217 protein-coding genes, 3 tRNA genes, 2 pseudogenes and 2 riboswitches (1 of these 224 running past the window's edge) are annotated in these 229,523 nt (G+C 56.1%); of the genes and pseudogenes, 34 read left to right on the top strand and 188 right to left on the bottom strand.

Features of this window, described 5'->3' with window-relative positions:
* Positions 1–955, bottom strand: the 5' portion of a protein-coding gene (locus ACFSR7_RS13505) for a glycosyltransferase family 4 protein (protein WP_378162305.1). Its footprint begins 203 nt before the window's first position; only the first 955 of its 1,158 coding nucleotides appear in the window; its start codon is at positions 953–955; the stop codon falls past the left edge of the window.
* Between the two features lie 196 nt (positions 956–1,151).
* Here ACFSR7_RS13505 and ACFSR7_RS13500 point away from each other — a divergent pair, with 196 nt between their 5' ends.
* On the top strand, positions 1,152–1,685 hold the full coding sequence (locus ACFSR7_RS13500) for a phosphatase PAP2 family protein (RefSeq protein WP_378162303.1): 534 nt from the start codon (positions 1,152–1,154) through the stop codon (positions 1,683–1,685).
* Positions 1,686–1,883: 198 nt separating this feature from the next.
* On the opposite strand, the gene ACFSR7_RS13495 is transcribed toward ACFSR7_RS13500, so the two are convergent.
* From ACFSR7_RS13495 to ACFSR7_RS13445, 11 genes are all read right to left on the bottom strand, one after another.
* Complete coding sequence (locus tag ACFSR7_RS13495; RefSeq protein WP_378162301.1) at positions 1,884–2,804, bottom strand: N-acetylglucosamine kinase; 921 nt, start codon at positions 2,802–2,804, stop codon at positions 1,884–1,886.
* A gap of 22 nt (positions 2,805–2,826) precedes the next feature.
* Positions 2,827–4,416: a glycoside hydrolase family 3 protein gene (locus ACFSR7_RS13490; RefSeq protein WP_378162300.1), complete on the bottom strand. Its 1,590-nt coding sequence runs from the start codon at positions 4,414–4,416 to the stop codon at positions 2,827–2,829.
* Between the two features lie 80 nt (positions 4,417–4,496).
* On the bottom strand, positions 4,497–5,642 hold the full coding sequence (locus ACFSR7_RS13485; RefSeq protein WP_378162298.1) for an exo-beta-N-acetylmuramidase NamZ family protein: 1,146 nt from the start codon (positions 5,640–5,642) through the stop codon (positions 4,497–4,499).
* A 3-nt stretch (positions 5,643–5,645) separates the two neighbouring features.
* Entirely contained in the window at positions 5,646–6,350 is a 705-nt protein-coding gene (locus ACFSR7_RS13480; protein ID WP_378162296.1) for a PIG-L deacetylase family protein, read from the bottom strand.
* Positions 6,347–7,330 (bottom strand): GNAT family N-acetyltransferase, encoded by a 984-nt coding sequence (locus tag ACFSR7_RS13475; RefSeq protein ID WP_378162292.1) that lies wholly within the window; start codon positions 7,328–7,330, stop codon positions 6,347–6,349. The genes ACFSR7_RS13480 and ACFSR7_RS13475 overlap by 4 nt, the downstream gene beginning before the upstream one ends.
* Before the next feature lie 538 nt (positions 7,331–7,868).
* On the bottom strand, positions 7,869–9,119 hold the full coding sequence (locus ACFSR7_RS13470; RefSeq protein ID WP_378162290.1) for an anhydro-N-acetylmuramic acid kinase: 1,251 nt from the start codon (positions 9,117–9,119) through the stop codon (positions 7,869–7,871).
* Position 9,120: 1 nt separating this feature from the next.
* Entirely contained in the window at positions 9,121–9,981 is an 861-nt protein-coding gene (locus ACFSR7_RS13465; RefSeq protein ID WP_378162288.1) for a carbohydrate ABC transporter permease, read from the bottom strand.
* A gap of 19 nt (positions 9,982–10,000) precedes the next feature.
* Positions 10,001–10,903 (bottom strand): carbohydrate ABC transporter permease, encoded by a 903-nt coding sequence (locus ACFSR7_RS13460; protein WP_378162286.1) that lies wholly within the window; start codon positions 10,901–10,903, stop codon positions 10,001–10,003.
* A gap of 102 nt (positions 10,904–11,005) precedes the next feature.
* Entirely contained in the window at positions 11,006–12,463 is a 1,458-nt protein-coding gene (locus tag ACFSR7_RS13455) for an ABC transporter substrate-binding protein (protein ID WP_378162284.1), read from the bottom strand.
* Positions 12,464–12,524: 61 nt separating this feature from the next.
* The gene (gene murQ / locus ACFSR7_RS13450) at positions 12,525–13,439 is read right to left on the bottom strand and encodes an N-acetylmuramic acid 6-phosphate etherase (RefSeq protein ID WP_378162282.1); all 915 of its coding nucleotides are present in this window, start codon (positions 13,437–13,439) and stop codon (positions 12,525–12,527) included.
* A 209-nt stretch (positions 13,440–13,648) separates the two neighbouring features.
* Positions 13,649–14,512, bottom strand: a complete 864-nt coding sequence (locus ACFSR7_RS13445; RefSeq protein WP_378162280.1) for a MurR/RpiR family transcriptional regulator — start codon at positions 14,510–14,512, stop codon at positions 13,649–13,651.
* Between the two features lie 248 nt (positions 14,513–14,760).
* Between ACFSR7_RS13445 and ACFSR7_RS13440 the strand changes: the two genes are divergently transcribed.
* Positions 14,761–16,041, top strand: a complete 1,281-nt coding sequence (locus ACFSR7_RS13440; RefSeq protein WP_378162278.1) for a 6-phospho-beta-glucosidase — start codon at positions 14,761–14,763, stop codon at positions 16,039–16,041.
* Positions 16,042–16,533: 492 nt separating this feature from the next.
* Positions 16,534–17,556, top strand: a complete 1,023-nt coding sequence (locus ACFSR7_RS13435; RefSeq protein ID WP_378162276.1) for an N-acetylglucosamine kinase — start codon at positions 16,534–16,536, stop codon at positions 17,554–17,556.
* A gap of 100 nt (positions 17,557–17,656) precedes the next feature.
* Here the strand turns inward: ACFSR7_RS13435 and ACFSR7_RS13430 are convergent, their stop codons facing one another.
* Positions 17,657–18,031, bottom strand: coding sequence for a c-type cytochrome (locus tag ACFSR7_RS13430; RefSeq protein WP_282911367.1), 375 nt, complete (start codon positions 18,029–18,031; stop codon positions 17,657–17,659).
* Positions 18,032–18,188: 157 nt separating this feature from the next.
* Between ACFSR7_RS13430 and tatC the strand changes: the two genes are divergently transcribed.
* Together tatC and ACFSR7_RS13420 are read left to right on the top strand one after the other, a co-directional pair.
* Entirely contained in the window at positions 18,189–18,926 is a 738-nt protein-coding gene (gene tatC / locus ACFSR7_RS13425) for a twin-arginine translocase subunit TatC (RefSeq protein ID WP_378162274.1), read from the top strand.
* 73 nt (positions 18,927–18,999) lie between these two features.
* Positions 19,000–19,200: a twin-arginine translocase TatA/TatE family subunit gene (locus ACFSR7_RS13420; protein WP_282911369.1), complete on the top strand. Its 201-nt coding sequence runs from the start codon at positions 19,000–19,002 to the stop codon at positions 19,198–19,200.
* A gap of 91 nt (positions 19,201–19,291) precedes the next feature.
* Here ACFSR7_RS13420 and ACFSR7_RS13415 read toward each other — a convergent pair whose 3' ends face one another.
* From ACFSR7_RS13415 to ACFSR7_RS13395, 5 genes are all read right to left on the bottom strand, one after another.
* Complete coding sequence (locus ACFSR7_RS13415) at positions 19,292–19,975, bottom strand: hypothetical protein (protein ID WP_378162272.1); 684 nt, start codon at positions 19,973–19,975, stop codon at positions 19,292–19,294.
* 150 nt (positions 19,976–20,125) lie between these two features.
* Positions 20,126–20,830 carry a GDSL-type esterase/lipase family protein gene (locus ACFSR7_RS13410; RefSeq protein WP_378162270.1) on the bottom strand — a complete coding sequence of 235 codons (705 nt, stop codon included), beginning with the start codon at positions 20,828–20,830 and terminating at the stop codon, positions 20,126–20,128.
* A gap of 13 nt (positions 20,831–20,843) precedes the next feature.
* The gene (locus ACFSR7_RS13405) at positions 20,844–21,968 is read right to left on the bottom strand and encodes a glycoside hydrolase family 88 protein (protein WP_378162268.1); all 1,125 of its coding nucleotides are present in this window, start codon (positions 21,966–21,968) and stop codon (positions 20,844–20,846) included.
* Positions 21,969–22,147: 179 nt separating this feature from the next.
* Positions 22,148–23,863 carry a GMC family oxidoreductase gene (locus ACFSR7_RS13400; protein WP_378162267.1) on the bottom strand — a complete coding sequence of 572 codons (1,716 nt, stop codon included), beginning with the start codon at positions 23,861–23,863 and terminating at the stop codon, positions 22,148–22,150.
* Positions 23,864–23,885: 22 nt separating this feature from the next.
* Entirely contained in the window at positions 23,886–24,662 is a 777-nt protein-coding gene (locus ACFSR7_RS13395; RefSeq protein WP_378162265.1) for a gluconate 2-dehydrogenase subunit 3 family protein, read from the bottom strand.
* Between the two features lie 126 nt (positions 24,663–24,788).
* Between ACFSR7_RS13395 and ACFSR7_RS13390 the strand changes: the two genes are divergently transcribed.
* Positions 24,789–25,535 carry a hypothetical protein gene (locus ACFSR7_RS13390; RefSeq protein WP_378162263.1) on the top strand — a complete coding sequence of 249 codons (747 nt, stop codon included), beginning with the start codon at positions 24,789–24,791 and terminating at the stop codon, positions 25,533–25,535.
* Positions 25,536–26,143: 608 nt separating this feature from the next.
* Here ACFSR7_RS13390 and gcvH read toward each other — a convergent pair.
* The 8 genes from gcvH to ACFSR7_RS13350 all read right to left on the bottom strand — a co-directional run bounded on the left by gcvH (position 26,144) and on the right by ACFSR7_RS13350 (position 35,580).
* Positions 26,144–26,536: a glycine cleavage system protein GcvH gene (gcvH, locus tag ACFSR7_RS13385; RefSeq protein ID WP_378162262.1), complete on the bottom strand. Its 393-nt coding sequence runs from the start codon at positions 26,534–26,536 to the stop codon at positions 26,144–26,146.
* A 93-nt stretch (positions 26,537–26,629) separates the two neighbouring features.
* A riboswitch (glycine riboswitch) is annotated at positions 26,630–26,710 on the bottom strand.
* A gap of 3 nt (positions 26,711–26,713) precedes the next feature.
* Positions 26,714–26,824: riboswitch (glycine riboswitch) on the bottom strand.
* Positions 26,825–27,006: 182 nt separating this feature from the next.
* A complete protein-coding gene (locus tag ACFSR7_RS13380; protein WP_378162260.1) occupies positions 27,007–28,209 on the bottom strand; it encodes a response regulator in 1,203 nt (400 codons plus the stop codon).
* Entirely contained in the window at positions 28,206–30,023 is a 1,818-nt protein-coding gene (locus ACFSR7_RS13375) for a cache domain-containing sensor histidine kinase (RefSeq protein ID WP_378162258.1), read from the bottom strand. The genes ACFSR7_RS13380 and ACFSR7_RS13375 overlap by 4 nt, the downstream gene beginning before the upstream one ends.
* Before the next feature lie 9 nt (positions 30,024–30,032).
* Complete coding sequence (locus ACFSR7_RS13370; RefSeq protein ID WP_378162256.1) at positions 30,033–30,914, bottom strand: carbohydrate ABC transporter permease; 882 nt, start codon at positions 30,912–30,914, stop codon at positions 30,033–30,035.
* Between the two features lie 41 nt (positions 30,915–30,955).
* Entirely contained in the window at positions 30,956–31,849 is an 894-nt protein-coding gene (locus ACFSR7_RS13365) for a carbohydrate ABC transporter permease (protein WP_378162254.1), read from the bottom strand.
* A gap of 94 nt (positions 31,850–31,943) precedes the next feature.
* On the bottom strand, positions 31,944–33,341 hold the full coding sequence (locus tag ACFSR7_RS13360; RefSeq protein WP_378162251.1) for an extracellular solute-binding protein: 1,398 nt from the start codon (positions 33,339–33,341) through the stop codon (positions 31,944–31,946).
* 441 nt (positions 33,342–33,782) lie between these two features.
* Positions 33,783–34,661 (bottom strand): AraC family transcriptional regulator, encoded by an 879-nt coding sequence (locus tag ACFSR7_RS13355; RefSeq protein WP_378162249.1) that lies wholly within the window; start codon positions 34,659–34,661, stop codon positions 33,783–33,785.
* A 112-nt stretch (positions 34,662–34,773) separates the two neighbouring features.
* Positions 34,774–35,580: a hypothetical protein gene (locus ACFSR7_RS13350; RefSeq protein ID WP_378162247.1), complete on the bottom strand. Its 807-nt coding sequence runs from the start codon at positions 35,578–35,580 to the stop codon at positions 34,774–34,776.
* A gap of 207 nt (positions 35,581–35,787) precedes the next feature.
* Here ACFSR7_RS13350 and ACFSR7_RS13345 point away from each other — a divergent pair, with 207 nt between their 5' ends.
* On the top strand, positions 35,788–36,936 hold the full coding sequence (locus ACFSR7_RS13345) for a lipocalin family protein (protein WP_378162245.1): 1,149 nt from the start codon (positions 35,788–35,790) through the stop codon (positions 36,934–36,936).
* Here ACFSR7_RS13345 and ACFSR7_RS13340 read toward each other — a convergent pair.
* The gene (locus tag ACFSR7_RS13340) at positions 36,924–37,748 is read right to left on the bottom strand and encodes a methyl-accepting chemotaxis protein (protein ID WP_378162243.1); all 825 of its coding nucleotides are present in this window, start codon (positions 37,746–37,748) and stop codon (positions 36,924–36,926) included. The two genes, ACFSR7_RS13345 and ACFSR7_RS13340, sit on opposite strands and share 13 nt — an antisense overlap.
* Before the next feature lie 234 nt (positions 37,749–37,982).
* Here ACFSR7_RS13340 and ACFSR7_RS13335 point away from each other — a divergent pair, with 234 nt between their 5' ends.
* Positions 37,983–39,245, top strand: a complete 1,263-nt coding sequence (locus tag ACFSR7_RS13335) for an MFS transporter (protein ID WP_378162241.1) — start codon at positions 37,983–37,985, stop codon at positions 39,243–39,245.
* A 142-nt stretch (positions 39,246–39,387) separates the two neighbouring features.
* Here ACFSR7_RS13335 and ACFSR7_RS13330 read toward each other — a convergent pair whose 3' ends face one another.
* From ACFSR7_RS13330 to ACFSR7_RS13320, 3 genes are all read right to left on the bottom strand, one after another.
* Positions 39,388–40,008 carry a glycerol-3-phosphate acyltransferase gene (locus tag ACFSR7_RS13330; RefSeq protein ID WP_378162239.1) on the bottom strand — a complete coding sequence of 207 codons (621 nt, stop codon included), beginning with the start codon at positions 40,006–40,008 and terminating at the stop codon, positions 39,388–39,390.
* Positions 40,005–41,099: a glycosyltransferase family 2 protein gene (locus ACFSR7_RS13325; RefSeq protein ID WP_378162237.1), complete on the bottom strand. Its 1,095-nt coding sequence runs from the start codon at positions 41,097–41,099 to the stop codon at positions 40,005–40,007. Before ACFSR7_RS13325 ends, ACFSR7_RS13330 begins: the two co-directional genes overlap by 4 nt.
* A gap of 212 nt (positions 41,100–41,311) precedes the next feature.
* Positions 41,312–41,851, bottom strand: a complete 540-nt coding sequence (locus ACFSR7_RS13320) for a hypothetical protein (protein ID WP_378162235.1) — start codon at positions 41,849–41,851, stop codon at positions 41,312–41,314.
* Between the two features lie 89 nt (positions 41,852–41,940).
* Here ACFSR7_RS13320 and ACFSR7_RS13315 point away from each other — a divergent pair, with 89 nt between their 5' ends.
* Positions 41,941–42,537, top strand: a complete 597-nt coding sequence (locus ACFSR7_RS13315) for a TetR/AcrR family transcriptional regulator (protein ID WP_378162233.1) — start codon at positions 41,941–41,943, stop codon at positions 42,535–42,537.
* A 90-nt stretch (positions 42,538–42,627) separates the two neighbouring features.
* Here the strand turns inward: ACFSR7_RS13315 and ACFSR7_RS13310 are convergent, their stop codons facing one another.
* The 28 genes from ACFSR7_RS13310 to ACFSR7_RS13175 form a co-directional block, all read right to left on the bottom strand.
* Positions 42,628–44,355, bottom strand: a complete 1,728-nt coding sequence (locus tag ACFSR7_RS13310; RefSeq protein ID WP_378162231.1) for a proline--tRNA ligase — start codon at positions 44,353–44,355, stop codon at positions 42,628–42,630.
* 315 nt (positions 44,356–44,670) lie between these two features.
* Positions 44,671–46,050: a serine--tRNA ligase gene (gene serS, locus ACFSR7_RS13305; protein WP_378162229.1), complete on the bottom strand. Its 1,380-nt coding sequence runs from the start codon at positions 46,048–46,050 to the stop codon at positions 44,671–44,673.
* Positions 46,051–46,068: 18 nt separating this feature from the next.
* Positions 46,069–47,169 (bottom strand): 3-phosphoserine/phosphohydroxythreonine transaminase, encoded by a 1,101-nt coding sequence (gene serC, locus ACFSR7_RS13300; protein WP_378162227.1) that lies wholly within the window; start codon positions 47,167–47,169, stop codon positions 46,069–46,071.
* Between the two features lie 359 nt (positions 47,170–47,528).
* Complete coding sequence (locus tag ACFSR7_RS13295) at positions 47,529–52,235, bottom strand: beta-xylosidase family glycoside hydrolase (protein WP_378162225.1); 4,707 nt, start codon at positions 52,233–52,235, stop codon at positions 47,529–47,531.
* Positions 52,236–52,322: 87 nt separating this feature from the next.
* Positions 52,323–53,357 (bottom strand): LacI family DNA-binding transcriptional regulator, encoded by a 1,035-nt coding sequence (locus ACFSR7_RS13290; protein ID WP_378162224.1) that lies wholly within the window; start codon positions 53,355–53,357, stop codon positions 52,323–52,325.
* A 102-nt stretch (positions 53,358–53,459) separates the two neighbouring features.
* Entirely contained in the window at positions 53,460–55,196 is a 1,737-nt protein-coding gene (locus tag ACFSR7_RS13285; protein WP_378162222.1) for a hypothetical protein, read from the bottom strand.
* Complete coding sequence (locus tag ACFSR7_RS13280; protein WP_378162220.1) at positions 55,193–56,050, bottom strand: carbohydrate ABC transporter permease; 858 nt, start codon at positions 56,048–56,050, stop codon at positions 55,193–55,195. The genes ACFSR7_RS13285 and ACFSR7_RS13280 overlap by 4 nt, the downstream gene beginning before the upstream one ends.
* Positions 56,043–56,966 (bottom strand): carbohydrate ABC transporter permease, encoded by a 924-nt coding sequence (locus ACFSR7_RS13275; protein ID WP_378162218.1) that lies wholly within the window; start codon positions 56,964–56,966, stop codon positions 56,043–56,045. The genes ACFSR7_RS13280 and ACFSR7_RS13275 overlap by 8 nt, the downstream gene beginning before the upstream one ends.
* A gap of 94 nt (positions 56,967–57,060) precedes the next feature.
* Entirely contained in the window at positions 57,061–58,419 is a 1,359-nt protein-coding gene (locus tag ACFSR7_RS13270) for an ABC transporter substrate-binding protein (protein ID WP_378162216.1), read from the bottom strand.
* Positions 58,420–58,725: 306 nt separating this feature from the next.
* Positions 58,726–59,742, bottom strand: a complete 1,017-nt coding sequence (locus tag ACFSR7_RS13265) for a DUF4432 family protein (RefSeq protein ID WP_378162214.1) — start codon at positions 59,740–59,742, stop codon at positions 58,726–58,728.
* Positions 59,736–61,352 carry a hypothetical protein gene (locus ACFSR7_RS13260; RefSeq protein ID WP_378162212.1) on the bottom strand — a complete coding sequence of 539 codons (1,617 nt, stop codon included), beginning with the start codon at positions 61,350–61,352 and terminating at the stop codon, positions 59,736–59,738. Before ACFSR7_RS13260 ends, ACFSR7_RS13265 begins: the two co-directional genes overlap by 7 nt.
* Entirely contained in the window at positions 61,345–62,544 is a 1,200-nt protein-coding gene (locus ACFSR7_RS13255) for a glycosyltransferase WbsX family protein (RefSeq protein ID WP_378162210.1), read from the bottom strand. The genes ACFSR7_RS13260 and ACFSR7_RS13255 overlap by 8 nt, the downstream gene beginning before the upstream one ends.
* A 192-nt stretch (positions 62,545–62,736) precedes the next feature.
* Complete coding sequence (locus ACFSR7_RS13250; protein WP_378162208.1) at positions 62,737–63,756, bottom strand: DUF4917 family protein; 1,020 nt, start codon at positions 63,754–63,756, stop codon at positions 62,737–62,739.
* A gap of 100 nt (positions 63,757–63,856) precedes the next feature.
* The gene (locus tag ACFSR7_RS13245) at positions 63,857–64,468 is read right to left on the bottom strand and encodes a flavin reductase family protein (RefSeq protein ID WP_378162206.1); all 612 of its coding nucleotides are present in this window, start codon (positions 64,466–64,468) and stop codon (positions 63,857–63,859) included.
* Between the two features lie 69 nt (positions 64,469–64,537).
* Complete coding sequence (locus tag ACFSR7_RS13240; protein WP_378162204.1) at positions 64,538–65,491, bottom strand: ring-cleaving dioxygenase; 954 nt, start codon at positions 65,489–65,491, stop codon at positions 64,538–64,540.
* A 123-nt stretch (positions 65,492–65,614) separates the two neighbouring features.
* Positions 65,615–66,322, bottom strand: a complete 708-nt coding sequence (locus ACFSR7_RS13235; RefSeq protein WP_378162202.1) for a response regulator — start codon at positions 66,320–66,322, stop codon at positions 65,615–65,617.
* Positions 66,323–66,349: 27 nt separating this feature from the next.
* Positions 66,350–68,365, bottom strand: coding sequence for a PAS domain-containing sensor histidine kinase (locus ACFSR7_RS13230; protein ID WP_378162201.1), 2,016 nt, complete (start codon positions 68,363–68,365; stop codon positions 66,350–66,352).
* A 362-nt stretch (positions 68,366–68,727) separates the two neighbouring features.
* A complete protein-coding gene (locus ACFSR7_RS13225) occupies positions 68,728–69,804 on the bottom strand; it encodes a protein-glutamate methylesterase/protein-glutamine glutaminase (RefSeq protein ID WP_378162199.1) in 1,077 nt (358 codons plus the stop codon).
* Between the two features lie 36 nt (positions 69,805–69,840).
* The gene (locus ACFSR7_RS13220) at positions 69,841–70,632 is read right to left on the bottom strand and encodes a CheR family methyltransferase (RefSeq protein ID WP_378162197.1); all 792 of its coding nucleotides are present in this window, start codon (positions 70,630–70,632) and stop codon (positions 69,841–69,843) included.
* Positions 70,633–70,649: 17 nt separating this feature from the next.
* Positions 70,650–72,248, bottom strand: coding sequence for a methyl-accepting chemotaxis protein (locus tag ACFSR7_RS13215; RefSeq protein ID WP_378162195.1), 1,599 nt, complete (start codon positions 72,246–72,248; stop codon positions 70,650–70,652).
* 28 nt (positions 72,249–72,276) lie between these two features.
* Positions 72,277–74,457, bottom strand: a complete 2,181-nt coding sequence (locus ACFSR7_RS13210; protein ID WP_378162193.1) for a chemotaxis protein CheA — start codon at positions 74,455–74,457, stop codon at positions 72,277–72,279.
* Positions 74,458–74,470: 13 nt separating this feature from the next.
* Positions 74,471–74,893, bottom strand: a complete 423-nt coding sequence (locus tag ACFSR7_RS13205) for a chemotaxis protein CheW (RefSeq protein ID WP_378162191.1) — start codon at positions 74,891–74,893, stop codon at positions 74,471–74,473.
* Between the two features lie 50 nt (positions 74,894–74,943).
* Entirely contained in the window at positions 74,944–76,779 is a 1,836-nt protein-coding gene (locus ACFSR7_RS13200) for a methyl-accepting chemotaxis protein (RefSeq protein WP_378163044.1), read from the bottom strand.
* Positions 76,779–77,159 carry a response regulator gene (locus ACFSR7_RS13195; RefSeq protein ID WP_378162189.1) on the bottom strand — a complete coding sequence of 127 codons (381 nt, stop codon included), beginning with the start codon at positions 77,157–77,159 and terminating at the stop codon, positions 76,779–76,781. The genes ACFSR7_RS13200 and ACFSR7_RS13195 overlap by 1 nt, the downstream gene beginning before the upstream one ends.
* A gap of 4 nt (positions 77,160–77,163) precedes the next feature.
* A complete protein-coding gene (locus ACFSR7_RS13190; protein ID WP_378162187.1) occupies positions 77,164–77,661 on the bottom strand; it encodes a chemotaxis protein CheX in 498 nt (165 codons plus the stop codon).
* Positions 77,662–77,877: 216 nt separating this feature from the next.
* Positions 77,878–78,858: a 2,3-diaminopropionate biosynthesis protein SbnB gene (locus ACFSR7_RS13185; protein ID WP_378162185.1), complete on the bottom strand. Its 981-nt coding sequence runs from the start codon at positions 78,856–78,858 to the stop codon at positions 77,878–77,880.
* Entirely contained in the window at positions 78,855–79,937 is a 1,083-nt protein-coding gene (sbnA, locus tag ACFSR7_RS13180; protein ID WP_378162183.1) for a 2,3-diaminopropionate biosynthesis protein SbnA, read from the bottom strand. The genes ACFSR7_RS13185 and sbnA overlap by 4 nt, the downstream gene beginning before the upstream one ends.
* Before the next feature lie 13 nt (positions 79,938–79,950).
* Positions 79,951–81,162 carry a phenylacetate--CoA ligase family protein gene (locus tag ACFSR7_RS13175; protein WP_378162181.1) on the bottom strand — a complete coding sequence of 404 codons (1,212 nt, stop codon included), beginning with the start codon at positions 81,160–81,162 and terminating at the stop codon, positions 79,951–79,953.
* A gap of 181 nt (positions 81,163–81,343) precedes the next feature.
* Between ACFSR7_RS13175 and ACFSR7_RS13170 the strand changes: the two genes are divergently transcribed.
* Complete coding sequence (locus ACFSR7_RS13170; RefSeq protein ID WP_378162179.1) at positions 81,344–82,132, top strand: YheC/YheD family protein; 789 nt, start codon at positions 81,344–81,346, stop codon at positions 82,130–82,132.
* Positions 82,133–82,181: 49 nt separating this feature from the next.
* On the opposite strand, the gene ACFSR7_RS13165 is transcribed toward ACFSR7_RS13170, so the two are convergent.
* From ACFSR7_RS13165 to ACFSR7_RS13150, 4 genes are all read right to left on the bottom strand, one after another.
* Complete coding sequence (locus tag ACFSR7_RS13165; RefSeq protein ID WP_378162177.1) at positions 82,182–82,961, bottom strand: Rpn family recombination-promoting nuclease/putative transposase; 780 nt, start codon at positions 82,959–82,961, stop codon at positions 82,182–82,184.
* Between the two features lie 211 nt (positions 82,962–83,172).
* Entirely contained in the window at positions 83,173–84,072 is a 900-nt protein-coding gene (locus tag ACFSR7_RS13160) for an aldo/keto reductase (protein ID WP_378162175.1), read from the bottom strand.
* Positions 84,073–84,202: 130 nt separating this feature from the next.
* Positions 84,203–85,201, bottom strand: coding sequence for a cell wall hydrolase (locus ACFSR7_RS13155; RefSeq protein ID WP_378162173.1), 999 nt, complete (start codon positions 85,199–85,201; stop codon positions 84,203–84,205).
* A 312-nt stretch (positions 85,202–85,513) separates the two neighbouring features.
* Positions 85,514–87,286 (bottom strand): glycoside hydrolase family 2 protein, encoded by a 1,773-nt coding sequence (locus ACFSR7_RS13150; RefSeq protein ID WP_378162171.1) that lies wholly within the window; start codon positions 87,284–87,286, stop codon positions 85,514–85,516.
* 152 nt (positions 87,287–87,438) lie between these two features.
* Between ACFSR7_RS13150 and ACFSR7_RS13145 the strand changes: the two genes are divergently transcribed.
* Positions 87,439–88,353, top strand: a complete 915-nt coding sequence (locus ACFSR7_RS13145) for an ArsR/SmtB family transcription factor (RefSeq protein WP_378162169.1) — start codon at positions 87,439–87,441, stop codon at positions 88,351–88,353.
* Between the two features lie 7 nt (positions 88,354–88,360).
* Here the strand turns inward: ACFSR7_RS13145 and ACFSR7_RS13140 are convergent, their stop codons facing one another.
* From ACFSR7_RS13140 to ACFSR7_RS13115, 6 genes are all read right to left on the bottom strand, one after another.
* Positions 88,361–89,245, bottom strand: a complete 885-nt coding sequence (locus ACFSR7_RS13140; RefSeq protein ID WP_378162168.1) for an ADP-ribosylglycohydrolase family protein — start codon at positions 89,243–89,245, stop codon at positions 88,361–88,363.
* A 68-nt stretch (positions 89,246–89,313) separates the two neighbouring features.
* Positions 89,314–90,081, bottom strand: coding sequence for an NUDIX hydrolase (locus ACFSR7_RS13135; protein WP_378162166.1), 768 nt, complete (start codon positions 90,079–90,081; stop codon positions 89,314–89,316).
* A 19-nt stretch (positions 90,082–90,100) separates the two neighbouring features.
* Entirely contained in the window at positions 90,101–91,603 is a 1,503-nt protein-coding gene (locus ACFSR7_RS13130) for a nicotinate phosphoribosyltransferase (protein WP_378162164.1), read from the bottom strand.
* Positions 91,600–92,424 (bottom strand): ribose-phosphate pyrophosphokinase, encoded by an 825-nt coding sequence (locus ACFSR7_RS13125; RefSeq protein ID WP_378162162.1) that lies wholly within the window; start codon positions 92,422–92,424, stop codon positions 91,600–91,602. The genes ACFSR7_RS13130 and ACFSR7_RS13125 overlap by 4 nt, the downstream gene beginning before the upstream one ends.
* A gap of 5 nt (positions 92,425–92,429) precedes the next feature.
* Positions 92,430–92,834: a hypothetical protein gene (locus ACFSR7_RS13120; protein WP_378162160.1), complete on the bottom strand. Its 405-nt coding sequence runs from the start codon at positions 92,832–92,834 to the stop codon at positions 92,430–92,432.
* A gap of 113 nt (positions 92,835–92,947) precedes the next feature.
* On the bottom strand, positions 92,948–93,460 hold the full coding sequence (locus ACFSR7_RS13115) for an acyl-CoA thioesterase (RefSeq protein WP_378117750.1): 513 nt from the start codon (positions 93,458–93,460) through the stop codon (positions 92,948–92,950).
* Between the two features lie 252 nt (positions 93,461–93,712).
* On the opposite strand from ACFSR7_RS13115, the gene ACFSR7_RS13110 reads away from it, so the two are divergent.
* The gene (locus tag ACFSR7_RS13110; protein WP_378162159.1) at positions 93,713–94,543 is read left to right on the top strand and encodes a sugar phosphate isomerase/epimerase family protein; all 831 of its coding nucleotides are present in this window, start codon (positions 93,713–93,715) and stop codon (positions 94,541–94,543) included.
* 417 nt (positions 94,544–94,960) lie between these two features.
* On the opposite strand, the gene ACFSR7_RS13105 is transcribed toward ACFSR7_RS13110, so the two are convergent.
* The 17 genes from ACFSR7_RS13105 to ACFSR7_RS13025 form a co-directional block, all read right to left on the bottom strand.
* Positions 94,961–96,349, bottom strand: a complete 1,389-nt coding sequence (locus tag ACFSR7_RS13105) for an MATE family efflux transporter (protein WP_378162157.1) — start codon at positions 96,347–96,349, stop codon at positions 94,961–94,963.
* 152 nt (positions 96,350–96,501) lie between these two features.
* Positions 96,502–96,741, bottom strand: coding sequence for a cold-shock protein (locus ACFSR7_RS13100; protein ID WP_378162156.1), 240 nt, complete (start codon positions 96,739–96,741; stop codon positions 96,502–96,504).
* A 76-nt stretch (positions 96,742–96,817) separates the two neighbouring features.
* On the bottom strand, positions 96,818–97,018 hold the full coding sequence (locus ACFSR7_RS13095; RefSeq protein ID WP_378117743.1) for a cold-shock protein: 201 nt from the start codon (positions 97,016–97,018) through the stop codon (positions 96,818–96,820).
* Positions 97,019–97,245: 227 nt separating this feature from the next.
* Positions 97,246–98,184 carry a 5'-nucleotidase gene (locus ACFSR7_RS13090; protein ID WP_378162154.1) on the bottom strand — a complete coding sequence of 313 codons (939 nt, stop codon included), beginning with the start codon at positions 98,182–98,184 and terminating at the stop codon, positions 97,246–97,248.
* 37 nt (positions 98,185–98,221) lie between these two features.
* On the bottom strand, positions 98,222–98,653 hold the full coding sequence (locus ACFSR7_RS13085) for a hypothetical protein (RefSeq protein ID WP_378162152.1): 432 nt from the start codon (positions 98,651–98,653) through the stop codon (positions 98,222–98,224).
* On the bottom strand, positions 98,643–100,028 hold the full coding sequence (locus ACFSR7_RS13080; protein ID WP_378162150.1) for a TIGR02679 domain-containing protein: 1,386 nt from the start codon (positions 100,026–100,028) through the stop codon (positions 98,643–98,645). The genes ACFSR7_RS13085 and ACFSR7_RS13080 overlap by 11 nt, the downstream gene beginning before the upstream one ends.
* Positions 100,025–103,354, bottom strand: coding sequence for a TIGR02680 family protein (locus ACFSR7_RS13075; protein ID WP_378162148.1), 3,330 nt, complete (start codon positions 103,352–103,354; stop codon positions 100,025–100,027). Before ACFSR7_RS13075 ends, ACFSR7_RS13080 begins: the two co-directional genes overlap by 4 nt.
* Positions 103,355–103,960: 606 nt before the next feature.
* A complete protein-coding gene (locus tag ACFSR7_RS13070) occupies positions 103,961–106,549 on the bottom strand; it encodes a metallophosphoesterase (protein ID WP_378162146.1) in 2,589 nt (862 codons plus the stop codon).
* A 3-nt stretch (positions 106,550–106,552) separates the two neighbouring features.
* Positions 106,553–107,818: a class I SAM-dependent methyltransferase gene (locus ACFSR7_RS13065; RefSeq protein ID WP_378162144.1), complete on the bottom strand. Its 1,266-nt coding sequence runs from the start codon at positions 107,816–107,818 to the stop codon at positions 106,553–106,555.
* Positions 107,819–107,859: 41 nt separating this feature from the next.
* The gene (locus tag ACFSR7_RS13060) at positions 107,860–109,086 is read right to left on the bottom strand and encodes an RtcB family protein (protein WP_378162142.1); all 1,227 of its coding nucleotides are present in this window, start codon (positions 109,084–109,086) and stop codon (positions 107,860–107,862) included.
* A gap of 39 nt (positions 109,087–109,125) precedes the next feature.
* On the bottom strand, positions 109,126–109,911 hold the full coding sequence (locus ACFSR7_RS13055) for a nucleotidyltransferase domain-containing protein (protein ID WP_378162141.1): 786 nt from the start codon (positions 109,909–109,911) through the stop codon (positions 109,126–109,128).
* A 289-nt stretch (positions 109,912–110,200) separates the two neighbouring features.
* On the bottom strand, positions 110,201–110,662 hold the full coding sequence (locus ACFSR7_RS13050; protein WP_378162139.1) for a DIP1984 family protein: 462 nt from the start codon (positions 110,660–110,662) through the stop codon (positions 110,201–110,203).
* A gap of 18 nt (positions 110,663–110,680) precedes the next feature.
* Positions 110,681–112,180: a TROVE domain-containing protein gene (locus ACFSR7_RS13045; RefSeq protein ID WP_378162138.1), complete on the bottom strand. Its 1,500-nt coding sequence runs from the start codon at positions 112,178–112,180 to the stop codon at positions 110,681–110,683.
* 424 nt (positions 112,181–112,604) lie between these two features.
* Entirely contained in the window at positions 112,605–113,201 is a 597-nt protein-coding gene (locus ACFSR7_RS13040; RefSeq protein ID WP_378162136.1) for a ribonuclease H-like YkuK family protein, read from the bottom strand.
* Between the two features lie 49 nt (positions 113,202–113,250).
* A tRNA-Glu gene (locus tag ACFSR7_RS13035) sits at positions 113,251–113,328 on the bottom strand.
* Positions 113,329–113,351: 23 nt separating this feature from the next.
* Positions 113,352–113,425 (bottom strand) — tRNA-Gln (locus tag ACFSR7_RS13030).
* A gap of 5 nt (positions 113,426–113,430) precedes the next feature.
* Positions 113,431–113,505, bottom strand: a tRNA-His gene (locus ACFSR7_RS13025).
* 803 nt (positions 113,506–114,308) lie between these two features.
* Between ACFSR7_RS13025 and ACFSR7_RS13020 the strand changes: the two genes are divergently transcribed.
* Together ACFSR7_RS13020 and ACFSR7_RS13015 are read left to right on the top strand one after the other, a co-directional pair.
* Entirely contained in the window at positions 114,309–115,622 is a 1,314-nt protein-coding gene (locus tag ACFSR7_RS13020) for a helix-turn-helix transcriptional regulator (RefSeq protein WP_378162134.1), read from the top strand.
* Positions 115,597–116,442: a WYL domain-containing protein gene (locus ACFSR7_RS13015; RefSeq protein WP_378162132.1), complete on the top strand. Its 846-nt coding sequence runs from the start codon at positions 115,597–115,599 to the stop codon at positions 116,440–116,442. The genes ACFSR7_RS13020 and ACFSR7_RS13015 overlap by 26 nt, the downstream gene beginning before the upstream one ends.
* Before the next feature lie 19 nt (positions 116,443–116,461).
* Here the strand turns inward: ACFSR7_RS13015 and ACFSR7_RS13010 are convergent, their stop codons facing one another.
* The 5 genes from ACFSR7_RS13010 to ACFSR7_RS12990 form a co-directional block, all read right to left on the bottom strand.
* Positions 116,462–117,307: a hypothetical protein gene (locus tag ACFSR7_RS13010; protein ID WP_378162130.1), complete on the bottom strand. Its 846-nt coding sequence runs from the start codon at positions 117,305–117,307 to the stop codon at positions 116,462–116,464.
* Between the two features lie 99 nt (positions 117,308–117,406).
* On the bottom strand, positions 117,407–117,793 hold the full coding sequence (locus tag ACFSR7_RS13005; RefSeq protein ID WP_378162128.1) for a retropepsin-like aspartic protease: 387 nt from the start codon (positions 117,791–117,793) through the stop codon (positions 117,407–117,409).
* On the bottom strand, positions 117,790–118,047 hold the full coding sequence (locus ACFSR7_RS13000) for a hypothetical protein (protein WP_378162127.1): 258 nt from the start codon (positions 118,045–118,047) through the stop codon (positions 117,790–117,792). Before ACFSR7_RS13000 ends, ACFSR7_RS13005 begins: the two co-directional genes overlap by 4 nt.
* 220 nt (positions 118,048–118,267) lie before the next feature.
* Positions 118,268–119,716: a DEAD/DEAH box helicase gene (locus tag ACFSR7_RS12995; protein ID WP_378162125.1), complete on the bottom strand. Its 1,449-nt coding sequence runs from the start codon at positions 119,714–119,716 to the stop codon at positions 118,268–118,270.
* Positions 119,717–119,814: 98 nt separating this feature from the next.
* Positions 119,815–120,444: a peptide-methionine (S)-S-oxide reductase MsrA gene (locus tag ACFSR7_RS12990; protein WP_378162123.1), complete on the bottom strand. Its 630-nt coding sequence runs from the start codon at positions 120,442–120,444 to the stop codon at positions 119,815–119,817.
* A gap of 87 nt (positions 120,445–120,531) precedes the next feature.
* Between ACFSR7_RS12990 and ACFSR7_RS12985 the strand changes: the two genes are divergently transcribed.
* The gene (locus ACFSR7_RS12985; protein WP_378162121.1) at positions 120,532–120,699 is read left to right on the top strand and encodes a hypothetical protein; all 168 of its coding nucleotides are present in this window, start codon (positions 120,532–120,534) and stop codon (positions 120,697–120,699) included.
* Positions 120,700–120,785: 86 nt separating this feature from the next.
* Here the strand turns inward: ACFSR7_RS12985 and ACFSR7_RS12980 are convergent, their stop codons facing one another.
* From ACFSR7_RS12980 to ACFSR7_RS12880, 21 genes are all read right to left on the bottom strand, one after another.
* A complete protein-coding gene (locus ACFSR7_RS12980; protein ID WP_378162119.1) occupies positions 120,786–121,202 on the bottom strand; it encodes an organic hydroperoxide resistance protein in 417 nt (138 codons plus the stop codon).
* Between the two features lie 351 nt (positions 121,203–121,553).
* The gene (locus ACFSR7_RS12975) at positions 121,554–122,081 is read right to left on the bottom strand and encodes a GDSL-type esterase/lipase family protein (protein ID WP_378162117.1); all 528 of its coding nucleotides are present in this window, start codon (positions 122,079–122,081) and stop codon (positions 121,554–121,556) included.
* Between the two features lie 761 nt (positions 122,082–122,842).
* Positions 122,843–123,079: a GNAT family N-acetyltransferase gene (locus tag ACFSR7_RS12970; protein WP_378162115.1), complete on the bottom strand. Its 237-nt coding sequence runs from the start codon at positions 123,077–123,079 to the stop codon at positions 122,843–122,845.
* A gap of 170 nt (positions 123,080–123,249) precedes the next feature.
* Positions 123,250–123,642: a type II toxin-antitoxin system death-on-curing family toxin gene (locus ACFSR7_RS12965; protein WP_378162113.1), complete on the bottom strand. Its 393-nt coding sequence runs from the start codon at positions 123,640–123,642 to the stop codon at positions 123,250–123,252.
* Between the two features lies 1 nt (position 123,643).
* Positions 123,644–123,937, bottom strand: a complete 294-nt coding sequence (locus ACFSR7_RS12960) for an AbrB/MazE/SpoVT family DNA-binding domain-containing protein (protein ID WP_378162111.1) — start codon at positions 123,935–123,937, stop codon at positions 123,644–123,646.
* Between the two features lie 164 nt (positions 123,938–124,101).
* Positions 124,102–125,841 (bottom strand): hypothetical protein, encoded by a 1,740-nt coding sequence (locus ACFSR7_RS12955; protein WP_378162109.1) that lies wholly within the window; start codon positions 125,839–125,841, stop codon positions 124,102–124,104.
* 3 nt (positions 125,842–125,844) lie between these two features.
* On the bottom strand, positions 125,845–126,885 hold the full coding sequence (locus ACFSR7_RS12950) for a glycoside hydrolase family 88/105 protein (RefSeq protein WP_378162107.1): 1,041 nt from the start codon (positions 126,883–126,885) through the stop codon (positions 125,845–125,847).
* A gap of 63 nt (positions 126,886–126,948) precedes the next feature.
* Positions 126,949–128,691, bottom strand: coding sequence for a hypothetical protein (locus ACFSR7_RS12945; protein ID WP_378162105.1), 1,743 nt, complete (start codon positions 128,689–128,691; stop codon positions 126,949–126,951).
* An 84-nt stretch (positions 128,692–128,775) separates the two neighbouring features.
* Positions 128,776–130,383 (bottom strand): extracellular solute-binding protein, encoded by a 1,608-nt coding sequence (locus tag ACFSR7_RS12940; protein WP_378162103.1) that lies wholly within the window; start codon positions 130,381–130,383, stop codon positions 128,776–128,778.
* Positions 130,384–130,448: 65 nt separating this feature from the next.
* Entirely contained in the window at positions 130,449–131,342 is an 894-nt protein-coding gene (locus tag ACFSR7_RS12935) for a carbohydrate ABC transporter permease (RefSeq protein WP_378162101.1), read from the bottom strand.
* The gene (locus ACFSR7_RS12930; RefSeq protein WP_378162099.1) at positions 131,336–132,310 is read right to left on the bottom strand and encodes an ABC transporter permease; all 975 of its coding nucleotides are present in this window, start codon (positions 132,308–132,310) and stop codon (positions 131,336–131,338) included. Before ACFSR7_RS12930 ends, ACFSR7_RS12935 begins: the two co-directional genes overlap by 7 nt.
* A 203-nt stretch (positions 132,311–132,513) precedes the next feature.
* Positions 132,514–134,808, bottom strand: coding sequence for a helix-turn-helix domain-containing protein (locus tag ACFSR7_RS12925; protein WP_378162097.1), 2,295 nt, complete (start codon positions 134,806–134,808; stop codon positions 132,514–132,516).
* 264 nt (positions 134,809–135,072) lie between these two features.
* A complete protein-coding gene (locus tag ACFSR7_RS12920; RefSeq protein ID WP_378162095.1) occupies positions 135,073–141,183 on the bottom strand; it encodes a CBM96 family carbohydrate-binding protein in 6,111 nt (2,036 codons plus the stop codon).
* 423 nt (positions 141,184–141,606) lie between these two features.
* The gene (locus ACFSR7_RS12915; RefSeq protein WP_378162093.1) at positions 141,607–143,184 is read right to left on the bottom strand and encodes a limonene hydroxylase; all 1,578 of its coding nucleotides are present in this window, start codon (positions 143,182–143,184) and stop codon (positions 141,607–141,609) included.
* A gap of 414 nt (positions 143,185–143,598) precedes the next feature.
* Positions 143,599–145,293 (bottom strand): methyl-accepting chemotaxis protein, encoded by a 1,695-nt coding sequence (locus tag ACFSR7_RS12910; RefSeq protein WP_378162091.1) that lies wholly within the window; start codon positions 145,291–145,293, stop codon positions 143,599–143,601.
* A 796-nt stretch (positions 145,294–146,089) separates the two neighbouring features.
* Positions 146,090–147,283 (bottom strand): TniQ family protein, encoded by a 1,194-nt coding sequence (locus tag ACFSR7_RS12905; protein ID WP_378162089.1) that lies wholly within the window; start codon positions 147,281–147,283, stop codon positions 146,090–146,092.
* A complete protein-coding gene (locus ACFSR7_RS12900; RefSeq protein WP_378162087.1) occupies positions 147,273–148,403 on the bottom strand; it encodes an ATP-binding protein in 1,131 nt (376 codons plus the stop codon). The genes ACFSR7_RS12905 and ACFSR7_RS12900 overlap by 11 nt, the downstream gene beginning before the upstream one ends.
* The gene (locus ACFSR7_RS12895) at positions 148,403–151,075 is read right to left on the bottom strand and encodes a TnsA endonuclease N-terminal domain-containing protein (RefSeq protein ID WP_378162085.1); all 2,673 of its coding nucleotides are present in this window, start codon (positions 151,073–151,075) and stop codon (positions 148,403–148,405) included. Before ACFSR7_RS12895 ends, ACFSR7_RS12900 begins: the two co-directional genes overlap by 1 nt.
* Positions 151,076–151,100: 25 nt before the next feature.
* Complete coding sequence (locus ACFSR7_RS12890; RefSeq protein WP_378162083.1) at positions 151,101–152,510, bottom strand: TniQ family protein; 1,410 nt, start codon at positions 152,508–152,510, stop codon at positions 151,101–151,103.
* Between the two features lie 577 nt (positions 152,511–153,087).
* Complete coding sequence (locus ACFSR7_RS12885) at positions 153,088–153,444, bottom strand: hypothetical protein (protein WP_378162081.1); 357 nt, start codon at positions 153,442–153,444, stop codon at positions 153,088–153,090.
* A gap of 264 nt (positions 153,445–153,708) precedes the next feature.
* Positions 153,709–154,695: a DGQHR domain-containing protein gene (locus ACFSR7_RS12880; RefSeq protein ID WP_378163042.1), complete on the bottom strand. Its 987-nt coding sequence runs from the start codon at positions 154,693–154,695 to the stop codon at positions 153,709–153,711.
* A 145-nt stretch (positions 154,696–154,840) separates the two neighbouring features.
* On the opposite strand from ACFSR7_RS12880, the gene ACFSR7_RS12875 reads away from it, so the two are divergent.
* Positions 154,841–155,185 (top strand): helix-turn-helix domain-containing protein, encoded by a 345-nt coding sequence (locus tag ACFSR7_RS12875; protein WP_378162079.1) that lies wholly within the window; start codon positions 154,841–154,843, stop codon positions 155,183–155,185.
* Between the two features lie 49 nt (positions 155,186–155,234).
* On the opposite strand, the gene ACFSR7_RS12870 is transcribed toward ACFSR7_RS12875, so the two are convergent.
* From ACFSR7_RS12870 to ACFSR7_RS12855, 4 genes and pseudogenes are all read right to left on the bottom strand, one after another.
* Entirely contained in the window at positions 155,235–156,041 is an 807-nt protein-coding gene (locus ACFSR7_RS12870) for an arsenite methyltransferase (protein ID WP_378162078.1), read from the bottom strand.
* 64 nt (positions 156,042–156,105) lie between these two features.
* On the bottom strand, positions 156,106–156,456 hold the full coding sequence (locus ACFSR7_RS12865; protein ID WP_378162076.1) for an ArsR/SmtB family transcription factor: 351 nt from the start codon (positions 156,454–156,456) through the stop codon (positions 156,106–156,108).
* Positions 156,457–156,751: 295 nt separating this feature from the next.
* Positions 156,752–157,738: pseudogene (locus ACFSR7_RS12860) on the bottom strand (flavin-containing monooxygenase); the annotation flags it as partial.
* Positions 157,739–157,891: 153 nt separating this feature from the next.
* Complete coding sequence (locus ACFSR7_RS12855; protein WP_378162074.1) at positions 157,892–158,329, bottom strand: MarR family winged helix-turn-helix transcriptional regulator; 438 nt, start codon at positions 158,327–158,329, stop codon at positions 157,892–157,894.
* 651 nt (positions 158,330–158,980) lie between these two features.
* Between ACFSR7_RS12855 and ACFSR7_RS12850 the strand changes: the two genes are divergently transcribed.
* Complete coding sequence (locus tag ACFSR7_RS12850) at positions 158,981–159,358, top strand: hypothetical protein (RefSeq protein WP_378162072.1); 378 nt, start codon at positions 158,981–158,983, stop codon at positions 159,356–159,358.
* 250 nt (positions 159,359–159,608) lie between these two features.
* On the opposite strand, the gene ACFSR7_RS12845 is transcribed toward ACFSR7_RS12850, so the two are convergent.
* The 18 genes from ACFSR7_RS12845 to ACFSR7_RS12760 all read right to left on the bottom strand — a co-directional run bounded on the left by ACFSR7_RS12845 (position 159,609) and on the right by ACFSR7_RS12760 (position 173,427).
* Positions 159,609–160,604, bottom strand: a complete 996-nt coding sequence (locus tag ACFSR7_RS12845; RefSeq protein ID WP_378162070.1) for an NAD(P)/FAD-dependent oxidoreductase — start codon at positions 160,602–160,604, stop codon at positions 159,609–159,611.
* A 33-nt stretch (positions 160,605–160,637) separates the two neighbouring features.
* Positions 160,638–160,871 carry a ferredoxin gene (locus ACFSR7_RS12840; RefSeq protein ID WP_271755245.1) on the bottom strand — a complete coding sequence of 78 codons (234 nt, stop codon included), beginning with the start codon at positions 160,869–160,871 and terminating at the stop codon, positions 160,638–160,640.
* Between the two features lie 131 nt (positions 160,872–161,002).
* Entirely contained in the window at positions 161,003–161,197 is a 195-nt protein-coding gene (locus ACFSR7_RS12835; protein WP_378163041.1) for a heavy-metal-associated domain-containing protein, read from the bottom strand.
* Between the two features lie 44 nt (positions 161,198–161,241).
* On the bottom strand, positions 161,242–161,499 hold the full coding sequence (locus ACFSR7_RS12830; protein ID WP_271755246.1) for a glutaredoxin family protein: 258 nt from the start codon (positions 161,497–161,499) through the stop codon (positions 161,242–161,244).
* 14 nt (positions 161,500–161,513) lie between these two features.
* On the bottom strand, positions 161,514–162,134 hold the full coding sequence (locus ACFSR7_RS12825) for a nitrite reductase (RefSeq protein ID WP_378162067.1): 621 nt from the start codon (positions 162,132–162,134) through the stop codon (positions 161,514–161,516).
* Positions 162,135–162,158: 24 nt separating this feature from the next.
* Positions 162,159–163,076, bottom strand: coding sequence for a hypothetical protein (locus tag ACFSR7_RS12820; protein WP_378162065.1), 918 nt, complete (start codon positions 163,074–163,076; stop codon positions 162,159–162,161).
* Between the two features lie 20 nt (positions 163,077–163,096).
* A complete protein-coding gene (locus tag ACFSR7_RS12815; protein ID WP_378162063.1) occupies positions 163,097–165,544 on the bottom strand; it encodes a heavy metal translocating P-type ATPase in 2,448 nt (815 codons plus the stop codon).
* Between the two features lie 29 nt (positions 165,545–165,573).
* On the bottom strand, positions 165,574–165,774 hold the full coding sequence (locus ACFSR7_RS12810) for a cation transporter (RefSeq protein WP_378162061.1): 201 nt from the start codon (positions 165,772–165,774) through the stop codon (positions 165,574–165,576).
* 30 nt (positions 165,775–165,804) lie between these two features.
* Positions 165,805–166,152, bottom strand: coding sequence for a metal-sensitive transcriptional regulator (locus tag ACFSR7_RS12805; RefSeq protein WP_378162059.1), 348 nt, complete (start codon positions 166,150–166,152; stop codon positions 165,805–165,807).
* 106 nt (positions 166,153–166,258) lie between these two features.
* Positions 166,259–166,597 (bottom strand): metal-sensitive transcriptional regulator, encoded by a 339-nt coding sequence (locus ACFSR7_RS12800; protein WP_378162057.1) that lies wholly within the window; start codon positions 166,595–166,597, stop codon positions 166,259–166,261.
* A 628-nt stretch (positions 166,598–167,225) separates the two neighbouring features.
* Positions 167,226–167,426 (bottom strand): copper ion binding protein, encoded by a 201-nt coding sequence (locus ACFSR7_RS12795; RefSeq protein WP_378162055.1) that lies wholly within the window; start codon positions 167,424–167,426, stop codon positions 167,226–167,228.
* Between the two features lie 313 nt (positions 167,427–167,739).
* Positions 167,740–169,185 carry an MFS transporter gene (locus ACFSR7_RS12790; protein WP_378162053.1) on the bottom strand — a complete coding sequence of 482 codons (1,446 nt, stop codon included), beginning with the start codon at positions 169,183–169,185 and terminating at the stop codon, positions 167,740–167,742.
* A 323-nt stretch (positions 169,186–169,508) separates the two neighbouring features.
* A complete protein-coding gene (locus ACFSR7_RS12785) occupies positions 169,509–169,742 on the bottom strand; it encodes a hypothetical protein (protein ID WP_378162052.1) in 234 nt (77 codons plus the stop codon).
* Positions 169,743–169,771: 29 nt separating this feature from the next.
* Positions 169,772–170,392 carry a F510_1955 family glycosylhydrolase gene (locus ACFSR7_RS12780; protein WP_378162050.1) on the bottom strand — a complete coding sequence of 207 codons (621 nt, stop codon included), beginning with the start codon at positions 170,390–170,392 and terminating at the stop codon, positions 169,772–169,774.
* Between the two features lie 84 nt (positions 170,393–170,476).
* A complete protein-coding gene (locus tag ACFSR7_RS12775; RefSeq protein WP_378162047.1) occupies positions 170,477–171,022 on the bottom strand; it encodes a TVP38/TMEM64 family protein in 546 nt (181 codons plus the stop codon).
* Positions 171,023–171,127: 105 nt separating this feature from the next.
* The gene (locus tag ACFSR7_RS12770) at positions 171,128–172,213 is read right to left on the bottom strand and encodes a sensor histidine kinase (protein ID WP_378162045.1); all 1,086 of its coding nucleotides are present in this window, start codon (positions 172,211–172,213) and stop codon (positions 171,128–171,130) included.
* Between the two features lie 3 nt (positions 172,214–172,216).
* On the bottom strand, positions 172,217–172,909 hold the full coding sequence (locus ACFSR7_RS12765) for a winged helix-turn-helix domain-containing protein (RefSeq protein WP_378162043.1): 693 nt from the start codon (positions 172,907–172,909) through the stop codon (positions 172,217–172,219).
* A gap of 191 nt (positions 172,910–173,100) precedes the next feature.
* Positions 173,101–173,427, bottom strand: coding sequence for a four-helix bundle copper-binding protein (locus ACFSR7_RS12760; RefSeq protein WP_378163039.1), 327 nt, complete (start codon positions 173,425–173,427; stop codon positions 173,101–173,103).
* Between the two features lie 221 nt (positions 173,428–173,648).
* Here ACFSR7_RS12760 and ACFSR7_RS12755 point away from each other — a divergent pair, with 221 nt between their 5' ends.
* On the top strand, positions 173,649–174,140 hold the full coding sequence (locus ACFSR7_RS12755; RefSeq protein WP_378162041.1) for a C40 family peptidase: 492 nt from the start codon (positions 173,649–173,651) through the stop codon (positions 174,138–174,140).
* A 198-nt stretch (positions 174,141–174,338) separates the two neighbouring features.
* Here the strand turns inward: ACFSR7_RS12755 and ACFSR7_RS12750 are convergent, their stop codons facing one another.
* Together ACFSR7_RS12750 and ACFSR7_RS12745 are read right to left on the bottom strand one after the other, a co-directional pair.
* A complete protein-coding gene (locus ACFSR7_RS12750; protein ID WP_378162039.1) occupies positions 174,339–174,899 on the bottom strand; it encodes a YdhK family protein in 561 nt (186 codons plus the stop codon).
* Between the two features lie 468 nt (positions 174,900–175,367).
* Positions 175,368–176,433 (bottom strand): annotated as a pseudogene (locus ACFSR7_RS12745) (flavin-containing monooxygenase).
* Positions 176,434–176,668: 235 nt separating this feature from the next.
* Between ACFSR7_RS12745 and ACFSR7_RS12740 the strand changes: the two are divergent.
* From ACFSR7_RS12740 to ACFSR7_RS12700, 9 genes are all read left to right on the top strand, one after another.
* Positions 176,669–177,103, top strand: a complete 435-nt coding sequence (locus ACFSR7_RS12740) for a PCYCGC motif-containing (lipo)protein (RefSeq protein ID WP_378163037.1) — start codon at positions 176,669–176,671, stop codon at positions 177,101–177,103.
* A gap of 110 nt (positions 177,104–177,213) precedes the next feature.
* Complete coding sequence (locus ACFSR7_RS12735; protein WP_378162037.1) at positions 177,214–177,555, top strand: ArsR/SmtB family transcription factor; 342 nt, start codon at positions 177,214–177,216, stop codon at positions 177,553–177,555.
* 5 nt (positions 177,556–177,560) lie between these two features.
* Positions 177,561–180,080 (top strand): heavy metal translocating P-type ATPase, encoded by a 2,520-nt coding sequence (locus tag ACFSR7_RS12730; protein ID WP_378162035.1) that lies wholly within the window; start codon positions 177,561–177,563, stop codon positions 180,078–180,080.
* 148 nt (positions 180,081–180,228) lie between these two features.
* The gene (locus ACFSR7_RS12725; protein WP_378162033.1) at positions 180,229–180,681 is read left to right on the top strand and encodes an arsenate reductase ArsC; all 453 of its coding nucleotides are present in this window, start codon (positions 180,229–180,231) and stop codon (positions 180,679–180,681) included.
* Between the two features lie 146 nt (positions 180,682–180,827).
* Positions 180,828–181,124 carry an ArsR/SmtB family transcription factor gene (locus ACFSR7_RS12720; protein WP_378163035.1) on the top strand — a complete coding sequence of 99 codons (297 nt, stop codon included), beginning with the start codon at positions 180,828–180,830 and terminating at the stop codon, positions 181,122–181,124.
* A gap of 12 nt (positions 181,125–181,136) precedes the next feature.
* Positions 181,137–182,429: an arsenic transporter gene (locus tag ACFSR7_RS12715; RefSeq protein ID WP_378162031.1), complete on the top strand. Its 1,293-nt coding sequence runs from the start codon at positions 181,137–181,139 to the stop codon at positions 182,427–182,429.
* A gap of 36 nt (positions 182,430–182,465) precedes the next feature.
* Complete coding sequence (arsC, locus tag ACFSR7_RS12710) at positions 182,466–182,891, top strand: arsenate reductase (thioredoxin) (RefSeq protein ID WP_378162029.1); 426 nt, start codon at positions 182,466–182,468, stop codon at positions 182,889–182,891.
* Position 182,892: 1 nt separating this feature from the next.
* Complete coding sequence (locus tag ACFSR7_RS12705) at positions 182,893–183,369, top strand: ArsI/CadI family heavy metal resistance metalloenzyme (protein ID WP_378163032.1); 477 nt, start codon at positions 182,893–182,895, stop codon at positions 183,367–183,369.
* Between the two features lie 20 nt (positions 183,370–183,389).
* Entirely contained in the window at positions 183,390–183,818 is a 429-nt protein-coding gene (locus ACFSR7_RS12700) for a protein-tyrosine phosphatase family protein (protein WP_378162027.1), read from the top strand.
* A 182-nt stretch (positions 183,819–184,000) separates the two neighbouring features.
* Here ACFSR7_RS12700 and ACFSR7_RS12695 read toward each other — a convergent pair whose 3' ends face one another.
* The 25 genes from ACFSR7_RS12695 to ACFSR7_RS12575 all read right to left on the bottom strand — a co-directional run bounded on the left by ACFSR7_RS12695 (position 184,001) and on the right by ACFSR7_RS12575 (position 209,075).
* Positions 184,001–186,028: a hypothetical protein gene (locus ACFSR7_RS12695; RefSeq protein ID WP_378162025.1), complete on the bottom strand. Its 2,028-nt coding sequence runs from the start codon at positions 186,026–186,028 to the stop codon at positions 184,001–184,003.
* Complete coding sequence (locus ACFSR7_RS12690; RefSeq protein ID WP_378162023.1) at positions 186,012–186,497, bottom strand: hypothetical protein; 486 nt, start codon at positions 186,495–186,497, stop codon at positions 186,012–186,014. Before ACFSR7_RS12690 ends, ACFSR7_RS12695 begins: the two co-directional genes overlap by 17 nt.
* Positions 186,498–186,501: 4 nt before the next feature.
* Positions 186,502–187,455, bottom strand: coding sequence for a hypothetical protein (locus ACFSR7_RS12685; protein WP_378162021.1), 954 nt, complete (start codon positions 187,453–187,455; stop codon positions 186,502–186,504).
* A complete protein-coding gene (locus ACFSR7_RS12680; protein WP_378162019.1) occupies positions 187,455–187,670 on the bottom strand; it encodes a hypothetical protein in 216 nt (71 codons plus the stop codon). Before ACFSR7_RS12680 ends, ACFSR7_RS12685 begins: the two co-directional genes overlap by 1 nt.
* A 186-nt stretch (positions 187,671–187,856) precedes the next feature.
* Positions 187,857–188,192, bottom strand: a complete 336-nt coding sequence (locus tag ACFSR7_RS12675) for a helix-turn-helix domain-containing protein (protein ID WP_378162017.1) — start codon at positions 188,190–188,192, stop codon at positions 187,857–187,859.
* Between the two features lie 111 nt (positions 188,193–188,303).
* A complete protein-coding gene (locus ACFSR7_RS12670; RefSeq protein ID WP_378162015.1) occupies positions 188,304–188,531 on the bottom strand; it encodes a LexA family transcriptional regulator in 228 nt (75 codons plus the stop codon).
* A 76-nt stretch (positions 188,532–188,607) separates the two neighbouring features.
* On the bottom strand, positions 188,608–189,528 hold the full coding sequence (locus ACFSR7_RS12665) for an N-acetylmuramoyl-L-alanine amidase (RefSeq protein WP_378163030.1): 921 nt from the start codon (positions 189,526–189,528) through the stop codon (positions 188,608–188,610).
* A 22-nt stretch (positions 189,529–189,550) separates the two neighbouring features.
* Entirely contained in the window at positions 189,551–190,273 is a 723-nt protein-coding gene (locus ACFSR7_RS12660; RefSeq protein WP_378162013.1) for a hypothetical protein, read from the bottom strand.
* A 299-nt stretch (positions 190,274–190,572) separates the two neighbouring features.
* The gene (locus tag ACFSR7_RS12655) at positions 190,573–190,719 is read right to left on the bottom strand and encodes a hypothetical protein (protein ID WP_378114963.1); all 147 of its coding nucleotides are present in this window, start codon (positions 190,717–190,719) and stop codon (positions 190,573–190,575) included.
* Complete coding sequence (locus ACFSR7_RS12650) at positions 190,720–195,237, bottom strand: LPD38 domain-containing protein (RefSeq protein WP_378162011.1); 4,518 nt, start codon at positions 195,235–195,237, stop codon at positions 190,720–190,722. It lies immediately after the preceding gene.
* 3 nt (positions 195,238–195,240) lie between these two features.
* Positions 195,241–195,681 (bottom strand): glucosaminidase domain-containing protein, encoded by a 441-nt coding sequence (locus tag ACFSR7_RS12645; protein ID WP_378162009.1) that lies wholly within the window; start codon positions 195,679–195,681, stop codon positions 195,241–195,243.
* Positions 195,642–197,213: a hypothetical protein gene (locus tag ACFSR7_RS12640; protein ID WP_378162007.1), complete on the bottom strand. Its 1,572-nt coding sequence runs from the start codon at positions 197,211–197,213 to the stop codon at positions 195,642–195,644. The genes ACFSR7_RS12645 and ACFSR7_RS12640 overlap by 40 nt, the downstream gene beginning before the upstream one ends.
* A 16-nt stretch (positions 197,214–197,229) precedes the next feature.
* Positions 197,230–198,615, bottom strand: a complete 1,386-nt coding sequence (locus ACFSR7_RS12635) for a GDSL-type esterase/lipase family protein (protein WP_378162005.1) — start codon at positions 198,613–198,615, stop codon at positions 197,230–197,232.
* 11 nt (positions 198,616–198,626) lie between these two features.
* Complete coding sequence (locus tag ACFSR7_RS12630; RefSeq protein WP_378162003.1) at positions 198,627–200,417, bottom strand: hypothetical protein; 1,791 nt, start codon at positions 200,415–200,417, stop codon at positions 198,627–198,629.
* A 6-nt stretch (positions 200,418–200,423) separates the two neighbouring features.
* Positions 200,424–200,996 carry a phage adaptor protein gene (locus tag ACFSR7_RS12625; RefSeq protein WP_378162002.1) on the bottom strand — a complete coding sequence of 191 codons (573 nt, stop codon included), beginning with the start codon at positions 200,994–200,996 and terminating at the stop codon, positions 200,424–200,426.
* 11 nt (positions 200,997–201,007) lie between these two features.
* Positions 201,008–201,289 (bottom strand): hypothetical protein, encoded by a 282-nt coding sequence (locus ACFSR7_RS12620; protein ID WP_378162000.1) that lies wholly within the window; start codon positions 201,287–201,289, stop codon positions 201,008–201,010.
* A gap of 55 nt (positions 201,290–201,344) precedes the next feature.
* A complete protein-coding gene (locus ACFSR7_RS12615) occupies positions 201,345–201,515 on the bottom strand; it encodes a hypothetical protein (RefSeq protein ID WP_378161998.1) in 171 nt (56 codons plus the stop codon).
* Positions 201,515–201,838, bottom strand: a complete 324-nt coding sequence (locus tag ACFSR7_RS12610) for a hypothetical protein (protein WP_378161996.1) — start codon at positions 201,836–201,838, stop codon at positions 201,515–201,517. Before ACFSR7_RS12610 ends, ACFSR7_RS12615 begins: the two co-directional genes overlap by 1 nt.
* Positions 201,839–201,850: 12 nt before the next feature.
* Positions 201,851–202,747 carry a hypothetical protein gene (locus ACFSR7_RS12605; protein ID WP_378114985.1) on the bottom strand — a complete coding sequence of 299 codons (897 nt, stop codon included), beginning with the start codon at positions 202,745–202,747 and terminating at the stop codon, positions 201,851–201,853.
* Positions 202,748–202,768: 21 nt separating this feature from the next.
* Positions 202,769–203,446: a hypothetical protein gene (locus tag ACFSR7_RS12600; protein WP_378161994.1), complete on the bottom strand. Its 678-nt coding sequence runs from the start codon at positions 203,444–203,446 to the stop codon at positions 202,769–202,771.
* A 12-nt stretch (positions 203,447–203,458) separates the two neighbouring features.
* Entirely contained in the window at positions 203,459–204,253 is a 795-nt protein-coding gene (locus tag ACFSR7_RS12595) for a hypothetical protein (RefSeq protein WP_378161992.1), read from the bottom strand.
* 108 nt (positions 204,254–204,361) lie between these two features.
* Positions 204,362–204,544, bottom strand: a complete 183-nt coding sequence (locus tag ACFSR7_RS12590) for a hypothetical protein (RefSeq protein ID WP_378161990.1) — start codon at positions 204,542–204,544, stop codon at positions 204,362–204,364.
* A gap of 308 nt (positions 204,545–204,852) precedes the next feature.
* Complete coding sequence (locus ACFSR7_RS12585) at positions 204,853–206,733, bottom strand: portal protein (protein WP_378161989.1); 1,881 nt, start codon at positions 206,731–206,733, stop codon at positions 204,853–204,855.
* A gap of 3 nt (positions 206,734–206,736) precedes the next feature.
* Positions 206,737–208,437 (bottom strand): terminase large subunit, encoded by a 1,701-nt coding sequence (locus tag ACFSR7_RS12580; protein WP_378161987.1) that lies wholly within the window; start codon positions 208,435–208,437, stop codon positions 206,737–206,739.
* Complete coding sequence (locus ACFSR7_RS12575; protein ID WP_378161986.1) at positions 208,434–209,075, bottom strand: hypothetical protein; 642 nt, start codon at positions 209,073–209,075, stop codon at positions 208,434–208,436. The genes ACFSR7_RS12580 and ACFSR7_RS12575 overlap by 4 nt, the downstream gene beginning before the upstream one ends.
* Before the next feature lie 270 nt (positions 209,076–209,345).
* Between ACFSR7_RS12575 and ACFSR7_RS12570 the strand changes: the two genes are divergently transcribed.
* Positions 209,346–209,591, top strand: a complete 246-nt coding sequence (locus ACFSR7_RS12570) for a hypothetical protein (RefSeq protein WP_378161984.1) — start codon at positions 209,346–209,348, stop codon at positions 209,589–209,591.
* Between the two features lie 205 nt (positions 209,592–209,796).
* On the opposite strand, the gene ACFSR7_RS12565 is transcribed toward ACFSR7_RS12570, so the two are convergent.
* The 27 genes from ACFSR7_RS12565 to ACFSR7_RS12435 all read right to left on the bottom strand — a co-directional run bounded on the left by ACFSR7_RS12565 (position 209,797) and on the right by ACFSR7_RS12435 (position 224,320).
* Positions 209,797–210,342, bottom strand: a complete 546-nt coding sequence (locus ACFSR7_RS12565) for a sigma-70 family RNA polymerase sigma factor (RefSeq protein ID WP_378161983.1) — start codon at positions 210,340–210,342, stop codon at positions 209,797–209,799.
* Between the two features lie 51 nt (positions 210,343–210,393).
* The gene (locus ACFSR7_RS12560) at positions 210,394–211,440 is read right to left on the bottom strand and encodes a coiled-coil domain-containing protein (RefSeq protein ID WP_378161981.1); all 1,047 of its coding nucleotides are present in this window, start codon (positions 211,438–211,440) and stop codon (positions 210,394–210,396) included.
* Complete coding sequence (locus tag ACFSR7_RS12555) at positions 211,412–211,582, bottom strand: hypothetical protein (protein WP_378161979.1); 171 nt, start codon at positions 211,580–211,582, stop codon at positions 211,412–211,414. The genes ACFSR7_RS12560 and ACFSR7_RS12555 overlap by 29 nt, the downstream gene beginning before the upstream one ends.
* Positions 211,583–211,759: 177 nt before the next feature.
* Positions 211,760–212,506 carry a hypothetical protein gene (locus tag ACFSR7_RS12550; RefSeq protein ID WP_378161977.1) on the bottom strand — a complete coding sequence of 249 codons (747 nt, stop codon included), beginning with the start codon at positions 212,504–212,506 and terminating at the stop codon, positions 211,760–211,762.
* On the bottom strand, positions 212,503–212,877 hold the full coding sequence (locus ACFSR7_RS12545) for a BC1872 family protein (RefSeq protein ID WP_378161975.1): 375 nt from the start codon (positions 212,875–212,877) through the stop codon (positions 212,503–212,505). Before ACFSR7_RS12545 ends, ACFSR7_RS12550 begins: the two co-directional genes overlap by 4 nt.
* Before the next feature lie 151 nt (positions 212,878–213,028).
* Positions 213,029–213,865 (bottom strand): hypothetical protein, encoded by an 837-nt coding sequence (locus ACFSR7_RS12540; protein WP_378161973.1) that lies wholly within the window; start codon positions 213,863–213,865, stop codon positions 213,029–213,031.
* Positions 213,862–214,290, bottom strand: a complete 429-nt coding sequence (locus tag ACFSR7_RS12535; RefSeq protein WP_378161971.1) for a hypothetical protein — start codon at positions 214,288–214,290, stop codon at positions 213,862–213,864. Before ACFSR7_RS12535 ends, ACFSR7_RS12540 begins: the two co-directional genes overlap by 4 nt.
* A gap of 93 nt (positions 214,291–214,383) precedes the next feature.
* A complete protein-coding gene (locus ACFSR7_RS12530) occupies positions 214,384–215,376 on the bottom strand; it encodes a phosphoadenosine phosphosulfate reductase domain-containing protein (RefSeq protein ID WP_378161969.1) in 993 nt (330 codons plus the stop codon).
* Between the two features lie 223 nt (positions 215,377–215,599).
* Positions 215,600–215,863: a hypothetical protein gene (locus tag ACFSR7_RS12525; protein ID WP_378161967.1), complete on the bottom strand. Its 264-nt coding sequence runs from the start codon at positions 215,861–215,863 to the stop codon at positions 215,600–215,602.
* A gap of 14 nt (positions 215,864–215,877) precedes the next feature.
* The gene (locus tag ACFSR7_RS12520; protein ID WP_378161966.1) at positions 215,878–216,261 is read right to left on the bottom strand and encodes an ASCH domain-containing protein; all 384 of its coding nucleotides are present in this window, start codon (positions 216,259–216,261) and stop codon (positions 215,878–215,880) included.
* Positions 216,262–216,267: 6 nt separating this feature from the next.
* Positions 216,268–216,414, bottom strand: a complete 147-nt coding sequence (locus ACFSR7_RS12515; RefSeq protein ID WP_378161964.1) for a hypothetical protein — start codon at positions 216,412–216,414, stop codon at positions 216,268–216,270.
* A 5-nt stretch (positions 216,415–216,419) separates the two neighbouring features.
* On the bottom strand, positions 216,420–216,587 hold the full coding sequence (locus ACFSR7_RS12510; RefSeq protein WP_378161962.1) for a hypothetical protein: 168 nt from the start codon (positions 216,585–216,587) through the stop codon (positions 216,420–216,422).
* Between the two features lie 3 nt (positions 216,588–216,590).
* On the bottom strand, positions 216,591–217,277 hold the full coding sequence (locus ACFSR7_RS12505; protein ID WP_378161960.1) for a hypothetical protein: 687 nt from the start codon (positions 217,275–217,277) through the stop codon (positions 216,591–216,593).
* 5 nt (positions 217,278–217,282) lie between these two features.
* Positions 217,283–217,774 (bottom strand): hypothetical protein, encoded by a 492-nt coding sequence (locus tag ACFSR7_RS12500; RefSeq protein ID WP_378161959.1) that lies wholly within the window; start codon positions 217,772–217,774, stop codon positions 217,283–217,285.
* Positions 217,767–217,898, bottom strand: a complete 132-nt coding sequence (locus ACFSR7_RS12495; RefSeq protein ID WP_378161957.1) for a hypothetical protein — start codon at positions 217,896–217,898, stop codon at positions 217,767–217,769. The genes ACFSR7_RS12500 and ACFSR7_RS12495 overlap by 8 nt, the downstream gene beginning before the upstream one ends.
* Positions 217,883–218,029 carry a hypothetical protein gene (locus ACFSR7_RS12490; protein WP_378161955.1) on the bottom strand — a complete coding sequence of 49 codons (147 nt, stop codon included), beginning with the start codon at positions 218,027–218,029 and terminating at the stop codon, positions 217,883–217,885. The genes ACFSR7_RS12495 and ACFSR7_RS12490 overlap by 16 nt, the downstream gene beginning before the upstream one ends.
* 149 nt (positions 218,030–218,178) lie before the next feature.
* Positions 218,179–219,531, bottom strand: coding sequence for a replicative DNA helicase (locus ACFSR7_RS12485; protein ID WP_378161953.1), 1,353 nt, complete (start codon positions 219,529–219,531; stop codon positions 218,179–218,181).
* Positions 219,509–220,477, bottom strand: a complete 969-nt coding sequence (locus ACFSR7_RS12480) for a replication protein (RefSeq protein ID WP_378161951.1) — start codon at positions 220,475–220,477, stop codon at positions 219,509–219,511. The genes ACFSR7_RS12485 and ACFSR7_RS12480 overlap by 23 nt, the downstream gene beginning before the upstream one ends.
* A 36-nt stretch (positions 220,478–220,513) precedes the next feature.
* Positions 220,514–220,663 carry a DUF6906 family protein gene (locus tag ACFSR7_RS12475; RefSeq protein WP_378161949.1) on the bottom strand — a complete coding sequence of 50 codons (150 nt, stop codon included), beginning with the start codon at positions 220,661–220,663 and terminating at the stop codon, positions 220,514–220,516.
* Positions 220,664–220,675: 12 nt separating this feature from the next.
* A complete protein-coding gene (locus ACFSR7_RS12470; RefSeq protein WP_378161947.1) occupies positions 220,676–221,491 on the bottom strand; it encodes a PD-(D/E)XK nuclease-like domain-containing protein in 816 nt (271 codons plus the stop codon).
* Positions 221,442–222,335, bottom strand: coding sequence for a hypothetical protein (locus ACFSR7_RS12465; RefSeq protein WP_378161945.1), 894 nt, complete (start codon positions 222,333–222,335; stop codon positions 221,442–221,444). The genes ACFSR7_RS12470 and ACFSR7_RS12465 overlap by 50 nt, the downstream gene beginning before the upstream one ends.
* Positions 222,316–222,543, bottom strand: coding sequence for a hypothetical protein (locus ACFSR7_RS12460; protein ID WP_378161943.1), 228 nt, complete (start codon positions 222,541–222,543; stop codon positions 222,316–222,318). Before ACFSR7_RS12460 ends, ACFSR7_RS12465 begins: the two co-directional genes overlap by 20 nt.
* 73 nt (positions 222,544–222,616) lie before the next feature.
* Complete coding sequence (locus tag ACFSR7_RS12455; RefSeq protein WP_378161941.1) at positions 222,617–222,922, bottom strand: hypothetical protein; 306 nt, start codon at positions 222,920–222,922, stop codon at positions 222,617–222,619.
* An 87-nt stretch (positions 222,923–223,009) separates the two neighbouring features.
* Positions 223,010–223,261, bottom strand: a complete 252-nt coding sequence (locus ACFSR7_RS12450; protein WP_378161939.1) for a hypothetical protein — start codon at positions 223,259–223,261, stop codon at positions 223,010–223,012.
* Between the two features lie 156 nt (positions 223,262–223,417).
* On the bottom strand, positions 223,418–223,795 hold the full coding sequence (locus tag ACFSR7_RS12445) for a helix-turn-helix domain-containing protein (RefSeq protein ID WP_378161937.1): 378 nt from the start codon (positions 223,793–223,795) through the stop codon (positions 223,418–223,420).
* A gap of 149 nt (positions 223,796–223,944) precedes the next feature.
* Positions 223,945–224,085 carry a hypothetical protein gene (locus ACFSR7_RS12440; RefSeq protein ID WP_378161935.1) on the bottom strand — a complete coding sequence of 47 codons (141 nt, stop codon included), beginning with the start codon at positions 224,083–224,085 and terminating at the stop codon, positions 223,945–223,947.
* A 7-nt stretch (positions 224,086–224,092) separates the two neighbouring features.
* On the bottom strand, positions 224,093–224,320 hold the full coding sequence (locus tag ACFSR7_RS12435; protein ID WP_378161933.1) for a helix-turn-helix transcriptional regulator: 228 nt from the start codon (positions 224,318–224,320) through the stop codon (positions 224,093–224,095).
* 166 nt (positions 224,321–224,486) lie between these two features.
* Between ACFSR7_RS12435 and ACFSR7_RS12430 the strand changes: the two genes are divergently transcribed.
* Complete coding sequence (locus tag ACFSR7_RS12430) at positions 224,487–224,864, top strand: helix-turn-helix domain-containing protein (protein ID WP_378161931.1); 378 nt, start codon at positions 224,487–224,489, stop codon at positions 224,862–224,864.
* Between the two features lie 219 nt (positions 224,865–225,083).
* Positions 225,084–225,323: a helix-turn-helix transcriptional regulator gene (locus ACFSR7_RS12425; RefSeq protein WP_378161929.1), complete on the top strand. Its 240-nt coding sequence runs from the start codon at positions 225,084–225,086 to the stop codon at positions 225,321–225,323.
* Between the two features lie 138 nt (positions 225,324–225,461).
* On the opposite strand, the gene ACFSR7_RS12420 is transcribed toward ACFSR7_RS12425, so the two are convergent.
* A complete protein-coding gene (locus ACFSR7_RS12420; protein WP_378161927.1) occupies positions 225,462–225,776 on the bottom strand; it encodes a LytTR family transcriptional regulator DNA-binding domain-containing protein in 315 nt (104 codons plus the stop codon).
* Positions 225,777–225,862: 86 nt separating this feature from the next.
* Between ACFSR7_RS12420 and ACFSR7_RS12415 the strand changes: the two genes are divergently transcribed.
* Genes ACFSR7_RS12415 through ACFSR7_RS12400 form a run of 4 tightly spaced genes read left to right on the top strand, consistent with a single transcriptional unit; the run spans position 225,863 to position 229,312 of the window.
* On the top strand, positions 225,863–226,822 hold the full coding sequence (locus ACFSR7_RS12415; RefSeq protein ID WP_378161925.1) for a stalk domain-containing protein: 960 nt from the start codon (positions 225,863–225,865) through the stop codon (positions 226,820–226,822).
* Positions 226,812–227,027, top strand: coding sequence for a hypothetical protein (locus ACFSR7_RS12410; RefSeq protein ID WP_378161923.1), 216 nt, complete (start codon positions 226,812–226,814; stop codon positions 227,025–227,027). The genes ACFSR7_RS12415 and ACFSR7_RS12410 overlap by 11 nt, the downstream gene beginning before the upstream one ends.
* A 14-nt stretch (positions 227,028–227,041) precedes the next feature.
* Positions 227,042–227,857, top strand: coding sequence for a DNA damage-inducible protein D (gene dinD, locus ACFSR7_RS12405; RefSeq protein ID WP_378161921.1), 816 nt, complete (start codon positions 227,042–227,044; stop codon positions 227,855–227,857).
* 36 nt (positions 227,858–227,893) lie between these two features.
* Positions 227,894–229,312 carry a recombinase family protein gene (locus ACFSR7_RS12400; RefSeq protein ID WP_378161919.1) on the top strand — a complete coding sequence of 473 codons (1,419 nt, stop codon included), beginning with the start codon at positions 227,894–227,896 and terminating at the stop codon, positions 229,310–229,312.
* Positions 229,313–229,523: the final 211 nt, after the last annotated feature.

The raw sequence follows: 229,523 nt of genomic DNA, 5'->3' as shown, positions 1-229,523 counted from the left end.
CCTTCACGAGATCCGGCAGCGCCCCTGCGTTCGCTGCGATCACGGGCAACCCGCAGGCCATCGCCTCCAGCGCGACATTGCCGAACGTCTCCGTCGGCGACGGGAACAGCAGCGCGCCGGATGCCTGCATCCAGCGCTGGAGCTCGCCTTGCGACACCGCGCCGAGGAACAGCGCGTCGATACCGAGCTGCTCGGAGAGCCGGCGCAGCTCCGCCTCTTGCGGCCCGTCCCCGGCGATGACCAGACGGGCGTCGGCATCCGTCGCCTCTCGGAATCGGCGGAAAGCGCGCAGTGCCGTGCCCAGGTTTTTCTCGGGCGCGAGCCTGCCCGCGCATAGCACCGGGAAGCTCGAAGCGGGCAGGCCGTGCTCGCTCAGCCATCCCGTGCGGTCTCCCTCTCTGCCGAAGAGCGAGGCGTCGATGCCTCGGCTCCATACGCGAAGGCCCAGCCAACCGTCGCGCCGGCACTCCTCGAGCACGGACGGCGAAGGCACGAAGACGCGCCGGCAGGGGCGATGGAACCAATGCAGATACCTGCGCAGCAGCGCGCCCGCCCACGTCAGATTGTAATAAGGCAAATAGCGCGCGAAATGCGTATGATGCGACGCGATCAGCGGGATGCCGTGCTTCAGCGCGAGACGCCGCCCGGTGAGGCCCGTTCCGAACGGGGTCGCCACGTGTACGGCCGTAGGCTTGAAGGCGAGCAGGCTGCGCTCGGCCGCCGGGGATATTGGCATGGCCAGCCTGCACGCCGGGTACAAAAAAAACGGCAGGCTGGCGAGGCGCTCCGCCGTCTCCTCGTAGCCCGGCGCACGACGCGGACCTGCAGGCGCGAATACCTTGCAGAAAATTCCCTTTTTCTCCAAATAATCCGTCCATCGCTGCAGCGTTTTGGCTACGCCGTTGATCTCCGGGGCGTACGTGTCCGTAAACAAGGCCAGGCGGATCTCGTTCATGCGACGACTCCTCCTCCGACGATGCGTTTTACGCCCATCGTACTGCGCCTGCATTAGCGCGGGATCAGCGGAGTGTCAAATCGCGGCAGGCTTGTTCCTTTACAGTAAGGCCGACGGAACTTCATACCCCAATGACAATTCGCGGTTAGACTGGTGTCACATGAAGCCGCGCCCGCGCGCCGAAGGAGAGAAGGCCATGGCACAGTTCTATCGCATGTTGAGCCGCTTCGAGAGCAACTGGTTCCTCTATATTAACATCCGATGGAACCGGGCAGCGCTGACTACGCTGTTCCGGCTGTTGTCGCTGATCGGCGGAGCGACGTTCTCGCTCTGCGTCTCCCTCGCCGTCGGCCTGCTGGCCGACGGCATCTGGCGCACGGCCGGCTGGCAGGCGCTGGCCGCGGTCGTTATCAGCCATATTCCCGTCGCGCTGGCCAAACGCCTGTCCCCCAGGTCCCGCCCTTATCAAGTATTGCCCCAAGCCCGGACCGGTCCCCGCCCGCTCCAGGATCCCTCCTTCCCCTCGGGCCATACGACCGCCGCCTTCGCCCTGCTGACGCCCTGGATGATCGCAAGCCCCGCGCTGATCCCGCTGCTGCTCCCGATCGGCGCCGGCGTCGCACTGTCCCGGGTGTACTTCGGCCTCCACTACCCGAGCGACACCGTCGCCGGCATGCTGCTCGGCAGCGCCACCGCGCTGCTCGTGGGCGTATGGATTCACGCGGCGTGAATAATTGGACATGCAGTTAAGATAAGACCGAAATCGGCATATTTAACGGGACACACGCCTAAAGTAGTTCTGGCGGGGAGACGACTTCAGTTCGCATGACCGGACACGCGCCCAAAGTGGTTCTGATGGAGACGATCCCCCACCTGTACAGCAAAAAACGCCCGCCCCGTCATCTCCGATGACAAGGCGGGCGTCCGCTCACTTTGCGTCCGCCAGCATGCGCAGCGCCATCAGCGCCGCGCCGGCCGAGGCGTCCCGGCGAGGCGCGACTGCCCGGATGCCGGGACAGCGCTCGCGCAGTCCCGCTTGAAACGCTTCGCGCACATGCGCGCTCCGCAGCAGCACGCTGCCCGCCATCGCGAGCTCGCCGTCGCCCAGCGACAGCCGCTCGGCGACGGGCAGCACCAGTTGCACGAGCTCGTCGGCCGTGCGCCGCGCGATGCGGAACGCCGCCTCGTCGCCGGCGGCGCAGCCGTCCGAGAGCAGCGGTGCGAGCGCCGCGATGTCCTGCTTGCCGGTGCCCTTGTCGTAGACGAATCGGACGATCTCCTCCACCGATCCGATGCGGAGCCGGTCGTAGACCATCTCCGTCAGCACGGTCGCCGGGGCGCGACCGTCATGGGCGCGCACGACGGCCGCGAGCAGATCGCGGCCGATGCTGTAGCCGCTGCCTTCGTCGTCGATCAGGTAACCGAAGCCGCCCGTGCGATGGACGAGGCCGGCCTCGCTCCGGCCGAAGCAGATCGACCCCGTGCCCGCGATCAGAATCATGCCGTGCTCGCGCTCCAGTGCACCGAAAAGCGCGGTCTCGTGGTCGCCGACGATATGCACGCCGTTCCTGTAGCCGGCTTCCCGCAAGGCGGCGATCAAGCGGCCGGGAACGGTCGGATTGCTCACGCCGGCCGCGCCGACGACGAGCTGCGCGCACGCGTCCAGCCCGCCGCAAGCCGCGCCGATCGCCTCCGCCATCTCCCCGAGGCTGCGGCGAATGTCTTCTTCGTCCCGCCCGTTGTAATTGATCCCGCCCGACTCGAACGCGAGCACCGTGCGCCCTGTCTCGTCAAGAACGGTGACGGCCGTCTTCGTGCCGCCCCCGTCCAGTCCCGCCGCGTATTTCATCCGCGCTTCCCCGCTTTCTTCATTACGCTCTGCTCCAGACATTTCCGAGACGGCCCGCAGGCCCAATCTCGCCGGACAGTACCCGCGCCACCGATGCCAGCGACAGCGCGGTGTACTCGAACGCGGCGAGCCCGCAATCGACGCCCTCCAGCGCTTCCAGATCGTAAGGCTTGCCTAGCGCGACCGCCGTCACCCGCTTGCCCGCATCGACCAGCCTGCGCACGGCCTCAAGCTGGCCGGGATTGTCGCTCCCGTTGAACAGCCCGTACACGACGCGGTCATAGCGTTCGGCTTCGCCGAGCACGCGTCCAATCTCCGCCTCGTCCGGGTCGATGCCGACGAGCATCCGCCCGCCGCCCATTCGGTCCGCCATGGCGTCGGGGAAGGCGGGGCCGTCCGCGACCTGGCTCGAAGCCTGATCGGTCCGGTAAGGGAGACTGCCGGCGAACAATGTGCGCGTCTCTCCCGGCTGTACAATGGCAAGTCTTCCCGTTACGACGCAGACGCTCGCGTCGCTGATCGCCGCGGCTTCCTTGCGGTGCGTCTCGCAGCCGACGACGGAAAGCGCCGGCGCCTCTGCCCCGAAAGCGTATTTCCCCTTATAATACAGCACTTTGTCCAACGCCGCGTCCAGCGTCTCTATCGGCAGCTCGCCGGACTGCACCGCTTGCTCGATCACCTCGACGGTCTCGCGGACCAGCGACGGCGTATGGCTGACGAACAGCAGATGGATGCCCGCTTTCAGCGCGCCGAGCGCGCCTTGCGCCGTGCCGTAGTATTTTTTCACCGCGTCCATTTCCAGGCAGTCCGAGACGACCAGCCCCTCGTAGCCCAGCTTGCCCTTCAGCAAGTCCCCGACGATAACGGACGACATCGTGGCGGGCACCCGCCGCGTCTCGATCGCTGGGAACATCATATGCGCGATCATGACCGCCTCGGCGCCGTCCGCGATCGCGGCCCGGAACGGCAGAAGCTCAAGCGACTCGAGGTCCTCCAGCGTCTTGCCGGACGACGGCAGGCCCAGATGCGAATCAACCTCGGTATCGCCATGCCCGGGAAAGTGCTTAAGCGCCGCCAGCACGCCGCCCTCCCGGAGTCCGCGCAGCATCTGGACCCCATACTCCGCCACCGTTTCCGCCGTGTCGCCGTACGAGCGGACGTTGATGACGGGGTTGCGCTTGTTGTTGTTAATATCGAGCACCGGCGCCAGATTGAAGTTGATGCCGAGCGCCTGCAGCTCCGCCGCCGTGATCCGGCCTGCCGTCAGCGCCCCCGACGGATCTCCGGCGGCTGCGATCGCCATCGCGCCCGGGACGTTCACCGCGTCGCGGGGCAATCGCGTCACTCGCCCGCCCTCCTGGTCGATCGAGATGAGCGCCGGGCAACCGGTCCCTGCTACGACGAGCTTCTGCAAATCTTCGCACAGCCGCGCGAGCTGCGATTTGTTTTCCGCGTTGTGGGCGAACAAAATGATGTTGCCGATCTTCCAATCCCGTACGAGCGCCTCAAGCTCCTCCGTGACCGACGTCCCGGGAAATCCGGTTACGATCAGTTGGCCTATTTTTTCGCGCAGCGACTGCGGCCTGCGGTATACGGGTTCCATGTCCGCCATCGATTGATTCCTCCTTCTAAAAGAAACGCGGCCACCAGCGGCTGCGCATGCGCAGCATACCGGTTGTCCGCGGCTTCGTTTCAATACAGATGGAACTGCGACTTCATCTCCCCGAACGACCGGCTCTCCTCGCGGAATCGCGCGAGCAATCCGGGCACGTCCGCCTCCGCACGCTCCGCCCGGTACACATCGTCCCCGCCGAGCAGGTCGATGAACGGTCTTGAGCCTTCGCGCAACGGCGGCAAAAACGAAAACGCCTCGTAATTCCGCTTGATCGCGTACAACAAGGTCACGCCGGTCTCGAGCGGACGCACCGCGCGGACGTCGGTAACATGAAGCTGAACGCCGCGGCAGAACGCGCCTTGATGCTTGGAAAAGGACGGCTTGAAGTAAGCGGGTCGGAAAAAAACACCCGGCAGCGCCAGTCCGTTCATCTCGTCCGCAAGCCGTTCCGCGTCGATGAAGGGCGCCCCGATCATCTCGAAAGGAAACGTCGTCCCCCGTCCCTCCGACAGGTTCGTCCCTTCGAAGAGGCAGGTGCCGCTATACAGCAGCGCCGTTTCGAACCGGGGGATGCCGATCGACGGATGGATCCACATTCGGCCCGTGTCGGGAAACAGCATGTCGCGCGTCCAGCCGTCGCAGCGGACGATGTGCAGATCTGCGCCCCAGCTCTGCTGCGCGTTCGCCATCGTCGCGACCTCGCCGGCCGTCAGCCCGTACCGCACGCATAGCGGATAACCGCCGACGAATGACCGGTAGCCGTCTTTCAGCACATTGCCTTCAACCGTTACACCATCCAGCGGATTAATCCTGTCCAGCACGACGAACGGTTTGCCCGCCTTCGCGCAGTCCTCCAAGGCATAGAGCATCGTATAGATAAACGTATAATAGCGAACGCCGACGTCCTGGATGTCATAGACGACTATGTCGACCGCATCCAGCATCTCCTGCGTGAGCCGCTTGGAGTCGCGTCTGTACAAGCTGTATACCGGCACGCCCGTCCGTTCGTCGGTATAGGTCTCCACCAGCCCGCCGGCATCCTGATCGCCGCGCACGCCATGCTCGGGCGAGAACAGCGCCGCCAGCGCGTAGCGCTCATGCAGGAGTTCGATCGTTGACTTGAAGCCGTGCGACAGGCCGGTCGGCGAGGTGATCAGACCGAGGCGTTTACCCTTGAGGAGACCGTCGTAGCGCGCGAGGTTGTCTACGCCGTTCAGGATCATCGCTTACAGCTCCGACTGACGCAGGCGCAGCGTCTCTTCGGGGACCATGAACGTCTCCGCATACGTCTTGCGCGCTTCGATGCCGCGTACGCGAGCCAGGTGCTTGTAGTACTCCATGTAAGGGAAAGATTTGCTGCCGGTCACGAACCAGTGCGTCGACAGCGCCTTGATCCACAGGTCGTATGCCGCCTGATCGAAGTCCACGTAGACGTAAGGACGATAGTCGACGGCGTCCTCCCAATTTTCCGCATAGTAAAGTTTGCCCGCGAAGGCCGCCGGTAGCTCCCTTTCAATGGAAGGCAGGCCCGCGAAAAAGCGTGCGTCGTTGACGATCCGGTGCGTTGTCATATGGTCTTTGTGCATGCTGTTCTTGAAATGCGTGATGAGGATGCTCGGCCGCACCTTGCGGATCACGTCGCATACGCGCCAACGGATCGCAGCGTCGTCCGGCAGCTCGCCGTCCGCAATGTCGTCGAATACGATCGCTTCGCCGCCAAGCAGGTCCGCGAACGCATGCGCCTCCCGAATTTTTTGCGCCCGGTAATCCGCCATATCCTGACCTGCGGGCACGCCGCGTTCGCCTGGCGTGAGCGCAAGCGTCACGATGCGGTCGCCCTTCAGCGAATGGCTCGCGAGCACGCCGCCCGCCGTCAGCTCCATATCTCCTACATGGCCCCCGATGGCCAAGATTGTCTGCTTGTCGCTCATTGTGTTAGCTCCTTCCGCATGATCGCGAATTGACGTACCGTTGTGAAGCCGGCTTTCTCGTAGATTCGAATGGCGGGGTTGGTGCTCCCCGTGAACAGCGACATGTAGTCGGCACCGACATCGCGCAGCGCCTCGCACAGCTTGAAGAACAGAATGCTCCCGAGTCCGCGGCCTTCATGCTCCGGATGAACGCCGATGCCCGCGAAATATCCCCGTCCGTTATCCTGCCGGACGACCGGCCCCGCGAAGCCGGCCGCCCGGCCTTCGCGGTCCGCGGCGATGACGACGGGCACGCCGTCCGCGGCGCAGGCCGCGATCTCGCGCTCCCAGGCGGGATTGGCTAGACCGGCCAGCATGTCGGCCAACCCGGCGTGCCTGCGCGAATCGAACAGCTCGACCGCGTAGCCGCCCCCCGCGGCCTTCGCCTCCTTGGCCCGGATGTCGTCCGGGATCGCGAAGTCCGCCAGCGGCCTGTACATGGCGCACTGATGCGCCCGGTCGACATAGCCGTTGTCGAGCAGAAAACGATAAAGCGCCGTGTCGGCCGGTACGCCCGGCGCGTTGTTGTGCTCGTGTCCGGGCGTGCCCGGGATGTACCAGGGCAGGCGCATCGGGTTAAAGAAAAGCACCTCGGACTGGCGCTTGCCTAGCGTGCGAAAGCGCGTCTCCAGCGCTTCGAGCAGCGCCGCGCGGTTCGAAGCGCTGGAGGCTTCGGCCAGCACGATGCAGGTGACATAACCGGCGGCATCGCCCAGCGGCAGGTCGTCTCCCGTGCAGCCGCAGGAGAATCCGCGAACCTCGCCGTCTTCCAGCAGCACGAACGTGCAGGCCGGATCGAAGTACCGGTTCGACGTAAAAATCTCTGCGAAGCTGTCCAGCGTCAGCTCCTTGTAGCCGTCGCGGACGGCGGAGCCGTTCCAAAGCGCCACGACCGCGTCTGCATACCGATCCTCCCATGCCGCCACCTTCAGTTGAGTCATCCGCCGCACCTCTTTCATCTAAGTAGCCGCTTCCATGAACACTTAGGGTCGCGGCAGCGGGAGACGCACGCGCAATGTATGCACGTACGGTCACGCTTCACCTTCGGCAGTCCGCCGTCGCTCCATATGTGCAGACACCTTCACGCTTTGCTCGCGATCATCCCGCTGCCGCGCCATGCGTGCGCGTACGGTCACGCTTCGCCCGCACCCCACTTATCCGTTTCGCGCTTCATTCTTATCTCGAATTACAAATCGTCTATCCGCCGCACGCCCTATTCACTCCGCATACCTGCATTTATGCAGGTATTTTTGCGTTCCACGATATTCGGATTTAAATAAATGCAAATATGCAGTTATTTCCTTCGAGGCGGTACGATTCGGGTCAAGATATCGAAAATAACTGCATATTTGCAGGTAATCGCCCGGTTGGAGGTCGTACAAGGGAAAATAACTGCACATTTGCAGGTATTGCTCGTCCTCCGATCCATTCGCGGGCGCGCGGCTACAGCCAGCACATGTCCTGACTGCACGCACGCGCTCAGTACGAGATCTTCCCCAGCACCGCCGGTCGCGCCGCGCCCGTCGCCGCGGGCAGGTTGGCCGGCTGCCGCGCCATCGCGTAGTCTGCGAGCAGCGCGAACGCGATCGCCTCCTTGGCATCGCTGCTGCCGCCGACCTCCTCCTGCGTCGCCACGGCCACGCCGCGCGCCGCCATCTCGGCGGCGAGATCCCGCATCAGCACGGGGTTGTAGCTGCCGCCACCGCCGACGATCATCAGGTCCGCGGCGTGCAGCCCCGCGATAAACCGGTCGTACGCGTCGCCGATCGACCAGGCGGTCAGCCTGGTCACCGTGGCCGCAAGATCCGCGTCCGATAACCCCAGCTCGCGGCCGCGGCGCACGATCCGCTCTACGTAGTCCGCGCCGAAGCGCTCGCGGCCTGTCGACTTCGGCACGGGCATCGCGTAGTACGAATCCTGCCGAAGTTCGTCCAGCAGCGCCTCGCTCACGCTACCCTGTCCCGCCAGCGCGCCGCCCGCGTCCATCGCGAGCGCGCCGCCCGTCACGAGACTCGCGACGCCGTCGATAAGCATGTTGCCGGGGCCCGTGTCGAAGGCATACACGTCCTTCGGGCCGCAGCCGGCGGGGATAACGGTTACATTGCCGATGCCGCCGATGTTCTGCATAAGCAGCGTCCGGTCCGGCTCCCGGTAGAGCAAATATTCCGTGAACGGAACGAGCGGCGCGCCCTGTCCGCCAACCGCAAGGTCGGCGGGGCGGAAGTCCGACACGCACGGAATGCCCGTGCGCGCGGCGATGACGGCGCCTTCGCCGATTTGCACGGTGTAGCCGGCCTCGGGCGCGTGATAGATCGTCTGCCCGTGCGAGCCGACGACCGACACGTCCGCGGGCGACAAGCCCGCCGCGCCGATGACCGACATTGCCGCGTCCGCGTACAGCCTGCCGAGCCGGACGTTCATCGCGCCCACCCGGTCCACCGTCGCCCGCGCCGGGTCGAACAACTCGAAGATCTCGCGCCGCACGTCCGCCGGGTACGGCTTGTTCTCGAAGGCGAGCAGCCGCACCCCGATGCGCTCGTCGCCCGGCATGCCGACGATCTCGACCGCCGCTGCGTCGATGCCGTCGACGGACGTGCCGGACATCAGGCCGACCGCGTAGCGCACGGCAGCCACGGCCGGATTTCCTATCGTATTCCCGCCCCGCTCGTCCGTAACTTCACCGATCCCAAGTGTTGCCGCGCCGCATGTCCCTTCCTTTTCCCCCGCCATATCAGCCCTTGACCGCGCCGACGGTGACGCCCTCGAGGAAGTACTTCTGCAGGCTGAAGAACAGGATGAACATCGGCACCGCCGAGATCGTCGCGCCCGCCATCATCGGGGAGAAGTACGTCGTGTTCGCGAAGCGGAAATTCTTGAGGCCGACCTGGATCGTCTGCATATCCATCGTGTTGGTGACGAGAAACGGCCAGAAAAACGTGTTCCAGCTGTCCATGAACGTCAGGATCGCGATGACGGCCATGACCGTCTTGGACAATGGCAGGATGATCCGGAAGAAAATCTGGAATTGGCTGCAGCCCTCCACCTTGGCGGACTCCATGATCTCGGTCGGGATGCTGCTCATGAACTGCTTGGCGAGGAAAATGTTGTACACCGTCACGAGGCCAGGGAGAATAAGCGCGCTGAACGTATTTTCGATATGGAACGTGTTGACGATCAGAATGTACAGGGGGACTTGCGTCACCTGGTACGGGATCATCATCGCCGCGAGCAGGATGGAGAACAGCACGCCCCTACCCTTGAAACGCAGCTTGGAAAACGCATAGCCCGCCATCGTCGCGAAGAAAACGTTGGTGATCGTCACGGCTCCGGCCACGATCGTCGAGTTGAGAATCCAGCGGTACGAATACTCGCTATAGTTGAAGAAAAAGGAATACGACTCCAGCGTGAACTTCCCCGGCCAGAGGGAATAGCTGACGGCCCCCGCTTCGACCGGATCTCCGAACGAGGAGATGACCATGAAGTAGATAGGGAACAGCGTCGCCAGCGCGAACAGCAGGAGAAGGACGACAATCACGGTATTGCGGGCCGTCTTGCCCGCCCGGCTGCCGGTATGGTTATTGTATAGTGACATCTGCGGTTGCCTCCTTCCCCTAGTAGTCCACGTCTTTGCCCAGGAACTTGAACTGGAACAGCGAGACCAGGGCTATGATAAGCGCCAATATCAGAGATTGGGCCGCGGCTTTGCCAAATTCAAAGTACTTGAAGGCATTGTCGAAAATGAGCAGGCCGACCATCGTGGTCGCATGGTCCGGTCCGCCGCCGGTCATCAGGTACGCGTTCTGGAATACCTGGAACGACCCGATGATGGCCGTCACGAGCAGGAACAGCGTCGTCGGCTTGAGGCTGGGAATAACGATATGCCATAGCTTCTGCAGGAAGGACGCGCCGTCCAATTCCGCCGCTTCGTAATAGCTGTCGTCGATGCCGAGCAGCGCGGCCAGGTAGATGATGATGCTCGCGCCGTGGCTGGACAGCCAGGCCATGATGACGAGCGAGAACATCGCCGTGGCGCTCGAGCCGAGCCAGTTCTGGTTGTGCGCGCCGAACCAGCCGATGAATTGGTTAAAAATGCCGCCGGGCATCGGGTCGAAGATCCACAGCCAGACGAGCGACAGCGCGACGCCGGAGGCGACGACCGGCAGGTAGTACACCGCCTTGAACACGGCCTGAAGCTTCTTGCGCAGCGGGAGGATCATGATCGCCACGAGAAAGGACAGCAGCAGGGCGACCGGGACGGTCAGCACCGTATAGACAAGCGTGTTTTTAATCGATTTCCAGAACAGTTCATCCTTGAAGGTCGCCGTATAATTGTCGAAGCCGATGTAGGTGGAACCCAGCGGCTTGTATTCCTGGAAGCTGATGAGAAACGCGCTGAAAACCGGGTAGGCCGTAAACAGGGCGTACACGATGAGCGCGACCGCGATGAACGCGTAGCCCCATGCGCCGTCGCCTTTGATCTTGCGCTTTTTGACCGATTGTGCCGACTGGGCCATGTGCAGGACTCCTCTCCTCGCGTCCGCGTATGAAGAAGGATAGCCGCATGCGGGGTGCTCACGCGGCTATCCGTACGCGAATGCGTTATTGCGAATGCGTCGTTAGTCTTGGACGATGCCGTCCTCGCCGAAGGCGGCGATCGCGGCCTTCTTCACCGCGTCGTACATCTCCTGCGGCTTGATCTCGTTTGCGAGCAAGGCTTGCATCTTCGGAATGATGACTTCGTTCTCGATCTTGATTGCCTTGGCGCCGAGATCGGCCGGAATGTCCGGACGGGCAGGCGCGGCGTGGGAAAGCATCGTCTCGACCGCCGCGACGTTGTCCGCGCTGCGCTCGATCGGCATCGAAGCCGCCGCTTCGCGTCCGCTCTTCGTGATGTGGGCCGCGAACAGGTCGTTGTTCGTCGTAGCCGCGACTTGGCCGCTGGACAGGAAGTATGCTGCCTTGGCGATGTTCGCTTTATGCTCGGCGGTCGGCTCCTTCTTGCCTCGGAAGGCGACGTAGCCGTCGACGACCGTGTAAGAGACCTGCTCCGCCCCCGCGAAGGTCGGCACCGGCAGAACGATGTAATCGACCTTGATGCTGTCCTTGACCGCGCTGCCGTCGTTCGCGTCGATCTTCGCGTTGTTTTTCTTCGCGGAGTTCTCGAACGTCGCCAGCCCCTTGCCGGTGATCATCGTCTGGCCGGTCAGGAACATGTTCCAGCGCTTGCCCGCGTCGACGGAGCTCAGCTCCTTCGGCATCGAGCCGTCGTCGATCAGCTGGCGAAGGTCGGTCAGCAGCTCGAGATAGTTTTTGCTCGTATACGTATACTTCAACTCTTTGGTGAATGCCGCAGGCATGCCGGCGCTCTTCGCCATAATGCCCAGATAGTCTTTGGAAGCGACGCCGGCCGTCGCGAAGACGAAGCCGTAGCGGGAAGTCGCGTCGCCGTTTTTCACGACGCCCTTCTTAATGGCTTCGCGGAATTCGTCGTAGGTCCAGCCTTCCTTCTGCACTTTGATCCAGTCGATGCCGGCAGCTTCGAGGAATTCCTTGTTGCCGCCGAGGGCGTGGACTTCCATGTACGCCGGGAAGCCGTACAGACCCGTGCCGTTCTTCATATATTCAAGCGGCGCGGCGTCGTAGTCGCCCGTCATCTCCGGCGTCGCGACGTCCGTCAGGTCGAGCGCCATGCCTTGCTGCACGTATTTGGAGATGCCGTCGGAGCCGATGAACGCGATGTCCGGCGGACTGCCCGCGTTGACCTGCGTGTCGAGCTTCTGCGTCATGTCCTCCCAACTGGCCGGCTCGATTTTGAGCGTGAGGTTCGGGTACTTGGCATTGAAGTCCTTTTCCATCTGGTCGAAATTGTCTTGGTACGTCGGCGATACGGGCGGCAGCAATGCCGTGATCGTATCCTTGGCGCCGGAAGCCGCCGAACCGGAAGCCACGGCGGAGCCGGAAGCGGACGACGGGCTGGCCGCGCCGTTATTGTTGTTGCTTCCGCATGCGGTCAGCGCGGATACGGACAGCGTCGCTGCGAGCATGAGCGAGAGTGCTTTGCCTTTGTTCATCATTCGGATGACTCCTCCTTGGAATGCCCCTCAATCGGGTGAATGATAAGACTGCGCTTGCCGGTTAAACGACTTGCTTGTGCGCGCGGATCGTCGCCTTGAGGTTGCCTTCGAAGCGGGCCAGCGATGCGGCCGCCTCCGAAGCGGAGAGCCCCGTCTCGATCATCAGGATCGCAAGCTTGCAGCTCTGCGACGCCCGCGCCAGATAATCGGACGCCGTCTCGGCGTCGACGCCGGTCGCGGCCTTGATGATACGGATCGAACGATCCTGCAGCTTTTTGTTGCTCGCCTTGAGGTCGACCATCAGATTGTTGTAGGTTTTCCCAAGCTTGACCATCGTCGCCGTCGTCAGCATGTTGAGCACCAGCTTCTGCGCCGAACCGGCCTTCAGCCGCGTGGAGCCCATGATGACCTCCGGTCCGACGACGGGCGCGATGCAGATGTCGCATACTTCGCCGAGCCGCGAGCCCTTGTTGTTGACGACCCCGATCGTCGCTGCGCCGATCTCTCCGGCCCGGCGGATCGCGGCGATGACGAAGGCCGCGCTGCCGCTGGCGGAAATGCCGACGACCGCGTCCTTGTCGGTGACGCCGATACGCTCGATGAGCGCCATTCCCTCCTCCGCGTTGTCCTCGAATCCTTCCACCGCTGTCCGAAGCGCCGTATCCCCGCCTGCTATATGCCCCTGAACGAGTTCAGAGTCGACCCCGAAGGTGGGCGGACATTCGGATGCGTCCAGTACGCCGATTCTGCCGGATGATCCGGCGCCAATGTAGAACATTCTGCCCCCGCTCTTGAGCCGGGCATGCAGAACGTCCACAGCCTCCATGATGTTCGGAATTTCTTCCGCCACCGCGGCCGGAACGGCGGCATCCTCCTTGTTGAGAAGATGCAGCATCTGCTCCGTTGTGCACTCGTCGATCGTCCGGGTTGCCGGATTGATCTTCTCTGTGGTTAGACCCGCGAGATATTCGTTCATGGCCATTCTCCTACCCTTTGTTTGTGAGGATCGTCCTTTCATGGATCTATTTAATGCCCCCTCTTGGGACTTATCTTATCGTTTCCGTTCTGTAAGCGTCAATACTTTTTGAAATAAAATTTCATAGTAAAAATTTTAATTGCATTTTTATTTTCAGAAAAGCAACAAAAAAAGACATCGCCGATGGTTCCCGGCAATGTCTGTAATCGTTATCTGCGGTGTTTGCCCGCTAAAATATTGTGGGTTTTCAACAAATATTTTTTAATATTCGGATATTCCGCGCTCGCGACCCCGGCGAACAGGATGTCAATGACGGTCAGCATCGCGATGCGCGAGCCCATGGCGCCGCTGCGAATCGTGACCTCCGGCGTAGAGATGCTGAGCACGATGTCGGCTTTGTCCGCAAGCTCGCTCTTGTTGAACTTGGTGAGGGCGATCGACGTCGCGCCCGCGCGCTGCGTGATGTCCAGCGCCTCCAGGATCTCGATGGTATCGCCGGAGTTCGAGACGAAGAAGGCGACGTCGCCCTTGCCGAGCAGCGTGGCGGCCGTGAGCTGGCTGTGCCCGTCCGTGTAGGCATGGCACATCTTGTTGATGCGGGAAAACTTCTGCTCGCCGTCCATGCAGACGAGTCCCGAAGCCCCGATGCCGAAAAATACGATCCGGTTCGTGTCGCGCAGCGCCTGAACAGCCTTCGCTACGGCGCCGCGGTCGATGATGCTGAGCGTATCCTCGATCGACTTCATATTGTTGTAAGAAATATTCGAGACGACGACGTTCAGATCGTCTCCGGGCTGGATATCGGTATATTCGTCCTTCTGCTCCTCGTCCATCGAGCCGACCGACGCCGAGATGCTCACGATGAAGCTGCGGTAACCGCTGTAGCCGAGCGTCTTGCAGAAGCGCAGCACCGACGCGTCGCTCGTCCGGCTGAACTGCGCCAGACTCTTGATGGAGAGATGCGGAATCTCCTCGGTATTGGCGAGGATGTATTCGGCCACCATCCGTTCGACGGGCGTCATGCTGTCCTTCATGTCGCGGATCTTGAGCAATATATTGTTCTGGATCGCCATGGTAGGTACCTGCGCATTCTGTCGTATTTTAGTAAATAGTAAGGCCATTTTTTCCAAAAGACAAGGGCATGTCGCGACATACGGAACGACGACGGTTTAGAAATAATATTTTGAAATAAATATATCACATTGAAATAAAATTTCTATATTTTATTGTTGACCGAAACGCCCCATGCTATAATAGCCGCAAATGAAGGGCCAACGCTTAACGCGAACGATAACCGATGAGGGCCCGCAGGAGGAACGTCATGAGCAAGCTGAAAATCGCGATTATCGGGTCCGGGAGCACATACACGCCGGAGCTGATCGAAGGCATTATCAAGCGCAAGGGCGCCCTGCCCGTCAGCGAACTCGTGCTGATGGATATCGACGGGCGGAAGCTGGACGTCGTAGGCAGTCTGTGCCGACGCATGATCGAATCGGAAAATTTGCCCACCCGCGTCACGTTGACGCAGGATCTGGACGAGGCGCTGCGGGACGCCGACTTCGTGCTCGCGCAGATTCGCGTCGGCAAGCTGTCCGCCCGGGTGCTCGACGAGAAGATTCCGCTCAAGTACGGCCTGATCGGCCAGGAGACGTGCGGCATCGGGGGCTTCTTCAAGGCGATGCGCACGATTCCGGTCATGCTGCAGATCGCCGAGCGGATGCAGGAGCTATGTCCGAACGCTTGGCTGATCAACTTCTCCAATCCGGCGGGCATCATCACCGAGGCGCTGCTGAAGCATACCGGCGTCAAGATGCTCGGCCTATGCAACGTTCCGTACAATATGTACAAGAGCATCCGCGAGACGCTCGAACTGCCGGATGCCAAGATGACGTATGTCGGCCTTAACCACCTCAGCTGGATTACCGCGATCGAGCACGACGGCAAGGACTATCTGAAAACGGCGCTTGAGCTCGGGCTCAACAGCGAGGCGATGAAGAACATTCCGTCGAGCGGCTTCAGCCGGGAGCTGGTGAACATGGTCGGCGCCATCCCCTCCTCCTACCTCGAGTATTACTACTTCAAGGACAAGAAGCTGAAGCTGCTGAAAGAAAGCGAGCAAACGCGCGGCGAGAAGTGTATCGGCATCGAAGCGGACCTGCTGCGGATTTACGAAGATGCCGAGCTGCACGTGAAGCCGGAGCTGCTCTCCTCGCGCGGCGGCGCCAACTACTCGGAGGTCGCGATCAGCCTCGTGGATGCAATCTGGAACGACAAGCGCGAGGTGCACGTCGTTAATCTGCTGAATAGAGGCGCGCTGTCGTTCATGGAGGACGACGACGCGGTCGAGGTGTCCGCGGTCATCGGCAAAGACGGCGCCGTGCCGGTCTCCGTGCCGGGATTCGCGAACCGCCATATCATCGATTACATGCGGATGGTAAAAGCGTACGAGCGCGAGACGGTGGCCGCCGCGGTATCCGGCAGCGTAGACGCCGCGATGCGGGCGCTGCTGATGAACCCGCTGGTGGGCGATTACAACACGGCGCTCGCTTGCTTCGGCGAGCTGAAGGAAGCGCACAAGGCGTATTTGCCGCAGTTTGGGTGAGTATCGAATGGCGTCGGCTGCGAGGCAGCGGCTCGGCTGAGTAGCGAATTGCGAGGCAGCGGCTTGGCTGAGTAGCGAATTGCGAGGCAGCGGCTTAGCTGAGTAGCGAATTGCGAGAGGCAGCGGCTCGGGCGATGGTGCTGAGGTGACGATGGCAAGGCCGATGGGTTTGCATGGTGCGCGATCGCAAAGTGGTACGCAGGTTTGGGGAGATAGCGGCGGACCGGGTTCGCGTGCGATAGCGGCAGATTTTGCCGCTATCGCACGGCGGCGGCCGGGTTCGCGTGCGATAGCGGCAGATTTTGCCGCTATGGCCCGGCGGCGGCCGGGTTCGCGCGTGATAGCGGCAGATTTTACCGCTATGGCCTGCCGGCGGGCAGAGTTCGCGCGCGATAGCGGCAGATTTTGCCGCTATGGCCTGCCGGTAGGCAGGGTTCACGCGCGATAGCGGCAATTTGGTGAGCAAAGTGAAAAGAAATGAGCGTGATACCCATGAACGGAGCGGAGCCTGGAAGCGGCTACGTGATCGGCGTCGACGGCGGCAACAGCAAGACCGATTATTTCTTGTTCGACCGCGAGGGCGGCTTCGTTAACCATATTAACGCGGGCACCTGCAGCCACGAACGGTTCACGGACGGCTACGCCGGCGCCCATCGCGAAATGGACGCGCGCATCCGGGAGCTGCTCGAGCCGCGCGGCATCGCGCTGTCGCAGGTCGAGGCCGCGGCGTTCGGCCTGGCCGGCTGCGATCTGCCGACGCAGCAGGAAGAGCTCTGCCGGATCGCCGAGCGGATCGGGCTGCGGAAATATGCCGTGGACAACGATTCTTTCCTCGGCATCAAAGCGGGCACCGAGCGCGGCTACGGCATCTGCTCGGTCAACGGCTCGGGCGCCGTCACGGGCGGTATATCGCCTAGCGGCAAGCGACTGCAGGTCGGCGGCATCGGCAGCGAGCTCGCCGGGGACGAAGGCGGCGGCTATTACCTGGGCCGCAAGGTCGTCCGCGCCGTCTATGACGGCTTCTACCGGCTGGGGCCGCCGACCGCAATGGCCGAGCCGGTCATCGCGCTGCTCGGCGCGCCTTCGCGCGAGCGCTTCATGGACTACGCGGCGGACGCGGCTTACAAGCGTACGCTCCCGAATACGGAGCTCATGCGCGTGCTGTTCGCCGCTGCGGACGCCGGCGACGAAGCCGCCGTCGCGCTGCTTGCGCACTCGGCCCGGCAGATGGCGCTCTCCACGGCCGGATGCATCGCCCATCTCGACTTCGACGCGGACGATGAGATCGAGATCGTACTGTCCGGCTCCGTCTGGGTCAAGGCGGAGAGCCCGCTCCTGATGCAGCGGTACATGCTTGATGTCGGCGAGCTGACCCGCCGCCGCTGCCGTTTCCTCCCGCTCGCGGTGCCTCCTGCGACGGGCGCCGTGCTGTGGGCGCTTGAGCTGGCGCATGGCGCGCCGGTGGACGCCGATATGCGAAGCAAGGTGCTGCGCGGCGTGCAAGCGCGGCGCTAGCTGAAGCTGTGACTACGACAAAAGCCCGCGGATGCGGATCCCCTGCCGGGAATCGCGTACGCGGGCTTTTTTGTCGTACTTAATCGAGCGCCGAGCGCGATCAGCCTTTCTTCGTACTCAGCCAGTTAACGAGCGTGTTAATCTGATCGTCCGTCAGCGTTCCCTTGAACGCCGGCATGCCGCCGCCGCCGTTGTGAATACGCGACGAGATCTCGTCCGTCGACAGGCGCGCGCCGACGTCCGTCAGATTCGGACCGACGCCGCCGCTCAGATCGGCGGCATGGCAGGCGATGCACTGCGCTTTGTAGATCGTCTCCGCGCCTTCGCCGGATGACGTCGTCGTGCCGCTGGGCGATGCCGGCGCCTCGCTCGACGGCGGGGTCGTGGAAGCGTTGTTGTTATTGCTTTTGCCGCAAGCCGCCGTCGTCATTGCCAGCAGCGCGGCCGTTGCTGCGATTGCCGCCCATTTTCTCATGCGAGCTTGACCTCCTTCTTGTCGTTTCGGTTAGATTTCTCCATTTATCGGAATGGCATGCACGCGACATCTTGCCTTTGACTTCGGGAATAGCCCCGGGCGAATTGGACACGATAAAGACAAAGCTATGCAATATATGGCAACGGCGGTGATGCTTATGAACGCCAATCAAGAATGGATCGGCCATCTGTCCGAGCTGCGCAAGCGGTTGATCGTCACGGGCATCTGGTTCGTCGCTTCGATGGGCGCCGGCCTGTACCTGTCCCCCTCCATCCTGCTGCTGCTCAAGTCGCGGGCGGCGGCGGGCGCGCCGATCGACTGGCACGTTTTCTCGTTCACCGACGGCTTGTTCGTCTACCTGCGGTGCGCCTTCCTGCTCGCCGCGCTGCTCACGTTCCCGCTCGCAATGTATCAGGCGTGGGCGTTCGTCCGGCCGGGACTGACCGGCAGGGAGGCCCGCGGCACGCTCGGTTACGTTCCCGCTTCGTTCCTGCTGTTTCTCGGCGGCGCCTCATTCGGGTACTTTCTCGTTTTTCCGATGATGCTCCGATTCATGCAGTCGATGAACGAAAGCGTGGGCGCCGTGGAAATGTACGGGATCGAGCGTTACTTCGCCTTTATGTTCGGCGTGCTGATGCCGCTCGGGATCGCCTTCGAGATGCCGCTCGTCATGCTCTTTCTGACGAAGCTCGGTCTGCTGGACCCTGCGCGCATCAAGTTTATCCGCAAGTACGCCTATGTGGGGCTCGCAGTCGTCGGCTCGTGCATTTCGCCGCCGGACCTGTTCTCCCACTTGTCCGTGACTGTGCCGCTCCTGCTGCTGTTCGAGTGCAGCGCGCTTGTCGCGAACCGGCAGTTCAGGCTGCGTCGCGCCGCGGGACCTGCACCGGGTTAACGGCGTACAAATTTAAGCCGGCTAAATATGATTATGAATGCGATCAAACATTTATAAAGGAGGTGAACCCACGATGTTTCACAATATCGGCATCTCCGGACTGTTGATCATCTTCGCCATCGCGCTGATCGTCTTCGGTCCGGCCAAGCTTCCCCAGCTCGGCAAAGCCTTCGGCGAGACGCTGCGCGAATTCCGCAGCTCCACCCGCGGCATCATCGAGGACGACAAGCACGAGCCTGTCGCCGAGCTGATCAAGGAGCGGAATCCGACCTGAAGCCGCTCGTTCAATAAAACCCTTCCCTGTTCACCGACCACGACAGTCGCACAGGGAAGGGTTTTTTACGGTCGACGGTATAAGGGTTAAGCTACGCCTCCCGCCGGATCCGCTTTACAATCCGGTCATAGTCGTACAGATTATGCGTCTTGAATGCGAGCTTGCGCGTACCCTTTTCAAAAGAAAATGTGTAGTAGTCCTTTCCCTCGAGATAATCGGCGGAAAAAGAATGCAAAGGAATGGTCTCGACGTTCTGTGCTGCCTCATCCGCTTGAAACATCGATTGGCTCACGATCTGAAGCAGCTCGGGGCCGAACCGGAACGTGCCTTTGATCTTCCGTTCGTCCAGCAGGATCGTCAGTCCTTTGAACTGCTCGACGCCACTCGCCATGCCCGCATGCTGAACGACGATCTCCGTCAGAACTTCGGGCTGCGCTTGATTCGCCGGCGCAGAATAGCCGCCGGTTACTTCCGTAGCTCGAGCCGATCCAGCTGCCGTCGTATTGGCCGTCGGCAGCCTTCCGGCACCCGACCGTGCAGATTGATACGGCGCGGGCGATGCCGTACGGTCGAGCAGCTTCTGCAGCAGATGGATCACTTCCGACAAACCGATGAACAAAAATCCCGCAGCAAGCGCGGACAGCCACCAATACAAGGCGGCCGCAAGCGAGAACTCGCCATACGCATCTTTGCCCAGGCCGATGCCGGCAATGAAGCCGATGGCAATAATCAGAATGCCGATCCCCATCAGAACAACCGATACCGTATTTCTCACCATGCAGCCCCCAATTCAAAATATCTAATTTCCACGATATAACATTTTAATTAACGAGGCAAAATAAAAATGAAGGCCCGCCCCTCGGTCATTTGCATGACTTCTGGGACAGCCCTTCGTTCAAAACGTGCGAGCGCAGTGCCTGCGCTCTTAAATGCGTATTCCCTTCTGCTCCAATGTCTCGCGCAAAGCATCGGCCATAATATCGTAGCCCAGCACATGCGGGTGAAGCCCGTCGTCGGCAAGCCCTTCGCGTAGCTTGAGGCCGTCTTCTTTAGTCATCCGCGAATGATAGTCGACATAGATCGCGCCTTGTTCAGCGGCAACTTTTTGCAAATGCTCGTTCGCACTGATTATGCCTATATTACGCTGGTCATTGTGTCCGGATTGCGGCATATCCGTCGGAAGGATGGAACAGACGACCGGCACGATATCGTTCTCTTTCGCTTTCTTGACCATTTCCTCGATATCGTCGACGAGACCCGGAACGATTTGCTCCGCCGTTTTCCGGTCGCCTGCCGTCCAGCCGTCCATCGCCCAGAAGTTGTTCACGCCGATTTTGATCACCACATGCTTCGGCTTTAACTGGATCACGTCCGCATCGAATCTTCGCAACACGTGGCTGCTGATGTCTCCGCCGATGCCCCGATTCACGATGAACCGACCGGTGCGGCCGAAGTAGGCATTTAACTCCCACATATGCGTGATCGAGTCCCCGATAAATACAAAGTCAACCGGCACCTCGTGCGCGATCAAAATTTCGTTGCCGATGTCGAATTCTCCTCTGCGGCTATCCGCCGCCGCAGCCGTTGCAAAATAGCCCGGTTTAACTAGCTGTACGCGATTTGTCGACATGTTCCCTATCCTTTCACCACGGCTCCAGGCCATTATATTTCAGTTTAAACAGTGCTTCGGCAAAATAATAGTCTCCATAAATGGACGGTGCATCAACGCCAATATCGGCGGCGTAGTAACCGGTCGCATGCAGCAGCAGACCTTCTTCGTTCTCGTCCCATGCGCCGTAGTTTTCATGCAACGAACGAAGGATGCGCTCGGCTGCTTGCTTGTACGCGCCCCCTTCTTCTCCCGGTACCAGGGAGGCCAGATCCAGAAGTCCCGATGCGGCGATGGCCGCCGCAGAGGAATCTCTCGGCATGCCCTCCGCATCCGCAGGCAAACGAAAATCCCAAAAAGGCACCGAGTCCGCCGGTAAATGATCGATATAAAAGCGCGCCACACGCTTGGCTGCCAAAAGATACTTCTCCTTGCCCGTGTATGTATAGCTAAGCGCAAAACCGTACAACGCCCAAGCCGATCCCCTTGCCCACGCCGAACCCGCGGCATAGCCTTGTCCGGCCAGCGCTTCCTTCCGCTCGCCCGTTTCCGGATCGAAGCTGACGATGTGATGGACGGAGCCGTCTTCCTGAAAAAACGACCGAAGCACCGTATCCGCATGAATCTCGGCGATGTGCCGGTATCGCGGATCGGCGATTTCCTTGGAGGCCCAGTACAGGAGCGGCAGATTCATCATGCAGTCGATGATCGCCCAGCCGGTGTGATCCTCATCGCCCCAATTCGGCCAGGCGCGGATAAACCCGCCCGCCGGATTAAATCGGCCCGCCAACAGACTGGCGGCCATCAAGCCGTGGCGCTTGGCTTCCTCATCCTGCAGGAGCTTATATTGATTAATGCTGCTTAACCCAAACATAAAGCCGACATCGTGATGCAGAGCGTCGAACGCCCACAACGTCTTGCTAAGCTGCTGCTCGCATTGTACGGCCAGCTCCTTCATACGTTCATTTTGGGTGTCCCGATAGACCAACCATAGCAGCCCCGGCCAAAATCCTGCGACCCAATCATGCGCGGGACTTCTATTATAGCGGCCATTGACAGAGCCATTCGGGAATGACGCTCCGATGCTTGCACTCGTTCTGCCGATCTTGTCGACGACCTGCCGCCAGGCTTCTTCCGCCCAATTCGCCTTCACATTCATCTTGTTCCTTCCTTCTGCAGGTGGCTTGCCATTTATTTTGACATTCCCTAAATGCGAATGAAATGGCCGTGTTTCAAGGTTATGAACTTTACTTAACCATGTCAGCAAGCCTTATCCGCCATCCGAACACGACAAAGAGCCCCCGCTTCCTCGAAGCAGAGGCTCTCCCTTTACGCGATTTACACCAAACTGCCGCCCTTTTCCCGATACTTGAGAATGCCCTCGGACGCCCGGTAGGCGAGCGCGCCTACCGTATCGGTCGGATTGTAGCCCGAGTTGTGCGGGAAGGCGCTGGCGCCGACGACGAACACGTTCTCCGCGTCCCACATCTGCAAGTAAGTGTTGACCGCTGACGTGTCCGGTGTGGCGCCCATCACGACGCCGCCCGTATTGTGAGTAGACTGGTACGTCGTAATCTCGTAGGGGCCGAGTTCCTTGAGCTGGTCGATATGGCTCGCGCCCATCTCCTTCATGATCTCCGCGCACTTGCCCGACAAGTAGAGCGCAAGCTGGCGATCCTGCTCCTCGAAGTCGAACGTCAGCCGCACGAGCGGATCGCCGTACGCATCCTTGTATGTAGGATCGAGATCGAGGAAGTGATGGCGGAACGGCATGCACGATCCTTGCCCGCCGACGGACAGGAAGCGATTGGCGTATTTGACCGAGTTGGCCTTGAACTCCGCTCCCCAGGATGCGGTCCCTCCGGGCACGGGATTGTTGGCGATCGGGCGCATGCCGGTCTGGCTGATGCTGATCGAGCCCCCGTGGATAAACTTCAGGTCGGTGTGGTCGAAGTTGTCCCCGTTGTAATCGTCGAGCGACACGCCGAGCGAGCCCGCACCCGCGTAGGTATTGAACTGCTTGTCGTCGAAAAAGCCGGCCGCGTTGCCTTTTAGCACCTGGTACGCATAGTTGCGGCCGATTACGCCCGTCCCGCTCGCGGAATCGTACGGCTTGCCGAGTCCGGACATGAGCAGCAGCTTGACATTGTTGAACACGTAGCTGGTTACGACCACGATGTCGGCCGGCTGCACGAGCTCTTCGCCCGTTGTGACATCCGTATACATGACGCCCGTGGCCTTACCGCCTTGGTGAAGGATGCGGCGAACCTGCGAGTGCGTGCGAATCTCGAACTTGCCCGTCTTCAGCGCTACGGGAAGCACGGTGACGACCGGGTCCGCCTTCGCGCCGTACTCGCAGCCGAAGCGCTCGCAGAACGCGCAGTACTGGCACGCGGCGCGGGAGATGCCGTCCGGGTTCGTGTAGGCTTCCGACAAATTGGCCGACGGCATCATGTACGGGTGGAGCTTCAGCTTGGACGCCGCGTCGCTGAACATGCTGAGCGCGGGCGACTTCTTCATCGGCGGCGTCGGATAGTCGGCCGAACGCTTCCCTCCGAGCGGGTTGGGCTCCCCCGAGATGCCCGCGAGCTTCTCGAACTTGTCGTAATACGGTTCCATCTCGTCGTAGGTGAGGCCCCAGTCCTGAATCGTCATGCCGTCCGGAATCTTGTTCTTGCCGTACCGTTCGATCGTCTTGGAACGAATCTCGAAGTCGTACGGAAGGAAGCGGTAGGTCTGGCCGTTCCAGTGCACGCCGGCTCCGCCGAGCCCTTCGCCCAGCAGGAACGAGCCGTACGACCGCATGGGCAGCGCCCGGATTTTCTCCGTGCTTCGGAAAGTCACCGTATCCTTCGATAAATCCTGCATCAGCTCGTACCGCAGCCCGTAGCGCAGCTCGTCGTGGACCATAAAATAGTCCTCCGTCTTGCGCTCCTTGCCGCGCTCCAGGCCGACGACGTTCAGTCCGCTCTTCGTCAGCTCGGCGGCAATGATGCCGCCCGCCCAGCCGACGCCCACGATGACGACGTCCGTTTTCGGCAGCGTCTTGGCCATAATCGCTTCTGTCCTCTCCGCCTTAGTGGGCGCTTAGATGGTCTTGCAGGCTGCTCGGCGCGATGACCGCGAAGTCCTTGTCGATGATATCCGTGTAGCTCATCTGGTTGCCGGGGTAGCTTCGCATCTTCCAGCCGTTCATGTCCGCGTTGCCGCCGTAAAGCGGATCGCTGTACGCCCCTTCGAGCGTGCTGCTCCGCAGCATTTTGAAAAAACCGCTCGCCGAGATCGTCGTCAGCTTCGCTTCGTCGGACTCGAACGCCTTCAGCACCTCGTCCTGCTGCTCGGCCGCGAGCTCCGTAAAGCCCTTCGTAAATTTCGTCTGGCTGTAATTTTCCAATTCCCGCAGTCCGATCTCGAACATTTCCCGCCGCTTCAAGCGGCCCTGATAACCCTGCACTTTCTCCCCCGCGTAAAAGGGAGGCGACATGTATTCCCTGGAATTGAATCCCCACTCGCCCGCCAGCTGGTGGTCGATAAAAAACGGGACCCCGAGCGCCAGCGCGCCTGGACCGGCGTCGTCCGCGGGAAAAATCCGCTCCGTAGCCGCCGATACGATGCCGAGCTGCTCCTGCGTAAAGAACATGGGCGCGCGATTGTAGCTTTTGATGTCCGTCGCCGTGCCCTCGCCCGTTTCGGGAGCGGTCTCCGTTTTCTTAGACGGCCGGATCAGGCTACCGAGCGCCCCGCCCACGATAACGCCGCCGACCGCATAGCCGGCCTGGACGAGAAATTTCCGCCGGGAAGGCTGCTCGACCTTGTCGTGACCGGAGCCGCCCTTTTGATTCGGGTCAGCCATCCTTTCACCTCCATTGTTCGTTCCGGATTTTTCCCCCTTAGTTTTTTCCAAAATTAAGTCCTTATGCATTCCTTGCGGCTGGCTATGCTAACTTCAAACCAATCCAATATAAGGTGGAGATTCGCCATGGCAAACGCAATCGCAACTAAGCGCCGGATGCTCGCGATCGCTTGCGCCGCAAGCGTGCTGACGCTGGCCGCCTGCCAGAGCCACAGCTTGCGCGAGCAGTCGGTCAAGCAAGCGGCAGACGCGCAGCGCATCGTAGACGACCGGCTGAAGATGCACTCCGTGCAGCGTCCGCAGATTGCAGGGCAGCATGATCCGGCGGTTATCCCGAGCGTCGACCGGGAGAAGACGCGGACGACCAACCAATACGGCGCATCGGGACAAGGCATGGGCAGCGGCGTGCTGAGCCGGATCGGCAGCTCGGGGCTGCGCGGCCGGGGCACTTCCTCCGATCTTGAGGCCGAACTGGCCGGCGCCGGGCTGGCCGGCATTCGCGTGCTCGTCGCGAACGACGCCGTATTCCTCGCGGCCAAGGACCGGGGGCCGTCCGCTTCCGCCGCGGATCCCCTGCAGCGCAAGCTGCTGAGCGGCACCGGAGGCCTGTCCGGCAAAGGTCCGGAGCCCGGCCCGCACGGCGGCGTCGGCATCCGCTCCGTCGACACGGACAAGACGGATACGCTGGCCGCGGCCGAGCAATGGCTTAAAGATCGCGGCTACGGCGAGCGCATCGTCACCGTTGCCGGCCCGGAGGCCGTCGCGCTAATCGACCGCTTGCGGTCGCAGGGCGCGGACGGGACGTCCGGGAGCCACGATCAGGAGATCGCGCAGTTGATGAGGCTGGCTGGCGCGGCGAAGGATGGGAGGTAGTTCGGAGATATTCGAACGCAGATATATGAAAAAGCCGCCAGGAAGGATCGCCTGGCGGTTCTTTGGCGGTAGCAAATACAATCAGCGGATTAACCCCAACCGCCTGAATGCATTAAAGACTGCGCCACATTCTAGAGTGACGCCGGCAGCGATGCGCGATCGGACGATGCCTCTCCGTGAGCGCGATTCGCCTGCCGGAGGGGAACAGATAAATGCCTGCAAATTTACATCCTTTTCCTGTATGACAGACTTTGAACAATAAAAAGATGCGAATATGCAGGCTTTGATCTCTTCCCTTCGTGATTTTCGGGTTTCGCAGCTAAATAGATGCTGATTTGCAGGCATTTCCGCTTCCATTCGTCAAATCGGCTGAAAGCCTGCACGGATGCAGGCATTTATTTACCGTACCGCCGCTTTCTTGGGTTTCTCCCTCTAGGTTTTACTTTTACTTTTACTTTTACTTTTACTTTTACTTTTACTTTACTTGCCAACTCCTCGCCTCTAACCCTGCTACTGGTTTACAGAAGGCGATATTTTATCTCCGCATCATAAAGCTGGCTGTCCCGAGCTTACGGCTTCAGTCATTGATCTTCCGCGTAAAAGCCAAACTACTTGCTCGCGAGGAATGTCTCGTATTTCCCGGCATCCATCAGGCCCTTGACCGCCTCCGCAGGATCGCCATCCACCTCGACCTCGACGATCCAGCCTTCTCCGTAGGGGTCCGCATTAACCTTCTCCGGCGCAGTCAGCAGATCCTCGTTCACGCGCACGACTTTGCCGTCCACGGGGCTGAAAAGATCCGACACCGTCTTGACCGATTCGATCGTCCCCATCGGCTGGTTTGCCGCGAGTTCGTCTCCTACGCCGGGCAGCTCGACAAAGACGATGTCCCCGAGCAAGCTCTGCGCGTAATCAGTGATGCCGACACGTATGACGCTCGCCGTCGCCTCCGCCCACTCATGCTCCTCGGTGTAGCCCAATCCCGCCTTGATCTCGCTCATCTTCGTCATCCTCTCGTGTGTGGTCGCACCGCTGCCTGCCGCAATAAGCGCCGAACGGCAAAAAAGGACAGAGCAACGGCATGCTGCCGTATGCTCTGTCCCGGGTACCTGAGAGATTAGACGAGGCGTTCGCTCCGCCCTTACCCCTTTGGTGGCTGTTCGCTCTCTCCAGAGGCGCGTCGGATGGCGGTACTTTTACCTGAAAGTTTGGTCCTGCCGGCGGGCTTGCCGCGGACTTGCCCCTTCGGTGCCGCGCCTGTCGGCGCAGTCTCTCCCTGCCATCTTCATCCGCAATATTCGTTTGACACGGATAGCTTAATTCACGCAGGGAATAGATGTCAATCTATTTGAAGCAACCGGCGTCACGAGACGCATTCCCGCGGATTCGGCGTCTAAAATTAAAAACGTTCCTGACGCCGATAGCAGCGATCTGCCTTCGAGTCCGGAACCTATGTTTAGGCATGCTCCCGCTACTCGAACTCTCCTTCTCCGACATCTGCCGCCGCGCCGCCCCTGACTTCCTGCCGGTACTCCGACGGCGTGCTGCCCGCTTTCTTGCGGAACACCTGCGAGAAGTGACGTACGTCCGGATAGCCGACCCGCTCGGCGATATCGCCGATCTTCAGCTCGGAGCCGCCAAGCAGCTCCATCGCGCGCGCGATCCGCAGGTTGGTAACGTACTCCTTGAAGCCCGTCCCCGCCTTCTGTTTGAACAGCTGGCTGAAGTAGACCGGGTTTAGGTAAACGATGGACGCCACTTTCTCCAGTCCGATCTCCTCGCCGAAATGCGTATGGATGTACTGTACCGCGACCTCGATCGCCTTTTCCCCGCCGCTCGCGTAGTGATCGTACACCTGCGCGGACGATGCGCTGCGCATGCGCCGCACCTCGCCGGGCACGGCCGCCAGATCGTCGATCCGCCCCGAATGCAGCACCTGGAAGGGCGTTTTCAAGTAACGCTTCAGATGAGTGCGGAGCTTGTCGACGAGCAGGCCGAGCCCAGCTTCCTCCCGCAGCGTCACGAGTCCAAGCAGACTATGCGCGTCGATGCTCGCGACGAAGCCTTTGCCCGCGGAGTCCATCAGCTCGGTCAGCACATTTTCCACGATGAAATGCTCCAACTTTGTGTCCGCGTCGCTATCCAGACGGACCATGAGCAAATTGAAGTACGGGTGGCTCTCGGTAAACGGCGCGATATCGATGCCGCCCAGATCGAGCCCGGACGCCCAACGCGCGAATACGCCTTCCCGGAGGAACCGCAGATTGCGCTTCATCAGGTCTGCTTCCTTGTTGCGCTCGCTCTCCTCCGCGATCTCGCGCGCGAGCTCGTCGATCAGTCCGACGAGCGACTCCTTGCCGATCGGCTTCAGCATATAATCCCTGGCGCCGAGCCGCACGGCCTCCTGCGCGTATGCGAATTCGGAATGCGCCGAGATGACGACCCACTTCACATGCGGCTGCTTGCGCCGGGAGAACGCCATCAGCTCGAGCCCCGTCATGCCCGGCATCAGCACGTCGGTCAGCACCAAGTCGACATGCTTTGTCCGCAGCGCTTCAACGGCTTCCTCCGGATTCCCGGCGAGCAGAACGCGATGCTCGGGGAACCCGCGGGAGATCGTCCGCTCGATGCCGCTGCGGATGACTTCTTCATCGTCGACGACGAGAATATTCATCGGGAATCCCCCTCTTCTGCGGGTTTCGGAAACGAAACCGTAATCTTCGTGCCGCGCTCGCGTTCGCTCTCGATCCGAAGTCCGAACCCGTCCCCGTACATCAGTGCAATGCGGCGATGCACGTTCGCAAGACCGATGCCCCGGCGTCCGGCGGGATCCTCCTGCCGGCCCGGCGACACGGCTGCCTCCTCCAGCGATCGCCGAATGCGGAGCAGCGTCTCCTCGTCCATGCCGACGCCGTTGTCCTCGACGACGATGACGAGCGCGTCCTCCGTCTCCTCCGAGCGGATCCGGAGCGAGCCTTCTCGGCTCAGCGGCTCAAGCCCGTACTTTACGGCGTTCTCCACGATCGGCTGCAGGATCATCTTCGGCACCTGAGCGCCGAGCCAGCGCTCTTCCACCTCGATCTCGGTATTCACGCGCCCGCCTAGCCTCGTCTCAATGATGGTCAGATAATGGCGCAGCTGCTCGAGCTCGAGGCGGAGCGGCGCACGCGAAGCTTCCTCCCAGTCGCTGCTATACCGGAAGATCCGGGATAGTGCCAGGATCAGGCGCCCCAGCCGATCGTTCTCCCGCTCGTCGAGCATCCAGTAGATCATGTCGAGCGTGTTAAACAAAAAGTGCGGGTTGACCTGGGATTGCAGCGCCTGCAGCTGAGCGTTTTTCTCGCTGATCGACAACAGCTTCTCCCGCTCGATCAAGTTGTCCATCTGATAGACCATTCGGTTAAACGAGCCGACGAGCACGTTAAGCTCCTGATAGGAATGGACACGGACCCGCCCCTGAAAGTTCCCTAGCTCAACCTGCTTCATCTGCTGGATCAGCCGCTTGAACGGCGAGGAGAACGAGCGCGACACGAGCGTCGCGAGCGCCGTCGCCGCGACGACGAGCAGGATGACGACCGTGAGCAGGAACCGCTGCGTCTGCTTCAGCTCCAGCTTCAGGTCGCGCTTCGGCGTCACCCCGATGACCGTCCAGTCCGCCGTGCCGATCCGGGCCGCCGTCAGCAGTGCGTCCTTGCGGTCGCGCACGGCGACCTCGCCTTTCTTCAGCGTGCCCGGCCAATCCGCGGGCAATGCCTCCGCCCCCTCCTCGCCGGAACCATCCACCTCCGGCCTCGTCCGGACGATGACGTTCCCGGCCGAATCGCGAATGACGACGCTGCTGCCCGGACCGATGCTGGCGTTGGAGAGCGCCGAGAGGATCGGGTCCTCCTCGGTCTCGATCAGCACGTAGCCGACCGACTTCATCGTGCTGAGCTCGAACAGCTGGCGGCCGAACGCGAACACCGGGCTGTCGATGCCGCCGCTCATCGGGGCCTGCGGGTATACGCCCAGCCAGCGCATATCCCCCTTGGACTTTTGCAGCTCGGCATACCAGTCGGTCGACTTGTAATCCCGCGTCGAAGATCCGATCGAGCGGTCGAAGCTGTATACCTTGCCCTGGCTTGAGATGACATGGATCCCGACGATATCGCTCCGCGAATAGAAGATGGCGCCCAGGATATCGGTGATCTGGCGTTCCCGGTTGACCGAGCTGACCTCCGGAGAGCCCGCGGGCGTCTTCTGCTGCAGCAGCTGCATCAGCTCGTTGTTGCTGTTGAGCGATTTGGTGACGCTGTCATAACCTTTGAGCATGAGCTCGAACAGGCCGACCGTTTGCGATATGTTTTTTTTCGCGATCACGCCGACCTTGTCCCTGATCTGCTCGGTCGCCCGCTGATAGTAGACGAGACTGACGATTAGCAGAAGCCCGAGCATGCTGAACAAGAAGATCAGGAACAGTCGGCCGTGGATGGATTGGAATCGTCTCATTCCCTCATCTTATCCCTTAACCGCGCCCGCTACCATGCCTTTCGTTATTTTCTCGGCCAGCAGGAAGTAGACGAGAATGACGGGCAGCGCCCCCAGCACGAGAAACGCGCCGATCGCCCCGTAGTTGACCGAATACTGGCTGACGAAGCTGTACACGCCGAACGGCAGCGTCTTCAGCGCTTCTTTGGAGATGAACGTGGCGGCGAGAATATACTCGTTCCACACGTTGATGAACGTCAGGATGCATACGGTCATGATCGGCGGCACCGATACGGGCAGAATGATGCTGCGGAAAATACGCAGTACGTTCGCCCCGTCCATGATAGCCGACTCCTCGATCTCGTGTGGAATCGTGCGCAGAAAGCCGCTCATGATGAAGACGGCGATCGGAATCTGGAACGCGATATAGGGCAGGATCATCGCCCAGCGCGTGTTCAGGACGTGGATGTTTTTGAAAATCAGCATGAGCGGCAGCAGCGTGCTTTGCAGCGGAATCATCAGGCCCATCAGGAAGATCAGCATGACGACGTTGCCGTATTTCCAGCGGAAACGCGTGATCGCGAACGCCGCCAGCGACGCGAGCAGGATGACGCATGCCATCGTAATGGAAGTCACGATTACGCTATTCAGCAGGTAGTGCCAATAGCGGCCGCCCGCGAGCGCGTTTGAGTAGTTGCTCCATTGTAAGGAAGCCGGCAGGGCGAAGAAGCTGCCCGACAGAATCTCTTCGTTGGTCTTGACCGAATAGATGAGCAGCCACAGCAGCGGGTAGAGTTGCGTGACGAGCAGGACGCCGAAAAAGCCGAACACAATCGTCTTTTTCACGGAAAACCCGCGCTTGCGGGTCTGAACGGCGGGCTCCCGGACGGCGATGCTGGCGGATGGGCTCATGGGGTTGCGCCCCCTTTCCTATTTTCGCGGCATTGTCGGCATTAGTTGTAGCGCTTCTCAATGCGATTGAAGAGCAGGTTGATGATGACCGTTGCAGCCAGGCACACGACGACGAGGAAGCAGGCGATGGCGCTGCCGTAGCCGTACTTTTGCGACAGAATCGAGATGTTGTACATGTGGCTCGCCAGCACGTCCGTCGCATGCGCCGGTCCGCCGGCCGTCGTGACCATGATGAGGTCGAACGACTGCAGCGAGCCGATGAACGAGAGCACGACGGAGATTTTAAAGATCGGCACGATCATCGGCAGCGTAATATATCGGTCGGCCTTGAAGCCCTCGGCCCCGTCGATCTTGGCGGCTTCGTAGATATCGGCCGGAATGTTCTGTATCCCGGTGAACTGAATGAGAATGTGGTACCCCAGATACTGCCACAGCCCAATCACGATAATGGCGTAAATCGCCACCTTCGGCTCCGACAGCCAGGCGTGCGTCCAGGAACCGAGTCCCAGCTTGATGAGAATCTGATTGATCATGCCGCCCTGCGAAGCAGGATTGTAGATGGTTTTCCACAGCTGGCCGATGACGGCGACGGACAAAATGACGGGCATAAAATAGCTCGATACGAGAAAATTAGGCCTGCGGACGAAGCGGCTGATCAGGATGGCGACGAACAGCGCGAGCGGCAACTGCACCAGCATGGAGAAGCCGGCCAGCATGAACGTCCGCCTGACGGACGGCCAGAACACCGAATCGTTCGTGAACATGCGGTGGAAGTTGTCGAGACCGACGTGCTTGGCGACGCCGATGCCGTTCCAGTTGAGGGTGGCGTTGTAGAAGGACACGATAATCGGCGCGAATACGAGGCCGACGTATAGCAGCAGACAGGGCAGCACGAACGCCGCGATCGTCCAGCGGGATACCTTCAGTACATTCAAGGCTGACGCCTCCTTCAGCGGCTGTGGCGATAAGGATACGGAGGGCGGCGCGCCGAGTCTGGCGTCCCCCTCCGTACCGTACGTTCAAGGCCGATTATTCTTTGTTGTCTTCGTAAGCCTGCTGGTGCTCCTTGGCGACCGCCGCGGCATCCTTTTTCGCAACGAACAGGTTTTGAATGCTGGACAGATGGGCTTGGGACGTGGCCGGGTTCATCGTGTTGTCGAAGGAGATGTCTCCGCCCTGGACGTCCTTGAACATCGCGAGCACTTCCATCGCCATGTCGGAGTAGCCGGCCGCCTTGTAGTCGCCGTCCACCTTTTGCGCGACGCCGACGGCGCCCTTGACCGCGAACGCTTCCTTCGGATAGTTCAGCATGAAGTAGTTCAGGAAGTCGAGCGTCTCCGGCAGGTGCTTGCTGTTCTTGGATACCGCGAACGCGCTGCCCGGGGCCAGCATGAACTGGTTCGGATCGCCCTTGCCGCCGACCGTCGGGAACTTGAACACGCCTACGTTGCCGTCTTTGTTCGCGTCGGACACCTCGATGCCGCCGGTCGCCCAGCTGCCCATGAAGTACATGGCGGCTTTGCCCGTCTTGAACAGGTTCTCGCCGGCGTTGTAATCGAAGCTCGTCGCGCCTTCCTGGAAGGCGCCCGCTTGCACGAGCTGCTCGAACGCGTCGACCGCGCCCGTGAATGCCGGATCTTCGAACGTCTTCTTGCCGTCGACGATGTCTTGCAGGAAGCCAGGGCCGCCGTTCGTGCGAAGCAGCACGTTCATGAACAGGAACGAACCGGTCCAGGTGTCCTTCTCGCCGATCGCCATCGGCTGGATGCCTTTTTCCTTCAGCTTCTTCACGTCGGCGACGAGATCTTCGAACGTCGTCGGCGGCGCGTCGATGCCGGCTTGCTTGAACAGCGCCTTATTATAGTAGAGCAGCGCGATGTTGTTGCCGTCGGGCAGCGCGTAAAGGTTGCCGTCAAAGGTGTAATAGTCCAGGATGCCGGATTGGAACGTGTCCTTCAGGCCGTTTTGCTCGACCATCTCGTTGAGCGGCGCGAACAGGCCGGCGTCGACGTAAGGCTTCATCTGCGCGGACGGGTTGACGATCGTGATGTCCGGCACTTCGTTGGAAGCGGCTTGCGTCTTCAGCTTCTGCTTCTGCTGGTCGGTGTTCAGCGAGTCGAGCTCGATATGGACGTTCGGATGGTCGGTCTCGTACTGCTTCACGATCTTGTGCAGCATGTTGTACTTCGGATCGGTCGGGTCCGGATAAATGTTCTGGAAGGTAATCGTTACTTTTTCGCCGCTGGCGGCGCTGGAGGAGGCAGGCGCGCTGGCCGAGGCCGAGGCGGACGTGGAGGCCGAAGCCGATGGGGAGGCCGCCGCGTCGCCGCCGTTGTTGCCGTTATTAGAAGAACCGCAGGCTGCCAGGCTGACGGCGAGGAAGCCCGCCATCGCGGTGCCAGCCACTTTTTTGCCGGTCGTAATCATGTTCAAATCCCCCTTGACTTGGTATAGCCTCATTATGCTCGGAGGTGTAATCGCATACAATGCGTATACTTAGGAGTCCATGTTTGTTTTCTTAATATGGCTTGAAAATGATTTGCGAAACATCGGACTACGCGCACCGCTGCAGCCGCAATTTTTGCGCTTGCTGTCGGTCGCTGTTTATGTAACGTTGCCCTTCTCGCTTTGCAGCAGACCCGCCCCACATTTCGCCGCGATAACCGCGCTTTCGTCGCTTACAGACGGCCGCCGTCTTTGTAGCGTTGCTTTTCTTGCTTGCAGCACCTACTTTTCGCCCGCTCGCCGCTGTAGCGTTGCTTTCATCGCTTGCAGCAACCTGCCCCGCGGCACCGCACGCAACCTCCGCGCAGCACAAAAAGTCTCCCGCCCCGCTACCCGTGGTTCGGGAGACTCCTTTGCGCATAACTATAACCGTCTTCGCACCGGAATCCAGATCTCGCTCCGATAGTCCGGCTTGCTCGTGTCCTGGCCCTCGTTCCACAGCAGCTCGGGGCCCGGCGCCAGCTCGTAGCTCGAGGACGGAAACCATTCGGCGTAGATGCGGCTCCAGACGGACTGCAGCGCGGACGGAAACGCGCCGACCGCCTCGAATACGGCCCATTCCGAAGCGGCGACCTCCAGCGCGGTCAGGTGCGCCGGACATGCCTGCGCCGTCGCAGCGCCGATGTACTGGTCGACCTCGCCGCCGTCCTTCCTGCCCTCCGAAAAGTTCGCCGAAGCGCTGATCAACCCCGCCGGCTCGACATCGGACAGCGCCTTCAGCTCCGCGATCAAATCCGGCGTCAGACGGCTCCAAAGCTCGGCGATGTGCGGGTTAACGCCCTCGTAAATCAGGGGCACCCGCTTCATCATGCCGACGATGCGAAACGCTTCCTTTTCCACCAAACGATACTTCATCTCGTCGCCTCCCTCGATCGTCAGTCGGAAGGTCATGCGCGGATAAGCCTTGAGCGGCCGGCCGAGCCGGCGCGCCTCGGAGGGCGCCAGACCGTGCATCGCCTGAAAGGCGCGGGCGAACGAATCCGCCGTGCCATAGCCGTACTTCACGGCGATATCGATGATCCTGGCCTCGCTGCCGATCAGTTCAAAGGCCGCCAAAGTCAGGCGTCTGCGCCTCACGTACTCCGTCAGCGTCACGCCCGCGAGCGATGCGAACATGCGCCGAAAATGATGCTCGCCGCAGCAAGCCCGCCGCGCAGCTTCCCCGATATCAGGTGCCGCTTCGTCCGCGAGATGCGCCTCCAGATACGCCAGCCCGTCGTTTAACCGGTCAAGTCCGTTCATGCGGCACGACCTCCCTTCGCCTTCAAGCTTAGCAAGACCGGCGCGGTGAGGTCCGACAATTCCGGTGCAGATTCGGACGGATGGCGACGCGATGTGGTCCGGCAACTACCTTTTATACCTTCGCAATCTTGGCCGGATTGTTGATTTTGTAAGGAATCGGGTGCTTCGCCAGCTTCTTGGCGACGACCTTCGCCTCGAAAGTAAGCTTGTCTCCCACCTCGAGCTCAAGCTTCTTCAGCGTGGCGCTATGGCTCGACCATGCCTCGCCCAGCTCCGTCTCCGTGTCGGCGATCGCGACCGACTCGTAGATGATAACCTCGTCGTCATTGTCCGCAAAGTGATTGGGTACGGTCGTGAATTCCTTGACGGTCGCCGTCAGCTTGATCTTTTCCTCGGGAAGCTGCACTTTCTTCGACCGCGCCGCCCCGGCCTTCGCCTTGGCCGGCGCCGCGGAAGCCGCAGGTGCCTCATCCCCCGATGCTACGAACGAAGCGAACGCGTCCGCCGCCGAACGATCGTCCTCTGCCGCCGGAGCCGCCTCGCCCGGACGAACCTCCGCCGCAGGGCTCGCCGTGACAGCAGGCGGTTCAGCCCCCGTCTCCTCGCGCTCGGCTCCCGCTTCCTCCGACTCCGCGACGCTCGCATAGCGCTGGCCGAAGTTCGCCGCTTGCATTTCTTTCAAATACGAGGGGTGAATGCAGTGCTTCTGCTTGTTCGGAAGCTCAATAACGGCGGTCATATGATCGACGTAACCGACGATGCCGCAGGCTTCCTTCAGTCCGTTGCCCTTGTAGTAGAACGTCTTGGCCTTGGTCGCCTTCTCGGAGACCAGATCCCATTCCTTCAGCTTGTCGAGCTGCTCCGCTTCGTCCGCGAACGCAATATAGCTCGCCGGCTCAATGACAAACGCGTAAACCATCTTATCCCGCCTTTTATCCATGAATGATCCCGGACCGGACGCGAATCCTGTATCCAAGTATAGCGCTTTAGCTTGATTATAAATCGCACCGGCGAAATAATACCACCGCCCGCCATTCCCCATACACGGCATACCGGTCGCCGCATCGTCATTCACCCCGGCCCAAGCGCCCACATACGTTGGTTAAAAAGCAAAGCGGGTGCGATCATGATCAGCCGCTCCGGCCTCATCGCCTTGCCCGGGGACGCAAGCGCCCATCCTTTGTCCAACGTGGAATGGTGGTACTGCTACGCCTTGCTGACCGGGAGCAGGGGCGGGCGCTACGCCGTCATGGCCTCCTTTTTCCGCGTCGGAGAATGGGCGGTTCCCAAGGGACATTATATCATCCACTCGATCGTCCGGTTGGACAGGGAGCGATACGATAGCGGCTCCGAGCTCGACCGGTCGCTCGCGGTACAGATGGCCGGCGTATACTTGCCCGCTTACTTGCTGGCGCATCCGACCGACGGACATACCTGGGACATCTACCGCCGGCTGCTCACGAACGCCCTGCCGCGGCCTCATCGCTACATGCCGTCTTCGTCCGTCAACGCACGTCCGACCAGGCTCGCCTACGGACCCAACCGAATGACGTTCGCGGATGATGGCAGTCCCGGCTTTGAACTGCGGCTGGATACCGATACGGCTCGCCTGCGTTTGAACTTCGCGCCGAGCAAGCCCCTGTCCGTCATCGACGAGACGGGCGGACTCAACGGCTTGCGCTATTACTCCCAAACGCGCAGCCGGGTGCACGGAGAGCTGTATGAAGAAGGTCGCGCGGAAACGCTGCGCGGCGAAGGCTGGTTCGATCATCAATGGGGGCGCAGCTACGGACTGCTGACGGGAGAGGGATGGGACTGGTTCGGCCTGCAATTGGACGACGGCCGCGAGCTGCTCGTAAGTCAGCTGCGTCCGGCCGGCGCGAGTGCGGCAACCGGGGGCGAAGCGCCGGCCAATACTCGCGTCGAAGCGCGGCTCATCGGCCGGGACGGCTCGACGACGCCGTCTGTCCGGGTGCATCTGAGGCCCTTAAGGCATTGGAAAAGCGAGGACACGGGCGCCGATTATCCCGTAGCCTGGGCGATCTCGCTGCCCGACTACGGCATGACGGGCCGCGTCGCGCCGCTCATGGACCGCCAGGAAATGCCCGTGCTCGGACCGCTGCGGGCGATCTGGGAAGGCGTCGTCTCCTTCGAAGGCGACGAGCGGAACGGCGACGGGGCACCGGGACGGATCGCAGGTTATGGCTTTATGGAGCTGGTCGGCTATCCGCAGTCCGTCCGGACCGCGAAGGCTCCCTTCCTTTACTTGCCGTAGTTGGCCGCGTCCGACAGCTGCCCGGCGACTTCCGCGATATGCGCGAAGGCTCTGCTGAACTCGTCCATGCCCGCCGAGGAGCTCTTGGATTCCTTCGCAATCTCCCCGACCGTGCGGTCCATCGCGCGGATGCTATCCTCCATCGACCTGAACAGCTCGGTGATCTGCGACACCGCCGCCTTGCTGTATTCGCCCAGCTTGCGGATCTCCGTCGCGACGACGCCGAAGCCGAGCCCCTGCTCGCCGGCACGCGCCGCTTCGATGGCCGCGTTCAGGCCGAGCAGCTGGCTCTGCTCCGCGATCTCCTTCACCGAGGCGAGCACGGATCCCGCCTTCTTCAGCCGCTCGAGCAGCTGCGCTGACTCCGACGCCTGCTCCTGCAGCCGCGCCGCGATGTGCGCGCCGGCCGCCGTTATATCCTGCCCTGTCGCCGACATCTCCTCGATCACGCCCGACAGGTCGGCCGCGCCAGCGCGCAGCGAGTCGAGCCGCGTGTTCGGAACGATGAAGCCGATTGCCCCGACGACTTCCCCGTCCTCCCGGATCGGACTGGCTACCGACATGTAGGCGGTGCCGAACCGTGAAGCGTCCCGTTCCTCCACGATCCGTTCGCCCCGCTCGAGCGCCTTGGCGATGACCGTTCCCTGCAGCGACGACACCGGCGTGCCGGCCGGGATGCCGGACGGATAGAACGAAGCTTTTTCGAAATGAAGAACTTGGGTCCGATCGATCACGATGACGACGGGTTCGTCGGTGTAGCTTTGCTTGTAAACGGGGATGGCGGCTAGTACGTGCTCCAGCATCGTCGGCATCGGGGCATGGCTCCTTGTGTGAGAGAATATAACCTGTATGTCGTCAGACCGGAGCCGGAAATGAAGGGAGCGTTGCCTGCCGAAAGCGAAAAATAGAGCAATCCAAAAGAAATGTTCGCAGCATTCGTGTGCTATGGTAGAATCGAGCAACAAAGCGAGCCGGTGAAGCGTTTACTTAATGAAAACCGGCCGGATCGCTATGAACGCCGCCAAGATTAAGGAGTGTATGAATCTATGAATTCGGCATCCCATGCCGCAACGGGAAAGCCGCCCAGCCTGCTGTCGAGCCGCTTCCTGCAAACCATCCTGTTGTCCAACGTCCTGCTGCAAGTCGGCATCTGGGTCCGCAACTTCGCGATCCTGCTGTACGTCGCGGCCAAGACGGACAACGATCCCTACGCCATCTCGCTGATCAGCGTGGCCGAGTTCGCCCCGATCTTCGTCTTTTCGTTTATCGGCGGCACCTTCGCCGACCGCTGGCGGCCCAAGCGCACGATGGTCTGGTGCGACCTGCTGTCCGCGGTCTCGGTATTTATCGTACTGCTCAGCATTCACTTCGGGTCGTGGCATTCCGTCTACCTCGTGACCTTCATATCCGCCATCCTATCCCAGTTCTCCCAGCCTTCCGGGATGCGCCTGTTCAAGCAGCACGTGCCGGAAGCTCAGATGCAGCAGGGCATGGCGATCTTCCAGTCGCTGATGGCCATCTTCATGGTGCTCGGTCCGATGCTCGGCACGTTCGCTTACAGCAGCTTCGGACTGGAGACCTCGGTCGCGGTAATGGGCGTCGCGTTCCTGCTGTCCGCGATCGTGCTCGTCCGGCTGCCCGCCGACCTGCCGCAGGAGCGCAATGCCGCGCAGAGCCATTTCCGCCGTGAGTTCGTCGAAGGCTTCAGCTACGTTTGGCAGAGCCCCGTGCTCCGCATGCTCGGACTGGCCTTCATTATAGCTGGGCTCGCCGTCGGCATCGCCCAGGCGCTCAACCTGTTCGTCGTCACCGAACGGCTCGGCAAGCCGGAGGACTTTCTCCAATACATGCTTATGGTCAGCGGCGGCGCCATGCTCATCGGCGGCGGACTCGTGGCCGCGTTCGCGCAGAAGGTGCCGCCGCAAGCGCTGCTCGCTACGGGCATGTTCTTCGGCGCGGTATGCACCGTGATCGTCGGCTACTCCACGAGCGTGCCGCTGACGCTGGTCGTCCAGTTCGTCAACGGTCTGGTGTTCCCTTGCATCCATATCGGCATCAGCACGATGATCCTCAAGTGGTCCAAGCCCACCATCATCGGACGCGTCAACGGCGTACTGAGCCCGATGTTTACCGGCATGATGGTCATCTCGATGTCCGCGGCAGGCGCGCTCAAGAAATCCTTCCCGCTCGAGATCATCTTCTCGGCGGCCGGCGTCCTGTTCCTGATCGGGACGGTCGCCATGCTGGCGATCGTCAGGCAGCGCCCACCCGTGCATGCCGCCGAGGGCGCGGCGCAGACGAGCGCCTGAGACACTTCCGTTGCGACGCTCCGTATGTGCTGCGGCAGCTGCTATCTCTGCCATGCGCTTGCCAATGCGAACATTAGCGGCACACGGTGCCGCTATCTTCACGATGCGCATGTGGTATCGTGTCGCCGCCTGGAGCCGTACGTCAGCGCTGCATCCGGTTCGAGCTGCGACGAGCGGTCAAAAGCCGCAGCTCGAACCGATGCGTGAACGCGAGCAGCAGCAGGTTGGCGATCGCAAATACGGCGACCGGCACCGGGAACGCCCGCGCCAACGCATAGACGAACAGCAGCAGCATCCCCAGCACGACCTGGAAGGCGTCCGCTTCGGCGGACGCCTTCTTTTTGGCGCGCGCCATACGGCCGCCGACGAGCAGTGCCGCGAGGATGACCGCATACGCAAGCGCCCCCTCGAACGAGAGCGCGCACCAGACGCCGAACGTGGTCGCGATCGCTTTGCCGCCTCGTCCCCGGAGGAAAGGCGAAAAGGCATGCCCGAGCAAGGGCATCAAAGAAACGGCGGCTACGGCGTAGCCCGTTACGCGATCCGAAGCGAGCATGAAGGCGACGGGCCCGAAGCCTTTGGCGAAGTCGAGCGCGATGCCCGCGATGCCGTATGCGAAGCCCGCCGCTCGCCATAGATTCAAGGCGCCCGGGTTGCCGTCGCCGATCTCGCGAAGGTTGCTGCGGGCCGCAAGGCCCAGCCAGTAAGAGAACATTAGCGAACCGCACAGAAACAGTGCCGCCAACCAAAGAAGGAGCGTCACTCGGGATCGCCCCCGATGCGAATTTTTCTCCCTTTCCACGACACATGCCCGACGAACAGGACGCGATACGACGAGTAAAGCATGATATATAAGAAAAACACGGTGCTGATCGGATGAAGCGCCGGCAGCCAGCGCCCGAATCGTCCCGTGTGGCGGGAGAAATAGTAAATCTGCAGCGTGTACAGCAAATAGCCGGCCGCCCATACGGGCGCCCCGGCGGTATGAAGGACGAACGGCGCGGCCTCGGCACAGATCAGTCCCACCAGCCACAAAGCGACGAGCAGCACCGTCGGCTTGGCGAGCTTGCCGGTGCTTTGCACCGCCCCTTTGCCGAAGCCCTCCACTTCGCTGCGGATGCCGCCCGGATACATGCGAAACGACACCAGCCCGCGGCCGATGAAGTTCGTGACCGGCACGCCGGCCTCGGCGAACCGCGCACCCAGCGTCAAGTCGTCCAGCAGCTCGGCTTTGACGCCTTCGTGTCCTTTCGCCCGCTCGTAGTCATCGCGCGACGTCAGAATGCAGGAGCCGTACAGCCCCTTCTGCGGATTGGTCCGCTCGAACGGCGAGGTGAACGCGAACAGGCCGAGCAGGTTCGGGACCAGCGCCAGCCGCTCGTATAGCTTTTCCGTGTAATGGTACGGAACGACGGAGACGACCCCCTTCGTCCGGGACCTCGCTTCAGCCAGCGCGCCAAGCGCGTCCGGCGCGAGCCGCACGTCCGCGTCCAGAAATGCGATCAAGTCTCCCGTCGACCGCAGATAACCGTTCCAAACCGCCCAGTTTTTGCCCGTCCAGCCTTCCGGCAGCGGCAAGCCCTCTACGAGCGTCGCTCCGAACTCTTTTGCAATCAGGCCTGTCCGGTCCGTCGAACCGTCGTCCACGACGATAATCTCGTACGGCCGATAGCGCTGTACGCGGAGCGAGGAGAGCAGATGCGGCAGATTCGCTTCTTCGTTCCTGGCCGGGATGACCACCGATAGCCTGGATGTTTCGCAAGGCTGCGACGACGCCGGCGGGATCGTATTTCTTCGAAAAAGGACAAAGCCCGCGGCGCACGCCGGAACCATGAATGCCAGCCATATCCACATGCCGCTTCCGCCCTTCGCCCGATGATTCGGCCTATGCGCCGTTATCTCATCTTATTAGCGCGCAGGGAAAAACATGTTCGGGGCCTGCCTTATGTGGATGGGGATGGGGCCAGGAGCAGGAGCAGAGCCGGTGCAAGGCCAGAGCCGGTGCAAGGTCAGAGCCGGTGCAAGGTCAGAGCCGGTGCAAGGTCAGAGCCGGTGCAAGGTCAGAATCAGGGTTGGCGCTTTTCTTTTTTGGGAGAGAGGGTATAGCTGAAGCTGATCAAAAAGTCGATGCCGAGCACGAGGGACCACAGCCGGATGACCCGGACAAGCTGCTCCGTGCTGCCCCCGTCGTCGACGAGATAGATCATGCCGGCCAGGCAAAGGCAGCCGATCGCCCAAGCCAGCAAATGCTTGAACCAGCCGAGGCGCTCCTGCCGCGCATGCTCGCGTCCGAATCTCGCCTTGGGCTTCGGCGCAGCGCCCCCGGCGAACCGATGCGCGAAGCGTTCGTCGGCCCATCGGATCATCGCATGGCCGAACGCGATCGAAACGCCTATATAGACGGCGGATAGCCCATGCACGAACGTAGCTTCGGCGCCTTGCCTCAGGTGGATGACCGTCACCGCGAGCAGGACGACGTCGACGACCGGGGTCAGCAGGAGCAGCGCGGAGCCCGTCTTTTTCCATTTAAGAAGATAACGGCACGCCAATCCTGCCAGAATGAGCACCCAGAACGCGATCTCGCAGCCGATGATGATGCCGATCATCTCAACATCCCCCTTTACCATACACTTGTATTAATTAAGTTTGATTATATCAGCTTCTTTTAATAATACAATCGTATTATAATAAGGACATGCCAAAAATCGTCGACCATGAGAAACGAAAAGAACATATCGCCGAAGCCGTCTTGCGCCTGATCCGGCGCGAGGGTATTGACAGTGCTTCCGTACGGCGGGTCGCGGAGGAGGCCGGCTTGACGCTGGGCGCGCTGCGACACTACTTCGACGCCCAGCACGATCTGCTCGCCTATGCGATGCGGCTGCTCATCGGGCGAGTCGGCGCGCGGATCGAGAGACTGCCGCTGACGGGACAGCTGCGTACGGACATCGAGATGATCGTGGCGCAGCTTGCGCCGCTGGATGAAGAGCGCCTCGCCGAAGCCGAGGTGTGGCTGGCCTTCGCGGGCAAGGCGGTGTCCGACCCTGCAATCCGCGCGCTCAGCCAGGAGGCTCACGAGGCGCTGTACCGCGGCTTCAAGCGCATGATCGTCGCCCTGTGCGAACGCGGCCTCGCCCGGCCTGGCATCGATCCGGAACTCGAAGCCCGCCGGCTGCACGCGCTCGCCGACGGCCTGGTCGTCCACTATACGACCTACGCCGAGCATCTGGATCCTGCCGGGCTGATGCGAATCGTCTCTGCCCATCTCGATGGGCTGATTAAAGCGGATTAGTTGGCGGGATCGCCAGCGCTGCGGAGCGGGCGGAGCGTGAGAATCCTGTGTCCGACATGACAGCCTGACGCGAGTACCAGCAGCTATTTCCTATCGGTACGTCATCGCAGCTCGCTGCTTGCAGCGTTCAACGGCATCCGCCGCGGAGACCGCCTCAGCTTCCTGAAGCGCACGCTCCGAATACTCGACGATCCCCTCGCCCGCTCTTTTGCCGACAACGATGCGAAGCGGGATGCCGAACAGATCTGCATCCTTCAGCTTGACGCCCAAGCGTTCGTCCCGGTCGTCAAGCAGCGTTTCGACGCCATTGTCCTGGAGCATGCGGCGGATCTCTTCCGCGAGCGCTCTCTGCGCGGCATCCTTCCAAGAAACGGGCACGATATGCGCTTGAAAAGGCGCGATCGCTGCCGGCCAGCGGAAGCCCCTTTCATCGTGATGCTGCTCCGCGACGGCCGACATCATGCGGGAGATTCCAATGCCGTAGCAGCCCATGACAACAGGCGATGAGGCCCCCTTCGCGTCCGCAAATTCCGCATGAAGCGGGAGGCTGTATTTGGTCCCTAATTTAAAAACGTGGCCAATCTCGATCCCTTTACGCAAGTCGAGGCTTCCTTCCGCACAGCGCGGACATGGATCGTCCGCCTCTACATCGCGCAGATCGCCTACCCTCGCCAACGAAAAATCACGACCGGGCACGACGCCTCGCAGGTGGAATTTCTCCTTGTTCGCCCCCGTTATGCCTGTTGCCATATCCGCCACGGCAAAGTCGACCCACAGCGGCAGGTCCAATCCGACCGGACCCAAAATGCCTGCGGGAGCCACGGCGAGCGCCGCGATCGTCTCGGCATCCGCCATTTCCAGCGTGTCCGCACCGAGCAGACGCTTGAGCTTGATCTCGTTCACCTCGTGATCCCCGCGAATCGCGACAGCCGTCACTTGCCCATCCGCGACAAACAGGAGCGTCTTGATCGTCTCATCGGCCGTGACTTTGAGCGTTGCCGTTAACTGATCGATCGTTCGCGCGCCAGGCGTATGAATGAGCTCCGGCGAAGCCTCCTCATCGTTCGCAGGAAACGTTCGCTGCACGCCCTCCCGCCTTCCGGCCTCCGCTTTTTCCAGATTCGCCGAATATCCGCAATGCGCGCAAAACGCGATCGTATCCTCGCCGACATCGGCCAAAGCCATGAATTCGTGCGAGCCGCCCTCCCCGCCGATCGTTCCCGAATCGGCCTCGACGCCCCGCACCTCCAACCCGCAGCGCGCGAAAATCCGCTCGTATGTTTCGTACATGACGCGATACGCGTGATCCAGTCCTTCTTGATCCGCTCCGAACGAATAGGCGTCCATCATCAGAAACTCCCTGCCGCGCAGCAGTCCAAACCGCGGGCGCCGCTCGTCCCTGAATTTCGTCTGGATCTGATATAACGTCATCGGAAGCTGCCGATAGGAATTCACTTCGCTCGCGACCAGCGCGGTAACGACTTCCTCGTGCGTCGGTCCCAGCACAAAGTCACGATCGCTGCGATCCTTGAATCGAATCAGCTCGGGGCCGTACGCCCCGTATCGCCCGGACGTTCGCCACAACTCCGCCGGCTGCAAGGCGGACATCAGCATCTCTTGCGCTCCGGCATGATCCAGCTCCTCGCGCACGATGGACGAGATCTTGCGGAGTACGCGCCACCCGAGCGGAAGAAACGTATAGACCCCCGAAGCTACCGGACGAATGAACCCGGCGCGCAGCATGAGCCGATGGCTGGCGGCTTCGGCATCCGATGGAACTTCCCGCATCGTCGGGGCAAACAAACTGGATTGATACATGATCCGACACCTCCCGGAAAATAAAAAAGAACGCCTTCGTCAGGGACGAAAACGTTCGTGGTACCACCCTAATTCGACCGAATCGGCAAGCCGATCGATCCTTCGCGGATAACGGGGCAGCGCCCCGGCAGCGAATACTTGAAGTTCCTCGCTGCGGCTCGCAAGGCGGGAATCGTCCACTCGGTCAGGGAAGCCTCTCAGCCTAGGGCTTCCTCTCTGCGCAGCCGATCGTGTACGGTCGTTTCCTTGTATCTTCGCCGTTGTGATCATAAAAGTGTGAATTGTCAAATAATTTACGCGAACTGTGGCGCGATGTCAAGCGTCGGTCCGAATCTCCTTCGCGCCGCCCAAGAAAGGCCGCAGCGCCTGCGGCACGTAGACCGAGCCGTCCTCCCGCTGATGGTTCTCCAGCAGCGGGATCAGGATGCGCGGCGTGGCGACGGCCGTGTTGTTGAGCGTGTGCGCGTAGCGCAGCGCCCCGTCTACATCCCGGTAGCGAATCCCCGCGCGGCGCGCCTGAAAGTCCAGCACGTTCGACGACGAATGCGTCTCCCCGTATGCGCCGCGGCTCGGCATCCACGTCTCGATGTCGTACTGCTTGTGCGTCTTCTGCGACATGTCGCCGATGCACACCGCCACGACGCGGTACGGCAGCTCGAGCAGCCGCAATATTTCCTCCGCGTTGGCCGTAATCTCCGCCAGCATCGCATCCGACTCCGCCGCCTCGCCGCGGCACACTACAACCTGCTCCACCTTGGCGAACTGGTGCACCCGGTACAGCCCGTGTACGTCGCGCCCTGCCGAGCCGACCTCGCTTCGGAAGCATGGCGTTGCTGCCGCAAGACGGATCGGCTCATCCAATGCCACAATTTCGCCCGCGTAATACGACACCAGACCGACCTCCGACGTGCCGATCAAATATTTGTCGCCTTCGGCCAGCGCGAAGGTCTGATCCTTGCCCGTCGGGAAAAACCCGGTGTTCTCAAACGCCTCGCCGCGCATCGTCGCCGGCAGCTCGAGCGGCGTGAAGCCGCGCCGCTCCAGCACGTCCATGGCCAACTGCTGCACCGCGCGGTGCAGGCGGCTGCCGATGCCCTTCAGCACGTAACTGCGCGTGCCTGCAAGCTTCACCCCGCGCGCCAGGTCGAGAAGGCCAAGCCGCTCGCCAAGCCGGACATGATCCAGCGGCTCGAATGCGAATGCGGGCACCTCGCCGACCCGGCGCAGCTCGACATTGTCGGCGTCCGATCTCCCGTCCGGCGTGTCCGCCGATACCGGATTCGGCACGAGCGCAAGCAGCGCCCGCCACGCGCCTGAGACTTCCGCCAGCCGCGCCTCGTGCTCCGCGAGCTTCGCGTTTGCGTCCCGCACCTGACCTTTCGCATCGTCGATCCGCGCTTCGTGCGCCGTCATCCCCGATGCTTCGCTTATCGAAACGCCATTCGCGAGCTTCGCATTCGGTTCGCCTGCGTTCCTCCCGCTCTCCCCGCTCAGCGACCGCTGCGCCTTGACGAGCGCCGCGATCTCCTCGCTTCGCCGGTTGCGCTCGGCCCGCAGCCGCTCGACCTCTTGCAGCAGCGTTCTGCGCAACGCGTCCAGCTCCAGCAGCTCGCGGATCGATACCGCGATTCCTTTGCGATCCGCCGTATGCTGAAGCAGCTCCGCATGTTCGCGTATATACGTCATGTCCAGCATGTTCGCCAGCCCCCTTCTTCAGCCCCGCCGCTTCCGGAAATCGTCCATAAACGCCGCCAGCGCCCGGCAAGCCTCCACCGGCACGCCGTTATAGATCGATGCCCGGATCCCGCCGACGCTCCGATGGCCCGCGAGTCCCGCGAAGCCGGCAGCCTGCGCCTCCTGCACGAACGCCTTCTCCAGCGTCTCATCGGGCAAGCGCCATGTCGCGTTCATCGCCGAACGGTACGGCGTCTCCACGATACCGCGGTAAAATCCGCCGCTCCCGTCGATCGCCTCGTAGAGCAGCGCCGCCTTATCCGCGCTCCGCGCCTCCATCGCCGCGACGCCCCCCTGCCCGGCCGTCCACGCCAGCATCAGCTTCATCATGTAAATGCTGTGCACCGGCGGCGTATTGTACAGCGAGTTATTGCTTGCATAGGTCGTATATCGGAAAATCGCGGGGATCTTCGCCTCCGCCGACGCCGCCAGCAGGTCCTCGCGGATCACGACGGCCGTGACGCCCGCCGGTCCCAGGTTTTTCTGCGCGCCGGCATAGAACATCGCGAACCTCGTCCAGTCGATCTTCCGGCTCAAGATGTCGCTCGTCATGTCGCCGATCAGCGGGATCCCGCCCGTATCCGGAAACGCCTTAAACTGCGAGCCTTCGATCGTATTGTTCGTCGTCAGATGTACATAAGCGGTGTCGGTTGCCGCCAGGCGCGCGACTTCTTCGTCGAGCCCGGGAAGCCGCGCCCATCCGGTCGCCTTGCCGCTCGCCAGCACCTCCGCAGCGCCGACCGTCAGCGCCTCCTCGTACGCCTTTTCCGAAAAGCTGCCAGACAGCACGTAATGTCCCGCCTTGCCCGCCGCCAACAGATTCATCGCCAGCAAAGCGAACTGCGCGCTCGCCCCGCCGGACATGAACAGCACGCGGTAGCCCGCTCCCTGCAGACCGGTCAGCTCGAGCAGAAGCCGCTCCGTCTCCGCGATCATGCGCTCCACCGGCTTGCTGCGGTGCGACATCTCCATGACCGACATGCCCTGCCCCCCATACTCCACGAAGCTGTCCTGTCCCTGCTCCAGCACCTCGAGCGGCAGCGCCGCCGGTCCCGGATTGAAGTTGTACGTCCGATCCATTTTCCATCGCCTCTTTCTCCAAGATTGTCGGTTGAAAACGCAAAGACGCCCCTCGTCCGAATTGGGACGAGGAGCGTCAGCTCGCGGTGCCACCCAACTTGATGAACCGGCGCGCGGGGCGCGGCTCATCCTCTTGGTTCCGCGGTAACGGGCGGGGCCGGTAAACTTAGGATGCGGCCGTATCACGCGATACAGGGCCGCTCTTGACGGGAACGCCTCCGAGTTGGATGCTCTTCACGGGCATGATTCCGATCTGCAATTGTTTGATTATTCTAACGGAATGCCGACGGGGTTGTCAATCCCGAAAGCGCGCGAGCACGCCACTGCGAGCACGCAAGCACGAGCCGCAGCCCGAGCGGTCAGCTCGCCCTGAACCAATCGAACGCCGCCGTCCCGGTCGCCGCGCTGAACGAGGAAGCAGCGACGCCGACCCGCGCCGTGCCCGACGCAGTCGACGAACCGTAGCCGCCGATCGGCGTCCAATAGTCGCCGTCCGCGCTGTAGTACGCCCGGTAGTAATATCCTGCCTTGTCGAGACGCAGATAGATCGTCCCTCCGGATACCGGATCGGCGATGCTCACGCCGCCCGACAATCCTTGGCCGGAGAATTCAAGCCTGCCGCCGTTGTTGTATTGCCGATCCACCTTGATATAATGCGTCGCGTCGTACCAGATCAACACGCCGGCTTGCTGATAGTTCTGCGTCGGCTTGTAGTCGATCTTGGCCCTCAGCGACAGGTCCTCGCTCGCCGCCGTCTGCACGACCTTGCCCGTGTCGTCGTTGGAGCTCGCGGCGATGCCGAGCTGCAGCTTTCCGCCGGAGACGGTCGCCGTGCCGGACGCGCTCCACTTGCCGGCCAGCGCACTGCCGTCAAACTCGTCGCTCATCGTCTCGACGCGGAACCAATCGAACGGCACCGTCCCGCTCGCCGCCGAAAAGGAACCCGCTGCCACGCCCGCCCTGGGCGACGTCAGCGCCGCTGTGCCGCTGCCGACTCCGGTCCACGTCGCGCCGTCCGCGCTATAGGCGGCCGTGTACGTATTGCCGCTCTTTTGCAGACGCAAGTAGATCGTCGCTCCCGGCACCGGATCCGCGACGGACACGCCGCCGCTCAGCGTCGGCCCTGAGAACTCGAGCGTATGGCCGCCGTTGTACGTGCGCGTCAGCTTCACGTAGTGCGTCGCGTCCTGCCAGACGAGCAGTCCGCCCTGCATGTAGTTGGCGCCCGGCTTATAATCCAGCTTCGTCGTCAACGCATAATCCGAGCCCGCCATCGCGCGCAGCACACGGTGCTCCGCAAATCCCTCGTTCGCCGGAACGGTTAGATTCAGCTTGCCGCCGTCGACCGTATACGCGCCCGTCGGCTCCCAGGCCGATTCGAGCGAACGGCCCGCGAACTCATCGTTCATCCCGCGCTTCTGGTACTGGAACCAGTCGAATGCGGCGTAGGTATCTTCGTTCGCCGCACCGGCCGAGGACGCGATGAACCCGACGCCGAACTCGGCGCCAAGGGCCACGACGGCATCCCCGCCGATCTGCGCATACGTCTGGTTGTCCGCGCTCTCGTAGGCCCGGATCGTATCGTCCTGCTTCACGATGCGCACATAAACCGTCTGCGCGGACGGATGCGGATCCGCGTACGTACCGCCGCCGGTCAAGCCCGCGCCGCCGAGCACGTACTTGGCGCCGCCGTCGTACTTGCGGACGAACTTGACGTAGTGCTGATTGTCCAGCCGCAGGACCAGTCCCGCTTGCTGCCCGGATTGCGAGGGCAGATAGGTCATCTTGGCCGTCGCGGTGAAGTTCCCCTTCGCGCCGGGCTGCACGATGAAGTTCTGGTCCGTGCCGACCGCGCGCACCTCCAGCTGCCCGTTGTTGAGTCCCGCTGGCCAGCCGGACCCGCTCCAGTACGAATTCAGATACCGCAAGGCGGAAAAATCGTCGTCCACCGGTTCCCCGTAAGTGGCAAACGTCCTGATGCCTCCCGTACTGGCGACCGAGCCGCCCGCGTTAACTGCCGTCACCTTCCAGTAGTAGCGCACGCCCGGCTCCAGCGCCTGGTTCAACGTGTACTGGATCGTGCGGCCCACGTTCTGGTCGAACAGCGGATTGGACAGGTCCGCCCGCTTGGACACCGTCAGCTTGTAGCTCGCAGCGCCGTCGGACCAGTTCCAGCCGAACCGCGGGTTCGCGGCGCCGACCTGCGCGGCGTCCTGTCCGGGCAGCAGAATATCGAACGCGCCCGGCTGGGCCGTACCTGCCGAGGCGGTCAAGGAGATCGTACGGCTGGCGCCGGGGGCGAGCGTTACGTTCAGCTTGGCAAAGTTGCCTTCATCCACCCCCTGCACCGCGAGGCCGCCGGCGTCCGTCGCCGTCGTCGCGCCGTCCGGCACGCGGATATACACGGTGCGCGTACGCGACGCCGAGGCATCCGTATTTTGCAGCGTGACGGAGATGCCAGCATCGTCGTACGTGCCGGATACAAGAATGCCGCCGTTCGTTCGCAGGTCCTCAAATCCGACGCCGAGATCCAGCCAAGCCTGCGGCGTCCCCGGGAACACCCGGATCTCCGTGTCGCTGTCCCCGTCCAGCAGCATCTGGTCGATCGCGGCCACGTAGGCGCCGTGCGCGCCGATCTCCGGCGCTTTTTTATAATCCTCGCCGTCCGTATGCGTCTCGACCATGCTGATGTCGTCGTAGAGATGAACGCCATTCTTAAGACCCAGCTTGACCGTGCGCAGCGCCTCGTCCGCCAGATGCAGCTTGGATGCCAGCACGGAAGCCCAGCCCTGGTTAAACGTATAGTCCATCTGCGTAGCCGCGACGTTGAGGTACGTGGCCAACGCCTCGGGCGTCATGATGTCGCGCGTCTGCATCCACCAGAAAGGCTGCGCGAGCAGCGTCATGTCCGCGCCCGCCTGCGAATTGTACCAGAACGGATCGAGCAGCTGCGGGAGCAGCGCGTCCCAGGTCGCGTTGGACACCCCGTACTTCTGGGCCTGCCGGATCGACCAGATCGCCGCCGTGCTCTGATTGCCGTCCCCAGGATGGAGCGCGTTCGGATCCCATGGCGTCGGGCTCCATACCCCGCTGTGCGCATAGCCCTGCCATTTGTCGAAATAAACCTGGTGCGCCAGCTGCGCCTTCGTCACCTTTTGCAGGAGCGCCTTGGCCGACGTCAGGTCCGCGTTCGTGAACGTCTTCTGCGACAGCACCATGGCCGCGACGTTGCCGCCCGGGAAGTCGCTGCGCCAGCCCTGCTCGAGACCCGGATTCTGAATCGGCTTGGCATTGTAGCCCATCAGCCACGCATACTTGGCGCTGCCGCTCGGATACCCGTAGTAGGGATCGGCCGCCACAGCTTCCGCGTTCGGCAGCATCCGCTCGTACCAGTCGGTCATCGCCTCGCTGACGTCCGCATGATTGCTGTACAGCATCGCGAAGTGGCTGTAAACGAGATCGAACTCGGGCAGCACGGCCCCGTCGAAGCCGTCCGGGTTGGTGCCGTAGGCGCCGGGAGGCACCTCGCTGTTCCCGATCATGGCCCCGTGGTCATACAGGGAGCGGATGTACCAGTTGGCCATGCCGAGGTCCGGAATATCGACCTTCGACTTACCCCAGAAGTCATCCCACCAGGCCGCCGTATCGCCGGCCAGATTCGCATATCCCCCGCCCGCGGCGGTCTGTGCCTTGCTCGACGCGGCCGCGACGGGATCGGCATCCTTCAGCGAGGAGCCGGGCGCGAAGTAGAAATATACCGGCTGGCCCGGACCGACAGTGGCGGAGATCGTCCCGCCCGCCGTGTCGACGGACACGCCTTGCCCGCTGGCGGAGACGGCCAGCGTCATGCGCTCGGTCGTGCCCGCATAATCGTTTTTCGCGACCAGACCGTTGGTCATCGCAGCGTAGGAGATCGCGTAGTTATCGTAGATCGCGCCATAGCCGGAGGCGACGTCCGCATCCGCGTTGGTCGTGCGGCCGACCTGGAGCTTGAACGTATGGGATATGCTGTCCTCGACCTTCATGACCAGGACGCCGTCCGGATTGACGAACGCGGTGCGGCTGGAGTCGAATGTTTGCGCGCCTGCCGTCAAGCGCAGCGCCGTCTTCATCAGACCTGTCTTCACGTCGACCGTCTGCTTCCAGACGCTGCCGTCGATCGCGCCCGGATCCGGGCTCGCGGACGTCCCGTAGCCGCCGTTCAGCTGAAACGGCATCACGCGCTTCGTATCGGCATGCCACCAGTAATCGTACAGGATGGCAGGAATGTGGGCGAAGTTGTGGTAGGTCGTATCCTTGCCCGGCGCATCCGGCTTGGTAAAGCCCGTCGGACCGGCAAAAAACGTCGTACCCCCGAGGCCGATGAGCGGGAATTCATAATATCCGTAGTCGAGCCGCTCGGCCCCTTCCTTGACGAACTTGGCTCCGTTCACGAGCGAATCCCAGTCCCGGTCCCAATCGTTGATCTGGGTAGCGCTTACATTGTCGAACCGGACATGTCCGCCCGAGGTAGCAAGCCCCGCGATTGTGCCTGCTTCGGGGAAATCGTTGCGCTCCATCGCGAGCGTTCCGTTCACATAGAGCTTGACGTTCGTCCCGTTGGCCTCCGCCTTGACCGTATACCAGACGCCGGTGCCAAGCGCGAACGGCAGGCTGTACGAATGCCCGTTCACCCACATGACGATCGTCTGATTGGCGGCGTCGAGCCGGACGGAATTGTGCGGTCCGCCCGTGCTTCGGCGCAGCAGAATCTCGGCCGAGCCCGCGGTGACGAACTTGATGTCGGCCTGGAGGCGAATGCGCGCCTGATCGAGCGATTGATTGATGTAGATCTGCCTGTCCGCGCCTGTCTCTGACTGATCGAGCTCGCCCGAGGCGATGCTCCAGGCTCCGCCTTGCGGCGTCCAGCCCGCCAGCGTGCCGCCGAACGTATCGGAGAACAAGCCGACGTCGGCGTTCGCGTCGGCGTGCCGCCCAGGCGCCGGCCACAGGACACACGAGGCCAGCAGCACGGCCATGGATAGAAACAAGGCCCCCTTCTTCATCCAGGAAAACTTCGCGATCATTCGAATCCGCTCCTCATCATCGATAATAAAATCGCCAATTCAAAAATGAAACGATTCATTAACATCGAAAAGAAAAGACCGCGCGGTCTATGGATAATCCAAATGCACCTTCGCGGTCATATCGGTCGAGCCGCGCACGATCAGCTTCGTATCGAACGCATGGTGCCGGGCCGGCTCGCCGCCTCCCTCCGAGCCGACGATCAGATCGACCGCGAGCGCGGTCATGGCATCCGTCGGCAGGGACATCGTACTGAGCTGCGGCGACATCAGCTGGGCGAGCGGCAGCTCGTCATAGCCCATCACGGCGATGTCGTGCGGGATGCGCATCTGCAGCTCCTGCAAATACTTCATGACGCCGATCGCGAGCGTGTCGTTGCCGCCGATGATCGCGGTCGGCAGCGGCCGCGTCTGCAGTGCCCGGTGCGCGTAATGGTAGCCGTCCATAATGCGGTAAGAGGGACAATCGACGATATACTCGGGCCGCTCCTCCACGCCGTGGTCGGCCAGTGCCTGCCGGTATCCCCCCAGCCGCTGGCGACTCGTCTCCAGCTCGGGCGCCGCATTCATGTAGGCGATATGCCGATGGCCGATCTGGAGCAGATGGCTCGCCGCCCGGTACATGCCCTCGAAGTCGTCGACGCCTACCGAGTGAATCGGCGAATCCTCGAACTTGCGCTTGTACGAGACGACCGGAATCTCCTCGGCCATACGGGCGAGCTTGGCGATCGTGGCGTCGTCCCAGCCGTACGTGGATACGATCAGCCCATCCAGGTTGCGGTGCATCATCTGGGACAGCAGGTCGAGCGTGCCCTCGGACGACTGCTGCGTAATGCCCGAGAACAGGATCGGCGTGTAGCCGATCTGCTCGAGGCGCTTGTTGATGCCGTCGTAGAACGGCAGGAAGTAAGGCTCGTTGATCAAAGGTACGAAAATGCCGATCGTGCGGCTCGACTTGGCCCGCATGTTGCGCGCGTACAGGTTGGGATGATAATTGAGCTCGGCGATCACTTTGAGGACGGCCGCCTTTGTCTTTCGGGAGACGCCCTCGGTATTGTTGATGACCTTCGATACCGTACCGACGGAGACGCCCGCCCGCTCGGCGACGTCCTTGATTCTGACCATACGCGATAACTCCTCCATAAACGCAGGCCCGGCTTGGACCGATAACGATTCATTATTCCGTAAGTGTAAACAACCGCTTTCCCGCTGTCAAAAGGTAATCCGTCAAAAATAGCGCGCGAGCCAGGACGTACGATCCCCCTGCTCCAGAAGTGCCTTTGCCTCCTCGATTCGCCCGATCGTCGCGGCGATCGTCTCGTGCTTCAGCGCGCTCCCGTCGCCGCCGCGGAACGTGTAGGGAACGTCCGAGCGCTGCAGCAGCTGCAGCCAACCGCCGGCATTATCGAGCTCGGCATCCAGCAGCGAAGCAATGCGGCGCACGCCGGCGCCTGCCTCCGGCTCCTCCTGTCCGGCGCGCAGCCGATCTGCAAGGTAGCTGAGCTCCAGGTGATGGAGCCTGCACTTCACCATATGCCCGAGCATGGCCACCGCCTCGCGCTGGAGTGCGAAGCCGGACCGCTTCGCCTCGCGTACGTCCGTCCCGCCGGCTTCTTCCGCCGCCCGCGCCAGCCAATCCGCCGCCATCCGGAACCGTTCGATCAGGTCCAGCTGCATGCGCGTCGTGAAGTTCGTCTCGCCGTCGACGACCAGATAGAACGAGCGGCGGTTGCTCAGCCAGCTCGGCGTCGACCACGGCGTCTTGAACAGATCGACGAAGCGCGCCCCCCAGTATTCCGCGTACGGCGGCAGGTTGCCGAAGCGCAGCACCCAGCTGAGCTCCCACGGAATGAACTCGACGGCGCGGGCGGCATATTCCCAGAACCGCCGGATGCGGCGGCGTCCGTCTTCATCAACGGCATAAGATTCGGCCAGCGCATTCTCCACGCCGTCCCACGGGCGGTACGGATCCTGCGCGACGAGCCGCATCGTCTCTTCGTTCACCGAGGCGTACTCCAGGGGGAAGCCGAAGTATTCCTTCATGCCGGTCACGCCGGGCACCCGGGCGAGCGCCTGAATCTGTTGGTAAACCAGACGCGGGCTCGGATAGCCGGCGATATTGCCCAGATCCTCGCCGGAGCCGCCGGCGAAGATCTCTCCGACGACCTTCCGCCCCTGGTCGCTCGCGATCGCCGCAAGATTGCGGAACCACTGGTCCGTCTCGTTGACGAAGTACACTTCGTGCAGCGTGGAATGGAGCGCCAGCCCGATCGCCGGATCCAGCCGTTCAGTAATCCTGTACGTCTGTGCGGCGGACAGCTCCCATGGCTCCCACCACAGCTCGAATCCCGGCTTCAGCGCCTGCAGATCCTCGTGCAAGCCGTTCAGAAACGCCGGAATCCGCTCATCCGCCGGAATGCCCCGGCATCTCGGGCAGTCGCTGTCCTCGTCGCACACCTCGGCCAGCTCGTCGTACGTGTACACCTGCATGCCGTCCAGCTCCGGCATATGCGCCAGCAGGTCCGCGAACAGCTCCCGGTACAGCTGCCGCACCTCGGGACTGCGAACGCAGGCGACGGCGTCGCCCGGCGAGATCGTGCTGAGCGTGCTCCCTTTGAGCACGCCGTACGATTCGGGATACTTGGCAAAGTCGAAGTACCGGGGAATGCCGAACAGCGCGAACGCCTGCAGTCCCGCCGCCTTGACCGCGCCGACTCTGGCGCCTAGGCTTCTTCTGTGCCGCTCCACCTCCTCCATGTCGCTTAGCAGCGGGAAGCTGGCGGACACCGCCGTATTTTCCAAATTGACTGCGTCGATCCACGGCCGGGACCAGGCAATATTGACGAACACCGTGTTGACGTTCATGGCTTTCAGCTGTTCGATTTTTTCCGCGGTATGCTCCTGATAGGGATCGCCGTAGAAGTTGGGGTTGCCGAGCATGCCGCATACGTTAGTGAATCTCAACCTTTAATCGCTCCTTCGACTACGCCTCGTATTAAATATCTGTTGGCCAAAAAGAAAATGAAAATCATCGGCAGGATGCACAGCACGATCGCCGCGTAAATATAGTCCCAGCGCGTGCCCTGCCCCAGCATCCGCCCGTAAAACCCGTTCAGCGCCGGCATCAGCGTCTTGTACTCCGGCTGCGTCATGATCAGATCGGGCAGGACGAAATCGTTCCAGATGCCGATCGACTGGAGCATGACGAGCGTGGTCGTCGTCGCGGCCGCGAGCGGCATGAAAATGCGGAAGTAAGTCTGGAACAGCCCGCTGCCGTCCATCTTCGCCGCCTCCTCCAGCTCCCGCGGAATCGACCCGAAAAAGCCGGTATACAAAAACAGGGACATCGGCATCCCCATGGCGCCGTACAGCAGGATGAGGGAAATATAGTTGTTCTTGAGGCCGAGATCGCCGATCAGCTTGATCTGCGGCACCAGCATGGTGAACGTCGGCAGCACGATTCCGAAGACGAAAAACAAGTAGACGAGATGGCTCCACTTGCCCGGGCGCCTCGCGATGATAAAGGCGGCCATCGAGCCCGCCACGATAAGCACGAGCATCGAGAAGACGAGAATGATCGACGTGTTGAGCAGCGACCGGAAATAATTGAGCTTGTCGAACGCAACGATATAATTGCCGAAGTACAGGCGGCGGGGCAGCTCGATCGGCGACCGGAAAAAGTCGGGCAGCCGCTTAAACGAGTTGGAGACGATCGAGAAGATCGGGTACAGCTCCATCGCTGTCAGCAGCATGAGCAGGAAGGTGACGATGCCGCCTCTGACGGCTGCGGGAGACAAGCGTCTGCGGGTTCTAATCATTGGTCTCGCGCTCCCTCCTTCGCAGCATCGTATTGGTCGTCCCGACGAGCGCAAAAACGAAGAGGGTGACCACGACGCCCATCGCGCAGCCGAGTCCGACCTTGTAGGAGGAAACGGAATAATCGAGAATGGCGATGTTGATGACGCGGGTCGTCGTGCCCGGACCGCCCTGGGTCAGGATGGCGATCATGTCGTACTGCTTGAGCGAGTTGATCAGCAGCAGCGTCATATTGATCGAAAAGGCGGGCGCCACCATCCGCCAGGTGACCGTGAACGTCTTGCGCCAGTAGCCCGCCCCGTCGATCTCGGCCGATTCGTACAGCTCCTTCGGGATGATCTGCATGTTGGCCAGGTAGATGAGCGCGGTGTAGCCGACGGAATTCCACACGCCCGTCAGCACGACCACGACCATCGTCAGCGCGGGATTGCCCAGCCAGTTCTGCGCCAGGCCGTCCATGCCAAACAAATACAGGAAGGCGTTCAGCGTGCCCATGTTGCCTTCCTGCGCATCCAGCACCGGCGAATAAATCTCGATGAACACGAAGCCGACGATGATGCCGGCGATGAGCATAGGCAGGAAAAAAGATACGCGCATCGTGCTCGTGAAGCGCGAGTTGCGGTTGAGCGCCAGCGCGAGGAGAAAGCCCGCGACGTTCATAAAGATCGTGTTGAGCAGCGCGTAATACAGCGTGACCGGTATGGTGGAAAAGATGTCGCGGGTACGGAACATCTTTGCATAATTGTCGAAGCCGACGAAATGAAAGGTTTTGGAGATGCCGTTCCAGTCGGTGAACGAATAGAAGAGCGACGTTCCGCTGGGATAGACGAAAAAGACCGTAAAAATGAGAAAGGCCGGCAGCAGAAAGAGCAGCTCTACGATTTTTTCTTTACGTTTGTGGCGCGTTCGTGTGCCCATCCTGGATCTTCCTTTGCTAGCGTGATGGAAAAAAGCGCGCGCGGGCCGGAATCGGACGCGAAGGCGGACCGCGCGCGCAGAGGGCGGGAGCGAATTACTTTTTCGCGTCGCTCATCCAAGCGGTTTGCAGATTTTGCAGCTCGGCGTTCAGCACCTTCAGCTTGGCGTCCGCGTCCTTCTTTTCCAGCATGACGTTGCCGAGATTTTTGAGATTGTTCTGCACTTCCATCGGCCAGGTCATGAAGCCGTAAGTAGGCGCGGCGCTCATATAATCGGACAAGGTGGCAAGGATCGGGTCGACCTCGGCCTTCACGTTGGGCTTCGCCGACAGGCTGTTGATGGCGGCGCAGATCTTGGCGTTGTTCTCGTCGTTCATGAGGTAGTTCAAGAACTTCGCGGCCGCTTCTTTCTTGGCGCCTTCCGCATTCGCGCTCATCGCGAACGCTTCGCCCGCCGCCGCCAGCACGGATCCCTTGCCGTCCTGCGCCGGGAACGGGAACATGCCGACGTTGACCTTCTTGCCGTCCGCGAGCTGGTTCAGGACCGGAATATCCCATCCGCCCAGCTCCATGATCCCCGCCTGCCCGTCGATGAACTGCAGGACGGCCTTGGACATTCTGTCCGTGCTCAGCATCGTGCTGCCGTTCACGTAGCCTTTGTCGGGCCAGTCGATCAGCATGCGCTTGAACAGATTGGTGAAAGCCTCGTTATTGAACTTCTCCTCGCCTGCGCTGACCTTGGCGTCGAAGTCGGGCTGCTTGGCGTAGACGTCGGTGACGGCCTGCAGGGAAGCGATGTTGAGGAGGAAGTCGGCGCCGTTGATGAAAGGCGTCTTGATAGCGGGATCGTCCTTCAGCGTCTGCAAGATATGCTCGAAGTCGGCGTAATTCTGCGGCGGCTGCAGGCCCAGGCGGTCGAACACGTCCTTGTTGTAGGCGAGCGCCATGATCGCCGTATTGACCGGCGCCAGCACCAGCTTGTTGTCGTAAGTGGAGATCGTTTTCGCCGTGCTGTTGATCTCGCTTGCCCAAGGCAGGTCGGACAGATCGGCCAGCACGCCGCTGTCGTAGTACGGATTGACCGATGCGCCCGGCCATACCGTGAAGATCTCCGGCGTGTCGCTGGACTGAATGCGTTGGGTCAGGTCCGTATAATGGTTGGCGACCGACGACAGATTTACTTTGACATGGATACCGGGGTTTTCTTGCTCGAAATTTTTGGCGATCTCCTTGATCGTATCGTCCGCGTTGGACCAGAAGTGCATGACCGTAATATCGGCTTCGATCGGCGCCTCGCTCGGGCTCGCACTGCCGCTGTCGGAGGATGCCGCGCTCGAGGCGGAGGAGCTGGCGCCGGCGTTGCCGTTGCCGTTGTTCGAGCCGCTGCATGCGGCGAGCGACAGCGACAATAAAGCGGTCAGTACGAAAAAGGCGGTCGAACGTGTTTTTCTCATTTTCGATTCCCCCGTCGATATGAAATGGTTGTTCCTTGCTCGGCACGTGCTGAACACTCTCTTAGCCATAGCGGAAAAAATTCCGCTATTTATTGGCATTGCACCCACCATCTTTTAGCCATTAACGAACGATAGTTCCTCTATGGGCGGGCGCTACCGATGGGCAGCACATCCATCTCCGTAACCGCTTACAGTCCGCCGGAAAATTGTGAAACGATTCATTTTCTTCCAATGATTTACCCTTTGTTCAATGGGGTTAGCGTTCTGCCAAGATGTGAACATACTAGCACCGGTTTTCGATGCCTGTCAATCGATTTTGTGAATCGGTTCATTGTTCATGCGCGCCTGCTCCCGCATCACCTCCGCTTCGATCCAGGCGCTCCCGGTCTCGCCGGGCGCCAGCGTCAACGCTTCGCCTTCGGCTGCCGCTTCCGCTACGTTTCCATGACTTCGCTTCGGGAACAGGCAGACGATCTGGCCGTCTCCGAACGTCTCTGAAGGACCGGTATCGAATGCCCGCCATAGCAGCAGATCAGAAAATGTCTCGCCGTCCCACCACAATCGGAAGGATAAGCCGCTTGCGGTATTCCTTACAGTCGCCTCGCTCGCTGCCAGGCGGCGCAAAAGAATATGCCTGTTCTCCCTCGAAGTTCCGTACGGCGGCACGAGGCGCAAATCCTCAAGCCCCTCCGTTCCTTGCAGATAGGGCCAAACGCCCGCCTTGCGGCCGTCCGCCCAAATCTCGCACGGCGGCAGATCGATGACGCAGCTCTCGTCCAGGAACGGACGCCCCAGATTCGGATGATGGCCCCACGTAAAATCGACGGTCTCTTCGCCGATATTCTGAACCTTCTCTTCGATCCGGATAACCGAGCAGCCCCGCCGCAGCGCGATCGTCCGGGTTAGCCGCAGCGGCAGCTCCCCGCTCTGCACGTCGCATACGACCCGGATCTCATCGGCGGCGCCGGTGTCGTCTCCAGCAACGTCAGCGCTGCCAACACGCTCGATGCGGTATTCCCAGGGCAGCTGCCAGACGTCGCCGTACCCGGACAGTGCGCGGCCGCGGTGCGTGCAGCCGCTCCAGGCGTTCGGGAACGTCTCGATCCAGCCCCCGACATAGCGGACGCCTCCTGCTGTGTTAGGCTTCGCGAGCGCATCCAGACCGGCGGGCGACCGCCAGAGCAGCTCGGTACCGCTTGCCTGATCGATCAGGCTTACGATATCCGCGCCTTTTCCGGGGATGATCGTGACCGACAGACGATCGTTCGCGAGCGTGACGACCGCGCAGCCGTGAACCTGCGTCTCCCGCGCCTCCATTACCATCGCTGATCGAACGTCTCCAGCCTCACCGGATTGTCATAGCGGTAAGGCTGCTGCAGATTCAGCCGGACCCAGGTCTCGGGGTCTGCGACGAACCGGTCCCTGACCTCCCGCATCTCCTCGTCGCCGTCCTGATTGACCAGATCCTCGTCGAGCAAGTGTCCAAGGCGTTCGCAGGCTGCCGCGTATTTCTCCTTATTGCCCTGCTTCAACGCCACCCGCAAGTCGTAGGCCGCGATCGTCTCCAGATAGTGCAGCGACGATCCCCGGAGAGACGACGCGAGCCGGTTCAAGTCCGCGATCTGATCGCGGACGTCGTCCGCTTTCTCCACGCCTTTGGCGAGCGCCTCCTCCAACAGCTTCACCGCCTCGCGGAAGTAATTGGCCGCCTCGCCCATCCGCAGCCCCAGATCTTCGAGCATCCAAGGGTGGATCGCCGTCGTATGCGTAATCATGTAAAAGGAACGGCGGTTGGCCTCCCAGGCGGGCGTATCCCAGTGCCAGGCGGGTACGGTCGCGGCGTCCCAGTCGTGCTTGGCCGGCTTGTGCGTCAGGTTGCAGAAGCTGTAACTCGCGTCGAACGGAATATGCCTGACGGCTCTCGCGGACAAATTCCATGCCGCCAGCAGTTCATCCGTCGCATTCGGCCCGTATCCCGCAGCCACCGCGGCGAGCAGCTCGGACAGCGGGGCCTCGGGATTTTTCACGTATTCCCTGAACAGATCGGTGTTGACCGACATCTTGGACACCGCGATCCCGAAGTGCTCCCGGATGCCGACCACGCCGTCGATCGCGCGGAACGCCTCGGCCTGCTCGTAGACCAGTTCCGGACAAGGCAGCTTCTGCACGGAGTGGCAGCCGATCTGGCAGCCGGAGAACTGCATCTCCCCGATGACCGGAATGCCCCGCTCGGCCGCGATGCGGATCGTGTTGCGCACCCACAGATCCGAGGTGTTGCTCGGATACGTCTCCGCGATCGAATTGTTGACAATGATGCCGAAGCGTTCGGGGCGGACCGCTTGCATGATCCGATAGGTCTGGCCGGCCGAGATCTCCCACGGCTGCCACCAGAGCCGCGCACCCTCCCGACCATGCTGAAGCGCGTCCTGCATTGCGTTCAGGAAGCGCGGCAGCCGCTCGTGCAGCGGCACGCCGGCGCACCGTGGACAATCGCCGAACTCGCTGCACAGCCACGAATCCTGGTCGAAGGTGTAGATCATCACGTCGGCGATCTCGGGAAATTCCCGCAAAAATGCGACCAGCCGCTCCGTATAATTGGCAACCACCTGCGGGTCCTGGATGCATGCCGGCGTGATGACGGAGTAGCCTTCCTTTACGTTCAGCAGCTGCGGGACGCCGAAGTGAGGCATGACGCGCATCCCGTGCTTCTGCGCCTGCGCGATGCGGAACCGGAACTGCGCCCGCTTTTCGTCGTCGATGTCCTCCATATTCAGCACTTCGCCGCCCGGACGGCCGCCCCAGCCCAGATTCAGCTGAAGCAGATTGATGCCGAGCCCTTGCAGGGCCGCCATCTGCTCGTCGTTCCACTCGTTCTCCAGCGCTTCCGGATTGCCGACGATCCCGCCGACCCAGTCGAACTTTTTGTTACGCATCGCTTGCCGCTCCTTCCTTCGTGGCCGATCCGGCTGCAGCCTGCACGCCAAACACTCGTTTGATCGCTTCCAGATACGCATTGCCGTACTCGATATCCGGCAGCAGGTAGCTGCCCTCGGTCCATTCGTTCCAGGCGTTCACGTAGACGATCTTGTGCGCGTACGGCTGCCGCAAAGCAAAGTCCCGCGCCATCCGGGCAGCCCGTTCGAAGTTCGCCGGCGTATTGTTCTCGACGACCGGGTACCAAGGGTAGCCCTCCATGACAGCGCCTGCGCCGTCGAACTGCTCTCCCCGGGGCGAGGAATCCCAGCCCTGCGTCAGAATCGGATAGTACGGAATGCGCAGCTTGCCCGCCATCTTCTCCCAATGCGCCTCCGCCTTCGGCAGGCTGTCCGCGAAGTTTTGCCGCTTCGGCGCGCGGGGATCGAATACATTTTCCGGATCGCCGATATTCGCGCCGTACGTCTCGTCCCAGATCGTCTGGTAGTTCGTCGCGCTGGCGATGCCCAGCTCCTCTAGCCGATCCTCCGCTTCATGGTAGAAGCCCATGACGTTCCAGTGCAGGCCCGGCAGTCCGGCGCGGCTTAGCCGCTCCTCGAACCGGTCCAGCAGCCGCTTGGCGCCTTCGATGCCGATCTTGCCGACCATATCGTTCAGATCGAAGATCGAGACGACGGGCTTGCCTTCGATCGTCCAGATGCGCGGGTGGCTCAAGTACTTCTCGATCCACTCGTCGACAAGCCCCTCCATCGCCTTGTCGTCGTATTCGCTCGGGAAGATCATCGCTTTTTCCTTGGAACGCGGCATGGGGAAAATATGCTTCCAGTCGTGATTGGCCCACATGATGCCGAACTTCATGCGATGATTATTGGATGCGCGGAGAAGCGCTTCGTCCAGCGGACGGTTCAGGTAAGGTCCGCCTTCGTACCAGTACCAGTCGACATGGAAAACGGTAATGCCGTGATCGGCGGCGAGGTCGATCTGGCGCTCGGCGTACTCCACGCTCGCCTCGTCGAAGTAGCCCCAGGCAGGCACCCTTGGCTGACGATGTCTCTCATAGAGCGGTCTGGCGTTTTTGACCAGCTCCCACTCCGTCCAGCCTTTACCGTGCAGCTTCTCGTTTCTCGGATCGGCGTGCCAGCTCGGAAAATAAATGGCCGCCACGTCGAACCGCTCTTTTCGGTCGCTCACTCAAACACCCCCTTGAATGTCATTTCTAAAAATGAACCGATTCATTAATTAGATAAAAAAATAAATATTCCGCGACAAAATTAAAGATAAATAATGAACCGTTTCACTTTGATCTTATCATTCGTTTATTATTGTGTCAACGCTTTCATTTATAAGCATTTCCGGCTCGTTTAGAGCCTGCTTGCGGCGCCTTTAAGCGCCGCCTGCGCGGTCCGCTCCCGTCTCCCCGAACGAAGCCGAGTCGAAAAACACCAGTTCGCGGTCGCTTCCGAATTTGCCTGCGTACCTCGCCTGCTCGAGCATGATCGCTTCGGGGCTCATTCCCGGCGTATAAATGCCGATCGCGATGCGGCTTAGCGCCGACTCCCGGACGGCCTGAACGATATGCTCGTCCCCGTCGAAGGACAAGCCGAATACGGTGAGCCCGCCGGTCAGGCGCTTCAGGCTGTCGTAGCAGAACGAGAGGTACTCGTTTTCCAAAATTCGCGACATCTTGTGGCGGCTCTGCCCTTCGGACACGAACAGCGGCACTGCGTCCCCGCTCCGGTACAGCTGGTCCAGCGTGCGCGGCAGCGTCAGTTGGCGGCTCTCGGCCACGATCTTGCGCGTGAGCTTGTCCTCCGTGTAGAGGTGCAGCGCGCCGTGCAGGTAATATAGCGGGATGCGCTCCGCGTACTTCTCCGGCACCAAGGACGAGAAGCAGCAGTCGAAGAAGTAATCCTTGAAGGAAGATGGCGCCGTCATGATGGCCCAATAGGGAATAAGGTCGTACGAGGTGGTGAAAATCGCATCGAAATGGGCAAGCCGCACCCCAAGCTCGGCAAGCCTGCCGTGCCTGCGGCCCGCCGCGGGCTGCGCGCCTGCGAGCGTGTCGATGTCGGTCTTCTCCGGGTGCACCTGCTGCACGACCCGGACGAGCGCATGGCGGATATCCGCGTAGAGGTCCGGCAGTCTGCCGCTGGCATTGCCGACGAGGCCGTTGAGGCTGATCGCCTGGTTGATCTCGCGGAGGGCCAGCTCGAAGTTGGTCGTACCTAGCGCCGCGAAGATCGCGGACACCGTCTCTTCCATAAAAGGCGCCGCGGCTTGATAGAGCGAGCCGTAACTGAACCTCGGCGAATAGGAGATCGACAGCCCGTTGCCCGCCAGGAGCGCACTTGTATGCGCTTCCTGGATATCCCGATAAGCATACATCTCATAGCGAAAAGACATATGGCGCCTCCCCCGGCATCCTCGAATCTCGGTTCCCGGCGGCGCCGGGCTTCGATTCGAGTATACCAGACGGAGAGGCGCCATGCTTTTTAAAGCCCTCTCACTCCGGCCGCTCCAGCGAAAACGCCTCTCCCAGCATCGCATACGCGTTGCCGGCGAGCCGGCTCACCGGCTGCAGCAGCTGCGCGTCGATCCTGCCGCCGCTGAGCAGCTCGTCGGCGACATGGAAGCGGACGACGCGCCCGATCAGCAGGTCGCAAGCCGGCGCGTCCGCCGTCCCGCCCAGCGGATAGGCATGCTCGAGCACGCATTCCATGCGGATCTTCGCCTCCGCGAGACCCGGCACGGGCACGGCGCTGCTCGGCACGGCCGTAAAGCCCGCAAAGTCGAGCTCGCTCTCCTCCGGCGGCAGATTCGCCGCCGCGAGGTTCGCCGCGCCCACGTTCGACTCGTCGGTGACATGGACGACAAAGCTGCCGGTCGCCGCGGCGTTGCGCGCGCTGTCCTTTTGAACCCCGCCCTTGCGCTGCACCGATATCGACACCATCGGGGGATTCGCGGTCACGATATTAAAGTAGCTGAACGGTGCCGCGTTCACGACGCCTTCCTCCGACAGCGTCGTCATCAGCGCGATCGGACGCGGCACGATGCTGCCGATCATAAGCTTGTAGTTGTCCCGTTCGGTCTGGTCGGACGGATCGATCGCGATCATGCTTGCTCTCTCCCTTCGCCGGGGCCGTTATTTAGAGGGCCTTCACGGCATTCATTTGCGCAGCATCCATTATTGTGCACGGTCGGCGTCCAGCACGCGAACCGAGATCGGAGGCAGCACCCGTTCGAGCTCGGCGCGTCTCGGTTCGAACCATTCGGGCAGCATCAGCCGCTCGCCGAGCGCCTCGGCCGGCTCGTCGCGGGCGAAGCCGGGCGGATCCGTTGCAATCTCGAATAGAATGCCCCCGCTCTCGCGGAAGTAAATGGCATTGAAGTACTGCCGGTCGGTAAAGGGCGTCGGCTGGAAGCCGTGCACGAGCGTCCGCTCGCGCCAAACGCGGTGATCCTCGTCGTTCTTCGCGCGCCAAGCGATATGGTGCACCGTGCCGGCGCCGCCGTGACCGCCCGGGACCGCGTCCTCACGCACCTCGACGATATTGCCCAGCTCTCCGTATGCGCGGAAACGGACAAGGCCGCCTTCCGAGCCGACCTTTTCGAGCCCGAGCAGCTCCTGCAGCATCTCCATCGTCTTGTCCGGCGCGAGGCTAAACAGGACGGCACCGCCGAGGCCCTTGATCGCCTTGTCCGCCGGCACCCCGCCGAACGCCCACTTGCTCGGCTCGCCCTGCTCGCGCTCGACCAGCTCGAGCTGAAGCTCGTCGCGGTCGCGGAACCGCAGGAAGGTCTCTCCAAATCGCGTCGTCCGCTCGTAGGCGATCCACAGCTTCGCGAAGCGCCCTTCCCAGAAGGACAGCGCGCCTATCGGCACGGCGAACGTCGACCAGCCCACCTGACCGCCGCCGATCAATCCTTTGCGGCCGTGCTCGAACGGAAAAAACGTAATCGCCGTTCCGGGGCTTCCGCCTTCGTTGCCGAAGTAGAGATGATAAACTTCAGGACCGTCGAAGTTTACCGTCTTCTTCACGAGCCTTAGTCCAAGTACGCCTGCATAAAAATCCACGTTGTCCTGCGCGTTGCGAACGAATGCCGTAATGTGGTGAATGCCGGCCGTCTTCTGTGTCATCGATATCTTCTCCTTCGCTCGTTGGCGATCCTATTTATCTTCAAATTATTTATCTTTAATTTAAGATAAATATACAGCAATATCCCCGCTCATGCAAGCGGGGATATTTGCGCACGCCGATATTTAGATCGCATCCATGCCGGGATATCCGATGAACGAGAGGTCGGACTGCTGTCCCGCGCCATGTTCCGGCTCGTCAACGATGCCGAGCTGGCCGGCTTTGATGACGGCCTCGACCCTCGATTTAACCTTGAGCTTGTGAAAAAGATCCGTCAGCGCGTACTCGAGCGACCGTTGGCTGATCAGCAGCGCTTGCGCAATTTCCTTGTTGCTCTTGCCGCGGGCAATCTCCGTCAGAATCTGCCGGTCCCTGTCGGACACGGCCGCGTTCGTCTGATCGGCACGCGGCTCGGGCCGAGGCTCGCTCGGGCGCCTGAGCTGCTTGAGCAGCGCCAGGGGCAGCACGGCCTCGCCGCGCGACGCGCAACGCACCGCGGTGACGAGCTGCTCCCGGTTCACCGTCTTGGGCAGAAAACCGGAGAGCCCGGACTCTACCATGAGGTTAAAATGATTTTTAAAATCGATGCCCGTATAGATGAGAATCGTCGCGTCCGGCCGGATGCCGAGAATGCGCTTCGACAGCTCGAGCCCATTCATGTCGGGCATCTGAAGATCGACGAGAATGACGTCGAACCGCAGCCGCTCCGTCAGCTCGATCGCCATCGCCGCCGTGTTGGCGAAGCGGACCCGGATGTCTCCTTCCTGCTCAAGCAGCAGCTTTGTACCTTCCATGACCGAGGGATGGTCGTCTACTGTCAACACTTCTATCATGTGGTTCCCCTCCCGTCGCAGCCCGGTCTAGCCGACAGCCGGTATGCGGATGCTGATGGAGAGCCCGTCGTTCGGGGCCGAGCAGAATACGATCTGGCCGCTCATGCTATGCACGCGCTCCTTCATGCCGTATACGCCCATGCTCGCGAATGCGCTCCCCGCTTTCTCGATGTCCATTCCGACGCCATTGTCTTCGTAGAGCAAGTGGATAAAGCCAGACGACGCGGCGAGCGAGATCTTCACTCGCGTCGCCTGCGAATGCTTGGACGCGTTGGCGAGCAGCTCCTGAACGACGCGGTAAATGCCCAACATCTGGTCTTCCTCGCATAACGCTTGCCCGATATCGCCCAACTGGTAATCGATCGCATAGTCGGCGCGCAGCTGCGTCAGCTCGAACAGCGACGCAAGCGAGGACGCAAGCCCGGCTTCCTTAAGCATCGGCGGGCGGAGATCGATGCACATCATCCGGATTTGGTACATGACGTCGAGCAGCCCTTCCGCAATCGACTGCAGCTTGCCCCGAATGTCCGGGTCCAGCATCGGATCGGCGAGCATCTGCTCCGCCTTGCGGTACCAGACGATCTGCTCCTGCAGTGCCGAGTCGTGCAGCTCCTGGGCTAGCCGCTTGCGCTCGTGCTCGTTTAGCTTGAACAGCAGCCGGAGCAGCTTCGACGGGACGGCCTTCTGTGACGAAGCGGACTCTACCTCCCTCGTCAAGTCCTCGATCACCAGGAAATTGTCGTACAGCACGCTGACATACCGGCAGATCGTCTCGAGCCAGATCCGAACCTGCTCGAGCTGCAAGGCTTCGGGACGTTCTCCCACGCACAATACGTAAGCCGATCTGCGAATATCCCCGATCCGGATGAGATAGCCTGCCGGCCTGTCGACGACGCGGCATAGCGGCAGCTCGGCGCACCACGCCTTGGGGAGCTCGTCCAGCCAGCCCGGCATTCGGTTGCCTCCGCGCAGGAAGCTGCGGCGGCCGGACCGAACTTCCAGCAGGCAGACATCCTCGGTCACGAGCACCTCGCGAACGACGCGAACGAGCCGCTCCTCCATCTCGGAAACCTTGACCATCCCGAAGAGCGCGCTCGAGAAGCAGTCCAGGCTATTCTGCAAACGGACGTAAAGCTCCCCGTTTTCCCGCACCAATCTCTCGGTCTCCAGCCGCTGAATCTCCGCCTGCTTGCGCTCGGAAATGTCACGAAGAACGGAGATTCCCGCGATCCCCCCCCTATAAGGCACGGGACCGGTGTTGAACTCCACATCGACGAACGAGCCGTCCATCCGGATAATCCGATGTTCGACCGGCGCGCTCGGACCGGCGTTGCGATATACCTTGGACAAGCAAGACAGCGCTTGATCCACGTCGTCCGGATGGAGCATGCCGAAGATTCTGGCCTCCGTCAGCTCCTCTTGCGCGCCGAACAGCGCCTTCGCCGCCGGATTGGCATAGTGGATCCGGTATTCGTGGTGAAAGATGATCGCGTCAGGGCTCTGCTCCGCCAATCTGAGATCCATTCCTTCGACGGCGAACGCCGCCGCCATCTCCGCATCGATCCGCGTTTCGTCCGGCAGGGAGTTCCGGACAGCCAGCTTTTCCGCAGTGGCATCGCGAAAGATCGCGTTGATGAACATGCGCCCGGAAGCTTCTACCGGAAACGCCAAGCGGACTCGCAGCCAGCGCAGCTCTCCGTCCGCTCGAAAAATGCGACACTCCAGGTCGGCCTCCCTGACGTCCGGCACTGTCATGTCCAGTGCCAGAAAATCGCCGAAGTCGTCCGGATGTACGATCCGGCTCCATGTGCGTATGTCCAGCAACTGTTCTTTTTCATATCCCGTAATCGACAGCACGGACTCGGATAAATAATCGCAGCGCCCCGTCTCCGCCTCGTACGAACAAATCGCAACGCCCACCGATTCCATAATGCGGCGCATCTTGATTCGTTCCAGGTCATGCGAAGCCGTAGACGATTTCTTGAAAGACTGATTACGGTTGGCAGTCAACGCTCGCTGAGAGATGATAGGCGATTTTTTCACGGGCAATCCCTTCCTCATTCGCCGTATTCCATTTTACATTAAATAATGATTATTTTTACATCCGTGGCAGGAATAAGACGTCGTCTTTTCATTATTCGACACCTTTCCTTATATTTCGATATTTTCAGGACTTTATTTTAGTCCCAACCACTAAACATTTGCTAAAAATGATCAGACAGCGCTTATCCTCCATTTCTCTCTCGCCCCGAAAAAGCATTAAAAGCGAGAGCGGGCCTGCGTTTTGGGTACTTCGAGCATCGCAAAAAGGGCGGTGCGGCGTCGGCTTCCCTTGACGCGCACTGCCCTTTTTCATGCGTACGACCCGGCGTTTTTTCAATCTGACCATCCGGGCCCTGCCCCGGTCAGCCTCTTCCCGTTACTTGAACGATCTTCTCGGCAATCCGACTTAGCGGTACGACATGTTCGACGCAGCCGAGCTCGATCGCCGACCGCGGCATGCCGTAGACGACGCAAGTCTCCTGAGATTCCGCGATCGTCGAGGCGGCGCCGAGCTCCTTGGCCAGCAGCATGCCTCTCGCACCGTCCTGCCCCATGCCCGTCATGATGACGTAATGGCGCTTCAGCCTGGACAGGCGGGCCACCGATTCGAACAAGACATCTACGGAAGGACGGTGTCCGCTTCGCAGCGGATCCTCCGTGAGCTTGACGAGGAATTCGCCATTTTTTTCGACGACGGTCAGATGCCGGTCGCCGGGAGCGACATAGACGCGGCCCCCTCGCAAAGCCTCCCCGTCCTCCGCCTCCGAGACGCGTACCTCGCATATGGTGTTCAGCCGTTCGGCAAGCGACTTGGTGAACCGCGGTGGCATGTGCTGCACCACCAGAACCGGGTAAGGGAAACCCGCCGGCAACGCCGACAGGACGGCATCCAGCGCACGCGGTCCTCCGGTCGAAGTGCCGATCGCGACCACCTGGCCGAACGTTCTGAAGCCCGGCGAGTCCTCGCGCCCGCTCCCCGCCGTTGTACGCTTGGCAACGGCCGGCCTCGCCTCGGCCTGCGGCTTAAGCGCCGCCTTTTGCGTTTTAGACGCTGCTTTGACCTTCGTAACCAGCTCCGTCCTCACCTTGTACAAGTCAAAGGACGTCGAACCGGAAGGCTTGCCTACGAAGTCCACGGCGCCCCGCCGCAGTGCGTCTATGGTCGCAACCGCGCCTTCTTGCGTCTGCGAGCTCAGCATGACGATCGGCACCGGACGCGACCTCATGATGGCGGATACCGCGTCCAGCCCGTTCATGCCCGGCATCTCGACGTCCATCGTAATGACGTCCGGCTGCAGCTCCTGAGCCATGAGGACCGCTTCGGATCCGTTCGTTGCCACTCCCGGCACCTCTATATCCGGGTCCTCTTCGAGCAGACGCTTGATCAGCTTGCGCATGAAGATCGAATCGTCGACCACCAGCACCCGAATCGCAGCCATCGCGTCCCCCTCCTTTCCTTTTCGCCGGAGCGCTCCTCACTTTTTGCGGTAGAAAAAAGCGTCTGCCGTCTCCAGCCCGTACTGCTCCGGTTGGAAGACCTGCTCGGTCCCCCCGATAAATAAGTACCCGCCCTTGCTAAGCGACTTGGCAAAATTTCTAAATACGTTTTCCTTGGCGGCGTCGGTAAAATAAATCAACACGTTGCGGCAAACGATCAAGTCGAAGCCCTGCTCGTACGGATCCGCGAGCAGATTATGCTGCTTAAACGTGACGCTTCGCTTGATCTCGTCGGACACGGCGTACGTCTCTCCCGCGACCTTGAAATATTTGCTCAGGATCGGCTTCGGCACCTCCCTGACCGAGGAGGGTCCGTACAGGCCTTCCCGCGCCTTCTTAATCGCCGTCTTGTCGATATCGGTAGCCAGAAGCTCGTACTGGTGCCGCCTGAGCAGGCCAGAGAGCACGATGGACAGCGTATACGGCTCGTCGCCGGTCGAGCATGCGGCGCTCCAGCACCGGAGCTTGCCGCGGCTGGCAGCCAGCTCGGGAATAATTCTTTTCTCGAGCGTCTCCCAGCGCTTGGCGTTGCGAAAAAATTCGGACACGTTGATCGTCATGCGGTCCAGAAATTCCTCGTACAGCTCAGCGTCGCGCAGCATGCCCTCGAAGAGCTCGCAAAACGTACGGTAGCCCCTCCGGTCTCTGAAAGTAGCAAGACGCCTGCGCATCTGATCCTCTTTGTACTGCAGCAAGTCAATGCCGGTCTTGCCCCTCAGCTTGGCGACGAACTGCGTAAAATCCAGATCGTCGGTCTTCATCGCCGCCATCGTTCATCCCGCCTTTTCTATGCTTTGCGCGTGCGGAACATCGCTACCGACGCATTCAGTTCCTCCGCCAGGCCTGCGAGCGTCTGCGCGGTCGCCGCGGTCTCCTGGCTGCTGGCCGCCGATTCCTCGGCCGCGGAGGAGATGCTCTCGATAGATGCCATCATATCCGACGACTGCGCCGCCTGCTGTTCGCTCGCGGCCGCAATCTCCGCGACCCGGCCCGCCGACTCGCTCACCTTGGAGAGAATGCCGCCGAACGCTTCGCCCGTGCGCTCGGAGCCGGCCAGGCCGCTCGCCGCCGCCTCTACGCTGCGTCGCATGTTCGCCTGCATGCCCTTGACGATCTGTGCGATCTGCTTGGTCGCTTCCCCGCTTCGCTCGGCGAGCTTGCGCACCTCGTCCGCCACTACGGCGAAGCCGCGGCCCTGGTCCCCCGCGCGGGCGGCTTCGATCGCCGCGTTCAGCGCGAGCAGATTGGTCTGCTCCGCGATATCGTCGATGACCGATACGATCTCGCCCACCTGCTCCGAGTCCTGCGCCAGCCGCGCCATCTGCGCGTTCACTTCGCTCATGCCCTGGATCGAAGCTTCGACGACCCGATTGCCGTCCTGCGCGATCTCCATCGCCGCGTTCGACAGATCCGAGGCGTGCTCCGCGCTTCTGGCGACCGATCCGATCGCTTCCGACAGCTCCTTGAACAGCTCCGTCATCGTCTGCGCGGAGTTCGCCTGGCTTGCGCTGCCGCCCGCGATCTCTTCCGTGCTCGCCGATATTTGCTGCACGGCCGAGGACACGTTCACGGCCGAATACTGAATGCGCTCGACCGTCCCCCGCAAGTCTTCGATCATGCGATTGACCGAGACCGCCAGCTGGCCGACTTCGTCTTTCGTATCAATGTCCGAGGTGTCCCGCAAATCGCCTTGGGCCACGCGGCCGACAAGCGCGACCATACTGCCTAGCGGACGGGAGATATGCCGGGAGACGTAGAAGCCCAATGCGATACCGAGCAGCGCGCCCAACAGGATGACGGCCAGCGTCGTGGTCCGCGCCGAAGCGAATGACCGGTCGCCCTTCTCGCTCGTCTCCTCCGCGATCTTGACGTTCAGATCAACGAGATCGCCGAGCTCCTTGGACATCGTGTCGCCGTTTTTTTTCAGGTCTCCAAGAAGCAGCTTCTCAAACGCATCGTGGTCGCCTTTCCGCAAATACTGAAGCGCTGCCTGCAGCGTGGACTCGTAGCTCTTCCAAGCCGTATCGAATTGCGCGAGCTCCACTTGCTCGGGCGGCGTTAGCTTCGTATTCCGATAAGTGTCCACCCGGCCGATCAGATTGGTTTCCGCTTGCTTAATCGTGTCTTCGTACGTCTGCTTGTCCGAATCGCTGACGGCAAAGGCATTGTAATCCCGGATACTCGCACGTATGAGTTCGTATTGGGTTTGCGCTTCCGACAGGTTGGAGATCGGAATCAAGTTGTTGTCGTACATATTGCCCAGCGCCGTATTCATTTTGCCGGTCTGGCCGAGTCCCGACAACCCGATAAAGATCAGCAATGCGACCATCAGCAGGAAGACGATGCTCAATTTCCAGGATATTTTCAAATGTCCGAACCATCTCATGATGTTCCCTCCGTTTTTCGTTAGCCGTTCATCGTGCGGCCGCCTTGGCGAACAGCGCCGATATCTCGAGAATCAAAGCCACGCTGCCGTCGCCCAGGATGGTCGCCCCGGCGATGCCGTCTACCTTGCCGATGTAAGCGCCCAGCGACTTGATGACGATCTCCTGGTTGCCGATAAGCTCGTCCACGGTGAGCGCAAGACGCTTCTCGGCAGAGCCGATAATGACCAGCGGAATCTGCTTGGCCGCATCTTCCGTCTGCGGTACGCCGAACCGATCGCGGATGTCCGCTATAGGAATCACTTGATTGCGGATCAGTACGACCGGCTGACCGCGAACGCTGCGAATCTCCTCGACGGGAACCCGCACGATCTCCGCGATATTGCTCATCGGAATGATCAACGTCTGGCCGCCGCACTTGACCAGCAGTCCGACGATGATCGCCAGCGTCAGCGGCAGCTTAATCTTGAATGTCGTCCCGCGCCCCAGCTCGGAGCGGATGTCGATCATCCCGTTCAGCTTTTCGATATGGCTCGCCACGATGTCCATCCCGACGCCGCGGCCGGACACGTCGCTCACCCGCTGCGCCGTAGAGAAGCCCGGGCGGAAGATCAAGTCGATCGCCTCCCGGTCGCCCAGGGCGTCCGCTTCCTCCTGCGTGATGATCCCTTTGCTGACGGCCGACGACCGCATCCTCGCAGGATCGATCCCCGCGCCGTCGTCCTCGACGCAGATAACGACCTGATTGTCCTCGTGCGCGGCCTTGATGCGCAGAATGCCTTGGCGGGGCTTGCCCGCGCGCTCCCGAACTTCAGGCGGCTCCAGGCCATGGTCGACGGCATTGCGAATCAGATGAATGAGCGGATCGGCGATCTCTTCGATGAGGGTGCGGTCCAGCTCCGTGTCCTGCCCCTCCATGACGAGCTCCAGTTCCTTGCCCAGATCCCTGGAGAGATCCCGGATCATCCGCGGGAAGCGGCCCATCAGCTGCTCGATCGGCAGCATTCTTGCCTTCATGACGCTCTCCTGGAGATCGCCGATGATTCGCGAGAGATGGTCGGCGATATGGCCGAGCTCGCCGACCGAATCGTCCTGGAAGCGGCGGCGCTGCGTGCGGGCGACCTGCTGGATGCGAGTCTGATCGATCACGAGCTCGCCGACGAGATTCATCAGATCGTCCAGCCGCTCGACGCTGACGCGAATCGTCTGGGCCTTCGGTTTGGCGGCCGCAGCAGGTTGAGACGCGGGCGCGGGGGCGGATGGAGACGAAGAGGGTACGGGTTGCCTGGATGGGACCTCCGTTGCCGCCGGCTCATTTTTCTGTCGGGCGGATGCCGGCGAGGCATCCTCATGCTCCGGCGTATTCTTAACTTCATCAGCGGCGGATGCCGGCGCGCGATAGTCCATCTCGGTCTCTTCGAGCAGGACCGCCTCGGCATGGGCGCTTGCGACATCGGCCAGTCCTGCAGCCATTCCTGCCAATTCGGCGGGCGCCTGCGTTCCGGCGTACAGGTATGTCAGCTCCAACGCATCTCCGCCGCTCTCGCCGATGCTCTCGTAGTCGGGAGAGGCCAGCAGCAGCTCGCCCCACTCCCCGAGCATCGTCTGGATCACGTAAGCTCTGGCGCCCTGTATGAAGCAATCGGGCGAGAGACGAACGCTCAGCCAGGACAGACGCATTCCTTGTTCAAGCGCGCTTTTCATATGCAGGCGGATCGACAGGGAGAGCTCCGGGCGCACTGCGGTTGAAGCGACGGCAGCTGGCGCCCCAGTCCCCGCCTGGCCGGCAGCGGCAGTCCCCGCCTGCAGGCTGTCTGCGGGCACCGTGTCCGCATCCTCCGAGTCGAATCGTTCAAGCGCATGCAAGCATGCAGATACGTCCACGGTGATGCAATCCTGCTTCAGAATGTCTTCCTTCATCAGCTTCAGGTTATCGAGCGCACGGAACAGCAGATCGATCATCGAAGGCGTGACCGCTCTTTCTTTGGAACGGACCAGATCGAGCAGGTGCTCCATCCGATGGGTCAGGCGCTTCATCTCCTCGAAGCCCATGGCGGCCGAAGAGCCCTTCAAAGTATGCGCCGCGCGGAACAGGCTCTGGATGACCTCGCCGGACTCGCAATCGCGCTCAAGCTGCATGATTACCTCGTCCATCAGCTGAAGCTGCTCGTCCAGCTCCTCCAGAAATACCTCTTTGTATTCAGACAGCATATTCGGTATCCCCCTAGTCTCGAAGCAAAACTTCCTCCAGCTGCAGGATGCCGACCAGCCCTCCGTTAGCCAAGCCGATCCCCGTGAACAGCCGGCTGTCGAGGCCGCCGAAGCGGCCCTGCGGCGCCTGGATATCGTTGAATGTCGTCACCTTGCTGACGCGGTCGACGATGATGCCGACCGTATCGACGGCATGGTTCACGACGACGATGCGGGTCTGCTTCGTGTACGGCTGTTCCTCCATCCCGAACAGGTCCCGCAGGCTGAGGACCGGCACGATCTTGCCTCTGAGGTTGATGACGCCTTTGACATATGGCATAACGCCCGGAATGTGCGTAATGTCCTGCATCTTGATAATCTCGTGGATGTCCTGTATGCGAATGGCATACTGCTCGCGTTCGATGCCTAGCTCCACGTATTGTTCTTGCGCCGTCATGGCGGATGCTCCCCTCTTGTCGTGGCTCCCGCCGATCGCGGCGGTATCGGTCAGTCGATCTTGAATACGGATGCGGACTCGTGCAGCCGCTCTGCGAGCTGCGCAAGCGATTGAGAAGTCGACGCGGTCTCCTCCGACGCGGCGGCGGCCTCTTCGCTGGCAGCGGAGATGCTCTCGATGGAGCGTCTGACCTCTTCGGACTGCGCGGCCTGCTCCTCGCTGGCTGCAGCGATCTCCCCGACCTTATCCTCCGTAGAGGAAACCATGGAGAGGATGCGCTCGAACGCTTCACCCGTCTCCTTCGAATGGCTCACGCCTTCGGCGACGGCCTCTACGCTTCGCTCGGTGTTGCGCTGCATCTCCTTGATGATCGCGGAGATCTGCTTGGTCGCTTCGCCGCTGCGCTCCGCAAGCTTGCGGACTTCGTCGGCGACGACGGCAAATCCGCGTCCCTGATCGCCGGCGCGGGCCGCCTCGATCGCCGCGTTCAGCGCCAGCAGGTTCGTCTGCTCGGCGATGTCGCCGATGACTTCGAGAATATCGCCGATCTTGGCACTGTCCTCGGCCAGATGCGCGACCTGCTTGCTGACTTCTCCCATGCTGGCCACCGACCGGTTGACGACGGCGCCTCCGTCTCGGGCGATTGACGAGGTCTGCGACGCCAGCAGCGCAGCCGACTCCGCACCATCGGCGACGGCCGCGATTGCTGCCGACAGCTCGCCGAAGCGCTCCCGGATGTCCAAGGCCGCTTCAGACTGCACGTTCGTGCCGCTGGCGATCTCGTGGGTGCTCGCCGAGATCTGCTCCGACGAAGCCGCGACGCTCTCGGAGGAGCGAACCACTTCGCCGATCAGCGTCCTGAGCTTCGCGATCATGCGATTGACCGCAACGGAAAGCTGACCGAGCTCGTCCTTGCTCCGAACAGGCACCTCCTCCGTCAGATCGCCGTCCGCGATCCGTTCCGTCGCCTGCATCAGACGCTTCATCGGCGTGCTGATCGAACGGATCAGCCAGAATGCAAGCATCAGACTGACAATTGCGGTAGCGGCGATAACGATAATCGTCGTATACAAAATGCCGCGCGTCGCATCCGATACCTCGCTCAGCTCGATGGCGCCCATGATCTTCCATCCCGTAAGCTTGTTCGTCGCGTAGGCCGCTTCTTTTTTTACGCCCTCCAGCGTGTAATTGACGGTACCTTCTTCCGAAGCGTACACCTGCCCGATATAGCTATTGGTGTTCGGCGTCCCCGGCGTTTTAGTCGGGTGCGTAATGTAGTTGTGGTTGCCGTCCATGACCAAAATGTAGCCGCGCTCGCCGACCTTGTATTGCTTCATCTGCTCGCCAAGTTCTTTCAGGCCGAGGACAGCGCCAACGACGCCCGTGCCGTCGTCGACGGTCTTGGAGACGACAACGATCATTTCGCCGTTGGTGGCCGACACCATCGGATTGGTGACGACAGCGGTCCCCGGGTGCTCCATCGCAAGCTTGTACCAATCCCGCTGCCGCGGGTCGTAATCCGCCGCAAAGTTGGAGTCTGGCGCGGCGGCGGTCTTTCCGTCCACCGTTCCGAAGACGATGTTCTGGTAATGTTTCTTGGCGTTTTGGAAGGGAGCAAGCAGCGCCACGGCTTTAGCCGATTCATCGCCCGCAAGCAGCTTTGAACTCATGAGACCCGCGAGATAATCGACATCCTGCATGCCGGACGAGATTTCTTCCTGGATCTTCATCTCCGCCGCCTGCACGCTCTCCCTTGCGGAGCTCTGAATCTGCGACTTGATCTCTTTGGCGGCGCTGCGGAAGGAAAACCAGCCGATGGCGGAGCTTGGCAGCAGCAGCACGATCAGCAGCACGATCGCCAGACGGTTTTTGATGGACAGGTTCATCACGACACCGGCCTCCCCTCGGCTTTAAGCAGCTTGTTGACCGATTCAATGACGCGATCCTCCTGGAACGGCTTGACGATAAAGTCTTTCGCGCCGGCCTGAATGGCCTGAATAATCATGCCCTGCTGGCCCATTGCCGAGCACATGATGATCCTCGCGTCCGAATGGTTCGCCCGGATCAACCGGACCGCTTCGATGCCTTCCATGATCGGCATGGTGATGTCCATCGTCACGAGATCCGGCTTCAGCATGGCGTATTTATCGACCGCGACCGCACCGTTTTCAGCCTCGCCGACGACCTCGTGTCCGCCTTTTTGCAAAATCGATTTGAGCATCATTCGCATGAACGCCGCATCGTCTACGACCAATATCGTTGCCATGTCGTCACACCTTCCCTTCCGCATCTCGCGATATGATGAATTGAAGCTCTCCCGCGCGTTCGAACGCGACGGACATCCGCACGACGTTCCTTAGTCCGTAGATGTGCATTTTACCTGTGATGACGGTTGGCGGCGTAATATCGATCCGGTAACCCCTGCCGGAAACGAGCGTCGCCGCTTGTCCCGTGACCATATTGGCCAGCTCTCCGACGAAAGAATGAAGCATGTCGCCCTCGAGCAGCATCCCGAACATCGATTCCCCGAGCCTGCCGAACACATCGCCTTCCCCCAGGATGACGACGCGTCCGTACATGTCCCCCGTCACGCCGATCAGCACGCCCCACTCGTCCTGCCATTCATCCTTCTCCGAGCGAGGGCCCGTAACGCTGAGCGGGAGCGGCACGACCTGGCGAAGCGCCTGCAGAATATCCTGCAACAGCTCGTCCGATCGTTCGCCCGTCCCGTCTCTCACGATTGCCGATTTGTTCGCTGCTATGTTCATAATGTCCTCCTGACCGGTTAATTCGAACTATATTAATCATAAAGTCCCATCTTTTCTCTGTAACCGAAAAATCATTGCGCGGTACCGCAAATCTTCGCGGATTTCCATGCTTTTTTGCGGTACCGCGCAAATCCGACGTGACATACAATGTAGTTTCCCGCATTAAAAACGCCCGATGTCAAAGCAGAACCCACATCAGGCGTTAAGTCTCTAGACCTATTTTATTGATGCATCCTCCAGCGGGATTCCGATGCCGCGCTCTGCTGCCAGCCTCGCGTAATCGCCCGCAATCGCGATATCAAAAACGCCCAGTCCCATCGGATTAAAAAAGATCGGCAAGCCCGCCGGAAAATCGCGCAACGCGTCCCGGCATACGACGTCCGCAAGCGTGCGCGCATCTGCCTCGCCAAGTCCATAAGCTGCGTGAAGCTGCTCGATATCCGTATTCTCCCGGCATACCTCGGCCCAGTCGTCCACGACAGGTATGGCCTTCCCGAATACGCTGGCCGGCTCGTAGTCGCGCAGCGAAACGTTGAGCAGCAGCGCGCCGGCCGGCGGCGCCTCGTCGACGTAACGCTCCGCGGATACGGTGCACGTCGCGAACACGTCGGATGCGCCGTAAACCGCGCGCCAATCGCTCTCGATGCTGACGATGTCCCGTAGATCCGCAGGGACCGTCTGCGAATCGATCGGCCGCAAATCGAAGAGAGACACCCGTTTCAGCCGATCGCCGAGCAGCTCCGCGCACATGTCGAGATGAAGACGGCCGATCGGGCCCCAGCCGACGATGCCGAGCCTCGCTTCCTCCGGCTGCCGCGCTTCCAGATACGCCCGCAGCATCAGGCCGCTGACCGCAGCCGCTCGCAAGCCGTTCAGCAGCGCGCTCCGGATAAAAGCGGACGGGATCCCCGTCTGCGCGTCGTTAAGCACGATCGCGTTGCTCGCCCGCGGCAGGCCGCGAACAATATTGCCGGGGAAGCCCGCCACCCACTTGATGCCGGCCAGATCGAGCGGTCCGCCGACATAGGCCGGCATCGCGATGATGCGGTTGCGCATGTCCCCGTAGCGCAAATACGTTTTGGCCGGACTGACGCACGTGCCATGTTCCCGTTCGCGAACGACCGCCTCGACGATGCCGACCAGCCGGCCCCAGTCGATGCCGAGCGAGCGGATATGCCCGTCGTGCAAATAGATCATCCGCGGCCACCTTCGCTCTCTGCCGAAAAGCAAGTCTGCGGATTGAGCTGCGGATTGGGTGCCGGCTCCCGCATCGGCTGCGGATCGAGCTCCGGATTGAGTTCCGGATTGAGCTCCTGTTCCGGCTGCAGGCCGAGCTCTCTGCGGACCCAATCGTCGTCGTACACCGTGTCCATATACCGCTCGCCCCGGTCCGGCAAAATCGCGACGCACACGGCGCCGGCGGGAATATCATGGCTCATCCGGCCGATTGCCGCGACGACGCCCCCCGAAGACGCGCCGGCGAGAATGGCTTCCCGCCGCACAAGCGCCCGACAGCCCCGTACGCAATCGGCATCCGATACGCGTACGATGAGGTCGGCCAGCGACTCGTCGTGCAGGTCCGGCACCTGCGCGGCGCCGAGACCGGGGAATCTTCGCCGGCCGTCGGACCCGCCGAACAGCGCGCTGCCTTCCGCGTCGACCGCCACGATCCGCGTCGGCCAGCCGCGTCGCCGGATATCGTCCCGGCATCCGCGAATCGTGCCGCAAGAGCTGACGCCGCAGAACAAGTAGTCCACCGTGCCGAGCCGTTCCGCGATCTCGCGCATCGTCGTTTCCGCATGCGCCAGCGCATTGTCCGGATTGCCGTATTGATTCGTCCAATACGCCCCCGGAATCTCGCGCACCAGCTCCTGCACCCGGCGTATGCGCGCAGGCAGATATTCGCCCGTGCGCGCGTCCGGCTTCGTCACGATCTCGATCTCGCCGCCGAAGCTACGGATGATCTGCAGATGCCGCTGGGTCGTGCGGGGATCCGCCACGCAGATGAACCGAAGTCCCAGATAAGCGCACAGCTGCGCGAGGCTGATGCCCAGATTGCCCGAGCTGGATTCGACGATCACGCTGCCCTCGGACACTTCGCCTCGTCCGATCGCTTCGCGCAGCATATACAAGGCCGGGCGGTCCTTGGCGCTGCCGCCGGGATTCATCCACTCCAGCTTGCCGTGCACCTCGAACGGTTCGCCGTCGTACAGCCGTCCCAGACGGATCAACGGCGTGCGCCCGACCGCTTCCGCGATGCCTCCTTCGAGTCTCATGCGAACCCGACCTTTACGTATAAAATATTTTTTTGTTTTTGACGGTGCCACGACTTTGTTCGTCATCGAATCCGGCATCGGCGACGACCTCGATACCGGACAAAATGCCGCCGCGGATCATGGCGCCGATCTCCGGTATGCGTTCCTCCAGCTCCGCGCGCACCAAATCGAGCAGCGCTTGGTCCGCAGCCGCGCCATGCAGGTGAACGCGCAGGGCGTTGCCCGCTACGTTGACGCGGACGCCTGCATCGCGGACATGCCGGTAAACCGCATTTTCGATGTCGTAGATGCTGATTTTCTCTCCGTGCTTGAGATCGGGGCCGATGCGCTTCACAATGCTGTGAAAGCTCTGCCTCCGCACCCCCTCCACGACGATCGGGCGCAAATCGCGGACGACGTCGTACGTGACGTACCGAAGCGCCGGAAACGCCTCTCTGACGGCCGACGAGAGCACAAGCACCTGCTCGCCCGCCGGCAGCGGCTCATACGTCTCGCCGAGCGCCTCGACGCCGATGCCTTCCGCTTCGAGTCCTTCCGTCAGCAAGTAGCGCCCGTACCGATGGTCGAAATAGGCAATGGTGCCGATCTCGATCGACCCGTACGTGTCGACGAACGCATCCGGCTCAAGGCCGAGACGGCCCGCTGCATGTCTGATCCACGCCGGGGCCGCGATCTCTCCGACCAAAATGACTTGCCTTATGCCGAACAAACGCGGATCGTCCGCCGCGAGCAGTATGCGGTCGAGTATTGAGGGCATCGTGTAGAGCACCTCGGGGCGGATCCGCTGCAGCTGTTCGACGTGCCGCTCGATCGGATCCCGGTATGACAGCGTGTGGACTGCCATGCCAAGGCTCCGGAATACACTGGAAGCGGTCGCTTCGGCATGTCCCGTCCCCATGTCCGACACCGCAGTCCGATAGCCGCGATCTCCGAGGATGTCGAGGAAGACGTTCTCCTTGATGCGCAAATACGCCGCTTCGTCCCGGTCTGAATAGTAGATGGCCTTGCGCAGGCCCGAGCTCGTTCCCGAGGTTCGATAGCAGTACAGATCGCTGCGGAGCGCAAGGGGGTTGCCTTCCGTATAATAAAAAGCCTCCAGCACGGAAGCTGTGATCAGAGGCAATGTCTCCGGCGGTGCCGCATCCCAACCGGGGAGCCCGCGATACCATGGGAATCGCTGCGCAGTCTCTTCGGCGAAGGCCCTCCCGACAGCAGGCTCGGACATTCGATCCACTCCTTGCCCGTCAAGGTCAAAGCCTGATTCGGGATGCTACCACCATATGTCAAAGAGCGGTCGGACGTTCGAGAAACGCGCTTGAACCGGATGACGCCGTACCGGCGGACAATCGCAAAGGGCATTTGTCGTTCGTATGATGATAACAGTCAGATGCGGAGGTGAATATGCCGTGATCAATCGTTCGAAACAGACCGTGTCCAGCAAGCTGGTCAAAACCGGATTGCTACGCGGCGGCAAGCTGGGGAAGCATGTGCCGGTCACCGTATCGTTCTCCCGGGAGCGGCTGCGGAAAATGTTGGGGAAACGCGGGATGGTCTATGTGAAGCCCGACACGGGATCGCAGGGCATAGGCATATTGCGGGTCGAGCGAAGGTCTAGCGGCCGCTATCGATACCAGCTCGGCACCGAGCGGTATGACTTCGGCAATTACGCGGGAATGTACATGTCCATGCGACGCCGCATGGGAAAGAGGCGCCATCTGATTCAGCGGGGCGTGCGCGCGCTGCGGTACGAAGGCAGACCTTTTGATTTTCGAATCATGGTGCAAAAAAACGCGGCGGGCAGATGGGTCGACACCGGCGTCGCGGGCCGCGTCGCGCATCCGGGCAAGATCGTCTCGAACGGCAGCCAGGGCGGCGCGATCTACGAAGCCGGGCGGCTGCTTCGGCCCGCGGCAGGTCATACGGAGACCGCGGGCTTGATCGAAAGGATGAGGAAGCTGGCTCTGCTGACTGCGGGCCGCTTCGGGCGCAGTTACCCGGCCATGAACGAGCTCGGCATTGATATCGCCGTAGACCGCGGGCGGAAGCCCTGGATACTGGAGGTCAACACCCGCCCGGATCCTTGCCCGTTCGCCAAGCTTGAGGACCGGACGGCGATACGCAGAATCGTGCGCTACGGCCGCGGGTATGGCAGGCGATATTGCTTGAAGTGCGGAAAGGCTAAAACAGGAACGTAACGGCCAACCATCGTCATCCTCTGCGGCGGGCGCCGCAGAGGACATGATTTTATTTTATCCGTTCGCGGAGCTTCTGCAGCTTATCCTCGGTTAAACCCGTCGCTTCGACGATGACTTCAACACTAAGCCCCAGCCGAAGCATGCGGAGCGCTGCTTGCTCAAGACCTTGCTCAAGACCTTGCTCCAGGCCTTCCTCCTTCCCTTTAGCAATGCCGAGCTTGAGACCTTCCTCCATACCGCTGTTGCGAATCGCCTCCAGGTTTTGCTGCAGTCCCATGGTTACCTCACCCTCCTGTCTAAACTGGTTAATCAAATCGTCGATTGCCTTGGTCGGGTCCGGCAGCTGCTTGGCGACCATATTCGCCAGCCAGTTGAGAAACTGGTTCTTCAGCTCTAACCGCCTCGGCGCCGTCCACGGACGCTGGCCGTTGTACAGCACGATCGGCACGATCGCAGGCAGCGCGAACCGGCCGCCCTCCGCAGCCGGCCGGTTGCGGAGCAGATAGCGCCATATCTCCACCTGGTACTGAAGCAGCCGGTACGGCATGGCCATATCCACGGTCGATTGAAGCTCCAGCAGCAGATAAAAAATAATCTCCCTGCCCTGCATGCGGAGGCGATATACCAGATCGGCTTCCCTCCGGCCGAAATCCGGCAAAACGAAGGCGTGATCGATCGCTTCCAGGTCGGATTCGTCGATCGTCTCGGCCCATTCTCGGGCCACGAACGAACGGATCAGCTCTACGAACAGCTTTTTACTCGAGAACAGGTAACGGTAAGACGTATCGTGAGGAAATGAGGGGCCTGCGGTCTTCTTCCCGCCGCTCATATCCGTTCACCTGAAATAATAAGTCCATTATAAAGCACGTTCCTCCGTCGCAAAAGTATTCTCAAGCTCAACCTTTGCCCTCCCTCCGCTCCTGAAAAGCAAAAACCCCGACCAAGCCGTCATGGACGACCGTCGGGGTGTGCTTCACCGCTAACGTATTGCTTTTATTAAATCACATTCGCGGCAAAAAGGGAATGCACGTTCTCTTTTTTCATTCCAAGCCAACCCAATCGTCTTCGACGACTGAATGCCAACGCTCGCGAATCGCTTCGTACTCCGCTGCCGACAGCGGGCCCTGCGCCAGCAGCCTGGCGTTCGATGTCCAGCGATCCGGGTTCGCGGTGCCGACGATCGCCGAATGCACGCCGGGCGTCGACAACGTGAAGCGCAGCGCCTTCCCGACCGTTTTTTCCAGCTCGCCTTGCAGGAATTCATATTTTAGCTTCTGCAGACGCTGCCAATACGGATACTCATAAGCCTTGGCATCCGGCGCTTGCGTATGCCGCCAAGCCACGTTCGCTACAGGACGCTTGACGACGACGCCCATGCCTTTCTCCGCCGCTTCTTTTAAAGTGAGATCCGCAGCTTCCTGATCCGCGATGTTCAAGGAAGTCATGAGCGAATCGAACGCGCCCGTACGTACGGCGTACAGCGCGTTCGTATGGTCGCCGCTGTAACCGATGAATCGCGTCTTGCCCTGCTCCTTGGCCCGCTTCAGCACGTCGATGACGTCGCCCTGCCTCAGCACCTCCTCGGAGCAGCTGTGGAGATGGATCACGTCGACGTAATCCGTCTTGAGCCGTTCGAGACTGCGGTCGATGCTCTGCGCCAGCATGCGGGGATCCCAGTCGGGCAGGTCAAGGCCTGCGGCATGTCCGCATTTGGTGAACAGGAAATAATCGCCGCGCCTGCCGGAAACGGCTTGGCCGATGAGCTCTTCGCTGTTTTTGTAGCATTCCGCCGTATCGATCAGGTTGAGCCCCGCATCCAATGCGCTGCTCAGCAGCCTGTCCACGTCCCGCTGAGCGGCGCCGCTGAAGCCGATCTCCGCGCCGCCGAATCCAAGTACGCTAACCTGCATGCCTGTCTTGCCGTACGCTCGTTTCTCCATGACATTCGCCTCTTTCCGTAGAATCTATATTTATTTTACCCAAACGCGCGCGCTCCCGCTGCTATCCCCGGATACGGCAAAGAGCGGGGCCTCTGCCCCGCTCTCCGCGCAATGTCCGGTATTCCGCTCTTTAGACAAACACATGATGGCCGATTTTCTTGATCGCCTTCAGCCGCTTGGCCTTGGCAGGCTCGAGCTGCGGATTAAAGAAAGAATAGGCGCCAGGAACGTTGTTCTCGCCGGACAGAGCGGCCTTGGCCGCTTTGATGCTGTCCTTGGAAGGCGTCTCCCGCTCCAGACTGCCATTGCCGGCAGGGGAGAACTGTCCGGGGGCGTATATAACGCCCCGCAAAGTGTCCGGGTACCTGTCGTTGTGCAGACGGTTCATGACGACGCTCGCGACAGCGAGCTTGCCTGCGTAGGGCTCGCTGCCCGCTTCGGCCTCCACCAGCTTCGCGAGCAGCGTCACATCGGCAGGGTCGACCGCTTCCGCCGCTGCGGCGGTCGCCTTCTGCTCGGAGACGTCCGGATCGAGGAATTCCGGCGCGACGATCTTGAGCTGCTGACCGACGGACAACGCTTCGCCGGGCAGCCCGTTGCGCACCTTCAGCGCAGTCGCGGTCGTATCGTGCGCCTCGGCAATGCGCCAGAGCGTATCGCCCGCGACGACTTCGTACAGCTCTTCTTGCCGGAGCACCGCAACCTTCTCCTGCTCCTTCCAGCCGACGCTGGCGTGCATCGACTCGGCGACGACCCGCAGCGGCGCATAGGTGACGCCGTCCTTTAACCGGACCGTACCGCCGATATCGTAGGTGCCGCCGTTCAGCGCAACGGCTGACGAGCCTGCCTTGAACGCGAGCACGTCGCCCAGATCGTTGCGAATCGTGGTGCGGCCGGACTCTCCGTCGTACTCGAGCTTCCAGCCCATAAGGTCCGCGATCTCTTTGACCGGCGCATATGTCCATCCGCCGATCGTCCATAGGCTCTGGGTCAGGTCGACCTTAACGTCTGCTATGTATAGAGTGCTATTCGTGTTATTCGTGCTTGCGAATGCCGCGCCTGCGCCAAGCGCAAGAAAGAGCGCAAGTGCCAGGATCGCGATTCTGTTCAGCCGTTGAATGAGCTTCATCTCCTTTTGAGCGGAATGAAATCCATGATCAGCACTGTTCGCTATTATACAGACATTAAAAAGGAAAAATTTAAAAATGAGTGATTTTTCATCCTGGTTAAGCGTTTACTTGTCCAAAATCCTTCGAAAATAGCGATCATTAGCTATATTCGGGTTCTAATTTAGATGGGGGAAAGCATGCGAAAAGGCCGCACCCGAACGGGGCACGGCCTTCGATTGCATTGTTTTTTGCGAATATGACAGCGCACAGAAGCCAATCTTGCATCTCTGCTCTCGCGGACGCGACACGCCCACTACCCGCAATCTGTCCTTTTACTTCCCTTCGTTGATCGCCCGGATCGCCTCGACCGGCAGCTTCGGCACGCGATCGTACGTTAGCAGCCCGTTGATCTCCTGCTCGACGTCGGTCAACTGCGTATAGCAATACCCCTGGACGACGCCCGAACCGAGCAGCGGCTGGATGACGGCACGCAGCCGCGACGCGAAGTCCTCGTCGCTGTCCGCGCCGGAGTAGCCCCAGCCCTCCCACTCGCTTTTTTTGTAGGCGATGCCGCCGAACTCGGTCACGAGGATCGGCTGGCCTTCGTACGCATGGCCTCCGACGGTCAACCGGCGTCCGGACGGCATGCCGTTCACGGCACGCTCGGCGGCCGCGTAGCGATCCTCCAGCACCTCGCGCCGATACTCGTAGTCGTGGATGTTGAGCAAATCCGTCTTTACCATTTCCCAGCCGTCATTGGAGACGACCAGGCGCGTCGCGTCCAGCGACTTGGTCAAGTGGTACATCGTCAGCGCATGGTGCTGCTGCTGCTCGTCGATCTGAATGTTAGGCACGCCCCAGCTCTCGTTGATCGGAACCCAGACGACGATGCAAGGATGATTGTAATCGCGCTCGATCGAAGCCTGCCATTCGCTGAGAAAGCGGCGCACATAGGCGTCGGAATACTGATAGGCGTTGGCTGCCTCGCTCCAGACGAGGAGTCCGAGCTTGTCGCACCAATAGAGATAGCGCGGGTCCTCCAGCTTCTGGTGCTTGCGCGCGCCGTTGAAGCCCATCGCCTTGGTCAGCTCGACGTCCTTGCGGACGGCCTCGTCGCTCGGCGGCGTCAGGTTGCCGTCCGGGAAATAGCCCTGATCGAGGACAAGCTTCTGAAAATAAGGCCGGTTGTTGAGGTTGAACCTGCCCGCTTCCACCGAAACCTTGCGCATGCCAAAATAGCTGGTTACCTCGTCGATTGCCGTCTCTCCGTCGTAAAGCGTCAATCTGACATCGTACAGGTTCGGCTTCTCCGGCGACCACCAGCGTCCCTGTCCGTGATCGTTCAGCTCCTGCAGATGAATCGTGCGGGCTTCGTTCGCTGAACGGATCGTGTAGATGTCGCTCGATACCGGCTCTCCCTCGAACGTAATGTCTACCTTAACCTTCAGCGTCGGCTGACTGCTCCATCCCGCCACAGCAAGCCGCAGCCCGATGTCGTTGCGGTCGATATCCGGCATCCAGCGAACCGAAGCCAGATGCGCGGAAGATACAGCCTCCGCCCATACCGTCTGCCAGATGCCCGTCGTGCGGGTGTAAAAGATGCTCGCGGAGTCGGACAGCCAGTATTGCTTGCCCCGCGGCAGCGTAACGTCGCGGCTGTAGTCGACCGCGCGGACGACAAGCGTATTGTCCTCCCCTGCAGGCCGCAGCGCGTCCGTGATATCGGCATGGAAAGGCGTATGCCCGCCCTCATGCGTCGCGACGAGCTTGCCGTTGACCCACACCGAGGCTTCGTAATCGACGGCTCCGAAATGCAGGACGACGCGTTTATCCCTGAACGCTTCCGGCAGCGAGAGGGTCCGGCGGTACCAGACAATATCATGGAAGTCCGGCTCTCCGATGCCGCTCAGCTGGCTCTGGAAGGCAAAAGGCACCTGGATGCGCCGGGTGAATTCGCGACTTCCGTCTTGCCACCGCTGTCCGACGCCGACGGCGTCGTCGTCGAACTCGAATGCCCATTCTCCATTCAAATTCACCCAGCCTTCCCGCACGAATTGAGGCCTCGGATAGTCTTGTCTTGGGGCTGCCTTTTGGATTTCGGACATCTGATTATCCTCCCAAAATAGTTAATAATAAAGTTAATCATTAATAAAAAAAACAACTATTATTGACCCATCGTACCCCGCTCCTGCTTGATTGTCAACTCCCGTATAGTATAATTAACTCTATGATTAACAATAGGAACTGAGGGAACCACATGGAGATCGAAGTCAGTACGAGCCAAATGCAACTGCTCGAATGCCTGTCGTCGGAAACGCGGGTGCGTATCATCGAGATGCTGCGGGTAAAACCGATGTACGTCAAAGAGATCGCGGACGAGCTGGCGCTCTCGTCGGCGATCGTAACCAAGCATATGCAAAAGCTCGAGCAGGCCGGGATCGTGTCCACCCATATGGCCGCCGGCACCCGGGGCAAACAGAAAATTTGCACGCTCAGCCTGGAACGGCTCGTCCTTCTGTTCCGTTCCGATGCCCAGGAGCCCGAAGTGCGCGATCCGTCCAGCTATGCCGTCTCCATTCCGATCGGACACTATTCCGCGCACCAGGTAAAACCGACCTGCGGGCTGGCATCTCCCCGCAAGCTCATCGGCCTGCTGGACGATCCCCGTTATTTCGACGCGCCCGAACGCGTCGAAGCGCATCATTTGTGGTTCGGCAGCGGTTATGTGGAATATCGGGTGCCCAACTATCTGGTCGGCGACGTCCGGGCGAGAGAGATTCGCGTCACGCTGGAGATCGGTTCGGAATCTCCCGGATATAGAGAGGACTGGCCGTCGGACATCGCATTCTCGCTAAACGACATCGAGCTTGGCATATGGACCTGCCCGGGAGACTTCGGCAGCCAGCGCGGCAGGCTTAATCCGGAATGGTGGGGATCCAGCAATTCGCAGCACGGGGTGCTGAAGACGCTGCTGGTGAACGAGGAAGGATGCTATATCGACGGCATAAAGTTATCGGACATCACGGCGGAAAAGCTCAACCTGACTGCCGGCAGCGACATCCGGCTGCGCATCGCTTCGGCCGAAGACGCCCGCTACCCGGGCGGCGTCAGCCTGTTCGGGAGCCGCTTCGGCAACTATGCGCATGACATCGATGTCTCCGTCGCTTACTAGCGTGCGACTAGCCGGCCGTCCCCGACCTCATCGCCAGCATCGCCGCACATGTCTTGTCCAATCGGTCCTTGAGCAGAATTTGCGAGGAATAACGTTCGGGAATGCCATCGAAGCCCCAGTGCACGCCGGCCAGACCGCCGGCGATCGCGCCGATCGTGTCCGAGTCCCCGCCTTGATTGGCCGCCCGCTGCACCACTTCCTCAAAGGAATCCGACGTCAGCAGCAGATGCAGCACCCAGCGGAACGTATGCACGACATAGCCGCTGGACTCGCAGTTCGGCTCCGACGTCAGCATCGCTTCGTACGCGGTGCCCGCGACGGCGTCCGCGATCGCTTCGCGCAGCGGAGTCTCGCCCTCCAGCATGGCGAACGCGATGCGGTTATAAATCTCGCAAGCTTCGTTGCACAGCTCGTCGTAATGCGTCATCTTCGACTGCATGCGCGACACGCGCGAGACGTCGGCCCATTCCGGATAACACAGCACCACGGGCAAGCAGCGCATCAGGGAGCCGTTGCCCGCGCTCTGGCCGAGGTTAAGGTCCGCGAGCAGCGCGGCCTCGAACCAGTTGCCCTCGTACGTGGCGAGCACGGTCCGGATAATGTTCCCGATGTCTTTGGGATCCGAAGCATACCAGTCGAGAAAATGCCTCCCGATCGCCCGAACCGGATCCCGCGGCGCTTCGAGGATGCCGTCCGCCACGCACAGCGTCATCATCGTATCGTCGGTCACTTCGCCCGGCTCGAGGCGCCATACACCGCCCCCGACGATCTCAGTCAGATAGCCGTGACGCTGCGCGATCTCTCGCGGAGACATGAACTCCGTCGTTCCCCCAAGCGCATCTCCGATCGCCACGCCGTACAGCCCGCCCCTTATTCGATCCGCCAGCTCCATACGCTCCGCCTCCGTCTCTATTACCTTCCAAATTTAATGTACGGCCTGTCTTTCAGGCCTGTCTCCCCCTAGCCGTAAATCGACAGCTCCGGCGCATAATCGGTGAACCGGTACAGCTGCGCCGGACGCTGCGAGTAACGGTTGGACATCGCCGGACGTCCTTCCGCGTCGCGGACTTCCTCCAGAATGCCTTTGCGGCTCTGCGTGGAGGTGACCTTGCGGATAAAATTCTTTTCCTCGAATGCGGGCACGACGGCCGTAATCACCTGGTACAGCTCCGCGATCGTAAACGTCTCCGGCAGAAATTCCTTGGCGATCGTCGTCGTCAGCATCTCCCGGCGGATCCGCCCGAGCGCATCCGCGACGATCGTACGGTGATCGAACGCCAGCTCCATGGCGAGCGCCTCCTCGACCGGCCACAGACTCACGTCCGACGCTTCGTCCGAAGTCCTGCGGCTTGCCACGTACCGCTCCTCGACGAGCGCAAAAAACGCGTGGGAAATCATCCAGCCGCGCGGATCGCGGCCCGGCGCGCTGTAGACGTTGAAGTACGCGAGGTGCACGTCCGATACGCCCGTCTCCTCCATCAGCTCCCGCCGGGCGCACGCTTCCACCGTTTCTTGCTCCCGCGTGAAGCCCCCCGGCAGCGCCCACATGCCCTCGCACGGCCACTGCTTGCGTTTGATCAGCATGACCGCAAGCTTCCGGAGCGGCAGCGCCTTCTTCGCGCCCGTCCGCTCGGTCTTGGTAATGGTGAATACGACGATGTCCGTCGGCGCGCCGTCCGGCGTACGGAATCCCGCGGCTGAGTATGGTCCGGCATGGTTATCGCTCATATGAAATGACCCCTGTCGCTTAGTCCTGCAGGTTCCCGAGGAGTCTGGCGCGTATATCGCCGAGCGTCTGCTCGCGCACGAGGCGCCCGTCGACGAACACGTCCTCCAAGAGATCGATCCCGCTGTATTGATCGTATTCTTCCTTGTTCAGATTATCAATACAGACCATGGTACCGTTCTGCGGAATAACGCGCACAAGCCCCGTTTGCGACTTTTTGACCTTGCCGGCGTCGGTCTTCGGATCCTTGTAGATTCTGCGCTCCTCCCCGTCCACGATCGCATACGTCGATTTGAGCGCGTAGCCGAACGTGTCCCGGGTGTTGTACTGGTACGTAAACGAGCCGATGCCGAAAACCATGTTGGTCGACGCAAAGCCCTTGGCCGCGAGCCGCTCGCAGATCTCCCGGCAGCGCGCGATCGTGATCGCGTCCCCGTAGATGGCACCGATGTGGCTGTCGAGCTGCTTGAACCCGCGCGCCGTCGTCGTGCCGCCGAAAATGTCCCATAGAATCTCGATGACGCCGCGCTGCGCAAGCGGGTCCTCGGCGTCCGGATCGCCGCAAATAATCTTGACCGGGTCGCCGCTGTCCGGACGGATGACGACCTTGCCGTCCCGGCTCATAATATCGTCCTTCAGCCCGCGGATGACGACGTCCAAGACGAACCACAGATCCCAGGTATCCGACACGATCGATACGAACCCGCTCGGGTACACCTCCTTGATGAGGTAGCGGTACGAAGCCGCCTCGTCCCGGCCGTGCGCGCACATGACGCTGTGCTCGGTCGCGGGGATCGACGTGCCGACCAGCTCCTTTTTCATGTCGGCCCCGTAGTGGTCCTCAAGATACAGAATCGCAGGAATCGTGTCCGTGCCGGTAAACGAGAGCAGATGCCCCGCGCCGCTTGCCTTGGCCGCTTCGAGCGAGCCCATGCCCCGCATCGAGAAGTCGTGTCCCTGGAAGGGCACGCCGGTTGCGTCTCCGTTGGTCCGCTGCGCGAAGTACTCAAGAAGCTTGCGGTACTCGAACGCGAGCGTCGCGCTCGTCGCCGGCAGCCACATTTGGCACGACATGAGCGTCTCGAGGTAATTGGTGAGCCAGAAAAACGCGGGCAGCGTGTTCTCGATCGTCAGCATCGGCACCTTGACCGGCACGAGGCTGCCTTCCTTAACGGCCTTAATCTTGATCGGCAAATAGCCGAGGTCGTGCAGCGCCTCAATGTGAGCGGCGTCCGGGTTCGTCTCGCCGAGCGCGTAACGGATGACGCGCTTGTATTCTTCCGTCACGTCCGCCTTCGTCCGGCCAAAGAAGTGAACGTTGAAGTAGTCGATCAGGTATTCCTTGACGAAAGCCTGGAAGCCGAAAGCCGCGATTCGGTCGATCTCGGCGATGCGGCTGGCGCGGGCCGTCCAGGTCGAGTAGACGAGCTCCGTGCCTTGCGGGTATTGATTTTTGTGGCTCACCTTGTAAAAGTCGCAGAGCAGCGTGGCCGGGTATACATAATTATTGTTGGCAGCGGTCATGGCAGCATGCCTCCGATCGGATAAATTTGAATAAAGTCCGTGCTCGGTCCGTCCAGAATCGTGTCCGTCGCGTAGACGCGTTCGATCAATTCCGAAGCCGACAGCTTGCCTTGATGAATGGCGTTCTCGCAATGGGTGACGAGCAGATAAATCTGCGAGGCTCCGAGCTCCCGCAGCCGTTCCGCGCTTAGCAGGAACGTGCCGCCGTACGAGCACAGATCGTCGACGATAATGGCCTTGAAACCTGTCCGGTCGACATCGCCTGCAACGTCCAATTTCTGAATGCGCCCCGTCGCAAAATCTCTTTTTTTGCGGCCGACCAGCTGTCTGAAGCCCTCCACCTGGCCGTACCGCTGCTGCGCCCCCGCGTCGGGGAAAAACAGATAGTCCGCAGCCGGATCGAATCCCGTCTCCGCCGTCACCCTTCCCAGCAGCTCGAGCGTCGGATACAGCGCCTGGCTGCGGTCAAGCAGCGCCAGCGTGACGTCCGAATGCGGCTCGACGACGGTAACGCGCTCGAAGTTCATGGCATTAATCATTTGTGCCGTATACTTCAGCGTAAATGCCGATGAACCCTCCGTGCGGTCCATACGGCTGTAAGGCATATAGTAGATGTCAAGCGATGCCGGGCCAAGCCCGCGGTCGTCCAAATAGCTCTTGACGAACAGGAGTTTGATCAGATCCGCGTCCGTCTCGTACTTGAGCGCGATCCGATTGCCATCCGTCCCGCGGGCCAGCGCAAGGATCTGATCCCCTTTCACTCGCGTCTCCCCGTTCGGGTAAGTCTCGAATACCAGCGTCTGTCCGTTTAGCCGAATCATGCCGTTCACGCTCCCCGCTTCATGATGTCCAGCGCCGACTGCAGGCACCGGTAGGCCGAGCCAAGTCCCGCCCGATCGTCGAGCAGGATATTAAAGTAGATCTTCCTGCCGCCTGAGGAAGGCACGAACGGCGGATCCTCGTTGATGGCATCGAACGGAATGTCGTTGTCCTGCAAGTAAGCCGTAATTGCCGGAAACTGCGACTTCCCGCAAGCGGTAAAAACGATGAGATAGGCGCCTAGCGAACGACACTCCCTGAGCAGCTGCGGTACGTCGTCGAACGAGAGGCCCGCGCGATGGTAATCGAACACCGTATTGTCGTAGTCGTACGCGACGACGAGCCGGCCGTACTTGCGCCATTCCGTCACAAGCCGGGAAACCACATGTTCGTCTTCCAGATAGAAGTCCATCGGAGTCGCCTCATTTCACATCGTCATTTTTATATTATCATAATGACAATATTAATAATTGTCAAGCGAATAGCGTCCGAAAAATAAAAAAGGCGCCGAAACCGGCGCGCGTCTTACTCCCAAGGGTACTTCGTCAGCAAAAAATCCGCGAACGCCTTGCTCTGCTCCCGCCGAATACCACGCATCTCTTTGCGATGCTCCGCGGTTTCGAACAGCTTTTTCTCCTCGTCGGTCTCCGGAATGACCTGCGGCACGGGCACGGGCCGATTGTCCTCGCCGAGGCCCACGAACGTGAGGAACGACGTCGCAGCAATCCTCCGCTCCCCCGTTCGCAGATCCTCTCGGATTACTTTGACGAACACTTCCATGGAACGCGTGCCCGTCCACGATACGAAGGCTTCGAGCGACACCGAATCCGTCTGCCGAATCGGGAGCAGGAAGTCGACCGAGTCCGTCGAGGCCGTGACCGCGGTGACCCGGCACAGCTTAGAGGCGGAGATCGATGCGATATCGTCGATATGGGACATCAGCTTGCCGCCGAACAGCGTTTCGTGATTGTTGACGTCGGTGGGGAATACTCTGGAGGTTTTGACGCAGCGGGTTTCTTTGACATACTTCTTTTCCATTTCGGTTTGCGCTCCTTCATCCCATGAACTGCCTGCTTGGCTCATTGTCCCCAGCCGGGCGGCCGTTATGCCCGAGAAACGGAGGCGATAGAAGACGGAGGGGTGAGGAGGAGGCTGCGAGCCGGGTGTCGAATAGGAATCGAATATGGATTGACGTGATGCGTCATTGATTGTTAATGTCGTAAGTTGAATGAATGTTAACGCCATCAACAGTGAAGCGCGTCTTCGTACGCGCAGGAAAGGAGCAAGCCCATGTCAGTCGGAATATTGGCGCATCTCCTCGGTACGCTCCCTTACGCGCAATTGGCCGAAAAGGTGGCCGAGCACCGATTCTCCTATGTGCAGCTGGCGCTGTCCAAAGCGATCGCCGACATCGACTTTTCCCTCGGCAAGATCAGCCCCGGACTCGCGAGCGAGATCGGCGGCGCGTTCGCGGACAACGGCGTGCGGATCGCCGTGCTCGGCTGCTATGCCAGCCTTATCGATCTGAACGAAGAAAATTATCGCTATAATGTAGACCGATTCAAAGAACATCTGCGGCACGCGCGGCATTTCGGCGCGCCGATCGTGGCGACCGAGGTCGGCGTGCCCCAGGACCCGAGCCGTCTCGCGCAGCACGCGGCGCTGCTCGACCGCGCGCTCGAGGAGCTCGTCGAGGAAGCCGAGCGGTGGGGCGCCATCATCGGACTCGAGGCGGCGCAAGGCCACTTGATCGACTCGCCGGAGACGCTGGCGGCCGCGATCGAGCGCTTCCCGTCGTCGTGCGTCGGGGTCGTTCTCGATCCGTGCAACCTGCTCGGCGGCCACAATCTGGACGACCAGGACAGGGTCGTGGACGAAGCGTTCCGGCTGCTCGGACCGCGAATCGTCAGCGCCCATGCCAAGGATCTGGTCCGTGCCGAAGACGGCGGCGTCCAGGAGACGGCGGCCGGGCTCGGACAGCTCCATTATGCCCGCTTCTGGGAGAAGCTCGAGGCGCAGAAGCCCCGCGGGTTCGTCACGCTGGAGGCGGTCGCAGTGCCGCAAATGGAAGCCGCAGCGCGTTTCGTGCGCGAGGGGCGGGAAGCGGCTCTTAGAGGATAAGCACTAGCTTGGAGGGTAAGGCGGTAGCTCGCAAGAGTAAAAATCAGCTCGCGGAGGTGGGCATTAGCTCGGGCTATAGCTCCTTACGATTGCTCGCCCGGGCGCACTTCCGCCTTTTAAACCTTAACAGTCACGTGAATCTTTAGCCGCAGTACCTGTAGTACCTGCAAATATACATCTTTTTTCACCCGTATCGATCATTTCAGAGCGAATGCATGCGAATATGCATCAATTTCACGGAAGCAGGCCGGATTGCCGATACACGCTTTGAATATACCTGCACTTTTGCAGGCATTTCATCAAACGTCGCTCTTCAGATGAAAATAGATGTACAAATGCAGGTTTTTCGACCCGGGAAAAGATGGGAGTAAAAAGGATGGAGCAGCCAAGTGCTGCTTCATCCTTGTTTATTGCCTTTTATATCAATTTCTTCGCATACCACTTGTCCCCGCGGAACCGCTTCAGGAACAGGACGCCCCGCACACCCCATTCGCAGTTCATCGCGAGCCATACGCCGATGATGCCGAGTCCCAGCGTAATGCCCAGCACGTAGCCGAGCACGATCCGGAACAGCCACATGGACAGCATTGACGCGATCGAGGTGAAACGGGCGTCGCCGGCGGCCCGCAGCCCGGCGGGCAGGATGAAGCTGATCGACCAGAGCGGAATCTGCGCGATCGCATTGATGAGCGTCAGCCAGAAAATATCGTCCACGATGTCGGCCGGCGGATGGAACAGGCTCACCAGCGGATGGAAGAGCGGCATGAGGATGGCGGTCATCACGACGAACGAGCACGACGAGAGCCAGATAAACGACTTGATGAACTTGCGGGCGTCCCCGACGTTGCGTCCGCCGATGCATTGGCCCACGACCGTGACGATCGTCAGCGACATCGCGCCGGCGGGAATCTGATACACCATGGCGATCGTGCCGCTGATGGCGTTCGCCGCGAGCGCATAGGTGCCCATGCTGACGATAAACACCTGGGTGAGCATTTTTCCGCCGTTAAAAAACATCTGCTCCGCCGCGAAGGGTACGCCGATCGTCATGATCTTCTTCAGCATATCCCACGGCACGCGGACGAGCTGGACCATACGCAAGCGCAGCGAAGTATCGATCCGCAGGATGTAAACCAGCGCGCATACGGCCGCCGTGTAACGAGCGATATTCACCGCGATCGTCATGCCGAGCACGCCCATATCGAGCGCATTGATAAACACGAAGTTCAACACGACGTACAACAGGTTCATGATCAGCGATAAAATCAGCGAGACCCGGGATCGCCCGATTCCCCGCATCGCGCCGCATACGGCCTGTACGACGCCGATGCCCAGGTAGGATGCACAGCTGCCGATCAAGTAAACGCGGGCATGGTCCAACACTTCGTCCGACGCCCTGCCGAACAGCACTTGCAGGAGAGGCGCGTGCAGCGCCGCCACCAGCAAGCCGATGCCCAGCGACAGAAGCGCGACCGAGGCGACCGTGCCCGCAGCTGCTTTGGCGATCATCCCTTCGTTGCCGCTGCCCTTGTACTGCGCGACGACGACCGTCCCCCCGGTCGCTACGGCGACGAAGACGTTGATCAGAAAAATGTTCAGCGAATCGACGGTGCTGACCGCGCCGACCGCCGCGACGCCGGACGAGCTGATCATGGCGGTGTTCACCAGATTAAGACCCACGATAAAGGCCTGGTCGATCAGGATCGGGATGAACAATGCGATTACTTTGCGGTAGTCCATGGACGACCCGGTCAAACGCTTGTCCAGATAAGCGTGCGTCCGCGCCTTGAGTTGAAGCGGTCTCACCTTATCACTTCTTTTCCCGGATAATGGATTGCTTTGCAAGCGTTTATCTGCGGGTCCTATTCTAGTGGCAAAAAGAAAAATCCACAACCTCGGCAGGCTGCGGACAGGGATCGCATATGAAGAAAAAGCGCCTGCTTTCTCCGAGGAACGGCCTAAAGCGCCGCTTTCCGTTGGTTTTTCCGATGCTGCTTGAGTTCGTGGTCCGACGAGATCAGAATCGGCAGCACCTTTTCGCTGCGGACCATGACCGACTTGCAGATCATGCACGTTGGCACGTCCTCGAACGAAAAGTTGTCACGGATCCATCCCTTACAGCCGTTTTTGGTGCAGGACCAGATCGTCGTTATTTCTTCGGGCAAATTTTCCAACGGTTTATTCCATGAATAATTCAATGGATCGTCCCCCTTTAAATAAAAAATCCCCAAAACGAGTCGTTCGGGGATTCGGTCTTCATTTACAGTTTTCCGATTACAGCTTTACGACGTTCTCGGCTTGTTGGCCGCGATTGCCCTGGACTACGTTAAATTCGACGCGTTGGCCCTCGTCCAGCGACTTGAAGCCTTCGCCGACGATCGCGCTGAAGTGTACGAATACGTCTTCGCCGCCTTCGACTTCGATAAATCCAAAGCCTTTTTCTGCGTTAAACCATTTAACTGTTCCTGTTTGCATGAAAACACCTCCAATTTGTACATGAGCTTCTCATTTTAGGTACAAAATAAAAAATTCATATATTGCACAAGGTTAGTCATTAAAATAATAACCCTCTGCAATAGATGAATTTAAGGTCAGAATCCCAATAAAATTAGTATACCACAGTCCATCCCTTAATACAACAAACGCGCCGCCTATTGGCGACGCGCAAGGGAAAACCGTATAGCCGCCCGGCAGAGCCCTCTTCAGGATCGGACCGCCACGCGGTTAATCGCCCCGAACGGCACGTGCGCGGTCGGATACAAGCCGGACACGCCTTCAATATGACCGACCTGATCGTCAATAAAGATATGCGGCCGGAACACCTTGAGCACGCGCGCCTTCTCGATGCCGCCAAGGAAAAAAGCGTCGTCCACCCTGATGCCGGCAGCCCGCAGCGTCGTGACGACGCGCTCGTGCGCCGGTGCGTTCCGCGCCGTCACGATCGCGATCCGGACGCGCGGCGAGTAGTCGGGGTCCGCTTTCTTTTTCTCCCATTCCCGACGCTGCAGACGGCCAACCTCGCTGAAAAACCGGAAGAGCGGTCCCGGCGGCAGCGCCTCCCCCGCGTTCAGCCGCTCGCTGTCATGGAAGCCTTGCATGCCTTGCGCTTGGAATATGCCTTCCGCGGAGTCGTCCGCGATAATGCCGTCAAAGTCGAAAGCGATGCGCAGCTCCTGCTCCTGGTCGTCGTCGACGAACCCGGTCGGGAACACCTGCGCCGCAGGCAGCCCCACCCGGATCGCCGACCGCACGTCGTCGGGGTCCGCCGAGAGGAACAACGAGGCGTTGAACGCATCCATATAGGTAAACGGATTGCGCCCCGCGACGAACGCCGCCCGCGTGATCGGCAGGCCGTAGTGTTGGATTGACTTGAATACGCGCAGCCCCGTATCGGGATCGTTCCGCGACAGCAGCACGACCTCGACCGGCTGGTCGTCCGGCGCCTCGCCGTTGATCATAAGCAGCCGCTTGATCAGGGGGAAGGCGACGCCGTGACGCAGCACCTCTTCCTCGTGCGTATGCTGGTACTGCCGGTATTCCTCTTCTCCCTTTTCCTTAAATACCTTGTCCGACGCCTCCAGATCGAACAGCGCGCTGGAAGCGACCGCGACGACGAATTTTTCTTCAATGGGAAATGGCATAGGTTCCTCCGGAAGTTTGGGCGCGGTGACCTCTTAATCAACTTGTTTGGTCTTCTGGCGGTACCGTAGCGAAAAGGCTTGCATCGTTGCTCATTTGCTCCTGCTCTTCCCAGGTAATCCCGTACGGGAATCCCCATTCCGTATAGCCGGCTATAAAAAAACAAGTCTCATCCTGCCAAGGCTGATCGTCGCTTACGCTATTGCGAGGCGCAGCCGCGCGTCGTCTATCGGCTGCTCTTTTCTCTTTGGCTTTTCGATTCCTCGCCCTTGCCTTTTCTCCATTGCGCCCCTTGGCAATTTCATCTTTCGTAAGAGCTAGTCCCAGCATTTGAAGTTCCTGAACCGCACAATTTGAAGGCACATCAAAAAACTTGCGGTAGTCCCGAATCGGCTTTTTTCCTTTATATCGTTCAACCCAGCTCTTCCCGAGCGGCATGCGCTCCGGCCTGGTCAAGCCCTTATGCTTCATGTTCTCTTCCCCTGCCCATCAGGTCGGCCAGCAGCTCGCCCGTCCACAATTCCTGATGAAGCTTGACGCCCTTTCCCCCCATCTCCAGGCCAAGCGACGGTTCCCAATCGAAGGCGCTCCGCTGCAGCCGCAGGCGCTCGGCCTCTTGGATCGGCACGCCGCGATGCGCATGCCTGTAATAGACGTCCCGGTTCATCCGCCAAGCGTGGAACCGGCCGCCGAAGCGCCGCTGCAAGCCCTGCGCGATTACAAGTCCCGCATAGTCCAGGTCGCCGGAGTAATACAACTGAATATCGGGCAGCGTCGTAAGCAATCGATCCAACAGCCTGACGACTGCCAGCGCCGGTTGGCCGTTGCCGCAAATGAGCACAGGCGCAATCGCATCCTCCACGGCGCGCGCCGCGTCGGCGTCCGCAAGCGCCGCGAACACGGCGGGATTCTCGACCATGTGGACGGCAGACGCGCGAATCCGCCTCAACTGATCCGCGTTCAACCGCTCGACCTGCCGCAGCGTCAAGAGCCGCTCCTCGGCTCCGTACAGGTCCGGCGCGTACAACATCGCCTGAGAGGACAGATCGTCATCCGCGACGCCGCAGGCGCGATAAATGTCGCGCAGCAGCATCGCTTGCGTAATGCCGCCATCCGTCGAAGCCCCATCCTCCGCTTCGCCGGCTGTCTCCTCTTCCGTCACCGCAGTCGGCTCGAGACCCAGGATCGACGTCAGCCCCCACCAGAACAGGCGCCCGCCCGGCCGCTTCCAATCCAGCGCATGCGCGTCCCCTGTCGCCAAAGCTGCCAGAATCGGCAATCGCACGGGCCGCATCGACAGATCCGAAGACAGCAGCATGTGCAGCGCGGCCAGCGCATGCCGAAGCGCAAGCTGTGCCTCCGTGGGCGACTTCGTGAAAATCAGCCGCAGCGTGCGGGATCCGGGCGCATGCTCCGCGGCGAGACCCTCGGCCCACGCGTTCGGACGGCCTTCGCCGTCCGCGCCTTGGATTGCCGCTGCACGCTCGTCGGCAATCATGCGCAGCCAATCAGCGTCGATCAGTTGCTGCCGCTCGCCAAGCGTAAGCACCGACTCGCCTGCCAGCATCGCCAGCAGTTCCGGCACGGTCAGCTCAAACCGGCTTTTTTGCAGAAAGTAAGCAAATCTCTTGATTGAATAACGCCTCGTCTCGCCGGCCGCAGGCGGCGGACTATACGTCTCATAAAACCCATCCAGCGCCTCGCGCTCGTCCTCCGAAACGTCGCTCAGCGCGATATAACCTCTCGCGCCATTTTTCGAAGACTGGTACTGCCTCCGCAGCTGCGTCAGAAATCGGGTAAAGCCCACCTGCCCGAAATAACGGCGCACCTCCGTCTCCCGGCTCATGATCCGGGATCGTCTCCCCGCTCTCCGAGCGGCTCAAGGCGCTTCCCGTTCCAGCGATACCGGAATACCGTGACGTAGTTTGCGTCCTTCGGCCGGTAAATCTCGCTGATGCCAAGCTCGGGCACAGTGTCATAGCAGCCCCACAGCACCTGGGACGTCATCATATAATCGAAGTCCATCTCGGACAGCAGGCCGAACAGATCCCGTATGTTCTCGTCGTCGACGCCCGCGAACGCCTCATCGAGCGAGATGATTTTGGGCGCGTCGGGGCTTGCGTCCGCGTATCGCGAGTAGGTCGCCGCGAAGAGCGGAATATACATGGACATCGCCTTCTCGCCCCCGCTCAGCACATTGAAACGGGAATCCGTCAGCTCGCGGTACTGCGATTCGTCGCCCTTTTTGTATCGCAGCGAGAACTGGAACCACGACCGGTAATCGAGCATGTCGTAGATGTGCTTGCGCAGCGTCTCGCGCTCCTCGACCGCGCCTTGCTTGGCCCACTGGATGCGCGAGCGGAAATGACCGACGAGACGCTCCACCTCGTCATCGTGCAGGAGATGCGCATCCTTGCGCAACAGGGCTACGAGCTCGTCGCTGTTCAGCTCGCTCTCCGACTGCGCCGCCTTGGGCAGCCATTGCAGCTGCAGCTTGAGGCCGCTCGACGTATCCCGCTCGGCCATCAGCTTGTTCATCGTCTTCATCCACAGCTCCGCCCGCTGAATGCGGCTGCGAATCGACTTGCCGACGCTTCGCAGGATAATTTCCTCGAACAGCTCCCGGTCTTTGTCGCTCAGCAGGCTCTCCTGCTCCGCGAGAATCGCGGCCATCTCCGCAAGCAGCGCCGACGGCTTCTGCGGTCGCGTCCGGTCGCGCATGGACAGCAGCGTGATCCGTCCCGTGTCGGCAATCTCGGCCTCCAGCGCATACTCGCCGAGCAGGTGCTTCGAAGCGTTGTACTGATCCTGCAGCACGCCGCTCAGCCGTTCCTTGTTGGCGCGGCCGACCCGGCTCTCCAGCAGCTCGACGATTCGCCTGCACGACGGCAGCCATTGGCGCTCGTCGCCGGCAGCGGGCGCTTCCAGCCCCTCCGTCTCGGGAACGAGCGCCAGTGTCCATTCGTTTGCGAAGTCGGCGAGACGCCGCGCAAGCCGCTCCGACAGCTCCTGCTCCTGCCCCGCCAGAACCGACTGGCGCTCGCGAAGCACCGCGAAGCGCGTCGCCGCCTGCTTCGCCTCCTCGATCAACCGTTTCCGATCCGACAGCAGCGTCTGCCGTCTGGCTCTCAGTCCGCTGATCCGGGCATGGAGGTCGACGATGCCCAGCTCCTCCATCAGCTTGCGCAGCTGCTCGACTTTGACCCGCAGCGCGAACTTTTTATCAAGCAACTCGTCGCGCAGCTCCTCCTCGAGATCTGCCGCATCGCCGTATGCCGCAGCCTGCTCCTCGCAGCGATCCGCCTCCGTGCTGCGCTGCCGGTATTCCCGCCAGTCGGCATGCAGCTGCGAGATTTTCTCTCCGTAGACGCCGAGCGAATCCAGCGCTTCCCGCAGATCGCGGAGCGTACGCAGACGCGACCAGGCCGATACAGCCGCCAAAAACGCCTGCTTCAGCTCTCCCCACTGCTGCTGTTTGACGCGCAGCTGATCCGCCAGCTTGTGCTCTCGCTCGAGCAGCAGCTTGAATCTCATGGCCGCTTCGTACTGGATTGCCCATGCCGACAGCAGCCCGCTGCGGGCTTCGTCGTTTGCAGGGAACGCCGCGAGCTCCTGCCCGATTGCCGCGATCAACTCGTCTTTTTTGTCAATCGCAAGGCCAAGCGCAGCTAAAGCTTCCTCGCACTGCGCCATCTCCTGCGACAGCCGGGCGATCTCCGCCAGCTTGAACTGCCTGCGCGCCTCCTTGCCGATATATTGCGCCTGATGCGCTGATCCGTCCGACTTGCCCACAATCGGGCCAAGGTGATAAAAATCGCGGCCGACGACTGCGCTCTGGGTGGGGTCCAGCGTCTCGGGCGCAAACGCCTCGCCCCAGGCAAACGAGCGAAGCGCCGCCTCGACCTGCGCTTCGGTCAGCCCCGACTCCGCGGAAGGCGTCGGTCTCAGCACATCCGCCAACGTGTAGCCCCACTCCAGCGGCTGCGCAACGATCCATGCTTCCTCTGCCGCCCCTTCAGCCAGCGCGTAGCTGCCGTCGGCGCGCAGCCAGGCATCCAGTACGCCGCTGTCCAGCAGCGCCCGCTCAATACCCGCGCGCTGTTCTTCGCCGATGTGCGCCTGAAACTCGCACAGCTCGTACAGCGGCGCGCCTTCGCCCGGCACGTACCCGCTTCGCGTCCGACGGCGCGATTCGCTGCGCGCCGGCTCCGGCTCTCGCTGCAGCTCCCAGGCTTGCTTGTCCGCAGCCAGCCGCTCCAGCTCCTCCTGCGCCTGCTTTGCCTGCTGCGCCAGCACCAGCTTCGCCTCTACCAGCGCCTGCCGCTGACGATCCGCTTCGCTGCGGACGGGCGCAAACACCGGCTCGAGTGACTGCCGTTCGTACGATAGTTCCGCGCTCGCGCGCAGCATCGCCTGCATGGACTCATCCCCGACCCTCAGCGCGCCAAGTCCCTGCTTCCACATGAGCAGCGATTCCTTCCAGCTTCGCAGCGCGTCCTCGGCTTCTTCCTCCGCCTCCCGGTTCGCCCACTCCGCCAGATCTCGCTCGGCGCGCAGCCCGCCGAGCTGCCTGTCATAGTCCGCGACGAGACGACCGGCCTCCTGCTCGCGCTCCGCCAGCGCGATCGCATCGCCGAGCGTACGCCGATGGTCCTCGACATCCCGGCGCCACGCGCCGAGAAACGAGGTATCCGCCGGCGGCTCCGGCTGCCAGTACCTTGCGTAGACGCCATGATGCGCGAACTCCGTCTCGGCCGTCAGATCATCCATCTCGGCCAGCGTATCGCTCTGATTGCCGAGCTGCTCCGCCTGGTCCGCGCGCGCCTTCGCAGCGTCCGCTTCCGCACGCTCGCGGCTGCGAAGCGCGTCCGTAAGCCGCCGCTGCGCCTCGTCGGCGTAACGCTCCGTCTCCTGGAGCCCTTGCTCGGCCGCCTCCAGCTCCTGCTGCTTCTCCATCGCTTCACTGCGGCCGAGCAGCTCCAGCTCCGTCTCGACGACGACCGTCTCCGCCTGATTCGCTTCGCCCGCGGCATCCGCCTCCGTCTGAGCCCGCTGCGCCTCCTGCAGCTCCTTCGACAAGGCTGACAGCTGCCGACGGGACGCATCGCGGTCCCGATGCGCGTCCAACAGCTGTTCGCCGCTCCGGTAGAGCAGTTTGTCGAACAGAATCAAATTTTATCCGTTTCTCGCCGGCACAACCCGATACCCCTGTATAAAACCGAAGCCACGTGGCCGCGAATGTATCCGGCGAGCACCCTGACGGTCCTTTTTAGTTTGGCGGATATCCGCAGCCGGAGTCGCGCGAAACGCCTATCGATGGCTCGTCCGACCGCCGTTCCGACGGGCACCGACGGGCCGGCGTATCGCCGCCAGCGTCGTTCTTTCGCCGCAATACCTGCAAATATACATCTTTTTATGCCGATCTCGCCCCGTTTAAAAAGGATAGATGCAAAAGCGCAGTTATTTTGCGCCATCAGCCCAATTTCCGGCTTGCGCTTTGCATTTACCTGCACATTTGCAGGTATTTCACCAAGTGGCTCGAGTCGGCAAAAAATACATGTACATATGCAGTTTTTTAGGTCCGCCAAACATCCATAAAGCGCCGATACGCCGAAAGCGCGCTTACCTTTCCGCAAATTGCCGCACAAATATATACTTTCAGATCATCCAAAAAAATCCGGCCCCCATGGACCGGATTGCTGATAGGTTCATCAGAACGACCGTTCGTCAACCGATTCGAGCGACCGCGCAAACTCTCTCTTCTACATGCACGCTCAGCTATAGCCTCGGATCGATCTCCTTCTCCTTTGCCACCTCGAACAACAGGTTGGCTGCGATTTGTTTAAATTGCTCATTTTCGGGCTCGATATCCGCCAGCTTAATCGCAAGCATCTGCTTGCCCAACCGATGCTCGTTCAACGAGGTCCGAAGCTTGGGCGCAATGTTCTTCTGCTTGATCAGCTTGCCGTATTTATGCGAAAACTTGTAGTCGTAGCCGTAGATAATGGACAGATAGCCGGCGTTGCGCACCTTCATATACGGAACCGTGCCCGGATGCTCGAGCTCCGGCTTGATGACGATGCCTTCCATGCCGTTCTCGACGGTGAGCTTGGCGAAAAACGCTTCGGCGACCGCATAGGCGTCCGGGCTCTCGAGATTCAGCGTTACATACTCGTCCTCCGACACGAAGCGGTAGTTGTCCGAGTTTTTGCCTTCCGGCAGCCGCTCGTCGCCGTTCTCGCCGATCTCCTTGAGCAGCGCAAACGGCTTGTAAACGATCTCGGCATCTCCCGCATACAGCTCGAGCTGGCGCCTATAAACTGCAAAGGCTTCTTCATGCTGCCGCAAGGGCACGCGCGTATCCCGGATGCCGCGGACGAACTTGTACGTCTGATACTGGTGCGCGCCGTATTTCTCGTTCAGCGCTTCCTTGGTCGCGTGATGCTGATCCTGCTCGAACCCGCTGTTCTCCCAAGTCTCCACCAGCTCGCCCAGCGCCTTTTCGAACCCGTGCCGTTTCAGAAAATCCAGCTCCGTCTCGAGCGCCTTCCCGATCGGCCGGAACTGCCGTTCGATCAGCCCTTCGCCCAGCGCCTTCCACGGCAGCAGCTCTCCGTCCAGCACCAGCATGGCGATCCCCCGCTCCGACATATACGGTCCGAACTTCCGTAGCAAGCGCTCGTAAATTGGCTGCATGTCCACGGCCTTAACCAGATAGCCGTTGCGGCTGACCGCCCGGCACTCGTCAAGGTCCCGATGCAGATACACGTTGCACCTCGAGCCCATATACTTCGGCTGCAGCACGACCTCGCCTACGCCGCGTTCCGCGAAGTATTCGAGCCCCTTGCGCAGGGACTCGAGCTCGCCCGCCTCCATATCCTTGTCTGCCGGCGACATCGTGCCCGAGATAAAGTTGATGCGATGACGGGCACAATAGCGCAGCCTGCGGACGGACTCGACGTCCAGGTCCAGCAGCTTGACCTTCTTCTCTTCACGGAAAAGCGTAGGCAGGTCCTCGTGGACGGATGCGGTGCGCGACTTCCGGCTTTTGAAAAAGGGCTTGTAAGACATCCGGACGCCCGTCAGCAGGTTGCCGTGCGCGCAGCCGGTGTCGAGATGAATCTTGTTTTTAATCCGAAATGCCTGCTTCGCCGCGACATGCCCGAACAGGTGGTACGGATGGTTGCCCGTCGCTTCCTCGCGCAGGAACTGCAGCTGATCTTCCGCAGCAAGCGCGCGGTCGAGCCTGAAGTTCCGTTGACGGCGCAGCGAGTCTATGTCGAGCTTGCCGATATGTACGCTACGGCAGGGCGCATGCGTGACATAAAAGGAGGATCTGCCTTCGCCGCCGACATAGCGGTAAAAGGGCCGGGAAGATTCCACGAGCTCGGCGTATTTTCCCAACAAAGCCTCGTCGGCCTGCAATGCCGGAATGGAGTCGAAATACGCATCCGTCAGCTGCGCGTCAGCGCCTTTGATTTCCCCGTTTATATACTTCAGCACGAAGTTCTCATGGTTGCCGAGCACAAACAAGAAATGTTTCCGGTTGCAATGCAGGAACTCGACGATCTCCCGCGTATGCTTGCCCTTGTCGATCCAGTCGCCGACCAAAATTACCTTCGCTCCGCGCACCTTATCCGTCGGCACAAGCCGCCCGTCCTCAAAGCGATAGCCGAAGTCCGTCAGCAGTCCCTGCAGGTCAGCGGCGCATTCGTGGACGTCCCCGATTACGATGTATTCCGCATCTCTGGGCAGCACCGACGCCGCGTACTCGTTCCAATTTTCCACCGCGATCCGATATTCCGGGTTGGCCCGCCGCTCCTCCGGGAAATAGAAATCCTTGGCCCGCACCTTGTGGATCCTGTCGTAGCCCTCGCGCGACAGCACGGGCAGCACGTCCTTGCGAAGCCGGTTCAGATGCGCGGTAATCAGCTTCTTGGACCGCTCGGAAGCATAGTAGTCGTCGCGTCTGCGATAATCGAACAGCACGACTTCCAGATGATAGTGGTTGTCGCGGGCGATCTCCCGCACCTTGGCGCGGAAGTCCTCGGCCAGCCCGATCGTATCGACGATGACGAACTCGGCGTTGATCGGAAACGAAGTGACCAGCTTCAAGCGCTCGAACAGCAGCTGAAACGCGTGCGAGCTGGACTCCAGCATCAGTTGCTCGTATTTGTCGTAGTCGTAACCGAGCAATTCCTGACGAATGCCGTCCGAGGACAAATACTGTACATTGGCGCGCAAGCCCAGCGCCTCGTCCGCCAGATGGAGCTGCGGCATCATCACTTCCTTGGCAAAAGTCGTCTTGCCGCATTCGCTTGAACCGACCAGCATGAATATCGTATGCACACGCGTCGCCATCTCCATGCGCTACCCCTCCCCTCTCCGGACGATAACGCCCTGTGTCGTATGCATGCCGTCCACCCGGTCTCCGATTTCCACGAACTCGCAATCAAGCGGCAGCCCGCTTACCGTATCCGCGAACCACCGTCGGAACGCCGCCTGGCCGAGCTCCCATTTATGGTCGTCATGCCGGAACCCGTCCAGCTCGTAATAGCGGTTAAAGTCCGCGTTCGGCGTCGTCACGATCAACCGGTCCAAATCGACCTCGGTGCCGATTTGCCGGATGAGGACCGCCGCTTCCTCCAGGCTCATATGCTCGACGACTTCAGTCAGGATCACGTCGACCTTCTCGCCATTGTACGTTTCCAGAAAGTGTTCGAGCGACTGGAACGTCGCGATATTTTCGATTTGCTTGGCGGCCGCTTTTCTCGCCACGGCGTCCAGCAGCTCTTCATTGATGTCCACCGCATAATAGACGCTCTCGAGCTTGCCCGCAAAAGGAATCGCGTAGAAGCCCTCGCCGCAGCCGATGTCGAGAATCGGTTTGTCGAATGGCAGCACGCCCGCAATGAAGCTGCGCCGCTGCATCGCCGTACCTCCGAACCCCAGTTCGATCGCGTACCGCTCCGTCCGCTCCACATCCGCCTTGTATTTCTTGAACCGCTCCCGCGAATGAAGGAAGTTTCTCGCAAACAGGCTGCGAATGAAAAACGGCGCGTCGATGACGTTCAGGCTGGGAACGTACTTGTCGAGCACGGCGTCCGAGATGTCGATCTGCTCATCTCCGAACATCGAGAGAAACAGGCACAGCACACTGGCAACATGCAGCAGACCGTACAGGCTTTTTCGCGTGCGGATCGTCAGCGCGAAGCTTTTGTGCGCCCGGTGCTCCAGCGTGAAGGAATAATCGGTCAGATGCTTTTCAAAAAAATCAATGTAGCGAAGCCGGTCGATATGAATCATGTTGATGAAAAAGACGTGCTCGCAGCCTTCCTCGTCGCATTCGTCATGCTTTTTGAACGGCGCCGCGAAAAACTCGTTGATCGCGTTCAGCGGAAACAGCGGCGTATTGTATCTGGAGACGTTCAAGTATTCAAAGCTCTCGTCTTCCTGGTTTTTGTACGAAATATCGTTGTCGGCGTCCTTGAAGTAAACGTTATACGTCGAATCGTCCGAGTACCAGCCGTAGGTCATGCCTTGGCGGACCTGCCGAAGCTGCATGCCGGCAGACGGATTTTTGCGGATCAGAAACGTAAACTGCGGATGGCTCGACTTGAGTTGAACGATGGCCATTAAAAATTATCCTCTCTGTGGCGGACAATAAGATAGGGAAACTAATCCTTGTACGGATCGAACTCGTCCGCGCCCGCCATGCACACCCCGATCGGCTTCAGCACGTGCAGCACGTCGATCGTCTCGGCGTGGGCATCCAGCACCTCTTGCAGCCGGCGATAGACGAACGGACTCTCGTCCGTCCCCGCACCCCGCAGCTCGACGCCGAATTCGCGGACCGCCCGCTTCATTTGCTCCGGCGCGATTTGCCCGCCCGAACGGGTACGGGTCTTCCAGTTCATCTTGCCTGCCGCTTGCGTGCGGCTCATTACGCGGCCCGCGCCGTGAACGGTGCTGTAGAAGGAATCGCGGTTTTCCGCCGTATCCTTGCCGCGCACGATGACGGAGATATCGCCCATGCTGCCGCCGATAAATCCAAGCTGTCCCGGCGCCGAAGGGGTTGCGCCTTTGCGCACGACGATCGTATCCTTGCCGCCATGCGTCTCGCGCCACGCGTAGTTGTGATGATTGTGGACCTCGAAGTCCGCGTCCGCACCCACGATCGACAGCACCTGCCGGATCACATAATCGCGCCCGGCATACGCATATCGGCCGGCCAGCTTCATCGCCCTGTAGTACAGGTCGCCGAGCTCGCTATCCAGGTCGAACAACACCGGCGGCTGATCCATTTTCTCGCCGGGCGCGTTGCCCAGAAATTCGCGTCCGGCCGCAAGATTCAGGAAACCGCTGGCCGTCCTGTGGCCGAATCCCCGGCTGCCGAAGTGATTGCCGATCCATAGGCGACCCGTGGCGGGCTCGACGAACAAGTCTACGTAATGGTTGCCGCTGCCGACCGTGCCGAGCTGGTCGCGAGCGAGCTTCTTCAGCTTGTCGTGTTCCTGCCGCCCGATCGCCGCATATACGCTCCAATCCGGATCGTCGAACAGCTCGTGATCGACCGGCTCGCTGTTGGTGCGGCCGACGCCGAAGGACACCTTGCGCGCGATTTGATCCATGATGCTAGCGATGCGAGGCAGCACGTCGCTTGCCAACAGGTTCGTGCGCACGGCTTTGTTGCCGCAGCCGATGTCGTAGCCCACGCCCGAAGGCGAGATCTGGCCGTCATACGCGACCACGCCGCCGATCGGTTGGCTGTAGCCTTTGTGGTGGTCGGCCATCAGCAGCGCTTGAACGACGTTGCCGTGCACCGCGCAGGTTTTGGCTTGGGAGAGCGCGCTCTCGTCGGGCTTGCCCCAGACGCGTACGCCGTCTATCGTTTGATAAGTCATGATGTATCTTTACGCTCCTTTATTTTGCAAATGCCGCCGCTAGGCGCCCCATACCTCTCGCAGCGCTGACCGGAACAGCGCGTCCAGCCGGTCGTCCAGGCGCTCAGCCTGTTTCGATTGCATCGCTGCGCTTCGCTCCAGACGATCGAGACGTTCCTCCAAATACTCGTTAACTTTAGTGAGCCGCGGCTCGTAGTCGAGCTCGTCGCCCGCCTTCTTGCGAGCGAGGAGCTGCTGCACGGTGCGCCAGAGCTCGCCGTCCCGCGGGAGCAGCCGGTCCGCCAGGACGTCGAACGCCATCGGCGGCATATCGCCGTACCGCTCGATCCATTCGCACGCCAGTACGGGGCGCAGTACGTAGAAGTACTTTTTAATTTTGACCCGATCGCCCTGCAGGTACGTCCGGTAGTTGCCGCGGGCCATGTTCAGGTAGTGGTACATGCAGGACTTCGGCGAAAAGGTGAGCGGCGAGATCGCGCGCAGCTGCTCCGCCACGGTGTAGCGCTCGGCGTACCGGATCGGCGATTGCAGCCATTCGAGCAGCGGCGGATTGGACTTGCGGTACAGGTTTAGCGCCTTGCGCAGATCCCAGCCGCTGATGTCCAATTGATCGCTGATCGGCCGCTCGATAACATCTCTTTTATCGTAAATGGACAGGTACCAATCGGGCTCGCGCACGTAGACGAACCGCACGTCGTAGTCGCTGTCCTGCGACGGGAAGCCCCAAGCGCGGCTGCCCGATTCGCATGCATACAGGATGCGGACGTTCTCTTCCCGCTCCAGTCGCTCCAACTGATTGCTTATCGTTTTTCTGATCGTTTCCATTTGCCCATCACCTCTATGAAAAACGGCAAACTCCGCCGCTGCGAAGCCTGCCGCTTGTTGTGGTGCATAGCTGCGATTTCCCCATTCCCGCCCTCGCCCGAATCCTGCCGATCTGCACGCGGTGGTCACAATGATTGGTGCACGTTACATCCATGCTCAGGCGCATTTTTGTTACATTTCTGGGCTCATTCGTTAAAAACTTAGACATGGCCCTGCGTCTAATCAGGTGGCCCAACGTTCCCTGTTGGCGGGTTGTGCACGCCTCGGCCGATCCGGACTACCTTCGCAGCTATGTCTCGATGAGATCCGTCGTCCAGTTCATCTCCTGAATCCGAAAATCCATCTCCCGGTAGGCTTTGGACAGCGCATCCACACAAGCCTGAATCTGCACGACGTCCACCGTCCGCTCGAACTTGACCTCCGACCGGCTGAACCGGTCCTGCTTGATCGACGCCTGCTCGAGCAGGTCCGCGAGCAGCTTGCGATGCTGCATGAGCCGGTCCCGCTCCGCCAGCGCGTCCGAGATGCTCAGCTCGGCGTTAAACGGCGTCGCCGCATTCGTTTTGTTGATCCTGCGCACCCAAAGCGTCTGCTCGGCGAGCGTCTGCTCCAGCTCCGCGATCAGCGCGGCCGGATCCTCCGCGGGCGTTTCGCCCTCCTGCACCTTCACGACCCGCTCCAGCCGCTGCCGCAGCTGCGCAATTTTTTTCTGGCTGTCCGCCCTGCGGACCAGCGCTTCCGCCAGCTTCATTTTTACGCACCTCTTCTTTTAATTATCGATATCGATCGCTTCGATCCGTTCGACCACGGTCGCGTAGCCCTTGGCCGACTGCGCGATGTAGCTCAGCACCGTGTCGCTCCAGCCGTAGATATAGAACGTATCGGGATCTTGCTGCGGCACCATCGCACCCCTGTAAGGCGAGACGTCGACGATAAACGCCTTGACGTTCGGGTTCACCTTCTCCCTGTACTGCTTCAGCGCCTTGTAGAACGGACTGCCCGCATTTTGCTGTTCGTCCGTGATGATGACGATCTGTTCGACCTTGCGGCGCTCCTGCCGCAGCTTGCGCACCGGCGCACCGGCATCCGTGCCGCCCCCAGCACGAATGCCTCCTGCCTGCGAGAGGATGCTGTCTTTGCGGGAAGGCATCGCATCCTTTGCGACGGTGTTGAACAACCAGAACAGAGAGTCTCCCGCCGTTTTCTTGTACAGGGCCAACGCGAACACTGAACCGGTCTGCAGGTACTCGCCGTTCATCGAACCTGAGATATCTAGAAAAATCGCCGTGCGCCCTTCCAGGTCCGGCAGATGGCTGAACGTATATTCCACCGCGTCTCGAAGTGCGTCGCGCAGCAATGGATGCTTCACCTGCCCGAACGCCTTGGCGAACCGGAACGGCAGAATCCTCGCCTTCGCAAGCGCGCGCTGATCGGTCAGCCGATCCGTCACGGCTCGCAGCGTATTCCAATCCTCCAGCACCCCGGCCCGCTCGAGCGCGTTCAGGTGCCGAAGCAGCGCGAACGTCGGCAGCTGGGCGATCAGCGCTTCCCAGATCGCCTTGGTCGGCTTAACCGTCCCAGTCACGACCTCGTGCGGCAGCTTGCCGGTCTCGATCCAGTACAGCCGCTCGGCCTCGGACGTCGCCTGCTTCAACTGCTCCAGCGCATGGATCTGCGGCAGCAGCGACAGATTCGCTTCCTGGCCTCGCAGATAACGATAAAGCGCCTGCTGCTTCAGGTCCGCCGGCTTCGGGTGCGCGGTTGCGATCGCGTCGCCAAGGCTGTAACCCCGGCCCCGGCCGTTGTACTTGACGGCCCAGTATTCGGACACGCCGGCCAGGAACCGGTTCACTTGCCGCTTCACGGCCCGGCCGCCCTCGCCTCGCCCCATCCCCTGGAGGATGGTCAGGAAGTCGGACAGGTCGGACGGAATCTGCACGACCTTGAGGAAAATCTTCGCGAACAGGTCGGGCCGGTAGGCCGACAAGATCGCGAGGCCATACAGCGGCTGAAGCCGCATGTAGCCTTCGCTCCGCGCGTAGACGAGCGCCTTGGCCATGAACTGCGGATCGCGCTGCGCCATCTCGCGATGAATCGCTTCGGCTTCGTTCAGCAGCGACTGACCGTCCGCGTAAAACGTGTTGCCCATCGTATTGGTGACCAGCGTCTGCACGTACCGCTCCTCGGCGGAGCGTTCGTAGGCCGGATAGCCTTCCTGGTTAAATGTCGTCGGCCGGACGGCCGAGAACAGCTTTTTAGCGAAACTCATGGGAATTGACCTCCTTAAAAGAGAGCGGAGCGAGGAAACTGGCCGAGAAGGTTCACGGAGAGCCTGGTTAAAGCCTCGTCCGTCCCTTTTACCGAAGTATCCCTCTCGTTCGCCTCGCTCCGTTTTTGCCATTGCATCGTTGAGGAAAAGGTGCGGAAAGGCATGCTGCTCTACCATCTGAGCTATCCCGCCGCAGCGGGAGTTGGATTCGAACCAACGACACGCCGATTAGAAGTCGAAGTAGCCCTTCCACGCGCCTCAACGAACGAACGTCGAAAACTTTACTTTACTCTTGCGTCTACATCTTGAATTTACATCCTGCATTCGCTTGCTTCATGCCCGCCTCTTCGGCGTCGGCTGCTTGCTCTTATCTTCGCGCATATCCGCTGCCGCGAACATGGCGCAAGTATGACGACTTGTAAATTTATCCGAAAACCGATGCCGTTTTCGAGGCCGAAGCGCCTCTGTACGGGGTTTTCGTATAGCGATTGGAAACGGACGAAGCCGCGATCGCCTCCGGTTTCACTCTGGCCGACAGCCCCATCGCTTCGATTCTTCCGACCAGCTCCGCGACCATCGCCGACGTCCGGTTGCGCTTCGCATCGGTACCTGCGTCGATATCCACGAACATAGCAAGGCTCGCGCCGTGGTAGGCATACGGCAGGAGGATATCCTCCAGCGCCGCCCGTTTACCGGTATCGAAGTAGGCCGCGATCTCCTGACTATATGTCGTTTCGAGGCTCAGCTTTTCCCGCAGCGAACGCAGCTCCCGCGGGACGATCACCTGGCGGTAACAGAACCAGGCGCCCCGGCCCGGACGGACAATGACGACGGACGTCACGAACTTCGTATGTCCGGCGTGCACCTGTGCGTCCGTCCCGACGACGAGCTGGTACGCAGCGCGCGGATCGCGTGCCATGAAGCTTCGGATGCGGTCAAAGACATCGTCCAGCGGCAGATTCTGTTCGGAGAGGTTGCGGAAGACTTGCTCGTGAAGCGTGGGGTATACGTGTCTTTTCATAAGTGTCACCTGTAGCGCAAGACGGCTTCTTCCTTTCTTGTTTGTCTGATGGAGGCGTGGACGGGGCTCGAACCCGCAGATCCGGACGTGAAAGGCCCGTGTGTTCATCCAGTTTCACCACCACGCCATGGCGGTTCAGCGTTAATCGATTGGCTGCCCGGGCAGGATTCGAACCTGCGGTGGATGATTCAAAGTCATCTGCCTTGCCGCTTGGCTACCGGGCATCGTATGGGGAGACCAACCGGAATCGAACCGGTACTGGCGGATTCACAGTCCGCTGCGTTCGCCTTTTCGCCATGATCTCCATAATAGAAAGCGATCCTTGCTTGCGGCGGGTCTCGCCCCTGCCTTATGGCAGAGGCGAGCCGCCGCCTCCTTTCTTCGTTTTTAATAGCGCTTGACGCGTTATGTACTTTGCAGGGGCCATCTAGGTATGAAAAAAAGACCCCTGTCGCCCTCGGATCTTCCTCCATAGCTGTATTCAGCCATAGAAAAAGACCGCTCGGCTACAAGCAGTCTTTACGGGTGCGCATATGTATGCCGTCGCCGGAGGCGTCAGGCTGTAGAAAACAACCGACGAACCGAAGCGGGTCTGCGCCTGTAAAGAATGCCCTTATGAGATTGGAGATACAGATCATGCAGATTTAAGAAGCTTATCTCTCGCTGGCTGCCTTTAATCTGGGACATTGGGCTGCGATGATTCGGACGTTCATAGATAAAATTCGTATCGCGCATGTTCCGCACTCCTTTCTCCAATTCAGTATGTTGCTGGTAATCCTAGCATCGGGCGATTAACGCTGTCAACCATAAACTGCATGAATGATATCATGGAGGAAATGGGTTGGAAAGGTTAGTTACTCCGAATCCCTTTGGATCGGAGCGGTTAGGTATCGGGCCTAACCAAAACGTTTGGACGAAGTAACCCTTCCGTGCGCCTCCACGATGCCGTGGCCCCGATTGCCTTGCGGCCCTCGGCTTCACAACCTGATTTTCGCAGCAATCGTATCGATCGAACAGGGCGAAAGTATGGCAACGCTCAAAAAGTTTCCATATTCTCCTGCCCTTTCTCTTGATACAATGGAGCAAAGATGGGCAGGAGGTGCGCGCATGGCGCGGGAAAGCTTCGACAAAGAGGTTCAGTTTCTTCGCATGCTCGCGCTGGCGGGCGGCGCCTACAGCAGGCAGCAATTCGCCGATCGGCTCGGCATTTCCGTGCATACGTACGACAAGACGCTGCGCTACATCAAGGACATGCGGACGATGCTGTCCTCGGATGCGGCCGACGATCTTGCCGAAGGTCTGCGCTACAATCATTACGAATCCGCGGACCCGCTGCTCCTCTTCCTCTTCAGGTCGAAGTCGCTCAAGGATTCGGAAAGCGTCCGGCTCGCGGTGCTGATCGGCTTGATGCAGGGCGAAGCGCTGACCGCCAAGGAATTGCTGGACGCCTGCAGCGACAGCATGCCGGCCGACTATGCTTGCCCCGACGAGAAAACCGTGCGCGGGGACCTCAAATATCTGGAAGAAGTCGGCGTCATTCGCCGCATGGACGGCGGACGACCGTACAGGTACCGGGCCGACATCGATCTGATCGATCGGCTGGCGGACGAGGAGCTGCTCGACCTTTACGACTATGTCGACGTGATGGCGAACACACAGGTGCCCGCCGTCCAGGGCTATCTGCTGAGAGAAACGCTGAAGAAGGCGCTGACGAGGCGCGGCTACGGCCCCGAGACGTTCGATGTCCATCTGTACAAATATCACTACCACACGCGCATTCTCGACGAGGCGCATCTGTATACGGTATTCGAGGCGATCCGGGAGCACCGTCAGTTGACCTTCCTCTACCTGTCGCCCAAGAAGGGCAAAAATTATGCCTCCAAAAACACCAACCCGCTGTTCGAGCGCGAGACGGAAGGTCGCGTCGAGACGACGCTGCCGCTGCGCGTTGTTTACGACCACCAATACGGCCGCTGGTATCTGATCGGACACAGCCCCCGGCTCGGCACGATGAAGTATCGCATGGAAGGCGTCACCCAGATCGAGATAGGGGAAGCCGTAGATACGGCAACCTTCGACAAGCGGCTCGAAGCCGTCGAGCAGGAGCTGGAGCACAGCTGGGTAACGGACTCGCACCGGCGCATGAAGATCCGGGTAAGGTTCTACAATCCGGGACGTCCCGGCGCGAACTTCGTGCGCGAACGCGTCGAAGCCCAAGGCCAATGGGGCGTCGTGACAGACGAGTCGGACACGACCTTCCTCTATGAAATCGAAGTCAACGGCATTTACGAAATCAAGCCGTGGCTGCGAAGCTTCGGCTCGAGCTGCGAGGTTCTGGAGCCCGCATGGCTGCGCCGGGAGCTGATTGCCGAATGGAAGGAGATTCAGGCCTACTATGAACCCGTTCGAGAAGATCTTTAATTATCAGATTCTGTCGCGGCTGGACGAAGCGGATTCGATCGCCCTCACGGCCCACGAGCGTTCATGGCTCAAGACGATGCTCGAGCATTCCGCGTCGGCCGACGCGTTCGCGGAAGGAACGCTGTCCGGGCTCCGCGATCTGCTGCGGGACGAGGCCTCCATCGACAGCCGCCAATATATTATCCAAAAAGCCAAAAGCCGGGAAAGGCAAATCTACCACGGGTTGCTGCGTCCGCTGCGCCGCATGATTCAGGAAGGCAGCGGCATCAGGCTCACGACAAGGCTCAAGCACGGCGGCGTCCAGGCGAATCAGAACGGACTGCCCGTCAAGCTGGAATACAATATGGTCAAGCGAGAGTGGTACTTGCTCTGGTACAACGTGCGCGGCCTCATGTCGAGCAAGCTGCAGCATATCGTCTCCGCGAAGCCCGTATCGCTTCCGCCGGAGCGCGTCCAAGCGCTGCGAAGCCGGGCATTCGCGCTCCTCGAGGAGCGCCGGACCTATGCCGTAATCGAGATCGTTCGCGAATACAACGCGGAGCTCTCCCGTATTCTCTATGCCTTCTCCTGCTTCGACAAGACCGTCAGCTACGAAGAAGAACTGGACTTGTACCGCATCCGAGTCTCCTGCCTCGCCGACGAGAGCGAGTTCCTGCTGTCCAAGATTCGCTTCCTGGGTCGTCGGGTGCGAATCGTCGAAGGCGAGCAGCTGCGTCGGCGCATGCGGGAGTCGGCGGCTTGGACGCTGGCCAGGTACGAGGGAACGACCGATTCGCAGCAAGCCCCGCTGCCTGCGAAAGATGCCGGCTCGGCGTCTTGACCCGGCCGAATAAGTCGCCTTACTTCCGTGGCGGCAGCAGACCGGCTTTGCCGTCCCGCACCCAATAGATGCGGTCCGATACCGGGCTCGGCATGAGCGCCACGCTGCGCCTTGCCATCATCCGGAAGCCGGATTCCTCCGCCAGCCGCTGCGCCTGGCGGAGCGTCTCCATCGCTTCGTCCGCGCGCAGCACCATCACCGTCTTCCGATTCGTGAACGCAACCAGGTACGGATTGCGTCCTAAATGCTTATTTAATTCCGGGTCTAAAAACTGGCACTCCGCCGGATGCGTATCGTGCATGTACGCCTCAAGCCAGCAGCTATCCAACAAAGTCGGCAATCTCATCTGCGGTTGCTGCCAGCCTTCCCGCCGAAGATTCCGGTAAGCAATTGTCCTCAACTGATCCTCGGGCAGCTGCGGGTTGAGCTCCAGTATATCCGTCGTGATGATCTTCGTAAGCCCGTCCTTGATCTCGAGATACATCTCCCGCAGGCCGGGCAGCCGCTCGGCCGACAGTCCGCCCGCCTGCTTGCGCGAAGCCTCTGCATAAGCCTCGTCACGCAGCGCAGGATAGATATAATCAGGATCGAGAACGTTGATTTCATCTTTCTTTTCGGCTACTAGCCTAGAACTGCGAACGATATTGTTCAAATAATCGATAGCCGCGTTCAGATCGCCTCCGGCCATGTAGGTCCGGTACGTATTGTGCAGACTGACCTGCGCCGTGCCGATCTTGTCGTCCATTTCGAGCAGCAGCGGCTCGCCCTCTGTCATCCTCACTTCGACCTGCAAACTTTCCGCCAACTGACGCTTCATCATCTCCGCGAACTGCTCCGGCTGATCGTACAATCTTGCCTGCTTCATACCGCACGCCTCCTCAAAATGTCCCGGGCAAAACAAAACACCCCGACAAAACGTCCGCAGACGTCCTGCCAGGGTGTGCTTCACCGCTGGGATGTGTACTTATAAGATGCTAATACTCAACGCCATGGCTCGGACATTAATTACGGCCCCTGCTTGCTTTAAAAAGTTAAAACCTAAAATACCGTCGAGTTCCAATCCATAATCCATATTCCCGATCTCAACTTGGAAGTCTTTTATCGTCGATTCGCCTACCCTAATGGCGTCCACGTTTTTCGTATAAACATACTCTACGCCGCCAACTCCGCGAATCATATCTACAAGATCGTTTTCTTCCGGAACCATACCTATTTGGTGCACGGCATCCGCGTTCAAGAGCGTGCCGGCAGAGCCGGTGTCAAGCAATACCCTTGTCAAAGTTAATGGCTTATCCCTGAACATAACCGTCATACTGACAAAAGGAAGGCCGTATCGTTCGGTTATCTTCATTTTGGACCTCGAATCCCTACGTATCGCTCTCTCGCCACAACTTCCGGACGAGAGGTATGAAAGAAACAATACTCGCGATGCGGAGCCTCCTGATGAAGCTCGCTGTAACGCTTAAGCGCCTTGGTAGAGTCTGCGAACACGTCAACAACGGTCATTTCTTCAATATAGCGCTGCCCTTCCTTGGAATAAGCCTTCGTTGCCTCAAGCACGACCCATTCATTGGGGAAGCGCTCTTGTACCTCATTCCATCGCATGTCGGACACCTCCGCTAACATGATCAGCAGTATTATAACATAGCGGACTAACCGCCGAACCCAGTCCTCCTCACCCGGGCAAAACAAAACACCCCGACAAAACGTCCGCAGACGTCCTGCCAGGGTGTGCTTCACCGCTGGAAATATTAAGTACATTAAATCATATTCGCCCGCGCTTGAAAAGCTAAAATTTTAGAGGCTGCTAAGCTGAAACGCTTTTCTATTTCTTGTTCGCTACGCGAACCTTCAGCAGCTTGCCTTTAATCGTCGTCTCCTGCATCTTGTTCAACACCAGGCGGCCTTTGCCGTTGAGAATATCCACATAGGACACATTGTCCTCGATCGTGATAATTCCGATATCCTCCGCTGACACGCCTTCGATCTTGGCGATCGTGCCGACGAAGTCCACCGCCCGGATCTTCTTTTTCTTCCCGCCGTTGAAGTAGAGCTTCAGGATCTCCTCGTCCAAACGGGAGCTCCTGTCTATTTTGACGTCTGTCTTGCTCTTGATTTTCGCATCAAAAGAAGCTTGGGCATACGCCACCGCATCTTTGGAGGGGTTGTTTCTCCTCGGAATTTCAAAGCCGACATATCGCTCCACGTTGATTACGAATTTCTCTTCGTTCGGCGTAGCGAAGGAGATCGCCTTCCCCCTGTTGCCGGCCCGTCCGGTTCTGCCGGTCCGATGCACGTAGCTTTCGTTTTCCTGGGGAAAATCGTAATTGATGACAAGACTAATATTGTCGATATCGATTCCTCTCGCGGCAACGTCCGTCGCGATCAGGTAACGAAACTCCCCGCGCTTGAACTCGTTCATCACCTGGGAGCGATTGTCCTGCTCCATGCCCCCGTGGATTCGATCGCAGGGGTATCCGTGCTTATGCAGCTCCTTGAATACGATGTCAACCCTGACCTGCGTCCGGCAAAAAATGATGCAGCTGTCCGGATTTTCGACCGTGGCGATGTCCTTGAGCACATTCAGCTTGTCGTCGTCCTTCACCGTGTAGAGCGCATGCTCGATCTGGCTAGTCGTTCTGCCCTCCGTCTGAATCTCGATATCGAGCGGCAGCTTCATATACTTGTGGCACAGGCGTTCGACATCCTTGGGCAGCGTAGCGGAGAATAGCAGGGTCACACGATCCTTGGGCAGCTCGCGAATAATCTTCTCTACCTGCTCGATGAACCCCATGCTCAGCATCTCGTCGGCTTCGTCGATGACCAGATATTTCACTTGCTCGAGGTCGATCGTTTCTCGCTCGATGTGATCCATGACCCGCCCCGGCGTCCCGACAACGACATGGTTTTTATGCGCCAACTGAATCTTTTGCCTGGCAAAGGGCTGTTTGCCGTAAATCGCGGTCGCCTTGATCCGTTTAAATCGGCCTATGTTCATCATATCTTCCTTGACCTGGTCGGCCAGCTCGCGCGTCGGCGTCAGAATCAAGGCTTGTGGACGGTTTTCTTCCCACTCCACCATCTCGCAGATCGGAATCCCGTACGCAGCCGTCTTCCCGCTGCCCGTGTGAGACTTGACGGTCATATCCTTCTTCTGCAGCGCGACCGGAATGACTTTGCTTTGCACTTCGGTCGGCTTGACGTACCCCATGCTGTCCAAAGCCCGGCGTATGTCGTCGCTTAATTTATAGTCGTTGAAGCTGGGTTCGCTCATTCTGATTCCCCTTTGTACATCCGCGATTGTCGGTTCCTCATGATACGATAAATCCCCGTGCTTTACCATCTAAAGACGGACGGACTGCGGCTTGGCGATCACCACCGTATCTTCCGAACCCGTTCAATCAAAGCATTCCGCACCTCCGGATTCATGGGCCACGCTTGAATCTCGCGGAGGACCGGCCCCAGATTCGCATACCCCTTGGCGATGCCGTTGAGCCGTGCCGCCAGCGTCGAACGCAGAAAGGCTTCTTCCGATTCGTACAGTCCGCTCAGTCTGCCCACCGCATCCGGGTATCTTTTCAGATAATACTTCTGATGCCGCGGCTCTGCAGGATAAAACGCATTAAAGGGCGCAATCTCCGTCTCCAGCGCATGTCCCTTGTCCGCCTCCACCCGCTTCTTAACCCGGTTAAAAACCTCCGCCTGATCCGCGTCGCGGTATAGCAGCAAAGACTGATACTGTCTTCCTTTATAACCGTTAATATTAACGGGGTTATGATGATGCCAGAATGTCTCCAGCAATTGGTCTGCAGTAATGAGCGCGGCATCGAAAACGATCTCGACCGTCTCGGAATGATCCCCCATCTCGCGATACGTCGGCAGCCCGGTGGTCCCGCCCGCATAACCAACGCGCGTCTCCGCGACGCCGGGCAACGAGCCGAACAGCGCTTCCGGCGACCAGAAGCAGCCCATGCCAAGCGTGATCGTCCGTTTCTCGCCCATAAGCCCGCCTCCTCGTATTGCGCACATATTCTCGTCCAAGAAGTGGCATGCTGGAATGGTTGTGAAAATCGTCCAAGGAGGTGCCCCATGACCCATAACCAAAACGAGCCGTCCAAAGCGGAGGTCCAGACGACCAAGCTGAACAAGCTGCCCGTCCCCGGCCAGGACGATACCGAGTTCTCCGCGGAGGAAGCGGCAGAAGCTTTCGAACAAGGCCAGTCCGACAGCGGCACTCAGGGTACGGATCGTCCATAACCTTGTTTTAAAAGAATAAGACACCGGCGGCCTTTTCGCAAAAAGGTTCGCGGTGTCTTATTTGCGCATGGCTGGGCGCCCCGTCTTTAAACGACGTTGATCGTGACCTCGATATTGCCCCGCGTCGCCTTGGAATAAGGGCAGACCTGGTGCGCCTCGGCAGTCAGCTGTTCGGCCAGCGTGCGTTCGACGCCGTTCAGCGTCACATCGAGCGCGACCGCCAGGGCGAATCCGCCGTCCGTGTCTTTGCCGATCGTGACATGTGCCGTCACTTCCGTGCCTTCGAACTTGACCTCACGCCGGCGGCATACCAGATTCAGCGCGCTCTCGAAGCATGCCGCGTAGCCCGCCGCGAACAGCTGCTCCGGATTCGTCGCAGCCCCGCCCATTCCGCCTAGCTCCTTGGGCATGCGCAGCTCAAGCTGCAGCACGCCGTCGCTCGAAGACAGCTTGCCTTCGCGTCCCCCCGTGACTGTCACGGTTGCCGTATATAGGTTTTCCACCCGATATCCCTCCACGTATCCGAAGTCCGATGCGTCGCGCGCCCTATGGGCAAATGAAGTTCGCCTCGACATCCGATTAGGTTGCGCGGAAGGGGAATTTTTATCCTGACTATACAGCTTTAAAAGCAGCGCTAACACCGAAGTGTGGTTTCGTCTGTCTACTATTCTTCCACATGTGCATAACTCTGTGCACATGCTGTGGATGTTATGTTGATAACTACTTATATATCGTTATTGCAAGCGCGGCAAGGATACGACCTTCAGCCATTGGCGCGCAATCATCTCGTGGCCGGCGGCGGTCGGATGAATGCCGTCCCAGAGCCAGTGCTCCCGCGGCGCACGCCGGCAAGCTTAGTCGAACAGGTGCTGCAGCGGTACGAACGTCGCCGAATAGCTGTCGGCCAGCTCGCGCACGATCTGCCGGTATGCCGTCATCCTCGTTTCCCAGTCCGTCCACTTCTCGTCAAGAGACCCGGCCCGGAGGATAAAAGGCTCGCACAATACGATCCGCGCATTCGGAAGCACCGCCCGCGTCTCTTCGAGCAGATGCGTATAAGCCGTCTTGTAACGATCTGAAGCGCCGCGCGCGTCGCCCTGGATCAGATGGTATGCGTCGTTGACGCCGACCAGGATGCTGATGAAATCCGGCCGTACGCTGATCGCGTCTTCGTTCCACCTGGCATACAGATCCGAAGCCCGGTCCCCACTAACGCCGCGATTCACCACTGCAGGGGCATCGGCGCCAAGCTCCAAGCCCAAGCGGCCCGCGATCTGAAATACAAAACCGTGCCCCAAAATATGATTGGGATCGCTCGTCCGGCCGCGAGCGCCGTCCGTAATCGAATCGCCAATGAATAAAATCGTGTTTTTCGCCGCCATTCCGCTCGCCTTCCCCTCATTTCGTTTCTCTTCGGTTCAATTGTATCACCGGACCGTGAGGCGAGGAACGGGGACGCCGAACCCTCAAGCCGGGATATCGGTTAAGGAGCGCGTTGCAGCGACGCACGAAACGCGGACGCTCAAGAATATGTGCATAACTTTGTGCACAATCCGTGGATAACTTGGGGATAAGTGTACGCAGCACGTTTGGAAGCCCCTTCATCATGAAGAAAACATCCCGTTATAACAACTCCACCTTAAGCAGCATTCTCAAAATAACCATCGTCGCTTCCTGGCTGTTCGCCGTTTATACTTTCGTATTGCTGGCTCGCCCTTTCGTAAATTACGAACATGATGCTCAACTTTTCCGCCGCAAGAGGAGACGCCATGACCAATCGAAATAACGTGGCAGCAATATAAAGACTCAGATGTCTGGCTTCCACCCACTTGTGCATAACGCTGTGCACACGCTGTGGGTAAGTTGTGGATAATCTCGATAAAGTGGGGATAACGCATATGGCAATGAAAAACGTCTCTTGGAAGCCGCTCGGCCGACTTGGCTGGGCTCGGAGCTTGTCACAGCGCACCGATCCGTTTCACGTACAAGTCGTAGTTCTCGCGATCGAAGCATACGAACTGAATCCGACTCAAACGCATGTTTGCGCGCCAATTCGTCGGTAACGGCCTCGATCGCTACATTAATTTTACGCCGCTCATTGTCTTTTCCAACCGAAGCCCTCCTTTAACGCAGTTAACCTTACTTACGACAGCTGCGAACGCAGCAACGCATAATAGGTCAAATCCTCGTATTCGCCGTCCTTTAACACATATCCCCGAAATACCCCTTCATGCTTCATTCCCATCTTTTCCATCACGCGAAACGAAGCCGGATTCCGCGTCAGGGCCGCTGCCCATACGCGATGCAGCTTCAGGTCCTCCAACGCGAACCGCAATACTCGCTTCGCCGCCTCCGAGCAATGGATCGATACGAAGCCCAACGATGCCCATAAACGTCTCCGACTGCCGATCGAGCACGGCGGATTAAAAATCGAATTTTAAACGCCATTAAAAACGCAAAAAAACTCCATCCTCAAGGGACGGAGTCGATCCGCGGTACCACCCTGGTTGACAGGGACGTTTATTATTCAGAAAGCATGCCCTTGATTTTTTATCTATCTAAGGAAAATTGTTCTAAAATCCTCGCAGAATCCTCCAACGAATGAATTCCTTTTGCAACATCTACGATAAACTCCACAGCATATTCGCGTTCCATTTTTAAATGCTTGCCATTCATCATGAGAAATGATTTGGTAACCAAATAGGCTGTCCGTTTATTGCCGTTGTGGAAGCAATGATTCTTGACTAGAGACTCTAGCAAAGCAGCCGCTTTGTCGAATAAATGGGGATATGCATCCTCCCCGAAGACGCTTTGTTGCGGTCGATGTACCGCAGATTCCAGCAAGCCATGATCCTTCACGCCTGCTTGGTCTGCGTCGTTCATTTTCCGCATCATGAAATAATGGGCTGAAATGACCTCTTCCTTGGTTAGGAATATCATCATTTCATCGATCCCTTAAGTCTTCAAGAATACCCTCATCCTCTTCAAACACGTCAAAAAACGCTTCAAGAACTTCAGGTCTTACATTGTCGGGGAGCCCAGCTTGCCGAACCTTCTTCAACACAACTTCACCGCGGTCATTCTCCACAAATTCAATCTCGTCGCCCTGCGTAACATTTAACTTTTCAGCCAGTCTTTTTGGCAAACCAATCCCTAAGCTGTTGCCCATTCGACCTACTTTGCGGGAATAACGCATCGCATTCGATTTTTCGTTTTTCACTTTGACCACACCATTCATTATAATTCTCCTCTCTATAAGTATGATCCGCGTCCAATTGTTAATACCTTATAAATGTAATAACTTTATAACATAATTTCATCTTAGCAAGTTTTCTGGTTCACGGCAAACAACAATAAAAGCCCCCAACCTGCCGAAGCAGCATCGAAGGCTTTCCTCATTTTTCACACCCATTTTGCACGTGACTTCCCCAGCAAAGCCGAAGGCAGTTGAACCTTGTTCTCCCGATACAGCTCGCCGGTTTTCCGCGGCTTCTGCGGCACGGTGATGGCAGCCAGGCCATCGTCCGTTTGAACTGACGCGGTCAGCCACGATTCGTCGGATTGGATGTCGATGGCCGGCAGCGGCCGATCTTCGCCCAGCGACAGCGTGAAGATCCAGACCGCCTGCTCCAGCGCATGAAAATCGAAATCCCGCTCTTCGCCCGTCGAGATGACGTAGTCCAGGCTGATGCCTTCTTCGCTTCGCTCCGTTTGCAGCTGGAGTTCTCCATAGTCCGAGCAGTCCAGGACCGCCTCCACCTGCATCGTCGTCCCCCCGATTGCGGTCACGAACCGGGTGCCCGCCTGAGTTATCGGCAGCTCCACATTCGCCGCGTTTCCACCGAGGAGAAGCCGGATGCGCAGATCCTTGGCTCGGAACCTGCCGTTAAGGATGTCCAGATCCTGATGCCACCCGCCGTTATCCGTCGCCAGGTTAAAGGCGAACAGCACCAGCCCGCGCGACTGCACGCCCGTGAAAATCGCCGAGCAGAAGTCCCTGCCGTCCTTTAAAAACTGGAGCTGGATCGACACCGCATTCCCGCCGCCGCTGTCCACGTAGCCGAGCAGATTACGGCGCTGGTTCCACATGCTGCCAGACGAATAGCTGCCGAGCGACAGCCGCTCGTTCTGATACGTCGTCGCATAGTTTTGGAAGCCCGTCTCGTCCGCCTTCAGCGTTGGCTCCGTGAAGTAACGTTCCTCCGTCGAGCTGAACAAGTAGCGGTACTTATCAGGGCAGCGAATAGGTCCCGGCTCCGGCTTCAATCCCGACTCCTGCCCCGGCTCGTACTCCGGCTCATGCCCAAGCGCATTCTCAAGAAAAGCCTTTTCGTTCGGCCGCAGCTGCGTGCTGTACGTCCGGCTGTGCGGGCCGCTCCACGCGCCCGTCGCAGGGTGATAATGCCTCGCGATCATATGCCAGGCAAGGTCCAGCAGCTCCTCCGCGTCCGCAACCGCCCCGGCCGTGCCCGAATCCGCGTAGATGCCGTGCAGCTCCTCGATGGCAATCGGCGTATAGCACGGACTGTTGTACTCCGAGAACGTGCCGATAGCCTTCGTATAGTCGCGAAACGTGCGGAGACGCTGCTCGCCATAGCTGCGAATCCCTTCTTGACCCAGCAGCTCGCCGCCCAGAAGCGTAACGAGCGCCCCCATGATGGCGATGTTCGTATAATGCGGGCCGACATGGCGGATGATGATTGCCTGGCAGGCGTGATACACGGCGCCGCGCAGCTTGTCGATGAGCGAAGGCGGGAGCAGCTCCGCATGATTTTTTAAAATGAGCACGAGCTTCTTGCCGTGAAAATCCGCCATATTCCAATCAGGACGATCCATCTCGTCCAGCGACTCCTCGTCGAAATACGGCCAGATCCCGTATGTCGAACGACTCGGATCTTGGTCCTGCCTGGCGACGACGACCTCCAGAATGTCTGACGCCCGCTTCGCGTATGCTTCGCCGCCATACTGCAGTAGGTCAAATGCATAGCAGGTCGCGACATACAGCTCGTAAGCGAAAGGATGCCGCTCCGGCTTTAACGCCGTGTGATACGTCTTCGTCATAGGAACCCGAACTAGCTTGACGTCGGCATCATACGCTTTTTCTTTGGCCTGGATCGAGGCGAGAAGCTCGGCGCTGCGCATGGTCTACTCGCTCCTTTGCGATATTTTCGCGAGCAGCATCAGCACCAGGCCCTGCCCGTACAGGGTCGGATACGTCGGCACGTCATTCTGATACGCCTCGATCGTCGGCATCACCGGCGTGCCGCCGGATACGCCCTTGACCAGGCCCTCGTCCGTAATATACGGAACGATCGCGCGATACGTTCGGTCGGCACCGGCCACGTACTTCTCTTCGTCCGCAATCAGCTTCAGCTCAATCGCCTTCAGTACGCCGTAAGCGATCCCCGCGCTGCCCGACACTTCTCTGTAAAAGTCCGGCCGGTCCATCACCGTGCTCCACAGCCCATCCGCCTGCTGATAGCCGAGGAGCCCGCTCATCAGGCGGCCGTAACGCGCCTTCAGCTCCTGCGGAATGTCGACAAGCCCGTCGATCTCCGCTACGATCATCGGGACGCCGGCGGCAATCCAGGCATTCGCCCGCGTCCAGCGCGCGCCGGACATATGATCGCCCGAGGTGCAGTTCCAGCCATGGAACAGCACGCCGGTCTGCGGATCCTGCAGCAAGCGCAAATGGATCAGCAACTGCTTGAGCGCCTCCTCCGCGTAAGCCGTGCTTCCGAGGAGCGAGGCCGTGCGCGCCAGGAACAGCACCGCCATGAAGATCGTATCCGCCCATACCTGCTCGGAAAATGCCACGTTTTCCGTCACCGTATGCTCGAAGGCTTCTTCGCGCGTGCGCGGCGCTGCATGCAGCAGCCACTCGGCGACGCGCACCGCTTCCTCCTTGAACTTGGCATCGCCGGTCAGCCGGTAAAGCGCAGGGAAGATCGCAAAGGGGGCAATCGAATTGATTACCGTTTTCCCCTTGGCCTTCGCCTCATTTCTTTTCACCCAGTCCTGCAAATACGCCAGCACCTGAACATCGCTCGTCGCCTCGTAGTATTCCAGCAGTGCAATGACGCCAACCCCCGGGACCCAGTCCCAGTGATCGATGTCCATTCCCCAGTTTCCGGAATGGTCCTGTATCATTTGCCGCCATACTTTTCCCGCATAAGCTTCAACCATCGATGCCCACCGTCCTTCTTATATTGCAAAGCTTACCATTCCGGCTACGACCGCGGCCGCTAATCACGACATGAACAGTTCCATGCGATTGGCTGGCTTTTTGGCCAATTCCAGACCCAGAACAGCCTGGCCTTCTGGCATTTGACTCGTTACTTGCACGGTATGTTCGCGAGCGGAAATTAATACGTCGTGACCCGCTTTCTCTTCACTCGATAAGGACAGCGCAAAAAGAAACAGCGCTTCGCCCATATTGTGGAAGTCAATCTCTCGAACGCCGCCTTCGTGCAAGATCAAATCCAGACAGGAAGAGCCGTTTTCCGTATGCGTCTCCCACCGGAACGGACCAAAGCCCGACATCGCGCCGTATAAGCCGCTGACGACCAAGCCGGTTTCCCCGATGACCGTCTCATAAATGTCTTCACTGCGCTGCGCCCATGCAGGAGCCTGGCCCGTACAGCCAATCTCGATTCGAATTCTCAGATCCTCAGCCATCATTTTCCCGTAAATCGGATCCAGATTCACATGCGTATCCCCGCCGTCGAGGGCGAACTGAATGCCGTACAACACGGACCCGCCTTTTTGCGTTCCCTTAAATACGGCCGAGCAGAAATCGTAGCCGTCATGCAGAACGCGCAGGCGAACGTAGCAGCGTTCGTTGTTCTTCGCCCTTACATAAGCCAATAAATTGCGGCATTGATTCCACATGACGTTATGATTAAAGGTTCCTATTGCGTAGGCTTCGGTCATATACGTATAAGCCGAGCGCGTGCGGAATTCCGGACTCGGCGGCAGATCCTGTCTCAGCTCGCGTGCGGAGGTCAAATCGGCGAACAAGCTTCTGAATTGCAGCGGGCACTCCACCCCATGACCGAACCATTCGAGACTGTACCGAAAATCCGCCTCGCGAATAAGCGGGACTTCTCCGTCGCAAGCCGCGTACAGAAAGGACAAATGCGTCGGATCCAAAAAGGAGGAATAGGAACGTGCATGGGGACCGGACCATTCTTGGAGATAAGGGTGAAAATGCTCGGCAATCATCTGCCAAGTCGTATCCAGCAGCTCCGTCGTAATGCGGTAAGCAGACGCCGTCCGCGTATACGTCGCAAGCGCCGAGAGCTCAAGGATGGCGATCGTGCTGTAGGGCGGGCTGTTGTACTCTAGAAAGGCGCCGGCTTCCATCGTATAGGCGTAAAACCGCCGCAGACGGGCGAAGCCGTATTCGAAATAACGGGAAACGCCCAATCTTTCTCCGGCGATGAGCGTTACGAATGCTCCCATAATAGCGATATTGGTATATTCGGGGCCGACATTGCGCTTGATGATGGCTTCGCAGCTAAAACAAATGGCCTGGCAAACGGCCGTCCGCAAAGCTTCCGGCAATCGCCGGCCATGACGAATGTATACGAACAGAAGTCTTTTGCCAATGAAGTCCGCCCAGTTCCAGTCCGGCGGCGACATGCGCGCGAGCGGTTCTTCCCAGAACCAAGACCAGATCCCAAAGGTAGGGGAATCCGGATTCTGGTCTTGAAGAGAAACGATCTCTTTAATGATGTCAAACGCCCGCTGTTCGTATCTCTCTTCGCCCGCATCCAATAAAGCAAGCGCGTAATCCATCGATTCTCTCGTCGGATGAATATGCGGCGCGCTCTTAATCGTTGTATGGTAGCCCGGGCTGGCGAAGGGGCAGCGCAGCATCCGATTTTCGGGATTATATCGATCGTGCAGCTTGGCCAGCTCTTTTTCGAAATGCGTCTGCCACTTCCGATCCGATTCGAGGTTGTCGGCCTTCCCGTCGTTGAACTTCATCGTTTGCTCCGCTCCTATAGAAAAGTGAGCCGAAAAGATGATCGGCCCACTTTTTGGTTTACTTTGTTGATTCACCTTATTGGTTTACTTCAATTGATCCTTATTGGCCTGATACCACTCGTTCACGAGCTTCTCCACATTCTCGCCGCCCAACCGGTTCCATTCCTTGCGGATCTCAACCATACCGGCATCCGGGGTCATGGCTCCGGTAACGACCTTCGTCTCGATTTGCACGGCGATCGGCGCAAAGGTCGCAACCAGCTCGCTTACTTCCGGCAAAGAAGGATTGTAGGCAATATCGCGGCGATATTCGTTTTTCATGGCGACGCTGAGCGAATTGGCTTTTTCCTTCGCATATTCCTGGGAGATTGCGTCCGAGGCCGCCATCGTCGGGAACCATTCCGGCTTGAGCGCATACTGATTGACAACCGCATATTCGGACGCATAGGCGACTTCTTGTTTAAACTTCGCGGCATCGATGGTTTGCGGAACGCCGTCGACCAGCTTGTAATGGACGTTCTCCTCGCCGTACTTAAGCGGCTTCCAGCCCGAATCCAGCATCCAGTCCAAATACTTGATGGCCGCCTCGATCTTGTCTTCCTTCATCTGACTGTTAAAGGTTACATAGATGTTGGCAGGCGTTTCTTGATACAGACCGGACTTGCCGTACTTGGAGGCGACCGGCTCCATGGCCGTCATCTTGGCAGTCGGCACATTTTTCTTGAGGTCCATAAATTCATTTTCCATATTCCACGCGCCCAACAGGATGCCCGCTTGCCCGGTCGTCCAGAACTGCGTGGCGCGCTGGAAGTTTTTGTCCGTGATGTACTCTTTATCGATTAAGCCCTCGTCGAACAACTGCTTCTGAAAAGCAAGATAATCCTTGGTGCGGTCGTTCACTCTGCCGAATTCCAGCTTGTCCCCTTCCAGGTACCATTGGTTTTCGTGGGTTTGGAAAAACGAACGCATAATGGTGTTGCCGTTGCCGTTGAACACGATCGGAACGGTATTCTTCTTGCCGTCGCCGTCCGGATCTTCGTCCCTGAACTTGCGGGCGACTTCGATCAGCTCGTCGACCGTCGTCGGCGCCTGCAGATTCAACTTGTCCAGCCAGTCCTGCCGGATCCAAATTCCGTGGTTCGCAATCGCTTCAGGTCCGCGAACGCTTGCAACCGCATACATTTTGCTATCGATATTCAGATACGATTTAAGCTCCGGATGCTCGTTCAAGTAATTTTTATACGTCGTGCTGTACTTCTCGATATAATCCCCGATCGGCTGAATGGCGCCGTTGTTTGCGAGCTGCGCGATGTAGTTTCGGTCATAATCCCACATCAGATCGGGTGCGCTTCCGGATGCGATCAGGGTATTCAGCTTGGTTTGCGCTTCGTTGCGGGGGACGGGCACCCACTTGACGGCAGCTGGCGCATTTTCGTTAATCCATTTGGTCCAGCGGTTGTTCTCGTAGCTGCCCTCGTCTGCCGCCACCGCGCCTCTGTCAAACATCGAGACGGTGATGCCAACCTTCTTGCCGTTTGCATTTCCCGCACTGCTCGCTGCCGCGCTGCCCGATCCCTCTGCGGACAGCGAAGACAATTGATTGCCGTTCGATTCCGAACTGCAGGCTGTCAGCGCCGAAGCGGTCAAGCCGGCAGCCATCAGCATGGTGAGCACCTTTTTAGACGTCTTCAAACCCTTCATCCCCTTTAAATTTGTTAGAATCTATATCTAGTGAGGAGATTATCCTCATCATGATATCAACCTTTTACAGAACCGATCAACACGCCTTTAACGAAGTGCTTTTGTAGAAAAGGATAGAGGCATAGGATCGGCGTAAGCACGATGACGACGGCCGCCGCTTTGATCCCCTCAGGCGTCAGCATTACCTGCGCGGCCCCCTCGCTGCCGGCCCCGCCGTTTAACAAGCTGGCGTCCACTTGCTTAATCATCTGGTAAAGCTTCAGCATCATCGTCTGCAGGTTCGAAGAGGTGATGTAGAGCATGACATTAAAGTAAGAATTCCACCAGCCTACCGCATAGAATAGCGACAAAGCCGCAAGAATCGGTTTGCATAACGGAAGAATAATTTGAATCAATATACGCCAGTCCCCTGCGCCGTCGATGGATGCAGACTCCATAATCTCTTCCGGCAAGCCTTCCATGAAGGATTTCATCACGAACAAGTTATAGGTGCTTATAAGCGCAGGCAGCCACAGAGCCCAGAAGGAATCCATTAAACCGAGCGACTTGACCAGAATAAAGCTGGGAATGATGCCCGCGCTAAAGATCATCGTCAGGGTAATGAACATAAGCAGCGGGCCGCGGCCGTACAGTCTGCGACGGGATAACGGAAAGGCGGCAAGCACGGTCATGATCATATTCAGGACGGTACCGACAACCGTGACGATGACCGTATTCACCATGGAGCGCAGCAACTGTCCGTCGTCGAAAAGCCGTTTGTACGCCTCCACGTTAAACTCTACCGGCCTGAACAATACCTCGCCCGAGGAGATGGCGCGGCTGCTGCTGAACGATGCGGATATTTCATACCAGAAAGGAAATAGCGCGATTAAAGAGAGCAGGCCGAGCACGATATAATTGCTCCATTCCCATAGCGACACGCGTTTTCTCGATTGCCCCACGGTCACCATAGCCCCCTTTCTCCAAACAAACGAATAATCTTGTTCACGCTGACGATCAGGATCAATCCGATCAGGGATTGGAAGAGACCGAGAGCCGTCGTATAGCTGTAATTCATATTTTGAAGGCCGATCCGGTACACATAGGTGCTAATGACGTCCGCCACATCCAGAACGGCATCGTTCTGAAGCGCCAGCGTCTGCTCTAGACCGGCATCCATCATGCTGCCCATGCGCAAAATCAACAGTATGGCAATCGTGCCCCTAATGCCGGGAAGCGTGATATGGAAAATCTGCCGCAGCTTCGACGCCCCGTCGATGCGGGATGCTTCATAGAGCTGAGGGTCGATCGATGCCATCGCGGCCAGATACAGAATCGTGCCCCAACCCGCTTCCTTCCAGATGGAAGAAGCCGTATACGATACCCGCCACCAGGTCGAGTCCGCCATAAAATAGATTTGTTCGATCCCAAATAGCTTCAGGAGACCGTTCACGACGCCCGTACTCGGGGACAGCATGGCGATCAGGATGCCGCCCAGCACGACCCAGGAAATAAAGTGAGGCACATACAGCAAATTTTGCACGATTCTTTTGTATCCTTCGATGCGGACCTCGTTGAGCAGCAAGGCCAGCACGATCGGAACGGGGAACCCGAATACGAGACTGTATACGTTCAGCAGCAGCGTATTTCGCAAGATCCGCCAGAAGTCCGTGCTTTGGAACAGCAAGCGGAAATGCTTCAGTCCGACCCAATCGCTGCCCCAGATGCCGTCCGCAAACCGGTAATCCTTAAACGCGATGATCTCGCCGGCCAACGGCGCGTACTTGAATAACAAATAGAACGCGACGACGGGCAGCAGCATGAGATATAAGTTTTTGTCGCGCACCAGTCTGCGCCTCATCAGTTGCCCTTTGGAAAGCGTGGAACCTTTATGTATGGTCAACGATTCTTTTCGGGAAACAGGCAAGCTCTCTTGCATGCATGATCCTCCTTTCGGTTTGTTGGAATCCCTGCCAACGAGCCTAACTATAGGCAAGATCGCAGCCATGCGAAACAGACTTGTTATGAGGTCGGTTGCAAAAATTGAAAAAACGCCGCGTAACAAAACTTACGCAAGGTTCATTTTTATCGCGCAACAAAAAAACAGCCCTTCCATCGAGAAGAGCTGCCCGTAAATATCGTTTAATTCGCTTTGTCGCTGTGGCTAAGGATCCACTCCCTGTATTCCGTCGGCGTCATGCCCGTGATTTTCTTGAAGGTTCGCATAAAGCTGCGGCTGTTGGCGTAGCCCACGGACTCTGATATATCGTTGATCTTGATGTTCCGATCCCTCAGCAGCAGCTTGGAAGCTTCGATACGGATCTCAATAAGGTAATCGATAAAGTTCCCCTCCGCATGCTCCTTGAACAGCTTGCTGATATACGTCGGATTAAGATTGAATTCATTCGCAAGCAGATCGAGGGACAGTCCGCTATCCTGATAATTCGCCTGCACGTACGCCAATATTTTTACCATCGTGTCGTTCTTGCCGCGTTGACTGCGCTTCTTCTCGATGCTTCGCGACAAATCGGTCAGGACGCCGCCCACGAATCGTTCGGTTTCCCGCCAGCTCTCGCACTGCAGGATCCGTTCGTACATATTGCCGGCTTCGGCGAGCAGCGCGCCCGGATCGATGCCGACGGATTCCGCCGTCTGCATGGAGCGCATGACTAATTCAAAGGAGAACTGGCGAATCAGGTCCGGAGAGAGATTGACCCGCACGGCTTCCTGGTACATGCTGTTCAGCAAAGACAAGAGCTTTTTTTCGTCGGTCAGCTTCAGCGCGTCCTGGATCTGACCGATCAACTGCATGATTTTGTAATAATCCTGGTTGTCCGGCACTTGCAAATCCTCGATGGAGACGACTGTGTGACTGCCGGTCAGCATCTTGTACTTGAGCGCCTGTTGAGATTCCTCATAGGACACGGGGACATGCTCCATCTCCTTATAGCATTTGCCGACGCCGGCCGTTACGGTCAACCCGAATTGCTTGTGCATGACGTCCAGGATCTGCTCGAGAAGTGCGATGGCCCTGAGGTGATTGTGCTCCTCATCCCCGTCAGGGAAGCTGAAGACGATTGCGGCACGCCCTTCGCCCACATCGATAGCAGCGCACGATACCTCCCGGTTAATGATCTCCTCCGCGACATTGCAAGCCGCATACGTATACAGGGCTTCGTCCTTCGACCTCATGCCGCCTTCCTTCGTAATTTCGATCGTACTTACGACGAACCATTCGGGAAACAGGCGAACGCCGATATAATCCAATTGATGCTTGACCAGCGCATACTCTTTCCGGTATCCGATTAAAATGTCCATGATCATGCGCCACTTCAGGATCGGTCTGGAGTTCCGCACCTGATGCTCCAGATTCGCCCGATCCTCGAACATTTGTTCAAAAATATGCTCCAGATCGGACATCTCGCCATACGACTTGCCCGTATTCGTCTTCGACAATTTGCGAAGCAGACGATCCAGCGGTTTAAACGTCCATCGGCTTACATAAAAGAGCAGCCCGAAAGCAAACACGCATATAATGGCCGCAAATATAATCAAAAAGTTTCGCATCACCGTCAACGGGCGATAGGCCTGGCTCTCCGGAACGATGCTGACGATTTTCCAGCCCGACTTGATGGAGTGATGATAAAATACCGATTGATTCACGCCGTCGAGTTTAATGTTAAGCGAGCCGTCTTCCGGTTCGGTCAACAGCTTTTGTATGTACGGCAGTTCCTTCATATTGCTGTAAAGCTTGCTCTTGTCGTCATGGGTGACGACATTGCCCTGATTGTCCAGAATAAAGACATGGCCCTCAAAATTGCTGTCGAAGACGTCGTGAACCAACTGATACAGCACGTCTTCCTTCATATTTAGCGCGAGCAGCCCTTTTCTGAATCCGGGCGCGCTCAGCGCGGGATACGGACGAATAAGCGTGACCACGTCCTGCTTCACCGCGCCGTTCGAGATCGGATGGGTCGGCAGCCACTTGAAATAGCCGGCCATGTCGATATAGTCGGTCAACCATGCGTACGCGGACATTTCCTTCTGCTCGAACGTCGTTTCCGTCAAGATCTGACCGCTGACATCCGAGTATAGAATGATCGATGAGAATCGGAGATTTCGGTTCATAAAGGTGCCGATTTTTGTATTCAGCGCGTAAAAATTGGTGTAGCGGTGCGAATCGTCGTTGTAGCTGTTGTTCATATAATAAACGATCTCGAGCTCGTTGCTGAGCTGAAGGAGATCCTCCTCGGCGCGTTGGAATTCCATATCCAGTTTTTGATCGATCTGCTTAAGCAAAGCGATATTCGTGTTTTTAAGCTGACCCTGCAGAGGCCCGACAGCGCCGCGATAAGAGAGCAGAAACGTCAGAGAGATTATAGTAAATAACACGATTCCGTAAATGAGCATGCTTTTACTTGAAATGCTGAGTTTCAATGAACAAAACCTCGATTCTACAAAGTTTGTACATCCAGGCGCGATAGTTAAATACGGATCGTTTGTAATTACTCTAATGCGGATGATAAACACATGGAATAGACTCATTATGAGGCGAGTCCCCAAATTTGAACATGATCGATTCACAGAACTTGCACTACGTTTCTTATTTTTAGATCTAGTCAAAGAAGGTACCGCTCTCTCAATGGAATTGAGGAACGGTACCTTTTTTGTTCATTTGAAGAAAGAATGTCGGTTCGCCGCTTATTGAATCGTCAGTTGCAGGAGCATCCCCAGCATCTTCGCGGCTTCCTCGCGCGAAGCCATATCCTTCGGCGCGAAGCGGTTGCCCGATTTGCCGCCGATGATGCCGGCCTGCTGCATCGTCAGCGCAGCCTCCGCCGCGAAGGCGGCGATCTCGGCGCGGTCTGCGAATTCGCTCGCTGGCTGCGTTTGCGGCAGGCTCAGCTTCATAAGCGCTGCGTATCGGACGAGCATCGTCACCATCTGCTCGCGTGTGATGTTCGCTGTCGGAGCGAATTCGCTGCCGCTCACGCCATTGGTGATGCCGTTATCCGTCGCCCATTGTACGGACTGGGCATAGTAGCTGCCTGGCGCCACGTCGCGGAATGCGGATGCTTGCGTGCCGTCCAGCTTCGCGCCGGCCATCCGAGCGAGCATCAGCGTGAAGTCGGCGCGGGTGATTGGGGCCGTGGGAGAAAATTGGCCTGCCGCCGTGCCGGCGATGATGCCGCGTGCCGCCAGATACGTGATGAAATCTTGGGCAAAGCTTGACGCCGTATCGCGGAAGGTCGCCTTGTCGTAGCCTACCGCATATTGCGAGAAATGCGTCGCGTTAAATACCAACATACCGTTAGCGGCGTCGTACATGCTATTCGCAATTTTAACGAGCTCGCCGTCCGCGGTCACATAGTAGGCGACGACCGCGTTGACATCTTCGCCGGCAGCCGGTCGATAAGGGATGTTCACCTTCACCGTTCCGCCGTTAAAGGCGCTTATCTTGGTGCCTCCTGCGGTAATCGTCAAGTCGAAGATCGCCCGGCCGCCTACGGCCGATTCCAGCGCTTGCTTCGCTTGCGGCGTCCATCCTTGCGTGACGGATGCGGCGTCGACCTTCTGTATCGATACGTCAACCGTGCCGCTGCCCGCGCTGCTTTGAACGGCCTTCAGCGCGTTTTTGTCCAGCGACAGCCGCGCAAGCCCCGCGGAGATCGTAAGCGCATCCGCATCGCTATTCGCAATCTTGCTCCAGGCTTCCGCCGGAAGACGCACGATCGCCTGCTTCGCGGCCGCATCCACCGTCGTCTTGATTTCCAATACGGCAGCTTTGTCTTTGCTTGCTGCGGCCGTCAGCTTCGCTAAGGCATCCGTGATTTGTTGACTGGAGACGATTGCCGTAGCTTTACCTTGGGCGTCTGTCGCGCTTTTGACTTCGGTCGTCGTAATGACTTGGCCCGGCTTCTCCACGCTTGTCGATCCAGCGGGCGCAGTCGTGCCGGACGTGCCGTCATTGCCATTTTCGTTTCCATTACTGTTGCCATTTCCATTTTCGTTGCCATTGCCGTTTTCGTTGCCATTGCCATTGCCGTTGCCATTGCCTTCGTCTGCTTGACGGTTTACGGTGACCGTATAGGTTTTGTTTGGTTGCCCTTCCGCCGTTACAACAATCGTAATCGAATTGTCGCCCTCTTTCAGGTCGACCTGCGCCGTTGCCGTGCCTACGGCAGGGCTGGCGCCATTGATGCTGATCGTTGCAGTTGGATCGACGCTGCTGGCCGATACGCCGGTGGCGTAGACGCTGTTCGCTACGTTCACCGCGTAGCTGAGCTGTCCCGACCCGAAGGCCGGCGTCAAATCGCCCGCCGATACGGACAGTCCTTTCAGCTCGGAGCTGTGCTCCGTTTCGGGTTCATGATCGCCGGCCGGCGCCATCAATTGAAAGGAACGGAACAGCGTCGGATCCTTCCCGCCTCCGATCCCGGAGCCCCATTCGTAATAGCCGTCCCGGATGCCGTTATCGTTTTCGTTGACCAGCATCGAGAAGCTCATTGTGTTGCCTGCCGCGGGCACAATCGGCGTAAGCTCCCGCCACGGCATTTTCAGCCGATACTTCGTAATATGCTGCGCCTCGTCGCGGGTAACTTTAAGATCCATATCGCCGTTATCGTGCACGCCCAGCGTCGTGCCTGCAGGCCCGTTAAAGAAGTAAATTTGCGGCCCCTGGTTCGTCATCGAGATCCCGATTTCGTAATAGAAGGTCGCCATTCCCGGAATGCTGTCCTCTACGCCGAATTGGATGCTGTCGTTTTTCCAAATCTCCTGCCCGACGAACGGGTACTGGAACGTGTCATCCACAATATCCGCGTCCAAATAAAAATTCGTCTCGTCGTAGGACAGGTTGAAGCTTCCGCTCAAATCGTCCTTGCCCGTGTAGCTCTCCGCTGCAATCCGATTCGTGCCGGTCGTGATATCGATCGGAGCAGGCACCGCGCCGTCCTCTCTATAGACGACCCGGTTGAAATCGATCGAGCTGACGATATGGATCGGATCGTAGCTGTCTAAATACACGGTCACATCCAGCGGATAGGATTTACCTTCCTCAAGGCCCGGCAAGGCGATGGTTTCCACACCAACCTGGGTCGGCGCAATTTCCTTCGCCGGAATCGAGCCAGATGCACCGCCGATCGACCAATCGATCTTGGTCAGCTCGAGCGGCATATCCGCCGAGTTGTTGTCGATCAGGATCTGCACGGACGGAACCGAGCCCGGCGCTGCCGCCACGACCGGCTTCACCTCGATGTTATAAGGCTTCCGGAACGGAATATCCGCGGTGAGCAAGCCGATCTGTTTCTCCTCTGTGGACATGAGCTTCCCGCGGACGGATAGACTCCCCTCCCCGTCCATACCGGGTACGCGAATGTCAATCGTCTTCACGGCGCCCGCAGCCGCATCCAACGGATAGCTGTTTCCGCCGATTTCGAACGTTCCGGAAATAGGCGCGCTCTCCTTGTTGTCGATGGTCAGCTTCAGCTTGCCGTCTTCCCGCATCAGGGACGATTCGCCGCTCAGCTTAAAGGTGCCGTTCTCCTCGATGCCGTCGATCGCGCCGCGAATGTAGAACGGTTCTCCGTTCAGCGTCATATACACCTTGCCCTGAACCGGCGTATAGACCGTTTCATTGCCCATAAAGTCGACGACGTGAACCGGGGTCTGCGAGCGAATGATGACGGATTTCGGCGATGTCGCCCAGACGACACGCACGTCCTCGCCTTTTTGCTTGAACAAATAATGATAGTACGAGCCCGCCGCCGACAGGTTCTTATCGAATACAGCCTCCGACAACTGGCGGATCATGACGGCGTACGCCGTGTAAGACGGCTTTGGCGTGTAGGTACCCAGCTTATCGTTTTTATTGCGAACGAGTCCGAAGTTATCTTCGTTATACGTCGCATTCGTACCGTCATTCATCAGATCGTACCAATACACTTTCTCGATGCCGTTCGCGAGAGACAACACGAAGGCGCGTACGAGATTGTCGGCCGACTTCGTCTCGCTGACGCCCGAGAGCGTAGCATGGGTCGGCCAGCCGAATTCCGAGATCCAGAGCGGCTTCGTTTTCCCGCCGTTGTATTTGCGGACCAGCGCGTTGACATCGTCGATCGACTTCACGATCAGCTCGGGATCATTCGGATACACATAAGGATGGAACGAGACGACATCCATATAGTTCAGTCCGCCGAGCTTCATGACAGACTCCATCCAGGACAACGGCACGCCGGCCGTCGACATCCCCAGGACAGTCGTATCCGGATGAGAGGCCTTCACCGTTTCATAGGTCTTTTTGAGCAGCGGGAAATAATACTCCGGCTTGGAATCTGCCGGTCCCGTTCCGCGGTCTCCGAAGCCGATATTGAACTCGTTGTACACCTCGATTTGCTTCAAAAAGTGCGTATATCCCGGATCTGCGGGATTCATACCGTTATAAGCGTCCAGAACCGCTTTGGCATGATTCGCGAAGCCCTCGCGGCCTTCATCGGTATACGGCGTGCTGTTCTGGTCGTATAACGGGTTGTTATAGGCTACATCCCATAGCTGATCGATCTTGTCCCTGCGGAAAGCGTCCATGTACGCGGCTGCCACGGGCGAAGACGGTACAGTGTATACGCCCTTCTGCGGCTCGACCGAGTTCCATTCGGAGGCATCTCTGACATTTTTGATGCCGGCTCTGACGACCAGCTCCGTCAAGCTCGAATCCCAGCCTGTCGAAGTCCTCGCCAGATGGGCGTTCACGCCGAACGGAGAATCGCTGAGCTGGCTCATATCGTAAGGCGTTAATACCGTGAAGGCCGTTTTCAACACGATCGGCGTGCGGCCTTCCGCTTCAGCCGAAGCTGTCAGCGTGAAATAGCCGCGCAGCGTCGACGGGAATTGGATCAAGGCTTCGCCGTTCTGCGTCTCGGCGACGCCCAATGCCGCGGCATTCCCCCACACGTCGGAAGCGGTCCACGAGACGGACGTTCTGCCCGTCTGTACCTTCATGCTCAGCTCTTCGTTGCTCAGATAAACGTTGCCGAGATGGCTTTGCAGCAGCTTCGTTTCCAGCGTATTCACTGTTGCATACGGACCGTCGGTGCTCCAATCCGCACCTTTTCCGGCTTCCACCCTGATCGTATAAGACTTGCCGACGCCAAGACCGGATACCTTGTAGCTCGTCGTGCCGGCGCTTACCGTGTCGACAAGGATGCCGTTCGCATAAACGCGGTACGCATCGACTCCGGCCGCAGGCGTCCAGCTTACTTCGATCAGGTCTTCTTCGGCATGGGTCACCGTCAATTTCGAGGAAACGCCCCATTCCGGCGCCGACGGATTCGCCTTCGCCCTGGCGATGCGGAGATATGGCTTGTTGGTCGCATTTTCCTTGCTGTTGATGCCGACATTGAGTCCGGCCTCCACCTCTTGGCGAATGAGGAAGCTGGCAGCGTTGTGCGCCGCTTGCTGCGCCTTCACGTACGCAGTGACATCCAGCGCGTACCACTGAGGCGTGCGATTCACGGTGAAGGCTTGGAGATAGTCTCGTACGCCCGGCCTCGTGTTCCAGGTTACATCCGACTCGCTCCATTGCTCCGTATCGGTGCTGTACAGGTGGTTCGCGATGTCCGTGCCTGCGGAATCGGTTAGGGTCGCGTACACATACAAGACGGCCGAACCCATGTCTTCCATGGCCGAGCCGAGATCGAACTTCATCAGCGTTTCCCGGGTCAATTCCGCGTTGTTCTTCTTGACGATCATCGTCGGATCGCCGCCGAAATTGAGAGCCGCTTTGGCACCGGCGTTGACATAGGCGTCATCCGTCGGGGACAGGTTCTGCTCCGTTAGCGACAGAGAGACTTGCTTCTGCAGTCCATTCTGCGTCCAGTTCCATGCGTAATCGGCAGCTTCGACGCGGAAGCCGTAGTCCGTGCCTGTCAGCAGGCCGGCGGCCGTATACGTATGGACCGAAGCCGGAACGCTGGCCAGCAGCACGTCGTTGGCATAGATCCGGTAACCGGCTATGCCGGACGGGTCCTCCGCCTGAGGCCATTCCAGCTGCACGGTGCTCGTCCCTTGAAGGACGGCGCTTAACTGCGCGGCATTCGCCCAGGTCGGAGGCTCGACATCTCCGGCTGCGGCCGGCAAGTATGTAACCGTCAAGTAAGGCTTGTTCGCAGCCTCCGAGCTACTCAGCGAGATCAAGCAATTGGCCACGCTCTCATCGATCAATCCGATGCTCGCCGTCGAATCGACAAGCTGCTGCGCTGCCATATAGTCCGACACGTCGGTGGAGTACCATTTCGCCGCTTGCTTGTTCAGCAACGTCATCGGACTCGCGATTGCGGCATCCTTGGCAGGTTTCGTTTTCCAGGTGATTCCTGATCCCGACCATGTATCGTCGGCTACGCCGTATACGGCCAAGCTAACCGACTTGCCCGTCGCTTGCCCGGCATCGTTGACCGCACCGTACAGGTTCAGGCTCGCGCCGGTAATCAACCCGGGAACGGAACTTAAATCAAACTTGATATACGTTTCCCGCTTGTCGTTGTCAACGCTTGTGTTGATGTTCTTGACCTGAAGCTCATTGGGCGTCGTGGTCCCGAACTTCGTATCCGCATTGGTGCCGCCTCTGACGAAGGCATCGTCCGACGCATAGACTTGCATCGTGACCGCGGTCTGCAATTCTGCGCCAGCGGATGCGGACACCCGGCCTGGATAGGCGCCGAACCAACTTACGAACAGCAAAGCCACGCAGAGCAGAATGGCAATTCTTGCTCGTATCGCGCGATTCAGATGCAATTGCTTGATTGCCGATAAGGGCATCTTTATTACCTCCTCTTGTTTTAGCTGCTAGTCAACCCGCGGCAAACGCAAACTTAACGGCAAGCGCTTACATAAACGCAAGTTTAAAGATGGCCGCCTTCCTCCCCTTTGCCATGAGCCGCGCCAGCCTAGCTGTGCTGTACGGGATGATTGTATGGCAGGCCTCGGCGATCCGAGTAGAGACGCGTTATGCGCTAGGTGCCAATTCATCGAAAAAGCGAGGCGACATTTCCTATCGTAAGTGTCATTATCTGATCCGGAGCATGGAAAATGCAGTGTCGGCGCGACTTCCGAGTTAGAGCAGTCCCTTGAGGCAGCGAGCGATAAGCGACCGGGATCCAAAAAATAGAGATGCCTCTGCCATAACATTGGCTGAGGCACCCTGTTGGAAACGACGCTTATGCTCTACTTACTGAAGTAGATTCAGATCTCCTTGTCCTGCATTAATTTCAGGACGCTTTCTTTTACGTCCGGCACCGGTTCTGTCTCGGCCAATTCCCGGACCGCCGATACCAGCGTTTCCTCCCAATCGGCTAGCGGCCAAGCCTCCAGCGTACGGAGTGCCATGTTGCGGTTGCGGACGACCGGACTGTGCAGAGCCGCCGCGACCAATTTTCTGCCGACGCCCGGATAGCGGTCCAGCTCCTGCACCAAAAAATCCAATGCCTGGTGCGCCTCATAATTGGGGCCAAGCCCCATCTCATCGGCAGGGCCGGATGCAATATGGCTTAGAGGCAGCGACGTCTCCGCAAATGACACCAGCGTCCGCGCGCGCTGCTCGTCGGCCGCACGCATCAACTCATAGATCAGCATCCCGTCCAGCGGGGATTGCCGGAATTGTTCGAACAACGCCTCCCACGCATCGAGCCCAAGCGCTTTGGCCGCTCGGATGGCGAAGTGCCGCTGCCCGGTGTCTCCGGAGCAAAGCGCCGTCCACACCTTTTCCCTCCAGCCGTCTGCAGCGAGGATATTATCGGCGGCCTCCCGATATTGGCAGCGCCTGTCTTCCGTCCAGCCCTTAGACAGCCGTCTCTCCCACTGCTCGTCGTCCGTATTCAACCAATTCAAGAGGTCAATGATTACAGTCAACTGCGACACCTCGTTACACAGGGTCCGGGACAATCGTAAATATTGACCAATCGCGACGGCGGCCTGTTCATAGTCATCCATATCCTCCGCCGGTCCGCCGCGAGTTAGTGCCGAGAGGATGTCCCCTGCTCCTTTATACAGCGCTTCATCCACCTCATCTGCCGCCAGTGCAGCATGCAGTTCGCCTTTCTGTGCACAAGTGTAGGCCAGGTATTCGTACATAATACTGTTCCGGCATCCCTCTCGCAGCAGCCAGTCCTTCATCTCCTGCGTCTCAGGCTCCAGTCGCTCCACCAACTGAATTTTCCCCCAACCGTCCAATGACCGGGCCAGTTCGAATAACGCAGCATTCGGTGCGGCCAGGCTGTTTTGAATGGCCACCGCCGAATAGAGCGTAAACTCGTCGTGCTTCCCCAAGATCATGATCAGCTCACGATGGCTTTCCGATTCAAACTGGCCAAGCAGTGCCATGCCGAACTTGACCACATTCCTGTGCGCTCCTCTTTCAGTCAGCCACAGCGCTTCGTGGTACAGGTTTTGCGCGTTAATCCCTGAGTGGTTGCGCAACGCTTCCAACACAGGGTCGATGACGCCCGTCAGGTTCGTCTGCATGAGTTTCAAATAAGCTGCCCGTCTTGTCCTGGGACTCGGCTTCCTGCTCAAGCGAGCGAGAACCTGAACTATTTCCGTCACCTTCTCTTGCTCCCAGCCGGCACCCCCATGATGACCCATAGCGCCATCGAGTCCACCTGCTACCCAGCGCAACGGCTGGCCTTCCCAGTACGACTCATCGTCCGGCAGCGTGTTGTCCTGCAGCCGGCCATGCGCGTCGATCTTCGAACGGATCGTTTCGTAAACCGAAGCGCCTTCCTGCCAAGGATATAAAACGTCTTTTCTGAAAAATGATAACATCTAGCATCACCTGGTTCGCAAAATTTGAATTTCATTCTATGGATCTATCTTCGCTTATCCTTATCCATCCGAACATGGCGGAAGTATGACGACGACGGAAGTCCTTGAAGAAAAAGATCGCCTTGATCGTAGCGTGCTCTATGTTATTTGGAGGAGCCGTTAGCGCAGCCGGATTGTGGGGGACGTACAAGGGAACGACATCATCCAGCTAACCGTTGACCAAGTGCCTGTGCAAGTGAGCGACGTGCCGGCCGTAAACTACAACGGGATGCAAGCTTTTCTTTTATCATTACATCGTCAGAATAAACCGTTTTACTTCTCTCATGTAGGTTGAATCGATTATATTTCCATTCCATGGCCATAGCAATTAAACAAAAAGACACCTCATACGGTGTCTTTAAAGTACGATTCATTTCACACCTTAAACTTCGTAACAAGAGCCTCCAAGCTCCGCGAATCTTTGCTAAGCAAGTCCGTGAGCGAAGCAACCTCCTGAACTAGAGCGCTTTGCTTGACGGTCATATCGTTCACCGCTCTCACCCCTGTAAGCGATTCTTCGGATATACTCGCCATTTCGGACACGGATGCCGCGATTTCTTCAGAGCCTGCTGCCATTTGCTCGCTAACGGCAGATACCTCTTGCACCTTCCAGCCCACGTTCTGTGTGGATTTTAAAATGTTCTCGAAGGATTCCATCGCTTCATCCATCTTCTTCTGCCCCGCCAATACTTCACTCGTCACCTGCTGCATCGCATGCTCGGTCTCTTGGGAGTCTTTCCTGATGTCTTGCAGCAATCCGAATATTTGCGCTGCCGATGCAGATGAATGCTCTGCCAGCTTCCGTATTTCACCGGCTACGACAGCAAAACCTTTTCCATGCTCCCCTGCTCTTGCCGCTTCAATCGACGCATTGAGCGACAGCAAATTTGTTTGATTCGAAATTTCCGTGATCGCACCGACGATTTTCTCAATATGAGAAGAACGTTCTTTCAAGTTGGATACGATCTCTACCGTGGAGCTTACGGAATCGCTAATATGGGCCATCTGCTCGCTAACCTGCTGTATCAAGTGGACGCCGCTCGCCACCTCATCCTCCGTGTCCTTGGCAATATGAGCCAGATCCTCCGCGGATTCGGCGATTCGCTGCACGCCGGCAGCCATTTCATTAATGGCCGATGACGCATCGCGCGTGCTTTGCACGGATGCGGTCGCCCCTTGCTCAATTGATGCCCCCTGTTTCGTAATTTCCTCGGTCGCACTGGCATTTTCCTTCGTATTTTCGACCAGTTTACTTGACGAGTTCAATACGCTGCTTGAGGCTTGGCGGACATCTTTAATAATGGCTTGCAGCGTCTCGAACATCGCGTTTAAGGACTTGGAGATCTCTCCAATCTCATCCTTGCCCGAGTAAGTCAGTCGTCCGGTCAGATCTCCTCCGCTCTGCGCGATTTCGGCGATTTTTTCATTCACTAACTTAAGCGGCTTTAACTTCACATAGATCATGATAAATATCGCGAACAAAGCGCCGAACGTTATAATAAGCAAAACAATCGTAACCATAAGCATCTGGCTAGCTTTTTGCTTAGCGGCGTTCGCTTCGTTTTCCGCTCTCGCATTCATCTTTTGCAGAAATTGCTGCTGCGGCTCCATAATCGTCTTCTTGGCTGCATCGTAATTGTCGTTAAACATGAGTTCCCTGGCTTTATCGAAATTCTTGTCCTGCGCAGCTTTCATCGCAGCATCTTCTATTTCAACAAGCGCATCCGACTTTTGTTTGGATTCCGAAATCAGATCCAACTCTTCTTTGGGTGCGCCCAATGCAGTTAATTGCGCTACGACATGATCTCTTGTTTTGGTCTCGTTTACTTCCTTCCAGTAGTTGTCGTAGTGAACCTTATCGCCGAACTGAACGAACGCCCGGGCCTCGTTGGTCAGATAATCCGAGGAGCTGGCCAGGTCGATCCCTAATTGCTTGAATTCCGCTTGCATTTTTACGGTCTTGCGTTCTTGCGCCACGCTTTTATGGAGGCTGTAGACGCTAATTCCGTTCAGGACTGTCAAAAAGACAAATACGCCGCTCATCACTTTTAGCCAGGTAGAAATCTTCATTGTGATCCACTCCCAAATGATGAATAAGTCCCTACAAACTATATCGGTCGACTTTGTTCGACAAAAAATAGGCATATGTGCCTATAAGATAAGCAGCGATTGACTGAAGTGGATGAAGTGGGGGGAGAGGAGGGTCAGCATGGATCAGAGGCCGCTCGTCCGCTTCGCTCCCTGCGCGCGGTCGAACCCCAATGTCCTCTTCGAACTGGGGGGCAGCGACTGCCCCCCTCGGTCCCACAAAAAAACACCGACCTCGTGCGGTCGGTGTTCTTATGGTGGAGCCGAGGGGAGTATATGATTCCTGGTTGAAATGGCTTACGAAGCTGATTCGACGATGTAGAGCGCAGCGGTAGAATCAGATGCCGTGCTCGTCCGCTTCGCTCCCTGCGCGCGGTCGAACCCCAATGTTCTCTTCGAACTGGGGGGGCAGCGACTGCCCCCTCGGCCCACAAAAAAACACCGACCTCGTGCGGTCGGTGTTCTTATGGTGGAGCCGAGGGGAGTATATGATTCCTGGTTGAAATGGCTTACGAAGCTGATTCGACGATGTAGAGCGTAGCGGTAGAATCAGATGCCGTGCTCGTCCGCTTCGCTTCCTGCGCGCGGTCGAACCCCAATGTCCTCTTCGAACTGGGGGCAAGGACTGCCCCCTCGGCCCACAAAAAAACACCTGTGACTTCAGCCATAAGGTTGCAAAATAATCAACCATAATATTGCCGAGATTAGTGTTCTAAATCCCCGTCGAACTAAATTTTAAATATTATAATCAACCATAATGTTGCCGAAAGTTCAAAAATCAATCATCAGTTTGCCCCAAGTTCTTTTGTTGCTTCTTCTCTGATCTATACTGCAAGTATCTAGTCACAACCTTGTTACCCAGTTCAGCAGGCACTCGCTTTGAATCTATCCTGTAACAAGGCACCCTTTTAGCCAGTTGTGCCAGAGACTTTGGAGGGTACTCAGATAAAGATGCTTCCAATACCTCGATTATCTTTGATTTTATCATGATTCTCTTCTTTTTTTTAGTGAAGAGCGCATTTGCAGATAAGTTTAACCCTTTTGATTTCTTCCCAGTAACGAGTTTGAACATTGTCGTATTGAACAGTGTTGAAATCCATATCCAGCTTTCCAGAGAGGGTTTATTCGATCCACTTCTCCATGCTGCGAACATATGTGGCGGCCGTTTAACCTCTCTTGAAAACTCTGCAACGTTACCTGCAAACTGTTCATCTATAATTCTGTCTAATACAGTTGTTAATGATAGAATTACCGAGTTCTCAAGCTTATGCGAATGCTCTATCATTTCACCTAAGTTTGAAATAATACATTTTTGTCTTCTAATAAACCATTCGTCCAACGGTAATTTAATTGTATTGGTAAGAGGATCTTGTATAAGAGAGTGACTACAATGAGGACAAGCACCAATTTGGGGGGTTGCGGGTAGATACATGGATACTTTCCCACATGAATGACATTCTTCAACGAGAAGACAATTATGTATAGGACACATTTCGACCATCTGAAAATGCCAAATCAGTGGTTCATGTAATGGAGTTTTTAATTGATCCCATTCATAAAAACACAATGGGCACCAAGCCTTCTTTAACCGACTTTGTCCCTGTTCAATTAAGTGACTCCATGAAAGAAGAGTCATTCTACGTAGGTCTAATCCACTTATTATTTTACTTAATCCATCAACAGCAGTTTGAGCAATTGCACTTCTGCCATTGACAAATCTTCCATACAAAGAGACCCAAGTATTTCGAACTGCGACACTTGAGTCTTCTAGTTGATCATGGATCCCTTCCAGTATTAAATTATTTGTACTAATTTGATGATACGCCGACACACGGCTTATATAACTAGTTAGACTCTCAATAAAAGCCCCATGCCCCAAAGGCTCAAGTAAAGCGAATTTATTCCTTTTAGGCGGCGAGCCTAAGTTCAGCTCCTGACAGAGCCATTCAAACCTACTCTTATCATTGAACATTTTGAATGTCACCTACTGCATCCCGTTTTGGTTTGCGTTGCCCAACCTTCCTGCCTTTCTTCTTCGGTGGCTGTTTCTCCTCAGGCAGATTCATTTCAGCAATTCCTAATAATCGTGCCAATTCCTCCTGCTTCTCTAAACGTTCCTCTAATCTAAGCTCACCTTCACGAGCCTCTCTCGCCATATGAAGACACTGATCAACAGAATGTGCAAATGGTTTAAAATCATCAAGATCCATAGTTTTGGGATTGTCCATAATTTTGGCTTTATAAGAACGATATAACCAGTCTTTTAATATTCCTACGCAACCAATAGTTCTTTCATAAAAGTATTCATAAAAGTCAACTATTTGGGGTTCAATCTCCAAGGGTAGATTCTTTTGAAAGGTCCACAGTACATTAATAAATGACTTAAGTTCATCTGGTTGTTCTGCTCTATACCGGTGTAAGTGGATATCCGCTCCGCGGCGGCTTAATTGACCACTTAAATTACGAAAAGGTAATAACTCATAAGTGCCTACAAGCACATAAGGAACTCTTGATTGAGATGCTAGAGACTTAATGGTATCCATTTGATTTTTCAATTGTTTGCCGCTTGCCATTTTCGTGAAATGCTGTGCTTCATCGATCATAAATGCTCTCGGGCGTCTAAAGTGTAAAGCATTCTCCAATGACCTTCTCAAATGACGGTTTCTATCTTCTTTAACTACCTTAGTTGAATCTTGATACTTTTTCTCGTAGTCGACCTTCTTATCTATTAAGGGTTCGTCGAGTGATTCAAGAGAACGAATATAGAACTCCTTCCAATCAAACTGCCCGTTTTCGGGAGCTAAAGCTTCTATTCCGGCTACAGGTATTTTTCCCGGATCCTTCTCTAGGCTACTCCATTCATCCTCAATAATCTTTTTCATCGTGTTTAGATAAAGCGTGGTTTTTCCAACTCCGCTTGGACCATAAACGAGAATAATTGAAGTGTTTCCTGGATTGGAGACTAGATCAAATAGTTTTAAAAATGCTGTTTTTAATGCAGGATGTAAAACGGTAAACTTTCGAAAGTAATCTGCTTTTATTTCAGGTGAACTGTCCAACAAATGTACTGGGTAGCTTTTCCCTTCAGTCACTAAAACTCCTCCAGTACCTGTAGATTCTGAAAATCAACTTTTCTCTTTTCAGGTGGGGCCGATTTTATTACTGCTAATGTCCCTTTTTCATTTCTCCGTTTAGTTTCTCTCATCGTCTTCCCGCCGGGTATAACTTCGAACGAAGATCTTACTTCGCTGTCTCTCATACGTTGCTTTTCGAGAGCTTCATTTGATTCAATAGACTGCAAAAACTTTGCCAATTTACTTCCAGACAAGTCGAGGTTTTGCCCGTGCAATTTCCTCCGTCGTTTTAATTCCTCGCTAGCGATTTGTATCTCCTTTTCTGTCCGATTTTCAAATATAGAAAAGTGTTCCGAGTTCAATAACACCCATCGATTTTGAATATAGGCATAGAGAATCCCCATATTAAAAGGATCGTAACGCACAGGCGCCTGGGAACCTTCTACTTCTGGGTCTCTTAATGAATCTGACCAATAATAAATATGGTTAACCTTTATGCCACGCCCTGCCTCAACCTTGGCTGTTCCTTTTCTTGTAGAAGGCAATGTTAGCATGTAAAAAGTATCATCATTCGCCACAAGAGTTTGTTTACGATTACCGGTTCTAGCTAGTCCGTTTAAGAAGCATTCTCTTGGGCTTTCACCTAGAGACGAATGATCAAAGGTATCGTAGACTTCGTATGCCCATTCCTTCATTTTTTCGAGCAGGTCTGCAAGGTGCCAAACGGCATTTTGCTTCGGATTTACTTCCTTAGTTACCTTTCTAACTTCTTTCATGATCTGTGTGTTGCCAGACAAATTATGAATAAACATTTGATTCGTAGTTCCGAATAACCTTTCGCAAACTGATCCATATCGAGGCTTTGCCCCCGGACGTGTCTTTTTTGTAACACGATAGTAAGCAAGCAAAGATTCAAAGTAAATACTTGAAAATTCCTTGCCATTGTCAACTACAAGCGTTTGCGGCAATCTTCCGTGCCGTTTAACACATTCACGAAAAACCATCATGCATGAACGATAACTAGGGGGGTCAAACGATAAATAGAAAGCAACGATACGACGGGAAAACGCATCTATCATTAGTGTAAGCCATGGCCTGCCGAGTACTTTACCAGTCTTTGAATACACCAATTCAACATCTAGTTCAGTATGATCTATATGACATATCTCAAAGGGACGATCACCATGTCGAGGGGTATTCACATCTAATTCGTAGATAAATGTTTCTGAAGTATAGGCAGCTCTTCTACCCATACGTTTTTTTGTAGATTCATGTAGCGGCCGTTTTTTCACATACAATGTAAATGTATAGTAGCTAGGAGGAATAATACCTTTCTGATTACAAACCTCACACAGGGTTCGGTACACCGACTTCATTTTCTGTTGCTTATTTCTTTCATACTGTGTCTTAATATATTCCTCCATAAGCTTGATACTCTGATCAGGCAACTTTTTGGTTCTATTACCCTTCTCATGGTTCAACGTGAGCAATCCAATAAATCCGTTCCCATATAGTTGTTCTGCTTCTTTGTATTTTTTAATCCAATAACCTAGAGTTCGTTTAGGGATATTAAATACTTTCTCACCAGAGAAATAAGCCTGAACAATTTTGAATTTCTCATTCGCTCGTTTTAAATCCTCACTACTCGCTTTTTGAATTACTTCAGTTCCTCTCGAATCTACTTCATCTACCGCTTTAGTTCCTTGAATATTGCCGTTCTTTAGCTCATTAATGAAGGCTTCCTTAGGGAGCTTAATCATCTGATCACCAAAAGAATCAGAAGAGATTAATGAAACAACGGTTGCTCCGTCGTTAACGAAAATCCACTCCCTCCCGTCCCAATATAAGCGATCGCCAGGAGAAGGAACGTGAACAGCAGTACTTATCTTTTTTTGGACAGAAAACATTGCAGCAAAGGCCTCTGACGATTCGCGGCTTAAATACACCTTCGTTCTATCCACTTCGGCTAGTATATCTTTATATAAGTCTACGTACACTTTTCCGGTAGCAATTAAATAGTATAATGAATCCGAATCAATATTGTCTTGTTGAATAAGCTCTTCGATTGTTATATTCGGTCTGTCTGCTACTATCTCAATTATTTCATTAAAAGCATGCATATCATAAGAATATGAGTGAGCGAGATAATCCTCAAGAAAGCGCATATTTCGCACAAAAATCCTGGGTATATCTATGTCTGTACAGACTCGAAACGATAAACCAAATTGATGTGCATAACTCTCAGCTGGAGGGCAGCACCAAGAACCGTTTTCATTTTTTTGATAGCGATTAGGCCATTTCTGCGACAGAATCGATAATTCCTGCTCCGTCTTCCATTCTTCCCATCCGATCCACTCTTCTTCAATAACAAAAAAATCTGGTGTATATAAGTGGCCGCTTACTTTTTCGTTATTTTTGTATTTAATCGGAAATGATGGTGGTTGGTCATAATACTCGATGACAGAAGAATTGTGCTCTTTAAGCATAATAGCTGCAAGCTCTAGAGTATGGCTTTCAAATTGAATGGTTACTTTCATCTTTTTACTCGGATAAGTTCCCGATACGTTTTGAACTCCACTTTGAACTTTGCGTGAAGGTTCCGAGCTTCTTATATGACTAACAATTGCTTTGGCATTTTCGCTGAGTTCGCGAAATAATTTATATTGCATTAGCTTTGGATCTATAGTCATTTTAGTCCCTCCAAGTTAGGACTCTTTAACATTCATAATTCGATACAATTTGTATATTCCCCTTTTTATCTTCATTTTTTTCTAATGTGGGGCTATTCCTAAGCCCTAATTGGTATCTTGTCAATAAATAATGATCTTTAATCCCTCTCTCCCTCATTACAGCTGGCCGACTTAAGTGTCCTTCTACTCTTCTTACAGTAGGTAAATACCCTGCTTCTTGATTTTCACGAATTGCCTTAGTAACCTCATTTTTCAAAGTCTCGATTCGTGCTGCCTTGAGATTTTTTAGATGCCACTTCCGTTTTTTCGCTTGCTTTCTACATAACCGAGGAAAATGATCGTAAAGAGTTTTCTTATTACATGAAACAAGCACCGCCATTTTTCTAACAGGTACTTCCCCTGTCCTTAGATCACTAACGATTCTTACAAGATCTTCTTTAATTTCGGAGTATGGCTTAGTCGTAATATCGACATTTATTTTTACATTTCGTTTTGAATAAATAACAGGATCGATACCATTTGAAATTACGCCATTATAGAAATTCGTGATACTGAGTCCATATTTATTACAAATTCTAATTACTTCAGTTAAAGGGGGAAGATTCGTTCCGTTTAGCCACCCCCAGAACGTTGTTTTTGGTACAGATATCTTTCGTGCAATCTCAGCCGATGTGATGGATTCTTTCTTTACCAATAGATTTAAGGATGAAATTAAGCTCGCTTTTTGTGGAGCGTTATTACAAACTAAGAGTTCTTCGATTAGCTTCGAAGTTGACTCTTGTTCTAGACTAATCGCAGATTGAGGCTTCTGGTTTTTTTCACCTAGCCATGTATAACATTTCGAACAGTATCCTACCCTACTATGGCGAGCAAGAACAGGAATCTGCTTTAAGCAATTTGGGCAAACCTCCTCTAACTTTCTTTGATGAAAACGACAAATTGAATTATTCTTCAAGGTCCATAATAATGGCTCATATATGGTCGTGTTCGATCTCTTCATATTGTCAAAACATGTAGGGCACCAAGCTTTATTTGATCTAAGTAGCCCACGATCAGGTACAACATTTGATAAGTGAAAAAGTGTAAGGTGCTGAGCATTATTCATCCCGGTTAAATCATTTATCATTGAGGAAAACTCATTTGAGGTTCCGGACGTTCCATTGATAGTATGGACCGAATCAAAATAATACTCCCCCATTCTCTTAAATTTGCCTCCTGAATACTGATTATTTAAATATGGAATGAACACCAAATTAAACAGATTACTTACTGTTAAACAGTGTTCCGCTGCCAATCTTGAAACAAAACTAGATACGCTCTCCACCATATTCGTTCCTAAGCCAATGGGCTGTAAGGCATACAATTTTGATAATCCCAGAGGATTCTTAATATGTTCCTCTTCGAATAAAAAATAGGGATATTCAATCATCATCATCAGATACGCCCCCTCCTATTTCGAAGTTGTACTTGCTTACTCCCCCTTAAAGACTCAAACTCACGCACCGTTAATCGAAAATGCAATGATACTAAATATATTATATTGATAATTCGATAATCAATTCATGAAACTACTGTTTTCCGGCTCGCGGCATTCCTGTAAGAGCATGACACAACTTTTGTTGTCGTCAACCGGCCTCACGTAAACACGAAACAGAACTCAAGGACAATACGCTGGCGTGTTCAAGGACTGGGAAGGAAAAGCGTCGCTCATGACGCTCCTTGCCGCCATTAGAGATCTCCGTCAAGGGATCCAGAGATGTCCGGCCACTCTTGAAAGTTCGAAGTAAAGAGGGGGGGGATTAAGCAAGCCAGCGATCGTCGCAGCAGAAGCTGTGTCTATCGGGCCGAGCGAAGAAATGACGGCAGCTCAAATCGAACTGAGCATGCTCCACGCTCCTTTGGCAGTACAATCTCTTCAGCGAGCAATAGGCAAACATCATGAAGCAAGTCCGGACGAGCCTGAAGGCTTTTCGAAGCTGCGCGACTGCGGTCGTTCCGGGAGGGCAGGGTAATCACCGTTGAGGGATAATCTTTTTTAAAAACTCTTCAATAAGCAATAACTTTTCATCCGGCAAATTTTTGATACGCTCAATTAACTTCTCTCTTTCAAGAATACTTGCAGTTGGGGTAACGTTTTTTATTATTTTTGCACCTAACCGATTAGTCAATTCATTTATATTCAGAATTTTTTCGGCGAAATCTTCAGCATTGGGTTCCATTCCCCAGTACTTGTAAACGGATTGATAGTATTTTTCAAAAAGCTGTCCGGCTTGGGATTCATCCAGATCCATACTTTGTTTTATCTTTTCAATTACAGCCTTCTTATATACATCTTTAATTGAACGTTGCGAAGAGTTATTCTGATTCATATCTGTTCCACTCCTTGAGCCAGCCAGGAAGCTGCAGTATCCGTACTCGTCGATCCTCAGATTTCCTTCCCATTCCTTGTATTTGTCTGAATCCGCAATACCTGATCACGCGGATTGGAAACTGACAGGACTTCTTCTTCCCTCACGCGCACGGGGCGTTGAGTGCTACTTTATCATGTTCGGGAGCTCGCCGAAGGGGCTAAATTGAACCTCTAAACGAGAATGGGATACTGTCCCTCTCTCGAAATTGAAAAAAAGCTTCCCCTAACCGGGAAGCATTTGTTCTTTAAGATCCGATGCAAGCGTCCTGGACCCACTCATACCTTTTAAATATTTGAGCGGTCCTTGGGCAGACCAGTCCACGGAAAGTTTCTTAATATATTTAGATATAGCAGCTAGATCAACATGTTTTTTACCTTCAGGCATGCACTGCAGCAAAACCTTATGACCTACAATGGATAACGCATCTAGACAGACAATGTGCGTTAGTCGATATTCTTTATAATCCGACCACTCTGTTGAAAAGGCCTGCCGGATTGCATCGTAATAGCTCAATGCAACCGTTAGTTTTTCTTGCTTAGATAAACTAGAAATTCTATAATCAGCGGTCAACAAATGCAAAGTTCGATAAACGTTCTGCAGCGTTACATGGCGCCCCTTACTTCGTTTACCTATAATCGTCCCTATATTATAAAAGGGGCTGTCCTTCCGAACCATTAATTCAGTTGCGACCCAACTAATATCATCAGAGTCTCTTCGCAGAAATTTACTTAAGGAAGGTCCGATCCCTTTTGCTTTGGTATTAATCGTATCAAACAGCTTTACTTCCTCATCTTCATCCAACGAATGAAACGCAAGGAACGGAACATTCAAATCAGAATTCGTCTCAGCAATATACTTCTGAATTCCACCCATTCTGTGCTGGCCATCCATCAATGATGCTTTTCCTTTACAAATAAGCCTTCCATAGCTAGGACGTTGCTTATCGTATGAAACGAAATCCCAATTAGACGCAGCGTTGAGCAGAATCGGTGTAAAAAGTGCATCTTCGCCTTTGGACAAGTAATTGGCGAAGTCCTCACATCTTTTGATATCCACCGGCCTCTGGTATCCCTTACCGGATGGCATATCAAATGGTTTAACATAGGTTAACTGTACACCTAAGGACGCGGGAATATGACTTTGGTACGCGACTTTTCCACGCATCTTGCATTGAATTACATTCTCTATGACGACTGGACTAGGTAGCATATTCAACGCGTAAACTCTCCTTTTTTTAAAAATAATCTACTTTATATTCTAGGTATTATATTGCCGTTTTACAAATGGTAATAGGTAGTATCAGACTCTTCATACTTTCATTTAACTTGCCTACTCTTAAAGAGAGGTGAGTTCGATGTCCAATCTCTTGCTGCACGTGGGAAGAAAGGTAAGAGAACAACGTAAAATTCGAGGTCTATCTCAGGCGGAACTCGGTAGAGTAATTAAATTAGATCCGTCATACTTAGGCAAAATTGAAAGAGGAGAGGCTAATCCGACGTTAGACACTTTGAATGATCTAGCCACTGCTCTAAATATCTCACCATTCGAGTTTTTTGAAGCCGGAGCAAAACGAACATATACAGAAAAAACAGATCTTATAGAGAACATCACGATTGGGTTACACAAAGCCTCCCTAGAGCATCTAAAAGTAATTTCAAGAATTGTAAAAGATGCTTTATTGCTCATCAATAAAAAATGACGTTATCAAATTGATAACGTCATTTTTGCTTCTCGAATGCCCCTTAGCCTTAAGCCTTGACTGCTTCTATAACGGCAGATTGAATAAATTCTTCTATGTTTGCGCCGGGTTCCCAATCCTTAATAAATTGACGAGACTCATCCTTGGGCTCCACAACAATATTTACAAACCCGCTCGATTGAAGCATAGCTTTGACATCCTCCACACTTGAAGCTCCAGAAATGCAGCTTGCGAGGGAGTCCAAGTTATTTTTAATCTCCGTGGGCAATTCAGCAGTAGTTACAATATCTGAAATCGCTAGCCGGCCTCCCGGTTTTAAAACACGATATGCTTCGTTAAAAACCTGCTTTTTATCCGGAGACAAATTGATAACGCAGTTTGAGATTATGACGTCAATTGAATTATCCGATATCGGCAAGTGTTCGATCTCGCCAAGTCGAAATTCAACATTAGAATATCCGTTGTTTTTTGCATTACTGCGTGCGCGGCTAACCATTTCAGGAGTCATATCCACTCCGTACACCATTCCTGTGTCCCCGACTTGCTTAGAGGCCAAGAAGCAATCAAAGCCTGCGCCGCTGCCAAGATCAAGTACGACTTCTCCAGGCTTCAATGCAGCGATCGCTTGTGGGTTGCCGCAGCCGAGACCTAAATTAGAGCCCTCAGGTACCGCCGATAGCTCTTGCTCGGAGTAACCTAGTTTGGCGGACACTTCATCCGATGTCCCGCAGAAGCTTGATGAGCTTGTTGAAACACTTGGAGAGCAACAACTCGAATCCGAGTTGCTGTGGATAGCAATTTGTTTATAGCGATTTCGTACATGTTCTCGTACTTCATCATTTTGTACCTGGCTCATCGTAATCGCTCCTTTAAATCAATAATTTTTGATTAATAAAACAATCGAAGTCCCGTAAGGGAGATCACGAACAGCAATCTCTTTGGCGCACATCTTCTTTACGGAAAATACAGCATAGCTCAGGAGAGAGCAGACGGTTTACTTCGGCATGATTGAGCTCATAGTAGCTCCAAGTGCCCTTGGTTTCGCGTGTGATTAATTCAGCATCAAGCAAAATCTTCAGATGATAAGAAAGCTTAGATTGAGACATATCAACGATTTCCGTAAGATCGCAGACACATACGCTTCCTTTTTGGGTAAGCTCATACATGATTTGCAGGCGCTTTTGGTCGGCTAGTGCCTTAAATTTGGCTTCATACTTGGAAAATTCTACAGGATCTCCTGTCACGATGTTGACTGGAAGTTCTTTTATCATGTAGATGCCCCCTTTAGCAGCAAGCCGGACAGCAAGCCATAACAGGTTGGTTAGCGGCAAGTAAAGCCCCTTCGTGGTTAATACGATTCGAGTGCCCATTGTGAGCTCGATCTTGCATCCACATCCAACTTTGACGGGAGTCTTTTTCCGTCGCCTCTTCCTGCATTTTCATTTGAGATTCCATTGCAAAAGGAGTCAGCATGTTAGCAGCCCTCTATTCATCAATTTATTTTGATGAATTTAGATTAGCACAAGAAAGAACGCGATATCAAGCCCAAAATCAAATATTTTTGATTTAACGATTCTGACTTAGGTGTCGAACCAGTTTACGGGTGACATATTTCGCATCGTTACCCACTCCACGTATTGTCGCAGATGCAAAGGAGCGTTGCCCGTATAGGCCTACGTAGTACAATCCAGGTACAGAAGTGCTTACTCCTGCACGTTGTAACGGGCCTCCTTGGTCGTCTAAGGCTGAAAGAGATTGAAGGTGACCAAGTACTGGACGGTAACCTGTCGCCCAGATGACGGCATCTACACGCTCTTTACTGCCATCCTGCCAGATCACTCCTTCCGCGTCTAACGCAGTAAACATTTGAATTTGATTGGGATTCCCTGAACTCACTCGTTCTTCATATCGATCTAGATCAATGACTGAACCGGGATTAGGGGCAGAGAGTCCAAACCGCCAGAACGGGAATGTGTCGAAACCGGTAACTCTCAACCAGAAGTGAGCGTCTTTTCCTCCTAATCGCTGTTTCATAAACTGAATTGGCCTTAATACGGCTAAGCTGACATTTCCCACATCTGCTAATTCCACGGCGATCTGAACGGCTGAATTGCCGCGTCCGACAACAACCACTCGTTTGCCCTTGAGTGTCTCAGGACTTTTATATTCAGATGAGTGTAGGGATATCCCTTGATAAAGGTTATGGCCAGGGATGTGAGGCGTATAGGGATTGCTGAAGGAACCGGTAGCATTAATAATAGCCTTTGACCTGTAACTCTCCCCATCCGTGGTATGAGTAACAAAATAAGCTCCATCTTTCTCAACTTTGGTTACCTGACGATTAGAATGGACCGGAAGCTCGAAGGCTTCTTTGTATTTGGAAAAGTACTGGATTACCTCATTCTTAGTTGGATAACCATCAGGCTTACCTGGGAATTTCATTCCTGGGAGCGAAGAGAATCTGGCTGGTGAAAACAATTTGAGGCTATCGTAATACTGTGGCCAAGAACCAACCGGCTGCTGCCCAGATTCAAGAATTACAAACTTCATTTTTCTTTGCTTGAGATATTAGCCTGAAGCCAGTCCTGCCTGACCACCTCCGATAACAACAACATCAAACGAATCAATCATATGCAAGATCTCCTTTCCATTAGTTGAATATTTCAAGTAATGTATATAAAAAGAGGAGCTGCTCTCGCTCTTGGATCATCCGCAGCATACGGGAAGTTTCTCCATGGACTCGTTTAAGATTCTCAATCCTTGAATAACCGAATTCTTATCAGTCTCACTCATGCTGGCGAAAATCTGATTCAAATAACCCGTAATTTGTTCATCGATAACGGTGGCGACAAATTTCCCTTCTGTCGTCAAAGTTAAAACATACACTCTTTTATCCGATTCGGATGCGTGTTTGGCCACCAAGTTTTTGCGAATCAGCGTTTGAATCTGATGACTGAAAGCTGTTATTTCCACCCCAAGCGTAGCCGCAATTTGTTGCATCGACCGCTGATGCTGCCGGTCAATCTCATAGAGGATCTGACTTTGAATTAAGGAAAGCTCTTGACCACCGACTGAGCAACAATTTTTATTCAACAGCCCTAATCGCCGGTACATTTGCTGAAGCATTAGGCGGACATCGTCCATGATTATCACCTCAGTTGTTGTTATACATCATTTATTTGAAATTTTCAAGTTATTCTTAAATTGCTGATATGGAATGAGTCCAAAGAAAATAAAGCTTTGACTGGATTCATTGATCCTACGCGGATTTCTGAATCGCTAAACCGTCAAGCATCAAATAATAAGTTTTAGACTGCCTCGAATATAAACCAGCGACAGCCTAGGAATTGGAAATAAATCCCTAGGCTGCCGTCGGCTTACGAATTATCGTTTATCGTTAATTTACTGCAAAGTTCAGCTGATTTGAACTGTTTCTCGCTACCGACTTCTGCCTATTTTCAGACCGTTTCCTGTGGCTTTATTCCTTTTTGGTACCAAAATCCTTTTTTTGTATTTCGTGCTTTTTTAACTTTTCTAGAATTTCGATCTCACAATCGATACATACCGCAACTGGATACTTGTTGGAGTATGGGAGCAAGTACTGATTAGATACTGGAATCCATTTTGTTTGCTTGCATGAAGCACAGAATATTTCAACTAAGGATACCGCAGTGAACACCTTCCCTCAAATGAAATAATTTATGCTCGAGCTTCTTTAAAGGAATCAGACATTTGTCCAAGCACTATGTAAAAAATTACATACTATACTGCATGCCATTTCAGGGGGGGAAGGATATGCCCTTTTCAACAGGTACGGTAACCAATACCAGAGATACCGGTACAGCTGCATCCAATATCGTTCTGAATGTTAGAAATTTGGATTTATTTCTACCTGTAAGCATCGTAGTCAAAATTTTTGCTTCTGTTAACTCGGACACCTTTTACACCGCATATGTATCTTCCTTTGTCGTTCCTTTGGATTCATACGAAGTAATGACATTTTTCATTGGTGGCAATGTCGCCTATGAAGTGCAGATTAACGTTATATCTTCTTCGACACCTAATGCGCTTGTTACCGTCTATGGTATCGATGAATTTGGAAACCTTGTAAACGATCAGGGTTTTTCACAAGCGGAATTGAGTTTTATTCCACTTCTTAGTCCGAATAGATAATTAATTCCCCATATTTCAGATTCATTCGCCCGGGGGCTCCCGGGCTATTTTATTTGTTTTAGAAATGTTTCTCGCTTCTGAAGTCATCATCAAACTTTGTGAGGATATTTTGTCCAATCATTTCCCTTCGGTATTCGGAATGAGCAATGGAACATTCACGCTCCCTAGATGATCCGTCACAAAAAAGAGGACACCCTCCCTTCGAGCCGGATTCGAACCGGCCTACTCGAAGGAAAGATGCCCTTTTTACTTACATTTTCATATTGCTGCTATGCCCGGGTGATAGTTTGGCTGCCGGATCGATGTAAACTTTGGCATTGTTAATGGCAGTCGGCGCTTCTCCGAAGCCAACGGCAATCAGCTTCAGCTTGCCCGGATAAGTCGAGATATCTCCGACCGCGAAAATGCCAGGAATGTTCGTCTCCATCTTCGTATCGACAACGAGCGAACCGCCTTCGACGACAAGTCCCCACTCTCGGATCGGTCCCAGTGAACTAACGAAACCGAAATTTATGATGACTTCGTCAACATCGACCAGCGTCTTCGTTTGGGTCTTCACGTCGGTCAGCACAACCCGCTCGATGCTTTCCTCTCCGTGAAGCGCCGTAATCTCGATCGGCACGACGACATTAACTTTGGACTGCATAAGCAACTCGACGCTATGCTCATGAGCCCGAAATTTATCACGGCGATGAACGAGCGTCACCCGCTCTGCGATCGGATCGAGCATCAGCGACCAATCCAATGCGGAATCACCACCGCCGCTAATGAGCACTTTCTTACCACGGAATCGCTCCAGATCGCTGACGAAGTAATGAAGATTCGAATTCTCGAAACGCATGGCTTCCGGCAGTTCCAACCTGCGCGGCTCGAAGGCACCGACACCCGCAGCGATGATGATGGCTTTCGCATGGTGAATAGCGCGATCCGTGACGATCTCAAACGATCGCTCACCGAGCTTGCGCACAGCCACCACCTTCTCCTCGAGTCTGACGTCAGTTCGGATCAAATCCATCTGCTTCTTTAAATGATCGACAAGCTCCTGGGCTTTCACTTTAGGAAAGCCGGCTACGTCGTAGATATTCTTCTCCGGATACAAAGCGGTGAGTTGGCCGCCGAGCTGCAGCATACTTTCTATTAGCGTAACCGACATCTGTCTCATGCCGCCGTAGAAGGCGGCGAACATGCCAGCAGGACCGCCTCCAATAGTGGCTATGTCCGAGTTTGTGTTGATTTTGTCGTACATTCTCTAATCCCCCCGAAGCAAGTCTTTCTATAGTTAGGAAAATGGCTTGTCAGACATCTTGATTGAATCGGTGGGACAGCCGTCTACCGCATCTTGCAATTCTTCCCACAAACTTTCGTCGATCGCCGATATCCCACGATTGTCGTCTCCCTTGAATATGGCGTGGGCCAAGCCTTCATCGTCGTAGTCGAAAATATCGGGTGCCGCCGCTCCACATGCTCCGCATGCAATGCAAGTATCCTTGTCCACGCATGTATATTGGGCCATCTTATACGCTCCTTCGCTTTTTTTCCAGTATGATTTAACAAACCCGGCCGAAGCTCGACCGGGTTTTCTCTTTAAAACGCTAATTTCAATTAGATTTTCCACAAAGCCGATGAATTCGTATGAACGATATATTACAACAGAACGGCGTTATATCCTTTTTTCTGAATGGCTTCCTGAATCTCGGAAATTTGAACTTTGGCTTCGTCAAACCGAATATCTACCGTGCCCTGCTCAAAATTAACGCGACCTTCAGCGCCGATTCCAGGGATCGCACCCTCAATATTAGGAACACAAGAACGGCAAGTCATACCCTGTACTTGGACGATTGCTTCTTTAATTGGTTTTCACCTCCTTTTTGAACGATAGTCATTTAGCCTTCAAGGAGTTTACTTATTTCATTCAAGTTCTCGGCAAAACCGACATATACCTGGTCCTGGATGACGATGGTCGGTACGACTTGCTTTCCTGTCAGTTCCAGAACTTCTTTCGCATATTCGATATTTTCTTGGCAATCGTAATCTACAAAGGGAACTTGATGCTCATTGAAATAGCGTTTGGCAAAGTGACAGTCGCTGCAGGTCGGGATCGAGTAAATTATGATTGGTTCTTTCGGATCGATTTTCGGCATGGAAGTTCGCTCCTTTAGGCGACGATTTGTTTCAATTGCTCCAGCGTGATCCGGTCTACGAATTTGCTGAACTTCTCTTTTCCTTTGGCTAGTTGCTTGTAGAAATCAATAAGCGTAGATAAAACAGGAACAAGTCGTTCCTCCGTTATGCCGGAGACAAATAGCCGTCCAGTCAGAACCTTGACACCCTTGGGTTCTCCTCCAACGTAGATATCGAACGTGTCCCTCATCTTGACAACAGCGATATCTTTCACCAGTGGTTCGCTTGTGCCCAGTGCGCAGCCTGCGTAGCCAATCTTCAGCGGCGTGGGCGTCGCAATGCCAGCGATCGCCCGATTCAAGATGCGAGCCGCCTCCAGACCGGCTTCTTCCGCGCCTTTGCAAAAGTTGCAGGCGATCAGGCTTTTCGTTGCAAACCCGGCCGGATACACTTCCAGGCCGGCGTGCTCCAGTTCATCCTGAATGGCTTCTCGCTGATCAAGAGGCACTTCCACGTAAAGCTGCTTGAACGAGGTCATTTCAATTTTGGCGTCTGAACCGGCAACCGTACCGATCTTTGCAAGTTGATCCGGCGTAAAGAGACTGCCCCCGACTTGAATCGGAGGCGATACCGCCAGTTTCGTCTTGTCTCCCATGATCAATCCCCCTCTAGGCATCTGTTACTTCACATTTACAACGAACGGCACAGTGAACACTTCGCCGTTGTGCTGAAATTGCCCCCAAATTTTGAACGTGCCGCTTTGCGGAAAAGAAGTCGCGAATTTCGCCTCCGGCCCAGTTGCTTTCTCATCGATCGGATGAACATGTAGATACTGTTTCGCATCCTCCGAAAGAATCACGACATGGCCGACCGCGCCCAAATAAGGCTGCAGATCATTGATCCCCTTCTTCGTCTTCGCGTCGCGAATGTTGAAGATCAAGGTAACGTCTTCTTTCGGTTTCGCGGCGCTCATAGAGAGCTCAATTTTCTTTCCATCGACTTCTTTCACCAGATTTGCGTCAGCTACAATCGCGGTGTGCGTGCCTTCCTCGCCTTCCACCTTTACCCACTCGCTGAGCGTTGTATTGGCTCCGCCAGTCGGAATAAAATCCGCAAACACTTTGTACTCGCCGCCAGCCGGGAACGACGTATTCACCGTAAAAGTGCCGTCTCCCTTAAACTCTGGGTGAATGTGGCTAAAGAAAGACAAATCGTGATTGACAATAATGAGATGAAGCCATTTCTCATGATTGACATCATATTGATTTACCGGGTTTCCGTCCTTATCCTTCACCTGAATGGTCAATTCCGTTTCTTCATTTGCTTTTGCTGCGCCTGCAGGGAAGGCAAACGATGCTTGAAGATTCTCTGCCGTAGGTTTTGCATTTGAGCCATGGCCGCCGTGGCCGCTTCCGTGATCCATCTCTTCCGCCCCCTTCTCGCCTACCGGCTTTTCGTCGTTCGGTTGACCACTGCTCGCTCTATGACCGGCATGGTTATTTCCACCTGCGTGATTCTGGTCCCCTGCTTTGCCGCATGCGGCCAATAAGCTTAACGCAAGTATCGCCGCAGCGACGAGGATGATTTTCTTAATCATGCTTGATCAACTCCGATTCATTACGAATTTGATGCAGAACGTACTTTGACACGCTGCAACCGCAAAGCGTTAAGCACGACGGATACCGAGCTGAGCGCCATCGCCGCGCCCGCAACCCATGGGGCCAGCAGTCCTAGCGCGGCAATCGGAATGCCGAGGGTGTTGTAGCCGAGCGCCCAGAAGAGGTTTTGCCGGATGTTACTCATCGTTTTGCGGCTCATGTAGATCGCATCCGGAATGCTCGTCAGATCGCCGCGCATCAGAGTGACGTCGGCGGCCTCCATGGCCACGTCCGTACCGGTACCGATTGCCATGCCGATGTCTGCCGTCGCCAACGCGGGGGCGTCATTGATGCCGTCGCCGACCATCGCCACTTTTTTGCCCTGCGCTTGCAGCTTCTTCACCTCTTCCGCTTTGCCTTCCGGAAGCACTTCAGCGCGAACATGATCGATGCCGACTTGTCCCGCAATCGCCCGTGCGGTGCGTTCGTTGTCACCGGTGATCATGATCACCTCTATGCCCATTTCCTTCAGCCTCGTTACGGCCTCCTTCGACGTTTCTTTAATCGTATCGGCCACCGCGACGAGACCCGCATACGCTCCGTCAATCGCGATCAGCATCGCCGTTTTCCCATCTTCTTCAAGCTGCGTCATCCGATCGAGCGCCTGTACCGCCGAAACGTCATATTTCGCCATCAGCTTGCGCGTACCGGCCAGAACCTCTTTGCCTTCGACGACAGCACGGATCCCAAACCCCGGTATCGCCTCGAACTGTTCCGTTGTCGGCAACTCGATGCCTTTAGCCCGGATTCCGGCCACGATCGCTTCCGCAAGCGGATGCTCGGAGTCCTTCTCGGCGGCGCCAACCAGGCGTAGAAAAGCATGCTCGTCTATATTTGCGGCGGCAACATCCGTAAGTTCCGGTTTCCCCTTCGTTACAGTGCCGGTTTTGTCGAGAATGATCGCATCGATTTTGTGCGTGGATTCCAGATGCTCGCCGCCTTTGAACAGCACGCCAAGCTCCGCGGCGCGGCCGGAGCCCGCCATAATCGATGTCGGAGTAGCGAGCCCCAGTGCGCAAGGGCAGGCGATGACCAGGATCGCAATCCCCTTCTCAAGCGCATTTGCAAAATCGCCCGGCGTCACCCAGAAGTACCAAACGAGAAATGCGGCAGCCGCAATCCCTACGACGATCGGCACGAAGATTCCGGAAATGACATCCGCTACCCGTTGAATCGGCGCTTTCGAGCCTTGCGCTTCTTCCACGACTTTAATGATTTGGGCAAGCGCGGTTTCCTTGCCGACTTTGGTCGCTTTCAATCTCAATCTTCCGTTTTTGTTGACGGTAGCACCGATCACGCTGTCGCCGGCTTTTTTCTCGACCGGGATGCTTTCGCCGGTCAGCATCGATTCATCGACCGAAGAACTTCCTTCCAGCACTTCCCCATCCACCGGAATCTTCTCCCCCGGTTTCACCACCACGATATCGCCGACGAGTACGTCTTCGACCGGGATCGTCATTTCCTGCCCGTCCCGGACAACGAGAGCCGTTTTCGCCTGAAGGCCCATCAGCGTCTTGATCGCTTCGGATGTACGGCCTTTAGCCAGCGACTCGAACAGCTTCCCGAGAATAACGAGAGTGATCAGGACCGCGCTCGTTTCGTAGTACATCGATGGACCGTGATGCGCCATGCCGCGCATTGAGGCCCATTCAATGGTTAAGTATAAGCTGTAGAAATACGCAGCCGACGTTCCAAGCGAGACGAGTACGTCCATATTGGCGCTCTTATTCCGCAGCGCTTTGAACGCACCCACATAGAATTGTTTGCCAATGTAAAATTGAACGGGTGTCGCGAGCGCCAATTGAAACCACGGATTCATGAAGAGTTCCGGCATCCAGATCGAGGATAAGAACGAAAAGTGGCTGACCATGGACCAGAGCAGCGGCAGCGAAAGAACCGCGGAAATCAACAGTTTGCGCTTTTGCCCTGAAATGGCTTTCTCGCGATGCTCCGCAGGATTGGCTTCGTCTTGCTTCGTTATCGCTTTATAGCCCAGCTTTTCCACACGCTGCTGCATGTCGGCGATGGATACATCGGCCGCGTTGTATTCGACTCGTGCGGTTTCCATTGCGAAGTTAACGGAAGCGTTCGTGACGCCGGGCAATTTGCCCAGGCCTTTTTCGATCTTATTGGCGCAAGCCGCGCAGGTCATGCCTTCCAATTTGAAATCGACGACTTCTTTGGCCGTACCGTAGCCGAGTTTCTGAATGCTCTGTTCCATTTGCGCGACATTTACTTTTTTCGGATCGTACGTAACTGTCGCCCGTTCCAAAGCAAAGTTCACGTTGGCTTCCGTCACGCCTTCAAGCTTACTTAGTCCCTTCTCAATCCGGTTTGCACACGCGGCGCATGTCATACCGGTTAATTGCAGGGACGTTTGCTCCTTTTCCAGCCTGGTTGCTTCCATCACGAACACCCCGTTTCTTTTCCGATTCGTTACACCACGTCGTATCCTTGTTCTTCAATGGTTTCCTTAATGGCAGCAAGCGTCAGTTGGCTTTCATCGTATGCTACGGCTACCGTTCCTCCCGAGAGATCGACTTTGCCGCTTGCCCCGATTGTTTTCAAAGCCGCTTCAATCGAATTGACACAGTGCCCGCAAGACATACCTTCAACTTTCAGCGTTACATTATTCATGGTTCATTTCTCCTTTGACTTTTGTAGTATTTATTTCATCAGCTTTTGAATGGTTTGTAGCAGCTCATCCACGACTTCGGCATCGCCTTGTTGGATGCGCTCCACTACACACTCTTTAAGATGGCCTGTTAAAAGAACTTTTCGCACGCTGTTCAGTGCAGCCTGAATGGCGGCAATTTGATTCAACACTTGATCGCAATATGTGTCTTTATCAATGAGGCCTTTCACACCGCGAATTTGTCCTTCAATCCGATTCAGTCGAGTTGTTAGATCCGATTTGACGGCATTTGAATGATGACTTCTTCGTCCATCCACCAGCGAACAGCATGATTCTTCAACGTTCACTTCCATAATGTTTATTGTAAGCACCTCCGCCATTTATAATATACCCCCCTACTGTATATTGTCAATATAATTTTAGTTTACCCCCCAACCCTATTTTTGATCTAAAACAAAAGGGATTCTCACGAATCCCAGGGAATCATTATTTTATAAGTTTATTTATGGTGAGTAGTAGTTCGTCGATCACTTCGTTCTCTCCATCTTGAATTCGCTCGATCACACAGCTCTTCATATGATGTTCCAAAAGAAGTTTTCCTACACCGTTCAATGCAGATTGGACCGACGAAATTTGATTTAGCACATCGTCGCAGTACGTATCCTTCTCAATCAGACCCTTAAGTCCCCGAACCTGACCTTCGATTCGGTTGAGGCGGCTTATCAAATTGTTTTTTGTTTTTTCAGAATGGTGACTTTGCCGCCCGTTAGTGACGCATGAATCGTGAGTATGCGTCTGGGCATTATCTTGTGTAAGTTGCTCCATTCAAATCACTCCTTTCTCACATTTATTGTACACTAGGGCCCCTACCCTATACAAAAACGGTTCAGCCAATGCTGATTCGTCATCGCCAATGTTTATTGCTTCGGCTTCCTCAAGAAAAGTAGTGCGGTGACCGCGCCTGCGACTGCGGCGATCACAGCGCCGATGAATGCCGCATGGAAACCGGTGTTCATTGCGGTGACTTGCTCTGTCCCTTGCTCCAGATGACCACCTGTCCAGGAGGTTGCCACCGCAGACATGATGGGCAAGACCAATCGCAGAACCGATCTGATGGCTTGAATTGGAGATCCCCGATGCGAGGCCGTTTCTGCCGGCTTCGCCCCGACATTGAAGCAATAGTCCCGGGAATAAAGGCAAGCGCCATTCCCAGTACGCCAAGCAAAGATTCGGGAAGCACAGTCGGATAACGATACAAGTTCTAATCTTTGACTCAGGACAAGAATTTTTATCGTTTCAACAAAAAATCCGCGTTAAACGCGGATCAGATACGATATATTTTCTTGTCCTCTGACATTGTTTCGATGCGATTTGCGCATGCTGCAGAAGTCATCCCCGTGGTTTGCAAAGTCGTTTATTTGGTTTCTTCAAAATGGGTTGCTCTCACAATGAATTACGCGACTTCGTATCCTTGTTCTTCGATGGCTTTTTTAATAGGCTCAATTGAAATTTTATTTTCGTCGAATGATACAGCCACGGACCCATTCTGAAGATCGACTTTTCCGGCTACGCCGATTTCTTTAAGTGCCCCTTCGATGGAATTTACGCAGTGCTGGCAACTCATACCTGAAACTTGCAGTGTTATGTTTTTCATTTTTCATCAACCCTTCTTTAATTAAATGTTTAGCGATTATAGCATTCCTGTGAAATGGATTCCTTACTCTTGAGGACCTTCGATACGATTTAAATGGATAATTATGTTTATTACTTTATCTGAGTGATGACTTTTCGTCCCGTTTGGTCGGCCGAACAACAACTTGAATTGTGCTCGCTACTTCTTCCAACATTCCCAGCTCCACGCTCATAAAACCCTCCTCTATCTATCTTTATAATAACTTACCCCCGCCCCCTATACACATATGGCGAACCTCCAGCCAAGTATTTGACTCGGCCGGAGGGAACCCACATTACATCGCTGAATTGGCGCTTGGTTCACCTTGTTTAGGGGTGCGGATAAAAAGCAGCGCTAATATCGCTCCTGCAAAAGCAACCATACTGGACCAGAAAAATGCTTGATGAAATCCGGCATTAAGAGCGGTTAACGGATCCACTCCAGTTTGAGATGCTGACGTAGAAGCAGCGATTGCAACCATGATTGCTAAACTAATAGCTGAGCCGATCTGATAACTTGTATTGGCAAGACCGGATGCCAGGCCAGCATCTTCCGGTTTGGCCCCTGACATGGATGCCATCGTTGCTGGGATATAGGCAAGTGACATCCCGAGCGCCCCCAGTAGTGATGCAGGAAGAATATTTTCGACGAAAGTGCCGTTTATAGGCGTGTTTCCGGAGAATAGAAGCATCGAAACTCCAAGCGCGATCAATCCGATGACTAAAATAGCTTTCATGCCGAACCTTCCAATTAATTTTCCTGTGATAAACATCATGAAAATAGCGATCAAAATCGTCATCGGCAGCAAAGCCACCCCGCCTGCGAAAGCCGAAAACTTCAAAACCTGTTGCATGTAAAGATTGAGTAAATACCAAAGAGGGATCCATCCGCCGGAAAGCATGATGAGTGCGATATTACCTGCAGCCAGATTAGGCGCTTTAAAGATCCGAAGCGGCACGAGCGGTTCTTTTTTCACTGCTTGAATGATGAGGAAGAGAACAAAAAGTACGGCTCCCGAAATAATTGTCCAAAGGGTGGATGGGGATCCCCATCCATGGTGTTCCGCAGTCACGATGCCAGAAACGATCAGTACCAATGCTGCTGTAACGAAGATGGCGCCCAGAATGTCTATGCTCCCTTTTCTGCGTATCCCTTTCGCAAGTAAGCCCGGAGCTAGGAGCAAAGCAATTATGCCTACCGGAACGTTAATTAAGAATGTCCATTTCCAACTTAGCCACTCGGTGATGACTCCTCCAAGAAACACTCCAGCCGATCCGCCAGCGGCGGCTGATGCCCCCCAGAATCCTAGAGCCTTGCCCAGTTCCTTGGGATTCCCGCCAAACAGCATCATGACGATCGTTAGAGCTGAAGGTGCTATTAAGGCGGAGCCAAATCCCTGTAAGGCGCGGCCAACATTTAGTACCTCATCGCTCCAAGCAAGTCCGGCAAGCAAAGACGCCAGAGTTAGAATGGAGAATCCCCACATGAAGATGTTTCGTTGGCCAAAGAGATCCGATAGACGACCTCCAAGCAACAACAACCCGCCAAAGAAAATGACATAAGCATTAAATACCCACTGCAAACTTTCTTGTGTGTACCCAAGCGCTTCCTTAATTGCCGGCAGCGCTACCCCAATAATTGACGTATCCATAATGACCATAAAGTTCGCAATACACAGTAGAGCCAACGCTTTCCAACGTTTGGGATTGGCCTGTGACGATGCCTGAGATTGTGTAGACATGATTTAACCTCCATCTGATCATGAACTACCGATTGGTTCCCTGATCTCCTTTACCGCTGTGACGGCCGTCAAGTTTTGTGGTAACGGATTTCATTCGGAGTTCTCGGGTTTATTATAGTATAGCCCCCCACCCTATAGTCAAGATATATTTTGATTCGTTTTCTATGTCTAGTCCATGTTTAAGCTTCCACCAGGATCTATTAGAAATTAACCCAATCCTAAAATAAGAGGATTGGGTTGTGACCGCAACTGCTGAGTTAGATGATTTTAGAAAACGGCAAACAGGCTACTTGTAATCACCATAGCTAAAGAGGACAACAGCGTTATGTAGTTTTTCCTTTGTTGGCGATTTTCGTCCACGACTTTCCATTGTCGCGGCTAATAATAACATTCCTTCTGATCGTAGCGATAGAGAGTTCAGAAGGGTCGGCTGGATTTTGAGAGATAAAGCTGACCATGTCTTCTCGATCCACTTCCTTGATAGCAATTTCTTTGAAGATATTCCCGTTTTGCAGTATTTGATAAATGATCCGCTCATTTGCTACTGCTGCGAACAATTCACCTTTCACTCCGTAGGCTACTGCGGTTACAGCTCTCCCTTCGAGCAGCTGCTGCAGTCATCACCAGCATTTTGCGATATAAACAAGCCCTGCTCGGTGCCGATTGCGACTATTTTATTATCTGTCGGATGTGTTGCCAGCGCCAACGGCTCCGTTGTAATGCCATTCATCTGACTCCTCATCCAGGTTGAAGCGTCATCTTTGCTGAAGTAGAGTCCCATCGTATCCATCTTGCTGTTTGGCGTTGGATTGAAGACATAAATGGTATGCGTCCGATAACCGGCTGCCATGAGGTGAAAGTCGCTTTCACCCGCAAGCCCTCGCGTTGCGATCGTCTTGCCCATATCCGAACTCTGGATAATGCCAAGGGGGTTCTCAAGCTTGCCACCGGCTCCAGGATGCCCACTGCTGTAAAATCCACTATCCACGGTTACAAAGCCCATGTAATCATGTTTCTGCGCCTCTGCTTCACTCCATTTATCGTTTGAAAAAGCAATGAGGCCCGTATGTGCCGGTATCAACAGCGTTTGACCATCGCTTGTATAGCCAAGTCCGTGAATGTGTTCCAACTGTAGATTTTCTTTGCCGCACCCAGCAAGCAAGACTGCAAATGCACTTAAAAGCAAAATCGTGACTCGTTTATTCATTGGAACCTCCGATTGTTCGATTACGGATTATTCGATACGTCCCCATAACAAGAAGCAAGAAGACAGTATATACCGCTATGACGATTAAACACTTTTGGTATCCTTAACGAATTGATCTCCCACCATAGTAAATGTAATCATAACTGGGATTTTGCCAATGATCGTGGCTAGCAGAAAAACCTTTTGAGACATACGACTTACTCCTGCATAAATATTAACGGCTTGCGCCGGAATAATCGGAATCAGCCGTGCAAATAGCACCGCTAAGAACGGGTGCTGATCGACATAACCGGTAAAGCGATCGATGTTTTTATATCTTATAAGCAGTTTTTGCGCGCCGCTTGCAAAAAATACACGTACAAGAACAAACATGATCAACGCGGCAAGCGTTGAAGCTGCAACATTGATCAAAGCTCCCACTACCAATCCAAACTTCACTCCGATGACAGCGCCAACCACTCCGTACGGGATTACGGGTACGAGCGCTACAAGCATTGCCGCCAAAACAGCCGAGAGCAGTGACGGCGCCCCCGGCTTTTGAAGCCATAATAGAAGTTCCTGATGGTACCGGATACCTAATATCGCAACGACGATATAGACTGCTACAACCGCCGCTTTGCTTTTTGCCATTCGTTTAATTCCCTTCGACAACAGAATGTCCTAACAGCGGCAAAGCCCACAGCAAGAGACTAAATATCTATCTAGGCTCAATTGGCATAAAAAACATTATACCCTTTACTTTTGAAGAAGTTGTGAAGGAAAGAACACCTGTACCTCCGTCCCAACTCCTACTTTGCTTTCTAACTTAATCGTACCACCATGCGCCTCTACAATTGCCTTTACAATAGATAATCCAATTCCGGCTCCGCCGGTTTTACGGCTTCGGGATTTTTCGCCGCGATAAAAGCGTTCAAATACCATCGAAAGCTCGCTTTCTTTAATCCCAATACCACTATCTATCACGCTGACGGTCATACCCTCCTGGACAGTTCTTATTTCGATGCGCACGGTGCCACCTGACGGTGTGAATTTAAGTGCATTGGATAGTAAATTCGTGATGACCTGACCTATACGCTGTTTATCAAGACTCACGTATACAGGACTATGGGGAGCGACGTTTAAGCTAATGCCCCTCTGAACAAAGAGCGGACGCATAGCATCTGCATTATGCTCCACCAATTCTGTGAGGTCTTCTGTTTCTAGCTTAAGTTTTGCATGCGGCGACTCCACCTCGGTTAGATGACTTAGGTCGCCCACTAAGTGGGTTAGACGTTCCACTTCCTCAAAGCATGATGCAAGCCGCTTTGGCGTCGGCTCCCATACCCCATCCAGCATCGCCGCGATATGGCTTTTAAGCGTCGCTAGGGGTGTGCGCAGTTCATGCGCCACATCTGCCGTCATTGTTTTCCGAAGCTGCTCTTGCCTTACCAGTTGCTCTGCTAAATGATTGAGCGATCGCCCAAGGTCGGAGAGCTCGTCTTCCCCGTTTACGTGCGTGCGAACATTAAGTTCTCCTTTGGCCATCTGATGTGCAGTTTGTTTCATATCAATCAGCGGCGTTGTAATGCGCTTTGCAACCACCACACTCACCAAAGCGGTGACACAAATACCAATGACAAAGGTCCAAAGAGTGGATTGCATGATCGCCAGTTCAAAATGGTGGTTAAAGGAATCGGAACTTACATTCATGTCCATTTCCTGGTCCGTGAACATGATAAAGTGCCGATGAGTCTGAAAAATAATCATCAGTGTTGATACGAGCAACATGCTGGAAGTAATGAGCATAAACGCAAAGCTCAATCGAGCAAAGAGACTTTTCATATATCAATTTCCTCCCGCAAAACGATAACCTACGCCATAAACGGTCACGATATATTGGGGATATTTAGGATCCATTTCGATTTTCTGACGAAGATTCTTAATATGCTGATCAATCGTACGCACATCTCCTACAAATTCGTATCCGAGCACGATATCAATGAGTTGCTCGCGTGTAAATACTCGCTCCGGACGCTTTGCCATAGCTACTAGCAGCTTGAATTCATTCGGTGTGAGGTTTACTTGCTCACCTAATTTTGTTACCTCATGGACTTGTGCATCAATGACCAGTTCCCCATCACCAAACGATATGTGATCGCTAAGGAGCGCATCATCTTGCGTGCGCCGCAAGATCACTTTCACTCGCGCGATTACTTCTCTTGGGTTAAAGGGCTTGATAACATAATCGTCAGCACCAATGGAGAGCCCGTGGATGCGGTTTTCATCTGCAATTTTTGCTGTGAGCATTAAAATAGGAACAGAAGAGATCTGGCGGATCTTTCGGCAAACCTCTTCTCCAGATAGGTCCGGCAGCATCAAATCCAGGATAACCAGGGCAATACGTTCCTTGGCAATCGTAATTAAAGCGTCTTTTCCTGTAGCTGCCTCTACACAATCAAATTCATTATGTTGCAAATAAGAAAGAAGAACCTCTCGAATCTTCTCCTCATCATCCACGATAAGAATCGTTTTTTTCATGCTGCCCCTCCGATATCAAGTCGCTGAGCTTTGTTATGATCTACTCACACCATTAATATATTATACCCCCCTATGGTACGCAAAATTATACTATAGATTTTCCGCAAATGCCTCGCTGGCTCTTCATATTCAACGCACCCTGGCATTTAAGCACAAAAAAAGGGCGAAAAGCTGCGCCCTTTTTCTGTATATTAAGCTGCCATCTTGCGACACGCCTCTGCGCATTTAAAACATGCTTCTGCGCAACGCTTGCAGTGTTCATGATCATGCTTGTTGCATTCATCTCCACAGGCCTGACAAACATCAGCGCAAAGTTTGCATATCTCCTTCGCATACGATGCACTCATGGACATAGCATTTGCTGCGACACTGCAAACTTCTGCGCATTCACGATCAAGACGAATGCATTCTTTCATCATGTGAATGTGCTCTTCGTTCAAACATTCACTGTAGCAGTGGTTACATGCCTTCATACATTCAAGACATGCTTCAATACAATCGGCGTAGTTGCTCGACATCATTTCCATGTTCAATACCTCCCAGAATAATTTTTATCCCTTTGTCTTACCTATTGGACTCGGCGCGCAAAGCTGAGAGAAGTCTAATTTCATTCTCATAACAGTTGCGAAGCCTGTTATTATGCGGGTTCTCGCGCTCATTGTAAAATTTTATGAAGTTTTGTTTATGTTATATTGGGTTGAGCTTCCGCTGATTAAACATCTTGGAGGGAACCCACGACGTGCAACAGAAGAAACTTTTCAGAAAAAGCGCCTGTATAGTGCTTTCCGCATTGATTGGATTTATTGCTCTTGGATTTGGACAGGTAGGGAAAGCCAGTGCATCATCTCACAGCAAAGTTGACAAGGTTGTTAACACCGGAACGAAATACATAGGCGTTAAATATCGCTTTGGCGCTCCATCCGGTGTGACATATGCTTTTGATTGCTCATCTTTTACACAATACATCTTTAAAAAGATTGGCATTTCGTTGCCGCGCACTTCGTCGCAGCAAGTAATCAAGGGCGTGAAAGTGGCAAAGGCCAGTCTTAAAAAGGGCGATCTTGTCTTCTTTAAAGATCCGGGACGTAGCGGTGGCATTGGGCATGTGGCAGTATACATTGGGAACAACAAAATGCTCGGAGCATCTGACAAAGCCGTTAAAATATCGAATATGAACTCATCGTATTGGAAAAAAAATTATGTGACAGCACGCCGAGTAGTAAAAAGCTAGTCCTTACACCGCTCTTATTGTTCGTTCTGATGCGTGAAATAATTCACCATAGGATTCACATCGAATATCCTTGCTGATTGACATGCTTTATACATCTGATTTAGCTCTGTTCAGTCTATCCGAAATGCACTGTTTCATTATTGGCAGCATAGCGCATCAAAAAGCAGGCCTTTTTACAGGCCTGCTTTTATTTCTTTCTTATTTCCCATTTAACTCGCTCTCGACGACCCACATATGGTTTTTAACTGGCTCACCGCCGGTGGTCGGCATGTAATCCAGCATATACACAGTTGTTTGTTCAGCAGAATCAATTGTCGCCTCGGCGCCTTTCATGCCTTCCATATGATCGGCTTCAAGCGTCACCTTCGATCCTTTTGCGAGCGGAGAGCTGCCTGGATCCTTAAGCTCTTCATGAATCACCCATTTGTGGTTTGTTACTTCGGGTCCGTCATTAGTGGGTTTGTAGGATACCGCATAGACGGTCGTATCGAAAGCACCAACGATGGTTGCCGTCGCACCATTCATGCCTGGCATATGATCAGCGTTGATAATCACTTGCGATCCGACAGGAAACTTAGGATTAGCTGCTTCCTTTAAGCCGGCAGGCACTTCGCTAGATCCGTTATGGTTCATCTCTTGACCCATATTCGAGTGACCCATACTATCGCTTGCTTGTGTGTTGTCATTACCTGCTCCATTTCCGCAGGCGCTTAGCAAAAGCATGAAGGCGAGCCCGATAAAAACGAAATATTTTTTCACAACTTGCACTCCCTTCAACAGTTTTGATCAACTTCACATAGTTTAACCAAAACTTTTGAAGATCTTGTGAAGATAAAGGAACGACAAGGCGAGACATGCTCAGGGCTCCTGAGTTTGTAAAGTTCATCGACGTGCTTATCGACGTAATATATTTGTATGATGATGAGGGAGATAGTCGTTGGATCGAACATCCAAGCGGTCAATTGGTTGATGTAGTTGCAATTCCTTTTAAAACTAATAATCTAATAAGGGTCTTCCCCTTAGATATAGCATTGATGAACACTGATGTAGTGATGCGCCCAGCCATGTCGGTCTCAATCATCGGATTCCCGTTTGGATTATCCTAATGATTCGCTGTTGATATATAAATAACAGTTCAAGTGGTGGAGATTCAACCTAGGCGTCGGTATAACCATGGTCGGCAGTTGAGTTATTTAACGCTCTTATTCATAGTCCTATCTGTTTTAATTACGAGACTATATCTATGGATGAGGAATTTGTTATCCTTGCTACAACTGCTTCGGAATCCTTACCTACTCCACCAATTAGTGCAGAACCACGATTTCTCTGCCAAGGCATTCCCAGAAAATAAAGACCTGCTATTGGACTGATACCCCTCTTCATGATGCGGCTTCCCCTTTTCATCATTTGCGTTAGGAATATCAATCCAACGGTAATCTGAATAGTAACCCGTTGCCCAAATGATGTTCTTAACTTGCATGGAAGTTTGGTCCTCAAAGAAGATTACATCCACATTAGCAGCCTTTGTACGTGGCTTCAATGCAACGCTCCCTTTTTTTATGAGCGATTTCAGATCATAGCCCAATATCGGATCAGGTTGTTTATGAAGCCATTTTCCGAATCTAGAGTAGACACTAGCTTGATAAACCCCCAGCTTTCCAAACCACCAGAATATACTCTTTTTCATTATTTGTAAGGGCAAGAACTTAATATTGTGGCTTACGGATAACGTCACATGAAGTTAGTACGCCAATTCAACGGCTATTTGAGCCCCCGAGTTGCCGCCGCCAACAACCAGTACAGCTCCATCCTGTAGTTGTGATGCGTTTCGGTAGTTTGCCGAATGTAATTGAATAACGTCACTTGAAATTGAATTTGATATTTGAGGGATAAAGGGCTTTTGAAACGGGCCGGCTGCAACAATAACGTGCTTTGATGCAAATTCCCCTTGATTCGTATCTAGAAGGAAATGATCCTCTGTCTTCGTTAGATTGTTTACCTCAGTTGCTAACTGAATCGGGAGTCCAAAATGCTGCGCATAGTTTTGTAAGTATTCTGCAATTTCATCCTTCGTTGCATAGCCTTGGGGGTCTCCATCTAAAGGAAGTCCGGGCAAAGCGCTATAGAACCGCGGTGTGAACAAAACGAGACTGTCGTAGCGCGCCCTCCACGCATAGCCTACCCGGTCACTTTGATCGAGTATGATGAACGACAAGCCAGCGCTGCGTAGAAAATAGCCCGCAGCAAGTCCGGCTTGCCCGGCACCAATCACAATGACATCATACAATCGCATGAATAACTCCTCCTTGAAATAGGAGCACACACTAGCGAAGGCAGCTCCTATTATGAATATGTAATTCTATTGAACTTACATCGTGGCGATATGCATTGCTTATGTATACCGCAACATATTATAACAGACTAATATGTTTTGAAATGTGAGGATCTGTGATATATTAGTGGAAGTTAATATAAGGGGTGAGATATTGAAACACTTGTACAAGCCGTTCATTTTTTTAATTGTCATTATGTTATTCACGCTCGCTTGTTCCTTCAATAAAGAAGAGTCTCACGCACATGCTGATACCGATCTCCTGGAAACCACTTCGTCTTCGGAAGTACTTCCTGCATTCTTATCTAATCAACCGGATGAAGTTCGTACCGTATATCAACTCGCAGCTGTCGCAGAGGATATACTTCAGTGGATCCCTTGTTATTGCGGGTGCGGCGAAGGTCAAGGACACAAGAATAATTTCAACTGCTTTATTAAAGAGAAGAATGATGATGGTTCAGTAATCTGGACTGATCACGGAACACGATGCGGGGTATGCTTACAGATTGCTGTTCAATCGGCTCGAATGAAGCAACTGGGAGCTACGGACAAAGAAATTCGCACTTTTATTGATGAAACCTACAAATCAGGATACGGTAAGCCTACGGACACGCCAATGCCGTCTGTATAGCACTTAAACCCCCATTAAATGCTGATGGGGGTTCAGTTTGAAACACATATTAGTGGACACTAATATAATAAGTATTAGTAATAGTTAGTGCGATAATGGAGGATTAATAAATGGTGAAGACAAGTAGTGAAGTGAAAGCGAAGTTTATTCGTGGCTTTAGCGATAAGACTAGGCTTCAAATACTGGAATCCATTAAACATAAAGAAAAAACTGTATCTCAAATTGTCGACGACCTTAAAGGAAACCAGTCCAACATTTCGCAACACTTGGCTTGTCTAAAGGGCTGCGGAATTATCGTTAGCAGACAAGAAGGAAAATACATTTATTACAGCCTGAGAAATGCAGAAATCGCGCAATTAATGGAAATCATGGAGGCCGTTTTCGTTCAAGTGGAAGAAGAAGTCGCTGCTTGCGAGAGGAACGATGAATTGGACTGCTGCCCGAAACAATAAGGGGGATGCCCGTTATGAGCGAGGATAAAGAAAAAAAGGATACCTGCTATGCTGATCAGAATTGCTCATCAACCTCCGATAAGCCTAAAGAGATGAAGTTCAAGAAAAGTCTAAACCTGGTCAACGTCACTTCCACGGTGCCGCTAGCGAATTCTTGCTGCGCGCCTGAAGTCACGAATTCTGTTAACAGTGAAAACATACCTGGTGATGTAGTGGGTCATAAAACCGAATTTATTGTTTACGGAATGGATTGTTCGGCCTGCGCCCTCACGATCCAGAAAGCTGTCGGTAAAGCGGATGGCGTCAGCCAAGTTCAAGTGAATTACAGCACGGGCAAAATGAAGGTAGCGACGCAATCTCCGGCGGACGCCGCCAAGCTGCCTGATGCCGTCAAAAAGCTTGGCTATTCATTGCAGCAGGTTGAGGAGCGCGGGCGGTCACGCACCTACCGGATTGAAGGCATGGATTGCGGCTCGTGCGCGTTGACGATCGAAAATCATCTTAAAAAGCTTCCTGCCGTTGAGACGGTGAGCGTCAACTTCTCAACCGGCAAGATGACGATCGAGCACGATAATCCCGTAGACGACATCATCCAGGAAGTGTCTAAGGCGGGTTATAAAGCTGCCTTGGACACAAAAAAAAGAGGAGCAGCCGAAGCCCCCGCTGACAAAACGGCGCTGAATACCGTCGTACTGTCCGGCGCTTTGCTGCTACTGAGCTTCATCGGCGGATATACGGTAGTGTCGGATATCTTAATTAACCTGCTGTTGGCCGTATCCATCGTCGTTGGGATATTTAAACCGGCAAAGAGCGCTTACTATGCCGTCAAGAGCCGCTCTCTGGACATGAATGTCCTGATGACGGTCGCAGTCCTCGGCGCCGTAGCGATCGGACAATGGCTGGAAGGAGCGACCGTCGTCTGGCTGTTCGCATTGGGCAATCTGCTGCAGTCCAAGTCGATTGACAAGACGCGCAACTCAATCCGAAGCTTGCTGGACCTGGCGCCGTCCGAAGCGAATGTGAAGCAAGGCGTGACTGTCATACGCTTGCCCGTTGAAGAGGTGTCCGTGGGGCAGATCATCGTCGTCCGGCCGGGCGACAAGATCCCGTTGGACGGCGAGGTCGTGCTCGGGGAGTCCAGCGTCGATCAAGCTCCGATCACCGGCGAGTCCATACCTGTCGACAAAAAGATCGGCGATTCCGTCTTTGCTGGAACCTTGAATGCGCACGGTCTTCTAGAGATCCGAGTGACGAAGCTGGCGGAGGACACGACGATCTCCAAAATCATCGAGCTAGTAGAGACCGCGCAGGAGCAAAAGGCGCCAACGGAAGCGTTCGTCGATCGTTTCGCCCGAATCTACACGCCGATCGTCTTTATCGTTGCGCTGCTGGTGATGGTCTTGCCGCCTGTCTTCGGATCCGGGACGTGGGCCGATTGGTTTTACAAGGGCTTGGAGCTTCTCGTCATCGCTTGCCCGTGCGCCCTGGTCATCTCCACACCGGTCGCTGTCGTGTCGTCAATCGGGAACGCCGCAAGGAACGGGATACTCATCAAAGGCGGGACTCACCTCGAGGTCGCAGGCAAAATAACGGCCATCGCCTTCGACAAGACCGGCACCTTAACCGAAGGCAGGCCTAACGTGACGCAAGTCCGAATCTCGCGTGGAACGGAAGAGGAACTACTGGCCATTGCAAGCGCGCTTGAGGCCTATTCCACGCACCCTATAGCGAAGACGATCGTGGCGTTTGTGCAAGCAAGAGGAATCCCTGCAAAAAAAGGGAGCTCTTTTCGCAATATCGTTGGCAAGGGCGTCGCAGCGGTCATTAATAATGTGGAATATTTTGCGGGCAACGACAGACTGTTCACGGAGCTCCAGACACCACTTGGAAACCTCGCCGGCGAGATCGAGGCCTTGCAGGCCAAGGGGAATACGATCGTCCTGATAGGCACCTCTGAGGCGATTCTTGGCATCGTCGCGGTCGCGGACACGGTGAGGCCAACATCGGCCGCCGCGCTGACTCGCCTACAGCAGATCGGCGTCCGGCAAGTCGTCATGCTGACCGGCGACAACGAAGGGACGGCGAAGCACATCGCTTCCGCGACCGGCGTAACCCGATACTTCTCCGAGCTCATGCCGGAAGATAAAGTAACAGCCGTCCAACAGCTCCAGTCTGAGCGCTACAAGGTGGCGATGGTAGGCGACGGCATCAATGATGCCCCTGCACTGGCGACAGCCGATCTAGGAATTGCGATGGGAGGAGCAGGCACTGATACGGCCATGGAGACGGCGGATATTGTTCTTATGGCGGATAATTTGGAGAAGTTGCCCCATCTGGTCAAGCTGAGCCGTTCTACGTTGCAGATTATCAAGCAGAATATCTGGTTCTCTCTCATTATCAAGGCAGCTGCGCTGATCCTTATTTTCCCGGACCTGCTGACGCTCTGGATAGCCGTTCTTAGCGACACAGGCGCCGCCATCCTTGTCATCTTGAACAGCATGAGATTGTTGAGAATTAAGGGATAACAGCAAAGAGCCTCTTCAGTGAGGCTCTTTTCTTTTGCCTGAAATCGACTAGTATCGGCTTGAGTCAATGTCTATAGTATAAGTTAATACGAATATAACAATCCAATTATATAATGATTCAGAATCAACATTCGAAAGGTGGATGACCATGGATTCTGCACGCCGTCAGCTTCGTCTCTATTTCCTTTGTGGACAAAATCGGTGCCGAAGCCAAATTGCTGAAGCATACGCAAGAAGCTTAGGAAACGAACAACTTTTCGTTGCCAGCGCTGGTTTAAACCCGAGTTCCATTCATCCATTTACCGTTCAAGTATTGCTTGAGGATCAAATTGATATCTCAAGATCCCAATCAAAGAAAATCGATATGAAGGTATTTCTTGCTTCCCAAGTCATCATCAAACTGTGTGGGGATATTAATGAGCGTTGTCCAATCGTTCCTTTTGGTATTCGGAATGAGCAATGGAACATTCACGATCCCCTTTCGGATGATGTTTCAACACTTGAAGCTGTCAGAGCAACCAGGGATGAAATTAAAGCCAAAGTTATTGCCTTATTACATGAGCATGATGCACTTTCAGCGATCGAATCAAACCGTTATTAAACGGGGAATACTATTCATTCTCGTCGCAATAAATATAAGCAATTGATAATATAATGAATCAATTATATAATCAGTCATAAATATCGAAGAAGTATAAACTGAAAGGAGTGAGACAGTTGGTAATCAATCAGACATCGATTGTTGAAATGGCAGACACGATGAAACTTCTTTCAGATAAGACTCGCCTAACGATCGTCGCCTTACTCAAAGAACGTGAAATGTGCGTATGCGATATTGTAGACGTTCTGGAAACGACACAACCTAATATCAGTCAGCATCTGAAGAAGCTTAAAATGGGTGGGATTGTGAACGAGACACGCCGAAGCCAGTGGATTTATTACTCGCTAAATGTGAATGACAAACCCTATCTAAACGAAATTATTGGTCAATTGCCTTCGATGAAAGATCGAGTAAATGCGCTCAAATCCAATAGCTGCTGTTAACTTGGAGGTCCTATGCTAGCCATTGCGTCTATCATTTTTCTTGTAACACTAATTTTTGTTATCTGGCAGCCAAAAGGGTTGAACATTGGCTGGTCAGCCTGCGGCGGCGCGATCATTGCGTTGATCTTTGGAGTCGTTAACTTCCATGATGTATGGGATGTCACTCAGATCGTTTGGAATGCTACGCTTGCCTTCGTCGCTGTCATTTTGATCTCCTTAATTCTTGATGAGATTGGTTTCTTTGAATGGGCGGCGCTTCATATGGCCCGAGCAGCCAAGGGTAACGGTAATTTAATGTTCGTGTATGTCATCTTGCTCGGAGCTGCTGTTGCCTTTTTCTTTGCCAACGACGGTGCCGCGCTCATTTTGACGCCAATTGTTCTTGCCATGGTCAGAGCTTTGAAATTCGATGAACGTATGATTTTGCCCTTCATCATGGCAAGTGGCTTCATCTCCGACACGGCATCATTACCGCTTGTGGTCAGTAACCTTGTGAACATCGTCTCTTCTGACTTTTTTGGCGTAGGCTTTGTCGAGTATGCTAGTCGGATGATTGTTCCGACCTTGTTCTCCGTGGCGGCCAGCCTTCTCGTGCTTTACTTGTTCTACCGCCGAAGCATTCCGAAGCAATATGACTTGTCGCAGCTCAAGAAGCCGTCTGAAGCGATTAAGGATTTACGTATGTTTAAAATTTCATGGGTCATCCTGGCTGTCCTTCTTATTGCTTATTTGATTAGCGAGTTCATTAATGTGCCGGTATCCATCATTGCAGGCGCGGCTGCGATCATCTTCTTGCTATTGGCGAGACAAAGCCGCGAGGTGCACACCTGGAAGCTCGTGAAAGGCGCTCCTTGGGCCGTTGTCGTCTTCTCCATCGGTATGTATGTCGTAGTCTATGGCCTGCGGAATGTAGGTCTTACAGACGAGCTGGGGAGCGTTTTTGAATGGGTAGGCGATCAAGGTCTATTTGTGGCCACGGTGGGCTCCGGATTTATCGCTGCTATCCTCTCCTCCATTATGAACAACATGCCGACGGTTATGATCAATGCTTTGGCCATTCAGGATACGAACCCTACAGGGATCATTCGCGAAGCCTTTATCTACGCCAATGTTATCGGCTCCGACTTAGGACCGAAGATTACGCCGATCGGGTCATTAGCTACGCTGCTTTGGCTGCATGTACTCTCCGGCAAGGGCGTTAAGATCTCGTGGGGAGCATATTTTAAGACCGGCATTATTCTTACTGTCCCTGTTTTGTTTATCACGCTCTGCGGATTGTTCCTCTGGCTAAAAGTAATCGGTTAAATCCATAAACCAATCCACCTTAAAGGGGTCATTCAAATGTCTAATAAGCCGCTCGTTTACTTTCTCTGCACTGGCAACTCCTGCCGTAGCCAAATCGCTGACGGCTTCCTGACCGCACTTGGCGGAGACAAGTACGAAGTTAAAAGTGCCGGCTTGGAGGCACATGGACTCAACCCTCGAGCCGTTCAAGTCATGAAAGAGGCTGGCGTCGATATCAGCAACAACAGCTCCAACGTGATCGATCCGGAGATCCTAAACCGTGCGACATACGTGATCACGCTCTGCGGTCACGCAGACGAGCATTGCCCGGTTATCAGCAACAAGAACGTTATCAAATGGCACTGGGGCTTTGACGATCCGGCCAAAGCGACCGGCACAGAAGAAGAAATCATGACACAATTTCGATCCGTACGCGACGACATCAAGGCTCGCATTGAGAAGTTCGTTCAAACCGGTGAGTAAGATGACAGCCTCGATCAAGCGCATGCATGTTGCCGTAAATTGCTCCGATTTAGAAAAGTCGCTTTCCTTCTATCGCAATTTCTTCGGCGCAGAGCCTTCGAAGGTGAGGGAAAACTATGTGAAGTTTGAACTCGACAACCCGGCGCTACATTTCTCACTAAATGTTCGCCCTTTCGAGAAAAATGGCGTTCTCAATCATCTGGGTTTCCAGGTTGATCATACAGAAGACGTGCTGGCTATGGGCGAACGTCTTCGCCAATCGGGACTGCTTCTGATTGATGAGATGAATACGACGTGCTGTTACGCCGTTCAAGACAAAGTTTGGGTTTACGATCCGGACGGGAATGCATGGGAGATCTTTTTTACGAAGGAAGATTCGGAGTTCGAATCCGCTGGTGAAGCACGCGACTTGTCTCTTTGCTGCGCGCCTCCGGCAGCTCCAGTCGCAGTTGAGTTTGCAAATTTCCGCAAGAAATAATGTTCGTGGGAGTGGCTTAAATGGAGAAGTATCATGCCCTATTTGAGGACAAAATTTTTATGGGTGGCGCAGCAGACGTAGAAGCGATTGAGAAAAATGAAGGGATCGATGTCATTGTCGACCTGCGTGGGGAAGCAACGGAATGCGCCTATCCATCTTCAAACGCAAAATGGGTTCAGATCCCTTTAGGCGACAACTCAGCGGAAAGCCAGCATCTATTGTTCAAGCAGGCAATCGACGCAGTCGTTGACGCTTATAAAAACGGTCAGAAGGTTGCCTTCCATTGTGGAGGCGGAAAAGGGCGTACCGGAACAGTAGCTGCGGGGACTCTAATGGCTCTAGGGGTTGCCGACAACCTTAATGAGGCGGAGGCCCAGGCAAAGACCATACGCCCTGTAATTGATATCAAGCCGGTTCAAAAAGAAGCATTGGAAAAGATTTTTGAGTGAGTAACAGAAGGAGGTACCCCTAAGGGGAGCACCTCCTTCATTTTTATTTTAAGCCAACCTTTGATTCAAAGAACCTATTCTAAAAGTTAAAATGGGGTATTAGTGACCACTTACAGGCAGTATCATTTATTGGGCTGTTCTCTTTTGCCCTGCTTTCCCTCATCTAAGGGTCAGGAATAAATTCATAGACTTTTATCAATTCTTTGAAATGCCTTATTCGGTACCATGATTAATTTATATCTTCCATCCGGAAGCTCATTCACTACCCGACGAGTATCACTATCCTTTACGGTGATACCAATAATCACTTGATTCCGACTGAAATCCTCGATGATCTTTTCAAAAAACTTTTCCATGTCATCCACGATAATACTGTGCTGTGCTGGCTCGTCAAAAATCAATGTGCCTGGATGGTTACCCATATCTTTATTAGAAGTCTGCAAAAGAGCCAAAGTAAAAGCCCAGATTGCTCTAATATTATCACTCGCCGATGAATCGAACTTCATATCAAACCCTTCAATTGCAGGCAAATAATTTTCCTTTGAAATTTCAACTTGATTCAGATTCAAAACGCTTTTGTAACCAAAACTTTTGATGTTATCAACAAAGTACTCTTGTAGATGCGCTAATTTAGCTATATCTTTCTCCGAATATTTTTTTTCTGGCAGTCTGGCCTTCTTCTCAAGGTAGTCCTTCCACCTATCTGATAACAATTCGAACGTAATTTTATGATCCGCGTAAAAGTTCATTAACTTATTTAAATTGCTGATTTCGTTTTCGATACTTAACCTTTTATAGACGATTGCTTCTGAATAGCTGTCATTAGTATGGTACAAATCGCTTCGTATTGATTTTGCCAAGCTCCGAAGCTTAAATAAACCGCTCTCTACAAGATTTATATTATTTTGGAGTTTATCGATATTGCTTTCATGACTTAGTTTAGCAAACTTAAGCATGTCTTTTTGAGCATTTAAATGTCTGATATTTTCATCTACACTCATAATCGGCATATCAATCGGAAGTGGCAATAATGTATCTGCTATTTCTTGATGGCATGTAGGACAAACATCTTTTGATGTATAAAGATCTAGTCCAGAACCGAGATCTCTAAGCCGCGCAGCGTCCTTATTATTACTAATGTCCGTCTCAATAATCTCTAGATTATTCTGTAAACGCCTGATACTAATATGTTCGGAATCTAAACGATCTCTTAACCTAATTACATCTCTCTCATATTCCCGTATTGTTTTCTCAGTTTCGCTAAGTTCAACTTGAAGCTCTTCGAAATTATCGACTATTTTTGGTTTCAGCGCCTTTAAATCGTTATACTCTTCAGTTAACTTATTGATGTATTCATCTATAAGTTCGTTACCCTTTTGAATTATGATTTTTGAATAGTCTAAATCAGTCAAAATTTTTGGGGAAAGCGGTAGACCAGTAACTGTGCAGGATTCCCTTTCGACAAGCAAATTTATATCTCTTACAACTGAAGTCCATTCTTTTCCGATAGCATCTTCTTCAGAACGTAAGCGATCTTTTTTTCTTTCATTTTCAAGCGTATCCAAATTCAAAATAAATTCAATTATGCGCTTCTTTGACTCTTTAATTCCCAAAATCGGCATTCCAGATAAGATATCCGCCCAGCCATGTTTTTGTTCAATAAACATTCCCGAGAAGATTAATTGTAGATATAATTTCCTAATAGCATCATCAGAAGCCGGAACAAACGGTAGTTTAATATGTAGAAATTTTTCCAAGAAATTATGAAATCCTTTTTTGTTGTTTGCAGAGTAAGGCATATGCACATACATATCTTCATGAAGCGTATCTGGAAGTTGGATATTTTCTAAGTTTGAGTAGTAGACGCTAATAAGCCGGCTGTCACGATTCTCCATCTTAGCCGCTCTATAAATGGTAATAACCTCTAGTCCGTTGGTAACTTCTAAGTACGCTCCTGATTCCAGAACCGGCCAAGCTGTTTTGCCCTCTTCTATTATTGACTTGAACGCTGCTGTGAGTACTTTCTCACCACGCCCACCAATAATTTCTTCAAATCCTAAGCAGTAATAGATCATTGTAATTATCGAGCTTTTACCTCGGGTGTTATCATCGCTGGCAATTAAATTTAATCCCGATTGAAACGTATCGTCAAAGCCAAAAACGTTATCCTTGGTTTTGATTTCAACTCTTATTCTATTTATCTTCAACATTGGAGTACCTCCAAAACGTCGTAAGTTCCTTAATTTTTTCTTCAGTTAACTTATTTGCCAGCAAGAAGAGGAATTTCTTTTCAGAACTCATAAGGCTTATATCTTTCATGATTACTTTTATAAACGCCTTACCTTTTGGTGTAAGGCGAAATAAACCATTCTTTTGTTGATTGAATAGCCCCTCAGCCATTGCATATTTAACAGCACGATTTACTGCAGGGTCAAACCTTACAACTGTATAGCTATTGGATTCACTATTTGCAAACTCCAACAGTTTTTCTTTATCGCCCATCGTACTTAGCGCAGTCGATATCATCTGCAACTTCATTAATGAGCATCCCCCGCGTGCGTTAAATTCGAGAATAAGACTGAGCTGCGCTATCCTATAGCTAATTCGATAATTAAAGGGTACAGCATCAGGTTTAGCATCAAAAATTATTTCATCAGCTAGCAAGTAGCTTTTATCCACATTCTCACCTACTTCTAAATTGCATTGAACAGTCAGCTAGCCAGCTACTTATTAAGTCCAATTTCAATTCCGTGATTGAAGCTGGATTGAGGTATTTAAATTGGCGCTCAAGTGTATTTTGAAAATCATTAAGTATTTCATTGAATACTTTAAAATTCATAGAACTATCTGGATTTAATCGAGTAGTCATTTTTACTTGTTTCTTATACGATTGCTCTAACATATATATATCTTCGAACACTTCCGGATAGCCTTCCCGAAGAATTCTAAGAACTTCAAGTCCATTAATATAGGCCTCTATATGTATATCTATTAACTCATTTAAGTCCTCTTCTGTCTCATCAATGTTCCCTCTTACAGCCTTAATTTTTCTTTTAATGTTTTCAGCCTTTTCGGAGTCACATTTGGACCAATCAGGTTTTCCTACATGAAGTATAGCGAAATTAAGTTTAACATCAGTAATTGTAGTTCTAATAATACGAGTAATCTCGACCTTAAAATCTTCAGCGGTTTTAATTAAGATTGCAAAATTATCATCAATATAGTCATATTCTTGGGGATTCTTTTTTTTCAGATCTAGTACTTCTTTTCTCTTTGCCTCTGCATGTACAACTATCCTAGCATCCTTATATTCCGGAATGACAAAATGCCATTCCTTTATATTTTGTATACCTAGTTCTTTTAGGCGTTTGGCGTACTGCAAAGAAACCAATTTGTTAATATCTCTTGTCATTTTGTCTCTCAGGTGACTATACAAATCATCATCTGAATAATTTCGTTCTGGACAATAACATTGATACACTCTCCCCGTCCGGGTAAAGCCCTCGATTCCTCCATCACCACCATGAGTTGCAGGAATATCGGTAAAATGTTCATCTTGATACTTCATTCGAAAGCATGACTTACACAATTTCTCCCAATCATCACCAGTCAAGTAGCTATCTATGAAATCTAACATCAAGGCACCTCGCCTAACATTGAAATAGATATTGCACTCCCTGCATCGGGATGGCTCTGTAAGGCGCACATATCAACCATAAAGGTTGTGGAAGAAGAGCTATATTTAACTTTAACTAAATGAAAGTGCGCATAAGTTTTTAGAACTACAACTTCTTCACTACCGAAAAACATACGATCGTTAATTTGAAGGGAATTAAAATTGATGTCAATCATTAATCCTCCTCCTTTAATGCATCGGGCGACAAATAGACAAATAGTGACATTATTATTGGTCTTGATGGAAATTTCGCGCAAACATATTATTAGTTTAATTGCTTATATTACTGAATGAAACCAAAAAAATCAATAATTGCAAAAAAAGTGAAGGATGTAACCCCTCCACTTTCATTATCGTATTAGTTAGCGATCTTTATGGTACCTTGTCAGTTTAATTTTTAGAAAATCCAGCATTTCACTTTGAGCGACTTCCTGTAGCTCACGAAATCCGCTTAGAAGAACATTTTCTTGCTCATTCAGCTTATCCAAGTGCTGGGAATCAATACTCAATAATAACCAGTTCAAATCAATCGCATATTTTTGGGCTAATAATTGGAGAGTTTCACAAGAGGGTTTACTTTTGCCTGCTTCTATTTCACTTAGTGTAGCTTGGGATATTCCGATGCTTTCAGCAAATGTAACTTGATTTAAATTACATTTATTTCGAATATATTTAATTTTCGAAGATAAACTTTGCATGGATTTTCTCCCAACTAAGATAAATGCACATTTTTGTCTATGACAAAAACGTGCATGGATAGTATGTATGGTGGAGCCGAGGGGAGTCGGTAACCCAAAAGTACATAAAAATCACCGGATCAAGTACCTCCAGTTCGGGTCAATTTTCACCGTCTGGATATCCTGCTCGTCCCAGGCGATGAGGAATCGCTCTGCCAGCTTGCGCAGCGTATACCTGTGGACGCCCTCTTTCAGACCGGTCTTCTTGTACAGCTCGTAGAACGTCGGCATTCGCTTGTGGGTAATCGAAAAGTTCGCGAGGATGGTCAGGAGCTTTCTTTCCTTGTCCGGTATTGGCATCTGTTCGTCACCTCGATAATAATATACGAACAAGACACGAACAGTTCAAGTCCAGAAAATAGAAAAGGCCCACTCGTTAGAGTAGGCCCGTGGTAATCATGTGGTTGTAGACGATGAGAATCTTGCGCAGCGCTTCGGATTCGTATAGTCCGCCAGCTACCAGCGTGCTATAGATGTCCGAAATGCGTTTGGCGATCCCCGCGGCAGACGCGACGCCCTGGTAGCCGATCTGCGCGAGGACCGGTCCGAACGAAAGCAGCTTCGCCTCGGCTGCCGCGCCGTTCTTCTTGTCGCCCAGTTTGTTGCCGAGGTCGAGCGTCCGGGCAGCTGCCGCGACCGCATGCGCATAATCGGCGGCGCCGCTGATCCGATAGTCGATTCGCTCCTCGTAAGCATCAAGGGTCATGCTCTCCGCAATCGCGAGCTCAGCGTAAAGGCGCGCCCACGGGAAGTTTTTCCCCGGACAAAACGACTTGCGCTTCGGATCGATCTGGAAGTGCCCGAGGTCGTACTGCGGTCCGAACTGGATGTGATGCCCCCAGATTCGCTCGACCTCGCTCTGAATGTACTTGTGCAGCCAGCAGCTGGTCCAGAATTGAATTTCGGTCAGGTTGCCGTCGAGCCCGAAGTTTTCGACGACGACTTGGCCGTTCTCATCTAAATGGCCCTCGACATAGCCCTCGTGCTCGATCGATACGCAGTAAAGGTTCGGATTCACGCCCATCTGCTTGATAATCGGCGCGATCGCGTTCGGAATTGCATCCGCCGTCAGCCCCTGCGTCCAGGCGGCGTTCTCCAGCCGGACATATTGATGAATCGTTCCGTCGCGGCCGACGCCGAAATGAGAGGATGCCTGGGCTGCGGGCTTTTGGAACCAATTATCCATGCTGCCGATCGTTCCAGCCGAGATGTGGCAGACGATGACGCTCGGCGTGTACTTTTTTCCGTTCCGGATCCGCGTCCCGTAATTCGGCACCTTATCGCCTATCCACTTCATGTTAATCAAAACGGCCGCCCCCTCAATGCGTTTGCTTGGCTTCGGTTCCTTCGGCCTCCGCCGCCTTCGCGTCCTTGGTGCTCTCCAAGTAGTTGTAGCCGGTCACCGCGGCGGCTACCGTCAGCAGCAGATCCATAGGCAAGTTCAGCTTCAGCAGCGCATCGGCGACCACGCATGCAAATGCAACCGCCGTGAAAATCGTCTTCCGGCTGTTGATCTTGATTTTGCTCGGCAGTCCGTTAGCGTCTCGAACTACCGACACGAGTTCGTGGGCCTTAATGTATCCGACCAGAAGCACGACGGCCGCCAAGATGTTCGCCGGATCGATCTCAAATCCGAAATACTTGTTCGCTGCTGCAATCAATACGCCCCCGAAAATCGTAAGAGAGTCCGGTTTAATCCACTTTTTCATGTTCTTCATCCTCCAATTTGTGAATGACTGGCTGCCCTGGCTTGCTGCAGACCGGGCATAAAAGAACGCCACCCAGAAGCGCAGCCGCTGCCTGGCGGTCCGGCCCCGTGAAGGTGGCGTTAAATCGTTTGATGTAGCTGCAGGGCTCCATGGCTCCACCCCAAGCGCGTGCATGATGCGACGCTGATTTTCCATGATCTCGTGCTGGTTGTCGACGTACTCCTTGTCGAGCTCCTCCGCGGCGAATAGGTAAGGCATCATCCGGCGCAGCTTGTTGTTGACGGCCCGTACGCGCAGCAACGCATATAGCACCGACGCAGCCGCCGTCATCACGCTGATTACCGGCTTCGAAAAAATCGTTTCAACCAGCCGGCCGACCGCACGAAAAACATCAAGAAGATCGTCGAACGTAATGGCCGCCGCCTCCTTCCGTCAACGGGCACGGGCGGCAGCAGCAAGAGCCTCTCCATGTCCGCCCCATGCAGGCGCCGGACCGCCTTCCTGCTCTTCCGCGTAAAGTCCGATCGCACCGGCGGCTCGTAAAACCACAGGCGGATCGGGATGTCCGGCATCTCTTCGCGTTCCTTTTCCATCGCGCTCACCCTTTCATGGAAAAATAAAAGAGCCCCCGGTTAAGGGGACTCTTCGGCATAGGCCGTGTCGTCGGTCTGATATTCGTATGAGTCCTGGCCGCGCCCGCTGTGACCGCCGCCCATAAGCCATAGGTTCAGGGCGAGGAATACGATCACGGTGATGATGCTCCATGCCCGCATTGACATCTACTTCGCCTCCAAGGCTTTCGCGGCTGCTTCATTCATTTTAGCATCAAGCTCGTCCATTTTCGAGCGCTTGGTTTCGGCGTCGATGTCCTTAGAATCGCGGACCGCCTTGTACCTCTTGTTCAGCTTGTTAATGGCATTATACCCGGCCTTCATCCGCATGTATTGACGCTGCTGATCGATCGGAAGAATCTGATCGTCACGGTCAGCTGACGCTTTCTTCTTGGAGATCTTGTCCCATGCGTCGTAGAAGTCCTCGCGCACTTGGCCGCCGCCGGACGTCGTCGCAAAGAACGAACGGAAGAATGGGCTCTCGGTCAGCTGCTTGGCCGGCTCCGGCGTCTTCTTCTTACCTGATACCTTGTCGATCACCTTGTCCACCGCATCCACGCCGTACTGCCCGAGCCCGGCCGTGTAGCCCTTCAGCGTGTTGTCGATGATCCGTGGGCTCGCCGCGTTCGTCTCGCCGAGGCCAACCTTGTCAGCAAGCTGGCCGAGTTCCTTTGCGACCTCGCTCGTATAAATGCCGTACTGGTCCTTCTTCTCGTAACGTTGCTCGCCCTGCGGCACGATCGGCGCGTTACGGAAGAACGAGTGATTCGTCGTCGCCTCGAGCAAAGGCGTCAGCGCCGTGAACAGCATCGGCGGCGTCAGAGACTCGGCCGTCGCGCGCCCGTATCCTTCGAAAGCTTCCGGATCATTCGCCTCGAGCCATTGCAGCATCCGCTCGGTACTCGTGGCAAACAGCATGCCGGCTTCGAACGGCTTCGGGATGCGGACGAACTTGCCGCCGCCGACGCCCAAGACGAAGAAGCTATCCTTTTGCCACTGCGGAATGTTCTCGTACGCCATCTTGTCCTCATCCGAGAGAAGGTACCGGTTCGACAGGTAGATTAGCGAAGCAGGCAGCGCCAACGTAGTGAATGCGCGAACCAGGAAGGAAGCCGGATTATCTTTGAACGCCCGGGCCATTTTGTCCGTCCCCTGAATGCTCGCATTGAGGAACGCGATGGCCTTATTCGCCTGGCGGATATTGCTGCCCGCCCGATTGAAGTCCATCAGATCGCGCGCGCTGTATGCTGCCTCTTCGACGCTCCCGGTCTTTTTCAGCACGCGGTTAAATGCGCCAACCTTGGTCGACAACTCCGATATTTCCGCGCCTTTACGAAGAACATCCACGGTCTTCTGTACTGGCCGATAGAGCGACAACCACTTCGCCAGCTCCTTCGGGCTTGTCACGACGTTTAACGTCTTGTCCTTCAGGCTCTTTTTGAACACAGCCTCGAGCGCCTCACGATTCGTATCTCGATCCAGCGCCATCATCGTCGACATTGCGCCGCCGCTGTTAACGAATTTCTCGTAGACGTCCGACTTCTTGACCGTGTGCATGAAGCCCCTAAGGAAGTCCAGCGGCGTGAATCCATATTTCGTGCTATTAACCATGGCACCGGCCACGTCGCGGAATGCGTTCCTTATCATGAATTCAGGCGTCAACGTTGCGCCGCCGCGGAGCGCAGAGGCCATGCCGCCGAGGAACCGCAGCAGGCTGTTCGAGCTCTCGTTATCCAGCGACAGCATCGCATTGTATAGTTCCGGGTCCCGGATCTTGAACGCCTGCTTGTCTCCGTTGATCTTGACGAAGACGATGTGCTGCCCCGGGTCGGAGGCGCCTGGAACATGCTCCACCCACTTGCCGGCGCCGTCGATCTTCGCCAATTCAGCGAGCTGCAGTCCGACCTTGTTCTTCGCCGCCGCGTTCATCGTCAGGAACGTGTTCTGAACCATGGACTCGATCGGGTTGATGATCGTCCGGTCTGATCCCTCGCCGCTCATGCGCTTAACTGGCGTTGTCACGTTAGCGAATCCGGACGATGAGCCATAACCGCCGTTCTTAAACCCAGCCACCGCGTCGTCGTCGAAGTAGCGCATGAATGGTACATAGTTCGGATATTTGGTGCGCATCTCGGTGACTGCTTTTGACGGTAACAGTCCGGAGTCTACCATCAGGTCGAGCAAGGCGTTGTTGTACTTCACGATTTCCTGCTGCGCCTTCTGCACGACCGGATTATTTCCCCATCGCTGCTTTACAGCCCGGATCTGCGCATCTGAGAAAGGGATCTCCTTCTTGTGGACGTTTTTCAAATCCTCCGCATGTATGACGGCCAGGTACGTCCCAAAGTCCTTCTCACTCATGCCGATCTTCTGCAGCGGCTTCACGATCTGCTGCAAGCCGTCCGACATCTTGCGCCCAGAAGGACTGAAGATGCCGCGCGTGACGGCCATTTTCGCCTGCTCACCGACGCCGCGGCTCAGACGCGCCATTTTATAGATGGAGTCCTTGCCGACGCCGACCGCGCCGGACAGCGCCTTTTCGGCGATTTTAATCGGGTTGAGATCGTCGACGAATCGCGTATACCAGCGGTCCCAGCTGCCCTTCGGCTTTCCACCGCCCCCGTCGAAGTCCAGCAATCCCTTCGCCTGTTCGTACTCGCCCTGGTTGATCCACGTCTGAACGTCCTGCTGAACGTTCCCGAGGCCCTTGCGGACGTTCTTCGGCAGTTGGCTTTCCAAGAACTCCGAGAAGCGCGGCGAGAGCTGCCGGGCCTGATCCGGATCGGTCAGGTACGTCCGAAGGAATTCGGCGATCCCTTCCTCATGCCAGACATTTCGAGGGTACGAGCGGTAATTATGGACGCCTTGCGTGTCCATCATATCTAGCAGTTCCTGTTCAAAGCGCCGATCGAGCAGAGCATGTTTCTTCGAGAGATGATGCCCAAGCTCGTGCGCGATCGTCTCGACGTCTTCGGCGTAACCGGTTCGAATGACCTCCGGTTGTATCTTATAAATGCCGAGCACCTGCTGCCGACTCTTCCCCGTTCGACCGGAGTCAATGGTGACGCCCATGTTCTGACGTATCCTCTCGACCATCTGCGCCCGGGAAATCGTCTTCTTTGGCTTCACTGTGGAGCCCGACGGTCCTGCGCTTCGCTGCCCGGAAGGCGCCGCTACCCGAGCTTGGACGCCGCCCGGTAGACTTGGAGCCGCTGCGGATCCGCTGGCTGGCGCCGATGCTGGTGCCGCATTGCCCGTCGTGCGCGCCCGCACCCCTTCGGGTAGCTGGTTCCTGATCTGCGCGCGGCTTACGGCGAGCGTGTCCGCGACGTTCTCAAGAGCCTGCCGCTCTGCCGGATCGGTCACATTGTCGAGCATGCCGCGAATTGATGCGATCTCGCCGTCGATGTCCTCGATCTGCGACGGCTTCCAGGGCGGTACGTTGACGGCATCATCCGCGAATCCTTCGTTCACCTGCTTGATGGCAAGCGTGCGCAGGTCCTTGTCCGTCGGTTTCCGCCCGGTTGCCGCGTAAAAATCACGGTACCATTGCGGATTGTTCGATGTGCGCCCATAGCGCCCGGTCACTTCCCCGGTCGTCGGGTCCTTCACGAGGCCGCCCTGCTGCACGCCGCCTCGCTCCTTCAGCGACTGCTTAAGGTATTGGTACTGCTGGTCAACCGCCGCGGCATGCTCGTCCTGAATCGCCAGCCATCGGCGCGCGTTGGCCGCGTAGGCGTCGCCCTGCGCACTGCTGCCGGGCAGTTCCTGCACGTTTCGACCGACCGGAGACGGCGCGTCCGTCGACTCGACGCGATTGATGAACGACTTTACCTCCTTGTTAAGCGCCCGGCTGCGAAGCGCTCCAGACAGGGCCTCTGCGCCAGCACCCAACGCGCCGCCCGCGCCGGCGCCGATCGCCACGTTGACCGGATCGAACTTGCCCTCGCGGAAAGCGACGTCGCCAGCTTCCTGCGCCGCCGCATCCACCGCGCCAGCCGCTGCACCTCTGATAGCTGTTCTACCGATCTTGCTCTTAACGAACCTCTTCCCGACACCCTTTCCGATAGCGGCAATGCCTCGCTCAATGGCCGCGCCCGGCGGGAGATAACCGGCGATCTCGCCGACCGTATACCCCACGCTGTCCTTGCGCTCGTCAAAGATCGGCTTCAGGTTCTGTTCGCCGCCGGGGAGAGAATTGATCGCCAGCCGTCCGAGGCCTTGAGAAGCGCCGATCGTCGCCGTGTCGAGTGCACCGGCCTTGACATCGGAGACGGCTCGGTCAGCCGTCTGCAATCCGCCAAGCGCCCGGTCGATCCACGTGCCGCCGATGTGCTTGTCGTACCACTTTTCATACGCATTCCGGTTCAGCGCCTCTTCCTTCTGTTGTTTCTCGGCCGCCTTCTGCTTCGTGGCCTCCGTGATCTTGCTGCCGACAAATGCCTTGGCAGTGTCGAGCGAGTTGTTCACAGACAGGTTTCCCGCCGGCAGCATCGTCTGTAGTTGTTGCGGAGATAGCTTGTCGATTCCCAGCTCGAGGCGGCGACGCCCGACAAACGATGTCGGCGCAGCAACGGTAGGTGACGCCTGGGCGCCGGGAACACGCGCGGGGGTTGCGTTAGAAGCAGCAGCCGGCTTATCCAGACCGAGCTCCCGGCGACGTTTCTCGATAAAAGACTCTGCCATGACTCACCCTCCTAACATTGACAAGTACTTACTCACGCCGCTTATCCAGTTCTTATTGAGGCCCGTCGGATCGTTAGCAGCGCCTACAGGGGCGTACTTACGCTGGATCTGCTCGATCGTTGTCAGCCCTTGATCGTAGTAAAGTCGTTTCAGATTGCTTGCCATCGCGTCGATGCCGGCCGCCAAAGAATCAAACGACATGAGTCCGTTTCTGCCCATCATGCCGCCGACATTGTACTTGTTCTTCGCCGCACTGGACGTTCCGTTCCCCGTCTCGTGCATCGCAATCGCGGTGAGCAATCTAGCGTCGATTCCATACTTTTTCGCGGCAGCTTGAAATAGATCCCCGGTCCCCTTCAGTACGCCGCCAAGCGCACCGTAAGAGCCGCCAGAACCGGAGCTAGTCAGTTTCCCGCGGTATTCTTCGGGATGTCTCCAGTCCACGGGATTTGATATCGGTTGTATAGCTGCCACATTTCGTATTCCGACAGCCCGGACTGCAAGATCGCTGTTTCGACGGCAGAGGAATTCGTCAGCTTGTTGTTGCCGTACTCATCCTTGTTATAAGTCGCCATCGTGTCCAGGTTTTTGACCGTGGTATCATAGGCCGATGTTTTGCTGCCGCTGCTCGTCGTATCGGATTTAACCGGAGTGCCTGCGGCTATACCGAACGCTTCGAGCCCGGCCGGCGCCACCCCGGTCAGCTGCCAAATGTCGAACAGACGGCCGTAAGTGGAATTCGTGTCCTGGCGATTATTGTCCGTCGTGCTGTTAGACTGCGACAGCGCCAGTTGCGCATCGTCATAGCTGATTTGATGGTCTTGCATGGCCTTCTGCAATCCGTAGTTGAGGCCATATTGCCGAACATTTTCGTCAAATTGCTGTTGATACTGCTTGTCCGCAATGGCATCGCGTGCCTTCTGGTAAGCAAACTGCTCCTTTTGGAAGGACTGGCTCCATGATTGCTGCTGCGCTGCTTGATCGGAAGCGACGCCGGCGAGCGTGCGCGTCCCGTTGTACGTCCCGGTCAGCCCGGCTACTTGCAGGCCCATGTCGTCCTGATGGTACTGGTCTTGGATGAGGGCGTTCGCGCGAGCTGCCGCGACTTCCTTCGCCAACGCCTGCTCGTCGAGCTCGGCGTTGTTGTTGATCGTCGCCCGACGCTCCATAACGTCCTGCAGTGTGTTCGCCTCGGCCTGGTTGATCGTGTTCAGGTTGTTCTGGCCGGCAGCCTGCAAGGCGACGTTAGCCGTCACGTTATCACCAGAAGCGAGAAGCCCCTGTTCCGCCATGATCGTCCGAAGCCGCTGCGCACTCTGCTGGGTCGATGCGTCTGCAAGGTTCCGATTCTGGTAGGCGCTTTGCTTTGCCGTCGTCTCAACAGAGTTCAAGCCCTGCTGAGCCGTTTCACGGGCTTTTCGCAGGGCTTGAAGCTGAGCTGCAAGGCTATTGTCATACATATCGTTGATGAGGTTCGAGGATCCTTGGCCTGTTGTCCCGGTTGCCCCAGTTGCGCCCGTGCCACCGGCGGTCTTGCTATTGATGTACGACTCGAGCTGCTGCGTATTCATCCCCTGGACCAAGGCGCGCTCCTGCGGATCGAGCTGGTCGTAATAGGATTGCGCGTTCTTGGCTGCCCAAAGCTTATTCCCGGCGTCGTACTGCTTCTTGCTGAAGAGAATTTCGTTCAGGGGGTTTCCCTTGCCGCCGTAATTCGTATTGGCTGCCGGCGTTGTGGTGGTCGTCACCGATGGAGACGAGTTCGAAGCATTGGCGAGAACCGATCCGTTTGACGCAGCCCCTGTTCCGCTAGCCGCCGTCGTGCTCGACGTCGCCTTGTTTCCGCTCGAGGCCGCCGTCTGGTTCTGCTGATACGCCTTATAGAGTGCGCTCGTCTCAGCTGTCGGATTAGTGAGCGCAATACCGGCGGCTGCCTTGCGCTTGATCTCCGCCTCTATCGCAGAATTAACTGCCATAGGATCACCTCAATTATTATTTAGACTTATAGATATAAACCCGCCCGAACTTTATCGTGAATGGTGACGCGCCATGCGAGAACATCAACAGCCGGGTATTGGCCGTCCCAACTGGCGGAGTGAAGTCTTTGAAAACGGTACATGCCGGAATTTTCTTAGCGTATACATTTAGTGCATCATTAGAACCGATCGGCGTCCCACCAGAGTTATAGTGAGTCATCGTCACAACTACGGTCATATCATTATTCGTTTTGTCGGTGATGTCGAATTCCAGATCGAACTCGATGCGATAAACAGTGTTTTGGACAAAGGCTCCGATGTCACCGTAAATTCCTTGGGATTCGTTAGCGGTAGTCGTCTTTTCAACGACTTGATACTTACCCCCTGACGGATTGTCGATCGTGCTATAATTAGCTCCCGATGCCGTCAACTTTGACCAGTAATCCGCCAGCCCATCCGCGTTGCTGTCCAGTGTAAAGGCGCAGTTGTCCTTCATGGGGTATTCGCCTTTTGCGTAGTTGTAAGGGTAGTCGGCGTTATTGTAGATGGACGGGGCCGGGAATACCTTCGCAACTTCTTTAGAGGCGAGAAAGGCGCCGTACGTTGACCAATGGAGATCGTCAGCGACGTGAATGTAATCAAGAGACGTTCCGTTCTCTTTCGCCAGAGGATTGTATATATCTACGAACTTGATCATTTTCTCCTGACACATGACCATCAGACGCATGTTATACTCCCTGATTCGGGCGTTCGTGTCTGGGAAATCGTTCCGCGGCGGTACGGTCAAGAAGATCGGCTCGATTTTAGCCGCGAGGAGTTTGTCCGCGATTTGAGTGACATTGAAAATAACATTTCCAATCGCTTCGCCACCGTTTAAATCATTTGTACCGACGAGAATTATACATTGTCGCGGCATTTGATCGATCACTGTTGTTTGAATGCGAGCCAAAACCTGCGCGCTCCAACTGCCCCATACTCCATTGCTCGTTATTGGCTTTTTGAGCAAGTAGCCGAGCCACTTGGCTATAGAACCGCCTGCAACAGGATCTCCGACAGAAAGGCTATCCCCTTCAATGAAAATGTCAGATTTGATGGCAATCATTTCTGTGTTCTTTTGGACTACACCTGCGATTCCGGGATCAGCCAGAGCCGGATTAGAAATACCAAACCATGACCCGGTAAAATTGCCACCTTGATCTACCTTTTGAGCGACGCTTTCTCCCAAATCCGCGATACCTACCGATTGTTCATTTGCAACTTCAATCGTTTCATTCACTTTTAAGCGCAGTTCCTCGCCTCGGCTGTCGAATCGCTGCTTTACCTCGTCAGCGGTCAAGCTATCAGAGAGGCGATCTGCCTGGTCAGAGTGGTTGAACGAAAATCCGTCGAGTTTTTCTATCACATCGATTCCTCCTATTTGACTGGACTGCCGTAGATCGGCTCGAATGATATTCCGAGCAGTTTCAAGCTTTGGTGAGGTTTGTTGTTGACGTATTTCAGTTGCATATGCGTGATCTTTTTCAGCTTTATTTTGCTCCGCAACACCGTCGGGAAGGCCGTCACGAGATACGTGAAGTAACCGTAGTCGAACTCGGCATAACTGATCAGCGACGCACTCGCCGTTCCCTGTAGCGTGTTCGTGCCGCGCCCGTCCAGCGTGTAGATCTCGACGGTTGTCTGGATGTCAGCCTTGATGGTCGTGTAGATCCGAGGGACGTTTTTGCGTATATCGAATGCCCCCATGTCGAATTGCTTGGTCATGTAGTGCGCCTGGATCGCCGCGCCATTGTCGCTGTAGGCGTCCAGCTCGTCCGGATCGGACATACGCATGACCTCGCCGCTTGTGGTGCCAAAGTAAAGCTTGCCGCCTAGTTCGAAGAAGGTAGTGACGGGCATGCTATCGTAAAGATACCACTCACCTATCTGATCTTCAGCCGTCGGCTGCAAGTAATCCCAGACGTACACCCGGCCATTCAGCGCCAGATAATACTTCTTGTCGAAGTCAAAGCTGATCGCCCCAGCCAGTCCGGCCTCGCGCAACAACATGCGGTCAACTCGGCGCGACTGGTGCGACACGTTCCTTTCGTCGCGGACAGTGCCGCCGGAGAGCATGTGCAGACCCTGCCGTGTGAGGCTGACCGGGTTGTTCTCGATGATCTGGACAGATTCAGGCGCCAAGCATCCGATCGTGTCATTGATCGGCCTGACCGGGAACGTGATGTCCGTTCCCGTGTCGTTGTAAGTCATGCCCCACTTGGAGCGTTCCTTGTCGATGACGGCCGTGTCGTATTGGACGCTCACCGCCATAATCTTCTCAGCGTTCGACCCAACCCTCTGAAAATAGTTTTCCGGGACGTAATTGGGGCGATAGATGTCCGAGCGGTAAAGCGTGTTGGCATCCGAGCCCCAGAAGAAGACACGGGTGTCGTTGGTGCCACCAAAGATTTTGAATCCCGTGCACTTCCGGATCTTGTCGCCATCGTTGTACGTCCTGAATGCCCGGATCTTGACGTTGTTGACGCCCAGCGCCGGCGCGGCAAGCCACGTCACGACGCCCGTAGTGCGGTTAACCGTGAAGTCCGTCGTCTCCACCTTGTTGTACGTTAAGCCGCCGTCCGTCGAGGCCACAATGGCCGTCGCGTCGAGGCCGGTGAGGATCAGATGATACTCCGTCGCCGTCCCGTCGCCGCTGAAGCTCTGCTCGAAGCCAGCCCCAAGCAGATTACGCTGCTCGAATACTTGGCCGCCACCGGCAGGTGGCGCGGAGATGGTAAGCGTCGGGATGTACGGGACCACATCCTGCAGCGTCGTGCCATCGTACTGGAGGTAGTGAACGCCGTCCATGATGTAGCAGAACTCGTTCATCACGAAGAACTTCACGCGGTTGCCGGACATGCCGGACGACAGCACGGTACCGCCCGTAAAGTCATCCGCATACTTCCGCAGCGTCGTGCCGTGCGCGACCAGAATGGAGGTACCGAACTGGAATATGCCGAGGATCGGACCGGCGCCCAGGCTGGCGAGCACCTCCTTGAAACCAGTACGTTTCTGCGGCGCGCCCTCGTTGTCCAGCAGCATGTTCAGCATGTCCGGCGATTCGTTGTCCGCGAGCTGCGTCGGGTCCTCAGATACGTTGAGCCCCCGGAACCGCGTGATCCGCATGGGCGTCGGCGTCCGGCGGCTCGCGGCCGGGAAGATCGGCATGATTTATCACCATCCCATCGTATTGGCAACCGTCCGCGGTCCGCTTGTGCGCCGCTTGGACAGGCCGCCTATGCCTTCGTAATAGATATTCAGCAGCTTGTTACTGATCTCGCTGTTCTCGTCCGCGACAACCATGCCGCCGATGAAATACGGGATCCAGCGGTGCGTCTCCAGATCGATCTCGAACACGTACGCGTCCGGCGTGTCGTCGGCGATCGGCGTCGGGTGCCTGGCGTAGTAAAGCGTGAACGTGCCGTCCAAGCGCTTGTTGATCGTAAACTTGCCGCCCCCGATCGTGAAGTCGTAGAAGGCGCGCCCGTTGCGCTGGACGTACCGTATCGAACGGAAGTCCGCCGGCAGGTCGTAGCTGTTGTAGCCATCCGGCAGCCCCTTCTGCTGCACGTATTCGGTCGAGCCGTCGATGGACACCTTGTCGGATATTTCGCGCTGCGCATCATCCGCCAGCGAATTCATTCGCAACGTATAATCCCGATTGCTCGCGACCGGAATCAAGGCGCCGTTGTTGCTGTATTCGTTGATGAGTTTGATCGCCCGCGTCTTTGCTTCGCCCAGGTTCATCGCTGATCACCTCACACGTCGAGGAATAGAATAGACAGGCTGGTCCCGGTCGCGTTGGAGATCGCCGATAGCGTTCCGTCCACGCTCACGAAGATCGGCAGCGACTGCCCAGCTGCCAGCATGAAGCCCGTCGTAGAAGACGCCGCGCCCTGCATCTTGGGCCGGATGTAGGCCGGCTGCGCGCCTGCGTTGGAGATCAGGCAAACCCGGCCACCGATAACGATGTCCTGCGCCGTGTCCGCCAAGGTGACGACCTTCGTGTCTACGATCTGATATGCGCGTTGCAATTGCATAACCTGAACACCTCCGGAAATAGGAAAAGGGAGAGCTTCCGCCCTCCCTGGTCCGTTACTTATCTTTCATGAGTCCGTTCTCTTTCAGCGTCTTGACCATGAGGTTCCACAGCCGGACGGTCTCCTTGTCGGCGCCGTCTTCGGACGCCTTGATCGTCGGAATATGCTCGATCTGTTCCTTCGCCTTACCTTCCCGGCTCGTCGGTTCCCATTGCGCCTTCTCCATCAGCCACCCAGCCCCTTCAGAACGAGCACGCGCCATTTGCCGCTCGGGAGGTCTACCGTAGCGCCCGACTCGTTCTGCAGCCGAATCTTGACGGCATTGGCTGCCGATACGTAGGCATTAACGGTGATGTCCTGCAGGTCGTACGGCGCCGCAGCAATAACAAAGTCTCCGAACGCCGCGCCAGATACCGTAATCGCGCTCGACGTGACACCCGCGCCGTCAACCAGCGAGGCCGGGTCGAACGTGACCGAGCCTACTAGAGAGACGCCGAGGCCGTTCACGCCGCCCGGGAAAGTCGTGCCTTTTCCATCCAATCCAGACACAGTAATCCCTCCTTAGTTCGGGTTGTGGCCGTAGATCGGACGTGCATCGGACCAGCCCATCGTAAAGTCCATGTAGCCGACGAACTCGGTCACCAGGGGGTTGTCCGGCTTGTTGCGGATGACCGTTGGCGCCGTGATCTCTACCATCTTCATCATTTCCATCATCAGGTCCTTGTCGCCCACGGCCCATTGCTTGGCGCTGAAGCCCTTGATGACGATGTAGTTCATGTCCTTGACCGGGTTTGCGCCGTTCTCTGCGCTGTCCGGGATCAGCTTCGCGTCTTCGCCGAAGTATTCCTTTGCCTTCGGCTCGAGCTCAGGCGATACCAAAACGATGTTGTAGTCGCAGTCGAACTCGAGACCATCGAACGTCTTGAAGCGCTGGGCAGCCGTCTGCGTCTTCGTGATCGACGCGATCGAGAACGTGTCCGTGCCAGCATTGGAGAACGTCTCGGCGCCTTCCTCGTTCGCGATTGGGTGCGCCGTGGAGAATAGCGGCTGGCCATCAGCGCCCACGAAGCTGCCATTCCAGCCGTTGGCGAACAGGTTGTAAAACGCCCTGAGCTGCGTCATATGGAGCGAATCAGCCATGCGCGTACCGGCCTTCTTGGCTTCGCCGGACATGTCGACCTTGGCGTATTTCCACTGAATCGACGCCTTCGCGGTGTACTCTTCCGGCGTATAAACCTTTTTGAAGCCGCGGTGCTGGTTCAGCTCCGGAATCGTGCTGCCGTCGTACTTCGGAACGAGGCCGTAACCACCGACTCCTTGCTCCTGCAGGTCGATACGATCGATGGACTCGAAGCCGATGACCTGCTTGATGATTGCCCGTTTCTTGTCCAAACGGTCGTTGAACCACTTGGTAACGAGCGGATAGAGATCATCCTGGTATGTGTAAATATCGAGCATATTGCCCTCCCCTTCCGCCGATTAAACGGCAACCATGGTATTTCCGAACTGATGCAGCCGGAGGATGAAGTAAACCCATTCTTGTTCGGGATCGACGCGCACGATCATGATGGACTCGCCGCCGTTTGCCGCGAGGTTCAGGTTCGTGCCGTTTGCGTTGAGGTCCCACCCGAAGCTGCCAACCGGCGGAAGGACCAGTGCCTGGTCGCCAACGGTTACGCCGCCCGTGAAAACGCCTGTGAACGTGCCGGTCGTCTTCGTGAAGTCGGTGACGCCGTACCACTTGCCGACACCGTTCGTTAACGTCGCCGACTTGCGGACCTTCAGCAAGCCGCCGTTGAACTTGTCATCGGCCGGATCCGTGAAGCCTGAATCGACCCAGGTAGTCGCGTTGCCGCCCGTGGCAGTAGAAACGATGCCGGGCTTGCACTTGAAGACCGCGAGCGGCGAGCAGTAGACTCTGATCCAGTTTCCGTTCGAGCGCGGATTCAAAATAGATGCTGTGCCCGAGTGATCTTCGTCGGCTAGGCCGAGGTATGGATCATCCTGGTCCGTATCTCCAACTGGAACCACGAAGCCCTCTACGAGCTTGACGATCTCACCCTTTTCGATGACCGTGCCGGGCGCGATCGGAAACTCCTCTTTGATCGGCGCGCTGGTCACGGCAAGGCTATATGCGTATTCGATTTTTCCGGGCATGCTTGTGCCTCCCTATTTTTTGATTTGTCCCAGCAGCTCGGCGTATTCCTTTACCGACATGCCGTTTTGCTTAGCGAGCTTCACCTGATGGTCGTTGAGGCCGTAGGTGCCGCCCGTATGGTCGCCGCCGCCGCCCTTGCCGCTTGCCGTGCTGCGGTCGTTGTTGCTCTTGATCTTGGCGATAGCGGCCGCCTCAGCACCGCCCACGAGGTCAAGGAAGTCCTCGTATACCTCGAGCAGAGACAGCGACGGGTTGGCGCGGCTCAGGAACTTCACAAACCGGTCGTTCTGGCCGAGCTGGTCGATGTCCACGTCGGCATGCTTTTCCTTGAAGGCGGTAACCTGCTTGTTCCAGGCCTCCTCGCGTGCCTTCTCAGCGCTGGCGGCCTGCTCACGCTCTTCCTTTTCTTTCTTGATGCCGTTCAGATCGGCCTTGAGCGCCTTAATCTCAGCGAGAAGTTCGGGCGATGCGCCTTTCTCATCCGCCTCGTCCTCGAGATCCTTCAGCTCTTGCGCCTTGCGCTTTTCTTCGGCCTGCTGCTTTAGCACGGCCTTGATCTCCGCAGGAGTCCCGGAGTAACCGAACGCCTTCAGATGCTCGACGGTCTCGCGCAGATCGTCGTAATCCTCGGGCGGCTTGGAACGCGCCAGGCGCTCGCCAACGATTCGGTTTACATCCTCCTGAGTGAACTTCTTCTCCGACTGATCCTGGCCGCCGTCGCCGTTTTCGTCTTGCCCCTCGCCTTCCCCGTCTCCGAATAGCTGCAGATTCAGTTTCAGCAAGGACTTGCGTTGTTCTTTTTCCATCGTTAAACCCTCCGTAAGCCCGTCGGCTAAAGATTCCTCGTCTGTTCCGAGTTGTCACCGCCGAATGCGGTATATGAAAAGGCCCGCCGCTGCTCTGCGATGGGCCTGTTATTTAACCAACTCAACCGTCTTGTTGACACTGGCGCTGTCTCCATCGTGTTTAACGATCGCAGCCTCGATCTGCGCGTCGGTCGGATAGGCTTCAAACACTTCCCTCCCGACAGCGAGCGGAGGCTGGAATAGCCCGTCGCTGCTCTGGGTGACGAGAACCGTGAATACGTTCTTCAACATGCCTTGCACCTCCTCAAATTGTCACGTTTGGCCCAACCAAAAAATCCCCATCATCCGATCGTAGGAGGAGGGGCTTTCCGCAATCCACGCAGCACCAATGCTGATACACTTCAAGCGCGTCCACGCTGACCGGCTGACGCTTGCCGCAGCACAGCAGCAGGTAGCCGTATCCGAGCGACATGTCCGGCGTAAGCGATACGCGAACGGTTACTTGCCTTTTCCCTTGCGCGCCAGCATCGCCGCCTTGATCGCCTCCATCCCCTCCCCTTTCTTGGCCTTGGGCTTTGGGTCTGTCTTCGGCTTCTTCTTCATGCCGCACCTCCCTCAATCAGCTTTTGCAGCATCAGCTCTTGCTCTTGCTCGGAAGCCGCGAAGAACGCCTCCTGCTCTTCGGGAGACAGCTGCGAGATGATCGCCTCAACGTCAACGGCCGGCGCTGCTCCTGGCGTTTGTGGCGCGCCCTGCCCCGGGGCACTAGCGGGCGCGCTCTGCATGGCCGCTATCTGCTGCTGCGCGGCGACCGCCTGTTCGATGGATGCTTTGATGTCGTCGCTGTTCGGCAGGTCGAGCAGATCCACGATTGACAACACGATGCCGACGTTCTCGGGCGTGATCTTCAGGTTCGCCAACTCTTGCGTCGCGGCCAGCGTGAACGCCTTCGACCGTTTGATGCCCTCGCCGACGCTGATCTCGACGTCGACCGTCGGATAGTACTGCTGTCCGTCCGGACCGGCGGTCTTCATGGTCTCGCTGTTGAAGGTGATTGTCGTATCCGGTTCGTTCGGCTTCTTCCCGCGGATCAGGATGATGCGATCGGTATTGTAGAACTCGAGCGCTGTCCAGTCGGTCAGCTGGGCCAGCCGTTTGAAGCCCTGCGTACGGCCGGCCTTCTTCGTGCTCTTCCGCGCTTCGGCCTTCTCGTTGAGCTGAGCGATCCCCGAGCTGGTTGTTACGCGCACCGGCTCCTTGCCTTGTGAGGAATCGTAGTTCCCATTCGCCTCCTGAATCTTTTCGCTAATAAATTGAATCATGCTCAGGATGCCGCCGTTCTGGCTCAGACCGCCCAAACGTCGGATCGCATTGATCTTGTTCTGCTTAACGCGTACTTCCGCACCCGGATGGTTAGGAAAGCCAGCCTCTTCGTCCACCAGCGCGCCTTCCTCGACGACGACGATGTCGTTCGCCATGAACACGTCGTTCAGCAGCGCTGTGATGAACTCGCGGTTGCCGGCGTCCAGCAGGTCCTTGATCGAATCGATCTCGCCCTTGCCCCAGAAACTCTTTCGGACCGGAATCTTGGTGTAGTGGACGAACGGGTACATCTTGTTTCCGCTGTGCCGAGTGTTCACCCAGTACTTCGGAATGTGCTTGACCTCGACGTTATTGATCTGGATCGAGCAGGCGATGTCGCCCTCGTCATCCCGATACCAGTGTTCGAGGACCTGCAGCGTCTCGTCGTCCAGGCTCGGGGTCTGGTTATCGTAAATCTCCGTCTCGTAATGGTTCGAGTCGGTCATGATCTTGTCCACGATCTCCCCAAATTGCCGGCGCGCCTTTCGCCTGTGCAAACGGTACGGAAAATCGAAGTATTCGCAGTCGTCCACGTCGTAAGCGGCCGGATCGGGGAAGATGTTCGCCGGGTCCGGGTTACCGATTACGATATCCCCGACGTATCCCGGCCCCTGAATCGAACCGTCCCACGCAACCTTGAATAAGGCGTTGCCGAGCTCGTTCAAGCTGCGATCGTTGTTGATGTTCAGCTCATCGATATCGTTGTTGTACCAGACGAAGTTGACAACCTGCTCCCGAATCTTGGCCTTGGCGCCGTCCAGGTCGTCGTCACGCCCCTTGAATTGCGGCGTGGGCACGACGTCGTCGATCTGACTCTCGACCTGCACATAAGCGTCAGGCAGCGACGGCGGATGGAAGTTGATGCCGAACTTCTCGGTAAACATCGCAGCCTGCTGCTGGGTATACGGCTTTCCGTTGTAGTAGTTGTTCAGCTGCTTGAAGCGCTGTTGCACCGGCTCCTTCTCGATCTTGGCGAGATCGAAGTCGCGCTGAACCTGCGCCTCGCGCTGCTCTTTCGTTTCCATTCGGAACTCGAGCAGATTGCCCGTGATCTTGCCCTTCACGATCCTGGCTGCCTTGTTGATCGCCCTTCTGATTGGCCCTGCGATTGGACTCACCTCCTACACTGCTTTCTTCTTGCTTACGCCTAGCCGATCGCCGAGCTTCTTCTTCGTCGGCGGCGCCTCTTCGATGATGTACATTCGCTGCTGGTGCCGGATCTCTTGGCAGATCGCATCCGCCAGAATTGTGTCGTCGTGCTTGCCGGCCATCGCCTCTGGCTTCCCGACCTTGTTTCGCACGAACGTGAGCATCTCCGACAGTGTCGTGACGTCGTTGAACGTGTCGATCCGCTCGCGCGCCAGTGTAACGTGCTTGGAGATGATCAGCGGCCGTGTCACCGTGTCCGTGTGGAAGCCGTACGCCTTCCGGATCTGCCCCGTGAACGTGTCGGGAACCTCCCGGGTGTACTGGTTCGGGTACTGGAGTCGGTCGAGCTCCTTCACAGGGTGCAAGTCGAAATTCGTTTCGATGCCGATCAGCGCCTGGTTGTAATACATGCCGAGGCAGTACATTTGCTTCGCGTACAGATCGGTGTCGAGTCGCCAGTGCCAGACAGCCGCCTGGTTCCACGTCACGTTGTTCCGTACCTGCCCGCAGGAAAGGTCGTGCCCGCCTTCCGCGATGTCGCCGCCAATCACGTACGGATGACCACGCTGCGGCTGCTCGTAGATCGTCAGCGGCCCGCGCGGATCCGCTACGAACTTGATGGATTCCGGCACGATCTTTTCGTTCACGTAGTTGAAGACGAACGTGCCGCGGATCGGCTTGGCCGCCTTGTGTCGCTCCTCAAGCGACTGCTTGCGCGGAATGACCACCTTCGCGTTGTAGACTGGCGTACCAGTGTTGAGAAACGCCTCATCGTCGTTGGCCGGATATTCCTGTTTGAACCGGTCCTCGCGGGTGATGCCGTCCTCTTCGGGCATCTCGCTGATCTTCCAGCGGCGCCACTTCACTTGCTCGGCCGTCCAGCCGTACGTCGCGATGCCGGCCAGCTCGTCCTCGTCGAATACCAGCTCCTCGCCCTCCTTCAGCGGCAACTGGTATTCGGGAAGCTGATGCCAGGCGTAGAAATGCGAGCGCCAGTTTGTTCGGCCGTCTTTGCCATCGGTGTACATCTGGTAGTAGTAGTTCCCGACGCCGTTGGCAGTGCTCTCGATGACAATCTCGCCGTCGAACGGGACCGCCTGCAGGAGGCCCGTCATGAGCTCTTCAGGATTCGGCCAGAACGCGACCTCGGAGCAGAGCAGATAGTTGATCGTCTGCCCACGGCCGAAGCTGCTGGAGCCCGCGGTACCGACGTAGATCCGCGAGTTGTTGCCGGCAAAGAAGAACTCCTTCCGGTTGCCGTACTTCGGTTTTCCCTTACCGTTGTTCAGCTGCTCCTTCTTGGCTTCCGGCAACCGCTCGTACATAAGCTGAACCGTCTGAAACAGCTTCTGCGTCGAATCGGCATCGTGGGCAACGATCGCGACGGTGACGTTCTCTTCGTTGATTGCGCACTCGAAGAACCGCGCCAGCGTCAACGTAGAGAACCCGAGCTGCCGGGGCTTCAGTATGACATCGCGCAGCGTCTTCTCCATCCAATACAGCTCTTGGATCGGATTGAACGTCAGAGGCACGACGCGCTTGTCCTTCGTCCGAATGTAGAGGCGCTCCTGAATGTACTCCTTCGGCTTACGCTCCCACTTCGGTGTGTTCTTGACCTTGTGTCGCTCTTTAAGGCGGGCGTGGAACTGCGCAATGGCTGCTGATGGTCTCAACCAACGTCACCGCCTCCAAGTCGGTGTATTTCTTCAACGATCCGCTGTAGCCGCGGATTCATGATAAGGCGCTCGCTCGCCTGCTCGAAGGCTTCAGGCCCGACGACCTGCCGGATCTCTTCGAGCGCGTTTTCGAGATACTCCTGAATCAGATTGAACTCAAACGCCTTCTCGCGCAGCGTCGCCATGAACTGGCCGTTTTGGCGGATTTCCCGGTTAAGGACGGCCATGTTGCCGATGTTGCGTCTAAGCTCCAGCGTGAAGGCGAGCCCCCAGTGGTCCAGCGTTGTCGTGTCCGTCCCTTCGGCGGTGACGAGATCGTGCAGTTGCCGCATGCGCGCTTCGAATGTGTCGGGCAGGTTGGCGATCCACTCGAAGCGATCGGCGAGCGCTGCCGTCGTCCGATATTGCAGCTCAATCAGATCGATGTCGCGCTCGACCAAGCGATGGACGCGTTCAGGGCTGGACCTGACGGCCTTCTCGACCTTCTTCGGCGGTAGCTGCTTAGTGGCAATACTGGCGCTCGCCTTTATCTCAGATGCGGACCCATGTGCTTCAATATAACGGCGTACGGCCATATTGCTGATTGGCTCCCCTGCCTGCTCGCTGCACAGTTCCGCGATCTCCTGCGGATTCATCCCATCCTTTAATGCGGAGGCGACAAGGTCTTGCAGGCCGAGCGCCTCTATCTTCAGCGGCTTTGCAATCGTCGCTCCCTCCTTAACGTTATAGTCTGTAAAGATAACGGTAACGTTATTTTAACGTTATACCTATAGGTGGCATTTGTAAGGGCAAAAATAGCGTTTAAATATTTGTTTGACAGAATAAAACATCGATGCTATATTTGATTTACAGAGTTAAACTTAGCGCAGGCACAATAAGGTGCCGGCTACGAGGAGAAACTTTCAATGGCGAACTTCGGAACGGTAACGGTAGACAGTCAAGAGATCGCACTTTCGGAGCAAGCGGACTTTACGAACCGCCAATTGCTCGACTGGCAAACCGAGGAAGGATATGCGGAGTTCGCTGCTAAAGGTGTGGATGCTGACGGCAACGAGGTGCGCGTCTACTGGCTGCAGAAATCGCGCGATATCGAAGACCTCTCCGATCTCGATTGGAGCGAAGGCGAACGGGTCGAGCGCCTGGGGGAGTAATTCCTCCGCTCGTAGGCGTAACGGAGGCCGCTGAGATCCTCGGATGGTCAAAACAGCAAGTGTCCGTTTACATCAAGCGCGGGAAGTTCCCGCCAGAGATACAACGCCTTTCGAGTGGGCCAATCTGGTTGCGTCGGCAGATCGAATCATACAGGGACGAGAGGTCAAAAAAAGAGCAGTAGCCCACGGGCCGCTGCTCTTTCGTTTATAAGAAATCGAAAATGTCTCCGGTGAACAGCATCTTCTGAATCTTTCCTTGTGCGGACTCAACACGCGATTGAACACTTCCCCTCTTGATCTGAAGAATCTCGGCAACCTCTTCGTATGACAAGCCATCACCGCGCACCATCAGATACGCCTCACGCTCTTTCTCGGTCAGTTTGGCGAACATGTTGTCGATGCGCTGCCTATCGTCGTCCGAGACGCTGGAAGCCTGCACAGCGCCGCCTGCGCTTCGATTACCGATATACGCCTGCATGACCAGCGGATCGACCGGACGCTCGCGCTGATAGGCTGCCCTGCGCTCGATACCGCGGCGGTTCCCCGGCCGCCTGCCAGTCTCTAGCCATTCCGCAGCATACTCGCATTCGCCAACCATTTCCCCAATGGTGCGACGCTCGCCTTTGTCCTGCGTGCGTGCCAGCAATGCCTTCGCCATGCGCCCGGAGCGCCGATAGTTCTCCGCGGTCGCTGGGCCCAGCTGCAGGATCGTAAAGCCGTGTTGCTGAGTGTACAGATGTCCGATCGCCATCGTTTCCCCGCCTCCCTGAATTGGGTAAAGCCCTCCGTAGAGGGCCCCCGATTAATATCCCGTGTTGCTATATTCGAAGCTGCTGCGCGGACGTTGCTCGAGCGCTGCGACTCGCAGTTCCAAGGCGGCTACCTTGGCTTCGAGCGAAGGTCCTTCAGCAGTTGCTCCTTCCGCCTCGTCTCCCACGTGTTCTTCATCCAGTCCGTCGGCGTGCTCGTCGTCCGCTGCCTGATAAAATCGCTCGTCGGTTGCGGCCGGCTCCGTCTCCTCGATGGCGGCAGCTGCCTCGACGTATTCCTCGGGCGCCTGAATCGTAGGAAGACCGGCATTCAGCGGCGGCAGTCCCAGACGCTCGAGCCCGCGGGCGATTACGTTGCTGCGTTCCTGGGCTGCTCTTGCAGCACGCTCCTCTTCCGTTTCCTGCTTGATCGTGCTGGTCAGTTTGAGGCCTCCCCCGAAGCCTGCGCTGGCCTTTTTCTTGTACTGGGCGACTTGGGCCTCGAGCTCGTCGATCTGGCTCTTCAGACCGGCTACCTCAGCCATCGCCTTGTCGCGCTCGGCCCGGGCTTGCTCCGTCTCGGCCTGCGCTTCCTCCATGAACTGCACGGCGTTGTCGCGCTTCTTCTCGGCCTCTACGAGCTGCTCCTGAGCCGTCCGCATGTCGTTGCGGTCTTGCTTGGCCTGAGCCTCCGCAGCCTCCTTGTCTGCCGTCAGTTTGGTGTTGGCGGCCTGCAGGTCAGCTACCTGCCCCGTGAGTGCGGCGCGCTCCTCCGTACAAGCCTGCGAAGCCGTGCGGTGCTCGTCCTGTACTTTGGCGAGCTCGTCGTTGCTCAGCGAGAACGCGTACTCCTTCGTCTGCTGGATGATGGACGTGATCTCGTCGTTCGCACCCGGCCCCCAGATTGCGTCGTAATCGTGAGCAAGCTCAACGGTCGCAACCTCCTCGGCCTGGCGCTGCAGGCGGTCCTGCTCGTCCATTTGCGCCTTAATCTTGGCCTGCTCCTGCTCAATCACCGTCAGGCGGAATTTATCATCAGCACTCAGCGTCGCCTTCTCGGCCTCCAGGCCGTCATATTGCTTTTGCAGATCGTCGTTCATCTTTCGGTATCCCCTCTCCCGTTTTACGGCCTTGCAGCTGCTCGATGCTGATGAACAGCGCGACGGCTCGCCCTTGCTTGTCCTGCATGATCCAGTAATCCCCGTGTTGATCCCAGCGACCGCTTTTGTACTCTTGGCTCATACCACCGCCTCCGATATAATAGAGTTGTCAGTTCGTGATGGAGCCCCCGGTGCTAGCCGGAGGCTTTTTTCTATTTGTTCGCTTTCTTTATGTGGTGATAGTAGCCTGGATATGTCTCCGGTTTGCGCCGGCAGCGTTCGGCCATCCATAGATGATAGCGGCGCCTGAGCCATCTGATCATTCGGCCATCTCCTCCTGTCTCAACGGTGGATCCTTTCTGAAGCGATCCAGCACCTTGTTCGCTTCGTACGCCATCCAGAAGTGACCGTCCTTTTTGTATCCATGAACGCGTCTGAAGTTTTGCAATAGCTCGTCCAGTTTGGATGCCGGCAGGGTGAACATCTCCAGCACCGCGTTCTTGGCGGCCAGCTCGGCCTCCAAGCGGTCTGCCTGTTCCGCTCTCTCCCGGAGCATCAGGATCGTTCCGTAGCCGGGCATTTCCGCCATCTTGGCGATTGTGGCGTCTCTCTCGGCTATCTGGGCGTCCTTGGCGGTTATCTCCGTATCCTTGGCGTTCAGCTTGGCGCGCATTTGATTATGCTCATCGACAACGCGGGCCCAATCGCGACACTTGTCGGCGTACAGACGCTTCAGTTTGACAGCCTCGTCGTTCCACTTGATCGCCTGCTCCTTCGCATACCGCTGTTCGGTGGCGAGTTCTGCTGCCAATCTCTCGAATTCACGCAGGCGCTCGGCCTCTTTCCGCAAGTACGCAGACGTTTTGATTTCTGTGCCGAGCTGATCGCTAGTGTGCTGGTGTAGGCCCTTCAACAGCTCGATCTCGTCCGCCGCCCAACGTAGCATCTTCAATACCTTATTCAGTAGATCGAATGTCCTTTGCTTCCCATTGGAGCGCGCTTGTATGAAAGACAGTCTTGATAATTCGTCGGCGGTCTGCCGTAGCGTATCAGGGGTGTTGGTCATGGATGGGCCTCCAATCGAGCTAATAGCGCTGCTCTGCAAATCGCTTCTGGTGCCGTGGACCCCATCTGTTCTGCTATGACCCTGTCGTTTAGATAATCGCTGATTAAGGCCGTGTAGGTTCCACGTATTGCGGATACCGTGACATGCAAGCGGACTTTCTTGCCGTTAAAATCTTGAATCCCTTGCATCTTCTCTACGATTTCCCACGCTGCCGCAATATCCGTGGAGTATTTGGCGCACCATTCCTTAACCTCGCTGATTGGATGGGAATGACCGGGGAATTTCACGTACTTCGCTACGTGTGCATCCATCTCGCGGCCGGGCTCCATCGCCAATATCTGTTCTGCTGTAATAGGGGTGTTATCGCTCATTTAGAGTCTGCCTCCTCTGCATCCGGGCCTTCCCCGAAGTCTTCTGCACAAGCTTTGGAGTTCGGGACGAGATAAAAGCATTCGTCGCCGGTAACGTCGCATCGGAACCGATTGGTCTCCGGATCAAATGACTTTGCGCTCGAGCATCCCATCATTCCGTCTCTTCCTCCTCTGTGCTGGGCTCTGCGCATTCGGAGCAGAATTTGCGGTGATGCCCGCAGTCAGTGCAAGGCTCAAGCTTGTTGGCTGCTCCCTCGCACCCCATATGATAGGGGGTATGGGTTCCGTCAGCCTCTAGGCGACCTATCTGCGCATGATCTAGAGGTACGCCCTCATTGCAAACGCCGCATAATTGGCCATCCAGCATGAATCGCGTCGAGCTGATACTTGGCCCGCGCTGGTCGTCCTCTGTGCTATTGATGCCGGCGATTCGAATGCCGAGCCGCGTTAATGTATCGCGAGTGCCTTGCCTGTAGGCGTTTCCGTACGTATGCGTGGGGCTCATCGACTTGTAGACCTCCGCGATCTTGTCCGCGCCTTTAGGCTGTATGTCCGTCTGGGAGAGGGCTTGGCGCTTCCGGATCAGCTCGGCGACGCTGACCTTGCAGTCCTCCGGCGTGATGTCGTGATAGGGAATCGTCGGGTGCGCGTTGGCTACGTCCGGGATGTTCGGGAACTGCGCTCCGCAAGTCAGATCCAAGAATAATTCGGTGTTGTGCCGGCCTTCGTGATATGCCTTGACGCGATGCTTGTACTTGTAGACTTCCTCGATGCCGTGGCTCGCCCACATCTGCAGGAGTGCCAATTCGATGTCCGGCCCCTCCCGGTATCCCTGTACCGGGGTAGTGGGTGGGGAATCGAACTTGCCGGACTTGATACGCAGATAAGTTGTCGTCAACGTGTCGAGCACGTGGCTTTCGTAATCCTTATTTTTGAGTTCCGATTCGAGCCATTCAAGCAGGCGCTGCTTGTTTACCGTATCCGTCATGATTGGGGTGCCTCCTCTACCAGTGCTGCTTTGATTTGTTTCTGCCTTTGCAGATAAAACTTCGCGTTTACCCAGAACGTCAGCTTGTTCGGGTCGATCGGAACTTCACAGTGCGGGCATGTCGGCAACATCTCGCCTCGTCGATAGTTCTGCTCCAAGCGTTTGAACAAGATGCTGTGTGGCTTCTGCTTCGCCCAGGAACGGCGCTGTTCGTCCATGGCTACATGCTGCCGATTGATCCGGTCGTAACGCTCAGCGAGGAAATTCATGGCCTCGAACGGCTCTACGGTCATGCCGCAGCCGCAGGTGATTTCTCGGTTGACGTTATCGACCGTGAAGGATCTTTCTTCCGGGTCGCATGTGCATTTACGAGGCTTATGGCGCTCGATCCGTATCACGTCGAGTTGGACTATCTTGGGGTCCATATCCGTATATGCCTCCTTAGGGCTTAGCCCTTTTATGATCTAGACCTGGGTCGGCCTCCGCTAACGCTGGGTAGTGCGGTCGACTCGATGGCGCTACGCGCTGTCCAGCCCTTCCACGAAGCAGCCACAGCCCCCAATATCAAACATGTCGATCTGGTCGTCGTTCTCGACCTCGTAGTGCAGGTCACGGATGTTGTACGGCTCGCCGCCGCGTTTCATGAAGCTGTACCGCTGAATATGCATGTACTCTTTCGATGCGCTGCCGGCTGGGTGAACGTAAAACTTCGGTTTCGGCGCCCGGTCGTAGAAGTAATCTCGATAGGCGTCGTCGAGCTCCTGGAGCATCGGCTCTCGCACGTATTCCGGTATTCGATCCTCTTCTGGAACCTTATCGTTGGTGATGTACCGATAGGCGCTGACGCAGATCATGAGATGGTATTCCTGCTCCATGATTTTCTCGAAGACATCCGGCATCTGCTCTTTCAGCAGCTTGTAATGCCCTTGGCCGGCCTTCACGCAGCGCCCGTTGCAGTTGTTGTGACTAAATCCGTAATCGTAGAGGATTGGCTGCTTGATGTTGTATTTCTTCAGCGGCGCGTCCTTGTAGATATTGTGGTCGATCAGAGGCATCTCGACCGTGAAGGGCTGCCAGTTCTTGCGGATCGGCCCCTCCCGGTGCATCTCGTCGAATCCGATTCCGAAGTACAGCACGGCGTCCTTGGTGAAGTCTTGATCCCGGAGATACTCGGCGTTGCGCCAGCGTTCGATGGCCGGTCGTTTGCCGCGCTTGAGGAAGTCCGCTGCCGTCCTCATCTTCAGGATCTTGGAGCAATCGCCGATCATGGAGTTGAAGACGAGCTTCTTCTCGAACATGAGCTGCACCGGCGTGATTCCCTGGCTGTGAACCAGCAACGGCAGCTTGAGCTTATCGGCGGCCTCGTCCGTGAACCTGTACAGGTCCGGCGACTCCCAGCAGGTGTCCGTAAAGTACAGCAGGATGTTGTCGTCTGGATGGTTTTCCTTCACCCAATCCGCGACCGCCAGCCCTGCCTTTCCACCGCCCCAAAATAAGATCCGGTTGACCATCCTTATCCCCCATTCCCGCGAACATGCGTTTGGTTTATACTTGCTTTGAGGTGTACATAATGACCGAACTCGCTTACCTTTTCTGTGCCGAAAACGAACATACGTCCGATATGGTGAGACGCTTTGAGCGCTTTCTGATCGCCCGTCTTACCCCTGCTGATGTGATGAGGATTGAGGTACAAGCTTTTAGGGATACGCTGGATGTGTTGGCGGTTAGTGGGCCTTAACGCTTAACTCCGTCCATCCGGTTTCCGTAGTAGCCGTTATATTGCCGGATCAATCCGTCCGCCTCCACGTATTGATTGCATCCCAGCGCGTTCTTCCTGATCTTCTTCCCGTACCGTCCGCCCTTCTGGGCTTCGCAAAAGAACAGGTTGCCTTTATTGAATTCAATCGCGACGATGTGCTTGCATTGGGCGCAGGACGTTTTGTTCGTGACGACCGGCAGCTCCGGGAATAGTCCGTAGTCATCGTCAGTCACTTCCATATCTCTATCTCCCTTTATGGATGAGTTGATGGGGTGGGTGCCGTAAGCAAGTCATCCGGCAGCTTAACCCAGATCACCGCGCCTTGCGGATGCTGGTACGGGATCGGCTCGGGCAACATTCGCGCGTTCTGCAGCACCCAGGCCCACGGACGCCGGTATTCGATGTTGCCGGGCGATACGCGGTGCTTCGACGTGATCGCCTGGATTAACCCAGCGGAGTGCGGCCCGTGCAGCGGAATGCAATCGACGATGTCGACCATGCCGAAGATCTTGCCGCTGCCGCTCTTGATGATGGCTGTCGGCCCGCGGTGAGATGTCTCGGTGCCGCGGATCTCCCAGGTTTTATGTCCGGATAGGATGAGCGTCGCCCATTTCGGCTTTATGATGAGGCCTTTCACGTAAGATCACGTACCTTTCGTTGACGGCTTCGGCTTCCTCGTCGGCAGGTTGAATGGCCGCGGTGTCGGCAGCCCTGCCCGGTTGGTCGCCGCCTTTACAGGAGCCGCCCGCAGGCTTTCGAGCTCCGCGGGCGTCAGCTGGTATTTGGTCATTTCGCTCATTGCTCGTCATCACCGACAAAGGCAAACCCCTTGCCGATCCGCTCGATGTCGTCGAAGTCGCCGCGCTTGATGATGAAGATGCGACCGTACAGCGACACTGCCGTTTCTTCCCCGATTTGAAGCTTCAGCAGTTCGTCCTGGTAGAGGAATTTCGGCTGCTCCATCGCTTATGCCGCCCCCAGAATCTTCTTCTTGCAGCGCTTCTTGTAGACGCCGTAGAACTGCTGCAGCTTCGTAGACGAGATGTTCAGGCCCATAACCTTCGGCATTTCGTGCCATTTCAGTCCGTCCGCCTTCTTACGCTCGATCATCTCGGGGAAGTTGAAGGGGATGTCGTCGAATTTCGGGCGCTCCGTCAAGATAAACTGCTCGAGTTCCTTCGGATCGACTTCGCCATCCGGCTCCTCTTCGGTCAGCTCGCCGCTCTCTTCGGCCGGCTCGTCAGCTGCCGCGTCCGAATCGGGATCCGGGTCCTGATTCTCGTCGCCTTCCGGCTCGGGGTCGTGGTTCTGGTCTTCAGCAGCATCGTCCACCACTTCGTAATCCCAGCTGTCTTCCTGGACCAGCACTTCGTCGGCATCGCTCGGCTCGCTGTCTTCGGGCGCCGGCGTCGCGGGCGTGAATCCTTCGACCTCACCGCGGCTGTTGATCGTGGCCACGCTACGGCCGGCCTTGGTGCGTTCGATCTCCATCTCCATCTGCGGATCGTCGAACGTGACGACGAGCTCCTTGTCGATCGAGTTCAGGTACAGTGCCGTAAACTTCCGCGCCTCTGCGTTGGAAAGGGACAGCTTGATAGTCGTCTTGCTTTTGTTGCTGCTTACGGCTTCAAGGGTGGTCGTGAATTGGCTCATTCGGGTCATCTCCTCAGTTTTTTAATGACTTCTGCCTGATACTTGTAGAGCTTGACTGGCCTATATAAAGCCCGGCATATCTGAGCCAGGACGAATGCGTCTCGCACGTTGTCGCTCGGATCGGAGAAGCCCCAGAGCTGGTAAATCGGTAGGATCAGTTCCGGCTTGCCGGCGTTCCCCTTGCATCCGGCGAAGTTTTTAAGCTGCCCGGTGCCGACGACGTGGAACTTGATGCCGCGCCTTCGCATCATCATCCGCAGCCCCCAGCCGATTCCGCCGAGGAGCGCCATCTGGTGGGCCTGAGCGAAGGCGAAGTCCTCGATGCAGACGATGTCGCCCGGCTGTAGCAAATCGGACACGGCGTCGATAAGGCTGATCAAGCGGTCAGGATCCTCGCCCTTCCGAACAACCTCAATCTGCTCCCAGATCTCTCCGTCCTCATCCAGCCGGACAAATCCCGTCAACGTTGACGGGTCGATGCCGACGTAACTAGCCATCTTGGAGCGCCTGGCGCAACTGATCCGCCGCGTAATTCAGGCCCCACGCCTCGGCTTCATCCTGCGCCTCCTCCATCTTGGTATCCAGGTCGTCGATGATGCGCTCGATTACTGCCCGGTCCATTCGCAACGCCTCCAGCCGACGCCGTTCATTGCGTACGAAAGCTCCCGAGCTGCCTCCGCTGCGGCTTGCTTGTTCTTGTAAAGGCGTCCGTATTCCCGGCCATTGATCGTAATTCTGAAATATGCCTTCATGCCCTCAAGCCCCCTTGTACCGTCCAACTACGGCCATGAATTCGGTATATCCCTCGCCCATCTCTTCCAGCGGTAACTCGGGGAAGGCGGCGCGTGCTTGGTCGTCTGTCATGATTTTCCCAGTTCGCATGTAGTGCGCCTTCAGAGCTTCATACAAGTGCCATCTGTTCCGCATGTTCCTGATCCCCTTTCCCTGTAATGCTCTGGTAGTTTTTCTCGTATTTCATCTTCACGACGCCGGTCGGCCCGTTCCGCTGCTTCGCGATGTTGACCTCGAGCACGCCGCGGTCGTCCGTGTCCGGGTTGTAATACTCGTCACGGTAAAGCAGGATGATGCCATCGGCCGCCGCCTCAATCGCTGCGCTGCCGGACAGGTCCGACGTCATCGGCCGTTTGTTCGCGCGCACCTCGACTTCACGCTTGACCTGCGATAGTCCGATGATTGAGCAATCGCAATCTTTCGCGGCGCTTCGGAACTTTTGACAAACCCGGTGCAATGCAGATCCAGCGTTGTCGTTGTGGCCGGCAGGCTCGCTTACCTCCTGCAGGTAGTCGATGATAACGAGGTCCAGACCTTCCTGCCGTTTCAGCCGGCGCATTTCGGAAGTGATGTACTCGGCGGTGACGCCGCGCTCGTCGTCGATGTGGATCTTCGTGATCGCATCCATCTGCACCGATATGTCTCCGAGTTGCGAGTCTGTCAGCTGACCGACTCGGATCGACTGCATCGACACTCTGGCGAGACAAGCCATCATCCGGTTGTAATTCTGCTCCAGCGTCATCTCGAGGCTGAATATGGCGACCTTGTAACCCCTGCGAGAGGCGCGCATCGCAACTTCAAGCGCGAATGCCGACTTGCCCATGCTCGTCCGGGCGCCAACGACGATCAAGTCTGTTCGCTGCCAGCCGAGCGTCATGCGGTCGATCTCTTGCCATCCGGTCATAATGCCGAACGCCCTCGTCCGATCCTCGCGCTTCAGGACGAGCTTCTCGTACCACTGGACCACGTTTTTCACGCCGGTGTTCCGGTGAAACTTCCTCGGCCGAACCTCCAGCGTCAGCCGTTCGAATTCGTCCAGCGTCTCCTCGAACGATCCGCTCGACGGGTCCTCGAAGCGCGGCCGGAACGAATTCATCAGCCTGAGCGCCTTCGCCCGAGAGTAAGCTTCGACCAGGCGCTGCACGTGGTCTGGGAAGTGATGCTCGAAGATTACCGAGCTGTGCAACTGCCGCAAATAGGCGAATCCACCGATCGTGTCCATCTGCCGCTCGTACCGGGTCATGATGTTGACCGGGTCGATCACGATGCCTTCGCGGTAAAGCTCGTCGTACATCCGGAACAGGTTGCGGTGGTACGGGTTGACGAACATGTCCTCTCGCAGGGAGACGACCGCCTCCGTCATCAGCGTTGGGTCCTTCAGGATGCTGCCGACGATGTTCTGTTCGAGCATTAAGGCCGCCGTAAACTGGTCATGCGGGTTAACTTCCTGATGCTGCTCCAAGGGCTCTCGCGTCCTCCTCTCGCATCATCTGCGTGATCGGGTCGTCGTCATCCAGCGGCGGACTTGACTGCGTGTTCTGCTGGCCGTTTGCCGGCTTGTCCTTGTTCGTGCCGCCACGCTTCTTGAAGCCATTCAGCACGCCGTTGATATAAGCGAGCGTCTTCACCTTCGCGCGAACTGCCTCGCGCATCGCTTCAAGCAGCCATTCACCGCCGTAGGTTTCAAACTGGTCTTTCAAGTCGTCCAGTTCCAGTTCGCTCACCCGACCGTCATCCGTGAAGTGCTCTTCGAAGATTTTGTAAATGTGTCCGAAGGAATAATCCGGGTTGCGGCTGCTGCTTGGCTCTGCTTCGTCATACAGCCTAAGTACCTTACTACTGGTACTGGTTTTAATGTCTTTACTTTCTTTAATGTCTTTAGGAGACTGGGAGGCCGCGTCCTGACTGGGCTCGTGGGCTGTGCCTGTTACTGTTTTGGTAACAAACGTGTTACTGTTTTGGTAACAACCTTGTTCCTGTTTTGGTAACTCTACGTTTTCGTCGTCTTCGATTTTTGTTACCGTTTCAGTAACTTTTGTTCCTGATTCAGTAACACTTTGAGCGACGTTTCGGAGAAGGATTTTGTGGTATTTATCCTCGTTAAAGGTCTTCGCGATGCTCACTCGCCAGGAGTCGTAGTCCTTGTTCAAGGTGTAAATCTCGCCGTTGATCTGGAGGACGTTCGCCATCTGGAGGTACTCCAGCTCCTTCTTCACATGCCCGCGGAGGATGCCCACGACCTCGAAATCTGATGGCCGGAGGATGGCTGATTTCTTCCGACAGCCGTAGCTCATTCGAATAACGAGGTCCAGTATATTGCGCTGTCGTTTCGAGAAGTCGGTCTTCATAATGGCTTCGAAAAGTTCGTTCGAGAGCTTCGTAAACTGATCTGGCTGCGGATTCGCCATACCTCGCGGCCTCCTTCCTCGCTAGATTGATAGGGATCAGAGCAGGATGGTCTTCTCCTTGCCCGTCTCCCGATGTTGGATGACGAGCTTTCCGGTTGGATTCTTCATCACCAGCCAGTTGGCCGGCTGCAGCCTCGCAGCCTCAATCGCTTCCTTCTGCCGACGTGTTGGGCGTTGTCCTCGCAATGCTTTCCCTCCTCAGCCGATTAGCTCGGTATAGTGGATTGTTCCGCGCAGACGCTTCGTCTCCCGGCAATACTGGCACTTCTCGCAGCGCAGAGGCTCGGCGGCGCCGTATTTCACCTCGAGGACGCGTTGCAGGTTCGCCTCCAGCACCTCAAGCTCCAAACGCAGGCGATGTTCGTCGAATCGGATAATAGCCTTATCTGGCGTTTCCTCGTTGCTGACAGCCACCATGAGCGGCTCCAGCCATTCATCCCGGCCGGTCGCCAGGCTCTCCACTTCGCAATAGACGGCTATCTGCAGCAGGTAATCGTAAGCTTCCACGAACGATACATAGCCGCCGTAGCGATCGGACCAGACCTTTCCGCGTATGTTCCGCGTCGTCTTAAGGTCGGCCAGTCGGCCGCGCTCCTGGTTGTAAGCGTCGATCTTGATCTTCCACGGGACTCCGAACATCTCAGCCGTCAGGATGACTTCTTTATCTCCATCCAGAACGAACATGCAGAACGGATCATTGCGCAACGTTTGAAGCATCACGTCGGCGTTCTTATAGGCCGCCTTCAACTGGCCTTTCGTTGGACCCTTGGAGGAGACGAGGCCTGGGTTTGCAGCCCAGAACCTCTCCAGCGCTTTCTCGCCTTCAATGCCTGCGTGAACGTATGAGCCAAGGAGCAAGGCGTCGCTAGGCGGCTCTACCCAGCCGTTAAGCCTAGCGACCGCCCGTGCCTCGCATTCCCGGAAATCTTTGAACTGGCTCACGCTCATGTAGGATTTGTTCGCCTCATTCGAGTGGTACGTCTGGTCCGTCAGGACCGGCATCTCCAGGCTCATCACCATCACCATCCAGCCCGCGGAGTATTTCGTCGAATTCGTCTTCTGCCTTGGATTTTCCGGCGTCTTTTGGTGCGGCCGTTCCGAAGTCGAAGAATTCTTCGCGCTTCGCCATGCCGTCCCGGAGCGACTTGCCGATATTCCGCAGCCTGATCAGAGAATTCTCGGTGAACGCGTCGGCTTTGCAACCGATCAGTTTCTCGAGCATGGCCTGCGTGACCTGGTACTCGGACTCGAATGCGACGATCATTGCCTTGATTCGATCCTTGATCGGATCTTTGTTGCCGCCGGCGATCGTCTTACGGCACTCATCAACAGCGGCATCGATTACGTCGCCGGGGATTACGCCGAGTATGCAGGCCCGCATGCGGCGAGATCCATTATTCGCAATCAACTCGTACACGTCCCGGGGGTCCGTCAGCGTCTGCATTCCCTTCTTCGTCGAGCGAACGTGAGGAACGCTGAACGTGATCGACCGACGCGTGTTCGTTTCAAGGTCCCAAGCGTAGGCCTGAACTTCCGACTTGCCTGCTTTGTTTTCGATCTCCATTAGGCCGTAATCGATGTTCCCCCAGCTCTGGGCGACGACTTCCGCGAGCCTGATCGATGGACCATTAACGTTCGTTCCGCCGCGCGGAAACTCATACTCGGCATGCTCGGCCAAGGTCTTTCGCTTGCACGCTTGCATGATTCTGGCATGCGCCGCGTACTCGTCGCGCGGGAATCGCTTGGCCATCACCATAGCAGCTTGAACCTCTTGCGCTTGGCGGCTGACCAGCGCTTCGGTCTGAGCCGTGCGCGCCGGGGCATTGCTTTGAAATTCATTAGACAGCGTGCTGCTCATTCGGCACCTCCAGTGGTGGATAGAATCCGTCGAGAACCGAACCAAGCGTGTCAATGGCGGCAGCCATTTGGTCCGGGTAAAGCTTCAGCCATTTATCCAAGGCGCCGAGATCCCAGCGCCCGCCGGATTTGCATTGGTAGAGAGCATACATGGCGCGCTCCAGTTCCGAGACCTCAGCCGGGCGATCCGGGTTAGTCATCATCAGCATGCGATCGTCTCCCTCTTGATCTGATTGAGCCGCCATGCTAAGATGGCGGCATAAGATGAATTGCGATGACCCGTTACCGCGGGTCATTTTTTTCGTGCTCGATGATCGTTATGAATAGTCCCGGAGCTGTTTTACCGTCTCGGATGGCATCCGCGATCGGCTTCATCTGCATGCCGACTTCAAAGCCTTGCTGCAATGCCTCCATCGCGTGGACCATCGCCTTCTCCTGGCTGCCCGGATCGAGATACAGCGCGATAGTCGAACCGACGGATACGCTTATCAGATCCAACAGCTCGCGCTTGTTCACTTCCGGATCGCGCATCTGCTTTGCGAAGAAATCCGCGACGACCTTACCTGCCTTGCTTTCCTCCACCTTCATCACCTGCCCTTCTGACGCTTGAACGCATCTGTGAGGGGCGGAACGCATTCCGCCGCCCACGGGACGATTTCAAACCTACTCATTCCGTCAACCGTGTGTTAAAATGAGCGTAACGAGACGCTTTAGCTGAGCTCTCAACTGCACTCTCCCTGGCCGGAGGGTGTTTTCCATTTCTCGGGGCTTTTCTGGCTTGTCCAACTCCGCGATGCTGCTTCTGATAAAGTCGATCGATGCGAACCGCTGCTCCTCATCCCCGAACAGGTACGGCGCCCGGATCGCCATGTTGAGCTGGTGTTCCAGTTCCGCCCGGCGTCGCTGCTTCTGCTGCTCTACCGTCATGAGAGGTCCACCCCAATCACCGTGATGCCCGCCTCGTCGTTCGCGCAGGGTTGGCAGTAATCGTGCTTGCCGAACCGGAACTTCGCTTTCGTAAGTCGGCAGCCGCATTCGTAGCAGCTCGCGCCCGTCCATTCCGTTGCCCGGTAACGTTCCGGGTCATATCCGCCCGCGTAGGGCTCTAATCTTGCCTCTAAAACCGCCATGTGCCGGCTCCTTCCGTTTCATCAGATGTACTGCCGCCATGCTCTCCTTCAGGTTCTTCATGACTGACTCGAGCTGCCGCAGCTTCTTCCAGCCGTCGTTCGCGCCAGTGAAGTCCAGGTTCATCAGGTCGATGCCATTCGTCGCCGCGCACCATTCGCGCACCAACGTGTACGAAGGCTCTTTGATGATGCCGGCTTCGACCTTCGCGATGGTCGACCGTGAGACTTGAAACCGCGGCGTGCTCAGCTTTGCAGCGAGCTCCTCTTGAGTGAGCTTGGCGCGTTCTCTACTCGCCTTCAGCATCTCCGCGACGCTCTGCGTCTTGTTCAATCCGTTCACCACCCTCCTGTTCCGATTCAGAGCAAAGGAGGGACTATTTTGTTCACCGCTGCCGTCGTATGATTACTTCAGCAGATCGATCGCCTCGTACTCCCCGCCTTGCCCGCCGCCAACATCCCCCACGCGGCGGGATTTTCCCGTTATCCCGTGATTTTCTGACGAGCCTTGTTCGCCTGAATTTCCCGGCACGCTTGTTCGAGCAGCTCCCGGGGGAAAACGCTCAACGAGATCAGAACCTTCGGCTGCTCTTGCTGCGGTTCCGGTTTCTTGGACTTTGCCATGATGTGGTCACCTCGCTATTGTAGTTTGAGATTCTTGGACTAAGAGGTGACGAAAAAGACTCTCGACAGTCCGACCATATAAATCAGCTACTCTAAACGCATCCTCGAGTGGTGGCTTGGAATATCCTCGTTCCCAGTTGCTAACCGTTGATTTCTGGCATCCTAGCTTCTGAGCTACATCATCTTGGGTCCAACCCTTTTCCTTTCGAGCACTTACAAGTGCCTCATTGATCATCCGTATCCACCTCCTACAGTCCAAGAATCTTGTATTCACACCCTTATAATAAATCCAAGTAAGTTGGATTGTCAAGGGGAATTGTTTGAGTTTTTTGGACTCAATTTTAAGCATTCTTTATTTGATGTACAATGTATTTGAACTTTAACGAGTGGTGGTGTTAAATTTGCTTCCCCAGCGCCTCAAGCAGAGTAGGAAGGCAAAAAAGCTCACACAAGACGCTTTAGCCAAGAAAGTCAGCACAAAAAAGACGAGCATATCCAATTATGAAACTGGATACAGCTCGCCTTCTAATGAAATGTTGAAAGACTTGGCAGATAACCTCGGCGTTACGACAGATTATTTATTAGGGAGGACTGATGATCCGCATCAATCATTATCTGAGGGTACGAAACGATTTGTTGAAGCCGTAGAAATAGATAATGATGAGCAGGCCGTCGCAGCACTGAGTGAGTTTTTGCTCTATAAAGGAGAAAAACTCCCCGACCCGACGATCAGGGAGATTCTGAATTACGCTCGTTATCGGTTGAAAGAGGAAAAATAAGTTCAATGAGATCTTGTTCGCTCCATCCCATTTCATCGAAAACATCTTTTACGTCAACCGTTTCCATAATATGTTCAGCCCCTGGGTTCGTATTGGAAGGAGTTGAATGTAAAAATCAACGATCAAATGATCGGAAAATGGAGTTATGTAACACGAATATACCCATTATATGCGAACACTCGTTCCCAAATCAATCTATTTTAGAGAGGTTAGGGGTTTATGGCTCTCCGAATGGGGAGAAGCCTTTTAAACCTCAGAATAAAGGAAGCCGGTTTGACGCAAGCAGAATTCGCGAATCGGTTGGGTGTTGGGCGTTCATTTGTCTCGATGGTCGCTTCTGGTGAGCGAACGCTCTCCTATGAAAGAGCCATGAATGCAGCCCGCATACTCGGTTGTAAAATGGAAGATTTAAACGAATGGATCGAGGTTCCTTTGTCTGAGCTGAAAGGCGATCAGTAGGGTTGTCCTACTGCTCCCTCCGGAAGCTTGTTCACTCCCAAGTGAACCAGACAATCTCGACAATGTCGTTTTATATACATTACCACATATTTCTGCTTCTACTTGTCGAACTGCGCCGCGAATTTGACCGTTCATACCCTACATTCGGTCAACCTTGAATCTGTTCCTTCGAGATATATGTACCCCGCGCGATGGCGACTCATCGTCGAACAAAACGACATGTTTCTCGCGATCGTACCGAACGATCTTGTTAATTTGGACGAGATAGTTTTTGTTGAGCAGTTCGAAACCGCGGGAGCTGAGCAGCTCGGTGTAGTCCTGGAGGGATGCGAGGGGGCGGTAAGTTTGATCAAGCGTATGGAAACGGATGTCGTTCCTGTCTGCTGAAATGTACATGATGTCGTCGACCTTGATGAAACTCGGCTTCCCATTGTTGTATCCCGGGATGTACATGCGATCACCTCGCGCGTAGGTTGCCCGGAGCCGCAGGAATTATTCAGCAAATCCCTCAGCCGATGAGGAACATTTCGAGGTTGTTCATGAAAAAGAAGATTCTGTTGCTACTCGTCTTATCCATGATTTTTGCAGGAGTCGTAAGCGCAGCGAGCTTGTGGGGGTCATACAAAGGGAATCCAATCATTAAGCTTCAAATAAACGGGTTTGATGCGCAAATATCCGATGTGCCTGTAATAAGTTACAACGACAGGACCATGATCCCTATTTACCTGCTCAAACAGGCAGGTGTTGAATTTACGTATGACGCGAACAAAAAGACGATTAATATATTGAAACCGCTGGACATCGATACTATTGTTTCTGTCTTTGGTTCCAAAGGTCTGAATTATATTAGCTCTGCTAGCTATATGACAGATGGAAAAGGATTCAGCCAGATTTCGTATGACATTAACTTCGATTTTACTGATGAGTCAAATGGTGCGAAGTTCAACGCTCTCTTAAGTACAGGGACTTCTACGGGAGCATACCAGGTTAGGTTTTTCAGCAATAAGAGCAAATACATTTATTTCATAAAGACTCAGAACTACAAAAAATTCATTGCCGGGCAATTGAATGCTGAGCAGTTTGCCAACACCTATGAGCTCGTGAATAACGATACTTACACTGGATCTGGATCAACTGGGGCAAGCACGTCAGCATCGGCGGGCAGCACCAATAATGCGACTATCACATATCCGCTACTATATTCAAACGACGGAAAAAAGTATCTTGGAAAACTCAGTTCGAATACCTATGATACCGAATCTGTATTCAATGAATATGGCGACTACGGAAGCAAGTATTCGCAATCGAGCATTTGGAATGAATACGGAAACTATGGCGGCGACTATGCGAATACCAGTGCTTTCAATAAGTACGCCACCAAGCCGCCTATCATTCTACAGAACGGAAAAGTGATCGGGTACCTCACGACGAACAGCACTTTAACGAATGCAATCTCGCCATATGCTTTGCTCGAATGGTTGAAAAAGAATGGTTACTAAAAATTCAGCCGCCGTCATTAATCATGCCTTCGTCCACTCGATCCCGATCGCAGTCTGGTACGGAGACGAATTCATGGGCTCGGGCCTGGTGAAGCAGCACACGAAGTACACCGTCGTCCTGTCCGATCACCAGCACTACTACAAACATATCTTCACGTTCAAGCTGCTTAAAGCCCAGCCAATTCTCCAGCCGATGGAGACCTGATGGAGTTGATTGGAATGGAGAAAGAAACAAACGTGGTTATATTTGAAGAAGCGAAGTTTTACAACGATGAAGGCGAGGAATTCTGGTCAGCCAGAGACCTAGCCAAAATCCTTGATTACTCCGAATACAGGCACTTTATACCCGTCATTGAACGGGCCCGTATTGCTTGTGAAAATAGCGGTCAGCTGCCTCAGGATCATTTCGAGGACTTCCTCGATATGATCGAAATCGGTAAAGGCGGAAAACGTGCAGCGGAATCCGTTCGCCTTACCCGTTATGCATGCTACCTGATAATTCAGAACGCAGACCCTAACAAAGAAATCGTTGCAATCGGGCAGACGTATTTCGCCGTTCAAACCAGGCGGCAGGAATTGATGAATGAGACGGACGATCAAAAGCGCCTCATGCTGCGGGATGAATTGAAAAAGCACAACTCATATTTGGCGAGCGCGGCGAAAGACGCCGGCGTTGTAACTGGACTGGAATTCGCCATATTCCAAAACCATGGGTATCAGGGGCTCTACGGCGGGCTTGATTCGAAGGATATTCATCGCAAGAAAGGTCTCGGGAAAAGCGCCAAGATTCTCGACCATATGGGCAGCACGGAGCTGGCCGCCAATCTATTCCGCGCCACACAGACCGAAGAAAAGATCCGCAGAGAACGGATCCGCGGCAAGGACAACGCCAACAGTGCTCACTTAGAGGTCGGGAAAAAGGTGCGTAAAGCGATTGAGGATATCGGCGGTACAATGCCAGAGAATCTGCCCGTAGAGGAAGATATCAAAAAGGTAGAGCGCCGGTTTAATAAGCAAATTCGTGATAATAGCTGAGCCCATTCGGGCTCTTTCTTCTAAGGAGGACAAGCCATGCGAGCCGCCATTTACACCCGCGTCAGTACCAGCATGCAGGCGGAAGAAGGATTCAGCCTCGAAGCTCAGCAGGACAACTTGATGCAGACGATTGAGCGTAAGGGGCTGCAGCTCTACCGCATATACTCCGATCCAGGTATCAGCGGCAAGACGTTCAAGCGTCCGGGCGTCCAGGCAATGATTGCGGACATGAAGGCCAAGCGCTTCGACACGCTGCTGATCCACAAACTGGACCGGCTGAGCCGCAGCATGGGCGACATCATTGCCTTCATCGAGCTCGTGAACAAGCTGGACGTGCGCCTGATCATCTCCGCGCAGGGGCAGGACGAGATCGACACGCGCTCGCCACTGGGCAAGGCATTCCTTCAGTTCAATGGAATCTGGGCCGAGCTGTACCTGAACAACCTACGAGAGGAAACGCTGAAGGGCCTCGTGAAGAAGATGAACAAGGGCGGCCGTCACATGTCGCAGGCTCCGCTAGGTTATGATCTGATCGAGACCAGCACGGACGTCTGGGAGATGTTCATCAACGAGGCGGAAGCCGCGCTGGTGCGCGAGGTGTTCGGTCTGTATTTGGACAAGAGATGGGGCGTAACGAAGATCGCGAAGCATATGAATAGCCACTCGACCACAAAGCTCGGCGGCAAGTGGGATAACAAGAACGTCCGGAACATGCTGACGAATCCGACCTACGCCGGCTTTAACCACTTCAAACCCGATCACTGGCCGGAAGAGAACCGCATCATTTCTCCGGGCAGTCACGAGCCGATCATTTCGGAAGAGCAACTGGACACGGTGCGGAACTTTCGCGAGCGCCGATCGAACGGGCACATGTCCAAGCGATCGTTCGACTATCCGTATGGCGGCATTATCAAATGCGCACGGTGCGGCGCCACGTTCGCTGGGAATGGCTCCGTGGTGGCCGGTAAGCAATACCGCGGGTACCGCTGCCTAAATCAATACGCTAAGGGCACGTGCGACGCACAAAGCATATCCGAGCAGAAGCTTAACGCCCTGGTATGGAGTTACATCGGCCTGATGAACGACGCGCCGCAGGAACCCGCCAAGAAGTCGAAGAAGCAAACGGTGGACATCCAGAAAGAGATTGAGACGAGCAACAAGCGGCGTAAGAATTGGATGATGGCCCTCGGCGACGGCAAGCTATCGGGCGAGGATTACGCGCAGCTGATCGACGAAGAGGACAAGCGGATCAAGGCGCTGCAGGCAAACGTTCGTGAGGACTCTCCGGCGACGATGCCCACTGCTGAACTGCAAGCAGCGGTCGCTCAGCTTAAAGTGAACTGGGACTTTATCGAAGTGGAGACGCAGAAGATGCTGGTCCAGTCCATGCTGCGGAAAGTGGTCATCGACAAGGTGGACGACGTGTGGCAGATCAAAGAGCTGTTGACCGTATAAACAAAGAAAATCCCTGCGCAGCCAATGACGGCGAACGCGGGGATTTTCTTTTCGGATTCGGCGCCCACTTAAAAACAGAAGAAACCTTCTGTACTTAAGTGGAGCCGAACTGACACTTCTAAAAACCCTGCAAACTACATATCGCGCAGGGGGCAGTTAACATGGAGACTTTACAGCAGCACATTGAGGGAATCGTCGAGCGGAGCCGTGG

Origin of the sequence: Cohnella sp. GCM10020058 (genome assembly GCF_042683485.1) — a bacterium.
Classification (GTDB): Bacteria; Bacillota; Bacilli; order Paenibacillales; family Paenibacillaceae; genus Cohnella.
The sequence above is the reverse complement of the archived record's forward strand: the minus strand, read 5'-3'. Positions and strand labels throughout refer to the sequence as shown.

What these genes read in the sequence shown, in the direction of transcription:
- ACFSR7_RS13185 (WP_378162185.1), bottom strand. Translation starts at nt 78,858, where the DNA reads ATGATCTATTTGCACGACGGGCATATCCGCTCGCTCGGCATCGACTGG.
- serC (WP_378162227.1), bottom strand. Translation starts at nt 47,169, where the DNA reads ATGGATCGGACGTACAACTTCAATCCGGGACCGGCGGCGCTGCCGCTC.
- ACFSR7_RS13350 (WP_378162247.1), bottom strand. Translation starts at nt 35,580, where the DNA reads ATGGTTTACGCGTTTGTCATTGAGCCGGCGAGCTATATTGCGTTCGCG.
- ACFSR7_RS13150 (WP_378162171.1), bottom strand. Translation starts at nt 87,286, where the DNA reads ATGTCCGAAATCCAAAAGGCAGCCCCAAGACAAGACTATCCGAGGCCT.
- ACFSR7_RS12440 (WP_378161935.1), bottom strand. Translation starts at nt 224,085, where the DNA reads ATGGCAAAGTCCAAGAAACCGGAACCGCAGCAAGAGCAGCCGAAGGTT.
- murQ (WP_378162282.1), bottom strand. Translation starts at nt 13,439, where the DNA reads ATGAACGAATATCTCGCGGGTCTAACCACAGAGAAGATCAATCCGGCA.
- ACFSR7_RS12880 (WP_378163042.1), bottom strand. Translation starts at nt 154,695, where the DNA reads ATGCTACCTAGTCCAGTCGTCATAGAGAATGTAATTCAATGCAAGATG.
- ACFSR7_RS12965 (WP_378162113.1), bottom strand. Translation starts at nt 123,642, where the DNA reads ATGATGATATTCCTAACCAAGGAAGAGGTCATTTCAGCCCATTATTTC.
- ACFSR7_RS12540 (WP_378161973.1), bottom strand. Translation starts at nt 213,865, where the DNA reads ATGACGGATACGGTAAACAAGCAGCGCCTGCTTGAATGGCTCGAATCG.
- ACFSR7_RS13090 (WP_378162154.1), bottom strand. Translation starts at nt 98,184, where the DNA reads ATGCCATTTCCCATTGAAGAAAAATTCGTCGTCGCGGTCGCTTCCAGC.
- ACFSR7_RS13190 (WP_378162187.1), bottom strand. Translation starts at nt 77,661, where the DNA reads ATGAACATAGCAGCGAACAAATCGGCAATCGTGAGAGACGGGACGGGC.
- ACFSR7_RS12885 (WP_378162081.1), bottom strand. Translation starts at nt 153,444, where the DNA reads ATGAATCAGAATAACTCTTCGCAACGTTCAATTAAAGATGTATATAAG.
- ACFSR7_RS13325 (WP_378162237.1), bottom strand. Translation starts at nt 41,099, where the DNA reads ATGTGGATATGGCTGGCATTCATGGTTCCGGCGTGCGCCGCGGGCTTT.
- ACFSR7_RS12890 (WP_378162083.1), bottom strand. Translation starts at nt 152,510, where the DNA reads ATGATGATGATTGAATATCCCTATTTTTTATTCGAAGAGGAACATATT.
- arsC (WP_378162029.1), top strand. Translation starts at nt 182,466, where the DNA reads ATGTCTAATAAGCCGCTCGTTTACTTTCTCTGCACTGGCAACTCCTGC.
- ACFSR7_RS12945 (WP_378162105.1), bottom strand. Translation starts at nt 128,691, where the DNA reads ATGAAGTTCAACGACGGGAAGGCCGACAACCTCGAATCGGATCGGAAG.
- ACFSR7_RS13445 (WP_378162280.1), bottom strand. Translation starts at nt 14,512, where the DNA reads ATGGCGATCCAGAACAATATATTGCTCAAGATCCGCGACATGAAGGAC.
- ACFSR7_RS12930 (WP_378162099.1), bottom strand. Translation starts at nt 132,310, where the DNA reads ATGCAAGAGAGCTTGCCTGTTTCCCGAAAAGAATCGTTGACCATACAT.
- ACFSR7_RS13465 (WP_378162288.1), bottom strand. Translation starts at nt 9,981, where the DNA reads ATGTCACTATACAATAACCATACCGGCAGCCGGGCGGGCAAGACGGCC.
- ACFSR7_RS12620 (WP_378162000.1), bottom strand. Translation starts at nt 201,289, where the DNA reads ATGCAATTGCAACGCGCATATCAGATCGTAGACACGAAGGTCGTCACC.
- ACFSR7_RS12855 (WP_378162074.1), bottom strand. Translation starts at nt 158,329, where the DNA reads ATGGACGATGTCCGCCTAATGCTTCAGCAAATGTACCGGCGATTAGGG.
- ACFSR7_RS12850 (WP_378162072.1), top strand. Translation starts at nt 158,981, where the DNA reads ATGCCCTTTTCAACAGGTACGGTAACCAATACCAGAGATACCGGTACA.
- ACFSR7_RS12840 (WP_271755245.1), bottom strand. Translation starts at nt 160,871, where the DNA reads ATGGCCCAATATACATGCGTGGACAAGGATACTTGCATTGCATGCGGA.
- ACFSR7_RS12470 (WP_378161947.1), bottom strand. Translation starts at nt 221,491, where the DNA reads ATGAGCCTGGAGATGCCGGTCCTGACGGACCAGACGTACCACTCGAAT.
- ACFSR7_RS12525 (WP_378161967.1), bottom strand. Translation starts at nt 215,863, where the DNA reads ATGGAAGTGACTGACGATGACTACGGACTATTCCCGGAGCTGCCGGTC.
- ACFSR7_RS13435 (WP_378162276.1), top strand. Translation starts at nt 16,534, where the DNA reads ATGAACGGAGCGGAGCCTGGAAGCGGCTACGTGATCGGCGTCGACGGC.
- ACFSR7_RS12955 (WP_378162109.1), bottom strand. Translation starts at nt 125,841, where the DNA reads ATGCGCAGCGCCGAGCTTCTCGCCTCGATCCAGGCCAAAGAAAAAGCG.
- ACFSR7_RS13060 (WP_378162142.1), bottom strand. Translation starts at nt 109,086, where the DNA reads ATGACTTATCAAACGATAGACGGCGTACGCGTCTGGGGCAAGCCCGAC.
- ACFSR7_RS12735 (WP_378162037.1), top strand. Translation starts at nt 177,214, where the DNA reads ATGGTGAAGACAAGTAGTGAAGTGAAAGCGAAGTTTATTCGTGGCTTT.
- ACFSR7_RS12765 (WP_378162043.1), bottom strand. Translation starts at nt 172,909, where the DNA reads ATGAAAAAAACGATTCTTATCGTGGATGATGAGGAGAAGATTCGAGAG.
- ACFSR7_RS12905 (WP_378162089.1), bottom strand. Translation starts at nt 147,283, where the DNA reads ATGTTCAATGATAAGAGTAGGTTTGAATGGCTCTGTCAGGAGCTGAAC.
- ACFSR7_RS13005 (WP_378162128.1), bottom strand. Translation starts at nt 117,793, where the DNA reads ATGAAGATAACCGAACGATACGGCCTTCCTTTTGTCAGTATGACGGTT.
- ACFSR7_RS13390 (WP_378162263.1), top strand. Translation starts at nt 24,789, where the DNA reads ATGGCAAACGCAATCGCAACTAAGCGCCGGATGCTCGCGATCGCTTGC.
- ACFSR7_RS13290 (WP_378162224.1), bottom strand. Translation starts at nt 53,357, where the DNA reads ATGGTCAGAATCAAGGACGTCGCCGAGCGGGCGGGCGTCTCCGTCGGT.
- ACFSR7_RS12780 (WP_378162050.1), bottom strand. Translation starts at nt 170,392, where the DNA reads ATGAATAAACGAGTCACGATTTTGCTTTTAAGTGCATTTGCAGTCTTG.
- ACFSR7_RS12870 (WP_378162078.1), bottom strand. Translation starts at nt 156,041, where the DNA reads ATGAGCCAGGTACAAAATGATGAAGTACGAGAACATGTACGAAATCGC.
- ACFSR7_RS12460 (WP_378161943.1), bottom strand. Translation starts at nt 222,543, where the DNA reads ATGCTGATGATGACTAACCCGGATCGCCCGGCTGAGGTCTCGGAACTG.
- ACFSR7_RS12960 (WP_378162111.1), bottom strand. Translation starts at nt 123,937, where the DNA reads ATGAATGGTGTGGTCAAAGTGAAAAACGAAAAATCGAATGCGATGCGT.
- ACFSR7_RS12795 (WP_378162055.1), bottom strand. Translation starts at nt 167,426, where the DNA reads ATGAAAAACATAACACTGCAAGTTTCAGGTATGAGTTGCCAGCACTGC.
- tatC (WP_378162274.1), top strand. Translation starts at nt 18,189, where the DNA reads ATGAACGCCAATCAAGAATGGATCGGCCATCTGTCCGAGCTGCGCAAG.
- ACFSR7_RS13070 (WP_378162146.1), bottom strand. Translation starts at nt 106,549, where the DNA reads ATGGAGATGGCGACGCGTGTGCATACGATATTCATGCTGGTCGGTTCA.
- ACFSR7_RS13310 (WP_378162231.1), bottom strand. Translation starts at nt 44,355, where the DNA reads ATGTATCAATCCAGTTTGTTTGCCCCGACGATGCGGGAAGTTCCATCG.
- ACFSR7_RS13250 (WP_378162208.1), bottom strand. Translation starts at nt 63,756, where the DNA reads ATGTCTTTTCGCTATGAGATGTATGCTTATCGGGATATCCAGGAAGCG.
- ACFSR7_RS12935 (WP_378162101.1), bottom strand. Translation starts at nt 131,342, where the DNA reads ATGGTGACCGTGGGGCAATCGAGAAAACGCGTGTCGCTATGGGAATGG.
- ACFSR7_RS13065 (WP_378162144.1), bottom strand. Translation starts at nt 107,818, where the DNA reads ATGGCCATCGTTCAACTCAAGTCGAGCCATCCGCAGTTTACGTTTCTG.
- ACFSR7_RS12760 (WP_378163039.1), bottom strand. Translation starts at nt 173,427, where the DNA reads ATGTCGAGCAACTACGCCGATTGTATTGAAGCATGTCTTGAATGTATG.
- ACFSR7_RS12505 (WP_378161960.1), bottom strand. Translation starts at nt 217,277, where the DNA reads ATGAGCCAATTCACGACCACCCTTGAAGCCGTAAGCAGCAACAAAAGC.
- ACFSR7_RS13420 (WP_282911369.1), top strand. Translation starts at nt 19,000, where the DNA reads ATGTTTCACAATATCGGCATCTCCGGACTGTTGATCATCTTCGCCATC.
- ACFSR7_RS13155 (WP_378162173.1), bottom strand. Translation starts at nt 85,201, where the DNA reads ATGAAGCTCATTCAACGGCTGAACAGAATCGCGATCCTGGCACTTGCG.
- ACFSR7_RS13010 (WP_378162130.1), bottom strand. Translation starts at nt 117,307, where the DNA reads ATGAAGCAGGCAAGATTGTACGATCAGCCGGAGCAGTTCGCGGAGATG.
- ACFSR7_RS12605 (WP_378114985.1), bottom strand. Translation starts at nt 202,747, where the DNA reads ATGCTCGATATTTACACATACCAGGATGATCTCTATCCGCTCGTTACC.
- ACFSR7_RS13470 (WP_378162290.1), bottom strand. Translation starts at nt 9,119, where the DNA reads ATGGCGGGGGAAAAGGAAGGGACATGCGGCGCGGCAACACTTGGGATC.
- ACFSR7_RS12705 (WP_378163032.1), top strand. Translation starts at nt 182,893, where the DNA reads ATGACAGCCTCGATCAAGCGCATGCATGTTGCCGTAAATTGCTCCGAT.
- ACFSR7_RS12415 (WP_378161925.1), top strand. Translation starts at nt 225,863, where the DNA reads ATGAAAAAGAAGATTCTGTTGCTACTCGTCTTATCCATGATTTTTGCA.
- ACFSR7_RS12425 (WP_378161929.1), top strand. Translation starts at nt 225,084, where the DNA reads ATGGCTCTCCGAATGGGGAGAAGCCTTTTAAACCTCAGAATAAAGGAA.
- ACFSR7_RS13270 (WP_378162216.1), bottom strand. Translation starts at nt 58,419, where the DNA reads ATGAGAAAAACACGTTCGACCGCCTTTTTCGTACTGACCGCTTTATTG.
- ACFSR7_RS12730 (WP_378162035.1), top strand. Translation starts at nt 177,561, where the DNA reads ATGCCCGTTATGAGCGAGGATAAAGAAAAAAAGGATACCTGCTATGCT.
- ACFSR7_RS12600 (WP_378161994.1), bottom strand. Translation starts at nt 203,446, where the DNA reads ATGCCCGGAAAAATCGAATACGCATATAGCCTTGCCGTGACCAGCGCG.
- ACFSR7_RS13245 (WP_378162206.1), bottom strand. Translation starts at nt 64,468, where the DNA reads ATGATCGCGATCGATCCGTCCGACCAGACCGAACGGGACAACTACAAG.
- ACFSR7_RS12875 (WP_378162079.1), top strand. Translation starts at nt 154,841, where the DNA reads ATGTCCAATCTCTTGCTGCACGTGGGAAGAAAGGTAAGAGAACAACGT.
- ACFSR7_RS13130 (WP_378162164.1), bottom strand. Translation starts at nt 91,603, where the DNA reads ATGACCGCTGCCAACAATAATTATGTATACCCGGCCACGCTGCTCTGC.
- ACFSR7_RS12695 (WP_378162025.1), bottom strand. Translation starts at nt 186,028, where the DNA reads ATGTTGAAGATAAATAGAATAAGAGTTGAAATCAAAACCAAGGATAAC.
- ACFSR7_RS12545 (WP_378161975.1), bottom strand. Translation starts at nt 212,877, where the DNA reads ATGAGCGATAACACCCCTATTACAGCAGAACAGATATTGGCGATGGAG.
- ACFSR7_RS12985 (WP_378162121.1), top strand. Translation starts at nt 120,532, where the DNA reads ATGACCCATAACCAAAACGAGCCGTCCAAAGCGGAGGTCCAGACGACC.
- ACFSR7_RS12680 (WP_378162019.1), bottom strand. Translation starts at nt 187,670, where the DNA reads ATGATTGACATCAATTTTAATTCCCTTCAAATTAACGATCGTATGTTT.
- ACFSR7_RS12450 (WP_378161939.1), bottom strand. Translation starts at nt 223,261, where the DNA reads ATGACGGTAGAGCAGCAGAAGCAGCGACGCCGGGCGGAACTGGAACAC.
- ACFSR7_RS12615 (WP_378161998.1), bottom strand. Translation starts at nt 201,515, where the DNA reads ATGGAGAAGGCGCAATGGGAACCGACGAGCCGGGAAGGTAAGGCGAAG.
- ACFSR7_RS13145 (WP_378162169.1), top strand. Translation starts at nt 87,439, where the DNA reads ATGGAGATCGAAGTCAGTACGAGCCAAATGCAACTGCTCGAATGCCTG.
- ACFSR7_RS13055 (WP_378162141.1), bottom strand. Translation starts at nt 109,911, where the DNA reads ATGGAAACGATCAGAAAAACGATAAGCAATCAGTTGGAGCGACTGGAG.
- ACFSR7_RS13095 (WP_378117743.1), bottom strand. Translation starts at nt 97,018, where the DNA reads ATGCAAACAGGAACAGTTAAATGGTTTAACGCAGAAAAAGGCTTTGGA.
- ACFSR7_RS12975 (WP_378162117.1), bottom strand. Translation starts at nt 122,081, where the DNA reads ATGGCGGCGAAAAACACGATTTTATTCATTGGCGATTCGATTACGGAC.
- ACFSR7_RS12495 (WP_378161957.1), bottom strand. Translation starts at nt 217,898, where the DNA reads ATGGACCGGGCAGTAATCGAGCGCATCATCGACGACCTGGATACCAAG.
- ACFSR7_RS13120 (WP_378162160.1), bottom strand. Translation starts at nt 92,834, where the DNA reads ATGGACTTCTATCTGGAAGACGAACATGTGGTTTCCCGGCTTGTGACG.
- ACFSR7_RS12640 (WP_378162007.1), bottom strand. Translation starts at nt 197,213, where the DNA reads ATGGCAGTTAATTCTGCGATAGAGGCGGAGATCAAGCGCAAGGCAGCC.
- ACFSR7_RS13480 (WP_378162296.1), bottom strand. Translation starts at nt 6,350, where the DNA reads ATGAGCGACAAGCAGACAATCTTGGCCATCGGGGGCCATGTAGGAGAT.
- ACFSR7_RS13080 (WP_378162150.1), bottom strand. Translation starts at nt 100,028, where the DNA reads ATGAGCCGGGAGACGGAGGTGCGCCGTTATTTCGGGCAGGTGGGCTTT.
- ACFSR7_RS12910 (WP_378162091.1), bottom strand. Translation starts at nt 145,293, where the DNA reads ATGAAGATTTCTACCTGGCTAAAAGTGATGAGCGGCGTATTTGTCTTT.
- ACFSR7_RS13140 (WP_378162168.1), bottom strand. Translation starts at nt 89,245, where the DNA reads ATGGAGCTGGCGGATCGAATAAGGGGCGGGCTGTACGGCGTGGCGATC.
- ACFSR7_RS13375 (WP_378162258.1), bottom strand. Translation starts at nt 30,023, where the DNA reads ATGAGACGATTCCAATCCATCCACGGCCGACTGTTCCTGATCTTCTTG.
- ACFSR7_RS13335 (WP_378162241.1), top strand. Translation starts at nt 37,983, where the DNA reads ATGAATTCGGCATCCCATGCCGCAACGGGAAAGCCGCCCAGCCTGCTG.
- ACFSR7_RS13240 (WP_378162204.1), bottom strand. Translation starts at nt 65,491, where the DNA reads ATGACACAGAAGACGGCCGGCATTCACCACATTACGGCATTCGTTCGC.
- ACFSR7_RS13320 (WP_378162235.1), bottom strand. Translation starts at nt 41,851, where the DNA reads ATGATCGGCATCATCATCGGCTGCGAGATCGCGTTCTGGGTGCTCATT.
- ACFSR7_RS12810 (WP_378162061.1), bottom strand. Translation starts at nt 165,774, where the DNA reads ATGAATAATGTAACGCTGAAAGTTGAAGGTATGTCTTGCGGGCACTGT.
- ACFSR7_RS12700 (WP_378162027.1), top strand. Translation starts at nt 183,390, where the DNA reads ATGGAGAAGTATCATGCCCTATTTGAGGACAAAATTTTTATGGGTGGC.
- ACFSR7_RS13495 (WP_378162301.1), bottom strand. Translation starts at nt 2,804, where the DNA reads ATGAAATACGCGGCGGGACTGGACGGGGGCGGCACGAAGACGGCCGTC.
- ACFSR7_RS12845 (WP_378162070.1), bottom strand. Translation starts at nt 160,604, where the DNA reads ATGTACGACAAAATCAACACAAACTCGGACATAGCCACTATTGGAGGC.
- ACFSR7_RS13475 (WP_378162292.1), bottom strand. Translation starts at nt 7,330, where the DNA reads ATGACTCAACTGAAGGTGGCGGCATGGGAGGATCGGTATGCAGACGCG.
- ACFSR7_RS12650 (WP_378162011.1), bottom strand. Translation starts at nt 195,237, where the DNA reads ATGGCAGAGTCTTTTATCGAGAAACGTCGCCGGGAGCTCGGTCTGGAT.
- ACFSR7_RS12410 (WP_378161923.1), top strand. Translation starts at nt 226,812, where the DNA reads ATGGTTACTAAAAATTCAGCCGCCGTCATTAATCATGCCTTCGTCCAC.
- ACFSR7_RS12480 (WP_378161951.1), bottom strand. Translation starts at nt 220,477, where the DNA reads ATGGCGAATCCGCAGCCAGATCAGTTTACGAAGCTCTCGAACGAACTT.
- ACFSR7_RS12825 (WP_378162067.1), bottom strand. Translation starts at nt 162,134, where the DNA reads ATGGGAGACAAGACGAAACTGGCGGTATCGCCTCCGATTCAAGTCGGG.
- ACFSR7_RS13340 (WP_378162243.1), bottom strand. Translation starts at nt 37,748, where the DNA reads ATGCCGACGATGCTGGAGCACGTACTAGCCGCCATCCCCGTTTACAAG.
- ACFSR7_RS12725 (WP_378162033.1), top strand. Translation starts at nt 180,229, where the DNA reads ATGGATTCTGCACGCCGTCAGCTTCGTCTCTATTTCCTTTGTGGACAA.
- ACFSR7_RS12625 (WP_378162002.1), bottom strand. Translation starts at nt 200,996, where the DNA reads ATGAACCTGGGCGAAGCAAAGACGCGGGCGATCAAACTCATCAACGAA.
- ACFSR7_RS13370 (WP_378162256.1), bottom strand. Translation starts at nt 30,914, where the DNA reads ATGAGCCCATCCGCCAGCATCGCCGTCCGGGAGCCCGCCGTTCAGACC.
- ACFSR7_RS13210 (WP_378162193.1), bottom strand. Translation starts at nt 74,457, where the DNA reads ATGCTGTCTGAATACAAAGAGGTATTTCTGGAGGAGCTGGACGAGCAG.
- ACFSR7_RS13125 (WP_378162162.1), bottom strand. Translation starts at nt 92,424, where the DNA reads ATGATTCGGCTAAACGGACAGACGCTGGTATTCGAGACTTACCCGAAC.
- ACFSR7_RS13160 (WP_378162175.1), bottom strand. Translation starts at nt 84,072, where the DNA reads ATGGAGAAACGAGCGTACGGCAAGACAGGCATGCAGGTTAGCGTACTT.
- ACFSR7_RS12715 (WP_378162031.1), top strand. Translation starts at nt 181,137, where the DNA reads ATGCTAGCCATTGCGTCTATCATTTTTCTTGTAACACTAATTTTTGTT.
- ACFSR7_RS13195 (WP_378162189.1), bottom strand. Translation starts at nt 77,159, where the DNA reads ATGGCAACGATATTGGTCGTAGACGATGCGGCGTTCATGCGAATGATG.
- ACFSR7_RS13085 (WP_378162152.1), bottom strand. Translation starts at nt 98,653, where the DNA reads ATGAAGCATAAGGGCTTGACCAGGCCGGAGCGCATGCCGCTCGGGAAG.
- ACFSR7_RS12740 (WP_378163037.1), top strand. Translation starts at nt 176,669, where the DNA reads ATGTTATTCACGCTCGCTTGTTCCTTCAATAAAGAAGAGTCTCACGCA.
- ACFSR7_RS12800 (WP_378162057.1), bottom strand. Translation starts at nt 166,597, where the DNA reads ATGGAGCAACTTACACAAGATAATGCCCAGACGCATACTCACGATTCA.
- ACFSR7_RS12400 (WP_378161919.1), top strand. Translation starts at nt 227,894, where the DNA reads ATGCGAGCCGCCATTTACACCCGCGTCAGTACCAGCATGCAGGCGGAA.
- ACFSR7_RS12560 (WP_378161981.1), bottom strand. Translation starts at nt 211,440, where the DNA reads ATGAACGACGATCTGCAAAAGCAATATGACGGCCTGGAGGCCGAGAAG.
- serS (WP_378162229.1), bottom strand. Translation starts at nt 46,050, where the DNA reads ATGCTGGACATGACGTATATACGCGAACATGCGGAGCTGCTTCAGCAT.
- ACFSR7_RS12990 (WP_378162123.1), bottom strand. Translation starts at nt 120,444, where the DNA reads ATGGGCGAGAAACGGACGATCACGCTTGGCATGGGCTGCTTCTGGTCG.
- ACFSR7_RS12865 (WP_378162076.1), bottom strand. Translation starts at nt 156,456, where the DNA reads ATGATAAAAGAACTTCCAGTCAACATCGTGACAGGAGATCCTGTAGAA.
- ACFSR7_RS12435 (WP_378161933.1), bottom strand. Translation starts at nt 224,320, where the DNA reads ATGATCAATGAGGCACTTGTAAGTGCTCGAAAGGAAAAGGGTTGGACC.
- ACFSR7_RS13135 (WP_378162166.1), bottom strand. Translation starts at nt 90,081, where the DNA reads ATGAGCGATAACCATGCCGGACCATACTCAGCCGCGGGATTCCGTACG.
- ACFSR7_RS13275 (WP_378162218.1), bottom strand. Translation starts at nt 56,966, where the DNA reads ATGGGCACACGAACGCGCCACAAACGTAAAGAAAAAATCGTAGAGCTG.
- ACFSR7_RS13235 (WP_378162202.1), bottom strand. Translation starts at nt 66,322, where the DNA reads ATGATAGAAGTGTTGACAGTAGACGACCATCCCTCGGTCATGGAAGGT.
- ACFSR7_RS12500 (WP_378161959.1), bottom strand. Translation starts at nt 217,774, where the DNA reads ATGGCTAGTTACGTCGGCATCGACCCGTCAACGTTGACGGGATTTGTC.
- ACFSR7_RS12555 (WP_378161979.1), bottom strand. Translation starts at nt 211,582, where the DNA reads ATGAGCCAAGAGTACAAAAGCGGTCGCTGGGATCAACACGGGGATTAC.
- ACFSR7_RS13395 (WP_378162265.1), bottom strand. Translation starts at nt 24,662, where the DNA reads ATGGCTGACCCGAATCAAAAGGGCGGCTCCGGTCACGACAAGGTCGAG.
- ACFSR7_RS12465 (WP_378161945.1), bottom strand. Translation starts at nt 222,335, where the DNA reads ATGAGCAGCACGCTGTCTAATGAATTTCAAAGCAATGCCCCGGCGCGC.
- ACFSR7_RS12570 (WP_378161984.1), top strand. Translation starts at nt 209,346, where the DNA reads ATGGCGAACTTCGGAACGGTAACGGTAGACAGTCAAGAGATCGCACTT.
- ACFSR7_RS12775 (WP_378162047.1), bottom strand. Translation starts at nt 171,022, where the DNA reads ATGGCAAAAAGCAAAGCGGCGGTTGTAGCAGTCTATATCGTCGTTGCG.
- ACFSR7_RS12665 (WP_378163030.1), bottom strand. Translation starts at nt 189,528, where the DNA reads ATGAAGTGGATAGGCGATAAGGTGCCGAATTACGGGACGCGGATCCGG.
- ACFSR7_RS13345 (WP_378162245.1), top strand. Translation starts at nt 35,788, where the DNA reads ATGATCAGCCGCTCCGGCCTCATCGCCTTGCCCGGGGACGCAAGCGCC.
- ACFSR7_RS13380 (WP_378162260.1), bottom strand. Translation starts at nt 28,209, where the DNA reads ATGAATATTCTCGTCGTCGACGATGAAGAAGTCATCCGCAGCGGCATC.
- ACFSR7_RS12920 (WP_378162095.1), bottom strand. Translation starts at nt 141,183, where the DNA reads ATGCCCTTATCGGCAATCAAGCAATTGCATCTGAATCGCGCGATACGA.
- ACFSR7_RS12915 (WP_378162093.1), bottom strand. Translation starts at nt 143,184, where the DNA reads ATGTTATCATTTTTCAGAAAAGACGTTTTATATCCTTGGCAGGAAGGC.
- gcvH (WP_378162262.1), bottom strand. Translation starts at nt 26,536, where the DNA reads ATGAGCGAGATCAAGGCGGGATTGGGCTACACCGAGGAGCATGAGTGG.
- ACFSR7_RS13225 (WP_378162199.1), bottom strand. Translation starts at nt 69,804, where the DNA reads ATGGCTGCGATTCGGGTGCTGGTGGTCGACGATTCGATCTTCATGCGC.
- ACFSR7_RS13410 (WP_378162270.1), bottom strand. Translation starts at nt 20,830, where the DNA reads ATGTCGACAAATCGCGTACAGCTAGTTAAACCGGGCTATTTTGCAACG.
- ACFSR7_RS12420 (WP_378161927.1), bottom strand. Translation starts at nt 225,776, where the DNA reads ATGTACATCCCGGGATACAACAATGGGAAGCCGAGTTTCATCAAGGTC.
- ACFSR7_RS13490 (WP_378162300.1), bottom strand. Translation starts at nt 4,416, where the DNA reads ATGGCGGACATGGAACCCGTATACCGCAGGCCGCAGTCGCTGCGCGAA.
- ACFSR7_RS13265 (WP_378162214.1), bottom strand. Translation starts at nt 59,742, where the DNA reads ATGGTAATGGAGGCGCGGGAGACGCAGGTTCACGGCTGCGCGGTCGTC.
- ACFSR7_RS12550 (WP_378161977.1), bottom strand. Translation starts at nt 212,506, where the DNA reads ATGACCAACACCCCTGATACGCTACGGCAGACCGCCGACGAATTATCA.
- ACFSR7_RS13220 (WP_378162197.1), bottom strand. Translation starts at nt 70,632, where the DNA reads ATGGCGGCGATGAAGACCGACGATCTGGATTTTACGCAGTTCGTCGCC.
- ACFSR7_RS13000 (WP_378162127.1), bottom strand. Translation starts at nt 118,047, where the DNA reads ATGCGATGGAATGAGGTACAAGAGCGCTTCCCCAATGAATGGGTCGTG.
- ACFSR7_RS13295 (WP_378162225.1), bottom strand. Translation starts at nt 52,235, where the DNA reads ATGATCGCGAAGTTTTCCTGGATGAAGAAGGGGGCCTTGTTTCTATCC.
- ACFSR7_RS12655 (WP_378114963.1), bottom strand. Translation starts at nt 190,719, where the DNA reads ATGTCAATGCGGGCATGGAGCATCATCACCGTGATCGTATTCCTCGCC.
- ACFSR7_RS13460 (WP_378162286.1), bottom strand. Translation starts at nt 10,903, where the DNA reads ATGGCCCAGTCGGCACAATCGGTCAAAAAGCGCAAGATCAAAGGCGAC.
- ACFSR7_RS12565 (WP_378161983.1), bottom strand. Translation starts at nt 210,342, where the DNA reads ATGGCGATCGGACATCTGTACACTCAGCAACACGGCTTTACGATCCTG.
- ACFSR7_RS13040 (WP_378162136.1), bottom strand. Translation starts at nt 113,201, where the DNA reads ATGAAAAGACACGTATACCCCACGCTTCACGAGCAAGTCTTCCGCAAC.
- ACFSR7_RS13115 (WP_378117750.1), bottom strand. Translation starts at nt 93,460, where the DNA reads ATGGAAAAGAAGTATGTCAAAGAAACCCGCTGCGTCAAAACCTCCAGA.
- ACFSR7_RS12670 (WP_378162015.1), bottom strand. Translation starts at nt 188,531, where the DNA reads ATGCCAATACCGGACAAGGAAAGAAAGCTCCTGACCATCCTCGCGAAC.
- sbnA (WP_378162183.1), bottom strand. Translation starts at nt 79,937, where the DNA reads ATGAGACTCGAAGGAGGCATCGCGGAAGCGGTCGGGCGCACGCCGTTG.
- ACFSR7_RS12575 (WP_378161986.1), bottom strand. Translation starts at nt 209,075, where the DNA reads ATGAATCCGCAGGAGATCGCGGAACTGTGCAGCGAGCAGGCAGGGGAG.
- ACFSR7_RS13020 (WP_378162134.1), top strand. Translation starts at nt 114,309, where the DNA reads ATGGCGCGGGAAAGCTTCGACAAAGAGGTTCAGTTTCTTCGCATGCTC.
- ACFSR7_RS12530 (WP_378161969.1), bottom strand. Translation starts at nt 215,376, where the DNA reads ATGGTCAACCGGATCTTATTTTGGGGCGGTGGAAAGGCAGGGCTGGCG.
- ACFSR7_RS12630 (WP_378162003.1), bottom strand. Translation starts at nt 200,417, where the DNA reads ATGCCGATCTTCCCGGCCGCGAGCCGCCGGACGCCGACGCCCATGCGG.
- ACFSR7_RS12455 (WP_378161941.1), bottom strand. Translation starts at nt 222,922, where the DNA reads ATGAAGGTGGAGGAAAGCAAGGCAGGTAAGGTCGTCGCGGATTTCTTC.
- ACFSR7_RS12820 (WP_378162065.1), bottom strand. Translation starts at nt 163,076, where the DNA reads ATGATTAAGAAAATCATCCTCGTCGCTGCGGCGATACTTGCGTTAAGC.
- ACFSR7_RS12510 (WP_378161962.1), bottom strand. Translation starts at nt 216,587, where the DNA reads ATGGAGCAGCCGAAATTCCTCTACCAGGACGAACTGCTGAAGCTTCAA.
- ACFSR7_RS13205 (WP_378162191.1), bottom strand. Translation starts at nt 74,893, where the DNA reads ATGACGGCGCAAGAACAATACGTGGAGCTAGGCATCGAACGCGAGCAG.
- ACFSR7_RS12685 (WP_378162021.1), bottom strand. Translation starts at nt 187,455, where the DNA reads ATGTTAGATTTCATAGATAGCTACTTGACTGGTGATGATTGGGAGAAA.
- ACFSR7_RS13260 (WP_378162212.1), bottom strand. Translation starts at nt 61,352, where the DNA reads ATGCGTAACAAAAAGTTCGACTGGGTCGGCGGGATCGTCGGCAATCCG.
- ACFSR7_RS12995 (WP_378162125.1), bottom strand. Translation starts at nt 119,716, where the DNA reads ATGAGCGAACCCAGCTTCAACGACTATAAATTAAGCGACGACATACGC.
- ACFSR7_RS12815 (WP_378162063.1), bottom strand. Translation starts at nt 165,544, where the DNA reads ATGGAAGCAACCAGGCTGGAAAAGGAGCAAACGTCCCTGCAATTAACC.
- ACFSR7_RS13430 (WP_282911367.1), bottom strand. Translation starts at nt 18,031, where the DNA reads ATGAGAAAATGGGCGGCAATCGCAGCAACGGCCGCGCTGCTGGCAATG.
- ACFSR7_RS13485 (WP_378162298.1), bottom strand. Translation starts at nt 5,642, where the DNA reads ATGATCCTGAACGGCGTAGACAACCTCGCGCGCTACGACGGTCTCCTC.
- ACFSR7_RS13200 (WP_378163044.1), bottom strand. Translation starts at nt 76,779, where the DNA reads ATGAACCTGTCCATCAAAAACCGTCTGGCGATCGTGCTGCTGATCGTG.
- ACFSR7_RS13360 (WP_378162251.1), bottom strand. Translation starts at nt 33,341, where the DNA reads ATGATTACGACCGGCAAAAAAGTGGCTGGCACCGCGATGGCGGGCTTC.
- ACFSR7_RS13400 (WP_378162267.1), bottom strand. Translation starts at nt 23,863, where the DNA reads ATGGCCAAGACGCTGCCGAAAACGGACGTCGTCATCGTGGGCGTCGGC.
- ACFSR7_RS12830 (WP_271755246.1), bottom strand. Translation starts at nt 161,499, where the DNA reads ATGCCGAAAATCGATCCGAAAGAACCAATCATAATTTACTCGATCCCG.
- ACFSR7_RS12515 (WP_378161964.1), bottom strand. Translation starts at nt 216,414, where the DNA reads ATGACCAAATACCAGCTGACGCCCGCGGAGCTCGAAAGCCTGCGGGCG.
- ACFSR7_RS12590 (WP_378161990.1), bottom strand. Translation starts at nt 204,544, where the DNA reads ATGTTGAAGAACGTATTCACGGTTCTCGTCACCCAGAGCAGCGACGGG.
- ACFSR7_RS12950 (WP_378162107.1), bottom strand. Translation starts at nt 126,885, where the DNA reads ATGGTTGAAGCTTATGCGGGAAAAGTATGGCGGCAAATGATACAGGAC.
- ACFSR7_RS12805 (WP_378162059.1), bottom strand. Translation starts at nt 166,152, where the DNA reads ATGGCGGAGGTGCTTACAATAAACATTATGGAAGTGAACGTTGAAGAA.
- ACFSR7_RS13280 (WP_378162220.1), bottom strand. Translation starts at nt 56,050, where the DNA reads ATGATTAGAACCCGCAGACGCTTGTCTCCCGCAGCCGTCAGAGGCGGC.
- ACFSR7_RS13455 (WP_378162284.1), bottom strand. Translation starts at nt 12,463, where the DNA reads ATGATGAACAAAGGCAAAGCACTCTCGCTCATGCTCGCAGCGACGCTG.
- ACFSR7_RS12490 (WP_378161955.1), bottom strand. Translation starts at nt 218,029, where the DNA reads ATGAAGGCATATTTCAGAATTACGATCAATGGCCGGGAATACGGACGC.
- ACFSR7_RS12535 (WP_378161971.1), bottom strand. Translation starts at nt 214,290, where the DNA reads ATGGACCCCAAGATAGTCCAACTCGACGTGATACGGATCGAGCGCCAT.
- ACFSR7_RS13405 (WP_378162268.1), bottom strand. Translation starts at nt 21,968, where the DNA reads ATGAATGTGAAGGCGAATTGGGCGGAAGAAGCCTGGCGGCAGGTCGTC.
- ACFSR7_RS13315 (WP_378162233.1), top strand. Translation starts at nt 41,941, where the DNA reads ATGCCAAAAATCGTCGACCATGAGAAACGAAAAGAACATATCGCCGAA.
- ACFSR7_RS13355 (WP_378162249.1), bottom strand. Translation starts at nt 34,661, where the DNA reads ATGAACGGACTTGACCGGTTAAACGACGGGCTGGCGTATCTGGAGGCG.
- ACFSR7_RS13215 (WP_378162195.1), bottom strand. Translation starts at nt 72,248, where the DNA reads ATGAGATGGTTCGGACATTTGAAAATATCCTGGAAATTGAGCATCGTC.
- ACFSR7_RS13175 (WP_378162181.1), bottom strand. Translation starts at nt 81,162, where the DNA reads ATGTCCGAGCCTGCTGTCGGGAGGGCCTTCGCCGAAGAGACTGCGCAG.
- ACFSR7_RS12675 (WP_378162017.1), bottom strand. Translation starts at nt 188,192, where the DNA reads ATGCAAAGTTTATCTTCGAAAATTAAATATATTCGAAATAAATGTAAT.
- ACFSR7_RS13500 (WP_378162303.1), top strand. Translation starts at nt 1,152, where the DNA reads ATGGCACAGTTCTATCGCATGTTGAGCCGCTTCGAGAGCAACTGGTTC.
- ACFSR7_RS13440 (WP_378162278.1), top strand. Translation starts at nt 14,761, where the DNA reads ATGAGCAAGCTGAAAATCGCGATTATCGGGTCCGGGAGCACATACACG.
- ACFSR7_RS12790 (WP_378162053.1), bottom strand. Translation starts at nt 169,185, where the DNA reads ATGTCTACACAATCTCAGGCATCGTCACAGGCCAATCCCAAACGTTGG.
- ACFSR7_RS12720 (WP_378163035.1), top strand. Translation starts at nt 180,828, where the DNA reads ATGGCAGACACGATGAAACTTCTTTCAGATAAGACTCGCCTAACGATC.
- ACFSR7_RS12895 (WP_378162085.1), bottom strand. Translation starts at nt 151,075, where the DNA reads ATGACTATAGATCCAAAGCTAATGCAATATAAATTATTTCGCGAACTC.
- ACFSR7_RS12770 (WP_378162045.1), bottom strand. Translation starts at nt 172,213, where the DNA reads ATGAAAAGTCTCTTTGCTCGATTGAGCTTTGCGTTTATGCTCATTACT.
- ACFSR7_RS13015 (WP_378162132.1), top strand. Translation starts at nt 115,597, where the DNA reads ATGAACCCGTTCGAGAAGATCTTTAATTATCAGATTCTGTCGCGGCTG.
- ACFSR7_RS13110 (WP_378162159.1), top strand. Translation starts at nt 93,713, where the DNA reads ATGTCAGTCGGAATATTGGCGCATCTCCTCGGTACGCTCCCTTACGCG.
- dinD (WP_378161921.1), top strand. Translation starts at nt 227,042, where the DNA reads ATGGAGAAAGAAACAAACGTGGTTATATTTGAAGAAGCGAAGTTTTAC.
- ACFSR7_RS12595 (WP_378161992.1), bottom strand. Translation starts at nt 204,253, where the DNA reads ATGGAAAAAGAACAACGCAAGTCCTTGCTGAAACTGAATCTGCAGCTA.
- ACFSR7_RS13045 (WP_378162138.1), bottom strand. Translation starts at nt 112,180, where the DNA reads ATGAGTTTCGCTAAAAAGCTGTTCTCGGCCGTCCGGCCGACGACATTT.
- ACFSR7_RS13165 (WP_378162177.1), bottom strand. Translation starts at nt 82,961, where the DNA reads ATGAGCGGCGGGAAGAAGACCGCAGGCCCCTCATTTCCTCACGATACG.
- ACFSR7_RS13050 (WP_378162139.1), bottom strand. Translation starts at nt 110,662, where the DNA reads ATGAAGCTGGCGGAAGCGCTGGTCCGCAGGGCGGACAGCCAGAAAAAA.